Raw genomic sequence first — 230,686 nt, forward strand, 5'->3', positions numbered from 1 at the left:
TCACCGCGGGCTTGTCCTCGAGTGTGCCGGGGACGCCGATCAGTACCAGTCCCGCGATCCGGTCGGGGTGGCTGCCCGCGACCATGCGGGCGGGCACGCCGCCGCTGGAGGATCCGACGAGGAGGGCGCGGCGGATGTCGACGGCGTCGAGGAAGGCCACGAGATCGGAGGCGAAGTCCTCGGGGGTGTAGCCGTCGGGAGGGCGGTCGGCGTCGCCGTGGCCGCGCTGGGTGGGTGCGTAGCCGTGCAAGGACGCCGGGAGGCGTCTCAGGAGGGGCTCGAAGGACCACCAGGAGTCGGCCAGCCCGTGCACGAAGACGACCGGTGTGCCGCTGGGGTACCCGGCTTCGCCATAGGGGAGGGTGAGCCCTTCCCGTACCTGCGCGGACTTCAGGGAGATCACGGTCACGACGCCCTGCCTCCTTCCGCTCAACCGCCCGGGTCCGGGAACCGGGAGCGGACAGCGAGCGGCGATCACTTCCGACAGTACCGATCGGCGGCAGGGCCCGCGCTGTGGCACGGGAGTGCGCCGACGGCAGCGCTGGTACGGCGTCGTCCCCGCCCGGGGCCCGGGGACCCCCGGGAGGTGTCTCAGGCCGCGCGGATGAAGCGGGTGAGCGCGGCGACGTACTGCTCTGGATGGGTGACGTGGGGAATGTGCCCCGCCCCTTCGAGGGTCTGCCGCTGTGCCCGTGGCAGGGCCGCTGCCAGCCGGTCGAGGATCGTGCTCAGCCACTGCGGACTCTCGCTGCCGCGGCTCAGCAGCACGGGTGCGGTGCAGCGCGCGAGGGCTGCCACGTCCAGCTGGTCCCAGTCCGGGTCGGACTGTTCGTCCAGCCAGGTGGGCGCGTTGTGCACGAATGTCTCGCGCGTCTTGGCGGGCAGCCGGTCCCACATGCCGGGTCCGATGGCGACCTCCTCCACGAACTGCCGTGCGCCCTGCTCGTACTCGCCCTTGCGGAGATGGTCGAGGGCCGCGTCGATCGAGGCTTTCGCCGGTGCCAGTTCCTTCATGGCGTCCGGGTCGTCGGCCACGAGCCCGACGAGCGGGGGCTCGTGGACCGTGATGGTGCGGAACAGCTCGGGGCGGCGGGCGGCCAGGCCGAGCGTGGTCGACGCGCCGAAGGAGTTGCCGGCCACGTGCGCGGGCGCGGGTCCGAGCCGTTCGATCAGGGCCTCGAGGTCGTCCTCGTCCTGTCGGCGGGTGCCCTGGCCCGGCCCCGCCTCGCTCTGCCCGTGGCCACGGCGGTCGTAGCTGATCACCCGGAACGACGAACGGAGATCGGCCTCGATCGCGGGCTGCCACGACGTGTGGTCGTTCCAGGAGCCGTGGACGAAGACGAGCGGGTCGCCCTCCCCGGCGACCTGGTAGTAGAGGTTCAGGTCACCTGTACGAAGAAGCGGCATGCCGTGACTCCTCGGAGCGCGTGGGGTGACAGGGCTCGGGGACGGCCCGCCGGGAGGTTCCCTTCAGTGTCCGGCGCGGTCACGGGCGCCGCAGCCAAAGTGTCGGACAGACGGGCCAACGCCTCGGGGATCGCTCTCGGCGCCCGGGGACCTCACGCCCGGCCGGTCAGGAACCAGTCGAGCGTCGACGTCAGTTCCGCCGGCTTCTCCACCGGCAGTTCGTGGCCGGCGTCCACGATGCGTACCACCGCGTCCGGGTAGGCCTTCGCCATCCGCAGCATCTGCGAGACGGGCAGCTGGATGTCGTGGAAACCGTGCACCAAGAGGGTGGGTGCCGTGATCTCGCCGACGCGGTCCAGGACGTCGAAGTCGCGCATGGCGCCGTAGCAGGTCATCACCACCTCCTTGGGCGTCGCCGCGGAGGCCTTGACGTAGCCGCGGATCTCGTCGCGGGGGTAGCCGGGGGCGAACGCCCGCTGGATGTTGGCGGCGACGAACAGCTTGAACGGCACCAGCGTGGACACCGCCATCAGCAGGCCCCGCCCCCGGCTGTAGGTCATCCGGCTGATCGAGTCCACCAGCACCATGCGCTCGACCCGCTCGGGGTGGGCGAGGGCGAGGGTCTGCGAGATCATCCCGCCCATGGAGTGGCCGACCGGGACGAACCGGTCGACCTCCAGGTGGTCGAGGAGGGCGATGACGTCCCGGGCCAGCTCGTCGACCGCTCGCGCTCCCGACCCGGTGCTCTCGCCGTGCCCGCGCAGGTCGAGCCGTATGACCCGCCGCTTGGACGAGAAGTGCGCCACCTGGTGGTCCCAGCGGTGCCGGTTGGCCGTCCAGCCGTGGATGAACACCAGGGGCACACCGTCACCGTCCCGGGGGCCCTCGTCGTCGTACGTCAGTGCTGCGCCGTCGACTTCGAGCTGCGGCATCGGTGCCTCCTGCGGTGCGGTCGGTTACTGACGCGTACGGTAACCGGCCGCCCGGGCCGCCGTCACCGTTGTTCGCCGAGGAAATCGAGGATGTGCCCAAACACGTCGAGCGCGGCGCCTCGGCCGAGGAACGTGTCGAGGTGGCCGTAGCCGGGGATCTCGGTGTACGTCACGTCCAGCTGGGGCTGCCTGCGGGCGAGTACGTCGTGGCAGAGCTTCTGGGAATCCAGCCACAGGCCGTTCTCGCTGCCCGCGAGCAGCAGGACGGGGGTGTCGATGCGGGCGGCGGCGTCCAGCGCGTTGGGCGGCAGCGCCCGGTAGCGGTGGTCGCCGTCGTGCCAGCGCACCACCGTACGGGCCAGCTCGATGCGGCGCAGATGCGGCAGGATCCACAGCGGCGCGGGTCCGAGCAGCTCGGCGAGCCGGTGGTGGGTCGCCTCGGACAGATGCTCGTGCACGAACAGTGAAGCGCCGGTCCCCCAGGCCGAGTTGTGCAGGATCTGGCAGGTCGGATCCGGGCAGCTCGCCTTCCGGGAGGCCAGTGCGAACAGCGGGGTGTACTTCGACCAGAAGCCCACCGTGCGGAAGTCGACGGGGATGTGATCGATCCGGGACTTCAGCAGCTCCCCGGCCACCGACATCCGCAGCGAGGTGCGGCCCGCCAGCTTCGGTGTCAGGAACACCCCCTGCGACACCACGCCCGCGAGCCCCGGCACCAGCCCCGCCGTCATGCTCAGCGACAGCGTGAGCGAGCCGATGCAGTGGGCGACCACGAACAGCGGCCGGTCGCCGATGCGTTGCCGGATGTGGGAGACGGCCTCGGGGATGTCGTACAGGGCGACATCGTCGTACGTGTACCTCTGGCCGGTCTCGTTGTACGGCAGCCGGCAGCTGCCCCGCCAGTCGAGCAGCCAGGGCTCGTAGCCGTCGTCGAGGAGGACGTCGACCAGGTTGCGGGTCTCGGGCAGCAGGAACATGTCGGCGGAGGCGGTGTGCCCGTGCAGGAGCAGTACGGCGGGCCGGTCCGGCTCGCCGCTGTCGATACGGGTCAGGCCGAGGCGTACGCCGTCGCCCGCCCGGAAGGGGATCTCCTCGACCGTCGCCGGATCGAGGCGGTGGCGAAGGGGGCGCAGCGCCGCGGTGGTCCTGACCTTGCGCATCGCGTGCCTGGTACGGGAGTTGGTCGTCCTGAGGATCATCGGCGGTGCTCCGAGGGGGTCTGGGTGCGGCGCAGGTCGAGGAGGTCGGCCGCGGCCCGGGCGAAGGGGCCGAGCAGGCCGCGGCCCATCTCCAGGCCGAACCAGGCGAGCCAGGTCAGCTTGGCGGCCCGCTTCTCCTGGCTGGTCAGGCGCGGGTCGACCTTGATGCCGTCGACCTGGTCACGTAGGTAGCTGTCGGCGGGCACGACGACCTCGCCGGCCAGCACTGCCGGTTCGCCCTCGCGGCCGATCTCGACCGTCAGCGCTCGGGTCTGCCGCCAGACGTCACGGCGGGCCCGGGCGTACTTGCTGCCCTCCAGCCACCAGCGCCCGCCGTCGGCGTCGAGCAACGACAGCCGGTAGGTGAGGAGTTGGTGGCGCAGACCGTGCTGGTGCGGGATGCCTTCGTCGGGGCGGATCCAGACGTCGCCGCGCTCGACGACCAGGGGTTCGGGATGCACCGCCGGGCAGGTCAGCTCGCCGCTGACGTCCACCCGGCGTTCCTTCACCAACTGGTACATGCTCGCGATGGAGAGGGTGAGCGCCATCGAGCAGGGGGTGTCGGCGGGAGCTCCGACCGGGCCGACACCGCCCTCGGTCGTCTCGGAGAACCACAGGTACGGCTGGTCGTCCTTGTGCGGCAGCCGGGCCAGGCCGTCCTGGGCGAGCCGCTCGAACGTCTTCAGCTGGGCCTGGGCGTCGTAGCGGGCCGCCGGCGGGAGCCCGAGCGCCTCGACGAGCGCGGCGGTACGGTCGTCGGTGGCCGCCGGGCCCTTCAGTGTCGCCTCGCACAGCTTGAGGGCGGTGGGGCTCTGCAACACCCGTGCCAGGAAGCCCAGTTCGGGCACGGGCTCGGCCTCCAGGCGGGCCAGGGCGTCGGTGCGCCACTCGTCCCAGTCCTGTACGCGCACATGCATGCCGCCGAACGCCATGTCCCGTACGACGTCGTCGAGGGTGTTGGGTACTCCGGTGAGGTTGTAGTCGTAGCCCCACGCGTCGGGTTCGCAGATGACACCCACCGCGACCCGGCTCACCCAGTCGACCGGGGCCGCGTTCAGATAGTGGAAGGCGGGCACGGTGCGGAAGCGGCCGAAGGCCGAGATGAGGCCGCTGCTGAGGTCCTGCGGGTTGTAGGCGCCGGTCCTGGTGTGGCCGCCGATGCCGCCGGGGCGCATGGCCGTGACGATCAGACCGTGGTCGCGAGCCCGGCGCAGCGCGACCTCGGCGGCCCACTTCGTCTGGTCGTAGCCCGCGATGAGGCGGTCGACGTGGGCGAACGGGTCGTCCTCGCCCATGGCGTTGATGCCGACCTCGTTGAAGACCGCGATCGAGGAGATGTGGTGCAGCGGCTTGGGCCGGCCGGTCGCCGCCAATTCGGCGAGGGTCAGTGAGCCGATGACATTGCTCTGCCTGAGCGACTGGTAGCCGCGCAGGAAGTCCACGGCCGCCGCCACGCCGACCACGCTGTCCAGCTCATGGGCGAGCGTGTTCCACAGCTCGTCGGACAGGCCCAGGTGCGGGCGCCTGATGTCGCCGGGGAGCACGGTCACCCGGCGGCGGACCTCCGACGACCAGGGCAGCCGGTAGCTCTTGAGCGCGTCGCCGAGCCGGGCGGTAGCCGCCTCCTCGTCGTCGGCGCGGACCAGGCAGTAGACGTGCGCGTCGCTGTGCCGCAGCAGGTCGAGGAGCATATGGCTGCCGAGGAAGCCGGTGGCGCCGGTCAGCAGGATCCGGCGGGGCGGCAACGGCTCGGGGGTGCTGGTCCAGGGCAGACGGTCGGCGAGGGAGAGGTCGGCCAGGATCTGGTCGAGGTCCTCGGGGCGGGCGGTGGAGTAGGGGGCGTCGCCGCTGCCGGGCTGAGTCGGGGTCGCCGACGCGGGCGGGGTGCGGGGGGCCGGGACGGGAAGGGTGCCCGGGGCTGCGGCCGGGCGGGTGCCCGCGGCGGAGAGCGGAAGGGTGCCCGGGGTGGGCGAGGTTCCTGAAGTGACCGGGGCCGCGGTCGCCAGGGTTCCCGCGGGCAGCGCCGGGGCCGAGAGGACCGCCGTGGCTCCCGCGGTCGACAGCCAGCGCTGGGCGAGGCTGCGGGGCCGGGCGTCGGCGAACACGTCGTCCAGGCTGATCTCCAGGCCAAGTTCGCGTTCCAGCTGCGCGACGAGTTCTACGGCGCCGACGGAACTGCCACCGGCGTCGAAGAAGTCGGCGTCGGGCGAGAGGTGCCCCTCGGGCAGATGCGGGCCCGCCGCGGCGGCGATGGCGGCGGCCAGCCCGTCCACGTCCGGGGCCGCGGGAGCCGGGGTGTTACGGGAACCGGGATCCGAACCGGCGTCAGGGCCGGTCGGCGATGGGGCCTCGGCCGTCCTGACCTTGGCCAGCAGGGCGTCCAGGCCGAGCCCGCCGCCGCCCCGCTCGATCGACTCGCCGGTCGCCCGCTGTCCGGCGTACGCCGGCGCGGCCTCGTTCACATCACGCATGAGAGCCCTTCACTCTGTGCACGGTCCACTCGCTCACTGCCACTGCTTCCCATCGCTCACGGCCACTGTCGCCAAGGGCCGTGGCCGACCCGCTTCCCGCCCGCTCACTGCCGCCGCCAGGAGCGGAAGGCCCGTAGTTGTTCCGGCGTGACCACGCTCTCCAGAAGCTGGTCGTCCTGGTCGCCGCCGCCGAGCGCGGCGAGCAGTCGGCGGGCCGGTACGTTGCGCGGGGTGCGCTCCGCCGTCAGCCGGACCTTCGCGCAGCCCAGCTGGTCGGCGCGGTCGGCCAGCCACTGCAACAGGCGTTCCTCGACGCCTCGGCCGAGTGCCCGGCAGCTCATCAGCCAGGCCAGGACGTCGAGTTGGTCGCCGTCCCGGCGGACGGCGAGCAGGCCGATCTGGCCGTAGTCGCCGAACCGGTCCCGGGCCGCCGCCGTCCACACCTCGCCGCCCTCCCGCCACCGGGCGAGATCACCGCCGTCGGCCGACCGGGCGCGAAGGGTGAACTGGTTGGTACGGCGGACGAGTTGCCCGGCCCGTTCGACGTCGGCCTCGGTGAGGGCCCTGATGTCGACGTCGAGTTCCAGGTGGGCGAGGAACTCCTCGAATCCGGCCTCCTCGGATCCGGCCTGTTCGCGCGCGGCGTCCCGTTCCCGCTCCTGCTCGTAGAACTGTGCCCGCAGTCCGTCCTCGGCCGTCGCCGCGGCCGGTACCAGCGGCCACAACCGGCCCAGGAACTCCTCCAGTTCGGCCGCGGGCGGGCAGGTCACCGACAGCACCTCCGGCAGCGCGGACCGCACTCCCGCGATCTCGACCGGGTTGTCGTCGAGGAACAGGAAGCTGTCCGGACCGAGGTTGAGCGTGCGGGCCGCCTCGGCCAGCCGGCCCGGCTTCGGGCCCCAGGCGGCGGAGAGCACGCTGAAATGCTCCGCCTTCAACAGGCTGTCGGGGCGGTCCAGGACGGCCCGTACCGTGTCCTCGTCGTTGTTGCTGACCAGCGCCAGCAGCGCGCCCGCGGCACGCCACCGCAGCAGCCGCCGCGCGAGCAGGGCACGCGGGCCGGTCAGGTCCACCGCGTCCGGACCGATCTCCCCGGCCACCCCGCCCCACAGGGTCTCGTCGCCGTCCACCGCGATCACCTTGGGCGCGGGGCGTCGCACCGCTTGTACGACCTCGGCGAGACGCAGGGCCACCGCCGCCTGGAAGTGCGGGGTGAAGGGCAGGTGGGCCAGCCGCTCGGTCCGCTCGTCGAAGCGTTCCTCGACGGCGTGGTACCGGGTCCAGTCGTCAGGTCGCAGCACCGCGATGCCGGGCAACTCCGCCAGCTCGTCGGCGATTTCGCGCTCCCAGCGCGCCAGGCGGTCCTCCGCTCGCGCGGACGGCAGGAAGCCGACGATCAGCGGCTTGCGGGTCCGCTCGGACAGGGCCCGCAGCGCGGCCGGGTACTCGGTGCGCAGCTCGGCGAGCAGTACGTCGTCCACCGGGCCGAACCGTTCCAGGTCCGCCGCCCGCAGCAGCACCACACCCACCGCCGTGGCGGGGTCGGCGAAGACGCTCGAAGGGTCGCGCAGGCCGGCGAGGACCTGGTGGTACGGGGCTTCCGCGACCGTCAGACCGCCGTCCCGCGCGCCCTCCTCGACCGCCGCCTCACAGAGCAGCGGCAGATTGCCGAGGGCGAAGGTGGCGGCGAGGGCGAGCGAGCGGCGCGGGGAGGGGCCGGTCTCCTCAGGCATCGCAGAGACCGTCTCAACCGTCGCGTCTGTTCTGTCCGTCGCGTCCGTCGCGTCCGTCGCGTCCGTCGTTGTACGGACCGGCGTTCCCGGATCCTCGACCGCCTCCGCCAGCGATCGCAGGAACTCCTCCCCCAGCCCGGTGGAGGTCGCCGCGTCCAGGATGTCGAGGTTGTGATCCAGCCTGATCCGGCCCTCGTCCGGGGTCATGGTGATCATCAGGTCGAGGTCGGAGTAGCCCGTCCCGGCCGGCAGCACCTCCAGGTGGCTGAGGCGGCCCGCCGAGGAGCGTACGAAGTTGAAGTACACCTCCACCAGCGGCGCGTTCGCCCGGTACAGCCCCTGTCGGGCCAGCGTCGACAGCACGTCCGAGAACATGGCGCCCTTGGCGAGGACCCGGTCGAGGCGGCCGTCGGTGCGGCGCAGTACGTCCTCGATCCGCTCGCCCGCCCGGGCCTCGGCCGGGAACGGCACCGGCACTCCGAAGAAGCCCACCGCGTCGTACGCGTCGGCGTGGATGCGTGTGTCCACGGGCACGGCGAGCACGAAGCGCTCCCGTTCCCGCATTCTGGCCAGCAGCACGGTCAGGGTGCCGAGGCAGAAGGCGGCGGGCGTGATGGCGAGCCTGCTCGCGGCTGCCGAGACCCGTTCCATGAGCCCGTCGGGGATCGTCACGGTCACGCTGCCCGCCCGGTACGAGCGTGCTGCCGGGCGCGGTGCGGCGAGCGTCAGGTCCAGTCGCGCGCTGCCGTGGAAGGCCTCGCGCCATTCTGCCGCGCCTTCGCCGGGGGTGGCGTCGGTCTGCTGGGGGCGCTGGGCCTCGATCAGCTGGTCGATGTCGCGGTTGGTGACGGCGTCGCCGAGGGAGGCGCCGGACAGCTCGGCGTCGATCTCCCCTGCCACGAGCAGCAGCGACTGCAGATCGCTCACCGCGTGGTGCGCGCCGAACACCAGGATCTGGCCCCGGGCTTCGGCGTCGAGCAGCTCGAACCGCCACAGCGACGGCTTCGCCAGGTCGAACGGCGGCTCCAGCAGCCCGCGCAGCCGGTCGGCGGCGTCGAGCTCGGCGTCGGGGGCCACGTCCGTCCAGTGCAGCAGCGGCTCGGCCGACTGCCGTTCCACCCGCAACTCCCGTTCGCCGCCAGTGCCGTTGACGATCGCGGTGCGCAGGGCCGCGTGCCGGCCCGCGAGCCTGGTGAGGATGTCGGAGAGCGTCTCGTGAGTGGTCGGCGTGGTGAGCCGTACGGCCAGCCCGATGCCGTGCGCCGCGTCCGGCATGCCCGGCCGGGCGCTGCGCAGCAGCCGTACGACGTCGCGGGTCGCGGGCCGCAGTTCGCTCTCGGGCACCTCGGCGGTGGCGTCGGCCGGCTCCCGCTCGCGCCGCGCCACGGTGTCCCGCTCGGGCAGGGCCTCGCCCAGGGTCCGTGCGAGGCCACGGATGTCGGACGCCGAGAACACCGCGGCGGCCGGGAGCTCGGCGCCCAGTTCACGGGCGAAGGCATTGCGCAGCCGGACCAGCATGAGGGAGTCGAGGCCGAGTTCCTTCAGGGCCGTGGTCGCGGACACGTCCACGGCGCCTCCGGAGACCTCACTGACCCTGGAGCGTACGTACGCTTCGAGCCATACCGCGCGGTCGTGGTCCGTGGTCGCCGCGAACACCTTCTTCACGAGACCGTCCGAGTCCGCCGTACCCGTCGGCGCGGTGATCAGGTCGCCCAGGATCGGTCGGGTGCGTGCCGCGTCCGGGTCGAGCGCCAGCATCTCCCAGTCCAGGGCGAGGGGAGCGAGCTGGCGGCGGGAGGTGGCCAGTACCCGGTCGAACAGCTCGCCGCCGTCCTGTGGGGAGAACGCGACCAGACCGGAGCGGCTGGTCTCGGCGGCCCGGGTGCCTGACTCGGCGACCATGCCCACGCCCGTCCAGGCGCCCCAGTCCAGGCTGAGCGCCCGTCGGCCGGTAAGGGAGAGGTGGTGCGCCCAGGCATCGAGGAAGGCGTTCGCCGCCGAGTACGGGCTCTGCCCGGCGGAGCCGAGGAGACCGGCCGCCGAGGCGAAGAGGACGAGGTTCTCGGCCTCCGGGATCAGCTCGGTGAGCAGGGTGGTGCCGAGGACCTTGGGGGCGAGCACGCGCAGGGCCCGCTCGTCGGTCAGGTTCGCCACCGTGGCGTCGTCGAGGACACCGGCCGCGTGGACGACACCGGCGATCGGGCCGGCCGCACGTCGTACGGCGTCCAGGGCGGCCGTCAGTCCTTCGCGGTCGGCGACGTCGGCGCGGGCGAGATGCACGGCGACGCCGTGCTCTTCGAGGCCGCTGATCCAGTGCGCCGCGTCCGCGTCGGGCGTGCCTCGGCTCAGCAGGGCCAGTCGGCGGGCGCCGCGGCGGACCAGTCGCTCGGCGACGACGCGGCCGAGGCCGCCCAGACCTCCGGTGATCAGGTACACGCCGTCCGGGGTGATGTCGCCGTGACCGCCGTCGTCGGGGTGCGTGCGGGCCAGCCGCGGCACCAGACGGCCCGACTCCCGCAGCGCGACCAGCCGTTCGTCGTCCGCGTGCCGCAACTGCGTCCACAGGGCGTCGACGGCGCCCGTGGCCGGCAGGTCGATCAGTGTGGTCGACAGCTCCGGATACTCCTGCGCCACGGCGAGGCCGAAGCCCCAGCCGAGCGCCTGCTGAGGGTGCGTCACCTGCGTGCTGTCACCGGCGGCCTGGCTGCCCCGTACGACGACGAACAGGCGGGGAGCCCGGCCCCGCGGGCGGTCGGCGAGCGTCCGCACCAGATGCAGAGTGCTCAGGCAGCACAGCCGTGCGGCCTCCTCGGCCGTACGGGCGTCCTCGATCTCCGGGGCGTCGAGTGCGGACAGCTGGACCACCTGTTCGGGCAGCCCGTCCGGGAACGCCTCGTCGAGGAGACGGGCCAGCTGGTCCGGATCAGCCGGGTCGAGGACGTAGCGGCCGGGACCCTCGACGGCGAAGGCCTCACCCCTGCGGGCGATCACATGCGGCCAGGTCGAGTCGAGGCGCTCGCCGAGTTCGGCGGCGACGCCGGTGCTGTCGGCCAGGATCAGCCAACTGCCCTTCGCCGAGGGCCCCTTCGCAGCCGGGCGGGGCTGCCAGCGGGTCTCGAAGAGCGCGCCGTCCAGGGGTGAGAGCGCGGCCAGCTCGAACTCCTCGGCCTCCAGAACCAGTTGATCGTTCTCGTCCCACAGCCGCAGGTCCAGGGTCGCGGTGTCGCCGGCCGTGGAACGCAGCTCGCAGGTCACCCAGGCGGGCGTGGTGCGCAGCCCGGTGAAACGCAGTCGTCCGACGCCGGCGGGCACGAACGCCCGGCCTTCGGGCGCGTCGCCGGGCAGGGCGGCCGTGTGGAAGGCGGCGTCGAGGATCGCGGGGTGCAGCAGATGACCGGCGGCGGGCGTCCGGGCCAGTCGGCCGAGTGCCGCCCTGTCCGTACGGCGGCCTTCTTCCAGGCCCCGGAAGGCCGGGCCGTAGTCGATGCCCAGGGCAGCGAGCCCGGCGTAGACGGCCGACAGCTCGACCTCTTCGTCGCAACGGTCGCGGAGGGCGGCGAGCCGCTCGCCCGCACCGGGTAGGGGTTCGGCTGCGTCGGCGACACGTCCGCTGACGTGCCGCTCCCACCGCGTGCCCCGCTTTCCGGCGGTCGCCGAGGCGATGGTGAACTCGCGGCTGCCGTTCTCGGCGGGCCGCAGGGCCAGTTGCAGCCGTGCGGGCTTTTCCGCGTCCAGGCACAGCGGCTGAAGGAACCTGACCTCGGTCAGCCGCACTTCGCCGCCGCCCTGGAGCTCGGACGCGGCCTCCAGGGCCATGTCGAGGAAGGCGGCGCCGGGCAGCCAGACCTCACCGGTGACCCGGTGGTCGGTGAGATAGGCGAAGCGGCTGTCGCGCAGGTCGATGTCGGTCTGGAAGAGGTGCCGGTCGACTTCGTCGCTGGCCTCGATGTGCGTGCCGAGGAGCGGTGAACCGCCGGCCGTCCCGGTGGCCGGGGCGGGTGCGAGCCAGTGGCGTTCGCGGGCGAAGGCGTACGTGGGCAGGTCGGCCCGGCGGCCCCGCGGGAACAGCACCGGCCAGTCGGGCGTGTGCCCGGCCACGTACAACTCCCCCAGCCTGCGCAGCAGGACATCGCTCCCGTCCTGCTGCCTGCGCAGCGAGCCGATGCCGACCGCGTCGATCCCGGCCTCGGCCGCCACCGCCTCGATCGACGAGATGAGCGACGGGTGCGGGCTCAGCTCGACGAAGTAGCGGTAGCCGTCGTCCAGCATCCTTCGGATGGTGTCCGCGAAGCGGACGGGCTCCCTGAGGTTCGCGTACCAGTAGTCGGCGTCGAGCCGGTCCCCGGACAGGGGTTCGGCCAGCACCGCCGAGTACAGCGGTGTCGGCGTACGGGTGCCCCGGATGCCGGAGAAGCGGTCGAGCAGCTCTTCGCGGAGCGGGTCCATCAAGGGGGTGTGCGAGGCGAAGGGGGTCGACAGCGGCCGTGCAGGGATTCCCTGCTCGTCGAGGTGGTGGCGCAGTGCGGCCAGCGCGTCTGCCTCGCCGGAGACGGCCGTGGAAGCGGCGCTGTTGACCGCGGCGACGAACAGGCGGTCCGCGTACGGCGCGAGCAGCTCCTCGACCCGCGCGGGCGGCAGTCCCACGGACAGCATGCCGCCCTTGCCCGCCAGTGGTACGACCGCCTGGGCGCGCCCGGTCACCACGGTCACGGCGTCGTCGAGTGTGAGGGCGCCCGCGCTGTAGGCGGCGGCGATCTCGCCCAGGCTGTGCCCGACCACGGCGTCCGGGGCGATGCCGAGCGCACGCCAGGCGGCGGCAAGCGCCGCGTTGACCGCGAACAGCACCGGCTGCAGGAACTCGGTCCGGCCGAGCGGGCTGAATTCCTCGGGCGCCCGGAGCGCGTTGAGCACGGACCAGCCGACCCGGCGGCGCACCGCTTCGTCGATGCGGGACAGCTCCGAGCGGAACGTGTCCGAGCCCGCCATCAACTCCACGCCCATGCCCGGCCATTGACCGCCGTGCCCGGCGAAGACGAAGGCCACCTTGCCCGTCCGCTCCTCGCGGGGCGGAGCGAGGGGTGCCCGTCCACTCGCCAACGCGGTGAGCCTGTCCCGCAGTTCGTCCCGGTCATCCGTCACGATCGCCGCACGCCGTTCGAAGTGGCCGCGGTGCCGCGCCAGGGTGTGGGCGATGTCCGGCAGGGCGGTGTCCTCGGTCACGTACTGGGCCAGCCGCGCGGCCTGCCCCCGGAGGGCGGCCTCACTGCGGCCGGAGAGTGCGAACATCCGCTTTCCCGGCGGGAGTTGGTCCGTCGGCTGCGCGTCGGCCGGCGGGGCCTCCTCCACGATCACATGCGCGTTGGTTCCGCTGATCCCGAAGGCGCTCACTCCGGCCCGTCGTACGCGCTGCGGCGACGACGGCCAGGCCGCCGTATCGCGCAGCAGGTGCAGCCCGCTGCCGTCCCAGTCGACGTGCCTGCTGGGCGTGTCGGCGTGCAGGGTGCGCGGCAGGGTCCGGTGGCGCAGTGACTGCACCACCTTGATCAGCCCGACCACGCCCGAAGCCGCCTGTGTGTGTCCGATGTTGGACTTGAGCGAACCCAGGTGCAGCGGGCGGTCCTTTGGGCGCGAGTCACCGAAGACCTGCGACAGGGCGTTCGCCTCGATCGGGTCGCCCAGTGTCGTGCCCGTGCCGTGCGCCTCCACGTAGTCGATGTCGGCGGGCTCCAGCCCGGACAGCTCCAGCGCCCGCCGGATCACCCGCTCCTGTGCCGGGCCGTTCGGCGCGGACATGCCCTGGCTGCGGCCGTCCTGGTTCATGGCCGTGCCGCGCAGTACGGCCAGCACCTCGTCACCGTCACGCCGCGCGTCACTCAGCCGCTTCAGTACGACCATGCCCGCGCCCTCGGCCCAGATGGCGCCGTCGGCGTCATCGGAGAAGGAGCGGCAGCGGCCGGTCGGCGACAGGCCCCGCAGCCGGCTGAACTCGACGAAGGTCCCCGGCGTCACCATCACCGTCACACCGCCGGCGAGCGCGAGGTCGCACTCGCCCGACCGCAGCGCGTGCGCGGCCAGGTGCAGCGCGACCAGCGACGACGAGCATGCCGTGTCGACCGTGAGCGCCGGGCCGGTGAGCCCCAGCGTGTACGCGAGCCGTCCCGAGGCCACGCTCAGCGCCGATCCCGTACCGACGTACCCGTCCAGCTGGTCGAGTCGGGAGCCCGACAGATAGTCGCTGCCGAACATGCCGACGTACACACCGGTGGTGCTGCCCGCGAGGTCGTCGGGCACGATCCCGGCGCGCTCCAGCGCCTCCCACGCCGTCTCCAGCAGCAGGCGCTGCTGCGGGTCCATGGCGGCCGCTTCCTTCGGGGTGATCCCGAAGAAGCCCGCGTCGAAGGACTCCAGGTCGTCGTCGCCCAGGAAGCCGCCTTCGCGGGCGTACGACTTGCCCATGGCGTCCGGGTCGGGGTCGTACAGCGCCTCCACGTCCCAGCGTCCCGCCGGGAACGGGCCCACCGCGTCGCGGCCCTCCGCGACCAGGCGCCACAGGTCTTCCGGGTCGCTGACGCCGCCCGGCAGACGGCAGGCCATGGCCACCAGGGCCACCGGCTCGTCGGCCGCGGACGCAGCCGTGCGGGTGGGCTGCTTTTGGGGAGCGGTGCGGCGGGTCGTGCGGCCGCCGGTCGCGAGGGCGGTGGTCAGCAGGTACTCGGCCAGCCGGGTCGCGGTGGGGTGGTCGAACAGCAGGGTGGCGGGGAGCTTGGCGCCGATGCGGGTGCCGATGCGGTTGCGGAGTTCGACCGCCGTCACCGAGTCCATGCCGAGTTCGCGCAGCGGCTGGTCGGGGCGGACGGAGTCGGCCGAGCGCAGGCCGAGGGCGCGGGAGGCCTCCTCGCGGACCAGGGACAGGACGCGTTCGGAGCGTTCGGTCTCAGGGAGCCGGGCCAGCCGGTCCGCCAGGCCGTCGCCGGCGGCGTCCCGGCCGATGCGGGGAGCGGGGAGCAGCGAGCGCCAGAGCGCCGCCGTACCGTCGCCCGCGGCCGCCGCATGGTCGCGCAGCCGGGGCAGGTCCAGGGCCCAGGCGACCAGGTGCGGTGCGCCTCGTCGCAGGGCGAGTTCGACGAGATCCCGGCCCTGGTCGGGGGTGAGCGCGCGGTGGCCGAGGCGGGCCATCCGCTCCAGGTCGGCGTGTTCGGCGGCGAGGCCCTCGCCCGCCCACGCGCCGAAGGAGACCGAGACGCCGGGCAGGCCCAGGGCCCGCCGGTGATGGGCCAGTTGGTCGAGGAAGACGTTGGCCGCCGCGTAGTTGCCCTGACCCGCGTTGCCGATGACACCGGCGGCCGAGGAGACCAGCAGGAAGAGGTCGAGCGGCGTGTCGGCGGTCAGCCGGTGGAGGTGGGCGGCGCCGTCGACCTTGGGGCTCAGTACCCGCGCGAGGCGTTCGGGCGTCAGCTCGGCGACCACCCCGTCGGCGAGGACGCCGGCGCAGTGCACGACGCCTCGCAGCGGCAACTCGTCGCCAATACGGCCGAGTACGTCGGCCACCGCGGACGCGTCCGCGATGTCGCAGGCCGCGACCTCCACCTCGGCGCCGAGCGCGGTCAGTTCGGCGATGACCTCGCCGGTGCGCGAATCGGCGGATCCCTGGCGTGACGTCAGAAGCAGTCGGGGGACGCCGTGTTCGGCGAGGAGACGGGCGATGTGCCGGCCGACGGCACCGAGACCGCCGGTGATCAGGACGGTGCCGTCAGGGGGTACGAGGGTGGGGCGGCCACCGGGTGCGAGGGTCTCCTCGGGCAGCACCGGACGAAGGGGCGCGTCCGCAGGGGTCCGCAACGCGTCCTGGGCGCGGGCCCGCACCAGCCGCGGCACGAGCAACGCTCCGGCACGGACGGCGAGTTCGGGTTCGTCTGCGTACGCGACGGCGGCCGCCAGAGCGCCGGCGGGATCCGAGCCTTCCAGGTCGAGCAGGGTCAGCCCGAGGTCCGGGTGTTCGGCGCGGGCGCTGCGGGCCAGGCCCCAGAGCACCGACTGGGCGAGGCCGGGCACGGTGTCCCGGTCGTCGGCCGCGACCGCGCCGCGCGTCACCCATACGGTCCGGGCGGGCGCCTCGTCCTGCGGAAGGGCGATCAGCGCATGGAGTTCGGCCAGGGCCGTGGCCGCCAACTCCTGTGCTGCGACTGCCGGTTCGGCATCCGCCGCCGGGCACGGCCAGAACCGTACGACGACGTCGGCGCCCGTCTCGCGCACCTGTATCCCCGCCGCTTCGAGGCCGCGCAAGGCTGCGGCGAGCTCCGGGTCCGAGGGGTCACCGCGGACGGTCCACTCGTGGCCCGGCGTCTCGGCGGGCTCGTCACCCACGGCCGTCCACACCACCTCGTACAGGTGCCGGGCGTTCTCCGAGGCGCCGTTCAGGTCCGCCGGGTCCGCGGCCCGCAGCCGTACGCCCTCCAGGCTGCCCGCAGGGAGACCGTCCGCGTCCCACAGCGTCACGTCCAGCGTGAGGTCCGTGCCGGAGCCACCCGTGCGCCGTACGGACGCGGTGAGGTCGGTCGCGCCACCGGGCGGCAGGACGCAGCGGCCCACCGCGACCGGCAGCAGCACCCGGCCGTCGGAGGCGTCGAACGCGGCGGCCACATGCAGTGCGGCGTCCAGCAGTGCCGGGTGGACCGGGTACAGGTCGGCCACATCACGCGCCACGGACGGCAACGAGAGCCGGGCGAGCAGCGCGCCGTCGCCGGTCGTGACGGCCGACCGTACGCCCTGGAAGGCGGGGCCGTAGCCGAGGCCGAGCGTGCTGAGCCGCTCGTATGTCCCCTCGGTCCAGGCCGGTTCGGCCGCCTCGGGCCACACCGGTGGCCGGCCCGCCGTCGGCGGGGCGGGTTCGGCCGCCGACGCTGTGGCGTGCAGGGTCCAGCCCATTCCCTCCTGACCGCGCGGACGGCTGTGCACGGTGACCTCCGGTACGGGACCGGCGGTGACCACCTCGACGGACACCTCGGCCGTGCCGGACTGAGGCAGGGTGAGAGGCGCGAGGAGGAGCAGGTCGGTGACGTCGCCGGGAGCGTCCGGGCGGGCCACGGCGAGCGCGGCGCGGCACAGCTCCATCAGTGTCGTGCCCGACACCACGGTCCGCCCGAACACGGCGTGGTCGGGCAGCCAGTCGGCGGTGGCCGGGGACCACTCGTTGCGGAAGGTCCAGCGGGTCTCGTCCGCCGACTGGAGCTGGACGCCGAGCAGCGGGTGCGCGGCGCGGTCGAAGAGGCCGGGGGCGCCGGGAGCGGACTCGGGCTCGATCCAGTGGCGTTGCGGGTCCCAGGCGTACGTCGGCAGGTCCGCCGGTGCGGTGTCGGGGACCAGGCGGCGCCAGTCGATCTTCCGTCCGTGGACGTGGAGTTCGGCGGCGGCCCGGTCCAGGCAGCCGGGACCGTCCTCGTCTCGGCGCAGCGATCCGACGGCGGCCAGATCCTCGTGACCGGAGTCCTCGGCGACGGTACGCAGGGCGGTGACCAGGGAGGGATGGGGGCTGAGTTCGACGAAGTAGCGGTAGCCGTCGGCCGCCATGCGCTCCACGGTGGGCGCGAAGCGGACGGTTTCGCGGAGGTTGGTGTACCAGTAGTCGGCCTCCAGTTCCTCGGTGACCGGCTCACCGGTGACCGTGGAGTACCAGGCGACGGACGTCGGGCAGGTGGTGACGCCGTCGAGTTCGTCGAGGACGGTGGCCCGGACCGCTTCGACCTGGGCGCTGTGGGAGGCGTAGTCGACGTCGAGGCGGCGGGTGAACACCAGCTCGCGGTCGAGGGCGGCCAACAAGGCTTCCAGCGGCTCCACTTCACCGGCGATCACCGTCGAACGGCCGCTGTTCACGGCGGCTACGGACACCCGGTCGGCGAGGCCGGCTTCGGCGAGGCGGGCCTCGACCTCGGTGTGCGGCAGGGCGACGACCGCCATGGTGCCCGTGCCGGACAGCTCGGTGAGGGCCTGGCTGCGCAGGGCCACTACGGCCGCCGCGTCGTTGAGGCTGAGCGCCCCGGCGACGCAGGCCGCGGCGACCTCGCCCTGGCTGTGCCCGATCACCGCGTCCGGCCGTACGCCACGAGCCCGCCACACCGCGGCCAGCGACACCATCACGGCGAACAGAACCGGCTGCACGACGTCCACGCGATCCAGAGGCGGGGCGCCCCCGTCGCCGCGCAGGACGGCGGCCACCGACCAGGTGGTGAACGGGCGCAGGGCGGCGTCGCAGCGGTCGAGTTCGTCCGCGAACACCGGGTCACGGTCGAGCAGATCGCGGGCCATGCCGGTCCACTGGGCGCCCTGGCCCGGGAAGACGAAGGCCAATTTGCCCGGGGGGAGGGCGTGTTGGGGGCCTACGACGCCGAAGCCGGTGCCGGTGTCAGCGGCGGTGCCGGTGTCGGGCTGCGCCTCGGCGAGTCCGCGCAGCGCGGTCAGCAGTTCGTCGCGGTTGCCCGCCTGGACGACGGCTCGGTGCTGGAAGTGCGTGCGGTGGTGGGTCAGCGTTCCGGCCACGGTCGGCAGGGGCAACTCGGGCTGTGCGGTGAGCAGTTCGTGGAGGCGGGCGGCCTGCCCCTGGAGGGCTGGGAGGGTCCGGGCGGAGAGCGGGAACAGGGTCTCTCCGGGCAGCTCTGCGGTGGGCTCCGAGGTCGGCTCCCCAGACAACTCTGCGGTCGGCTCTCCAGACAGCTCCGAGGGCAGCGCTTCGCCGGCCGGCCGCGCCATGTCCTCCGGCGCCTCCTCCAGCACGACATGCGCGTTCGTACCGCTGATCCCGAAGGCGCTCACCCCGGCCCGCCGCACCCGGTCGCCGCCGCGCGGCCACGCCTGGGCGCCGCTGTGCACACGCAGGCCGCCGCCCGCCCAGTCGACGTGCTCGGTCACGGTGTCGGCGTGCAGCGAGGCCGGGAGCAGTTCGTGGCCGAGTGCCAGGACGGTCTTGATGACGCCGCCGATGCCGGCCGCGGCCTGGGTGTGGCCGATGTTGGACTTCAGGGAGCCGACGCCGAGCGGCCGGTCGGCGGGGCGCCCCGGACCGAACACGGATGCCAGCGCCCGGCCCTCGATCGGGTCGCCGAGCCGGGTGCCCGTGCCGTGCGCCTCGACGTGGTCCAGGTCGTCCGGCCGGAGCCCGGCGGCGTCGAGGGCGGCGCGCAACACCCGTTCCTGTGCGGGGCCGTTGGGGGCGCTGAGGCCCTGGCTGCGGCCGTCCTGGTTGATCGCGGAGCCCTTGACGACCGCGAGGACCCGGTCGCCGTCCCGGCGTGCGTCCGCGAGCCGCTTGAGCAGCACCAGACCGCAGCCCTCGGCCCACACCACGCCGTCCGCGTCGGCCGAGAAGGGGCTGCACCGCCCGGACGGCGACAGCCCGCGCAGCCTGCTGAACTCGACGTGCCCGCGCGGTGTCACCAGGAGCGTCGCGCCACCGGCCAACGCCAGGTCGCACTCGCCGCTCGCCAGCGACCGCGCGGCCAGGTGCAGGGCGACGAGGGAGGAGGAGCAGGCGGTGTCGACGGTGACCGCCGGGCCCTGGAGACCGAGGGTGTAGGCGATCCGCCCGGAGGCCACGCTGGACGCCGAGCCCGTTCCGACATGCCCGTCGAGCTGGCCCAGCCCGGCCGAGGCCAGGTATCCGCTGTCGTACAGGCCGATGTAGACGCCTGTGGAGCTGCCGTTCAGCGTCTCCGGGACGATCCCGGCGCGCTCGATCGTCTCCCAGGTGGTCTGGAGCAGCAGCCGCTGCTGCGGGTCCATGGCCGCGGCCTCGCGCGGCGAGATCCCGAAGAAGGGCGCGTCGAAGCGGTCGATGTCGGCCAGGAAGCCGCCGCGCAGGGTGTACGCCTTGCCGGCGGCCTCCGGGTCGGGGTCGTAGAGCCCCTGAGTGTCCCAACGGCCCGCGGGAACCTCGGTGATGGCGTCCTCGCCCGCGGCCAGCAGCCGCCACAGCGCCTCGGGGTCGTCGGCGCCGCCGGGAAAGCGGCAGGCCATGGAGATGATGGCGATGTCGTCGTCGGCCCGTGCGACGGCTCGTACTGCCGGGTTCGCGGGCGCCTGGTCCGCCGTGAAGGCGACGGCGGGCCGTTCACCGAGGACCGCCTCGGCGAGTTCCGCGATCGTGGGGTGGTCGAAGACGAGGGACGGCTCCAGAGGCCGCCCGATCCGCGCTGAGAGGCCAGCGGCCAGTGTCACCAACTGCCTTGATCCCAGACCGAATTCGGCGATCGGCCGCTCCGGGTCGACGGCCGGCGGTTCGATCCCGGCCTCCTCGGCGACAGCCGCCGCCAGCCAGGCCCGCACACCCTCGGAGGTCGTGACGGACATCTCGGGGAACTGCTTCGGGGACTCGTTCGCAGGCATCTGGAAAAGGTGTCCTCGTGAACTCGTGAACTCGGGCTCAGGCGATTTCCGTACGACAGATACGGCCGATACGGCTGGCACAGCAGGTGCGACCGGTGCGACCGGTGTACGGCGGTTGCGGGCGACGGACAGACGGACCATGCGACCGGCGTGGGTGAACTCCGGCGACGTACGGCGATTCCGGCGTCGTACGGCCAAGGAACCGGTGTACGACCAGGGCGACGGCGGTGCCGCCGCCGGCACGGATGTGCGTGCCGGCGGCGGGTGCCGTCGTCCAGGTCATCTCATGGCGGGCGCGCCGACCACCGAGAGGGTGCCGGCCAGGTAGGCCGCCCGGGAGGCGTGGCGCTGGATCTTCCCGCTGGACGTCTTGGGGATGGTGCCGGGGTGGACCAGCACGACCTCGCGCACGGACAGGCCGTGGGCCTCGCCGATCGCGCTGCGGATCAGATCGGTGATCTTGTCGGAGTCGCCCGCCGCTTCCGGGGCCATCTCCGCGACGATGACGGGCTGTTCGCCCTCCACCGCGCCGTCCGCGGTGTCATCAACTCCGCTGTCCACCGCGCCGTCCACGGAGAACGCGGCGGTGCAGCCGGGGCGCAGCGCCCCGTGGGACATCTCGGCGGACAGTTCCAGGTCCTGCGGGTAGTGGTTGCGTCCGTCGATGACCATCAGGTCCTTGAGACGGCCGGTGACGAACAGTTCGCCGTCGCGCAGGAATCCGAGGTCGCCGGTCCGCAGGAAGCGACCCTCGCGGTCCTTCAGCGTGGCCCGGAAGGTCTCGCGGGTGGCGAGGGTGTTGCGCCAGTAGCCCTTGGCGACGCTCGCGCCCGCGACCCAGATCTCACCGACCTCTCCCTCGGGCAGCGGCTCCTGCCCCTCGGGGTCGGCGATCACCACGGTCATGCCGGGACCGGGCCGGCCCGAGCTGACCGCCGCCGCGTCCGCCGCGCCGGCGTGCGGCCCGGTCCCGGCGGCCTCGACGAGGGTGGGCGGGGTCTCGACCGTGCTGCCGGTGACCATGAGGGTGCCCTCGGCCAGGCCGTAGCACGGGTACAGGGCCTCGCGGCCGAAGCCGGCCGCGCCGAAGGTCTCGGTGAAGCGCCGCAGGGTGGCGGCGCGCACCGGTTCGGCGCCGTTGAAGGCGACCTTCCAGCGGCTCAGGTCGAGGCCGTCGACGAAGTCGGGCGTCGCATGCTTGAGGCACAGTTCGTACGCGAAGTTGGGTCCGCCGCTGGTGTGCGGACGGTAGCGGTCAATGGCGGTCAGCCAGCGCTGGGGCTGCTGAAGGAAGTGCAGCGGCGAGAAGAGCGTGGCGGTCACGCCGAGGTAGACCGTGTTCAGGACCGGGCCTATGAGACCCATGTCGTGGTACACGGGCAGCCAGCTGACGAACAGTTCGTGGTCGTACTCGGCGATCACGTCCGGGGTGTGGCCCATCCGCTCCGTGATGACCCGCTCGTTGTCCAGCAGGTTCCCGTGGGTCACCATCACGCCGCGCGGGGCGGAGGTGGAGCCGGAGGTGTACTGGAGGAAGGCGACCGAGTCGGCGGTGAGGTCGGGTTCGCGCCAGGAGCCGGCCGCCTCGTCGGGGATGTCCTCGGTGGCGACGCAGGTGATCTCGGCCAGTTCGGGCAGGTGCTCCGACATGGCGCCCAGAGCGGCGATCACCTCACGGCCGCCCAGGATCACCTTGGCGTCCGCGTCGGCGATCAGCCGCCTCATCCGGGTCAGGGCGCGATGGTTCTGCGACCGCCCCTGCGGGGGTACGCCCGGTACGGCGACGACTCCGGCCGAAAGGCATCCCAGGTAGCCGCAGATGAACTCGAGACCGGGCGGATACAGCAGCAGGGCGCGGGAACCGGCCAGACCGCGCTCCTGCAGCCAGGCGGCGACGGCCCGGGACCGGCCGGCCAGACGCCCGAACGAGATGTCCTGGATCTCTCCGTCACAGTCGCCCGTGACGAGATAGCGGTAGGCGGTCCGGTCGGGCTGTTGCGAGGCGTGCACGGTCAGTAAATCGACCAGGGATCGAGCCATTTGAGGAGTCTCACCTGTTCGGATAAATGGGCGAGGAAAAGGGAGGGCCAGAAAACTGGAGCTCGAAGACCGGCCGCGTGATGCGTACGCGAAGACGCCGTGGCCGCCTGGCCCCCTTGCCAGACATGCCCACACGACCAACCTGCCGAGGAGCAGCAGCGATGCGTACGCCGGCTCCTCGTGCCCCCCGTTCGGCTTGCTACCGATGAGTAGGACGATAGCAAGTCTTTTCGGCTCGACAGATGTAACCCCGGGTATTTCAATAGGCAATTGAATAATCTGACACCCAGTTAGAGAAACGTGTCACCGGCGTGCACGGCTGCTCTTATCTGGATGCACGAGTCCGATGCCCCCATTGCGGACCACTTGGTATGTGCCGCAGAACACATCCGCCACGCTGCTCGCCTGATCTCTCGTCAGGACGTCGACATACCCGTGCACCCGGCCGACATCGCGCGAAAGCCGGGAGCAGGGAAGCCAGTTCAGTGTGCGCGGGGTCCCGCTCCGCCGGAGTCCGCACGGCCCGACGTACGCAGCGTGCCGACCGTCTTCAGCAGCCGGTCGGCGGGTTCCCGCAGTTTGGGATGGGCCAGGACCGTGTTGCGCAGGCCCCGCACCGGTCTGCGCCACAGCCGGTGCGCCGCCGCCACCGGGTGGGGGCGGGCCACGAACCCTTCTCCCACGCGCAGTTCACGGGTCTTGAGCCAGTCCTTGTACTCCTTGTCACCGCGTCCCAGGTCCAGGAGCGTCACGCCGTGCCGGCCCGCCGCCTCGGCCATCCGAAGATGCATCATCAATCCGGGCGAGTAGCGGTGGAATTCGGGGTCGTACGCGGTGAACCAGGCCGCCAGGACCGTGCGCGATCTCGGCCCGAAGTGTGCGGCCACCGGCCGGTCTCCGGCGTACACCACGGACAGGACGCCGGTGAAGTGCTCCTCGCGGACGTGGAACAGATAGTCCACCAGGTCGACGATCCACGGCCGCGCGAACCGGTCCATCCGCCCCGTTCTTCGGTACTGGGCTGACTTCCACTGCATGAGCTGGTGCAGCACCTCCGGGTCGCGCTCGTCGAAGACGAACCGCATTTCCCCTACCTCACGCCCCACGCGGCGTTCCTTCTTCAGCGTCGTCTTGGCCAGCCCCGGGTACGCGCCGCGCAGCCACTCCGCGTAGCTGCCGTCGCCGGGCTTCACGTCGATCACCGGTGAGGCGAACGTCCCCGTCACATGTCTGCCGAACGGCTTCTGCTCCTCGACGAGATGATCGAACTCGAGGATGGACAGCCCGCAGGCTCGCAGCAACTCCTCGGTGTCCCAGGTGACCCCGGGACGGTGCACGAGTGCCTGGCAGTCGGACAGGCCCAGCCCGACGGCCCGGCCGACGCCGAAGACGTTGCGCTCGTACGGGAGGAACCCGACGGGCTCCCCGTTCTCGTGCAGGACCGCCACCCGCGCCCCACCGCGGTACTTGCCGATCCCGATCGCGAACTCCGGCGCCAGGAAGGGGTTGGCGTATTCGGGCGACTCGTCCATCGCCTGGTGCCATGCCTTGCGCAGCGAGACGCTCAGCTCGTCGAGCCTGTAGATGGTGATGTCCACCTCAGATCAACCGCCCTTCCGCAGAGTCCGCGAGGAACGTGCCGGTCACAGCACAGGCCGGTGAGATGTGTGGATCATTGCTCATGGATCGCATCGACGACCGCTCCCCCCATGACGCGCTGTGCGCGTCCCGCCACTTCTTTGGCTATCCGAGATCCACGCCGTATACACGCTCGTTCCGCGGTCGCTACCGAGATTTGAACGGTGCGGCGGGGCTCAAACGTCGCGAAACAGTACGCACGCTGTCAAGAGCCCCTACCGCATCGGAAAGCTGTGGATTGAGCGGCCCGGTCCGCTCAGGGCCGCCCGACCCGCGACTCCTGGCCGTCCAGCCCTTCGGGAAGGAGGTCGGCAAACGGCAGCGGCATGGCAGACACGAGGGCCGTAGAGCCGTAGAGCCGTAGAGCCGTAGAGCCGTAGAGGTGAGTCTGCTGCATCACGATGCCACGCGGGAGCCGTTCGGGCTGATGCGAGCCTTCCGTACCCAGACCGGTCCGGACGCGCGAGAGCCCCCGCCAGTGCGCGCTGCGGGGTTCTCGCTCCGGGTCCCTTGATCAGCTGGAAGGTCACATGGTTTCGGTCCCGGCCCCGGCGCCGTCCGGCAGGAGGGCCAGGAGCTGCTTCGTGTGGCCGGGCAGCTCCACTTCCGCGAGGCCCGCGATGAGGTCCCTGAGGGGCACGGTCTGATCGACCAGGACTTTGTCGTTGGACAGGAGCAGAGTGGGCACCAGGGTGTCGAGTTCGGCCTCGCTCAGCATCGGCCCGCCGAGTGCGCAGAGGGCGTCCCCTTGGAGGCGGATGCGGTCCCGAAGCCCCGCGTTGCCGCCCGCGAGCGTGATGACGCGTTCGATGGTCCAGGTGTCGAGCGCCATGCGGTTGTCATACGTCGTGTTCGCTCCCGCGGCGACGCAGGAGATGGCGGCGATGGTGGCGGCGTTGACGATGGCGACGTGCGCCAGAATCTGCTCAGCGTTCCACTCGCCGGCCGGCGGGACAGGGCTCGTGTCGCCGGAGTCGGCCACCGTGGCAGCAGCGTCCAGCAGCGCGCGGTAGGCGTCCCGAAGCGGGGCGGCGTCCATCATGTCGTCCTCTTTCTGCGGTCGTACGCGGGGCGAATACGGGAAGGGTTGCGGCGAGCGCCGTCTCAGACGTGCCCGGGGGACATCTCCCATGGCGCCTGCGGAAGGACATCGCCGGTCTCAAGCAGCGACTTGAGGTTCGCCAGCACGGCCGGCCAACCGCGCGAGATGCCGTGGAGCATCTCCTGGTTGGGGAGGTTCTCGTGGGTCACGGTGAGCCGGACGATGTCCTGGTGTGGTTCGACGAGAAAGGTGACAGTCGACGGTTCTCTTGGCGTTTCGGCGTCGGGGGTGTCCTCGAAGGTGATGACCAAGCACGTCGGGGGCTCCGCCTTGATCACTTCACCGACGACATCGACGACGCCTGATCCGTCGACGCGTCGGTGCTCCCATGCCGAGCCCGGCTGCCAGTCCGAAATGTTGGCGTGCCCCCAGTAGCGCGCCGTCAGGTCTGCGTCCGTCAGGGCTTGCCACACCTGCTCCGCGCTCGCACGGATGTAGGTGACGTAGACGTAGGTCGGTACGGACGTGGTTCCGTCGGTCATGACGTACTCCTCTACATGTTGAGATGCCGTGTCGCCGGCCGGCGCGCCAAGCCCAAGCGTTCACACAGCTCGCGCAGCGTCTGGCCGTTGTGCTCGCCCGAGTCCATCGCTCTCGCTTCGAGGCTCACCTCTCGATTATGCAGGTAGTTACCTGCATAATGTCAACGCCACGCCGGCCGTCAGCCACCTCGCCTGATCTGCGTGAGGATGGTCTCGTCGGTGATCTTGGTGTCGGCGGCCAGCAGGAACGCCTTGCTGAGAATCAGCGAGAGCCGGTCGTCCTCGAAGGGCAGGAACACCTTGCCGTCGCTCTTGGGGCGCGACGGGACAATGCACAGGTAGGAATCGTCCGGCTCCATCAGGATGTTGGCCGAGCCCAGATGGATCCTGTACGTACGGAGCCCGCCGCGGACCACCAGGAAGCGGCCGTCGAGCGCGCACCGGTCGGCGATCTTCAAGCGCGGCAGGATCCGTTCCAGCGCCTCGCGCCGGACCTCCGCGTTCGCCGTCAGCTCACCGAACGTGGCTGTCCGCCAGTACGCGGCATAGCGGTCCTCGCCCCGGTCGGCCCACTCGGGATCTGCCGCGATCGAGGTCACGCCCACGAACAGATCGACGTCCCGCATCGCCTCGCTGAACACCAGCGGCGGAACCTCGGCCAGCGGAACCTCCCGCCGGCGTCGGCCCTCACGCCGCTCGAACCGGACCTGGTCCGTCGCGGCGTGATCGGGCGCGTAGTCCCCGTAGTCCTCCGCGGCAGGTTCGTGGAAGAAGCACGCCCGCCACTCGCCGTCGCCGAACTCGGCCCGCGCCTTCCCCTCGTAGCCGCCGTCGTACCGGCCGAGGAAGTTGGCCTGCCATCCGCGTTCCTTGAACAGCGCGTAGAGCCGCCGGTAGTGGACGATGTGGGCGGCGAACCGGTTGGAGTAGACGCCGGTCTCCTCCTCCGCCGGAGTGAGCAGATAGATCTCCCGGAACGCCTGTTTGAACGGCTGCCGCAGCCGCTGGTCGACGATCCGCTCCCGCCACGCCCTGATCTCGTCCGTCGACGCCCTGATCGGATGCCACAACCGTGCGCGCGCCGGCTCGCCGGGCGGTTCGGTCATGGGCGCCGCCGCGTGCCACACGCCGTCCGAGTGCTGGAACTCCCAGATCAGGCCGCGGACGAGGACCCCGGTGACCGGATGGTCGCGGTAGTAGCGGCACCACTCGTCGTACGGCCACTCGCGCCCGGCCGACATCAGCGCCTCGACTCGGGCCCGCTCGCCCGAGAGCGTGCCCCGTACCTCCTTGGCCAGGGCTTTCAACTGCTTGAGTTCGTCCGGGAACCCGTCCTTCACCGCGGCCGGGGCCGTACGGAACAGGCGCCCGTCGGGGCCAGCGAAGGTGAGCCGCACCGTCACCGCGTCCTCGATCGCCACCCGTACCCGGTATCCGCCCAGGTCGTGCTCCAGCGAACCGTCCGGCGCCAGGCCGTGGTCCGGCACGCTGCGTTCGACGAGTTGCCCCGCCGTGATGCCCTGCCGGTCGGCGGCCGTCAGCAGAGCGGTGTCGAGCTGCTTGCGCAGAGCCCGGTGCTTGATCCGGGACTGCAACCGCCACAGCGACTCCAGGGCGGCCGGATCGTCGATCTCGGCGAGCGCGTTGATCGCCGCGCCCGCGAGCTTGAGGTCCTCGATCACGTCGGATACGGGACCGCCGGCCCGCAGGGCGAGCGTGCAGAGGTACGGCACCGCGGCCGGGCCGCCGGTGAGCGCGGCCGCCCAGACGACGCCGCGCGCCAGGTCGCCGTCGCTCTGCTGAACGATGTAGTGGTAGTGGAAATCGCCGGTTATCCAGCCGGTGTGCGGACCTTGTCCGCTGCTGCACAGCGCATCCCCGTCGGCCAGTCGCCGCAGGATCTCGACCGCGAGGTCGCCCACCGCCGCCGCGTCCGCGAGCGCGCGGCACGTCCGCCGCCACCGCTGCGCGGGACGCGGGCCCGACAGGCTCGCCAGGTGCCGGACGAAACCGGCCAGCTCCGGCGTCGGCGAGGTGTCGGCCCGGTCTCGCAGTGGGGCGGCCCAGGGGGCGAACGAGGGGATCAGCCCCTCGGGGATGTGCGCCTCGTCCACGCTTTCGAGCAGCGTGCGGAGGCGCTGGGCGAGCGGCCCGCGCAGGCGCGCCGGGACATCGGTGTTCATGAGCTCCGCGTGGGCGTGCCGCAGCCAGGGCGCGACCGCGCGGCGGCCGTCGGCGTCGAGGCGCTCGGCCGGGTTCAGCGCCATCTCCAGCGATTCAGCGAACCAGTAGCCCCTGTCGTACTCGGTGGTGCGCAGCAGCATCACCGCGACCTCGTCCGGAGTCCAGCCGCTCCCCCGCGAGATCAGGGTCCCTATCTGGGTGTCGAACTGCGAGAAGCCGCCGCCGTCGAAGCGGCCGGCCAGCAGGAAGCACAGGACCGCGGCCCGGCACTCCTCGTCCCCGCAGGCCGCGAGCCGTGCGTCGATCTCGGCCCGGGTCGCCGCGCGCGCCGCCCGGAGCCGCTCGTACCCGCCCTCCCCAGCCCACGGGACGGCGTCCCACCGGGACTCCGCCCGCTGACGTTCCAGAAGGTCGACGAGCCAGCGGACGCGGCCGAGCGCGGCGGACCTCACGTCGTCGAGCGAGTCGTTCCTACGGGATTCGGCCACCAGGGTGTCGTAGAGCATGGGCGGGATCTTGGCAGAGGGGACTGACAACGCGATCAACCCGAAGGATCCTCAGGTCGGTTGACGTGATCCGGAGTCCAACTACCGGCGGCGCGGAGGTTCCCGAAGCCGCGGCGGACCCGGCCGGGTCGAGTCGGCCGAGTCCACCGCGGGCCGCTCCCCCGGGCGGCGGTGCACCGACTACGGGGTCCCGGCGTGCGCCGACGCCGCGCGGAGTCCGGCTCGGCCGGGTGTGGAGCAGGCGCCGGCGGCGCACGCCGTGAGCCACTGGTCGAAATCGGCGTCGTAGCGGGTGGCGATGTCGGAGCTGTAGACGGCGTATCCGCCCGCGTAGTCGCCGGCGCGGAAACGGGCGAGCATGCGGTGGATGTCCGTCGGGTGTTGCTCGAACATGTAGCGGACCGCGAGGTAGCCCCAGGGGTAGGTGCGGGTCACGTCGCTGTTGGCGTAGGTGTTCTGGAACAGCGTGCTCAGGCGGTAGGTGTGCTTGCCCGCCTCCGCGACCGCCTGCTCGTCGGTGATGCCGCGGTAGCCGTAGGAGACGTATTCCGCCAGGCCCTCGATCCACCAGACGTCCGGCACTGATGTCTGCTGGGCGAAGTCGCCCTTCATGTCGTAGCGGGCGTCGAGGAAGTGCGTGTACTCGTGGTTGAGGTTCCAGATCCGGGCCGTGAAGCCGTCATCGACGTTCTTCTGGTACATGATCGCCAGCGGTTGGTTGGCGGGGTCGGACGGGTCTCCTGTCAGGGTGATGCCGCCGTTGTCCGTACTGACGCCGAAGATCGCCCCGGCGTACGTCTGGTAGTCCGCGCGGCTGGCGAAGACCGCGAGTTGGAGGGTGGACACGTACTGGCCGGGTATGGGGCCGTCGTCCTTGACCAGGTTGTCGAAGTACGGGTCCTGGCCCAGCAGGTTGGCGCACACCGCGTCGAGTTCGGCGGAGGTGAGCGCCTGGGTCCGGACGGTGTGGGTCGCGTCGCAGGTGTGGGTGATCGGCAGGGCCGCCCTGGTCAGCCGGCCCGTCAGGTCACAGACGTCGTAGTACGAGCAGTTGAGGTGGTCGTAGTAGTCCGCCTGCGTCGCCACCGCGATCCACAGGCCGGCCGTGGGGCCGGTGAGCTCCGACGCGTTCAACAGGTCCATGGTCAGGGGCCGGACCATCGCCTGCAGCGCCGTGTGTTCGACATAGCGGGCGAGGTTCATCCCGGCGTTGGAGTCCAGGTAGGCGCGGTCGGTCCCGAGCAGGTCCAGGTGCCCCAGCGCGAACGTGTGGAGGGTCCGGACGATGCCCGGGTCGGCGGCGACCGCGTTGACGTAGTCCGTGTTCCAGTTGCCGCGCCACAGCGGGGTGTAGACGTCGTTGACGGCCGCGAGCATGCTGCCGATGGTGTCGTAGGAGCTGTCGTATCCGTTGAGCAACCGCCGGTAGACCTTCAGATAGCGGGCCTGCTGGTCGGCGCTGTCGGTGAGGATGACGACTTCACCGAGCACGTCACCGTTCGCCGCGGTGACGTCCCTGGAGTGCCGGCCCGCGAAGAAGGCGTCCAGGCCGCGGGTGGTGGCTCCGGCGAGGGTCTCGCCGTAGGGGCCGACGTCGGCCGGGTTGTTGAACTGCACGTAGTAGCCGGCGCGCAGGAACAGGACGAGCTGCCACACCTGGGACGAGTTGTCGCCTCGATAGCGTTGTGCCTCTCGCGTGAAGGCCTTCGCCAGGGTGACCATCTGGGCCTCGCGGAAGATGTCGCGGGCGTCGGTACCGGTGACGGCGAACAGGGTGTTGACGCAGCCCGTGGTCGAGGCTTTGACGAACGCGACGAGTGCGGGACCGGTCCGGCCGGCGAAGTCGGCCGGAGTGCAGGAGGCGGTCTTCGGTGTGGTCTTCGTACCGGTTCCAGCGCTCGGACGGGCCCGGGAGGGCGTCGGCGTCAGGGGAGGCAGCTGGGCCGCGGTGAGCGGTCGGCCCTGTACGGCGGGACGGTCGGCGGCACCTGCGGTCGAGCCGGTCGGCGGCGGGGGTGGCGTCTCCTTCCGGGACGCGGTCACCGCGGTGGTGCCGTCCCGAGCGGGGGGGGCCGCGAGCGCCGGCGTCGACAGCAGGCCGGCGACGGTGACGCAGACGGCGAGGGCGCCGGCCGTGCGTCTGGGCAGCGCGAAGCGGTAGCGCATCTGGATTCCTCCACGGATGGATGCGCCTCGTTACGGGTGTTGAGGCGTGTGTGGCACCTTCTCAACACCGACCCGCCCCAACAATGGCGTGTGACATAGCACATTGCATCGGTGAGCCATAACATCCGGAGTCGCCCTACGCCCCGGTCACGCTCCAGGTGCGCGCGGCCCATGTCCTCAAGTGCGGTGACTGGCCGACGAGTTCGCGATACGCGGAGGCGGCGGAGTCGAACAGCGTCTCCGCCACTTCTCCGGCAACCGCGTCGCGCCGCCAGGCCAGCACGTAACGGCACCACAGCGGCGTACCGATCAGCGGTTTGATCACCACGTCCGGGATCGGTCGCAGCGTCGCCTGTACAACGGACACACCGAGGCCGGCACCGATCATGCTCTGCAACTGCAGCTGGTCGCCGAGGAATTCGTGCACGGCGACCGGCGAGAATCCGGCCGTTTCACAGGCGGCGTAGAAGACTCGCGGCCAGCCGGCTCCGTCGTCCGGTGTCAGGAACCACGCGTCCTCGGCCAGGTCGGCGAGCGAGACCTGAGCGCGGTGTCTGAGGCGATGCCGGGACGGCAGGGCCACGAACGTGGGCTCGGTGACGATCCCGCGGTGCGTCACCGCGTCCGAATGCCTCAGCTCCATTCCGGGGTAGTCCGCGGCGACCGCCGCGTCCACCGCGCCCTCCTCAAGGAGTTCGACGATCCGCGAGGAGGCGTACACACTGCTCACCGCGAGCGGCACATCCGGCAGCCGGGCACGGACCCGGGAGACCATGCCCGACAGCACCGGGGAGTTGGTCGCCGCCACGCGCAAGGTCCGACGGGTTCTCGCGGCTTCGCCCGCCGGACGGCATCCGATCGCGGCGGCACGGGCCAGGACGTCGCGCGCCTGAGCGACGACCTCGACGCCGTACGGTGTCAGCCTCACCCCCGCCGGCCCGCGCTCGAACAGCGCCTCACCGAAGTAGCGCTCGATCCGCCGGAGTTGGGTGCTCATGGCCGGCTGCGAGTAACCCAGGTCCGACGCGGCCCGGCCCACGCTCCCCGCGTCGGCGATCGCGCACAGGACGCGCAGATGCCGAAGCTCCAGCTCCATCCGTCCACTCCCCCATCCGTCCACCCGGCCGGCCGGCCCCCACGACGTCATCGCCACCGTGGCGCCTGCCCGCCGGGCCCATGCCGGTCCGTGGTCGCGGCCGGCGGACAGGAAGCGTTCCATCGCGTCGCCGCAGGCACAAGGCACATGTCCGCCACCGTCCGGCGCGGCGCGGACACCGCGACACCAAGACCGAGAGAGCGGTGAGCCCGGGCTCAATGTCCGCGGAACGCCTCCTCCAGCCACCAGGCCCCTCGGTCCCCGACCACCTTCGCGTCGATGAGCAGAGGCGCGGAGCGTGGCCCGGCGACCCAGTCCTCGACGGCCTTCAGCTCCGCCCGCGTGCGCACGGTCACCGCTTCGAAGCCGTACCCGCGCGCCACGGCGGCGACATCCGTATGCGGGAACTCGACTGTCTCCAGCGGATGTCCGTCGGGCCCGAAGTGGTGCACCTCCGCTCCGTAGGCGTCGTCGTTGTACACGACGACCACCATCGGCAGCCCGAGCCGGCGTACCGTGTCGAGTTCGGCGGCGCCCATCATCGCGCCGCCGTCCCCGAGCGCGGCCACCGGAAGCCGGTCCGGCCGCGCCAGTGCCGCACCGATCGCGGTCGCCAGCCCCAGGCCGATCGACTGGAACGCCTGGGTGAAGCACAGGCCGTTCTCGTCCGGCACCGACAGGTACATGCTCGGGTAGCCCATGAAGTTGCCGGAGTCCACGCCGATCACCCGCTCCGCGGGGAGAATGTCGTCCAGCGCGATGCTCAGTGTGCGTGGGTCGATCCGCTCGCGGCCGCTCGTGTCTTCGTAGGGCACATCCCGCCACCGCACGCGTGCGGTGAGAGCCGCCTCGACATCGGCGGTCCGGTAGCCGTTCCGACATCCGCCGGCCCTCGCGAGCGCATGCCGCGCCGTCAACTCCACGTCGCCGGTGACCCCGAGGTCCACTTCCCGGTGCGCACCCAGCGCGGACGCGTCGTCGTCGACCTGGACCACGGAGGTGTCCGCACCGATCAGCCGGCCGTGGCGCGTGGTCCACATGTTCAGTGCGCAGCCCCAGCCCACGATCAGGTCGGCCCCCTGGATCAGCTCGGCCGCCAGGGGGGACGCGAAGCCTCCGGACACGTCGAGCGCCCACGGATTGCCGTGGAAGAGGCCGCGGGCGACGGCCGACGTCGCCAGCAGCGCGCCATGGCGTTCGGCCAGCGCCGCCAAGGCGTCCCGGGAGCCCGGTGAGCGCGCTCCCCGCCCGGCCACGAAGACCGGCCGCCGGGACTTCTCCAGCACCTGCGCAAGCGCCCCCACATCGGCCGACTCCGGTTCGGCCGCGGTCCGTTCCGGCGGCGCCTCGGCCAGGGTGGGTGCGCCTTCGGGTGCGTCGCGGGCCTGTACGTCCAGCGGGAGGTTGAGCAGCACGGTACGTCGCTCGTGCACAGCACGTCGTAACGCGTCGCGGGCCTGCGCGACGGCACCCTCCGCCGACGTCACGCGCGCCGTGACCGCGCCCACCGATCGCGCCAACGCCTCCTGGTCCACGTAGAAGTTGGATCTCGGCTCGGTCGCCTCGGCTGCCAGCACGAGCAGCGGTGTACGGCTTTTGGCCGCCTCGGCGATGCCGGTCATGGCGTTCGTCAGTCCGGGTCCCTGGTGAACGCTCAGCGCGGCCACTGTGCCGCTCATCCGGCTGTAGGCGTCGGCCATCGTCGCCGCGCCGCCTTCATGGCGTGCGGCGACGAACCGCGAGCCCTCCGCGACCATGGCATTGGTGAGATGGAAGTTGCCCGATCCGACCACACCGAAGACATGGCCGACCCCGGCCGCGGACAGCGCCCGCCCGACGGCCTCCGCGACTTTCACGAGCGCTCCACCAGCGCGAGCACCCGCGCGGGAGCCCCCGACCCCGTGACTATGGGCAATGGTCCCGCGATGACGACGCAGCCGGTCGGCGGCAGCAGTTCCAGGTTCCGCAACTGGGTCAGCCCGTACTTGTCACTGCCCATGAGAGAGGAGTGACACGGGAACGCCGGGTCGAACGCGTGCGCACGTCCCGCGTCGGTGCCCACCGTCTCGACTCCGAGGCCGATCACCGGCGACTCGTGAGCCACCCAGCGGGCGCATTCCGGCGACAGGCCGGGGGTGTGCGGGCCGTTCTCGTCGGCGTTGAGGAACGCCTCCTGGGAGTGCGCGCGGGCGTCCCAGCCGGTGCGCAGCAACAGCCATCCGCCGTCGGGCAGCGGCCCGTTCTCGGCTTCCCAGGCCCGCACGTGCTCCACCTCCACGAGGAAGTCCGGGTTCTCCCGCGCTTCGGCGGTGAAGTCCAGCACGGCGGCCGGTGCGATCAGCCGACGCGCCGGCACCGACGCCACGTCGGAGAGGTCCTTACCGGTCACCCAGTGGTTCGGGGCGTCGAAGTGGGTCCCTGTGTGCTCGCCACTGCGGAAGTTGTTCCAGTACCAGGCCGGCCCTCGTACGTCATACCTGCTGATCTCCTCCAGTTCGAACACCGCCGTCTGGCCGAACTCCGGCGGCAGTTGGATCACCGGTGTCGACGACGACAACGGCGATGTGAGGTCGACGACTTCGATCGACCCACCCCGCAACCCGGACACCAGCGAGGCGAGGACGGACGGCTCGGGCATGAGAACCCCCTGAGACAAGGCGGAACTGACAGCATGCCAGCCTGATATGACGGTCGTTCAGATGGGGCCGTTCGACCGGAATTCAGGATCAGTGCTTGGCGAACTGGACCCGGGTCGGCTGCACGACGTTCGGCCGGACAGCGATCCCGTCGACGGTGAGTCGTTCTCCGAAGATGTCGGTGATCCTGATCGCGCCGCCGCACCCGGTGCCGTCGCCGGAGATGAAGTAGTTGTAGTCGGCGCGCGACAGCTGACGCCAGCCGCTGCCGGCACGGATCTCCAAGCGGGCCACCGGATTCCGGTGACCTATGACCTGGATGCCGCACCAATAGCGGCTGGACCCGGTCTTGTACCGGATCGACATCGTGCCGGGAGTGCTGGGGCTCACCAGCTTCCACGTGATCGCGATCCGGCCGCGCGAGGGGGCCGCGAGCTTGGCGAACGCCTCCGCGCTGAGGTCGATCTGCCCGGGTGCGCACTCCCCTGGGCATTCGTTGGTGATGCGGACGGTGACGGAGGCCCCGTTGGCCGCGCGGACGGACACATACGCGCCGCAGGCCTTGGCCGACTCGTAATCGGTGGAGTTCATCGCCCCGGTCATGACATCACCACTCGGGTCGTACAGGCAGGCGCCTCCGCCGTCGGCGTCGTAGAAGGTGGCAACTCCTTTGTAGGTGACGGCGGGCCGTATGCGTCCCGCCAACGGTGCGCCGGCGGACGGCGCTTGCGGGGTGTTTGTCGCTGACGGCTTCGCCGACGTGGCGGCCGCCGTCGTCCGTGGGGTGCTCTTGGCCGACGGCTTCGCCGACGCGGTGGTCGCGCGACCGGAGGCGGTCGGAGACCCCGAAGCGGGCGGGACGTTCGCCGATGTACCGGCGATGGGGGTGGCCGCGGCGCGCCTGGCGTCGGCCTCATGGTCGGGGAGGAGCACCAGGACCAAGGAGACGACTACGAGCGCCGCGGCCGCCGATATGAACAGCCACCGCCTGTGCACCGGACCTCCTTGACGGCCATCACCCATTGTTGTGAGTGACGGGGGCAGCGATCGTTCCAGACCTGGGGTACGACGGCAAGCCCGATCTCAAGCCACATGTGCGCTGGTCACCCGGCCGCGGCGCTGAGGGCCGGCCCGGTGATGGACATGTCGCCGCTGAGCTGGGCGACCTGTGAAACGGTCACGTCCTCGAAGGTGACCGTGCGGGTGGGAACAGCGGGGTGGGAGAGCCACGGGGGCAGTTCGTCGGGCGTGACGGTGACGCTGCGGTCCGCAGGGAGCGGAGCGCCGCCCAGTCCGACGAGCGTGCCGGACAGCTTCTGGGTGTACAGAGTCACCACGTCCTTGCCCTTGACCGTAGATGTGGTCGTGGGCTTGGTCCGCAGACGCATCGCCGCGCGGCCGCGGCCCGCCGTCAGGTCGAGGTCGCCGAAGTCCAGCGACCGTGCGGTGAACTTCAACACCCGCTTGGACCCGGCCGCGGTCCGGACGGTGACCACGCCCCGAAAGGCACTGTCGTGGAGCACGAGTCTGTCGGCGCGCAGCACCCAGGGGACGTTCACCGGGCGGGCCGACGGCTGGTCGACCGGCGTGCGGGCACCTGCTGGTGTCTTGGAGGAGCGGATGCCGCCAGGGGCGAGCAACGCCTTCGAGGTCGCCGGCGTGGCGACCTGTAGGACCAACGACAGGGCGGCCACCGCCAGCGCGCAGGCGAGAGGCCGCAGCAGCCGACCGGCCGAGCGGCTCTTCACCGCACTGCTCAGATGGCAGGGCTCGGACTCCGGCCCGCCTGCCGCACAGTCGGTCAGGTCGTCACTCGCCACCGTGGTCCTCACCCGCGGGGATGGTCGTTGATGCACGGTTCGCTGCGGGCTGCGACTCGGCGCCGCCCGTCGGAGGAATCCAGGCACACGCCAGGGATCCGCCGATCAGGCCGGAAATCAACCCGATGAGGAGGCCCCCGAAATTGGCGACGGGAAACGAGATGAGGGCAAGCAGAATGACTGTGATCCCTGCGAACACGCGCGCCTGCTGGTGGAACCAGAGGGAGATGGCCAGGGCCACGAGCAGAACCCCGATGATCAGCGACCCCGCGCCGGCCGAGGTCGACAGTGCCAGTGGGATGGCGCCGAAGTTCAGGTGCGCGTACGGAAAGTAGAGGATGGGCAAGCCCGCCGCGAAGGTGAACAGTCCTGCCCAGAAGGGACGTTCGTCCCGCCAGTTCCTGAATCCTCGTCGGGCGTCGGCGGCAACGCCACGCAAGTTCCGGCGTCTGCCGAATAGTTCGATGAACACGTGGGCCTTCCATGATGTACGGCAGGCGGGAGTGTGCGGCGAGCCGGCGCGGAAGGTGCGTGCCTGTGCCGATGGGTCAGAAGCACTCGTGGCGGCCTTGCTTGAGCCGCACACCGAGGTCGGGAACGTTGAACGTGGCGGCCGAGACTGCGACCGTGGTCGCGCGCACGTCGCTCAAGGAGGCCGAATTCGCCTGCTGAGCAAAGCCGTTGGGATCGAAGAACCGGGAGTTCCGGTCCTCCCGACTGATCGGGCCCTTGCTGACCGCTCCCGCCGCAACACCGATGTCGAGGTCGTCGAAATTCGCCTGTCCGCTCGACAAGGATGTCGCGTCGAGGAACAAGTTCCTCGCCTCGACCCGGCTCCGTTCACCGCCGGTGAGCCTCAGCGTGTATGGGCCCAGGACCGGGATCGGAACCACCATGGACTGGCACAGTCCGCTGATCTCCGCACGGCTGGCCCCGGTGACCACGACCGGCACGAGGACGCCCTTCCTGGTCACGTCCACCATGCCGTAGATGCTCAGACCACGGGCGTCCATGGTGTCCAGGGCCACCTCGAACTTCTGGCCGGAGATGAAGAACGACGCGGCCAGTGCTCCTTGCGCCATGCCGATACCGAGAGCCGCGGCGGCCATGACACTCGGGACGAGAGCGGCGGAAAAACGCTTCCAGGAGGTCCTGCCGGCGCGGCGCAGCATCCCGTCTCCTCGGGTCATGACGTGGGCTCGCCGTTGCCGGACAGGGGTAGGCGACGTCCCTCTTAGTGGCGGATCCTAGGCTTCCCGGCACGGCAGACGACGGCACGTCGGGTCGGCCGGATGGGTGATGCGGTTTCCGTTGCGGCATCCGGATGACTCGCGGTGCGGTGACGTGGTCGATGTCCGCGATCTGCGGACGATCGCTCTTCCGGCGTCTTCACCCGCCATGACGGTGTCCCGAAGGTTATGGCGCCGCCCGCGACAATGGCGCTTCCCGCAGCTCGCCTAGGGGCGCTCGAAGAATTGGAGCACGCCTCCGACCGAGAAGCACAACGCCCCCGTAAGGGTGCCCCAGTTGGCGATGTCGGCATTCACAACGCTTCCGGTGGCGGGACGTGTGAAGGCAGCCAGCGCCGAAACCAGGAAGAGCACGGACCCGAACTGATTGATCGCGACGATCCACCAGCCGAGCTCACGGGCACGGACGCCTGGCCGGCCATGGCAGACCTCGACCAGCGCAAGGTGCCCCGAGATCAGAAAAAGGATGCACCCGACCATGTCGGGGGCCCAGATGAGTCTGTTCACCTGATGGAGCGAGAGCCCCTGAAGCAGGGAGTTCAGCAGATTGATGCCGAACACCAGCGTTCCCACGAACAGCAAGAAGGTACTCAGCCAGTCGATCCGGGTGGGCTCGTAGCTCCACCATCTCCAGCGCCGTGCCGCCAGCGCACCAGCTTCACTGTCCCGGCGAGGAGTATTGATCGCCTGAAGCAGCGAGGCGTAGCCACCGGTGTTGAAGAAGAGGCCGCCCGCGAAATAGATCCAGGCGCCCGTCGCGTCGCCCGAGCCGAACTGAGCGACTCCGGCCCCGAGGGCGAAGAGGGTCCCGCCAACGGTGAACGCACCCGCGGCAACGTCGTTCAGCCTGCGCAGTCGGGCAACCGACACGCTGTCTGCTCGCCGGAAGCGGAACTCCGGCTCACCCGCGGCGCGTACGGCGACCAGACCACGCTTACGTGCCAGGCGCGACTCCCAGACCGCGGTGCCCCCAGACACGAGCCGCCAGGTCAGCCGGGTTGTGAACGGCCCCGCCCCTTCGGAGTGCTCCTCGTGCTGGCTCATCTGCCGCTCCAGATCTCCCGTGCGAAAAATTCCCTTTTGTCGACTATGTCAGGGAGGATGGCAGGAAGCCCCAACGGTGCGGCCGCTCCCCGCAAGTCGGCGAAGCCATGCGCGGGCACCAGCGGCTCAATGGGCTAAGCCTGGTGCCCTTCGTCGTGCACCAGACCGGCTATGTGGGCGATGAGCGTGTCGAGGATTTCGGTCCAGGCGGACTCGTCACCGAGCACGAGGTAGTTGAGGGTCAGGCCGTCGGTCATGGCCGCCAGATAGCGGGCCAGTACCGAGACGGGCACGCGGAGTCGGAGGTTCATGCTCCGGGTCAACTGGTCGATCAGAACGGCGTACGCGTCGCTGTACAGCTCGTACTGCCGTCGGGCCAGATGCTCGAACCCCGGCTGGCGCAGGGCGTATTGCGTCAGTTCGTAGGTGAGCATGTGCTCGTCGGGGTGGGCGCGGACGTGGTCCCAGTACGCCTGGAAGCCGGCCCGGACCGTCTCCTCGAGCGTGGCCCTGGGTCGTAGCGCGTCCTTCACCACTGTCACGGAGTGGTCGGTGAGGGTCGTGATGACGGACTCGACCAGGGCCTGCTTGGAATCGAAGCAGTAGTGGAAGACGCTCAGGGACACGCTCGCCTCGGCGGCGATGGACCGGGTCGTCGTCTTGGCGACGCCGTCCCGGGCCATCGCCCTGATCGCTGCTTCCGTCAGCTGCCGGCGCCGTTCGGCCAACGGCATCCGTGCCATCCGCGTGTCCTTCGTGCTCGTGCCGCAGCTCAGCTGCTGTGAACGCCTACTTCGTAGAGCGAGTATCCCCAGCCGGTGCCGCGCTCCAGGCCGTGGACGCGGACGTAGCGGGCCGGTGTGCCGGTGAACAGGGCCGTGTCCAGGCCGCCGTCGCCTGACGTCGTGGACCAGGCGGTCTGCCAGTTCGCTCCGTCGGTGGAGAGTTCTATGCGGTACGACTTCCCGTACGCACGCTCCCAGTCGAGCGTGACGCGCCCGACCAGGTGCGTGGAGCCAAGGTCGATGCGCAGCGACTGGTCGTCGCTCCAGTCGCTGGCCCAGCGGGTGTCCCGTGTGCCGTCCACGGCCCGGCCGGGTGCGTAGCTCGTGAACGGGTTCCACTCGGCCGAACTGGCCGTGGCCGCCGCGCCCTTGGCGAGGTTGACTCCGGCTTGGTGCTTCTCGGTCGCGCCCCACGTGTCGAGGTAGGACTCGGCGCCCCGGAAGAGGTCGTTCACCACGTCCTGTCCGCCGACGAGCCGGATGTCCTCGATCCAGTCCGGCACGAGGCCGTAGTGCGCGGCTCCGTCGGTGTTCAGGTCCCAGGTGCGCTCACCGGTGGTCTGCCGGTCGATGACGGAGCCGCCGTCGACGCTGCGGAAGGGGTACGTGACCTTGTTCGGAGCGTCCGCACCCCGGGGCCCCGGCCAGCCGCCGACACCGTTCATGTCCGTGCCGTAGCCGTAACCGACGTCGTACTTGTCCCGCAGCGCCTTCGTGCGGTTCGCCTCGGCCACGAATCCCTCCGAGCCGTGCATGTACTGGGCGACGAAGCCACCGAGGCCGTAGACCCGCTCGGTCCAGTTCAGATCCATCCAGCTGTGCGAGGAAATCACGCCGGGATACGACTCGGCCTCGAAGATGTCGAGCGCGCGGCCGACGGCCTTGACGCTCATATGGTCGATCTCCAGCATCATCTTGCGTTTCATCATGCCGCGCACGGCGTACTCACCGAGGTCGGTGAGACCGCGGGTGTTGCACTGGGCGTCGCCGGCGTACGAGGGGACCGCCACGCCCGCCGGGAGTTCCGCCTCGGCCTCGGACGCGGAGGCTCCGTTGATGGGGTTGTCGTGCTGCGGGCCCGTGCACTTCTCCGTCTTCCAGAACGTGCCGGTCGACAGGAACTGCCCGACGTTGATGGCCGTTCCGAGCGCACCCTCGTCGAAGCGGACCCCGCACAGGGCGTTGTCGAACTTGTGGCACAGGAACATGCTGCGCACGCCCAGCGCGTACAGCTCGTCCAGCCCCGCGTCGATGTCGGCCTTGCTGCACTGCGCGATGTCCAGGACCTGCTTGCAGCCGAACGGCTCGGAGGTCTCCACGCCCAGGATGACCGCCAGTTTGCCCTGCTTGATGACCTCGCGGGCCTGCGCGCTGTCAGTGACGATCCGGAACCAGCCCTTGCCCGTACCGCCGTACATCTTGTCGACGTACGCCTGAAGGTCGTACGTCAGCTTCGCCTGCAGTCGGATCGACGTCATCTCGTCGCAGCTGCGGTCCTTGAAGAAGTACACCGAGCAGATCACACCGTTGGTGACGAGGTCGTTGACGAGCACCCGCTGGCCGCCGCGCCAGGCCCGTTCCACCCAGGCGTAGTAGTTCTGCTGGTGGGTCAGCGAGTCGTGCGCGGGCCAGTCCTTGAACGTGGGCCAGCCGACCGGGTCGTGCCGGCCGTCACCGCCCTTGGTGATGAAGTCGAAGACCGCGAGCGAACCATCGGGGTAGTGCTCGGGACAGTCCTTGAGCGCGTCGGCGATCCCGGCCTCGGAAAACGTCTTGCCGCAGATGAGTCGCCCGCCGAAGGCCTCGTTGGCAAAAAGGTGGTCGTGGGCGTCGACGAAGCCGCGCACCTCTCCTTCGGCGTTGGTGCCCGTGAACGGCTCGCCGGTGACGTTGATCTGGGAGTCCGGGGTGGGGCGTGCGGTCGGAGTCCACCAGTCGCCGGCGGCGGCCGAACTCGGCGTGGGGCCGAGGGCCATGGCCAGCACGAGGAGGAGCAGCGACACAAGAGTGACGCCTTTGCGCCTGCGGTACGAGCATCGATCCACGGTCACTACCCACATCCCTCGGTCGGCGGGATGACGCGGTCAACGTGCAGGCCGGCGGGGGTCCTAGGACAACCCCTCCCAACTTGTCATGACCGGTGCAAGTTATGCGACGAGGATCACGGCTGACACCTTGCGAGTCAAGAGTCCGGGACGATTGACCTGATGACCCCGTGCCGCCCGCCCGTTGGGCCGGAGCAATTGGCCCAGGCCGGGAAAACCTGGACTCCCTGGCTGCCACAGCAGTCGTCCCTTCACATCAGCGGATCGCCGTCGACGACGGTCGGATCGGCGAGCCGCCCTCCTCGACGACGCCGCCCATCCCGCCCCGAAGTGCCGCCAGCCCCCCGGGCATTGCCGGTACAGGACGCGGCCTCATGGTCGCCGAACTCGCTCGAGAACACAGCGGTATCGCCCGCAGCCGGCAGCGCGCCGTCACCGACGCACGAGCGCGACACGAGGCCGAGCAAGGGCGCGGACCGGTCGGCCGACACCACAACCGGCACGAGAGTGGGCGAGTACACGCGGAAGAGCCGGGTTGACTTGAACAGGGGCACACAGCTCTTCTGCAGCTGCTTGAGTCCGATGCGCAGCCTACGGCGCCACTCCACGTACACGGTGCACGCCGTCGACGTACGCATCCAGAACCAGCTCATCACCAAGAACCGAACGACACGCGCGGAACAGCGCCGCTGGAACCGCGACGCAGCCCGCAAAGCCCACGACATCCTCGAGGACCGGTCATGAGGACCGGCCTGCGTCACCCGCGCTCGGACGGCGTCCCGGGCCGACCACGTGCGGAGCGGAGCGCGGCGGCTCGTCGGGCGGTGCGGCGGTGTCGACCCGCACGCCCCCCACTGACGTTGCGAGGGCGTGCCGCTCCTGATCCGCCCTTCAGCCGTCGGTCTTCTCTCTTGCCCTGACCTCCGTCACCGACCTAGCCTTGTTTTGTGCCGCAAATAAACAAAACCCGATCGCACAACGTCGTGCCGGGCAACGACCTCACCCGCCTCCGCATCGCCCTCACCATCTTCTTCGCCCTCGACGGCTTCATCTTCGCCGGCTGGGTCGTCCGGATCCCGGCCATCAAGGAACAGACCGGCGCCTCCGCCAGCACGCTGGGGCTCGCCCTCCTAGGCGTCTCCGCGGGTGCGGTGATCACGATGACGGTCACCGGACGCCTGTGCCGCCGCTACGGCAGCCACCCGGTGACCGTGGTCTGCGGCGTGCTGCTGTCACTGAGCGTCGCCCTGCCCCCGCTGACCCACTCGGCACTCGCTCTGGGACTCGTCCTACTCCTCTTCGGAGCCGCATACGGCGGGATAAACGTCGCCTTCAACAGCGCCGCCGTCGATCTGGTGGCCGCACTGCGGCGGCCGATCATGCCCAGTTTCCATGGCGCCTTCAGCCTGGGCGGCATGATCGGCGCGGGGCTCGGCGGGCTGGTCGCGGGGTCCCTGTCCCCGACCCGCCATCTGTTCGGCCTCAGCCTGATCGGCCTGCTGGTGACCGCCGTCGCGGGACGCTCCCTGCTGCGGCTCGAGCCCCCGGCCCCGACGGATCGCATGCCACCGGAGAAGCGTGTCCCGCATCGCCTGGACGCCCGCACCCGCGGACTGGTCGCCGTCTTCGGCCTGATCGCCCTCTGCACGGCATACGGCGAAGGAGCCCTGGCCGACTGGGGCGCGCTGCACTTGGAGCAGGATCTGAAGGCCCACCCGGAGGTCGCGGCCGTCGGCTACTCGTGCTTCGCCCTCGCCATGACCATCGGCCGGCTCAGCGGAACGACTCTCCTGGAACGCCTCGGACGGACCCGGACCGTGGTGGCGGGCGGCACCACGGCCGGGGTCGGCATGCTGCTCGGCGCTCTCGCCCCCTCGGTGTGGGCGGCCCTGCTCGGCTTCGCGATCACGGGCCTCGGGCTCGCCAACATCTTCCCGGTCGCCATCGAACGCGCGGGCGCCCTGGCGGGCCCGAGTGGTGTCGCGACCGCGTCCACCCTCGGCTACGGCGGCATGCTCCTCGGACCGCCCGCCATCGGGTTCATGGCGGACTGGTTCTCCCTGCCCGCCGCCCTCACCAGCGTGGCTGCGCTGGCCGCGGTGGCCGCGCTCATCGGGTTCGGCACCCGACACGCGGCATCGAACTGACGACGCGCGCCCCTTTGGCGGGCCCTCCTGCACATGAGGCCGCTGTCACTTTGCCTCTCGGAGGACGTTCACGTCCCGCGGGCCCAGGGGCACCGAGTCCCCATTGGTGTCCCCCGGCAGCACATCCGGTGCGCGCCGGGGAATCGGGGCGGACTCCGGTTCCGCGCCGGCGTGCACGGCAACGGCGCGTCGAGATTGCCGAGTTCGCCGTACGTCACATCGGCAGCCTGCGCCAGCCGCGCGCCATACGTCGGTGCGGGACGTGGCCTTGGGATCGCCACATGAGGTACGCGGTGCGCAAACCGATTATCAGGTGGCCACCCTCCTCCGCATGCACCCGCTCGGCCCACGGGTCACCCTTGGTCGCGTTTCGGCCATGGGCACGCCGGGCTCTGGACACGCGGCGAGCGACGCGGACGAACAGTGGTTCATGCGCCGAGCGCCCGCGTCCTCGACGTCACCGCGAAGGGCGCTTGACGCGGGCATGACATCGCTGCACACTCACCCACCGGGTCTCGAACGCACTCGCGACGCCCGACACAACCGCACCTTCCTCGCAATCGGCGACGACCTGCGAAGGCCCGGAGACAACGTTGTCACCCATTCCTCCCCGTGGAGGCCCCACATGGCGACACCTTCCATCCCGCGGTTCACGGCAAGACAGTCGGCGGCACCACCGTCCACGGCCGCACCCCTGCCCACCCGGCTCTCACGCCGTGCCCTACTGCGCACCGCGGTAGGCGCCACAGCTGCCTTCGCCGCACTCGGCGGACCGGGTACGGTGCCCGCGTTCGCCTCGGCCGGTCCGCCCGACCCCGCGCTCGCCGACGACGTACGGCAGGAGTTTCTCACAGCCTGGACGGCCTACCGCCGCCTGTCCTGGGGGCGCGACGAGTTGCGGCCGGTCAGCGGCAACGGTTCGGACTTCTTCATCAGCGGGGTGTCGCTGGGTCTGACCCTCGTCGAGTCGCTCGACACGCTCTACCTGATGGAGTTCGACGGCGAGTTGGACGCGGCGATCGCCTGGATCGACGGCAACCTCGACTTCGACCGCAACGCGAGCATCCACGTCTTCGAGACGATCATCCGGCTGGTCGGCGGACTGCTCTCCGGCTACCAGGCCACCGGCAGCGCCGTCCTGCTGGCCAGGGCCCGCGACCTCGCCGACCGGCTGCTCCCCGCGTTCACGTCGTCGCCGACGGGCGCCCCGTACCGGTACGTCAATCTGCGCACCGGCGCGGTCAGCGGCAACGCGGTGCCGCTCGCCGAGATCGGCAGCAACATCACCGAGCTCGGTCTGCTCTCCCAACTCACCGGTGACCAGAAGTACGTCAACGCGGCGAAGAAGGCGCTGAAGGCCGTGTACGACCGGCGGTCCTCGATCGACCTCGTCGGCTCGACACTCAACGTGGACTCCGGCGCCTGGACCGACACCACCGCCCGCGTCGACCCGCCCGTCGACTCATACTTCGAATACCTCTGGGACGCCTACCAGTTCCTCGGCGACACCGAGATCCGCGGTTGGTACCGGACACTGACCGCGGCGATCCTGCAACGCCTCGGGGAGACGTACAACGGTCGGCTCTGGTTCAAGTCCGTCAACATGAACACCGGCGCGCTGGTCGGCCGCGGGCAGTCGGAACTCACCGCGTTCTACGCCGGGTTGCTCGCCCAGGGCGGCAACCTGAGCGAGGGCGAGTCCTACCACTCCTCCTGGGCGGACGCCCTGGCGCCGCACAGGCTGCCGCCCGAAGGCATCGACTACACGACGCTCGCGGCGACGAGCAACGAGTATCAACTGCGCCCCGAGTACGCGGATTCCGCGCTGTTCCTGTGGCTGCTGACCGGCAAGGAGGTCTACCGGGACCGCGCCAAGTGGCTGTGGAACGCGCAGAAGGCGCACTGCAAGGTCGCGAACGGCTACACGGTCGTGTCGGACATGACGACCACGCCCACCACCAAGGGCGATCTCGCTCCGGGCTACTGGTACTCGGAGAACATGAAGTACTTCTACCTGCTGTGGGCGGGTGCGCCGCGCTTCGACTACACCACCAACTACCTCACCACAGAGGGAAATGTGCTGCGCGGCATCAACCGGGTGACGGCTCCCGCCGTGAGCGGCACCTACCGGCTGCTCAACCGGGCGACCGGCCGGGCGATGGACGTGAGCGGCGCATCGACGACGGACGGCGGCGCGGTGATCGCGTGGACGCCGCACACCGGGGCCAACCAGCGCTGGGTCGCCACCACCACCGGCGGCTACACGAAACTGACCAGCCTGGGCAGTGGCAAGGTGCTCGAAGTCCCACGCTCCTCCACGGCGGACGGCACCGCCCTGAACCAGTGGGCGCACAACGGCACCAACACCCAGCAGTGGACGCTCCAGGCCACGGGCGACGGCTACTACCGGCTCGTCAACCGCAACAGCGGCAAGGCGGCCGATCTCGACGGCACCGGCAACGGCGCGCCGGTGGTACAGCAGCCCGTCGGCGGCGCCAGCACCCAGCAGTGGCAGCTGGAGAAGGTGTGACGGCGATGCGATCTCCGGCCGGTCCCCTGCCCATACGCGCCCTGCTCATACGCGCCCTTCTCGTCCTCGCCTTCCTCGCCTCCGTCCTTGGTCTGCCGGCCGGGCAGGCGCAGGCCGCGACCTCCGTCACCATCAGCGGCACCGCGGCCGGTCGCGTCTTCGACGGGGTCGGCGCGGTCAGCGGCGGCGGAGGCAACGCCAAGCTGCTGTACGACTATCCGGAGCCGCAGCGCGGCCAGATCCTCGATTATCTGTTCAAGCCGGGCTACGGGGCGAACATCTCGCTGCTGAAGGTGGAGATCGGCGGCGACGCCAACTCCACGGACGGCGCCGAGCCCAGCCATATGCACTCCGCCGACGATCAGAACTACCAGCGCGGGTACGAGTGGTGGCTGATGGAGCAGGCCAAGGCCCGCAACCCGGGCATCAGGCTGGCCGCGCTCGCCTGGGCCGCGCCGGGCTGGATCGGCACGTCCGACGTGTGGACGAAGAACATGATCACGTATCTGGTCAACTACCTGCGCGGTGCGCGGGACGTGCACGGTCTGACCATCGACTATCTGGGTGGCTGGAACGAGAACGGATGGAACTCCGGCTGGTTCGTCGACCTGCGCAAGGCCCTCGACGCGGGCGGCTTCGGGCATGTCCGGCTGGTCGGCGCGGACGGCGGCTGGGACGTCGTCACCGACATGGAGAACAACCAGGCCTTCAACGACGCGATCGCCGTCGTCGGTGCCCACTACCCGTGCCAGGGCGTCTCGGAGTCGACCGGCGACCGCTGCGAGTCACCGGCCGCGGCGCAGAACCTCGGCAAGCCGCTGTGGGCGAGCGAGAACGGCTCGCAGGACTACAACGCCAACGGCCCGGTGATGGCCCGCCAGCTCAGCCGCGGCTACATCGACGCCAGGATGACGGCGTACATCAACTGGCCGCTGATCGCCGCCGTTCCGCCCGGACTGCCCTTCCAGACGACCGGCCTGCTGGTGGCCCCGCAGCCCTGGTCGGGCCAGTACGGCGTCGGCAAGGGCCTGTGGGTGCAGGCGCACTGGAACCAATTCGCCCAGCCGGGCTGGCAGTTCGCCGACGCCGCGAGCGGCTATCTGTCCGGCGACCGGAACATCGGCAGTTACGTCACCCTCAAGGCGCCCGGCAACACCGACTACACCACGATCATCGAGACCACCCGCGCCACCACCACCGAGCAGTTCACCGCCCGTGTCACCGACGGACTGCCCACGGGAACGCTGCACGTGTGGGCCACGAACCTCAACTCCGGCAACCCTGCGGACTGGTTCGTACGCCAGTCGGACATCACCCCGTCCGGCGGCGCCTGGTCGCTCACGCTGCAACCCGGCCGCATCTACTCGATCAGCACAGCCGGCGGACAGGGCAAGGGCTCGGCGTCCGGTCCGGCGTCCGCCTCCTTCCCACTGCCGCACACCGACGGCTTCGACTCGTACGCCACCGGGCGCGAGGCCCGCTATCTCGCCGACCAGCACGGCTCCTTCGAGACCGTCCCCTGCGGCGGCGGCCGCGGCGGGCAGTGTCTGCGCCAGATGGCGCCCGTCGCGCCCATCCCCTGGCACCCGCACGAGAGCCCGGCGTACGCGCTGATCGGCGACAACTCGCTGACCGACTACACCGTGCAGTCGGACGTCCTGTTCGAGCGGACGGGCGGCTCGGTGGCGCTGCTCGGCCGGTTCGGTGCCCGGGACTACTGGCAGGTGGGCCAGATCAACGCCTACTACCTGAAGGTCGGGCAGGCGGGCACCTGGCAGATCCTGCGGGGCGACACGGCCGGCGCACTGACCGTCCTCGCCTCCGGCACACGGGCGGCGCTGAACGCGAACACCTGGCACAGAGTCGCCTTCCGGCTGCAGGGTTCCACCCTTACCGCGATCGTGGACGGGGTGACGCTCGGCAGCGCCGAGGACACCGCGTACGGGCTCGGCCCGGCGGGACTCGCGGTGGGGGTCGGCGAGAACAGCATCACCTCCCGCTGGCGGAACGTGCAGTTCGACAACTTCTCCATCACTCCTGGCACGACCACCACGTACAAGATCGTCAATCGCAGCAGTGGCAAGGTGTTGGCGGTCGCGGGCAACTCCTCCGACGACGGGGCGGCGATCGTGCAGCAGGCCGATACCGGCGTGGCGAGCCAGCGCTGGCGTGTGGTGCAGGACGGCGACTACGTGCAGCTCGTCAACACGGGCAGCAACAGGGCCCTGGACGTGCCGGGCTTCTCCACGACGCAGGGGACACAGCTGGTCCAGTGGACCGTCAACGGCGGCGAGAACCAGCAATGGACCCTCGGCACGGCGAACGACGGTTACAAGACCCTGGTCAACCGGCACAGCGGCTACCTCGCGGACGTGAGCGGCGCCTCCGGCGCACAGGACGCGCCGGTGGTCCAGTGGCCGTCGAACGGCGGGGCCAACCAGCAGTGGCACCTGGAGGCGTCATGAGGACCACCGCGAGGAAAAGGGCACTGATCGGCGGCATGGTGCTGGTGCTCGCGGCGTGGCTGGGTGCGACCCGGACCGCGACAGCGGACGCCACCACGACCGCGCGCCCAGGCATCGCCGCGGCGGCCAACCCGGTCGTGGCCGTCTCCCCCACCGACACTCCCGCCCAGATTCGCGCCAAGGCGGCCACCGTCACCCCATCGGCCCGTCAACTGAACTGGCAGCGGCGCGAGTTGACCGCATTCGTGCACTTCGGCGTCAACACCTACACCAGCCGCGAGCACGGTACGGGCACCGAGGATCCGAGCATCTTCCAGCCCACGGAGCTGGACACCGACCAGTGGGCGAGAGCGTTGAAGGACGCGGGCTTCAAGCAGGTGATCCTCACGGTCAAACACCACGACGGATTCCTGCTGTTCCCGTCCAGGTACTCCGGCTTCGGCGTGACAGCGACCTCGTGGCGCGGCGGCAACGGCGACGTCGTGCGGGACCTCGCCAACTCGGCTCGCGCGCAAGGGCTGGCCTTCGGGATCTACACCTCGCCGGCCGACCTGCACGAGGCCCGGCCCGGCGGCCGTTACGCCAACGGCAGCGTGGCCACGGACCGGACGATCCCCTCCGACCCCGCGGACGTGGTCGACGGGCAGACGTTCTCCGTCAGGGCCGACGACTACAACACGTACTTCATGAACACCCTGTACGAGCTGCTGACCCGTTACGGGGACATCGCCGAGGTGTGGTGGGACGGGGCGAACCCGACCGGCACGTCCAATCCGTACAACTACACCGACTGGATCCACCTCGTACGCGCATTGCAGCCGAGCGCCGTGATCTTCCAGGACGTCGACAACCGCTGGGTCGGCAACGAGGACGGGGTCGGCCGCCCCTCCGAGTGGTCGCCGACCCCGCTCACGGGCGACGCCGCGACCGCAGCGGACCGGTTCCTTGAGCCCGAGGACGAGCGGGCCGGGGACCTGGCGGGCGATACGGTGCTCGGACAGCGCAAGGCCGACGGCACCAGCAGGTGGAGCGCACTGCGCTGGACGCCGGCCGAGTGCGACGCGTCGATCATGGTGGACGGCTGGTTCTGGCCGGCCAACGCCATGAAGACGCCCGCCCAGTTGGAGAACGAGTACTACACCTCGGTCGGCCGCAACTGCCAGCTCCTGCTCGACGTGGGCCCGGACCGGCGCGGCCTTCTCGACCAGGCGACCCTCGACGCGCTCTCCGCCTTCCACTCGACGATCGCGGGCACGTTCGCGACAGACCTGACGGCCGGGGCGAGCGCCGCCGACGACTCAGGGACCGGCCACAGCGGCGGACACGCGCCTGCCGCCGCGCTCGACGGAAGCCTCGACACCTCCTGGCAACCGACCGCGGACACCGGCGCGCTGGTGCTGGACCTGGCCGGGCCGAAGACGTTCGACGTGATCTCCGTCCAGGAGGACCTGAATATCGGGATGCGCACCCAGTCGTTCGCCGTGGACCGCTGGACGGGCAGCGGCTGGAGCGAGATCGCGACCGATACGACGATCGGGCACAAGAAGCTGGTGCGGCTGGCCGCGCCGGTGACCACCGACCGGCTCCGCCTGCGGATCACCGGCTCCCGGTCAGCCCCGGCGATCGCCTCGCTGAGCCTGTTCGAGCGGGCGGCCGGGAGCGCTCAGCCGGGCATCACCGCCCCGCTGCGCTCCGGCCTGGACAGCAAGTGCCTCGACGACGACAGCGCCGGCAGCGCCGACGGCACTCGCGTACAGATCTACGACTGCAACGGCAGCCTCGCCCAGCTGTGGACCGTGAACTCCGGCGGAACCGTACAGATTCTCGGCAAGTGCCTGGACGCGTACGGCGGTGGTACGGCCAACGGGACGCGGGTGCAGCTCTACACATGTCACGGCGGGGCCAACCAGCAGTGGCGCGCATCCGGCGGCGCACTCGTGAATCCGGCCTCGGGCCGCTGCCTGGATGTGCCCGGCTTCAACTCGGCCAACGGCACGCAGGTGGTGCTGTGGGACTGCAACGCGGGTGCCAACCAGCGCTGGACTTCGTTCTGAGCCGGTGACACGGTGACGGGCGGGACCGACCCGCCGGCTCCACGGTGCCTCCGGTCGGCCCGCAAGTCGCCCGGAGGCACCGCCCCACTGTGCGTCGGCGCGTCAGCCGGTGTACGCCGCGAAGATCTTCGCGAACTCGTAGGGAGCCTGCGGGATGTTGGTGCACATGTACAGGGCGCCCGTGCAGGCGTTACGGTCGCGGGTCGACTCCCAGAAGGCGAGTTCCCCGAGGTGTTTGCCCTGCGCGAAGGCCACCAGCTGGCGGGCGTCCGCCTGGTCGTAGATGTGGCCGTCGTCGTTCTGGCCGAGCATCGGTGTCACTCCGACCATGGCCCACACCTGGGCGTCCGTCCTGCCCGGGTAGAGCGACTTCAGCTGGGTGAAGGTGCTCTGCGCGGCCTGCACGGCCGCGTCGCCGTAGTCGACGCTCCGGTAGTAGTCCATCGCCATGACGTTCACGACGTCGAGGTCGACACCGGCGTCGCGCGCCGACTTGACCACGTTCAGTCCGTCGGTGGTCAGGCCCTCCGGAAGCACGGGGAGCGTGAGCGAGACCCGCAACCCCGGATGAGCCTGTTGCAGGCGTGCCAGGGCCTGGGACCGGGGGGAGACCGAAGCCGGGTCGGCGGTGGCGGCGCCCTCGATGTCGAAGTCGACGTACTTCAGGTCGTAGGCGCTGACGACCGCGTTGTACTCCGTGAAGAGCGCGTCCACCGATCCGCAGGCCTGGGCCAGTTCGATGCCGGTGGCGCCACCGAAGGAGACCTTGACGTCTCCCCCGCCGGCCCGGATCGCATCGATCTGGTCCTTGGCCCAACCGTCCCTCGGGTCATAGGCGTTGAACCACATCGCCTTGCAGCCGGAGGCGGTGATGAACGCCATCGTGTAGCTCTTGATCCCGCTCGCCGAGGCCATCTCCGGCATGCTCGGCGTGGGCCAGGCACCCATGTCGACGTAGGGCGCGGTGCGCACACCGCCGCCCGGCTGGGAGCCACCGCCGGAGGAGGTCGTACCGCCGACCGCCGTGCTGTAGGCGGAGGTGTTGCCCGCGGCGTCCTTCGCCCGGACGCGGAACGAGTAACTCGTGCTCGCCTGAAGGCCGGTGGCGGTGTACGAAGTCCCGGTGACGGCGACGGATGCCCCTCCGTCGCGGGAGACCTCGTAGCCCGCAACCGTACCGGAGTCGTCGGTGGAGGCGCTCCAGCGTACGGTCAGCGACGAACCGGTCGCCGAGCCGACGGTCACCCCGGACGGCACGCTGGGAGGCGTGGTGTCGCCGCCGTTGGAACCGCCCGCGCACGGCGCGCCGTTGAGTGTGCAGTTCGTCGGCGTACCGGTGCCGCTGGAGACCCACCCGAAGGAGGTGGTCGCACCTGGCGCCAACGAGCCGTTGTACTCACGGTTCTTGAAGGTGTAGTGGCTGCCGCTGTGCGTGAGCAGCGCGTCCCAGTACGACCCCACGGTGGTGCCCGAGGGCAGGTCGAACTCGACGGTCCAGCCGGACAGCGTGGTGCTGCCGCTGTTGGTGATGACGTAAGCGCCCTGGTAACCGCCGTCCCAGGCCGAAGTCTTGGAAAACGCCGCGGTCGGGGTGGCCGCGGCAGCGGGTGGTGCCAGGACGAGAACGAGTGCGCCGACGAACATCGCGATCAGGGCCAACGGTCTTCGCATTGCTGCCTCCACTGGGGGGTTGGGGCGCCGGGGCGGCGCGCGGAGCGGCGATTGATTGGTCCATACCAAAGCCCTGTCAGTACGTACCGATCCCGCGGCCCGGCGTCAAGGGGCGGGGGGGCACATCGGGGATCCGCGACTGGTCTTGACATGTTCTGGACACGCAGCTGTGATGTGGTGGCTTTCGTTCGCCCTCGTTTGGTCTTGTGCAACATCACCCCCCCTCGGAGCCGCACGTGTTCGCCGAACGACGCCCCCGCAGAACCCCATTCGCCATGGCCGTGGCCACGTTGTGCCTCGCCGCCTCGACCGCCGTGGTGGTGCAGCCCGTGGCAGCCGCGCAGCCCGCGTCGGCCGCGCCGGCCACCGCGCCCACCGTGGACAACGGCCTCGCCCGCACCCCGCCCATGGGCTTCAACAACTGGAACTCGACGCACTGCCGTGCCGAGTTCAACGAAGCCATGGTCAAGGGCATCGCCGACACCTTCGTCTCCCAGGGCCTCAGGGACGCGGGCTACACATACGTCAACATCGACGACTGCTGGGCGCTGCCGAACCGTGACGCGGGCGGCAACCTCGTACCCGATCCGGCCCGCTTCCCCAACGGGATCAAGGCGGTTGCGGACTACGTCCACTCCAAAGGCCTGAAGTTCGGGCTCTACTCGAGCGCCGGCACCAAGACCTGCGACACGCAAGGCTTCCCCGGCGGCCTCGGACACGAGCGGCAGGACGCCGATCTCTGGGCGTCCTGGGGCGTGGACTATCTCAAGTACGACAACTGCAACAACAACGGCGTCGACGCCGGACAGCGGTACAAGGCGATGGGCGACGCACTCAAGGCCACCGGGCGGCCGATCCTTTACAGCATCTGCGAGTGGGGAGAGAACCAGCCCTGGAACTGGGCGTCCCAGTACGGCAATTCCTGGCGCACGACGGGGGACATCTCCGACTCGTGGTCCAGCATGATCGGCATCGCCCACCAGAACCAGCCACTTGCCCCGTACGCCAAGCCCGGTGGCTGGAACGACCCCGACATGCTGGAAGTCGGCAACGGCGGCATGACCGACACCGAGTACCGCACCCACTTCAGCCTCTGGGCGCAGATGGCCGCACCGCTGCTGATCGGAAGCGATCTGCGCAATGTGTCGTCGGCGACACTGGACATTCTCAGGAACAGCGACGTCATCGCCGTCGACCAGGACACACTGGGGCGACAGGGCACAGTGGTGTCCTCCTCCGGCGGTCTCGTCGTGATGTCCAAGCCGCTGGCCGACGGCGGCCGTTCGGTGACGCTGACGAACGAGAACACGACGACGAGGACAGTGTCGACGACCGCGGAGGCCGTCGGTCTGGGCGGGGCGACCTCGTACTCCCTCAAAGACCTCTGGTCGAAGCAGACCAGCACCACGACCGGCGCGATCAGTGCATCGGTGCCTGCGCACGGCACGGTGATGTACCGCGTCACCCCCGGCACGCCGGTCCCGCCGCCGACCGGCGTCAACCAGCTCGGCGATCTGCCGTGGGCCTCGGCGGCCAACGGCTGGGGCCCGGTCGAGCGCAACCTGAGCAACGGCGAGCAGGCGGCGGGCGACGGCCGCACCCTCACGATCAACGGCACGACGTATACCAAGGGCCTCGGCACCCATGCCTCCAGCGACATCACGTACTACCTGGGCGGTGCCTGCACCTCCCTCCGCGTGGATGTCGGGGTCGACGACGAGTCGACCACGGGCGGATCCGTCGGCTTCCAGCTCTACCGGGACGCGACCAAGGTCGCCGACAGCGGTGTGCGGACAGCCAGTGATCCGCCGCTGAGACTGACAGCCGATCTCACCGGCGGCACCAAGCTCCGACTCGTCGTCACGGACGGCGGCGACGGAATCGCCTACGACCATGCCGACTGGGCCGACGCCCGGCTCGCGTGCGGCAGCGGCCCCGCGGCGGGTACACATGCGCTCAGCGACCTGACCTGGGCCTCGGCCACCGGCGGCTGGGGCCCGGTGGAGCGCGATCGCAGCAACGGCGAGCAGGCCGCCGGAGATGGTCACACCCTCACGATCAACGGCACGACCTACGCCAAGGGCCTCGGCACCCATGCCGCAAGCACCGTCGCCTACTACCTCGGTGGCAACTGTTCGGGACTCACCGTGAGCGTCGGCGTCGACGACGAGGCCGGCGGCAGCAACGGATCCGTCGTCTTCCGCCTCTACCGGGACGACACACTCGTCGCGGACAGCGGCCGCATGACGGGCGCCGACGCGGCGAAGCCGCTCACCGCGGACCTCACCAGCGGCCTCGAACTCCGCCTCGTCGTCACCGACTCCGGGGACGGCATCAACTACGACCACGCGGACTGGGCTGGGCCGCGGCTGGCCTGCGCCTGAGCGAGAGGGCGCGGCGCGGGGCAGCCGGGCTCGGCACCACATGACGACCGACTGACGGCGAGGTACTCCCCCGCCCCCGCTCCCTCCGGCAGACTCCGTGTATGGACATTGAGTACTTCCTGGAAACCCTGGACAGGGAGGGCCGGTTGCTGGCCGCGGCAGCCGAGGAGGCGGGGCTCGACGCCAAGGTCGCTACCTGTCCGGGCTGGCAGGTGCGGGATCTGGTGCGGCACACGGGCATGGTGCACCGGTGGGCCACCGCGTTCGTCGCCGAGGGGTACACCTCGTACCACCCCGACGGCGGCCTGCCGGATCTCGACGGTGGTGAGCTCATGGGCTGGTTCCGGGAGGGCCACCGGCGGCTCGTCGACACCCTCACCGGCGCCTCGCCCGATGTGGAGTGCTGGAGTTTCCTGCCCGCACGCTCGCCGCTCGCCTTCTGGGCCCGGCGGCAGGCGCACGAGACAACCGTGCACCGGGTCGACGCCGAGTCGGCGCTCGGCGGTGAAGGGAGCGCCGTAGCCACGGATTTCGCGGTGGACGGGATCGACGAGTTGCTGCTCGGCTTCCACGGGCGCGCGAAGAGCGGGTTGCGGACCGAGGAGCCGCGCGTCCTGCGTGTGCGGGCCACGGATTCCCCGGACGCGGTGTGGACCGTACGGCTGTCGGCGGATTCACCGGCCGGCGCGCGAGGCGGACAAGGAGAAGCGGACTGCGAACTGGCTGGACCCGCCGCGCGGCTCTACCTGGCGCTGTGGAACAGGCTGCCGTTCCCGAGCCTGACGGGCGACGCCTCGCTGGCCACGCTGTGGCGGGAGAAGTCCGGCGTCACCTGAAGTTGAGCACGGAGGAACAGAGGAAAGGACCGCCGGGAGCCGTCACTCGCAGGCGGAAGCCGGGCCGCCCGCCAGCATCCGCGTCAGCACCGCGCGCTGTACGGGCAGCACCTCGCCGTGCAGCTCGCGCCCCTTCGGCGTGAGGCACACCCGCACGCCCCGCCGGTCCTCCTCGCACATGCCGCGCGTCACGAGACCGTCCTTCTCCAGGCGGCCGATCAGCCGGGACAGCGCGCTCTGGCTCAGGTGGACCCGCTCGGAGATCTCCTGGACGCGGAAGGCGGCGCCACCGCCCGACGGGGTGCCGTCGGCCAGTACGTCCAGCACCTCGAAGTCGCTGGCGCCCAGGCCGTGTCGATGCAGTTCGCGATCGAGCTCACAGAGGGTGCGCGCATGCACCGCGAGGATGTCCCGCCACTGATTCACGAGCCCTTGCTCGGCCTTCTTCGCCGCCATGGGCGCACCGTAGCAAAAAATCAGCTTTGTTGCATCGGAATTAAATGCATTTGCATTCAATGCATGTGCATGTAGTGTCGGGGTCATGACCTCTCCGCTCACCCACCCCGCGTCCCAGGGACGCTGGACCCCCCGGCTGTGGGGCACCCTGCTGGTGCTCTGCGCCGCGATGTTCCTGGACGCTCTGGACGTGTCGATGGTCGGCGTCGCCCTTCCGTCCATCGGCTCCGAACTCGACCTCTCCACCTCGACGCTCCAATGGATAGTCAGCGGCTACATCCTGGGATACGGCGGACTGCTCCTGCTCGGCGGCCGCACCGCCGACCTGCTGGGCCGCCGCCAGGTCTTCCTGGTGGCCCTGGGCGTCTTCGCGCTCGCCTCGCTGCTCGGCGGGCTCGTCGACTCGGGCCCGCTGCTGATCGCCAGCCGCTTCATCAAGGGCCTGAGCGCGGCGTTCACCGCGCCCGCGGGTCTGTCGATCATCACCACGACCTTCGCCGAAGGCCCGCTGCGCAACCGCGCGCTCTCGATCTACACCACCTGCGCGGCCACCGGCTTCTCCATGGGCCTCGTCCTGTCCGGTCTGCTCACCGAGGCGAGCTGGCGGCTGACCATGCTGCTGCCCGCACCCATCGCGGTCATCGCGCTGCTGGCCGGCCTGAAGCTCATCCCGCGCAGCGAGCGCGAGAAGGACCACCGCGGTTACGACATCCCGGGCGCGATCCTCGGCACCGCCTCGATGCTGCTGCTGGTCTTCACCGTCGTACAGGCGCCCGAGGCCGGCTGGGGCTCGGCCCGCACGCTGCTGTCCTTCGTCGCCGTCGCCGTACTGCTCACCGTCTTCGTGACCGTCGAGCGGCGCAGCCCGAGCCCGCTGATCCGGCTCGGTGTCCTGCGCTCCGGCAGCCAGATCCGGGCGCAGCTCGGCGCGATGGCGTTCTTCGGTTCGTACGTCGGATTCCAGTTCTTGGTGACGCTGTACATGCAGTCGCTGCTGGGCTGGTCCGCCCTGCACACCGCGCTCGCCTTCCTGCCGGCCGGCGCACTGGTGGCCCTGTCCTCCACCAAGGTGGGGGCCGTCGTCGACCGGTTCGGGACCCCGCGGCTCATCGCGGCGGGCTTCGCCCTGATGGTCGTCGGGTACGCGCTCTTCCTCCGCGTCGACCTCGACCCGGTGTACGCGGCGGTCATCCTGCCGACCATGCTGCTGATCGGCGCGGCCTGCGCGCTGGTCTTCCCCTCCCTCAACATCCAGGCCACCAACGGCGTCGACGACCACGAGCAGGGCATGGTCTCGGGTCTGCTCAACACCTCGGTCCAGGTGGGCGGCGCGATCTTCCTGGCCGTCGTGACGGCTGTGGTGACCGCGAACTCCTCCGAGGGTTCCTCTCCCCAGGCCGTCCTCGACAGCTACCGGCCCGGCCTGATCGTGGTGACCGGCATCGCCCTGGCGGGTCTGCTGATCACTCTGCCGGGCCTGCGGACACGGCGGACGCAGCAGTCCGTCGTCGTCGCCAAGTCCCTCCAGGAGAACCAGGAGAACCAGGAGGAGGAGACGGCGGCGGAGCGGGTGGCGGTCCGCGACTAGGACTTTCCCGTGGATCGATCGCCTCGCGGCCCGGATGCAGGCGGCTGCGAGGCGGATCCGGCCGGTCGGACAGTGGCGGCGGTCTTGTCGTAGTGCGCGACGGGACCGCCGCCACCGTCGTCTGCTCCAAGAGCCGTACTGTGCATGCAGGTTCTGCCAGACAGATGGCCTGGACCCGTGCCCGTGAACCCATTCTTGGTCAGTTGGCAAGTACTGAGTGAACGCTGTCCCTTTCCTCTGACCACACGGACCGTCCATGACTGATTCGCTGTGCCGCCCCTCCCAAGGGGCCGGCACGTCCGGCGCCGAAACCGCGCAGGCGGATGCCGTGCTGATCGCGGCGTCGCTCGACGACCCCGAGCGCTTCGCGGTGCTCTTCGACCGCCATGCGCCCACCATCCACCAGTACGTCGCCCGCCGCCTCGGCCGTGACGTGGCCGACGACGTCACCGCGGAGACCTTCCTGACGGCCTTCCGGATCCGGGCCCGCTACGACAGCGGACGTGCCGGTGTACGGCCTTGGCTGTACGGCATCGCGGCCAAGCTGATCAGCCGGCACCGCCGCGAGGAGGCCAAAGCTCTGAAGATCCTCGCCCGCACCGGCCGTGACCCGGTGGCCGAGACCTGGACGGACTCCGCGGACGACCGCGTCACCGCGCAGGCCGCCTCCCGGCCGCTGGCCAAGGCGCTGGCCAAGCTCTCCGAGGGAGACCGGCACGCACTCCTGCTGTTCGCCTGGGCCGACTTCACCTACCAGGAGATCGCCGAGGCCCTGGACATCCCCGTGGGCACCGTCCGGTCCCGGCTCAACCGGGCCCGCACGAAGCTGCGCACCGCGACAGGTGCGCACAGCCCCTTCAGCGAGTCCAGCGCGTCCAGCCAACCGACCGAACCGCACGTACCCGAAGGTGACCTCGCATGAACGAGCTGTCCGAAGCACGTGCCCTGCGCGCGGATGCCCCACTGCCCGACAGCGACCGGCTCGCGCCGCAACGGGCCCAGCTCACCGAGGCCTTCCAGCGGGAGACCCCCGGCCGTCGGGCCGCCGCGGTGCGCACTCCGCTCCCCCGGCGCAGGATCGTCCTGATGAGCGCCGCGGCGGCCGGGGCGCTCGCCGTGACCGGCGGAGTCGTGGTGTCGCTGCCCGACGACACCCCTGGTACCGCCCCGGCCGGCACCGGCCGTCAGCTGCTGTCCGCGCGGGCCTCGGCCGACACCCTCGAACTGGCCGCCGCCACGGTGGAGAAGCTCGGCGTCACCGAGCCCGGCCCGAAGCAGTGGGTCTACGAGAAGGGCACGTCCCTCGGCCAGGGCGAACCCCAGACGTCGGAGCAGTGGACCCGCTGGGACGGCACCGGCTGGGCAAACTTGCCCGGCATCCCGCGCTCGGGCGACATCTCGGACTTCGACCCGAACAAACTCCAGGTCTGGTACGGGCCCAACCAGGAGGAGAAGTGGAAGAAGGAGGGCTACGACGACCGTTCCCAGCGCCAGTTCTACCGCTTCCTCGCCACACTCCCGAGCGACCCCGACCGCATGATGTCGGCCATCCGCAAGGAGCACGCCATCGGCGACATCAAGGGCGAGACCACGGCGGAACGCGACTGGCGGGAGATCGACGTCCTCTACCGCTCCGTGCTGATCCCGCCGAACGCGCAGGCGGGCCTGTTCCGGGCGCTCGCGAAGATCCCCGGCGCCCGGGTGGAGAAGGGCATCAAGGACCCCATCGGGCGCGCGGCCATCGGCGTGACCGTGACCTACACCAAGCCCAGCGCCTCGGGTCACCTGGGCAAGCAGGAGATCTTCTTCGACCCGAAGACGTACACCTACCTGGGAGAGATCGCGCACGCCGCGCCGTTCGAACTCCCCGAAGGCACGAGCCAGTCACCGATGCCGTCCGAGGCCCCCGACACCGCGCTCATCAGCGTCCGCAACGCCTGGGGCGTCGTGAACAAGCCGGGCGCCCGGCCCTGAGGAAGGCCGGGCGGGGGCGTCGGCCCTCAGACGGGCCGGGGCCCCGCCGGACAGACCTTTGTCCGCGCCCGGCCGACCAGTCGCCGGAGGCGATCGGGGGACGCCTCCGGCGTGTGCGCCCGGCGGGACGTCTCACCCCGCCGGGCGCACGCCTGTTCGGCCCGAGGGGTGGAGAATTTCGGGGGATCCACAAGGGCTGCACGGCTCTGTCTGGCTTCCGGCACGAGGGCGGCGCGGCTCAGCCCAGCCAGCCCGGCCGCACCAACCCCGACTCGTAGGCCAGCACGACCAGTTGGGCCCGGTCGCGGGCGCCCAGCTTGACCATGGTCCGGCTGACGTGGGTCTTCGCCGTGAGCGGGCTGACGACGAGACGGCGGGCGATCTCGTCGTTCGAGAGGCCGATGCCGACCAGGGCCATCACCTCCCGTTCCCGTTCGGTGAGTTCGGCGAGGGAGGCGGCGGTCGCGGGCTCCTTGGAACGAGCCGCGAACTCGGAGATCAGCCGGCGCGTCACCCCCGGGGAGAGCAGGGCGTCCCCCTCGACCACCGCCCGTACCGCGCGCAGGAGTTCCTCCGGCTCGGTGTCCTTGACCAGGAAGCCGGAGGCTCCGGAACGGATCGCTTCGAAGACGTACTCGTCGAGTTCGAAGGTGGTGAGCATGACCACCTTGACGTCCTTCAAGTCCGCGTCGTCGGTGAGGCGACGGGTCGCGGCGAGGCCGTCGAGCAGGGGCATGCGGATGTCCATCAGGACGACGTCGGGGCGCAGTTCGCGCACCTTGCGGACCGCCTCCTCGCCGTCGGCCGCCTCGCCGGCCACCTCGATGTCCGGCTGCGCGTCGAGCAGTGCCTTGAAGCCTGCCCTGACCAGTGACTGGTCGTCGGCGAGCAGTACGCGGATCACCGGTCCTCCTTGACCTTCAGCGGCAGTACGGCCAGCACACGGAAGCCTCCGTCGTCGCGCGGGCCGGCCTCGATCGTGCCACCCAGGGCCGCGGCCCGCTCCCGCATTCCGGCGAGCCCGTTGCCGCTGCCGCCCGCGTCCGCGCCGGTCGCGGGCCCGTCGTCGTCGATCCGCAGCCGCAGCGCGCCCTCCGCGGAACCGAGCCGCACGCGCGCGTGCCGCGACCCCGAGTGCCGTACGACATTGGTGAGCGCCTCCTGGACGATACGGAAGGCGGCCAGGTCGGTGCCCGGCGGAAGCATCGGGACCTCGTCCTCCCCCTCCACCTCGACCGTCAGGCCCGCGGCCGCCGCCTGTTCGACGAGTTCGGGGAGCCGGTCGAGGCCGGGCGCCGGCGCGCGCGGCGCCTCCCCCGGCGCGCGCAGTGTGTCGAGCACCTGGCGGACCTCGCCGAGCGCCTCCTTGCTGGCCGCCTTGATGGTGGTGAGCGCCGTGCGCGCCTGCTCGGGGTCGGAGTCGAGGAGCGCGAGACCGACACCCGCCTGCACATTGATCACCGAGATGCTGTGCGCCAGCACGTCGTGCAGTTCGCGAGCGATCCGCAGCCGCTCCTCGTCGGCGCGCCGCCGCGCGGCCTGCGCGCGCTCGGCGCGGTCGCGGGCCCATTGCTCACGGCGTACGCGGACCAGTACCGACAGCGCCACGACCGCCACGATCCAGGTCGCGATGATCCCGGCCTGCCCCCAGGAGGCGGGCCGGTCCCCCGCCGGAGGCAGCCATCGGTACAGCCAGTGCGCCACCAGCACATGCCCGACCCAGAACATGCCGACCGCCGCCCAGGCGGCCGTGCGGTGCCCGGCGACGACCGCGCTGAAGCAGCCCAGGGCGACGGTGAAGAAGACGGGCCCGTACGGATATCCGGCGCCCAGATAGACCATGGCGGCCGCGGCCGTGCCGAACGCGACGAGCACGGGGTGCCGCTGTCGCCACAGCAGCAGACCGCAGCCGACGATCAGCAGTGCCCGCCCGAAGTAGTCGAGCGGAGCACGGTCGTTCTGCTGGGCATGGCCCGCGACCTGGGAACCGATGAGCACGAAGGCGGTCACCAGCAGCGTGGAACGCCACGGCCAGCGGGCGCCGCGCTCCTCGTCGCCCCCGATGTCCCGCCCGGGCCGCCCGTGCCGCCACAACGGGGGTGGGCCGCCCCACGCCGGGGACCTGGGGGTGCGCTGCTCTTCCATGACGGTCACGCTAGACGCGACAGGACGGCTCCGGCGTCCGCCGGGCGAGGTGATCAGCCGTACTCCCGCCGGAGTACGGCATCACGAAAGGCTCTGCCCCGGGCGCGTGCCGGTCGTTTGAGGGAACACCAGGCCCACACCCTGCGCGAGCTGATCCACCGCATGCCGGAAGAACGGCTCACGGTCCTCCACGACACGATTGAACTGGCCGAACAACTCGAAGCCGATCAGCCCGTACAGCTGCGCCCACGCGGCCACCAGCGCCACGGCCACCTCGGGCGGCAGGTCGGGCGCGAGGTCGGCGGCCATCCGCTGCGCCTCGGCCTTCAGATCGGCGGGCAGTGGCGTGCGGGCCACGCCCTTGCCCTGGTAGGCGTCGCGGACGATGCCGATCAGGAGCAGGCCCACCCGGGAAGCGGCGGGGACGGTCGTGTCCGGCGCGGTGTAGCCGGGCACGGGCGAACCGTAGATGAGCGCGTACTCGTGCGGATGCTCCAGCGCCCACCGGCGCGCCGCCACGCACACGGCGATCCAGCGCTCCCGGGGACCGGATTCGGCGACTTCGGTGTGCGCCGACTCCGCGGCCTCGCCAAGGGAGTCGTATGCGTCGATGATGAGCGCGGTCAACAGGTCGTCGCGGCTGGGGAAGTAGCGGTACAGCGCGGAGGAGACCATGCCGAGCTCGCGGGCCACGGCGCGCAGCGAGAGCTTGGCGGCGCCCTCCGCCGCGAGCTGTCTGCGCGCCTCGTCCTTGATAGCTGCGGTGACCTCGATCCTGGCTCGGGCCCGTGCCCCTCGTGCGGTACTCATGCGGGGCAGTGTCCCATGTTTTCAGAGCAGTGCACACAAACGAGAGCAGTGCTCTTGCTTTGGATCACCGATCTCGTGCAGACTGCTCTCAAGCGAGAGCAGTGCTCACAAAAGGAAGCAGCGCTCTCTCAATCGATGGGGGTCACCATGTCCACACACGTCCAGAAGCCCGGCTGGTTCACGGTCAACGTCTTCAACCGCGCCGTCGCCTGGATGACCCGGCGCGGCATCAGCATCTGGGGCTCCCGGGTCCTGGCCGTGCGCGGCCGCAAGAGCGGCGAGTGGCGCACGACCCCCGTCAATCTGCTCACCGTGGACGGGGAGCAGTACCTGGTCGCCCCCCGCGGCCACGTCCAGTGGACGCACAACATGCGGGCCGCGGGCGGCGGCGAGCTGCGCATCGGCAAGAAGGTGGACGCGTTCAGCGCGACCGAGATCGCCGACGACGACAAGGTCCCGCTGCTGCGCGCCTACCTCAAGCGGTGGAAGGCCGAGGTCGGCGTCTTCTTCGGTGGCGTCGGCCCCGACTCCTCCGACGAGGAGCTGCGGCGTATCGCTCCCGACCACCCGGTCTTCCGGGTCACGCTCAAGAGCTGACCGCCGCTCCCCTGCCGCTCACCGGTCGATCGCGGACAGCACGCGCCCGGCCATCGGGTGGGAGCGGACCATCTCGCCGAGCGAAGTCGAACCGCGGGTGATCCCCGCGAAGGCCTTCCAGGCCGGCCGGAAGCTCGTGATCGCCGCGTGGAACATGCCCGGCCGGCGCTCGAAGGCGATCAGCAGCCGCTTGCCGACGCTCATCTCGACGCCGAGGCCCGCCTTGATCGCGAAGGCGTAGTTCAGGGCCTGTCGCCGGGTGTCCACCGCGTCGTGCGCCTCGGCGATCCGTACCGCCCACTCCCCCGCGAGCCGCCCGGAGCGCAGCGCGAAGGAGATGCCCTCGCGGGTCCAGGGTTCGAGCAGCCCCGCCGCGTCGCCGCACACCAGCACCCGGCCGCGCGACAGCGGCGAGTCGTCGGCGCGGCAGCGCGTCAAGTGGCCGGAGGAGACGGCCGGTTCGAAGCCGGCGAGCCCGAGACGGGCGACGAAGTCCTCCAGGTACCGCTTGGTGGCGGCGCCTTCGCCGCGTGCGGAGATCACGCCGACGGTGAGCGTGTTCCCCTTCGGGAAGACCCACCCGTAACTGCCGGGCATGGGACCCCAGTCGATCAGCACCCGTCCCTGCCAGTCCTCGGCGACGGTCTCCGGCACCGGGATCTCCACCTCCAGGCCGAGATCGACCTCGTCGAGCTTCACCCCGACGTGCGCTCCTATCCGGCTCGCGCTGCCGTCGGCGCCGACGACCGCCCGCGCCAGCACGGTCTCGCCGCCCTGCAGCACGACGGCGACGGTGCGCCGGTCCGGCACGGCGGACCCGTGCTGCTCGACCCGCGAGACCGTCACACCCGTCCGCAGTTCCGCGCCCGCTTTCTGGGCGTGCTCGACGAGCTGCTGGTCGAACTCGGGCCGGTTGATCAGCCCGAACAGCATCTGCTTGGAGCGGCGGGTGCGGGCGAACTTGCCGTCCAGCGAGAACGTGACCGCGTGCACCCGGTCCTGGAGCGGCAGCTCGAAGCCGGGGGGCAGCGCGTCGCGCGAGGGGCCGATGATGCCGCCGCCGCACGTCTTGTAGCGCGGCAGCTCCGCCTTCTCCAGCAGCAGGACACTGCGTCCCGCGACCGCTGCCGCATAGGCGGCCGAGGCCCCGGCGGGCCCCGCGCCGACCACGACGACGTCCCACACCCGCTGCCCGTCGTCCGCCGAAGAGTTCTCGCTGCTCACGATGGTCTACTGCTCCCAGTCCAGCCGTCTGCCGCACCTGTCTCCCGCATCCTACGGCGGGCATCGCCGCAGGCCACTGTGGGAGGATCGGCAGCGTATGCGCCCTGCACACCAGTGCGCGCGTACGCACCACCCGATCACCTGTACACAGAAGTACAACGTCGCACCCACAAGGAGCGTGCCCATGTCGTCGAATCCGGTCGCCGAGACCGTCGCCTCGCTCATGCCCAGGGCCAAGGCGGAGCTCACCGAGCTGGTGTCCTTCAAGTCGGTGGCGGACTTCGACCAGTATCCGAAGAGCGAGAGCGAGGGCGCCGCGAACTGGGTCGCCGACGCGCTGCGCACCGAGGGCTTCCAGGACGTGGCACTGCTCGACACCCCCGACGGGACGCAGTCGGTGTACGGCTACCTGCCCGGGCCCGAGGACGCGAAGACCGTCCTGCTGTACGCGCACTACGACGTGCAGCCGCCGCTGGACGAAGCCGCCTGGGCGACGCCGCCTTTCGAGCTGACGGAGCGCGACGGCCGCTGGTACGGCCGCGGCAGCGCCGACTGCAAGGGCGGCTTCATCATGCACCTCCTCGCGCTGCGTGCGCTGAAGGCGAACGGCGGCGTTCCCGTGAGCGTCAAGGTGATCGTCGAGGGTTCGGAGGAGCAGGGCACGGGAGGCCTTGAGCGGTACGCCGAGGAGCACCCCGAGCTGCTGACCGCCGACACCATCGTCATCGGCGACGCCGGTAACTTCCGGGCGGGTCTGCCGACGGTCACGGCGACCCTGCGCGGTATGACCCTCGTACGCGTCCAGGTGGACACCCTGGAAGGGAACCTGCACTCGGGGCAGTTCGGCGGCGCGGCGCCCGACGCGCTGGCCGCGCTGATCCGCGTACTGGACTCGTTGCGGTCCGAGGACGGTTCGACGACGGTCGACGGGCTCGCGGCGGACGCCCGGTGGGACGGTCTTCAGTACGAGGAAGAGGCGTTCCGTCAAGACGCCAAGGTGCTCGACGGGGTGGAGCTCATCGGCTCCGGCACGGTCGCCGACCGGCTCTGGGCGCGTCCGGCCGTCACCGTCCTCGGCATCGACTGCCCGCCGGTCGTCGGCGCGACCCCGTCCGTGCAGGCGGGCGCCCGTGCCCTGATCAGCCTGCGGGTGCCGCCGGGCATGGACGCGGCCGAGGCGACCAAGCTGCTGCAGGCCCACGTGGAGGCGCACACGCCGTGGGGCGCGCGGGTGAGCACCGAGCAGATCGGCCAGGGCCAGGCGTTCCGCGCCGACACCTCCAGCCCGGCGTACGCGTCGATGGCCGAGGCCATGGCGGTCGCCTACCCGGGCCAGGAGATGCAGTCCGCGGGCATGGGCGGCTCCATTCCGCTCTGCAACACCCTCGCCTCGCTGTACCCGCAGACGGAGATCCTCCTCATCGGCCTGAGCGAGCCGGAGGCACAGATCCACGCGGTGAACGAGAGCGTCTCCCCGGACGAGCTGGAGCGTCTCTCGGTCGCGGAGGCGCTGTTCCTGCGCAACTACGCGGCGAGCTGATCGCGACCACCGTCGGCTGAACCGGTCTGCTGGACCGGTTCAGCCGACCGGTCCAGCAGACCGGTTCAGCCCACAGCAGAGGGCCCTCGCCAGTAGGCGCGGGCCCTCGCCAAGTACCGGGCCCGCAGCCGGTGTTGGAGAAGTGGGAGCGGCACTTCGGAGACCGGCGGACAGGTACGCCGCCCCGCGCCGAGGATGAAGCCATGTCCCACACCGAGCGCCTCGTCACCCACTGCGACATCGCCACGTCTCTCGCTCTCCGGTCCGACCGCGAACTCGTCGAGCTGGTCGAGGCCGGCACACCCCTCGGCACCGGAATCGGCGGGCGTTCGACGCTGATCGAGGTGGACGGCAGAAGGGTGTTCGTGAAGCGGATGCCGCTCACCGATGTCGAGCGCCGGCCGGAGAACGTCCGGTCCACAGCCAACGTGTTCGGGACACCCGCCTTCTGCCACTACGGCATCGGCGCTGTCCCCAGCCCCGGCTTCGGCGCCTGGCGCGAGCTGGCCACGCACGAGATGACGACCAATTGGGTACTGTCCGGCCGGTTCCCGGGCTTCCCCCTGCTGCACCACTGGCGAGCGCTGCCCGACGCGCGGCAGTCGCTGCCCGAGGAACTCGCCGACGTGGAGCGGGCCGTGGCCTACTGGGGAGGCGGGCGTGAGCACATCGAGGCACTGCGCACGGCGTCCGCGAGTCTGACGTTGTTCATGGAACACCTGCCGCACACCCTGCACGACTGGTTCTCCGCCCGACTGCGCACCGACGATCCCGACACCGCCTGCGCCCTCGTGGAGCGGGGCCTCGAAGCCGTCACCGGCTTCCTCCACGAGCGGCAACTCCTGCACTTCGACGCCCACTTCGGCAACATCCTCACCGACGGACAGCGGCTCTACCTGGCCGACTACGGCCTCGCCCTCTCACCGCGCTTCCAACTCGCCCCGGCCGAACGCGACTTCTACGACCGTCACCGTCACTACGACCGCGCCTACGCCCTCTCCTACCTGGTGCACTGGCTCGTCGTCGACCAGTACGGCTACGGCAGGGACGAGCGCGAGGGCTTCATCCGCGGGTGCGCCGACGGCAGGCGGCCCGAGGGCATCCCCCGGGCCGCCGCCGGGATCATCTCCCGGTACGCACAACTCGCCGCGACAGTGGGCGACTTCAACCGCCGCCTGGAGCAGGAGAGCCGGCTGACTCCGTACCCGTCCGCCGAGACACTGGGGCTCGCCTACAACAGTTCCACGCTCTCCGCGTAGTGACAGGCGACCGGGTTGCCGCCGCCCCGGTCCACCAACGCCGGTATCTCCTCGACGCAGGACGTGCGTTCGCTCTCGGTGAGCCGGCCCGCGAACTTGGGGCAGCGGGTGCGGAAGCGGCAGCCGCTGGGCGGGCGGACGGGGCTCGGGACGTCGCCCTGGATGGTGATCCGTTTCCGTGCGCGCTCCTTGCGCGGGTCGGGCAGCGGGATGGCCGAGACCAGCGCCTGGGTGTACGGGTGCGCCGGGCGGGCGAAGAGTTGCCGGGCCGGGGCGATCTCGACCAGTCGGCCCAGGTACATGACGGCCACCCGGCCGGCGACGTGCCTCATGACCGACAGGTCGTGCGCGACGAACAGGAACGACAGTCCCAGTTCGCTCTGCAGGTCCATCAGCAGGTTGAGGACGCCCGCCTGGATCGACACATCCAGCGCCGACACCGGCTCGTCGAGGATGATCACCTTGGGACGCAGGGCCAACGCCCTCGCGATGCCGATGCGTTGGCGCTGGCCGCCGGAGAACTCGTGGGCGAAGCGGTTGCCGTGCTCGGGGTTGAGCCCGACGAGGCGCAGGAGTTCGCGCACGTCGTCCTTGGCGCCGGGGCCGTACTGGCCGTGGATGCGCAGCGGTTCGGCGACGATCTCGTGCACGGAGATCCGCGGGTCGAGGGAGGCGTACGGGTCCTGGAAGACGATCTGCAGCTCACGCCTGAGCGGCCGCATCCGGCGTCTGCTCAGCTCGGTGAGCTCGCGCCCCCGGTAGCGGACCTGGCCGGAGGTGGCCCGCTCCAGGCCCAGTACGGTGCGGGAGATCGTCGTCTTGCCCGAGCCCGACTCCCCCACCAGGCCCAGGGTTTCGTTCTCGTACAGGTCGAAGGAGACCCCGCAGACGGCGTGCACATCGCCGACGCGCCGGCGGATGACGCCCCGGGACATGACCGGGAAGTGCTTGACGAGATCGCGGACTTGGAGGACCGGCTCACCGGTGCCCCCGTGGCCGGGCAGCGGAGGCAGGGGTGCGGTGGCCTGCGCGGACACGGTCATACGGAGTCCTCCTCGGAGTGGGTGGCGGATGCCGCGTCGGCGAAGCGGGCCAGGGCCTCGGAGTCGGCGCCCACCGCGTCGAAGACCTGGTCGGCACCGGTGTCGACGAGTTCGTCGGCGAAGTGGCAGGCGCTGAGGTGCAGATCGTGGCCCGCCCGGCGCAGGGCGGGCTCGTCGGTGTCGCACACGTCCCGCCGCATCGGGCAGCGGGGCGCGAAGGGGCAGCCCGGCGGCAGGTTCAGCAGAGACGGCGGTGATCCACTGATCGGGGTGAGACGTTCCTCCTCGCGGTCGAGGCGGGGCAGGGAGCCGAGCAGGCCCAGGGTGTAGGGCATGCGCGGGGTGTAGAAGATGTCCTCGACGGAGCCGGTCTCCACGATCCGGCCCGCGTACATGACGGCGACCCGGTCGGTGTGGCCGGCGACCACACCCAGGTCGTGCGTGATGAGGACCAGGGCCGCGCCGGTCTCGGCGCGGGCTGTCTCCAGGGCGTCGAGGATCTGCGCCTGTACGGTGACGTCGAGCGCGGTGGTCGGCTCGTCGGCGATGATCACGTCCGGGTCGTTGGCCATGGCGATGGCGATGACGACACGCTGGCGCATACCGCCCGACAGCTCGTGCGGATAGCTGTCGACGCGGCGCTCGGGGCTGGGGATGCCGACCGTGCCGAGCAGGTCGACGGCCCGCGCGCGGGCGGCTCTGCCCTTGAGCTCCGGGTTGTGCCGCAGCAGGGTCTCGGTGATCTGGTAGCCCACGGGATAGACCGGGTTGAGCGAGGTCATCGGATCCTGGAAGATCATCGCGATGCCGCTGCCGCGCAGATCCGACAGTCGCGCGTCGGACAGCCCCAGCAACTCGGTGCCCTCGAACCGTACCGAGCCGCGCACCCGGGCGCCGGCCGGCAGCAGCCCCATCACGGCCAGGGCGGTGACGGACTTGCCGGACCCGGACTCGCCCACGATGCCGAGCGAGTCCCCGCGGTCCAGCTGGTAGCCGACGCCGCGTACGGCCCGTACGATCCCGTCCTCCGTGGAGAACTCCACGCTCAGGTCCTCGACTTCGAGCACGGTGTCCGTGACCGGGACCTCGTGCACTCCATGACTCGTGGTCGTCACTGTCGCACCCTTTGCTGCCGGGGATCGAAGGCGTCGCGCAGCCCGTCGCCGATGAAGTTGATGGTCAGGGCGATGGCGATGATGAACGCGCCGGGGATGTAGAAGAGCCAGGGCCGGGTGTCCACCGCCGTCTGCGCCTGGGAGACCAGCAGCCCAAGCGAGGTGTCGGGGGGCTGGACGCCGAAGCCGAGGAAGGACAGGGCGGTCTCGGTGAGGATGCCCGTGGCCACCAGGATCGTCGCGTTGACGATGATCGGGCCGAGCGCGTTCGGCAGCAGATGGCGGAAGATGATCCGCGCGTCCGAGGCGCCGAGCGCCCGCGCCGCCTCCACGAACTCCTTCTCGCGCAGCGACAGCACGGCGGAGCGCACGACCCGGGATACGTACGCCCAGGTCAGCCCGGCGATCACCAGCGCGATCCAGTACCAGGAGCCGCCGGTGCGGGAGGAGATGACCAGGGCGATGGCGAACAGGGGCAGCGTCAGGACGAGATCGGCGACGCGCATCATGACGGCGTCGACGACACCCCGGTAGAAACCGGCGATGGCTCCCCAGATCGCGCCGACCAGGGTGGAGCCGAGCGCGATCATGATGGCGATCTTGAGTGAGGTCTGGGTGCCGCGCATGACCTGCGCATAGGCGTCGTATCCCGAGGAGTTGGTGCCGAAGGGGTGCTTCCCGGACGGCGCCTGGGAGTTGTCCTGCGTGTACTTCTGGTACGAGTAGTGCCACAGGTGCGGGCCGATGAACGCCCACAGGAGAATCAGCACGAACACCACGAGGCTGGCCATGGCGGCCCGGTGGCGCACGAAGCGGCGCAGCACCAGCTGGGTCTGGCTGCGCTGCCGTACCGTGAACTCGTGCTCGGCACGCGGCTGTTGGGTGCCCGCGGATCCGGGTGCCTCGATGTCAGTCATAGCGGATCCTCGGGTCGAGTACGGCGTAGAGGAGATCGGCGATGAGGTTGAACCCGATGACGACTACGGCGGAGAGCAGCAGCCAGGCCATGGTGCGGTAGACGTCGAGCGTCGTCGCGGCCTGGACCAGCATCTCGCCCATGCCGTGCCACTGGAAGATCGTTTCCGTGATCACCGCGCCGCCCAGGATGATCGCGATGTCGAGCGCGGTGACGGTGGCGAGCGGGATGAGGGCGGTGCGCAGCGCGTGCCGCGTCATGACCTTGCCGCGGCGCAGCCCCTTGGCGCGGGCGAGCCGTACGTAGTCGCTGTTGAGGACCTCCAGCATGGAGGCGCGGGTGTAGCGGGTCCAGGACGCGAAGGAGACCAGGGCGAGGGTGATGGTGGGCAGGATCAGATGGCCGATGTGGTCGGTGAACTCGTTCCAGGTGGTGTCGGCTTCGAGGTACGCCGACTTCTCACCGATCGTGCCGAGGAACTGGCTGCCGGTCTTCTCGTTGAACCAGATCCCGGCCTGCTTGAGCAGAACGGCGAACCAGAACACCGGCATGGCGAGGAACAGGAAGCCGAAGAAGGTGATGGTGTAGTCGGCGGTGGAGTACTGCCGGAGCGCGCTGAACACCCCGAACACCACGGCCAGGATCAGCGCGATGATCATCGCGGCGGCGACCAGCGTCACGGTCACCTTGAAGCGGGTGAACAGGTCGTGCCCGATGTCGAGGTTGGCCTGCACGGACGGACCGAAGTCGCCGTGCAGTACCCCGGTGATCCAGTTCCAGTAGCGCTCCACCGCGGGCTGGTCGGCGTGGATGTGCCGGGCGAACGCGGTCACGGCCGCCTTGCTGGGGGCGGGCTGCCGCGAGGTGGCGAAGTTGGCCACCGGGTCACCGGAGTTGATGACGACCAGGAACACGATGAACGTCGAGACGATGAGGACGGGGATCGAGACGAGGATGCGGCGCACGGTGTAGGCGAGCATGCGGTCTTCTCTCGGGGCCGACGGGTTGGAGATGCCGTCCGTGGGCGGGGCCCGGCCCCGGTGTCGCCGGGGCCGGGCTCAGCCAGGAGTGTTGCCGGGCCTACTTCTTGAGGCCCCACTCCGCGGTGTTGTACGGCGGGCCCACGTTCGTGGAGTTGTTCCGCATGTTCACGAACCGCGTCTGGACGGCGAGGAACGTCGGCTTCTGGTACAGCGGCAGGACATAGGCGTCGTTCACCATGATCGAGTCGGCCTGGTTGAGGAGCGCCGCGGCCTTCGCCGCGGCCGTCTCGCCGACGGCCTGCGCGATCAGGGAATCGACCTTCTTGTTGCTGTAGCCGCCGTAGTTGCCACCACCGCCGGTGGACCAGTTCTGCTGGGCGCCGCTGCTCGGGAACGGCGAGGCGACCCAGGCGAAGACGATGATGTCGTACTGGTGGCCGGCCAGTACCGTGCCGAGGTCGGCGGCGCCGATCGGCTTGATGGTGATCTTGATGCCGAGGTTGCCGAGGGCGCTCTGCAGGATCTGGCACTCGCTCTGCCGGATCTGGTTGCCGGTGGTGTAACGGCAGTTGAAGGGACCGACGGCCTTGCCGTCCGGTGCCTTCAGAGCGCTCCCGACCCCGGTGAACTTGGCGTCCGTGAGGTACTGCTTGGCCTTGGCGAGATCACCGGACCCCTGACCGCTGGCGTTGACCACGTCCTGGTAACCGGCCTGCCCGGGTACGTAGTTGTGGTTGCCGAGCTGCTTCACCGTGGGATCGAACTGGGCCACGGTCTTGGCCATGATGTCCTTGATGCTGATGGCCGTGAACATCGCCTGGCGCAGTGCGGTGTACTTGCCGATCACCGGGTTGTGCAGGTTGAGGTCGAAGTGCTCCCAGGTCAGTCCGCTGCCGATGGTGTAGCTGACGTTCGGGATGGCCTTGACCTGGTTGACGAGGTCCACCTCGGGCTGCGGGTAGATGCCCTGCACCTCGTTGTTGCGCAGGGCGATCGGCTCCTGGGTGGCGTCCGAGATCACCTTGAAGATCAGCCGCTGGAGGGTCGCCTTCTTCGCGCCCGTCCACTTGGGGTCGGGGACGAAGGTCGCGTGGTCGTTGTCCGTCCAGTCCTGCATCTTGTACGCGCCGGCCGTCGCGTACTTGGAGGGCGGGGTCTTGAGGAAGTACTGCCAGCCCTGGGTCATCTGAGCGGCAGTCATATGGGCGGCGTCGCCGGCCGTGGCGCCCGACAGCTTCTCGACGACATGCGCCGGGTACATCGGATAGCCCCCGCCGAACAGCGACTTCCAGTCCGAGTACGGCTTGGACATCACCATGGTGACGGTCTTGCCGCCGTCAGAAGGGGTGAGGGACTTGATGCGGTCGTAGCCGGCGGTGCTCTGCGGCAGACAGCCCTTGGTCTGGCTGGCGTCGCTCGCGGGTGGCGGCGGGCAGTCCTTGCCGTTGTTGGTGCGCCAGTAGTAGATGAAGTCGTCGGCCGTGATGGGCGTGCCGTCGTTCCACGACGCCTTCGGGTTGATCTTGTAGACGATGGTCTGCGGACTGGTACTGGTCTGGGTCGCCGAAGTGACCAGATCGGTGTTGAGGCCGACGGAGAAGTCGGGCCGGGGTATGAACACCTGGGGCAGGACGACCTCCAGGGCCTCCCCGTTCTCGAAGGTGTTGCCGTTGACGTCCTGCACGTTCCACTGCTGGATGTTCTTCTCCAGCGTGTAGGTGAAGGTGCCTCCGGACTTGGTGGCGGCCGCGTTGCAGGTGTTCGCCTTGCCCTGTGTGCTGCACGACGACAACCCCGCGGAGGTGCTCTTGTGGGTGCTGTTCCCGCCGCCGCTGCTACAGGCGGCCAGGACCAGCGTGAGCCCCGCGGCGAGCGTGAAGCCCTTTGTGAGGGCAGATGAGTGCGCGCGCATGTCCCTCCTTCAGCCGGGGGTGTATCCGGCCTTGTTGGGGCGGCCCAGGGCCGCGCAGAGGTGATCTGCACATTCACGGTAGGACTGTCAAATTTCTTCGTAAGTTCCCGCGCCATATCGGGATGGCGTCGATTCACCCTCGCTTCCCCCTTGGATCCCCCTCACTTCTCCCTCGGAACTCCACACGCCGGGCAAAGTAGCGACGTCAGCCGACCGGGACCCCGGCCTCCAGATAGAGCGCCGCTCCGCGCTCGCGCGCCCGCAGCGCCCAGCACAGCCGTTCATAGCGCACCGGCGGCAGCAGATCGGCCGCTTCCCGCTCCGTGACGAAGCGCCAGTCACGCAGCTCGGGCCCGGGCAGCAGCAGCCGCTGGGCCGCCGCGGTGTCGAGCCGACCGCCGTCGAAGAGCAGCCGCAGACCGCCGAAACCGGGGGGCACGGGCGATTCCCAGTCGACGACGAGGAGGGCGGGCACGTCGTCGAGGGTGATGCCGGTCTCCTCGGTGACCTCGCGCATGCCCGCGCGCGCGGGGGCCTCGCCGGGTTCGACGACGCCACCGGGGAATTCCCAGCCGGCCTTGTACGTCGGGTCGACGAGCAGCACCCGGTCCTGCTCGTCGAAGAGGAGCACGCCCGCGGCGACGGTCTCCGCGGTGGGTTCGGGCGTCTGCACGATGTCGCACACGGGTACGTCCCCGGTGCGTACGGCGTCGGCGATGCGCAGGGCGGTGTCGTACGGGGTGAGCGCGCTGGTGTCCACGGGGTGGGCGTCGGCGGTGAGCCAGGAGGCGAGCGCGGCCCGGTAGGGCTCGATGTGGTCGTAGGACCAGTGGCGCACGCGCAGGTCGCCGTCGGGCAGGTCCGGGGGCACCGCGCGCCCGGCTATTCGCTCGCGCAGGATCGTTTCCGCCGGAGCGAGGAGCACATGGCGTACGGGGATCCGGCGCGCGGCGAGGCCGCCGAAGACCTCGTCGCGGTACTCCTGGCGGAGCAGAGTCATCGGGACCACGAGGACGCCGCCGAGTTCGGCGAGCATGGCGGCCGCGGTGTCGACCACCAGGCGTCGCCAGATCGGCAGGTCCTGGAAGTCGCCGACCTCGGCGAGGCGTTTGGGCGGCAGCAGGTGCGTGAGTGCGCCGCCGATGACCTCGGGGTCGAAGAGCGTGCTGTTCGGGATCAGCTCGATCAGTTCCCGTGCGGTGGTTGTCTTCCCCGCACCGAACGCACCGTTGATCCAGACGATCACGGTTCCCCCTCTTCTGTTGGCCCCCTGTGGCTTGCCCGCTCCACCCTGCCACGGAAACCAGGCCCTGATGAGGGCGCCGACACGCGGCGCCGGTGCCCCGTCCCAGGGGGCACCGGCGCCGTATGTGCGGACCCTTCAGGTGTTCTGCCCCAGCGTGCGCTCGTCCATCGCCAGGCTGTCGCTGCTGACGGTGTGATCGCGGGTGCTGACGGTGTCGTTGAGGTTCAGATCGCCGAGGACGTCGCTGTTCGCGGCATGGGACGGGGTGATCGCCGCGACGACGAACCCGGTGGCGAGGGAGGCGATGGCGAGCATGCTGCGCTTCTTCATGCCCCGTTCAACTGAGGAAGGGCGCGGGGGTCACGCTCCTCACCCCTTCGTCGACCCCAGCGTCAGCCCCGCGATGAAGTGCCGTTGCAGCAGCAGGAACACCAGGATCGTCGGGAGGGCGACGAGGACCGAGCCCGCCGCGAGGAGGTTGTAGTCGGTGAAGAACTGACCCCTCAGATTGTTCAACGATGAGGTGATCGGCAGTTTGTCCGGGTTCGAGATGAAGATCAGGGCCCAGAGGAAGTCGTTGTAGATCCAGGTGAATTCGAGGGTGCCCAGAGCTGCCAGGGCCGGGCGGCACAACGGGAGAGTGATGCGCCAGAACTGGGTCCAGACGCCCGCGCCGTCGACGATCGCGGCCTCCAGGATCTCCTGCGGCAGCGTCCGCATGAAATTGGCGAGCACGAAGACGCAGAAGCCCAGCTGGAAGCCGATGTTGACGATGATGACGGCCCAGTAGGAGTCGTACATCATCTGGGAGTCGGACATCCACCACGGCAGCGGGATCTTGTTGAACAGGACGTACAGCGGGGTGACGATCACCTGCTGGGGCAGCAGATTGCCCGCCGTGAAGAACATCAGGAGCACCAGGCCACCGCGCAGCTTCAGACGGGAGACCGCGAAGGCGACGAACGAGGCCAGGAAGAGGGTGATCAGCACACCTGGCACGGCGATCAGGAGCGTGTTGGTGAAGTACTTGCCCATGCCGGACTCCGTGTAGGCCCGGCGGTAGTACGCGAACGACAGGTGCCTGGGGAACGAGAAGTAGCCGTGCTGCGCCGTCTCCTCGTACGGCCGCAGTGAGGCGTAGACGGCGAGCAGGAGTGGTGCGAGGAAGGCCAGGGAGACGGCCATCAGGAAGATGTGCACCCCGAAGCGGCCGCGACGCGAAGGCCGGCGGGGCGTGGACGACGACGCGGACGCGGCGACCGTACGGGTGGGCGCACTGGCGCGGATGTCGGCTGTCATCGGTCGCGCGCACCTCGCAGCTCTTGGACCAGGAACGTCACGATGAACCCCAGGGAGACGGTGAGCAGGACGACCGCGATGGCGGAGCCGAATCCGATGCGGCTGGCTTCCCCGATGATGTTGTCGGTGATGAGGACGGAGAGCAGTTCCAGGCCATTGCGGCCCTTGTTGACCGCGTAGACGATGTCGAAGGCGCGCAGTGCCTCGATGACGGTGATCACGCCGACGATGACGTTGACCGGGCGGAGGGTGGGGAAGACGACGCGGAAGAAGGTCTGCCGCTCGTTGGCGCCGTCGATCGCGGCCGCTTCCTTGAGCTGCGGGTCGACGGACTTGAGTCCGGCGAGGTAGAGGATCATGACGTAGCCCGTGTGCCGCCAGCTCGCCGCGATCATCATCATCCAGAGGTTGATGTGCGAGTCACCGAGCCAGTCGACCGGGTTGTCCTGGTTGTTGAGGATCGTGTTGACCACGCCCTGGTCGGTGCCCAGGATCAGCTGGGCGATGAAGCCGACGATGGCGAGCGAGAGCACGACCGGCAGGTAGATCGTGGACTGGTAGAAGCGGCTGAAGCGGACGCCCCGGTCGATGAGGACGGCCAGGAAGAGGCCGAACGGGGTCGCGATCAGGCCGAGGAACAGCAGCCACAGGATGTTGTGGCGGACGGCCGGCCAGAAGACCGGGTAGTTCTCGACCATGTTCTTGTAGTTGTCACCGCCGACCCAGTGGATGTCGCCGACGCCGTCCCAGGAGGTGAAGGAGAGTCCGATGGAGGCGAGGGTCGGGCCCCAGATGATGACGATGTCGAGCAGGATCGGTATGCCGAGGAGCACGCCGAGGACGACGACGTCGCGGCGGGTGAACCGCCGCAGCCGCCGTCGTCCGGCGCGCCGTGGGATGTTGAGCGCCACGGAACGTCTTCCCCCAGGTTCAGCCGACGGGCGACGAGAAGATGGTCTTCTTCTGTCGTTCGATGCTGTTGCAGAGACCGTCGACATCCTTCGGATTGCCGATGAAGTCCTGGATCGCCTTGATCATCACGGTCGAGGCGAAGTCGGGCCGGGTGTCGCGGTCCATGAACTGTGAGATCTGCTTGGCGCCCGAGACGAGCTCGGCCGACTTCTTCTGCAGGGCGCTGTACTTGGAGGTGTCGGCGCCGTCGTTGACGGCCACGTTGTTCGGGTCGAGGGCGAGGTAGGTGTCCTCGGCCTTGGGGGTGCCCAGCCACTTCAACAGGGCCTTGGCGCCATCGAGGTTCTTCGACTTCTTGGCGACGAGAAAGCCGTCGATGGGCGCCTCCACGGCGTCCTGCGCGTACTGCGGGTCGATCTCGGGGAAGGCGAAGAAGTCGATGTCGTCGCGCTCGCTCTCCGGGAACTGGGTTCCGGGGTGCGGCATTCCGAAGACCGCCATGCCGGTCCTGCGCTGCTGGAGACTCTGCCCGGCCTCCTCCCAGGTACGGCCGAGGGCGCCCTTCTGGTAGTACGGCATGAGTTCGCGCCAGGTGTCGAAGACGTTCTTGACCTTGGTGTCGGTCCACGACTCCTTGCCGGCCATCAGGGACTTGTGGAAGTCGTATCCGTTCAGGCGCATGTTGATGTAGTCGAAGGTGCCCATCGCGGGCCAGCCGTCCTTGTCGCAGAAGGCGACCGGTACGCCGTCCTTCGACATCGTCTTGGCGAGTGCGATGAACTCGTCCCACGTCTTGGGCTGTTGGTAACCCTTGCTCTGGAAGAGGCTCTTCCGGTGGAAGACGGCCCACGGGTAGTAGTAATAGGGCACGAAGTACTGCTTGCCCGCATGCGTGGACTGTTCCTTGAGGGCGTCCGAGAATCCGCTGAAGCCGCTCCACACATCACTGATCTCGTGCAGGAGCCCCTTCTCCGCGAAGTACTGCATGCGGTATCCGGCGAACCACATGAAGACGTCGTCGGGTGTGCCCTGGAGATAGCGGTTGATGTTCTCCTGGAAGTCGTTGTGGTCCTTGGTGTTGACCTTGACCTTCTTGCCGGACTTCTTCTCGTACGCCGTGAAGGCCGCCGCGTACGCCTTCTTGGGCACCGGGTCCGAGGCGTTGGACCCCACGGTCACTTCGTTCTTGTTTCCACCGGGTCCGTCGCCGCACGCGGACAGCAGCGCGGGGAGCGTGACCGCACCGGCTCCGACGGCCGCACCACGTAAGAGATTTCGCCGGGACATCCGATGTCCTGTCGTACCTCCGGGTACGACAAGACCCTTCAACGATGACTGTGCCATGTCCCCCTCCTCGGGGTGCCACCCAACACAACCGAACGCGAGGCTTGGATCTCACTCCCAAGTCGCGGCACCGTCAAGGGTTTTGACGAGATATCGAACAACCGTTACCACTTCTCTTCCACCAGAGTCGGACAGGTCCTACCGTAAACGCGCATCATTGTCGCGGACATGCAGACATCCAACCTTTCGCGAGTTCGGAGGAACGTAACGATGCGTCACCTTCACACCCGCACAACCCGCCGAAGAGTGGTCGGAGCGCTCGCCGCAGGACTGTTGTGCACGACCGGGCTCATGGCGCCCGCCTTCGCCGCCGCACCCGCGTTCGCGGCCCCCGTCGAGGACCCGGTCTCCCCCACCCTGGCGGACGGCCTCGCCCTCACCCCGCCCATGGGTTTCAACAACTGGAACTCCACGCACTGCCGCGCCGAGTTCAACGAGGACATGGTCAAGGGGATCGCGGACCTCTTCGTCGACAAAGGGCTCAAGGACGCCGGGTACCAGTACGTGAATCTGGACGACTGCTGGGCACTGCCGTCCCGGGACGCGAACGGCAAGCTGGTGCCCGACCCCGTGCGATTCCCCGGCGGAATCAAGGCGGTTGCCGACTATGTGCACGCCAAGGGGCTCAAGCTCGGCATCTACACGAGCGCGGGCGTCAAGACGTGCAACAGCGCGGGATTCCCGGGCGCGCTCGGCCATGAGTACAGCGACGCCCAGCAGTTCGCCGACTGGGGCGTCGACTACCTCAAGTACGACAACTGCAACAACCTCGGCGTGGATGCCAAGTTGCGCTACACCACCATGCGTGACGCCCTCAAAGCGACCGGGCGGCCCATCGTCTACAGCATCTGCGAGTGGGGCCAGAACAAACCCTGGGAATGGGCGTCGGACGTCGGACATCTGTGGCGTACGACCGGGGACATCAGCGACAGTTGGGGCTCGATGCTGTCGATCCTCAAGCAGAATCTGCCACTCGCCCCGTACGCCGGCCCCGGGCACTGGAACGACCCGGACATGCTGGAGGTCGGCAACGGCGGCATGACCGACACCGAGTACCGCTCGCACTTCTCGATGTGGTCGGTCATGGCGGCACCGCTGCTCATCGGCTCGGACCTGCGCAAGGCATCCGCCGCGACGTTCGACATCCTCGACAACAAGGAGGTCATCGCGGTCGACCAGGACCCGCTGGGGAAGCAGGGCACGGTGCTCTCCTCCGAGGGCGGACGCTGGGTCGTCGCCAAGGAGATGAAGGACGGCAGCCGGGCGGTGGCCCTGTTCAACGAGACGGGTAGCGCACAGCGCGTCGCCACCACCGCTCAGGCGGTGGGCCTGCCCGAGGCGCCCGCCTACGCGCTGCGCGATCTGTGGCAGCACAAGAGCTACAACACCGCGGGCACGATCTCGGCGACCGTCCCCGCGCACGGCACCGTACTGGTGCGTGTCTCGGTCGACGCCCAGTGGGCCAAGAACCCGCCCGCCATCGAACTCGGCCTGAACGGCAGCCCGTTGGTCGAGGCGGGGAAGACCGCCTCCCTGGAGTCCACGGTCACCGACCTCGGCCGTACGCCCGCCCGGCACGTCTCCGTGACGCTCAGCGGGCCCGAGGGCTGGACGGTCGGCGCGACGTCGCCGGCCACCGCGGGCGTGGTGCCGACGGGCCGTGCGCTGCGTACGGGTTGGCAGGTCACCGCACCCGAGGGCACGGCCACGGGATCGTACGACCTGACGCTGAAGGCGAGTTACCGCTCGCCGACCGGTGTACGCGCCGAGAGCGTGCTGCCCCTGAAGGCCTCCGTGGTCGTGGCGCCACCCTCGGGGGTCTCCTCCCTCGGAGACCTGCCGTGGCTGTCAACGACCAACGGCTGGGGGCCGGTTGAGCGCAACACCAGCAACGGTGAGAGCGCCGCGGGCGACGGTCATCCGATCACTCTCGGCGGAGTCGTCTACGCCAAGGGGCTCGGCGTGCACGCCGAGAGCGCCGTCGAGTACTACGCCGGCACGGCGTGCGAGACGGTCACCGCGGACGTCGGCGTCGACGACGAGAAGGGCGCCAAGGGGACCGTCGCCTTCGAAGTCTGGGCCGACGGGACGAAGGTCGCCTCGACCGGCGTCCTCACCAACGCGATGCCGGCCCAGCCGATCACGGCCGATGTGACCGGCGCCCAGGTGGTCCGACTCGTCGTCACCGACGGCGGCGACGGAATCGACTCGGACCACGCGGACTGGGCGGACGCGAAGCTCAGCTGCTGATCCCCTGAGGCCTGGGCTGATCCGGTCAGGCCTCGGCTGATCCGCTCAGGCCTCGGCTGATCCGCTCAGGCTTCGGCTGACACCTTCAGACCTTGGCTGACACCTTCAGGCCTCGGCCGGTCCGTCGGCCGAGGCCTGCACCGCCGCCCCGCCCCGTCGCGTCAGACTCCGGCCCCGGCCCCGGCCCCGGTCGCGCTCGGGTTCCTGCTGAGCGCGGCCGCGGCCGCGCCGACCAGACCGGCGTCCGTGCCCATCAGCGCGGGTGCCACGGTCAGCCGCCGCACGAAGGAGAGCGTCGCGTAGTCGGCGAGCGCCTTGCGCAGCGGCGTGAACAGGATGTCCCCCGCCTTGCCCACTCCCCCGCCGATGACGGCGATGTCGATCTCGACGAGGGTCGCGGTGGCCGCGATGCCCGCCGCGAGCGCCTGCGCGGCCCGTTCGAAGGAGGCCACGGCCACCGGGTCGCCCGCGCGGGCGGCCTCGGCCACCGCGGCGGCCGAGGTGTCGCCGTCGGGGCCGGGCTGCCAGCCGCCCTCCAGCGCGCGGCGCGCGATGTTCGGGCCGCTCGCGATGCGCTCGACACAGCCGCGGGAGCCGCAGGGGCAGAGGTCGCCGTTCAGCTCGACGCTGATGTGCCCGATGTGGCCCGCGTTGCCGGTGGGGCCGGGGTGCAACTGTCCGTTCAGGACGAGTCCGCCGCCGACCCCGGTCGACACGACCATGCAGAGCGCGTTGTCGTGGCCGCGGGCGGCGCCCTGCCAGTGCTCGGCCGCCGTGATGGCCACGCCGTCGCCGATCAGTTCGACGGGCAGCCCCGCCGTGGCCTTGCGGACCCGCTCGACCAGCGGGTAGTCGCGCCAGCCCGGCACGTTCACGGGGCTCACGGTGCCCGCGGAGGCGTCCACCGGGCCCGCGCTGCCGATACCGACGGCCCGCGCCCTGCTCCACAGTGGGGAGCCCGTCAGCTCGCCGATCACGTCCTCGACGGCTCGCATCACGGTGTCGCCGTCCTCCTGCGCGGGCGTCGCGCGCTGCGCGCGCAGAAGGATCCGGCCGTGGCCGTCCACCAGCGCTCCGGCGATCTTGGTGCCGCCTATGTCGAGCGCGGCCACGAGGTCGGTGTGCATCAGAGTCAGATCTCCCAAGACAGTGTCGTTTCCGGGCCCGCCGCGCTGCGGGTCCGGGTCTCCGGCCGAAAAAGGCAGGCAGGACGACACGCCCCTGGGGGAAGGCGCAGGCCGGAGAATGCGGTGGACAGTCTCTCCCGCATCTGACAACGTTGTCCAGGCTCTATGCTCGACGCCACATCCTCATACAACCCCATGGACCGACGCATCCCCGTGGACGACAGGACAGGACAGCACATCGTGGCCGAGACCGCCCGCCGATCCGAGAACCGCTACGGAAACCGTCCGACCATGAAGGACGTTGCGGCGCGTGCGGGAGTCGGTCTCAAGACGGTCTCGCGCGTAGTCAACGGCGAGCCGGGGGTCACCCCGGACACCGAGCGCCGCGTCCAGGAGGCCATCGACGCGCTGGGCTTCCGCCGCAACGACAGCGCGCGGGTGCTGCGCAAGGGCAGCACCGCGAGCATCGGCCTCGTCCTGGAGGACCTCGCGGACCCGTTCTACGGGCCGCTGAGCCGCTCGGTCGAGGAGGTGGCCCGTGCCCACGGCGCGCTGCTGATCAACGGCTCCAGCGCCGAGGACCCGGACCGCGAACAGGAACTGGTCCTCGCGCTGTGCGCGCGCCGCGTGGACGGACTCGTCATCATCCCGGCCGGCGACGACCACCGCTATCTGGAACCCGAGATAAAGGCGGGCGTCGCCACGGTCTTCGTGGACCGCCCGGCCGGAAAGATCGACGCCGACGTCGTCCTGTCGGACAGCTTCGGAGGCGCCCGTGAGGGTGTCGCCCACCTCATCGCCCACGGCCACCGCCGGATCGGCTTCATCGGCGACATGCCCCGCATCCACACCGCCGCCGAGCGGCTGCGCGGCTACCGCGCCGCCATGGAGGACGCGGGCATACCGGTCGAGGACGCCTGGATGTCCCTCGGCGTCACCGACCCGCGCCGGGTACGCAAGGCGGCCGAGGACATGCTCTCCGGCCCCGCCCCCGTCACCGCGGTCTTCGCCGGCAACAACCGTGTCACCGTCACGGTCGTCCGCGTCATCGCCGAGCGCGGCCGCCCCGTCGCCCTCGTCGGCTTCGACGACATCGAACTGGCCGACCTCCTCCAGCCCGGCGTCACCGTCGTCGCCCAGGACGCCGCCGCCCTCGGCCGCACGGCCGCCGAACGCCTCTTCCGCCAGCTCGACGGCAGCCTTGTCACCCCGGAGCGCATCGAACTCCCGACGCGGCTGATCACCCGCGGCTCCGGGGAACTGCCGCCCGCGGACTGAGCCGTGGCCGCCCCCGACCCGCGCACTCTGGAGACCCTCGGCCTCGCCGAGATCCCCCGCGAGCACCCGCTGAGCTATCCGGGGGCCTGGCCCAAGGAGTCCGGACTCCTCGACGGGGACCTGCTGTTGCCCCTGAGCCGTCTGGTGTACGAGGACCGCGTCCCGGTTCTCGCGGTCGGCTCCAACGCCTGTCCCGCCCAACTCCGGCACAAGATGGCGCAGTCCGGGGTGTCCGGCACGATTCCGCTGGTGAAGGCGCGGGTCGGCGGCATCGGGGTCGGTGTCTCGGCCCATGTGAGTCTCATGGGGTACGTGTCCGCGTCGCCGTTCCACGCGCCGGGCGCCGTCGGCGAGTTGTTCCTCACCTGGCTCGACGAGGCACAGCTCGCGGTGGTCGACGCGAGCGAGGGCGTTCCGGAGGCGACCGGTGCGTACGATCGCGCGTGGCTGCCCTCGCCCGCCTCCGGCGTCCGGATCGAGCTGGACTCCGGTGAGTTCCTGCCCGGCGCGTACGTCTACGTCAACCGTCACGGGGTTCTCCACGACGGTTCCGGAGTGCCCCGCACTCATCCGGGCGAGCGTCCGCTGCTCGCCTCGCTCCTTGCCGGGTCGGCGCGCCTGCGGGAGCTGTTCGGAGACACTCCGGAGGAGTTCTGCGCCAGGGCTCGCTTCGACGCGGAGCTGTGTGCGCGGGGGACCCGTCTGTTCGCGGAAGAGGGGTTGACCACTGCCTCCGGTCTGGAGGAGTACGCAAAGATGGGTCCGTCGTCATAGTGCGGGCTGTCCGCGGCGTGTCGCGCCCCGCGGCGGAGCCGCGGATGACACGGCCCCGCACCCCTGAAGGGTCGCTACTGCTTCCCGGAGATCGTCAGATCCGCCCGCCTCGGCGAAGCGAACCCCTCCAGGTCCGCCCGCGTCAGACCCGTCACCCCCGCCACCTCAGCGATGTCCAGGGCGCCGCAGTCCAGGCCGCGCAGCAGGTAGCCGCTGAGGGCCTTGGCGGTGGCGGGCTCGTCCATGACGTCGCCGTCGGTGTGGGCGGCGTAGCGGGCGAGGCGGGCCGCGGCCTGTTCGAAGCCCTCGCGGTAGAAGGCGAAGACGGCGGCGTAGCGGGTGGGGATGTGGCCGGGGTGCATGTCCCAGCCCTGGTAGTAGGCGCGGGCCAAGGCGCGGCGGGTGAGGCCGTAGTGCAGGCGCCAGGCGTCGTGGACCTTCTCGGTCGGACCGACCGGCAGGACGTTGGTGGAGCCGTCGGAGACGCGTACGCCGGTGCCCGCGGCGGCGACCTGCATGATCGCCTTGGCGTGGTCGGCGGCGGGGTGGTCGCTGGCCTGGTAGGCGGCGGAGACGCCGAGGCAGGCGCTGTAGTCGAAGGTGCCGTAGTGCAGACCGGTGGCGCGGCCCTCGGCGGCCTGGATCATCCGGGCGACGGTCGCGGTGCCGTCGGTGGCGAGGATGGACTGGCTGGTCTCGATCTGGATCTCGAAGCCGATCCGGCCGGGCACCAGGCCGCGCGCCTTCTCGAACTCCTCCAGGAGCCGGACCATCGCGGTGACCTGCTCGGCGTACGTCACCTTGGGGAGGGTCAGGACCAGGCCCTCGGGCAGACCGCCCGCCTCCATCAGGCCCGTCAGGAAGATGTCGAGGGTGCGGATGCCCCGGTCACGCACCGGGGCCTCCATGCACTTCATGCGGATGCCCATGTACGGGGCCGCCGTGCCGTTCTCGTACGCCTCCGCGATCAGACGGGCCGCGCGGGCCGCCGCCTCGTCCTCCTCGGCGTCCGGGCGCGGGCCGTAGCCGTCCTCGAAGTCGACGCGCAGGTCCTCGATGGGTTCGCGCTCCAGCTTGGCCCGTACGCGGTCGTACACGGGCTCGGCGAGCTCGTCGGAGAGGCCGAGGACGGCGGCGAAGGAGGCCGCGTCCGGGGCGTGCTCGTCGAGGGCGGCGAGGGCACGGTCGCCCCAGGAGCGGATGGTGTCGGCGGCGAACACGTCGCCGGGGACGTACACGGTGTGGACGGGCTGCCGGGTGCCGGGGTCTCCGGGGTAGCGGCGCTCCAGCTCGGCGTCGACCGGGGCGAGGGAGGCACTGATCTCCTCGCTGACGGCGCCCGCGAGGCTCGTCGACACCTTCTCCTGCTGACCCTGACCCATCCCACAGCCTCCTATTTTCCGCTCCACGGAATCAACAATCCGTATAGCGAAGTTATCCGGGGAGCTTCCCGAAGGTCAACACCCTCTTGCACCCTTCATCCTGACCCCCGACCGAAGGAGTACGCGTGCCGGACATCAGCAGAGTGACTCGTCGCATGGGACTGAGGACCGCCGTGGCCGGCGCGGTCGGCGTGCCCCTGTTGAGTACAGCGGCCGCCTCCGCCGCCCGGTACCGGGGCCGGGACCTGGACGTCATGACGTTCAATCTCCGCTACGCGAGCGGCTCCGAACCCCACAGCTGGCCCACCCGCCGCCCGGTGATGGGCGAACTCTTACGCCGGGCGGCCCCCCATGTCATCGGCACCCAGGAGGGCCTCTACCACCAGCTGCGCGACATCGACTCCGACCTCGGACCGCACTACGACTGGATCGGCACGGGCCGCGCGGGCGGCAGCCGCGACGAGTTCATGGCGGTCTTCTACGACACCCGCCGTCTCGCCCCGGTCGAGTACGAGCACTTCTGGCTCTCCGACACGCCCGACGTGATCGGTTCGAACACCTGGGGTGGCGTCTGCGTCCGCATGGTCACCTGGGTCCGTTTCCGTGATCTGCGCGACGGGGAGCGGGAGTTCCACGTCCTCAACACCCATCTGGACAGCGGACGTCAGAAGGCACGCGCGCGTGCCGCCGCCCTGATCGGTCAGCGGATCGCCGGGTTCGACCGCTCCCTGCCGCTGATCGTGACCGGCGACTTCAATGTCGCGGCCCACAAGAACCCGGTCTACGACACGATGCTGGGCGCCGGTCTCGTCGACACCTGGGACGCGGCGGCCGAGCGCGGTCCGCTGTACGCCACTTTCCACGGCTACAAGCCTCTGGTGCCGGACGGGGACCGCATCGACTGGATCCTGGCCACACCCGGCGTCACGGTGCACCGGGCGTCGGTCGACACCTTCTCCCGGCGCGGGCAGTTCCCCAGCGACCATCTGCCCCTGCAGACCACGCTGACCCTGGGATGAGGCGAGGCCCCCGCGACCATGACGGTCGCGAGGGCCTCGTACAGCGGGACTCGATCAGCCCTTGCGGGACTTGATCTCCTCGGTGAGCTGCGGGACGACCTCGAAGAGGTCGCCGACCACGCCGTAGTCGACCAGGTCGAAGATCGGGGCCTCGGCGTCCTTGTTGATCGCCACGATCGTCTTCGACGTCTGCATACCGGCGCGGTGCTGGATCGCGCCGGAGATGCCGGAGGCGATGTACAGCTGCGGCGACACGGACTTGCCGGTCTGGCCGACCTGGTTGGTGTGCGGGTACCAGCCGGCGTCGACCGCGGCGCGCGAGGCGCCCACGGCGGCACCGAGGGAGTCGGCGAGCCCCTCGATGATCGAGAAGTTCTCGGCGCCGTTGACGCCACGGCCGCCGGAGACCACGATCGCGGCCTCGGTCAGCTCGGGGCGGCCGGTCGACTCGCGCGGGGTGCGCGCGGTGACCTTGGTGCCGGTGGCCTTCTCGGAGAAGGAGACCGCGAGGGCCTCGACGGCGCCGGCGGCCGGGGCGGCCTCCACGGGAGCCGAGTTCGGCTTGACCGTGATGACCGGAGTGCCCTTGGAGACACGGGACTTGGTGGTGAAGGAGGCGGCGAACGCGGACTGCGTGGCCACCGGACCCTCGTCGCCGGCCTCGATGTCGGTGGCGTCGGTGATGATGCCGGAGCCGATACGGACCGCGAGGCGGGCCGCGATCTCCTTGCCCTCGGCGGAGGACGGGACGAGCACGGCGGCCGGGGAGACAGCCTCGTACGCGGCCTGCAGCGCGTCCACCTTCGGTACGACCAGGTAGTCGGCGTACTCGGCGGCGTCGTGCGTGAGGACCTTCACCGCGCCGTGCTCGGCGAGCGCGGCGGCGGTGTTCTCGGCACCGGAGCCGAGGGCGACGGCGACGGGCTCACCGATGCGGCGGGCCAGCGTCAGCAGCTCCAGGGTGGGCTTGCGGACGGCACCGTCCACGTGGTCGACGTAGACGAGAACTTCAGCCATGGGAATGGTCTCCTGCGGATTGCGAAGTCTGGGGGCGGTGAGGGGGGTGAGCCTTAGATGAACTTCTGGCCCGCGAGGAACTCAGCGAGCTGCTTGCCGCCCTCGCCCTCGTCCTTGACGATCGTGCCGGCGGTGCGCGCCGGGCGCTCGGTCGCGGAGTCGACCTTGGTCCAGGCGCCCTCGAGACCGACCTCGTCCGTCTCGATCTCCAGGTCCTCGAGGTCCCAGGACTCCACCGGCTTCTTCTTGGCGGCCATGATGCCCTTGAAGGACGGGTAACGCGCCTCACCCGACTGGTCGGTGACCGACACGACGGCCGGGAGGGAGGCCTCCAGCTGCTCGGAGGCGGAGTCGCCGTCGCGGCGGCCCTTGACGACGCCGTCCTCTACGGAGACCTCGGAGAGCAGCGTGACCTGCGGGACGCCCAGGCGCTCGGCCAGCAGGGCCGGGACGATGCCGGCGGTGCCGTCGGTGGACGCCATGCCGGAGATGACCAGGTCGTAGCCGGCCTTCTCGATCGCCTTCGCGAGCACCAGCGAGGTGCCGATGGCGTCGGTGCCGTGCAGGTCGTCGTCCTCGACGTGGATGGCCTTGTCGGCACCCATGGAAAGCGCCTTGCGCAGCGCGTCCTTGGCGTCCTCGGGGCCCACGGTCAGCACGGTGATCTCGGCGTCGTCCGCCTCGTCGGCGATCTGCAGCGCCTGCTCGACGGCGTACTCGTCGAGTTCGGACAGCAGGCCGTCCACGTCGTCACGGTCGACGGTCAGGTCATCGGCGAAGTGCCGGTCGCCAGTGGCGTCGGGCACGTACTTCACAGTGACAACGATCCTCAAGCTCACGCCGGCTCTCCTACTGCATCGTCATTTCTGGGCTGCTGCCTTCTTTCAGGCAGCATAGGCGCCTGAAGCGGCCGATCCCGGTCGGGGCGACCCGCGCTCCGAACGAAATATTACTCGCCAGTACACCCAGTTCGTGCCCACTAAGCAAGCGCTTTGAACTGTGACCTTGACAACTGTGCGTAACCGGCGAGTAGGACCCGTGAGTAGCTTCAGTCGCGCAGGCCGTTGAATCGCCCCTGGTGGTACAGGAGCGGCCGGCCCGCGCCGGAAGGGTCGCCGAGGACCACCTCGGCCAGGACGATGCGGTGATCCCCCGCGGGTACGCGCGCGACGACACGGCACACGAGCCAGGCGAGCACATCGTCGAGGACGGGAACTCCCTCGGGTCCTGTACGCCAACGGGTGGACGCGCCGAAGCGGTCGGCCCCGCTCCTGGCGAAGGTCGCGGCCAGCTCCTGCTGGTGTTCGCCGAGTATGTGGACCCCGACATGGCCGGACTCGGAGATCGCGGGCCAGCTGGAGGCGCCGACGCCGATGCCGAAGGAGATGACCGGGGGCTCGGCGGAGACCGAGGTGAGCGAGGTGGCGGTGAAGCCCACGGGACCCTCGTCGCCGGGAGCCGTGATCACGGCCACACCGGCCGCGTGTCGCCGGAAGACGGAGCGCAGCAGGTCGGGAGAGGCGAGTCGGGGGGTGCCGAGGTCGGGCGTGGCCGTCATGGAGTTGTCCTTCTGCGAGGGGTGACGAGCTGATCCGTGGCTGTTCAACAGCCCGGACAGCGCGCACTCGCGGTGCGGGCCAGGTCCACGTGGACGCGCTCGAAGAGAAGGAGTTCCGGGGGCATACGGTCAGGCTGACGATAGGTGGTGCACGCAGTCAAGGGCGTTCCGGAATCTGGGAGATGCCTCACCATGATCGCCACGGGTCAGACTGCCTCTCCCAGCGCCGCGATCACATCCGCCTTGCGCGGCTGTCCTGTCGCCCGCCGCACGATCCGCCCGTCCGCGTCGAGGACCAGCACGGTCGGCGTCTTGAGGATGTCGAGTTCGCGTACGAGGTCCAGTTGGTCCTCGGCGTCGATCTCCACGTGGGACACCCCGGGAACCATGCCGGCCACCTCGGCGAGCACCCGCCGGGTCGCCCGGCAGGGCGCGCAGAAGGCGCTGGAAAACTGGACGAGCGTGGCCCGTTCACCGAGCACCTCCCCCAACTCCGCCGCGCCGAGCCGCTTTCCGCCGTCACGCCCGCGCACTCTCACTCTCCCGCTCCGCCGCTGGTGCAGCACTCCGTACACGCTCGCCGCCGCGAGCACCGCCACGCACACCACAAGTCCGGTCATCGTCTGCACCAGCATTCACGAGACCGCAAAGATTCCCGGGTCCGCGGATCCCGCTCCATACGGAATGCTTGATTCATGGACATCGATGTGAGGGGGCCGCGATTCGGTGCGGCCGTGACGACCGTCGTGCTGGCGGCCACGCTGATCACCGGGAGCGCCTGGCTGCTGGCCTGGCAGACGCTGGCGTTCGCGCTGGGCGCGTCGGGCGGCGTGGCGCGCTCCCCGTACGGTTTGCTGTTCCGGAAGGCCGTGCGCCCCCGTCTTGGGCCGCCGACGGAGTTCGAGGCGCCCGAACCGCCGCAGTTCGCACAGGCGGTGGGGCTCGTGTTCGCCGTGGTGGGACTGATCGGCTTCACGGCGGGCCCGCAGTGGCTGGGGCTCGCGGCGACCGGATGCGCGCTCGCCGCCGCGTTCCTCAATGCGGCGTTCGGGTATTGCCTGGGATGCGAGATGTACCTGGTCGCACGGCGGGTGACGGTTCGTTCGAAGTAAAGGCGAGTTAAAAGCCGGAGGTGGATCAAGTGATGGACGTGACCAGGATCTCGCCGTTCTGCGGCACCAGGACTGGCCACTCGTCCGTTCTTGGGGCACGATCTGCGCAATGCCGTAAACCTACGGCTGCGTAACTTTCCCGCCGGGAGACCCCTTCCCAGGCAGAGAGAAGGGTCCACCCCGTCCATGGCAGAGCTTGTCTACCGTCCCGTCGTCGGTCTCGCCCAAACGTTGTTCAAGGCCTGGGACCTCAAGATCGACTGCCAGGGATCGGAGAACATTCCGCGCTCGGGCGGCGCCGTGCTGGTCAGCAACCACATCAGTTATCTGGACTTCATCTTCGACGGTCTGGCCGCCCTGCCGCAGAAGCGCCTGGTGCGCTTCATGGCGAAGGAAGCGGTCTTCCGGCACAGGATCTCCGGTCCGCTGATGCGGGGCATGAAGCACATCCCGGTGGACCGCAAGCAGGGTGAGACGGCGTATCAGCACGCTCTGAAGTCGCTGCGCTCCGGCGAGATCGTCGGCGTCTTCCCCGAGGCGACCATCTCGCAGTCCTTCACCCTGAAGAGCTTCAAGTCGGGTGCCGCGCGCATGGCCCAGGAGGCCGGCGTCCCGCTGATCCCGATGGCCCTCTGGGGCACCCAGCGACTGTGGACCAAGGGCCACCCGAAGAACTTCAAGCGCAGCCACACCCCGATCACCATCCGGGTCGGCGAGCCGATCGAGGCGCCTCAGGACCAGTACGCGGGCGCCATCACGCGGCGGCTGCGCGAGCGCGTCCAGGAGCTCCTGGAGGCCGCGCAGCGCGCCTATCCCGTGCGGCCCAAGGGTCCGGACGACACCTGGTGGATGCCGGCGCACCTCGGTGGCACGGCGCCGACCCCCGAAGAAGTGAAGGCCGCCGAGGCCCGCTGAATCGTCACCTCCGGCGCGGCCGGAGCGTGCTGAATCGTCACTCCGGGGCGTGGACGCTGATCCGCGCCCCGGGGCTGAACTTCTCCAGGAGTTCGGCGAGTTCGGCGCCGGCGGCCTCGACGCCGGCCACCGGCATCGGCGCCAGGCCCTCAAGAAGGAAGATCGCCGACACCGACGCTTCCGTGAGCCGGGTGCGCGGCCCCTGGCGCCAGTTCCAGCGGCGGCAGGTCACGCCCGCGTCGTCGCACCACACCACCTCGCCCGCGTCGGGGCGCTCGACGACCTCCTCGCCGCCCGCGACGGTCACGAAGTCCTCCTCACCCGTGGCGCGGACGAGCCGCATCCCGCCCTGGATGTGATCGGTGTCCTCACCGCCGACCGGGATCAAGTGGGCGACGCTGATCGCGTTGTAGAGGTCCACGAGGACATTGATCCGTGGCAGTCCGCCGTCCGAGAGTGCGCGCCTGGCCAGCGCCTCCGCCGAGTTGCGGGTGCGCGACGGCTTGGAGCCGAACGCCGTGTAGAGCTCTCGCCAGGCGGCCATGTGCGGGTCCTCGTGCGGAGCGCGACCGTCCAGTCGTACGGCCAGCCGCCGGGCCGCGTCGTCGAGGAGCGCCGAAGTCCCCTCGTTACTGGGCCCGTTGACCAGTCCGTGCGCCTCTATGGCGACGTGGGTGAAACCGGGCGCGAGGGCGCGGACCTCGTCGGACACGGTGAGCGTGAGAGTCATGGCCTGCCTCAGAGTGCGGTGGGGAGCGTCTTCCAGAGATGCGGCCGGTCGGGGGCGGCCCTGAGGACGCTCAGCACGACCGGGTGAGGTTCAGCATACAAGACCGGGTAGTCCAACTCATTGAACTCCGGGTCGGGCGTGAAGGCCAACCGCTCACCGTCGAGGGAGAACCGGGCGTCCACACCCGGCTTGTTGCCACGGGGGTCCTGCCGGTGCCAGGCGCCGTTGAACCGCACGGCTACAAGCCCGTGCACCTCGTCGAACTTCTGGTAGCAGAACGCCGTCGGGATGTCCTCGGCCCGCAGCAGCGCGGCCAAGGCGTGGGCCTTGGCGTAGCAGATGCCGGTGCGCTGTTCCAGTACGTCGGAGGCGCGCCAGGTGACGCGCAGATCGCCGGAGTCGTATGAGTGCGGGATGGTGTCGCGCACGAACTCGTAGGCGGCTTGCGCATAGGCATACGAGTCGGCCGCACCCTTCGCGAGACGCTCCGCCGTCTCGCGGACGATCGGATGGTGATGGTCGATGACCTCGTCAGCGGCCAAATAGGCGGACAGGTCAGGGGTTTCCTGGATGAGCTCCATGCCTCCAGAGCATAGGAATACGGCCGACCGAGAGTCAATGACTTTTCGGTCGACCGTATATCTATGCATGACCCCGGAGGCTACTGGTGGGCCATCTCCTCCTTGAGCGCCGCCACGAAGGCGTCGACGTCGTCCTCGGTGGTGTCGAAGGAGCACATCCAGCGGACGTCGCCCGCGGCCTCGTCCCAGAAGTAGAAGCGGAAGCGCTGCTGCAGCCGCTCGGTCACGTCGTGCGGCAGGCGTGCGAAGACCGCGTTGGCCTGGACGGGGTAGAGGATCTCCACACCGTGCACCGCGCGCACGCCCTCGGCCAGCCGCTGGGCCATCTCGTTGGAGTGGCGGGCGTTGCGCAGCCACAGGTCCTTGGAGAGCAGCGCCTCCAGCTGGACGGAGACGAAGCGCATCTTGGAGGCGAGCTGCATCGACAGCTTGCGCAGATGCTTCATATGGCTGACGGCGTCCTGGTTGAGGACGACGACGGCCTCGCCGAACAGCGCGCCGTTCTTGGTCCCGCCCAGCGACAGGATGTCCACGCCCACCGCGTTGGTGAACGTCCGCATCGGGACGTTCAGGGAGGCGGCCGCGTTGGATATCCGGGACCCGTCCAGGTGCACCTTCATGCCGTGCGCGTGGGCGTGCTCGCAGATCGCGCGGATCTCGTCGGGCGTGTAGAGGGTGCCCAGCTCGGTGCTCTGGGTGATCGAGACGACCTGCGGCATCGCGCGGTGCTCGTCGTCCCAGCCGTACGCCTGCCGGTCGATCAGCTCGGGGGTGAGCTTGCCGTCCGGCGTGGGCACCGTGAGCAGCTTGAGGCCGCCCATGCGCTCGGGGGCGCCGCCCTCGTCGACGTTGATGTGCGCGCTCTCCGCGCAGATCACCGCGCCCCAGCGGTCGGTGACCGCCTGGAGCGCGACCACGTTCGCGCCGGTGCCGTTGAAGACCGGGAAGGCCTCGGCGGTAGCACCGAAGTGGCTGCGGATGATCTGCTGGAGATTCGCCGTGTAGTCGTCCTCGCCGTACGCGACCTGGTGTCCGCCGTTGGCCAGGGCTATGGCGGCGAGCACCTCGGGGTGCGCCCCCGCGTAGTTGTCACTGGCGAAGCCGCGGACGGCCGGGTCGTGGTGACGCCGGGCGTCGGTCTTCGGAGGATTCACGGCTTGTCGGTCAGCCACAGACGGTTTCCGTTCACTTCGCCGGCGGGCAGGTCCCAGACGCCGGCGATGGACTCGGCCAGGTCCTTGACGTCTGTGAAGCCCGCGAACTTCGCGTTCGGGCGCTCGGCGCGCATGGCGTCGTGCACCAGTGCCTTGACCACCAGGATGGCAGCCGCGGAGGTCGGCCCCTCCTCGCCCCCTGCCTTGCGGAAGAAGTCGGCCATGGCCAGCGTCCACGCCTCGGCGGCGGCCTTGGCGGCGGAGTAGGCGGCGTTGCCCGCGGTGGGGTTGCTCGCGCCGGCCGCGCTGATCAAGAGGTACCGGCCGCGGTCACTGCGCTGCAACGCCTCGTGGAACGCGAGAGAGGTGTGCTGCACCGTACGGATGAGCAGCAGCTCCAGGAAGTCCCAGTCGTCGAGGCTCGTCTTGGTGAAGGTCTCGCTGCCGCGCCAGCCGCCGACGAGGTGGACCAGGCCGTCGACGCGGCCGAAGTCCTTCTCGATGCGGGTGGCCCAGTCGTGGGTCGACTGCAGGTCGAGCAGGTCGACCGTGTCCCCGACGACGGTGGCGCCGCCGTGCCCGTAGCGGGCCGCGTCCACGGCCTCCGCGAGCCGCTCGGGGTCGTTGTCCGAGCCGACGACGGTTGCGCCCGCGTCGGCGAGCCGGGCGAGCGTCGCGCGTCCGGCGGGTCCACCCGCGCCGGCCACCGCGATCACCGCACCGCTGAGAGCCCCGTTCCTCATCCTCTTCGCCTCCTGAGCAGTGTTCGCAGCATCGTCTGTTCGCCCAAGGAGCGCGGCGCCGTCGCTCACGCGGCGGCCCGCTCGGCGTTCGCAGCGGTGATGCCCTTGGTCGAGGCGATCACGTTCTTGAGCTTCTTGGAGAGCGCCTCATAGAACATGCTCAGCGGAAACTCGTCCGGAAGCACGTCGTCCACGAGCTTGCGCGGGGGCTGGGTGAGGTCGAGGGCGTCCGGACCCTTGGCCCAGCGGGAGCCGGGGTGCGGGGCGAGGTAGGTGGAGACGAGCTCGTACGCCTTGAACCAGTGGACGAGCTTCGGGCGGTCGATGCCGGACCGGTAGAGCTCCTCGATCTCGGCGCACAGCTGGTTGGTGACCTGCGGGGCGCGCTGCCAGTCGATGTGCAGCTTGTTGTCGGTCCAGCGGACGACGCCGTGCTTGTGCAGGTAGGCGAAGAGCAGCTGGCCGCCGAGGCCGTCGTAGTTGCGGACGCGGTCGCCGGAGAGCGGGAAGCGGAACATCCGGTCGAAGAGCACGGCGTACTGCACGTCGCGGCCGTGCGCGTTGCCCTCGGCCTCCAGCTTCACGGCCTCCTTGAAGGCGGTGAGGTCGCAGCGCAGCTCTTCGAGGCCGTACATCCAGAACGGCTGGCGCTGCTTGATCATGAACGGGTCGAAGGGCAGGTCGCCGTGGCTGTGGGTGCGGTCGTGGACCATGTCCCAGAGCACGAAGGCCTGCTCGCAGCGCTGCTGGTCGTGGACCATCGCGGCGATGTCCTCGGGCAGTTCCAGGCCCAGGGTGTCCACGGCGGCGTCGGCGACGGCGCGGAAGCGGGCGGCCTCACGGTCGCAGAAGATCCCGCCCCAGGAGAAGCGCTCGGGCGCCTCGCGCACCGCGATGGTCTCCGGGAAGAGCACGGCCGAATTGGTGTCGTAGCCCGCGGTGAAGTCCTCGAAACTGATGCCGCAGAAGAGTGGGTTGTCGTAGCGGGTGCGCTCCAGCTCGGCCAGCCAGTCCGGCCACACCATGCGCAGGACGACCGCTTCGAAGTTGCGGTTCGGGTTGCCGTTCTGCGTGTACATCGGGAAGACGACCAGGTGCTGGAGGCCGTCCTCGCGGTGCGCGGCGGGCTGGAAGGCCAGCAGCGAGTCGAGGAAGTCGGGCACCTGGAAGCCGCCGTCGGACCAGCGGCGCAGGTCCTTCACGAGCGCCTCGTGGTACGCGGCGTCGTGCGGCAGCAGCGGGGCGAGCTGCTCGATCGCGTCTATGGCACGGCGTACGGCCAGATCGGCCTCGGACGCGTCGGGAGCGCCCTCCGCCTCGAAGTCGATGGACCCGTCCTTGGACTGCCAGGGACGTATCTCCTCCACGGCATCCTTGAGCACGGGCCATGCCGGGTGCTCCACCACCCTGACCACGGGAGGAACCTGCTCCTCCATACCCACCTGCACAAGAATTTCCGTCATGTCTCATCCTCCACGGGAGAACCTCGCGTATGGACACCGTATGTAAGCGAGGTTCCTTCTCGCAAGAGGAGACTCGGGAGATTATCCTGCGCGACCCCCATCTTCACCGCTCTTTTTCCTGCCGGAAACCGTCAAGGCGATTACTTCCACTACGCGTTGCTGTGCGGCGCGGGCGTCCGGGAGAAGCTCGGGGAAGCCGAAGAATCCGTGGAACATGCCGGGGTAATGGCCCTCCGTGACCGATACGCCCGAATTGCCCAACTTCGCGGCGTACGCTCGGCCCTGCTCGCAGAGCAGGTCGAAGCCCGCGGTGACGATGTGGGCGGTCGGCAGGCCGTGCAGATCCGCCAGCAGGGGCGAGGCGTGCGGGTGCGCCCGGTCGCCGTCGGGCCCGAAGTACTGCTCGTCGAACCAGCGCCCGTGGGCCGGGGTGAGGAAGTGGCCCGCGCCGCCCCCGCCGCGGGTTCCGGCCCGGGGCCGTGCGTCGGTCGCGGGGTAGACGAGGACCTGGAGTGCGAGTGCCGGGCCGCCCCGGTCGCGGGCGATCAGCGCGGCCACGGCCGCGAGGTTCCCGCCCGCGCTGTCACCCGCGACCACCAACGCGCACGGATCCCCGCCCAGTTCGCCGACATGGCCGTCCGCCCAGCACAGCGCGGCGTACGCGTCGTCGACGGCCGCGGGGAAGCGGGCCTCCGGCGCGAGCCGGTAGTCGACCGAGACGACGACCGCGCCGGCGTCCCGGCACAGGGCGCGGGCGATGGGGTCGTGCGTGTCCAGGCCCCCGATGACCCATCCGCCGCCGTGGAAGAAGACGACGGTGGGCCGGGGGGTGGGCGGCCGCGCCTCGGACGGCTCCGCCTCCGCCTCCGGCCGATAGATCCGTACGGGAATCTCCGGGGCCCCCTCCGGACCCGGGATCGCGCGGTCCACGACCGAGCCCACGCGTGGCGGCTCGAAGGGCCAGGCGGGCCCGGCGGCGAGAATGCGGCGGGCCTCGGCCGCGTCGGTGACGGTGCCGCCGATGTCCGGGAAGTGGGCCTTGATGGCGTCGACGAGGGCGAGGACCTCGGGCGCGGGTTCGCTGGGCATCGCGGTTCCTTTCCGGGGCTGTCGGCGGAACTCTCTTACCAAGGCACGTACATGACTAACCGTCAGCCCGGTACGCGACAAGGCCCGGCCGCCGGTCAACCATCGAGGGACTCGCCCACCCGAGAGTGACCCGTTCGGGCGACCCGAGGCAGATCTCCCCTGACAGACACCCCATTGGCCCGCGTACGAGCGGGTACATCGCACAGCGGGGCCATTAGGCTGCGCCCTGCCGCGTGGGCGCCCCGTCGCACACCACGCGCGAGCCGAGCCGCCGTCGACGGAAGCGAGTCGAATCTTGAACTTCCTCACCATCGGTCATCGCGGAGTGATGGGTGTCGAACCCGAGAACACCCTCCGTTCCTTCGTCGCCGCCCAGAACGCGGGCCTCGACCTGATCGAACTCGATCTGCATCTGAGCAAGGACGGCGCCCTCGTCGTCATGCACGACGCCGAAGTGGACCGTACGACCGACGGTTCAGGGCCGATCGCCGAGAAGACAATCGCCGAGCTGCGCGCGCTGGACGCGGGACGCGGTGAGCGCGTCCCCGTCTTCGACGAAGTCCTGGACGCCGTCAAGGCGCCACTGCAGGCCGAGATCAAGGATCTGGCGGCGGCCCGGGCGCTGGCCGAGGTCATGCACCGGCGGGACCTGGTCGGGCGGGTCGAGGTGTCGTCGTTCCACGACGAGGCGATCGCCGAGGTCGCCCGGCTCGTGCCCGGCGTCCGCACCGCGCTCATCGCCAGCCGGTATGGCATCGATGTCGTGGACCGCGCCGTGGAGGCGGGCGCCGCGACCGTCTGTCTCAACATCCGCAGGCTGACCCTGGAGATCGTCGAGCAGGCCCGCAAGGCCGACCTGCGGATCATCGGCTGGGTGGTGAACACCCAGGACCAGCTGCGGCTGGTGCGCGCCCTGGAGCTGGACGGCGCGACCACCGACTACCCCGAGATCAAGCGCACCGGCCGCTTCACCGCGTGAACGTCACGTCAGCGGCTTGACCAGCAGCTCGAACTGCAGGTCGTCGCGCTGCGGAATGCCGAAGCGCTCGTCGCCGTACGGGAAGGGCGTCATCTTTCCCGTACGGCGGTAGCCGCGCCGCTCGTACCAGGCGATGAGGTCGTCGCGTACGGAGATCACGGTCATGTGCATCTCCGTGACACCCCAGGTCTCGCGGGCCGTCCGCTCCGCCTCGGTGATGATCACCTTGCCGAGGCCCCCGCCCTGGAGTGTGGGGCTGACCGCGAACATGCCGAAGTAGGCGTGGTCGCCGCGGTGTTCGAGCTGGCAGCAGGCGACGACCTCGCCGTCCCGCTCGACGGTCAGCAGCCGACTGTCGGGCGACTTGATGACGGCGAGCACACCGTCGGGGTCGGTCCGCTGGCCTTGGAGGATGTCCGCCTCCGTGGTCCAGCCGGTCCGGCTGGAGTCCCCGCGGTACGCCGACTCGATCAGCACAACCAATCCGTCCACGTCGGCGTCGGTGGCGTCGCGGAAGGTGAGTCCGGTGGCGGCGGCGGTATCCATGGAGCGATTCTCCGTTCAGTGGCGCGGCTGGGGCACCGACGAGCGTAACCCTCCCCTACGCTCCGGGTGCATGGTGCATGTACTGAGCAGCCGGACCCTCCTGCGTCCCACCGACCCCGAGCGCTCCCGGGCCTTCTACGGCGAGCAGCTGGGCCTCGCCGTCTACCGCGAGTTCGGTACGGGCCCCGAGCGCGGGACCGTCTACTTCCTCGGCGGCGGTTTCCTGGAGGTCGCCGGGCGTTCCGAGACCCCGCCCTCCCCCGCGCTCAAGCTGTGGCTCCAGGTCGACGACGTGACGGCGGCGCACGGGGAGCTGACTGCGGCGGGTGTCGAGGTGGTGCGGCCGCCGGTCAAGGAGCCGTGGGGGCTGATCGAGATGTGGATCGCGGATCCGGACGGCACCGAGATCGTGATCGTGGAGATCCCGGAGGATCATCCGCTGCGCTACCGCCCCTGAGGCGCGCCGCCGCACGTCTGGGCCCCTTCTCCTTCCGCACGAGCCGGGCCGGGCCCAGGGTCCGGATGGCTGGTACGGCGGGCCGGGCTTAGCGTTTTCTGTAGGGGTCTGGCTGCGCAAGGAACGTCGTGATCGTGCGGAAGGAACCTCATGAAGCTCGACATGCCGGTGACCGGCGGACCCTGCTGGACCGAGCTCGGGACCAGCGATCTGGAGGCGGCCAAGCGCTTCTACGCCGACCTGTTCGGCTGGCGCCCGGAGACGGATCCGCGGCCGGAGGCGGGCGGCTACACGGTCGCGCACCTCGGTGACGCGGCGGTCGCGGCGATCAGCCCGCTGTACCAGGAGTCGCAGCCCGTCGCCTGGAACGTGTCGTTCGCCGTGGCCGACGCCGACGCCGCCGTGGCAGCGGTGCAGGCCGCCGGCGGCACGGTCGTCCTCGGCCCGATGGACGTGTTGGACGTGGGCCGGTTCGCGGTGGCGTTCGACCCGGGCGGAGCGGCCTTCCAGCTGTGGCAGGCGCGGGCCTTCCCCGGCGCGGGGCTGTTCAACGCGCCGGGGGCGCTCGGCTGGGTGGAGCTGATGACCCGCGCCCCCGACCGGGTCACGGAGTTCTACACCGGGGTGTTCGGCTGGACCGTGAGCGCCTCGGAGGAGTACCCGCAGTGGGGCATCGACGGCGCCGACTTCGGCGGCATGGTGACGATGGGCGACATGTTCCCGCACGAGGTGCCCTCGCACTGGATGCCGTACTTCGCCGTCGAGGACGTGGACGCCACGGCGAACGCCGCACTCTCGGCGGGCGGCCACCTCCTCATGGAGCCCATGTCCGTGCCGCACGGACCCCGGATCGCCGTCCTGCGGGACCCGCAGGGTGCGGCGTTCGGGGTCCATGTCGCGGGCGAGGAGGGCTAGCCGGGCCCTGCCGTGCGGATCCGGCGCTGGGATGTCGGCCACAGGTCCGGTAGTCGTAGCCGGCGAGACTACTGTCCCGGCTTCATCCGCGTGAGTTGATGGATGCCGTGCCGCGACCGCACCTGCGCGATGGCGGCCACGTCGGGCGGCCCGGGGGCGTCGAGGATGTCGGCGATCTCCTGGATGTAGTGCTCGTGGCCCGCGGGCGCGGCGAGGAAGAGCATCCGGGCGGGGGTGGAGCCCGGGTTGGCGAAACCGTGGGGGCAGCCCGAGGGGACGTACATCAGACTGCCCGGACCACCCCGTACGACCTTCAGTCCGCTTTTCGACTCCCAGCTCTGCCAGTCCCCGGCCGTCCTGATCCGTGGTTCGAAGGCCAACAGGTCGAGTTCGCCGTCGACTATGTAGAACAACTCCTCGGCCTCGTCGTGGAAATGGGCGCCCACGTCGAACCCCGGCCCGACCTCGGCCTCGAACACCGACCACAGAGCCGAGTGTTCGGCCCCCACCTTGAGCGTCATCCCGGACGTACCCATCCGGCGGCCCGATCCGGGCGGCAGCACCAGTCCATCGGTCATGGCGCCCATGGTGACCCGGAAGCATCGCCTCAGGAAGGGCTGTCAGGCCAGTGGTGTCACCGCCACCTGATCGATGACGGGGGCGTATGCCGAGCGCTGCGGGTGCTGGTTCAGGTCCTGGTTCGTGAAGGTGAGGGTGTTGACGCCCTCCCTCAGTGTCACCGGGACGGTGAGGTCCCAGAAGTTGTTGAAGTGGAAGGTGGTGGGGAAGAGCACCCGCCGCGGCGGCTCTCCGTTGACGGAGATGTCCGCGTGGCGGCAGACCGGGTCGGGGTTGTAGTGGGTCGCCGGGGCCTGTTCGCCGTTGGAGTAGCGGATGGTGAGGGCGTGCCGCCCGGTGTGCGCGGCCGTGACGGTGAGGGTGAGCGCGCCCGCGGCCCCGTTGCCGATGCCGTCGACCGCCTTTCCGCCGGTGGCGAAGGTGTGGGCGCCGGTCACCTTCGCGTCACCCGTCACGGTGCCCTCTTCGGCGGCGTACACGGTGGTCTTCAGGTGGCCCTGTCCCGGCGCCACCAGCAGCCGGTCGAGGACGAGTTGGCTTGAAGTGGCGGTGACCGTCAGCTTGTTGATGCCGCCGGCCAGGAACAGCGGAGTCCGGCCCAGTCGTCCCGCTTTCTCCCCGTTGACGGTCAACACGCCCTCGCCAGAGCCGAGTTGATCGACCGTGACGATCGCCTCGCCGTCCGCCGCCGCGTGCACCCAGAACGTGGCGGTGCCTCCGTGGGGCAGCACGGCCGCCCCTGGCCCCGAGGCTCCGCGGTGCGCGTAGCTCACGTGTGCCCCGCCGCCGAGGACCGCGTACTCGGCGTCGTACAGCGCGGGAGCCGTCACCCGCTCGTCACGCAGCGCCAGGTCGATCTTGTCGATGATCGCGTCGCCCTTCGTGACGCCGAGGTCGGGGTCCTGGGCGGCGAGCGTGATCGTGTGCTTGCCCGCGGTCAGCCGGATCTGGGTGTCGGTGTGCCCCCACACCACCCACTTGTAGCCGAGCGGGAGCCGCAGCTCCTGCGGGTCCGCGCCGTCGACGCGCAGGAAGACGTTGGTGGGGCCCTGTTCCTCGACCTGGCTGTCGAGGTTGTACGAGTTGGCGAAGACGCTCAGGTCGTACGTCCCGTCCTGGGGGACCTCGACGGCGAAGGCGAGGACGCCGTCGGAACCGGTGCGCAGCCCGCCGACGTGGTGGGTGCCGGACGAGGCGAACTTGTCGACGTCCGCGGGTGAACCTTCGGGCCCGTTCTTCGAGTAACCGCCGCCCGTGTACGTGGCGTTCACGGCCTCGTACGTCGCCCGCCAGCCCACCGACGGCGGCAGGGGAACGGCGCCGCCACCGCCGGGCGAGAGGATGACCTCGTAGGCGGACATCTCATGGAGGTCCGGCAGCGACAGGGTCACCTTCCCGTCCACGACGGGCAGTTCGCGGTCCTGGAGCCGCAACGGCTGTGCGGAAGCGCCGACTTGGCCGGTCCACGGGATCTCATGGAGCCGCACGTGCACCGTGCCGCCGAAGATCTCGGCCGGGATGTCCGCGAACGCGATGTCGGCGGCACCGCTCTCGCCGCCGAGGACGGCCCGGGCCTGGCGCTTGTCCCGGTCGAGCGTGGCGACGCCCTGGAGGGTGTACTGGACGTTGGGCCGGGGCGCGATCACCCGGACCGTGCGGCCGGTCATCCGGCCGTAGGCGTTGAACAGCCACCACTGTCCGTTGCCCTTGTTCGCCTCGACCGCCGAGTCGTTGAGGTTGCCGTCGATGTTCCAGTACGCCAGGTCGGCGTCGATCTTCGACTCCTCGATGGCGGAGATCCACTGGACGATCTGGCCCGGCACGGACAAGTGGTAGTTGTGCGCGTACTCGTTGATGTTGACCGGGAGCGGGCCGATCCCCAAGTCCCGTTCCATTGCTCGGTACTTGGCGACGCCGGTGCGGATCGCGGCGGGCGTGGACAGCTCGTGCCAGGTGATCACGTCGGGGAGGACGTCGTGGGCCTTGGCGAACTCCAGGAAGCCCTTGACCTCTTCGTACAGGACGCAGGTGTTGGGGCCGGCGACGCGGGCGTCCGGGTCGAGGCGTCTGATGAGCTGGACGGCGTCCTTCCAGGCGGCGAAGTACCACTGCGGGTCGGTGTGCCAGGAGATCCCGTTGTAGCTCCACTCCTCTGTGCCGAACATGTTGCCTTCGGGCTCGTTGAACGGCACATACACGACATGGGACTTGTAGTCGCCCGTCTCCAGGACCTGACGGACCTGCTTCTCGATCAGCGTCATGAAGCCGGCGAGCCGTTCCTCCCCCGTGGCTCCCGGCCACTGGTAGGGGAAGCCGCGGTAGATGTCGGTCATGTAGACGTAGACGTCCTTGCCGCCGCAGTCCACGAAGGGCACCAGGATGTCGAGGGCGTCGGCGCCGGGGTGCTGGGTGCCGCCCTGGGCCTTGGTGGACACCGTGCGGACGTACATGCCCTCGACGACGTTGCGGCTGGGCACGCCGTCGCCGTACAGGCCGTAGAGAGTGCCGCTCGCGCCGCCGTGGAAGGCTCCGGTGTCGGTCCCCAGGTCGATGGTGAGCGTCACTCTGTCTCCCCTCCCGGGCCTCGACGAGACCCCAATGTTCGGTATTTCGTTCGCCAGCCGGTGTGCCGAACCGGCCCGCCCGAACGTAGGAGTGGCGCTCATCTCATGTCAACGGTCCGTCACCGCACGCTGCCGTGTGTCAGGTCCGGGGAAGCCCCAGTCGGCCTTCCAGTTGTCCGAGCAACTCGCCCAGCAGCTCGGCCAGTTCACGCTGCCGGCTCAGGTCGACCCCGGACAGAACCGTTGTCTCGTAGGCGAGTTGCTCGGGGAGGATGCCGTCGACGAGTTCGCGGCCCTCGTCAGTGAGCCGGACATGGGCGACCCTGCGGTCCCGGGTGTCACCGCGTCGCTCGACCAGACCGCGCTCGGTCAGCTGCTTGAGCCGCTTGGTGACGGCGGCGCCCGAGGAGAACGTCTCGCGGGCGATCTCGCTGGGGGTCAGCTCGTGTCCCGTGCGCCGCAGGGTGCCGAGCACGTCGAACTCGGGCCGGGTCAGCCCGGCCCGGCGCAGGGGGGCGTCCTCGGCCTGCTGAAGGAGCGCGGCGCAGCGGTTGACCCGGCCGATGACCTCCATGGGCCCGGTGTCGAGATCGGGGCGCGCGGTCTGCCACTGCCGCACGACGGCGGCCATGGTGTCGCCCGGCGCGGCCCGCTCGGCAGAGCCGTTCCCCGCCTTCGCCCGAACGGCGGAGGCGCTCTCCCTCTCCGCCCGTCCGGCAGCGGCGCTCTCCGTCTCCGCCGGCCCGGCAGGGGCAGCCCCGGTCTCCGCCCGCCCATCCGCTCTCGTCATGCCTGTGCGCCCTCCAAGCAGTGCAGTCCCTGCCGTCGTACCGTCGCCGCGAGCGTACGGTGTCCGGCCTGCTCGGACCGCATGACCCGCTCCTCCGGCAGGGCGCGCTGCCACCATTCGCCGGCGGCGGCGTCGGCGGTCGCACGCAGGTCGACCACGGCGGCGGCCAGGCCGCGGCGGGCGGACTCCAGGGCGCCGGGGTCGGGACGCTCGTCGGCCAGGATCGTGAGGGCGTGGTCGCGGGCGCGGTCCACCGTGGAGAGGGCCTGCTCGATACGGCCGCCGGCGCGCCGGTTGGTGACGGCGATCGCGGCGAGGAAGCCGGCCAGCGCGCCCACGAGGGTGTCCACGACACGGTCGGTGATCAGCTCGCCCGGCTGCTGGAAGCGCGCGAACTCGGTGATGAGCAGGGCCATGGGGGTCACGCAGATGCTGCCGAGCCAGTAGTTGCGGCCGATCAGGGCCTCGGCGCCGAAGTTGAGGACGAGACAGCACAGCACGAGGGCCGTCTGGCCGAGATGGGCGAGCGGGGCTATCGCAGCGAAGACCAGCACGCCGACGAGGTTGCCGACCACGCGCTGCACGCCTCGGCTCCAGGTCAGGGTGACGTTGGCCTGGTAGAGCGAGGCGGCGGTGACCAGCGCCCAGTAGGGGCGGCCGACGCCGAACGCGAGCGAGACGTATCCGGCGAGGGCGCAGCCGAGCGCGGTGCGCAGGGCGATGGGGGCGAGCGGGCCGAGGCGGCGCAGCAGCGGCTGTTCACCGAAGGCGAGGGCGGCCTCCACGCCCAGGAGTTCGTCGGCGGCGTCGGCGAGGTCGTCCGGGCGCGGAACGGGTCCGGTGCCGCGCAGCTCGCGGGCCCACCCGCGCAGCCGCTCGGGCTCCGTGTCGGCGGGCGCGGCGAGCGCGACCTCGGCGCGCACCACGAGCCGTTCGAGGGCGCGCCGGGGCGCGGAGCGGGCGCCGGTCGACAGCAGCGACTGCCAGGCACCGTGCACGGCCGCGGCGGCGCGGGAACGGGCGGCGTCGTCACCGCTCCCCCGCGTCTCCGCGTACGCGGCCGCGGCGTTCAAGGCGTGCGCGGTGGCGCGCCGCTCCGGTCCGTGCGGACGGACGAGTCCGGGAGCCATGCCGACGATCCAGGCCCAGGCGCCCGCCGCCGCGCCGAGCGCGAGATGACCGGGCACCTGGCCGAGCGTCTGGGGCGCGAACAGGGACGCGGAGGAGACGAAGGCGAGGACCACATGACCGGGCGGACCGATGCGCGTGGCGTCGCACACCACCTTCTGCACGGCGGCGAGCAGCGCGCCCACGGTGACCAGCACGACGGCGTCCGTGGTGAGCGAGGCCGTGACGAGGGCGACGGCGAGACCGCCGAGCATGCCCAGCACCACCCAGGCGAGGGCGCGGGCCCGGGCGGCGTACGGACGGTTGTGGGCGTAGAGCGCGCAGAGCGACCCGGCCATCGTGTACATCGCCAGGTCCAGCCGGCCGAGCGCCAGGAGCGTCAGATTCGGCGGAGCGACCGCGGCGACGACGCTGAACGCGGGCTTGAACCAGATGTCGGAGGGCCTGCCGACGCGCAGCACACCGGCCAGCGGGAGGCGACGTACACGTGAGGGGATGGGACTGGGGCTGGGCGCACTACTCATGGCAATAACATTAGCAGGTGTTTTATCTATAAAATATCTCGCGCATCACATTCCCCATCTGCGGTGCACCCCCGCACGCTCCCCCGCGTACACCCTTGCGCTCGCTTGCGCCCCGGTCACCCGGGGCATGCCCTGACCGACTGTGCGATGTCCGACATCGTCGAGCGGGGAGGTACGCGGTGCATGGACCTGCTTCGCCCGGCTGGCTGCTCGTCGTGCTGTGCGCGGCGACCGGGGCGTACTGCCTGCTGAGGATGCGCAGCCCCGTCGAGGAACAGCGCCGCACCGCGGGCGGTGAGGCGCTCATGGGCTTCGGCATGGCCGCGATGGCCGTACCCGCGGCGGTGGCCACTCCGCCGCGCTGGGCCTGGCTCGCCTACGCCGCCCTCTTCGGCGCGACCGCCGTACGCGCCCTGTGGGCGTCCCGCACGAGCCCACACCATCTGCATCATCTGATGGGCGCCGGCGCGATGGTCTACATGGCGGGCGCGATGGCCGCCTCACCCGGACACCACAGCCATGGCGGCTCCGGAATCCCCCTGGTCACCGGCGTACTGCTCCTCTACTTCACCGGTTACGTCCTGCGCTCCGGCGTCCGCCTGCTGCCGCTGGCCGCCGCGACGCCGGGAGGCACCCGCACCCTCGGCTGGGGCGACCGCCCCGAACTCTCCCGGGCCTGCCGTCTGTCCATGGGGATCGCGATGGTGGCCATGCTGGTCACGCTCTGACGCCGGACCCCGTCGATGCGCGCCCAGGCCCCGCACACCTTCGGGCCGTGACCGCTGTACGAAACCGTGGCGTACGTCACTTGCCGTCGCAGCCCGTATCCACCGGCGACGCCCCGCTCATAGGCTTCACCTCATGATGGTCCCCGCGGCACTGTTGCTGCTCGGCGCCCTGGCCGCCGTGGTCGCTCCGCGACTGCTCGCCAGGGCGGACTGGCCGGACCGTGAACCTGTGGTCGCACTGTGGGTGTGGCAGTGCGTAGTGGCGGCGGTGCTGCTGTGCTGCGCGCTGTCGATGACGCTGAGCGCCGCCGCCGCGTGGGTGGCCGTGCGCGGCCATGTCTTCGGCTCGGCGCCGCGCTCGGTCGTGGACGCCTACGCGCTGAGTACCGGCGGCACTTGGGCGGCGACGACCGCCGTGGCGCTCGCGTGCGGGGGCGCCTGGACCGCCGCGATGCTGGCCCGCGAGATCGTACGGGCCCGGTCGCGCCGTCGGCAGCGACGGGCCGAACTCCTCGTACGCGCCCCGCTGTTGCCCGGCGAGGAGCCCGGCGCCGACCGTCTGGTGGTTCTGGAGGGCGAGCGCCCGGACGCCTGGTGGCTGCCCGGCACGGCACCCCAACTCGTCATCACCACGGCCGCGTTGCGCCGCCTGAAGGGGCGCCAGCTGGATGCCGTACTCGCCCATGAGCAGGGGCACGCGCGGGCCCGGCACGACTGGCTGCTGCACTGTTCGGCCGCGCTGGCCGTCGGCTTTCCTCAGGTGCCGGTGTTCGCCGCGTTCCGCGGCGAGATGCACCGCCTGGTCGAACTCGCCGCCGACGACGTGGCATCGCGCCGTTTCGGCCGCCTCACGATCGCCCTCGCGCTGGTCGAACTCAACGAGGACCGGGGCGTGTTCGGCCCCTGTCCCACCCCGGACGCCCATGTCCCGCAGCGCGTCAACCGCCTCCTCACTCCCCCGGACCGGCTCACGGCGGCCCGCCGGCTGCGGCTGACGGCGGCGGCCGCGCTGGTGCCGGTGATTCCGGTGCTGGTGGCGTTCGTTCCCGGGTTGCGGGCGCTGGGCTGAGCCATCCGAAGTTGGCCTCCGGACTGTCACGTCGGCGAGGATCATTCCCATGCACTCCCCGCCCGCCGACTCGCCGTCCCCTGCACCGGGCCCCCGCACACCGAGCCCTCGCACCGCGGCGCTCACCGCGGCGGCCCTCGCCGTGCTCTCCGTGGCGCTCCTCATGCTCGTCGCGTTCTCCTGGCATCCGCTGCTCGCCGTCGACGGCGACATCGCCCGCACCACGCACACCTGGGCGGTCGACAACCCCGGCGCCACCCATGTGTTCAGGATCCTGACGGACTGGGTGTGGGACCCCTGGACGCTGCGCACGGTGTGTGCCGCCGCCGTGATCTGGCTGCTGTGGATCCACTCGGCATGGTGGCTCGCCCTATGGGTGGTGGCCACATGTGTGCTGGGCACACTGGTGCAGCAGGGGCTCAAGTCGGCGGTCGGACGTGAACGCCCCGTCTGGCCCGACCCCGTGGACTCCGCCCACTACGCGGCCTTCCCCTCCGGCCACGCCCTGACGGCCACGGTGGTGTGCGGACTGTTGCTCTGGCTGCTCCGCCTGCACGGCGCCGGACGCGCCCTGTGGCGTACGGCGTCGGCCCTGGCGGTCGTCTCCGTCGTGGGCGTCGGTGTGACCCGTGTCTGGCTCGGCGTGCACTGGCCGTCGGACGTCCTGGGCGGCTGGCTCATCGGCGCGCTGATCGTCGCCCTGGCGGTGGCCTCGTACGAGCGGTGGCCCGGCGCACGGCGCCCTTGACCGGTCACGGTCGCGCCACGAAGGATCCTCCTCATGACGATCAAAGGCGTGCTCTTCGACTTCTCCGGCACCCTCTTCCGTATCGAGTCCACCCGCTCATGGCTGCGCGCAGTGCTGGCGAAGGCCGAACTCACCCTTCCAGAGCCGGAGTTGACACGGACGGCGCAGGCGCTGGAGTCCGCGGGCGCGCTGGCCGGCGGCGCCTCTCCGTCACTGCCACTGCCACCGGACCTCGCCGGGGTGTGGGCGGTCCGCGACGAAAGCGCCGAGCTGCACCGGGCCGCGTACACCGGCGTCTCCCGCCAGGTACCGCTGCCCGACCCCCGGCTCTACGACGCGCTGTACGACCGTCACATGGTCCCGGACGCCTGGCACCCCTACCCGGACGCCGCCGAGGTGCTGGGCGCGCTGCGCGAGCGCGGTGTCGCGGTCGGTGTGGTCAGCAACATCGGCTGGGATCTGCGGCCCGTCTTCCGCGAGCACGGCCTCGACCCGTACGTCGGCGCGTACGTCCTGTCGTACGAGCACGGCATCCAGAAGCCCGATCCCCGGCTCTTCGCCACCGCCTGCGACGCGCTCGGCGTCGCTGCCGAGGACACCCTGATGGTGGGTGACGACCGCCGGGCGGACGGGGGCGCGGCGGCCCTGGGCTGCGGGGTGCACTTCGTGGACCATCTGCCGGTGGCGGACCGCCCGGACGGGCTGCGGCCGGTGCTCGACCTGGTCGGCTGACCGTCTGTCCCGCAGGCCCGCACGCGTGCTTCCTCAGCTCTGATAGTCCTCGACCTGCGACGAGGGACGCACCCGCGCCTCGTCCGGGTTCTCGCCGTACTCGGACTTCGCGCGCCGCTGGCGCAGCAGGTCCCAGCACTGGTCGAGCGCGCGCTCCAGGTCTTTGAGGCGTTCCTGTTCGGTGTCGCTGTCGATCTGCCCGGACGCCACGGCGTCACGCAGTCGTCGCTCGTCGTCCACCATCGCCGTGATCCTGGCCAGGATCTGGTCTTGATCCATGTCCGTACGCCTCCTCGGCACTCCAGCCCACTCTAAGGAGGTCACCCCGGCTGTGCGACTCGCTCGGGGCCATGCACGTCTGCCTCGGATGTTCCCCCGCGCCACCCGAGGCAGACGGCAGGCCGGAGCGGACCCCTGAAGGGTCCGGCCCGACGCGTTGAGTATAGTTGGCTGGCAGCCAGTCAACGCAGGAGTTACAGCATGTCCCCGCGCAGCGCCTCGGTCAATGAAGAGTTGCGGCGGCGTTCCCGCGAGCGGCTGTTGCAGGCCGCGGTGGAGCTGGTGAGCGAGCGCGGCTATGAGGCGACGACGCTCGGCGACATCGCGGATCGCGCGGGATCGGCGCGCGGACTGGTGTCGTACTACTTCCCCGGCAAACGCCAGCTGCTGCAGTCCGCCGTGCACCGGCTGATGCACCGCACGCTGGAGGAGGCGCTGGAGCGCGAGCCGCGTACCGAGGACGGCCGGGAGCGGATGGCGCGGGCCATCGACGCGATCCTGGGGCTCACCCGGGTCCATCCGGTGCTGATGCGTCAGCACATGGCCGGACTGCTTCAGGGCGAGGGATTCCTGCAGTGCCCGGAGCAGCAGCGTCTGGCGCAGCTCCTGCGGGAGACCGTCGCCGGATACGGCTCGCCGGACGCCGCGACCGACTACCCGATGATGCGGGCGCTGCTCATGGGCTCGGTGTACGCGGCCCTGGTGCCGGGCGTTCCGATGCCGATCCCGACGCTGCGGGCCGAGTTGTTCAAGCGGTACCGGCTCGACTGGGAGCTGGGTGTCCCGCCGGACACCGAGGTGCCCGGCGGGACGGACGAGACGGATCTGTCACGGTTCTTCGCGACCGGCCACCGCACGGAAGGCCGGCCCGGTCCAGCCGACGGTCAGTCGAAGTAGTCCGGCTGCGTCTGGACGTTGAGCTCGCGCAGGTGGACCCACTTCGCGGGGTCCGTGCGCCGGTCGCTGAGCTTGAGTACGTCGAAGCCCTTGGCGATGTCGTTCGAGTAGATGTAGCCGTTGTAGTAGTACGCCGACCAGGAGCCGCCGACCCTGAGGGTGTCGGTGGCCAGCGGGCCGCGCTCGAAGTAGGCGATCTCCTTCGGGTTGGCCGAGTCGGTGAAGTCCCAGACGGAGACACCGCCCTGGTACCAGGCCTGGACCATGAGGTCCTTGCCCCGGACGGGGATCAGCGAGCCGTTGTGGGCCACGCAGTTCTCGGTGTCCGCCTGGTGGCGGGGGATCTTGTAGTAGCTCTTGAAGACGAGCTTGCGGTCGTCGCCCTTGCCAACGATGTCGTAGATGCCGTCGGCGCCGCGGTTCGGACCGATCGCCGCGTTGCAGGTGGCCGCTCCACCGCCGCCCAACTCGTCGGTGAACACGACCTTGTTCGCCTTCTGGTTGAAGGTCGCCGAGTGCCAGAACGCAAAGTTCACGTTGTCCTCGACCTGGTCGATGACCTTCGGGTGCTCCGGGTCCTTGATGGAGAACAGGATGCCGTCGCCCATGCAGGCGCCCGCGGCCAGGTCCTTCGACGGCAGGACGGTGATGTCGTGGCAGCCGGTGGTCTTGGCGACGCCCGGGTTGGTGGGCGCGCCCGGGTTGCCGCCGCCGTCCGCTCCCTCACCCGGGAACAGCACCGGGAAGTTCACGACGGCCGCCTCTTCGGGGGCGTTGCGCGGCACCTTGATGACCGAGATGCCGTCGTGCGGCGGCTGGCAGTCGGGGAAGGTGGCGCTCGGCGAGTACGAGGAGACGTATACGTAGACGTTCTTGCGCTCGGGCACCAGCGTGTGGGTGTGCGAGCCGCAGGCGGTCTCGACGGCGGCGACGTACTTCGGGTTCGCCTTGTCGCTGATGTCGAAGATCTTCATGCCCTCCCACGACGACTTCTCGGTCGCGGGCTGCGTGGTGCTGTTGCAGGAGTTGTCGCTGCGTGAGGAGTCGGTGGACAGGAAGAGCAGGTTGCCGGAGACGGAGATGTCGTTCTGCGAGCCCGGGCAGAGCACCTGCGCGACCGTCGTGGGCGCCTTGGGGTTGCTGATGTCCAGGACGCGGAAGCCGTCGTAGTTGCCGGCGAAGGCGTACTTGCCCTGGAAGGCGAGGTCCGAATTGGTGCCGGGTAACGCGTCCTTGGGGATGTTGGTGAGGTGTTCGATGTTGTCGGAGTGGACGATCTCGTCCTGTCCGGGTATCTCGCCGCTCGCGATCGCCGCCTTCGCCTCGGCCGCCTGACTCGTGGAGACCTGTTCCTGCGCGGCGGGACCGTCCCCGGGGTCGGGGGTCGCGCCCGCCGGGCCGGCCGTGAGCAGCGCGGCCAGGAGTCCGGCCGCGGCCGCGGCAACTCCCAGCCGTCTGTGCCGCGTTCGGGGGTCGTTCAACAGGGTCACTGTGTCCTCCCTTGTAGCCGTTCGCAGTCGAACGGTTCACGGACCCCTGAAGTATCGTCCGCCCCATGCGGAGATCAACAGATGGCAACGTACTCGTAATGAACGTTTTTGATCAGCCGTACACGGAAGCGTGCTAGGACGGTCATCAACACCCTTGAGGTGTACGCCCATTCGTGTGCCGCAGGAGGTCGCTGTGCTCGTTCGCCGTACGTCCCGCGCGTCCCTGGTCACGGCGGCACTGGCGGTCGCCGTGCTCGCGCTCGCGGGCTGCGACTCCGGCTCCGGGACCAAGTCCGGCAAGGCGGGCGGGCCTTCGGTGATCGCGCCCGGCAAGCCCGGCGAGGCGGCCGAGACACTCTCCGCCCAGGACGCCGCGAAGCAGCGGGCCGACGACGACTCCCCCAACTCGGCGGACTTCGCGTACGTGCGGATGATGATCGACCATCACACGCAGGCCCTGGAGATGACCGAACTCGCCCCGAAGCAGGCCGAGTCGGGCAGGCTGAAGCGGCTAGCCGCGCGGATCGCGGCCGCACAGGGTCCGGAGATCACCACCATGAAGAGCTGGCTGAAGACGCACAACGGCAGGCGGACCGTCACGGAGCACGAGCACGCGGCGATGCCGGGCATGGCGACGGAGGCCCAGCTCAAGAAGTTGCGCACGGCGAAGGGCAAGGCCTTCGACAAGCTCTTCCTCAAGCTGATGATCACCCATCACGACGGAGCGATCACCATGGCCACGGATGTGAAGGCACAGGGCAACAACATCCAGATCGAGGAAATGGCCGACGATGTGATCGCCCAGCAGACGAGTGAGATCAACCGGATGCGGGAGATGTCCTAGCCGCCGCACCCGGCCCACCCGTCCTATCGGGCATGCGGCAACTCCCCCATTCAGCGCCGGGCATGACGGGGCGTCAGGAATCCCTCGTCGCGCGCCCCGGCGATCAGCCTGAGCGACTTGCGCCGGCTGTGGCCGGTGGCGCACATGACCGCGAGCACGGGGTCGGAGCCCTCTTCCTGCGCGGCGCGGTACTCCTCCGCGGCCAGCCACCGGCCCTCGACACCGCGCGGCCACGACGGCCGGGCGCGGCGCGCGGGCCCGTCCTCCGGCTCGTACGACGGACCGGCAGGCACGCCGCACGCCTCGCAGAGCGGTTCCTCGATCCAGTCGGCGAGCACCGCAAGGTCGTCGAGGGAGAGCGGCGGCTGGGCCCGTACGTCCTCGATCGACACGCCCGCCCCGGACACCACGACGAGAACGTCGACCTGGGCGCCGTCACCGAAGGCCAGCCGGACGTTGAACCACGACGTGACGCTCTCGTTCTCCCGCACTTCCCACGCGGGCCACACGGAGACCGCACCATCCGGGCGGCTGCGGTCGGACAGATTAAGAAAGGATGCTTCTAGCACATACGGAACGTAACCGCGTCATCACATTCCATACGAACGGACACGCACGCGCATACCGCGCGCCGCACCCTGTCAGCGGAGCATCCGTGGTGCGATCCTGGAACCATCAGCGATCTCCCGGGTCCTTCGGGTAAGGAGTTCGGCCGTGCTGCATGTCGCCGTCATCGGCTCGGGGCCCAGCGGGGTCTACAGCGCCCAGAGTCTCGTCCAGCAGAACCAGGTGCCGGGGGTCCGGGTGGACGTCCTGGACCGGCTGCCGTGTCCGTATGGTCTGGTGCGCTATGGCGTGGCGCCCGACCACGAGAAGATCAAGTCGCTGCAGAACAACCTGCGGGCGGTCCTTGAGGACGAGCGGGTGCGGTTCCTGGGCGGTGTCCAGGTCGGCCCCGACGGGGTGCCGGTGGCCCGGCTGCGGGAGCTGTACCACGCGGTGGTCTACTGCGTGGGCGCCGCCACCGACCGCCACCTCGGGGTGCCCGGCGAGGAGCTGCCCGGCAGCTGGTCGGCGACCGAGTTCGTGTCCTGGTACAGCGCGCATCCCGACTCCGTGGCCGACGAGTTCATCCTCGGCGCGCGGTCGGCGGTGGTCATCGGCGTCGGGAACGTGGCCGTCGACGTGACCCGGATGCTGGCCCGCGGCGCCGCCGAGCTGAGCCCCACCGACATGCCGCAGGCGGCGCTCACCGCGCTGGCCGCGAGCGGCGTGACGGAGATCAGCATGGTCGGGCGGCGCGGCCCGTCGCAGGCCCGTTTCACCACCAAGGAGCTGCGCGAGCTGGGCGGGCTGCCGGACACCGAAGTCGTCGTGGACCCGGAGGAGTTGGCCCTCGATCCGGCCTATCTCGATCCGTCGGACCTGCCCGCCGCCCCGCGCCGCAATGTGGAGGTGCTGCGGGGCTGGGCCTGCGCGGCACCGCATGGCCGTCCGCGGCGGATCCGGCCGCGCTTCTTCCTGCGCCCCGTCGAACTGCTCGCCGACGGCGGGCGTGTGGGTGCGGTGCGCTTCGAGCGGACGGTGCCGGACGGGCAGGGCGGGGTGACGGGCACGGGCCGGTACGAGGACATCGAGGCGCAGTTGGTGCTGCGCTCGGTCGGCTATCGCGGGGTGCCGCTCGAAGGGCTGCCGTTCGACGCCGGCCACGGCACGGTGCCGCATCTCGCGGGGCGGATACTGCGGGACGGCGCGATCTCCCCGGGTGAGTACGTGGCGGGCTGGATCAAGCGCGGCCCGACGGGTGTCATCGGCACCAACCGGCCGTGCGCCAAGGAGACGGTGACCTCGCTGCTGGAGGACGCTCCCGTCCTCGTACGACGGGACCTGCCCGGGGATCCGCTGGCGGCGCTGCGGGCGGAGGGGCTGCGGCCCGTCGAGTGGGCCGGCTGGCAGGCGATCGAGCGGGCCGAGGCGCAGCTCGGGGCCTCGCTCGGCCGGGGCGTGGTCAAGCTTCCCGACTGGGAGTCGCTGCTGACGGCGGCGCGGACGGCGGGGTCGTAGCGCAACCGGCGGGGTCGTAGCGCAACCGACGGGGTCACAGGGGTCGTAGCAGAGTTGGTTCCGCTTCCGTGGGCATGACACACACCGGCAACAAAGCGGAAATCAACAAACTGTTCAAGCCCCCTACGGTCTGGTGCTGCTCGACATTCCCCTCTCACCGCCGCTCCTGGAGTGCCCATGGCCACCACCGCACCCGTGCATCCCGTCGACGAGGTCCCACCCGTACGCCAACTGGCCGCCTTTGGACTGCAGCACGTGCTCGCGATGTACGCGGGCGCGGTGGCCGTTCCGCTGATCGTGGGCGGTGCGATGAAGCTGTCGCCCGCCGATCTGGCGTATCTGATCACCGCGGATCTGCTGGTCTGCGGAATCGCGACGCTGATTCAGTGCGTGGGTTTCTGGCGCTTCGGCGTACGGCTGCCGATCATGCAGGGCTGCACCTTCGCGGCTGTGTCGCCGATGGTGCTCATCGGGACGACGGGCGGCGGACTGCCTGCGATCTACGGGTCGGTGATCGTCGCGGGACTCGCGATCGTGCTGCTCGCCCCGGTCTTCGGCAGGCTGCTCCGCTTCTTCCCGCCGCTCGTCACGGGCACGGTCATTCTGATCATCGGGGTCTCACTGCTGCCGGTGGCAGGCGGCTGGGTGGCGGGCGGCGTGGGCTCGAAGGACTTCGGCGAGCCGAAGAACCTGGCCCTCGCGGGCTTCGTACTGGCCGTGGTGATCGGCGTGCAGCGGTTCGCGCCGGCGTTCCTGAGCCGGATCGCGGTGCTGATCGGCATCGCGGTCGGTCTCGCGGTCGCGGTGCCGTTCGGGTTCACGGACTTCGGCGGGGTCGGGGACGCCGACTGGGTCGGGATCAGCACGCCGTTCCACTTCGGCGCGCCGTCGTTCCACGCCTCCGCGATCATCTCGATGCTCGTCGTGGCGCTGGTGACCATGACCGAGACGACCGGTGACTTCATCGCGGTCGGTGAGATGACCGACCGGCCGATCCAGCCTCGTACGCTCGCCGACGGCCTGCGCGCCGACGGTCTGTCGACGGTCCTCGGCGGCGTGTTCAACACCTTCCCCTACACGGCGTTCGCGCAGAACGTGGGCCTGGTCGGCATGACCCGGGTGCGCAGCCGCTGGGTGGTCGCCGCCGCGGGCGGCATCCTCGTCCTGCTCGGCCTGCTGCCCAAGCTGGGCGCGGTGGTCGCGGCGATTCCGGCACCGGTGCTGGGCGGCGCGGGCCTGGTGATGTTCGGAACGGTCGCGGCGAGCGGTCTGCGCACCCTTTCCGAGGTGGACTTCAAGGGCAACAACAACCTGACGGTGGTGGCCGTCTCGGTCGCGATCGGGATGCTGCCGGTCGGGGTGCCGACGATCTACGAGAAGTTCCCCGACTGGTTCCAGACGGTGATGAACAGCGGGATCAGCGCGGGCTGCCTGACGGCGATCGTGCTGAACCTGCTCTTCAACCACCTGCCGGGGAAGGCGAGTCCGGCCGAGGCCGCCGCCGAACCGGAGGCCGCCTCAGCCTGAGCGCCCGAGGCGCCGGTGTCCCGCGCACGCGGAGGACACCGGCGCCCTTCTCGTCAGGCGGCCGGCGCGGCCGGTGCCTCGGCCTCGGTGAGCAGCGCGGCCAGGGTCGCCCGGGCACGTGCCACGCGCGAGCGGACTGTTCCGATGGGGCAGTTGCTGACCTCCGCCGCCTCGGCGTAGGGCAGCCCCATCAGCTGGGTGAGGACGAACGCCTCGCGACGGTCGTCGGGCAGCACGGCCAGCAGGTCGAGCAGCGCGATGCCGTCGTCGAAGCCGGGCAGGTCGCGCGGCTGCACGAGGTCCGCCGCCAACTGCCAGTCACGGGTGTCGCTCAGGCTGGGCCGGGCGGCGGCATGCCGGAAGCTGTCGATCACCGCGCGGCGGGCGATGGCCAGCAGCCAGGAGCGGGCCGAGGAGCGTCCCTCGAACCGGTGCAGGCTGCCGAGCGCCCGCAGGAACGTGTCCTGGGCCAGGTCGTCGGCGGCCTGGGGGTCCGAGCTGAGGTGTGCGACGTAGCGCAGGACGTCTCGGTGCAGGGCGCGTACGAAACGTTCGACGGCGTCCGGGTCGCCGCCGCGGGCTGCCAGCGCCCAGGCGGTTATCGACTCGTCCACCGACGCCGTGTCGTCGAGCGGGACGGGCAGGGCAGAAGTGATCACCAGGTGTCCTTCTCGGGTCATCCGTGATCCGGGCCGGCGCGAGGGCGCGGTGGTCCGGTGTGGGGTACGGCCGTACGGAGAGGTACGGCGGATGCCCGAAGCGCGCGGGGAGGCGCTTCGGGGAACCGGCTGTCTCAGACGACAGCGGTCCCCACGGGCGGACCCCGGGAAGTGATCGCGTGAACGAGAAGGAGGCGCCGCGGCGCCCGGTCCGAGAAGCGACGGCGTACACGGATGCGCGGACGGTGCGGGGGCGCGGGCAGGGCGAGCAGCAGCCTCAGTGGCGCGGCCAGCCGGCCGGCCACCGCCCGCAGCGTGCGGAACGCGGCGCGCTCGCCGTACGCGAGCCAGACGCCGCACAGCAGCGCGGCCAGCAGGTGGGCGGCGAGCATGCCGAACGAGGAGGCACCGCCCGTCTCGTGCCCCGTGCGGCCCATGTCCATGGCGCTCATGTCGTGCCCCATGGAGGCCATCGACATGCCGTTCATGGTCATCGCGTCCATCGAGTCGGAGCCCGAGGCCACCGACTGGGCGAACGAGAACGCCGAGTGGAGCACCCCCTGGGCGGCGACCACCACGGACACGATCAGCGGAAGCCCGCGCTCACGGCCGGCCAGGCACCAGCCCGTGCCGCCCGTGGCGGCGGCTCCACCGGCCATCGCCCACCAGGCCACCGGGGAGCCGGACATCATCACGTGCCCCAGGGCGGCGAGCAGCACACAGACGGCCGCGAACATCGCGGCCCGTACCGTGCGAGAACACCACCCAGCAGTCATGACGGCCCTCATCCTTGCATCCGGCGTCCGGTCGCCATGGGTGGGTACGGAAACTCGAGCCCTCCTGCGCGAAACGACCAGGACCCTACGTGTTGTAGGGTCCTGGTCGTGAGCGTCTTGCCCGACAGGGGGATCTCTTGAAGGAACGTGGCGCCGGGCGCACGGGCCGCGGGCCGGTGTCCGTGCTGGCCCTGCTCGTGCCGAGCCTCGGGGTCGCCGCGGTGGGCGTGTACCACCTGTGCGGGTTCGACCTGCACGCTCTGCACGGGCGCCCGCACCTCGACGACGGGCTGACCATGGCGGGCGTGATCATGGCCGTCGTGACGGCGGGAGCCGCCCTGGGGGATCTCCTCTGGTGGGCGGCGACGCGCGACCGCCCGGCCCGGGACAGCGGGGAGCCCTGTCCGCCTCAGCCCTTGAGAAGCCCACGGCCCAGCCAGTCGGAGTGGTTGCGCACGCCCGGCAGGGCGAAGAAGTAGCCGCCCCCGGTGGGGGTGATGTAGTCGACGAGCGGCTCGTCGATCAACCGCTCCTGGGTCGCCTCGAACTGGCGGACCACGTCCTGCTGGTAGCAGCAGAAGAGCAGTCCCATGTCGAGGTTGCCCGCCTTGTCGATGCCCCGGTCGTAGTTGTACCCGCGGCGCAGGATCCGGGTCGTGTCGGTCTTCGCCGTACGGGGGTTGGCGAGGCGGATGTGGGCGTCGAGCGGGATCGCCTGCCCCTGTGGGTCCTTGGTGTAGCGCGGGAGGTCCGTCTCGCGCGCGCCGTCGAGCGGGGCTCCGGTGTCACGGCGGCGGCCGATCATCTTCTCCTGCTCGGTGAGCGAGACCCGGTCCCAGAACTCCACCAGCATGCGGATGACGCGTACGACCTGGTAGCTGCCGCCGACCGCCCAGTCCGGTTCGCCCGCGGCGCCGGTGACCCAGACCAGCTTGTCCATCTCGCGGGCGGAGGCCGTGTCGGGGTTGGCGATACCGTCCTTGAAGCCGAGGAAGTTGCGCTGCGCGCCGGTCGGCCGGGACGGGTTCTGGAAGCCGTCGACGCGCCACTTGATCTGCATGCCGCCGCGCGTGTGGCGGGCGATGTCGCGCAGGGCGTGCAGCACGGTGTCGGAGTTCGCGGCGCACAGCTGGAGCGACAGGTCGCCGTGGCATTCGGCGGCGTCCAGGTTGTCGTTGGGGAAGGTGCGCATCGGCTTGAGGTGGCGCGGCATGCGGTCGGCGAGGCCGTAGCGGTCGTCGAAGAGAGAGGCGCCGACGCCCACGGTGACGGTGAGGTCGTCGGCGGGCAGGTCGGGGCCGAGCAGACCGCTGTCGGACGGCGGGGCGCCGACGCCCAGGTCGGCGGGGGTGCCGCCGGCGGTGAGGAAGCGGGCCCGTTCGGTGATCGTGCGCAGCAGGCCGGCGAGTTCGGCCCGGGTGTCGGCGATGACGTCGAAGGAGACGATGGCGGCGGCCTTGGGCGCGGGCGTGGTGATGCCGGCCTGGTGGGCGCCGTGGAACGCCACCTTGCCGCCGCCGGGATCGGCCGCTGCCGCCGGGGTGGCGCCGCCCGCGATCCCGGCCCCGGCGAGTCCCGCACCGGCGAGCGCGGCCCCGGCCGCGCCCACACCGAGCGCGGTCCTGGCGAACGTACGACGGCCGAAGGGGCAGCTGCCCTGCGGGGCTTGGTCCTGGCTCGGGGTGGTCATCTCGGGAGGGTCCTCTCCTGCGGGCGCGTGGTCCCGGTGCTGCGGGGGGGGATGGTCGGCACTGGTGGGTCGCTCACGCGGCCTTGCGGATCTCCAGGAGGTCCGGGATCGGGGCGAGTTCCTCCAGCAGCTGGCCGAGCGAGCCGTTGAGGCGCTGCCGGTCGGCGGCCGGCACCTTGTCCAGGGGCGTCCAGGTGCCGTCCTTGGCCCGCTGGGCGAGTACCAGTCGCTCGGTGCGCTTCATCCAGGTGTCCACGGCCGGGGTGACCTCGGGGTTTCGCTTGTCGATCAACGGGCGGAGCAGGCCGAGCAGTTCGCGGGTGCCGTCGAGATTGGCCTCAGTGGTGGCGAGTTCCGTGCCGCTGCCGTAGTCGGCGCTGCCGCTCAGTTCGCGGTGCAGGGTGTTCTCGAGGATCTCGTGGGTGCGCAGCGGCAGGTCGCCCGGTGCGAAGTCCTGCTTCGGGAAGTCCGTGCGCAGCGCGGCGACGTCGGAGGTGAGCCGCTTGGCGTACGGCGCGAGGGCGGCGGCGGATTCGCCGTGCCACAGGCCGTATTCGATGCGGTGGAAGCCGGTGAAGGCCGGGTCCGTGACGCCTCCGGCGAGTCCGGCCGTGCGGCCGTTGATCTTCGCGTCGAAGTCGGCGAACGTGCCGTAGGCGGCGCCGAGCGAGGCGTACTGCTGATGTGCGGCCAGCCAGTCCTCGCGGGCCTTGTCGAGCTTCTTCGCGTCGATGTCGCTCTGCAGGGCGCGCGTCTTGGTCAGCAGGCCGGCCAGGCCCTGGTCGACATACTTCCGGTAGGCGGCCAGCGGCGCGGCGAGGTCCTTCTCCGAGACCGGCAGTACGGCACGGGTGGTGCCGCCCGAACTGACGCGGACCGCGGCCGAGGTGACCGCCTTCCCGCCGCTGGGGACACAACGCCAGGCGTACGAACCGGTCCCGACGGTGGCGATCAGCGCACGCGTGGTGCCGGGGGCGATGCCCTCGACCTCGCCGTAGACGGCGTTGCTGACCGGGTCGATGAGGTAGATCTCGGAGGTACGGCTGCCGCTGTTGCGCACCTGGAAGGTCTGGCGGCCCGGCTCGGGCGCGGTGAATCCCTTGCCGCAGTCGGCGGCCGCGACCTCGATGACCGGCGTGGCCGAGGCGGGCTTTCCGTCGCTCACCGCGATGGCGATACCGGCGATCAGGGCCGGGACGCACAGGAGGGCGACGGGGATGGTCCAGCGGGGGATGCGGCGGGGGGCCTTGGGCCCGGACCCGGCGACCACAGGTGTGGGCTTCGCCTCGGCGGCCGGCTTCGCGGGAGTGGGGGCCGTCGCCCGTACGCCGCGTACGAAGAGTGTCATCACGACGGCCAGATAGGCGACGTAGACGGAGATCTGAAGCCAGGTCATCTGCGGCGTGAGGTTGAGCGTCCCCTGGACGACGGTGACGTACCAGGAGCTGGGGTCGAGGTGCGCCGACAGATCGAAGGCGTACGCCGTTCCGCCCGGCAGCAGGGTGGATTCCTGGAGGTCCCGCATCCCGTACCCGAGGACGCCCGCGGCGATGACGATGAGCACGACGCCGGTGAAGGTGAAGAACCGCGTCAGATTGATGTGCAGGACCCGTCGGTACAGGCCCCAGCACAGCGCCGTCGCGATCAGCAGACCGGCCGCCGCTCCGGCGAGCGGGCCCGACGAACTCCCCGCGGCCTGCGCCGTGGTCCACAGGAACAGCGCGGTCTCCAGCCCCTCGCGCCCCACGGCGAGGAACGAGGTGAGGACCAGGACACCCGCGCCCATGCCGAGTGCGGCGGTGACCTTCTCCTTGATCTCGCCGGAGAAGGTCCGGGCCGAGCGGCGCATCCAGAACACCATGGCGGTGACGAACACGACCGCGATCAGACTGAGCGTGCCTCCGAACGCCTCCTGGGCCTTCCCGGACAGGTTCGCGGAGGTGAAGGTCAGGATCGCGCCGAAGCTCATGGACAGTCCGACGGCGGCGGCGACTCCCGTCCACACATGGGGCAGCCGGGCGCGCCGGCCCGACCGCACGAGTGTGGCGACCAGCACCGAGACGATCAGCCCCGCTTCCAGTCCCTCACGAAGACCGATCAGAAAGCTGGGAAACGCGTCGTCCCACACCACAGGCCTCTCCGAAGCAGCACGTTCGCGGCCGGACGGCCACAAACGGGGCTTAGTGTAGGCATGCCTAAGTAGCCGTCAATGTGGTGCACAAAGCCTGACACACCGGACGGGTGATCCTTCCGGACGGCGACAGCGCGCCGCGGACACTCAACTCGGCACCCCGGCAGGAGAATCGAACACTCCCCGCCAACAAGGCTCTGACCTGCGGCAATATCACAGTCGACCGGCCGCACACCGGGTGCGGGAGCCGGCGGCGGGCGCGCCTTCGCCGTAGGGCGGCGCAACAGGCCCATCTCTTCGGCCAGTCCAGTGGCGCGGCAACTCTTACCACCCCCTTACCCCTCGGCCTCGCGATAACCCTCCTCTTCCCTACACCATGTAGGGTTCCCCGCCTCTGTCCCCCACCGGTTCGCCCGGCCTCTCCCAAGGTGATGCTCCACGGTGTCCGTACAACAATCAGCGCTCATCCCGGAACAGCGGAACCCGAGGCCGCGCCGGTTCGGCCCGCCCGGACGGCCGTCCACCGCCATACGCCTGCGGGCGGCGGCATTCACCGTCTGGTACCTGCGGCTGCTCGCGCTGCTCAACATCGTCGCGGTGGTCTCGCTGCCGTTCCGCGAAGAGGTGCACGAGCACAACGGAGGTGAGTTCTTCACCCCCTATCTGGCCACCGCAGGGCTGATCTCGGCGGCGCTGGCCCTGTTCCTCGCCCTCGTGATGCGGCGCCGCAAACGGGCCGCGTGGATCTTCAACCTGCTGCTGGCCGGCCCCCTCTTCGCGCTGTACGTCGTGGCGCTGACCCAGGAGCGGTATCAACGGCACGGCTTCAACTGGATCTCCGCCCTGCTCACCGGTCTCTTCGTCGCCGCCCTGCTGCTCGGGCGCAAGGAGTTCCACGCCGTCGGGGACCGCTCCAACCCCCGGCTCGCCCTGGCGGTGGGAGCCGGGGGGCTGCTGGTCAGCGCCACCCTCGGCACCCTGCTCGTGAGCGCCACCAACCGCGTGTCCGGGACACCGCTGAGCGACCGGATCGCGTACACCCTGCTGCGCGGGGTCAGCGTCGGCCCGCTCGCCGACCGCTTCGACAGCGTCGTCGCGCCCCGCTGGGTGGACGTGCTGGTCAACGCGCTGATCGCCGCGACCTTCCTCCTCGTGCTGTACGCCTGCTTCCGCGCGCCGCGCGGCCGTGAACTCCTGGGCGAGGAGGACGAGTCGCGTCTGCGGGAGCTGTTGGACCGGCACGGCGAGCGGGACTCACTGGGGTACTTCGCGCTGCGCCGCGACAAGGCCGTCATGTGGTCCCCGAGCGGCAAGGCGGCGATCGCCTACCGGGTCGTCGGCGGCGTGACCCTGGCCTCGGGCGACCCGATCGGCGACCCCGAGGCCTGGCCCGGCGCGATCGAGGAATGGCTCAAGGAGGCCCGCCGGCACGCATGGACGCCCGCGGTGATGGGCGCCGGCGAGGAGGCCGGCACCATCTACGCCCGGCATGGCCTGGACGCCCTGGAACTCGGCGACGAAGCCATCGTCGACCGGGCTGACTTCACCCTGGAGGGGCGCGCGATGCGGGGCGTCCGACAGGCGCACAACCGCGTCCGCCGGGCCGGCTACACCGTGCGCGTCCGGCGGCACGCGGACATCCCCGAGGGCGAGATGGCCGCCCTGACCGACAAGGCGGACCACTGGCGCGACGGCGAGACCGAGCGCGGCTTCTCCATGGCGCTCGGACGGCTCGGCGACCCGGCCGACGGGCGCTGCGTCATGCTGGAGTGCCACGACGGCGAGGGCGAGCCCAGGGCCGTGCTGAGCTTCGTGCCGTGGGGCGAGCGGGGGCTCTCGCTGGACCTGATGCGCCGCGACCGGAACTCCGAGAACGGGCTCATGGAGTTCATGGTCATCGAACTGCTGCTGCGCGCCCAGGAGATCGGCGTCGAGCGGGTGTCCCTGAACTTCGCGATGTTCCGGTCCGTCTTCGAGCGCGGCACCCGGCTGGGCGCCGGACCCGTACTGCGCCTGTGGTGCTCGGTGCTGACGTTTCTCTCGCGCTGGTGGCAGCTCGAATCCCTCTACCGGGCCAACGCCAAGTACCGGCCCGTCTGGGAACCGCGCTACATCCTCTTCGAGAAGAGCAGCGACATCCCCCGCATCGGCATGGCCGCGGCGCGCGCGGAGGGATTCCTCACCCCGCCCGCGCTGCTCCCGCGCGGATTCAGTGTGCGGCGCCCGAAGCCTCTGCGGCAGGGTGAGGCACGGTCGGCTCCTCGGCTGCCCGGACAACCGCCGGCGCTGCCTGCGGTGCCGGCGACTCCGGGTTCTCGTCCTTCATCGCCTTCGCCTCGCTCTTGAGGATGCGCATCGACTTGCCGAGCGCGCGGGCGGTGTCGGGCAGCTTCTTCGAGCCGAACAGCACGACGAGCACGATCGCCACGATCAGCAGGTGCCAGGGTTCCAGTCCATTGCGGAGCATCGCGCCCCCACCCTTCCTCGCATCGGTCGGGGGCGCGCCGGAACGGCCGCCATCCCATGATGGTTGCTACTTTGCGCAACTGTACAACCATGGGGTGGAGCAGCCGCCTCCGCGCTTTCTGTTCGGTCCGAAGGGCCTTTCCTATTCGGTGCGCAAGGCGGTGGCCGTGCGGGTCCGGGCCGCCCAGCCCGCCGGCAGCAGCGCGCCCAGAACGGCGATGAACAGCCCGCCGAGCGCGAGCAGGACCAGTTCGGGCGTGCGGTAGACGGCGATGACGGAGTCGGGCAGGTCCAGCCCGGCGCTGTGCCCCATGGCGGGCATCACCCAGCCGTGCAGGGCCACGCCGAGCGGCACGCCGAGGGCGCCACCGACGAGCCCGGTCACGACGACCGAGGTCACGACCATGACGACGGTCTGCCGCGGGGTCATCCCGAGGGCCCGGTGGATTCCGAGGTCGCGGACCCGTTCGCGGGTGTCGAGGACGACGCCGTTGAGTACGCCCAGGCCTGCGACGGAGACGAGCATCAGCGTGAGCGTCGCCGTCAGCGCGTTGAGAAGGGCGACCGTGCCGCTCCCGTCGGCTGTGCCGCGGACCTCGGCGGTGACTCCCAGGGGCCGCAGCCGGGCGTTGAGCTGATGGACGTACGCCGGTACGTCCGTGCCCGCCTTCACCGCGATGTGATGGCTCTCGACCCGCAGGCCCGGTTCAGCGGCAGCGAGGGTCGCCCGGTCGGTGAACACCTCCATGCCCTGGTTGTGCGTGTCGAGGACCTCGCCGACGACCCGGACGGTGACCGCACTGCCGTGGTCGTTGAGGACGACGGTGTCCCCGACCTCGGTGCCCGTGGCGGTCAGGAAGGGTGTCGGCACCACGGCCTCGCCGGACTTCGCGAACCAGCGCCCCGAGACCATCTCGTAGCCGCCCCAGGACGCGTCGCCGGTGAACGCGAAGACACTGAGGGAACCGGCAGCTCCGGAGACGGTGGCCTGTGTCGTGGCGATGCCGTAGTACTTCCCGGTCCCCGGCTGGGAGTTGATGGCCGCGACGATCGCTGCTGGGTCGGCCGTGAGCGCTTTCTCGGCGGGCATGCGAACGGGGCCCGGCCCCGAGACGCCGATGGTGACGTCGGCTGCGTTGTGCTCCCGTGCGGTCATCACCTCGCCGAGCGACGAGGCCAGACCGACGGCGAAGATGACGGCCACGGCGCCGAATACGACGGTCGCGCACATGGCGGATGCCCGGGCGGGCCGGGCGAAGGGACGGGCCAGCCCGAGGCCGACCGGCCTCGGCAACGGCAACCGGGCGCCCAGCCCGGCCGCCCATCGACCCCGCCCGGGAGACGGCGTACGGCCGACCGCGAGCGCGTCCACCGTGCGCAGCCGCCCCGCCCGCCACGCGGCCGCCCACGCCGTGACCGTCACAAGGCCCAGCGCCCCCGCGATCACGGCGACGTCGACCCAGGGCTCGACGGCCGATCCGCCCGTGCTGTAGGCGTTCGCGGTCTCGGACAGCACCGGAACCGCGGCGAGGTGGCCCGCGACGACACCGAGCGCGGTGCCGATCGCGGCCGGGATCAGGGCTTGGCCCACGTAGGCCCGTACGACCTGGGGCGGGGTGAATCCGAGGGCCTTGAGGATGCCGATGCGTCGCAGCCCCGCACCGACCGTCCCGGCGACCACGTTGCCGACGATGAGCACCGACATGACCAGGCCCAGGATGCCGAACGCGATGAGGAACGGGACGAACAGCGCGGTCTCGCGGTCGGCCGCCTTCTTGACGGTCAGCCAGGACTGCGCCCCGGTCACCGCCCCGGCGGGGACGGCGGCGGTCACCGCGCGGCGACCCGCGGCGACCTGCGCGGCGGTGTCCGCCGTGGTGAGGCGGTACAGCATCTCGTAGCCGCCGGCCCGGCCCGTCGTCGTCAGCGCGGCGATCTGAGAGGGGACCACCCACGCGTCGCCGGTCCGGCTCGCCGACCGGGCCAGCCCGACCACCTTCAGGGTCGGGCCTCCAGGAAGTTCGGGGAACGTGAGCCGCCGCCCCATGCTCGGGAAGGGCTGGGAACCGTCCGAGATCACGATCTCGCCGGGGCGCCCGGCCCACCGTCCCTCGGTCAGCACGACCTGGTCGACCCCGGCGCCGGGACCGCTCCGGCCGACGACCGTCATCGGCAACCCGTCGATGCCCTCGTCGGTGTGCGGAGTGACCGTCGCCGTACGGAACGGTCCGGACGCCTCAGCGACCCCCGCCGCATCCGCCGAGGCGGACAGCCGCGCGGCCCTGGCCCGGCTCGCGTCGAACTGCACGGACAGATGCGCGCCGTGCTGCTTGCCGAAGGCGTGGTCGAAGGGCGCGCTGGAGGCCACCAGAAGGGAACCGCCGAGGACGGACGCGGTCACCGCCATCATCATGGTCAGCCCGATCACGAGTGACTGCACCCGACGGCGTCCGACACCCGAGCGCACGACCCGGCCCAGCGCGGTCATCGGACCGCCTCCGGCCGGACGTCCTCGGTGATCCGGCCGTCGACGAGCTGGATCGTGCGGGTCGTGCACGACCGGGCCAGGGCCAGGTCGTGGGTGACCACGACCAGGGTCTGGCCGTCGGCGTTGAGCTCGGTGAACAGGTCACTCACGTCCTCCCCGGAGGCCGTGTCCAGCGCGCCGGTCGGCTCGTCGGCCAGCAGCAGGGGCGGACGGTTCATCAGGGCCCTTGCCACCGCGACGCGTTGGCGCTCGCCGCCGGACAGGCGGCCCGGGTAGGCGCGGGCATGCCGGTCGATGCCGAGCGTTTCGAGCAGTTCCGCCGCGCGCCGGTGTGCCTCTTTGCTTGCCATGCCCGCCAGTTGGGCCGGCAGGACGACGTTGTCGGCGACGGTCAGGTCGTCGAGCAGGTTGAAGAACTGGAACACCATGCCGATCTTGGCCCGCCGGTAGCGCGCCGCCGCGGCTTCGCCCAGCCCGTCGACGCGTACGCCGTCCACGGTGACCGTTCCGCTGTCCGGCCGGTCCAGGCCCGCGATCAGGTTGAGCAGCGTGGACTTGCCGCTGCCGGAGGGACCGAGGATCGCGACGGCCTCACCGGTCCGGACGGTCAGCGACGCGTCGTGCAGCGCGGGCGGCCCGTCGTCGTACCTACGGCTCACATCGCGCAGTTCGATCACCGGCGTGGTCATGGAGTGTCTCCTCGGTCCGTGCAGCTGGCCGTCTGGTCCGTCGGACGCTAGGTGCGGGCACGATCGGGGCGCGTCGGTCGGCCGGGCCATTTCCGGTACCGCGTCCGGACGAGGGCGCCCCGGGTCATCCCTGAGATGTAGGCGAGGGAGGTATGCGGAGGTCGGACAGGGGTCGGTAAGGAGGATGCCGTCGCGTGCGGCCCTCGGCGAGAATGGGCCGGTGATGAGCGCGTCGGTGGCGGAGCGGCTGCGGGACGGGGCCCGGGTGTTGAGGCGCCCGCCCTGGGACGGGGGCGCGGCCCGGCCGCCCGGGCACCACCCGTCGCGCCACCCTCTGCGGGAAGCGGTACGGGTGTTGAGGCTCCAGACCGGCCCGCTGCCGAGGCCCACCCGTCGCGGCCTCGCCTTCGACGTCACTCTGACGCTGGTCGTCGGCATCACCCTGCTCCAATGGGCCGCGGACCGCGGGGCGGACCTGCTGCGCGACGCTCATGACGGCGTTGCCCCACTGGTCCCGACGGCCACCGGCAGCCTCATCGCCGCGCTGGCCCTGGCGGTCATCGCCTCGGCCCCGCTGGTGTTCCGCCGCCGGTATCCGCTCGCGGTGCTGTGGATCGTCACGGGCGCGGCCGCCCTGACGCCGCACGACGCGCAGCGGATCGTCTTCTATCCCTGTGTCGTCGCCGCCTACAGCGCGGCGGCCTTCGGCCCCTACCGCGTGGCCACGCTGGCGAGCCTGCCGGTGACGGCGTTCACGGTCGGCACCGTCGGGGAGTCGGTGGGCACCCTCGGGGATTCGGTGGCGCCCACGGTCCCCACCCAGTACGTCACGCTGCTCATCCTGGTCCCGCTGGTGGTGACGGCGAACGGGCTGCGCATGTGGAAACTCCGGGCGGACGAGAGCCGGGAACGGATGTCGGCCCTGGAACGCGAGCGGGCCGAGGAGCTGCGCCGCGCCGCCGAACGCGAACGCGCCCGCATCGCCCGCGAACTCCACGACGTCGTCACCCACAACGTCAGCGTGATGGTCATCCAGGCCGGCGCCGCCCGCAAGGTCATGGACATCGCGCCCGAGCAGGCCCGCGAGGCGCTGCTCGCCGTGGAGTCCGGCGGCCGGGCGGCGATGGCCGAACTGCGCCACGCCATGGGCCTGTTGACGATGGAAGCCGACGGCCCGGACCCGGCCGCCACCGCGGACCTCGCGCCCCAGCCGGGCCTGGACCAACTGAACTCCCTGGTCGGAAGGGTGCGCGACTCCGGCGTACCCGTCGAGTTGACGGTCATCGGGTCGCCCCGTGCCCTGCCGTCCGGGGTCGGCCTGGCGGCGTACCGGGTGGTGCAGGAGGCGTTGACCAACACCGTGAAGCACGCGGCCGGTTCGACGGCGACGGTGGCCGTGGAGTACGACGACGACCGGCTGCGGGTCGACGTCTTGGACACCGGAGGCACCGCGGACGCCTCCGCTGCCGCCGGAAACGGCCGCGGCCTGCTCGGCCTGCGCGAGCGGCTCGCCGTCTACGGCGGCACCCTGCACGCGGGGCGGCGGCCCACCGGCGGCTACCGCGTGACCGCGCTGATCCCCCTGGAGACGGAGTGACCCCCGTGCACCACAGCGACCCCCTCGGAGACCGAGCGGTGCCGGACCGGCCGCTGCGCGTGGTGGTCGCCGACGACCAGACGCTGGCCCGTACCGGCTTCCGGATGATCCTCACCGCCGACGGCATCGATGTGGTCGCCGAGGCGTCCAACGGAGCCGAAGCCGTCGCCGCCGTCCGGCGCACCCGGCCCGACGTCGTCCTGATGGACATCCGGATGCCCGAGCTGGACGGCCTGGAGGCCACCCGCCGTGTCCTGGACGGCGCCCCCGACGCGCCGCGCGTGATCATCCTGACCACGTTCGACCTCGACGACCTCGTCTACGCGGCGCTGTCCGCCGGAGCCAGCGGCTTCCTCCTCAAGGACGTCACGCCCGAACACCTGGTCTCCGCCGTCCGCATGGTCCGCACCGGCGACGCGCTGCTGGCGCCGGCCATCACCCGCCGCCTGGTCGAGAGGTACGCCCGCCGCGGCCCCGAGGCCGCCGCGCTCCACCGCGACCTCGCCGCGCTGACCCCGCGCGAGCTCGAAGTCCTGCGCCTGCTCGCCCAGGGCCTGAGCAACACCGAGCTCGCCGCCCGTCTCCACCTCGCCGAGACGACCGTCAAGACCCACGTCGCCCGCATCCTCGCCAAACTCGGCCTCCGCGACCGTGTCCAGGCGGTCGTCACCGCCTACGAAACGGGTCTGGTCACCCCGAGCGGACCGCTCCCCTCCGGGCGGCCGTGAGCGCGACGGCGTACAGGGTGAGGACCGCGGCGAGGAGCACGTAGAAGAGGACCGGCAGCGCGGTCATGCCGAGCAAGGGGCCCAGCGGGGAGAGGGGCAGCAGCAGACCGGCGCCGGCGAGGGCGGCCGCGGCCCAGCTGACCGGGCCCGGGAGGCGACGGCCGGCGGCGGTACGGCGGCCGGCGCGCAGGAGCAGCATGACCAGGGCCTGGGTCATCAGGTTCTCGGTGAACCAGCCGGAGTGGAACACCGTGGCGTCGTCCATGCTGTCCGGCCTGTTCAGGGCGAGCGCGAGCACCGCGAAGGTGGCCAGGTCGGCGACGGCGTTGAGCGCGCCGAAGCCGGTGATGAAGCGCAGGAAGGCGCGCGGCCGCAGCACGGTGGGGCGGGGCGGCGCGTCCGGGGGCGGACGGTCGTACGCGAAGGCGAGCTGTGCCGCGTCGAAGCACAGGTTCTGTGCCAGGACCTGTGCGGGGAGCATCGGCAGGAAGGGCAGCAGCAGGCCTGCGGCGAGCATCGCGATGACGTTGCCGAGGTTCGAGGACAGCGTGCTGCGCAGATACGTGGCGATGGTGACGCTGCTGCGCCGTCCCGCCGTCACCGCGTGCTCGATCGCGGTGAGGTCCTTCTCGGCGAGGACCACGTCGGCGCTCTCCCGGGCCACGTCGACGGCGGCGCGCGGAGCGATGCCGACGTCGGCGGCGCGCAGCGCGGGCAGGTCGTTGACGCCGTCGCCGAGGAAGCCCACGGTGTGCCCGCCTGCCCGCAGGACGGCGGCGATCCGGGCCTTGTGCTCCGGGGTGCAGCGGGCGAAGACGGTCGTACAGCGGACAGTTTCGGCCAGTTCGGCGTCGCCGAGGACGTCGAGGCGGTCGGCCGCCACCACCGCACCGGGTTCGAGTCCCAGGTCGCGGCAGGCGCGGGCCGCCGTGCCGGGGTGATCGCCGGTGAGGACCTTGACGGTGATGTCGCGTGCGACGAGGGCCTTCAGTGCCTCCGCGGCGGTCGGGGCGAGCGCGTCGCGGAAGGTGAGGAAGCCGCGGAAGGTCAGACCGCGTTCGTCGGCGGGTGTGTAGTCGCGGGTGCGGGCGATGGGGGTCCCCCCGCTCGAGCGAAGTCGAGAGTGGGGGAATTCGGCGGTGGCGACCGCGAGCACCCGCAGCCCGTCGTCGGCCTCGCGTGCCGCGACGGCGAACAGCCGCACCCGCTCGGCCTCTTCCAGTACGCACCTCTCCAGTACGTTCTCGACGGCACCCTTGACCACGAGGGTGTGGACGCCGAGTCGGCGCGGGTGGCGTACGACGGCCGTGGCGAGGCGGCGCACCGGATCGAAGGGCAGCGCCGCCACCCCGTCGTCCTGCTCCTCCTCCGGGGCGGCCGCGTCCAGGATTGCCTCGTCGAGGGCGTCCGGCGTGGGCAGTTCGGCCAGCTGGAGGGTCCACCAGGCGTTGACGGCGGCCCAGCGCAGGACATCGGGGGCGTCCCGCCCTGCCCCGTCCAGGGCACGGTGGACGACCGGCCGGTCCTGGGTGAGGGTGCCGGTCTTGTCCAGGCACAGCACGTCGACCGCACCGAGGTCGTGCAGCGCGGGCAGCCGTTTGACGATCACCTTGTGGGTACGGGCCAGCGCCGACGCGCCACGCGCCAGACACGTGGTGACGATGACCGGCAGCATCTCGGGGGTCAGCCCGACCGCCACCGCGACGGCGAACGGCAAGGTCTCCACGCCCCGCCCGCGCAGCGCGGCGTTGGCCATCAGCACCAACGGCGGTGTGAGCAGCATGAACCGGATGAGTACCCAGGAGATGCCGTGGACGGAGCGGTCGAAGGCGCTCGGCTCGCGGCGTGGCGGGGAGCCGCCGCAGGCCGACGCGAATCTCGTACGTGCGCCCGTCGCGAGCACGACCGCGGTCCCGCCACCGGTCGCCACGCTGCTGCCCTGGAAACAGAGCTGCCGCTGTGCGAAGACTCCGTCGTACGACGAGTGCCAGGTGTGCGAGGGGTTCGAGGGGTTCGGTGAGTCCGGGGCGTCCGCGGCGTCCGGGACGTCTGCCGCGACCTTGGCGGTCGCCGTCGACTCGCCCGTCAGCGGAGCCTGCCGCACGGTCAGTCCACTTGCGCGCAGCAGCCGTACGTCGGCCGGGACCAGGTCCCCGGGGCCGAGCCGGATCACATCGCCGGGCACCAGCTCGCCGACAGGGATGTCCCGGACCCGCGGGATCCCGTCCGGATCGGCGCGCCGCAGCACGGTCGCGGTGGTGGCGACCAGCTCGCGCAGCCCGGCCATGGACCGGTCGGCCCGGTGCTCCCCGGACGCCCGCAGCGCACAGCTGACCAGGACCAGGCACAGGGTCACGCACGCCGTCCCCCAGGCCGCCACAGCCGCCGAGACCAGCCCGAGGCACAGCAGCACCGCGGTGAAGGGGTCGCGCAGGCCGCGCACGAACAGGCGCGGCCACACATCCGTACGCGGGCCCGGAACCGTGTTCGCGCCGAAGCGGACCAGCCGCTCCTCCGCCTGCGCCTCGGTCAGTCCGCGCGGGCCGGTCTCCAGATGCCGCAGCACTTGGAGAGAGGTCAGCGCGGTGAGGTCGGGATGTGCCTCGTCGGCGGGCGACGCGCTCCCGCTCGGGCGCCGCCGCCCCACCGCCGTCGCGGCGGTCTCAGGCGCCGAGGCCACGGATGCGACGCGCCGAACGTTGCCCGGCGGAGTCGGTGGCGCCAGCGCGTTCGGCGCGGTCCGTCAGCTGGCCGACCATGAGCCGTACGACCGTCACCACGTCCGGGTCGTCGACGAAGTAGATCTGTCTCCGGCCCTCGCGCCGGGACCGCACGAGACCGGCGAGTTTCAGCTTGGTCAGGTGCTGGCTCACCGCTGGCAGCGCCCCGCCGACCCGCTCCGCGAGCCCGGTCACATCGCTCTCGCCCTGCGCCAGCGCCCAGACGATGTGCAGCCGCGCCGAGGACGCGAGCAGCCCGAAGGCCGCGGCCGCCTCCGCCAGCACCTCGGCGGACGGATCCTTCAAGCCGCCGACCTCTGCCGCCACCGCTGTGTCCTCCCGTCCCGCCGACCGGCCGTCCCGTATGAATCGCCCCAGTCTAGGGCGCCGCCGACGGTGCCCCCGGGGGCCGTCCCGGCGCCGTGCGCCCAGCGGAACGGGGCGCCTGCGGCCGGAGGGCGAGCGGGGGTCGGCTCGATCGCGGCCATCGCCGACGTGGCTCCCGGGCGTCACTGTCAGTGCTGTGGTGCACACTCGCGATCAGTTGCTTTACGCCTGGGGAGGACGCCGTGTTCACGGGGATCGACGAGGTCGACTGGGCCTCGATGCAGCATGCCTACGGAAGCGCCGAGGACGTGCCGGGGATACTGCGGGCACTGGCCTCGCCGTGCCCCCAGGAGCGGGAGACCGCGCTCGACGGGATGTACGGGGCGGTGCACCACCAGGGCGATGTGTACGACTCGACGCTCGCGTGCATCCCATACCTGTTCGCGCTCGTCACGCACGCCGAACTCCCCGACCGGAGCGGCATCGTGGAGTTGCTCGTCAGCATCGGCGGAGGGGACACGGACGACTTCCACCCCGACGAGGACGAGGACAAGGACGACGTCTCGCTCGACGCCGGTGAGGAGGATCGTGCCAACGACAACAACGACAACTACGCGATGGCGCGGACCGCGATACGGGCGGGCGCCGCGGTCTTCGTCGAGCTGGTCGCGGACCGGGACCCGGAGGTACGCCGGGCGGTGCCCCGCGCGCTCGTGCGGTTTCTGGACGAACCGGCGCGCGTGCTCGGCCTGTTGAGGCAGCGGCTCGACGACGAACGGGAGGGCGGCGTCCGGCTGGCACTGGCCGAGGGCCTCGGACTGTTCACACGGCTGCACACCGAGTCCGCCGGTCCGGCGGTGGACTGCCTGATGGCGCTCAGCGCCGCACCGAACGACCCGGGGCTGCGGCTCGCCGCGCTCGGTCAACTCGCGGGCTGCGCACCCGATCGCCTGCCCGCCGACCTCGTGCCCACCGTCGTCGCCCTGCTCCGGGCCCGCTCACAGCGCCCCCGAGTGCCGGCCGAGCCCGAACGGCCCGCCACCGACACCCTCATCGGCCATCTGCGCCGCCTGCGGCCCGCGGACGAGGAGGGCTCCCAGCTGCTGCGGACGCTGCACTCGGCGCTCGATGCCCGCACCACCGACCGGATCGCCCTGCTCAAGGGGCAGTTGACCAGCGCGGATCCGGCCGACCGATGCAATGCCGTGTGGATGTCCGCGGGGCTGTTCCGCGAATGGCGCGCGGACTACGAGGAACCCGTCGTGCTGATCGGCGAGCAACTCGCCTCGGACGAGGAGCGGTTGCGCGATGCCGCGGTCTCCGTGCTGGAGTCCCTGTTCACGCTGGCGGTCCCGGCCGCCGACCGCCTCGCCGCCCTTGTCGAGGCGGCCCCGGAGTCCTGGGGAGGCGGGACGACGACGCTGGGCCGCCCGCTGAAGGCCTTGGCGCGATCCGGGGATCCCCGGGCGGTTCCGGCGCTCGCACAGGTGCTGGCCCAACCCGTCATTCCGAACGACATCGGCTACACGATCGAGTGTCTGGGCCCGGCGGCCGAACAGCTGGCCCCCCTGCTGCGGGAGCGGCTCGGCGAGGTCCCCCTCGACTCCCCGGAAACGTACAACCGGGCTGCCCCGCTGCTGTCCGCCCTCGGCAGGCTGCGGTACGGCGCCGCCGTACCGGAAGTGCTGGGGCTGCTGCACGGCTTGCCGCGCGAACTGCGGTTCCGGGACTCGCTCGTGGAAGCGCTCGCCAGAACGCTCGGGACGTTCGGGGCGGACGCACGTGAGGCGATACCGGCGCTGCGCGAGCTGCTGGACGGCGAGCGCGCCGTCGCGGCGTCCACCGCGCTCTGGTCGGTGACGGGAGACGTGGAGGCCGTACTTCCGCCGCTGCTACGGGAGTTGTTGGCAGTGGAGGCCGGTCATCCACGGATGGCCGCCGAAGCCCTGGGCCGCCTGGGACCGCCTGCCGCCCCCGCGCTCCCGGAACTGCGCCGCCTGGCCGAATCCGCCGAGGTGTGGGAGCGGACGGCTGCCGCGTGCGCGCTGTGGGACATCGACGGGGATCCCGAGCCCGTCCTTCCGGCGCTCCGCTCCGCCTGGCGGCAGAACGCGTACACCCGCGGCACGATCGCCGCGTGCCTGCTCCGGATGGGCACCGCGGCAGCGCCCGCCCACGATCTGGTCCACGCGGAACTCGCCGCACCACGTCGGCACCGGGCTCGGCGTTCCGGCGGCTACGGCAGCCACGACATCCTTGAGGACGAACGGCTCCTGCACACCTGCCGCGCGGCGCTGGACGCCACGTAACGCGCACGGCTCCGGGCCGCGCCGACCGCCCCGCGCGCGGGCTGGGGACCACTCGCAGCTCGCGACGGCTCTCGGTCGGCGCCCGTGGTGCGCGGGCGGACGGAGACACGTCCGCGCGTCCGGTCGGTGCCACGGACGCGCGGACGCGGTGCGGCACAGCGCGGGCCGGCGCTCAGATGTGCCACACAGCAGGGGCCGGGTACCCGCCTGCATCCGGGTACCCGCCTTGTCCGGATGGCCGCCTTCGTCTCGTGCACCGGCGCTCTGCGGCGGCCCTCCGTGGCCCGGGCGGCCGGGGTCGGCGGCCCGCCGCCCGGGCTGGGCGAGGCCGCCGCGGGGGCTTCTCGGATGTCGAGCTTCTCCGGTATCGGGCTTCTCCCCTGTCGGCCATCAGCATGGCGCCCGGCCGCCGGTCCGGGCACGGGCCGACCTGGCGCAGCCGTGGGCCCGGTCGGCCCTGCGGCGAGGTCCGGACGGTGCGCGACGCACCGCTGGCCCGCTCAGCTCGTCTTCCGCCCCCACAGGGGCCCGATCCGCTCCCACTCCTCGTCCCACTGCTCCATGCGTCGGCGTTCCAGACGGCCGCGAAGGAGCCGTCCGCACACGAAGGGCACGCCCGCCGCGCTCACGCCCACCAGGACGCCGACCTGGGAGGCCCGCAGCCTGGCCTGGGACGCGGTGGCGGGCCTGGTGACCAGGCGGCCGTCCGGGTCGGTCCACACGGTCACCGAGGTGCCCGCGACGGTACCGGTGGACACCCGCGCCTGGCCCGCGCGCGGGGAGCCGTCCGCCGCGGTCCAGCGCACCTTCGCCCACACGAGGTCGCCGCCGGATTCCATGGCGCCCGCATCCGGCGCGTCCTCGGTGAGCAGAGCCGGGACGGAGCGCCACTGGGCGCGCTCCTGGGCGAGACCGTGCTCCACGGCCTGCGTGGCCGCGAGGCCCGTGAACACACCGCCGAGCACCGTGAGCGCCCAGGCGACGAGCACGACCCAGGCCTCCAGGGCATCGCTGCGCCGCCGTAGCGGGTTGCGTCGCCACCGCCACAGCCACACCTTCGGACCACGGAATGCCGCCATCAATGGCATCCTCCTCACAACCGCACGGTTCTGCCACATCTCCCTCCCATACGCGCTCGGCCCCTCCGATGCTCAGCCGAGTCCCCCGGCTCGCCCGTCCCAGGCGTCCCGGCACCCCGCGCCGTCGCTCGGCCGTGACCGCCGTGAATCCCCGCGAAGCATCGACACCACCGCTCTGACCTGCGGAGATGCCGCATCCAGAGGTGACTGTCAGTGGCGGGGTGCAGACTGGCCCCTGTCTGAGACAACGACGTCGCGGAGGTGGTCGGCATGGCCGACGTACTGCTCACCGTGGGCACCCGCAAGGGGCTCTTCATCGGACGCCAGCGCGGTGGCGCCTGGGAGTTCGACGAGAGTCCGTACTTCAACGCGCAGGCCGTGTACTCGGTCGCGATCGACACCCGGGGCGGGACTACGCGGCTGCTGGCCGGAGGGGACAGCGCGCACTGGGGCCCGTCCGTCTTCCACTCCGACGACCTGGGCCGGACGTGGACCGAGCCGGCCAAGGCCGCCGTCAAGTTCCCCAAGGACACGGGCGCTTCGCTGGAGCGGGTGTGGCAGTTGCACCCGGCAGCCGCCGAACCGGACGTCGTGTACGCGGGCACGGAGCCGGCCGCGCTGTACCGCTCGGAGGACCGGGGCGAGTCCTTCGAGCTGGTCCGTCCACTCTGGGAGCACCCGACTCGCTCGAAGTGGGTGCCGGGCGGCGGCGGGGAGGGGCTGCACACCATCCTCACCGACCAGCGCGACCCACGAGCCGTGACGGTCGCCGTCTCCACGGCCGGAGTGTTCCGCACGGAGGACGGCGGCGCGAGCTGGGCGCCCTCCAACTCCGGTGTCTCCGCGGTGTTCCTGCCTGATCCGAACCCGGAGTTCGGCCAGTGCGTGCACAAGATCGCGCAGGACGCGGTGACTCCGGACCGGCTGTATCTGCAGAACCACTGGGGGGTGTACCGCAGCGACGACGCGGGCGGGCACTGGACCGACATCGGCGCGGGCCTGCCGTCCACCTTCGGGTTCGCGGCGGCCACGCATCCGCACCGCGGCGACACGGCGTACGTCTTCCCGATCAACGCCGACGCGGACCGCGTCCCGGCCGACCGGCGCTGTCGTGTCTTCCGCACGGCGGACGCGGGCAAGAGCTGGGAGCCGCTGACGGCCGGGCTGCCCGCCGAGGACCACTACGGCACGGTGCTGCGCGACGCGCTCTGCACCGACGGCGCGGACCCGGCGGGCGTGTACTTCGGCAACCGCAACGGCGAGGTGTACGCGTCGGCCGACGACGGTGACAGCTGGCGGCAGTTGGCCTCGCACCTGCCGGATGTGCTCTGCGTACGCGCCGCGGTCGTCGCCTGAGGCCCGGATGATCCCACCCAACCCTTCGGGAGGCTCCACCAGACGATGAAGACGCGCACCTTGTCTCGCGGGTACCCGGTTCGTCAACGGACCGGTCATCCTCGGTCGCCCGACGGCCACCGGTTGATCTCCGCCGCGTGTACGGCAGTAGGGTGACGCCCGTGGCACCACGACCGTTGCATGAAATCGTCGAACCGGGCTGGGCGAAAGCCCTGGAACCCGTGGCCGGACGGATCGCCGAGATGGGCGACTTCCTGCGCGCGGAGATCGCCGCGGGACGCACCTATCTCCCGGCGGGCGCGAATGTCCTGCGCGCCTTCCAACAGCCCTTCGACGACGTACGCGTCCTGATTGTCGGCCAGGACCCCTACCCGACTCCGGGGCACGCGGTGGGGCTGTCGTTCTCGGTCGCGCCGGATGTGCGTCCGCTGCCCGGCAGCCTGATCAACATCTACCGCGAGCTCAACACCGACCTGGGGCTGCCCCAGCCGTCCAACGGCGACCTCACCCCGTGGACCGGGCAGGGCGTGCTGTTGCTCAACAGGGCGCTCACCACGGCTCCGCGCAGCCCTGCGGCGCACCGCGGCAAGGGCTGGGAAGAGGTCACCGAACAGGCGATACGGGCGCTGGCGGCGCGGGGGCGTCCGCTGGTGTCGATCCTGTGGGGGCGCGACGCCCGCAATCTGCGGCCCCTGTTGGGCGACCTGCCGTCGGTCGAGTCCGCGCACCCCTCCCCGATGTCGGCGGACCGCGGCTTCTTCGGCTCCCGCCCGTTCAGCCGGGCCAACGACCTGCTGGCCAGGCAGGGAGCACAGCCGGTGGACTGGCGTCTGCCGTGACGCACCCCGGCGGGCACACCGGTGTGCTGGCCGTGGACTCGGGGGGTTCGGGGCTGCGCGCGGTGCTCGCGGTCCCCAGCGACCACGAGGGGGCCCGCCCGGGTCCGCTGGCCTCCGGGGAACCGGTCCGTACAGGCCCGCGCGGCATCGACGCCGGGCACCTGCTGGAGCAACTGCTTCCGATGGCCCGGCAGTTGATGGCCGAGTGCGGGGTGGACACGCTCCGTGCGGTCGCCGTCGGAGCCGCGGGCCTGGCCACACTGGGCGACGAGCTGCGTGCCGCGCTGCCGTCGGCGCTGGAGCGGGAACTGGGTGTACGGCGGCTCGCGTTGGCCGCCGACGCGGTCACCGCGTACACGGGTGCGCTCGGACCACGGCCGGGCGCGGTGCTCGCCGCGGGCACCGGCATGATCGCGGTGGGCACGGACCTGGTGAGCTGGCGCAGGGCGGACGGCTGGGGTCATCTCCTCGGCGACTGCGGCGGCGGGGCGTGGATCGGTCGCGCCGGGCTCGAAGCGGCGGTACGGGCCTTCGACGGACGCCCCGGCGGCTCGTCGGCGCTGCTGGCGCGGGCGGAGGAGATGTTCGGCCCGATGCCGTCCCTGCCGGGCAAGCTGTATCCGCGCACCGACCGTCCCGCCGTACTCGCCTCCTTCGCACCGGAGGTGGCCGCCTGCGCCGCGAGCGACCCGGTGGCGTCGGGCGTCCTGCGCACGGCCGCCCGGCACATGGCCGAGTCCGCGGCCGCGGTCTGCCCGGACACCGACGAGGCGCTGATCGCCTGCACCGGTGGCCTGTTCAAGATGGGGGACCCTCTCCTCGTACCGCTGCGGGAGGAGCTGGCGGAGCAACTGCCCCACGCCAGGCTGGTACCGCCCTCCGGCGACCCGCTGCACGGCGCCGTGCTCATCGCCATCGATCTGGCCGCAGACCGGCTCGCGCTCCCCCGCGACGAGCGGATGCTGTATGTGGTGACCGAGTAGGACATGACCCAAAAGGGTGATTGATCCGCCCTGTCGGACACGTGAGGCCGACACCATGCCCGCCCTGGGCGTCGCCACATATCACAGGACAGGCAAGTGGGTTGGTACTGATCACTTCTGATCTGTATGTAACTCATCAGACAAAAGCGGACGGATACCGCTCACCTGCACCCTCCCCGAACAGGGGAGCCCAGGAAGCCAGTAACATGCGACGCCATGAGCTCCCCCACTGGGCCCGCGTCCGGCCTGCCAGTACGAATGCCGCGACCCCGCCAGCCCGGGCGGCACCGCCGTCCCGAGCCCCTGGCGGCTCCCGAGGGTGCGCCCGCGTTCGTCCTCGCGGTGCCGGGCCCGCCCAGCACCGCCACGCGCAGCCTCGCCGAGGAGGTCGTGAGCATCGCGCGCTCCGAGCTGCCCGGCCTCGACGCCCGGATCGGGTACCTCGACGGGAATGACGAATTCCCCACACTGCAGTCCGTGCTGACGCGCGCCGCCGAGGAGCGTTTCGCACGCTTCGAGCAGGCCCGCGCCGCCGGTGCTGACGTGACCGAGCCCGACGGCCCCGTCGCCGTCGTGGTGCCGCTGCTCGCCAGCCCGGACAACGCGCTGCTGCGCCGGATCCGCCAGGCCGTCATGGACAGCCGTGTCGCGGCCGATCTGACCGATGTGCTCGGCCCGCACCCGCTGCTCGCCGAGGCGCTGCACGTGCGTCTGTCGGAGGCGGGCCTGGCCCGTGCCGACCGTGCCCGGCTGTTCACCGTGGCGACCGCCGCGGACGGCATCATCCTGGCCTCCGTCGGCGGCGAGGAGGCCGTGCAGGCCGCCGGGATCACCGGCATGCTGCTCGCCGCGCGGCTCGCCGTGCCGGTGATGGCGGCGGCGCTCGACGAGGAGGGCGCGATCGCGGCCACCGCCGAGCAGTTGCGCGGCTCGGGCTCCCAGCAGCTGGCGCTCGCGCCGTATCTGATCGGTCCGGAGCTCGACGCGGGTCTGCTCGACGCGGCCGCCAAGGAGGCGGGTTGCTCCGCCGCCGAGGCGCTCGGCCCGTACCCGGCGATCGGCAAGCTCGCGCTGGCCAAGTACACGACGGCGCTGGGTATCGCCCCGCAGCAGTCGCAGGGCACGCCGGTCCGCTAGCCGTCCGGTTCGCCAGTACCACCCGTACGACCAGGTCAACCCGAAAGACCAGTACACGGAAAGGGCCCGCTCCTCTCGCAGGAGCGGGCCCTTTCCCGTGGCCACGTGCATGCGTCCCTACGCGCGCATGACTGCGAGGTCAGCCGAAGACCACGCAGGACGCCGCCGGAGCCTGCACCGAACCGCCGCGGCGCGGCACACCCGTGTCCGGGTCGACCGCGAACCAGGTCACGTCGCCGGAGCGCTCGTTCGCGGCGTACAGGAAGCGGCCCGAGGGGTCGATGGCCAGCGCACGGGGCCAGGTGCCGCCGCAGGGCACGGTGGCGACCAGCCGCAGCCCCTCGCCGACCGCGTCGGGCGTGAGCACGGAGACGACGTCCTGGCCGCGGGTGGCGGTCCACACGAAGCGCCCGTCGGGCGACACGACGATGCCCGACGGGTACGCGTCACCGTCCGGGACGCCTGACAGCACCGGTGTCTCGCCGACGGGCCGCAGCGAGCCTTCGGCGGTGTCCCAGCGGCAGACGGTGACCGTGGGGGCGAGTTCGTTGAGTACGTACGCGTGTTCGCCGCGCGGATGGAAAACGAGGTGGCGGGGTCCTGAGCCGGGGCGCAGGGCGATCTCGCGGTGCAGCGTGAGCGTCCCTCCGTCCAGCGCGCACACCCGTACGGAGTCCGTGCCGAGGTCGACGCTCACCGCCCACCGGCCGCTCGGGTCGGACTGCACCTGGTGGGCGTGCGGGCCCTGCTGGCGCGGGGTGTGCGGGCCCGAGCCGGTGTGCTGGAGCACGCTGGAGGCGGAGCTCCCGAGGCCGCCGCCGGGGCGAACGGGTACGGCGGTGACGCTGCCGGAGCCGTAGTTGGCGGTCAGGACGTGCCCGGCGAACAGGCCGAGGTGCGTGGGACCGCTGCCGCCGACCGGCACGGGCGGCCCGGTGAGTTCTGGTTTGTCACCGTGCACGCGGAACGCGGCCACGGCACCGTCGGCCGTCTCGCTGACCGCGTAGAGCATGTCCCGGTCGGCCGACAGGGCGAGATACGAGGGGTCGGGGACGCCGTCCACCGCGCTCAGGACGGTCAGCGCGCCGCTGCCCGGGTCCACGGCCGCGGTGAGGACGCCGAGGCCTCCCGCCGCCGTGAACGAGCCGATGAACGCCCGCTGTTGCCGCCTGCCGCCGTCTGCCACTGCTGACCCCTCTCGGTCCTGCGCCGTTCCGGGGCCGACGGTAGCAGTCGAAGATCGGCGGTCTAGACCAAGGTAGTGCCCCGCGCCCGCTCAAGGGCCTCCGGGTGGTGGACGTACGCGGGCCGCCGCTCCACGGCCTCGTACGTGCGGTGGAAGACGGGCGTGGCGCTGCCGGAGATGGGCGGCACGATCCACGACCAGTCCGCGCCGACCGGGCGGCCCTTGCGCTCCTCGCGGCCGAGGTGGGTCAGGAAGCGCCGGGACTCGGTGTGATGGTCGGTGACGGTGACACCCGCGCGGTCGAAGGAGTGCAGGACGGAGCGGTTGAGTTCGACGAGCGCGCGGTCCTTCCACAGGGAGCGGTCGGTGCGGGTGTCCAGGCCCAGGCGGTCGGCGATGAACGGCAGGAGGTCGTAGCGGTCGGTGTCGGCGAGGTTGCGGGCGCCTATCTCCGTGCCCATGTACCAGCCGTTGAACGGAGCCGCCGGGTAGCAGATGCCACCGATCTCCAGGCACATGTTGGCGAGCGCGGGCACCGCGTGCCAGCGCAGCCCGAGCGCGCGCCACCAGGTGTACTCGGGGTGCGCGAGCTCCACTTCGAGCACCGCGTCGTCCGGCAGCGCGAACCAGCGGAGCCTGTCGTCGGAGCCTTGGACCACCAACGGCAGTATGTCGAAGGGGGTGCCGGGGCCACCGGGCCAGCCGAGCCGCTGGGCGAGCGAGGTGAGGCCCGCGTTGCGCGGGTCGCCGGTCACACCACCGTCCGGGCGTGCGTAGCCCGCGTACCGGATGAGCTGCTCGTTCCAGATCCTGGGGCCGGGGCGGCCCGGCTCGTCGGGCGCGAAGACCGTGATGAGCGCCCGGATCCGGCCATCGTGCGTCGCCTCCCGCAGATGGTCCGCCGAGCCCTCGGCGACGTCCTCCGCGTCCCGCACGTCCCTGCGGTCCCGCACGCACAGGGAGTGCCAGTACAGCCGCCCTATGCACCGGTTGGCGTTGCGCCAGGCGACGCGCGCGCCGAAGACGAGCTCTTCCGTGGTGTGGCGGTAGGTCCCGGTGTCCGCGATCTCCCGGCGCGCGGCGGCGATCCGGCGGCCCGGGTCGCCGAGGCGTTCCTCGGTGTGGTGGAGGGTGAGGAACTCGGCGGCGGCGCGCCGGAGTTCGTGCGGCGCGGGCTCGGGGCCGCGGGAGCCGGCGTCGTGACGGGTTCGGGCGCCGGCGTCGAAACGACCGGGGATCAGCTGTCCCCTGAGGCCCGGGGTCCGTGGACCGGTGCCGGCGCCGGCCTGCGCGTACGGCGCGCGCGGGGCCGTACCGTCTCCCCCGCGACCGGCCGGAACCCGGTCCAGCCACCCTCCCGGCCCGCCGTCCCACGGTGCCGGGCACCCCGCGCTCCCGTCCTGCGCGAAGCGCTCTGCGTGTCCGGTCCTGCGAGGGAAGTCCCGCATGGTGCCACCCCCAAGGGGATCCGCCCGCGGGCCGCTCCCGCACGGTCCGCGGGTTCCGTGCGTCTGATAGCCGCGGGGTTACCCCTCCGGTGCGGTGATCCACCCTCTAGGTGGCCGGTAAAAGTGCCTCATTCCGGGGGCTGGTGTCCAAGCGCCGGCGTCGGAGTCCCGGCCCGGAAGGCGTGGGACGCTCATGAGCCGCGTCCCGGCCCGGGAACGTCACGCGCCCATGAGCCGCGAGCCGCGCAGGGGCGTGGCCAGCGCGACGAGGGCGCGCTCCAGGCCGTGGAGGTGGGCGAGTGCCTGCTCGGCGCCGGGGTGATGGCCCGGGGCACCGTGGTGGGCCGTCAGGGCACGTTCCGGCACCGCGCCGACCAGGGACTCCATCGCCGTCTCCACGCGTCGGCACGCGGCCGTGAGGCGGGCGTCGTGCGAGGCGTCCGGGTCGGCTGCGACGGCCGCGAGACCGCGTACCTCACGGGCGCAGTCGTCGAGGAGGGCAAGGATCTGGCGGGCGCGTGCCTTGCGGGCCTTCACCGGGTTGAGCGGATGCACCAGGGGCGCGAGCGCCATGCGTACGCGCCCCAGAAGTGCTTCGAGCTCTGCCGCGCGCGGCGCCGGGTCGGCATGGGCGTCGCCCGCGAGCCTCCTGGCCGCCGTCGCGGTGCAGCCGTGGACCGCGTGCAGCGCCCGCTCGACCCACCGGTCGGTGACCGTGTGCGTGGTGATGGGCAGGATCAGCGCGACGGCGAGCGCGGCGCCGAGCGCGCCGACGCCGGTCTCGGCGAGGCGGAGGCCGAGCAGCCCGGGGTGCAGCACGCCGAGCAGTCCGTACAGCAGTCCCGCCATGACGGTGACGAAGAACATCATCCAGCTGTAGGACGGCGCGGCCGTGTAGAAGATCCCGAAGACGCAGACCGCGACGAGCGCGGCGGTGGGTACCGGGGCGCCGTGCAGCGGTACGGCGATCAGGAGCCCGGCCACGATGCCGGTGACCGTGCCGACGACGCGCCGGAAGCCGCGGATGAGCGTCTCTCCGCGTGAGGCCGTGTTCACGAAGATCCACCAGGCGGTGCCGACGGCCCAGTACCAGCGGTCGTGCGAGAGCGACTGGCCCGCCGAGAGGGCGAAGGCGCAGGCGGCCGTCGCCTGGAAGGCCTGGCGCGTGGCGGGGCGCGCGAGCCCGCGCCCGTCCAGCGGCGCCGGCGCGGCGGGCGGCGGAGTGCGCCGCTCGATGCACCACGCGCCGAAGCGCACGCCCGAGGACGCCGCCAGCGACAGTGCGACGGCGGCGTAGAGCTGCGGGAGCTGGCCGGGGACGGCGTGCAGGAACTGGGTGGTGAAGAACATCATGAACGCGAAGATGCCGAGCGCGTGCCCGCGCGGGCCCCAGCGGCGGGCGTACACCCCGCAGAAGATCACCGCGAGCCAGGTCGCGTCGCGCAGCGGCGGCATCCCGTGCAGGGCGGTCGCGAGCGCGAGGACCGGGAGGCCGGCCACCGGCAGCAGCGCGGTGGTGAGGGCCTGGCCGCGCACGGTCGGGTCGCCGACCGTGAACAGCGCGAGGAGCGCCGCGAGCCCGCCCGTGATGGACGCGGACAGCGAGAGCCCGGCCAGCTCGGACAGAGCCACCGCGAGGCCTATGCCGAGGACCGCCCGCAGCGAGACCCGCAGCCGGAACAGCCCCGGATCCGGAGCCATGAACATCTTCTTCACCGTCGGCGGCCCGCCCCCACTACGCATCGACACTTTCAAGACATGGGAAAGGCGCCGCGGGTCCGGTACGGCGTCCTTGCCGTCCGGCGCTGCGCAGCGCCATCAATACAGACAAGGTAAGCAACAGCCGGGAACTGGTTCAACAGGCTCGGTTTTGACTGAGCCATTGGTACAGTCTGAGGCGATCGCCGCAGACAGCAAGGAGGCCAACGGACTATGGCCGTGGACGAGCTTGACACCCGCATTCTGCGGCTGCTTCTGGAGCAGCCGCGCACCAGCGTGCGCGAGTACGCCCGCATGCTCGGGGTCGCCCGCGGCACGCTCCAGGCTCGCCTCGACAGGCTGGAGCGGGACGGGGTGATCACCGGTACGGGCCCGTCCCTGTCCCCCGCCGCGCTCGGCCACCCCGTCCTGGCCTTCGTGCACATCGAAGTCACGCAGGGCCATCTCGACGACGTGGGCGACGCGCTGGCCGCCGTGCCGGAGATCATCGAGGTGTTCTCGATCACGGGCGGCGGTGATCTGCTCACCCGGGTCGTGGCGCGCGACAACGGGCACCTGGAGGACGTGATCCAGACGCTGATCAGCCTGCCGGGTGTCGTTCGCACCCGCACGGAGGTGGCGCTGCGCGAGCGTGTCCCGCAGCGGCTGCTGCCGCTGGTGGAGTCGATCGGGCGCGCGGCCAAGGGCTGATCCGCACGCGTGCGGGGAGCCGGCCCCTTGGCATCCTGGACCCCATGAGCACTCTCGGCGGCACTTCGGTCATCTTCGATCTCGACGGAACGCTCGTGGACAGCGAACCGAACTACTTCGAAGCGGGGAGGCAGACGCTCACCGGGCAGGGCATCACCGACTTCACCTGGGCCGACCACGAGCGGTACGTCGGCATCAGCACCCAGGAGACGCTCGCGCTCTGGAGGGAGCGCTACGGCCTGTCCGCCCCGCTCGACACCCTGCTCGCCGAGAAGAACCGCCGCTATCTGGAGCTGGCCCGCGCCGCCACGCATGTGTACCCGGAGATGCGGAAGTTCGTGGAACTGCTGGCCGCCGAGGGCGTCCCGATGGCCGTCGCCTCGGGGTCCTCGCCGGAGGCCATCGAGGCGATCCTGGCGGGCTCGGGCCTCGCCTCCCACCTGACGACCGTCGTCTCGGCCGACGAGGTCGCACACGGCAAGCCCGCCCCCGACGTCTTCCTGGAGGCGGCGCGCCGTCTGGGTGCCGCCCCGGCGGACTGCGTGGTCATGGAGGACGCCGCGCCGGGCGCCGCCGCCGCGCACGCGGCCGGGATGCGCTGCATCGCGATCCCGTACGTCGCCGCACACGCCGACGACCCGGCCTTCGCGACGGCCGGGCTGCTGCTGCGCGGCGGCCAGGCCGAGTTCACGGCGCGGTCCGCGTACGACTGGCTCGCGGAGTCCGCTCCGGCATCCTGAACTTCCACAACTTCCAGGGAAGGAGGGGCACATGGGTTCTGCCGCCGTACTCGTCGCCCATCGCGGGGAGATCGCCGTACGGGTGCTGCGCGCCGCCTCCGAACTCGGGCTGCGCACGGTCGCGGTGTACACGGACGGCGACGACCAGCATGCCGGGCGGGCCGACGACGCCGTGCCGTTGCGGGACTACCTCGACGCGGACGCGGTGGTGGCGGCCGCGCGGAAGACCGGGTGCGCGTTCCTGCACCCCGGGTACGGGTTCCTGAGTGAGGACGCCGCCTTCGCGCGGCGCTGCGCGGTGGCCGGCATCACTTTCGTGGGCCCCTCCCCCGAAGTCCTGGACCTGTTCGGCGACAAGGCACACGCGCGTGCCCTCGCCGTTTCGCTGGGAGTGCCGGTCCTGCCCGGATCGGACGGCGCCACCACGCTCGAATGGGCGCGGGAATTCCTCACCGGCGGCCCCGTGATGATCAAGGCCGTCGGCGGGGGTGGCGGTCGCGGTATGCGCGTGGTGCGCTCCGTCGGGGATCTGGCGGAGGCATGGGAGCGGTGCCGCTCGGAGGCCCGGCACAGCTTCGGGCGCGACGAGTTGTACGTGGAACGGCTGCTGGAGGGCGCCCGGCACATCGAGGTGCAGATCGTCGGCGACGCCACCGGCGCCGTCACGCACCTCTGGGAGCGGGACTGCAGCGCCCAGCGCCGCCAGCAGAAGCTGATCGAGATCGCGCCCGCTCCCGAACTGGCCGCCGCCACAAGGGAGAAGCTTCATTCCGCCGCCCTGCGGATGGCTCACGCCACGCGCTGCACCGGGCTGGTCACCTTCGAATTCCTCGTGCGGGAACCACTCGTACGCGAACGACGTGACGACCAGGAACAGGACGACGCGTTCCACTTCATCGAGGCCAATCCCCGGCTCCAGGTGGAGCACACGGTCACCGAGGAGGTGACGGGCGTCGACCTGGTCGCCGTACAACTGCGGCTGGCCGCGGGCGAGACGCTGGAGGCGGTGGGACTCGCGGGGCCCCCGGCCGAGCCCCGTGGGTTCGCCGTCCAGGTCCGGGTCAACGCCGAGGTCACGTCCGCCGACGGCACGGTGCGGCCGTCGGCCGGGCGGCTCACGCGGTTCGACGTGCCCACGGGGCCGGGCGTGCGGGTCGACACGGCGGCGCGGGCCGGCGCCCCGGTGGACCTCCGCTACGACTCGTTGCTCGCCAAGGTGATCGCCCATGTGCCGCACGGCTTCGCCGCCGCGTGCGACCGGGCCCGGCGGGCACTCGGCGAGTTCGAGGTCGAGGGCGTGCGGACCGGAATTCCCTTGCTGCGGGCGGTTCTTGACCGCCCGGGGTTCTGGCGGCACACCGGATTCGTCGAGGAGCACCTGGCCGAGCTGCTGCCCGCGGAGGAGGACGCGGATCCGGTGGACCCGGGCGGGACGGTGCACGCGCCGATGAGCGGCACGGTCGTCTCCGTCGCCGTCGCTCCGGGTGAACCGGTGCGTGCCGGGGAGCAGTTGCTGGTCCTGGAGGCCATGAAGATGGAGCACGTCGTACGGGCTCCGGGCGCCGGTGTCGTACGCGCGCTGCACGCGCGTGTGGGCGAGACGGTCGGTGAAGGGCGTCCTCTGGTGGCACTGGACGAGCTGACCGGCGCGACCGCCGGGTCGGACGCGGACATGGCCCCGGACCTGGACGCGGTACGCCCCGATCTGGCCGAGGCGGTGCGCCGCCACGCCGTCGGCCTGGACGAGAACCGTCCCGAGGCCGTCGCGAAACGTCATGCGATCGGGCGTCGCACCGCCCGTGAGAACATCCAGGACCTCTGCGACGAGGGAACCTTCACCGAGTTCGGAGCCCTGGCGATCGCCGCCCAGCGGCAGCGGCGCTCGCTGGACGACCTGATCCGTTCGACGCCGGCCGACGGGCTGGTGACCGGGACCGGGCGCGTGGGCGGCGGGCCGTGCGTGGCGATGTCGTACGACTACACGGTGCTCGCGGGCACACAAGGGCTGCAGAACCACCGCAAGACCGACCGGATGCTGGCGCTCGCGGAGGAACGGCGGCTGCCGGTCGTTCTGTTCGCGGAGGGGGGCGGTGGCCGACCCGGGGACACGGACACCACCTCCGTGCCGGACTGGACGTGACGACCTTCCACCGGATGGGACGGCTGAGCGGCCGGGTACCGCTGGTCGGCATCGCCTCGGGACGGTGCTTCGCGGGCAACGCGGCGCTGCTCGGCTGCTGCGACGTCGTGATCGCGACGCCGGACGCCTCGATCGGCATGGGCGGTCCCGCGATGATCGAGGGCGGTGGCCTGGGCGTGTACCGCCCGGAGGAGGTCGGTCCGCTGTCGGTCCAAGTCCCCAACGGAGTGGTGGACTTGGCGGTGGCCGACGAAGCGGAGGCGGTACGGGTGGCACGCCGGTACCTGTCGTACTTCCAAGGCACACAGGACAGTTGGGAGGCACCGGACCAGCGGCTGCTCCGGCATGTCGTCCCTGAGAACCGCCGACGCGCGTACGACATGCACACGGCCGTCGAGGCACTGGCGGACACCGGCTCGGTACTGGAGCTCCGCGGGGCCTTCGGCATCGGGGTGTTGACGTGCCTCGTCCGTGTCGAAGGCCGCCCTCTTGGCCTCGTCGCGAGCAATCCGGCCCACCTGGGCGGCGCCGTCGACCGCGACGCGGCGGACAAGACGGCCCGCTTCCTGCAACTCTGCGACGCCTTCGGACTCCCGGTCGTCTCGCTCTGCGACACCCCGGGTTTCATGGTGGGCCCGGACGCCGAACGCACCGCCACGGTACGGCACTTCGCCCGCCTCTTCGTGACCGGCGCGAACCTCCGCGTCCCCCTCGTCAGCCTTGTCCTGCGCAAGGCGTACGGCCTCGGCGCCATGGCCATGATGGGCGGCTCCACCCGCGCTCCCCTGGCCACCGCCGCCTGGCCGAGCGGCGAGTTCGGCGGGATGGGTCTGGAGGGCGCGGTCCGCCTCGGCTACCGCAAGGAGCTGGCGGCGATCACCGATCCCGAGGAGCGCGAGCGCGCCTTCGAGGCGCGCGTGGCCGAACTGTACGAGCACGGGAAAGCGGTCAATGCGGCGGCGGCGCTGGAGATCGACGCGGTGATCGATCCTGCGGAGTCGCGGGCGTGGATCCTGGCGGCGCTGGACGGCGGCCCGTCGCTCCCTGCGGAGCGCAGGCGCTCGTTCATCGACACGTGGTGAGGCGCCTACCAGCGCGCCCCTCCCGATCACGGCCGCCGCTCAGGACACCCCTTCGCTCACGCCACTCGGAGAACGATCTTCCCGAGCCGGTGTCCCTCCTCAAGCGCCGTGTACGCCTGGGCGGTCTCGGCCAGCGGCACCACACGCTCGACCCGCGGTACCAGCTTGCCGTCGTCGACCAGCCGGGTCAGCTCGTCGAGGCCGGCCCGGTCGGGCTCGACGACGAAGAACACCCCGCCGTCCTTCGAGGGGTCCGGCGGAGACACGATGCTGACCAGCGCACCACCCGGGCGCAGCACCTGCCAGGAGCGGTCCTGGGTGTCGCCGCCGACGGTGTCGAGGACCAGGTCCATGTCCTTGACGTGCTCCTCGAAGCGTTCGGTGCGGTAGTCGATGACCTGCTCGGCACCCAGCTCGCGCACGAAGTCCGCGGCTCCGGCGGAGGCTGTCGCGGTGACGGAGGCGCCCAGTGCGGCCGCCAGCTGTACGGCGACGGAACCGACACCGCCCGCGCCGCCGTGCACCAGCACGCGGGAGCCGGGGCGCAGGCCACCGTGCCCGACCAGCCCCTGCCAGGCCGTCAGCCCGGCGAGCGGCAGGGCCGCCGTATGGTCGTGGTCGAGCCGCGCCGGCTTGGCGGCCAGCACGGCCGCGGGGACGGCGACGTACTCGGCGGCGGCTCCGTCCCTGGTGAACGGGATCAGCCCGTACACCTCGTCACCCACGTCCCAGTCGGTCACCCCTTGGCCCACCCGGGCGACGATCCCGGAGACCTCCTTGGAGGGGATGATCGGCGTGCGCAGGCTACCGCTGCCGTCGAAGCTGTCGGTCCAGGTCGCGTCCCACGCGAGCTCACCCAACGTGATCGACGCCGACCGCACGGCGACCAGCACCTCCCCCGCGCCCGCCTCGGGACGCGGTACGACCTCGTACGTCAGCTGCTCCGGCCCGCCGCGACGGTGACCGCGTACCGCGTGCATCGTGCTCATGCCGACCTCCAGAACTCCAGCTCCGAATCCCTACCTCCAGACTGCGGTGTGCGGGGTCATTGCGCATGAGTCATCCGACCGCGGTCGCCGCCAGCGTCACCCGGTCGTGGTGGATCGGCGTCCCCGCACCGGTCAGCGGAACGCCCGATCCGCCCCGCCGGGCCGCGACGATCTCCGCCGCGATCGACAGGGCGGTCTCCTCAGGTGTACGGGCGCCGAGGTCGAGGCCGATGGGTGACCGCAGGCGTGCCAGCTCCCGCTCCGTGACGCCGACTTCGCGCAGCCGGCGGTTGCGGTCCTCGTGGGTGCGGCGGGAGCCCATCGCGCCGACGAACGCGACGGGCAGGCGCAGGGCCGTCTCCAGGAGGGGAACGTCGAACTTGGCGTCATGGGTGAGGACGCACAGGACGGTGCGATGGTCGGTCCCGGTGCGCCGGAGGTAGCGGTGCGGCCAGTCGACCACGATGTCGTCGGCCTCGGGGAAGCGGACGCGCGTGGCGAAGACGGGACGGGCATCGCACACGGTCACGTGGTAGCCGAGGAACTTGCCCGCCCGTACCAGCGCCGCCGCGAAGTCCACGGCGCCGAAGACGATCATCCGGGGCGGCGGCACGCTCGACTCGACGAACAGCGTCACGCCGCCCGGGCAGCCCGATCCGTCCTCGGAGATCTCGACGGTGCCGGTGCGCCCCGCGTCCAGCATCGCGTGGGCCTCCGCGGCGGCGGTCCGGTCCAGCTCCGGGCGAGGGACGAGAGCCCCGTCGTACGAGGCGCCGAGGCCCCCTTCGTACGCCGTGTACGACCCGTCGGCGTGAACCAGGAGCGCCCTGCCCAGCAGTTCGGCCGGCCCGCGGGCCACCCGGGCGAGAGCCACCGTCTCCTCCCGGGCGGCAGCGGCCAGCCATGCCGCGAACACGGGTGCGTCCGCACGTACGAAGGTGGCCGCCCGTACCGGTGTGACCAGCACCTCGATCACCCCGCCGCACATCAGGCCCACCGCGAACGCGTCCTCGTCGCTGTAGCCGAAGCGTTCGAGGACCGTCGTGCCGTCCTGGAGCGCCTGGACGCACAGGTCGTACACCGCCCCTTCGACACAGCCGCCGGAGACCGAGCCGATGGCCGTGCCGTGACTGTCGACGGCGAGGGCGGCGCCGGGGCCTCGCGGCGCGCTGCCACCGACGCTCACGACGGTGGCGACGGCGAAGTCCCTGCCCTCCTCGACCCACCGGTTCAGCTCGTCGGCGATGTCAAGCACCCCGGGCTCCCTCAGTCCCCAGCAGGACGCGATCGGGCCGGATCGGCAGGTTCCGGTGGCGTACGCCGGTCGCGTGCCAGACGGCGTTGGCGATGGCCGCCGCGGCTCCCACCACCCCGATCTCGCCGATGCCCTTGATCCCGACCGGGTCGTCCGGGTCCGGGTCGTCCACCCAGTCCGCCTCGATGGCCGGTACGTCGGCGTGCGCGGCGAAGTGGTAGCCCGCGAGGTCGGCGCCGACGTGGCCGCCGGAGGCCTGGTCCCGGATCGCCTCCTCGTGCAGGGCCATGGACAGACCCCAGGTCATCCCGCCGATGAACTGGCCGCGCGCGGTGAGCGGGTTGACGATCCGGCCCGCGGCGAAGATCCCGAGCATGCGCCGTACGCGGACCTCGCCGGTGGTGGTGTCCACGGCGACCTCGGCGAACTGCGCCCCGAAGGTGTGCCGTTCCTTGTTCGTCAGCGCGCCGATGGCCTCGGCCGTGTTCGACCGTACGGTGATTCCCTCGGACGGAATGCCACCGCCCGGAACCAGCTTCTCGCGTAGTTCCCGGGCCGCCGCGATGATCGCCCAGGCCCAGGAACGGGTGCCCATCGAGCCGCCGGCGATGATCGCCGGACCGAAGTCGCTGTCCGCGATCCGCATCCGGATGCGCCCCGTCGCCACCTCCAGCGCGTCGGCGGCTACCTGGGTCAGCGCGGTGCGTGCGCCGGTCCCGACGTCGCTGGCGGTGATCCGTACCGTGAAGGTGCCGTCCGCCTCCGCCGTCACGGCCGCCGTGGACGGAGCGGAGAGCGTGGGGAACGCGGCCGCGGCCGTGCCGGTGCCGAGCAGCAGGCGCCCTTCGCGGCGGACGCCGGGACGCGGGTCACGGTCCGCCCAGCCGAACCTGCGGGCGCCCTCCTCGAAGCAGGCCAGGAGATTGCGGCTGCTGAACGGCAGTCCGGACAGCGGCCCCACGGCCGGTTCGTTGCGCACGCGCAGCGCGATCGGGTCGATGCCGCACTTCTCGGCGAGTTCATCGAGCGCCGACTCCAGCGCGAACGAGCCCGGCGCCTCGCCCGGGGCGCGCATCCAGGTCGGCGTCGGCACGTCGAGCCGTACGGCACGGTTGACGGTGTGGTGCGCGTCCGCGTCGTACACCGGACGTCCGTAATCGGCGCTGCGCTCGATGAATTCATACACGGTCGAGGTCAGGCACTCCGCCTGGTGGTCGAGCGCGCGCAGCCGCCCGTCGGCGTCGGCGCCGAGCCTGACGCGCTGCGCCGTGGGGCTTCGGTAGCCGACGAGCGAGAACATCTGACGGCGGGTCGTCACGACCCGGACCGGCCGGTGCAGAACCGTCGCCGCCATCACCGCGAGCACCAGGTGCGGGCGGGTCCCCTTGGATCCGAAGGCGCCGCCGATGTGTTCGGAGCGCACCCGCACCGAGCCCGGGTCGAGCGAGAACAGCTGCGCGAGCTCGTCCGCCACGAACCGGCTGCCCTGGTTGGAGTCCACCACTTCGAGCCGGCCGTCGTCCCAGCGCGCCGTCGCAGCGTGCGGCTCCATGGGGCTGTGGTGCTCTTCGGGTGTGGTGTACTCCGCGTCCACGACCACGGCGGACGCGGCGAGTTCGGCCTCCAGGTCGCCCTTTCCCTGCGCCGAGCCCTCAGGTGTGTACATCCCGGGGCGTCCGGCGAAGAACGCGACGTCGTGCGGCTCCTGGTCGTACTCGACCACCAGCGCCTCGGCCGCTTCCCTTGCCTGCTCGGGTGTCTCGGCGACGACCAGGGCCACGGGCCAGCCGACGTACGGCACCTGATCGTGCTGGAAGAGCTGAAGAACCGGGTCGGGCAGGCCGAACGGGTTCATGTAGTTCCCGTCGAGACGCGGGGCGTTCCCGTGGTGCAGAACGGTGAGGACGCCGGGCATCCCGAGGACCGGGGCGTCCTCCACCGCACGGACACGGCCGCGTGCCACGGTGGACAACACCATCCAGCCGTGCGCGAGTTCGGGGTCGGGGACTTCTCCGGCGTAGCGCGCCGCTCCGGTGACCTTGGCGAGGCCCTCCACGCGGGTGTGCGCGGTGCCGACGGCCCTCGTCACCGCCGTGGTTTCGGTGCTGGTCGTCATCGGGCGGCCTCCTCGGCGAGTTCGGTGAGCACGGCCACGACGAGGTTGCGCGTCAACGTCACCTTGTATCCGTTGTGGGGCAGGGGCTTCGCGGCCGCCAGTTCGGCGTCCGCGGCGGCCGCGAACGTCTCGGCGCTCGCCGGGCCGCCGGTCAGCACCCGCTCGGCCGCCCTGGCCCGCCACGGCCGGGACGCCACCGCCCCGAAGGCGAGGCGCACTTCGCGTACGACGTCGTCCTGGACGTCGAGGGCGGCGGCGATCGAGCCGATCGCGAACGCGTACGAGGCACGCTCGCGCACCTTCCGGTACCGCGAGTGGGCGGCCACCGGGGCCGGCGGCAGCGTGACGCCGGTGATCAGCGCGCCCGGCGGCAGGGCGGTCTCCCGGTGCGGGGTGTCGCCCACGGGGAGGTAGAGGTCGGCGAGCGGCAACTCGCCCGGCCCGTCGGCCGTTTCGTACGAGACCACGGCGTCGAAGGCGGTGAGCGCGACCGCCATGTCCGAGGGGTGCGTGGCCACGCAGTGCGCGGAGGCGCCGAGGATCGCGTGGTTGTGGTGCTCGCCCTCGATGGCGGGGCAACCGCTGCCGGGGGCACGCTTGTTGCACGGTTTCGCCAGGTCGGTGAAGTAACCGCAGCGGGTGCGCTGGAGCAGGTTCCCGCCGACCGTGGCCATGTTGCGCAGCTGCCCCGAGGCTCCGGCCAGGACGGCCTGCGTCAACGCCGGGTAGTGGCGCCGCACTTCGGGGTGGGCCGCCAGATCGCTGTTGGTGACGGTGGCACCGATGCGCAGGCCGCCGCCGGGAGTGAACTCGATCCGGTCCAGGGGCAGTTCGCGTACGTCGATGAGCCGGGTCGGCCGCTCCACGCCGGCCTTCATCAGGTCGACAAGGTTGGTGCCGCCGCCGAGGAAACGCGCGTCGGGATCGTCGCCGAGCAGGGCGACCGCACCCGAGACGTCGAGGACGCGCTCGTAGCCGAACTCCCTCATGCCGCCGCCTCCTTGGCGTCGTCGACCGGCGCCTGGGCCTCCGCCTGGGCCGCCCGCGCCACCGCCTGGACGATCGACACATACGCGCCGCAGCGGCACAGGTTGCCGCTCATCCGCTCGCGGATCTCCTCGGCGGTGAGCGAGGGAACGCCCGCTTCGGGCCGGACATCGGCGGTCACGGCGCTCGGCCAGCCCGCCGCGTGCTCCTCGATGACTCCGAGGGCCGAGCAGATCTGCCCCGGCGTGCAGTAACCGCACTGGTAGCCGTCGAGGTCGAGGAAGGCCTGCTGCACCGGATGCAGCCGCTCGCCGTCCGCCACGCCCTCGATGGTGGTGATCGCGCGCCCCTCGGCGGCGACCGCGAGTTGCAGACAGGACACCGCCCGGCGCCCGTCGAGCAGCACCGTACAGGCGCCGCATTGCCCCTGGTCACAGCCCTTCTTGGTACCGGTCAGATCGAGTTGCTCGCGCAGCGCGTCGAGCAGGGTGGTGCGGTGGTCGACGGGAAGCGTGTACTTCTCGCCGTTGATGTTCAGGGTGATGGCGCTGTACGTCGATGAGGGGGCTGGGGCCATGATCAGCCTTCTTTCGCGTTCGCGGTGCGCGTCGAAGTCGAATGGGAGATCCGTGTCGCATGGAAGATCGGTGTCGTATGGAAGAGCCCTGTCACATGGAAGAGCCACGACGGCTTGAAGATCCCAGTGCTCGAGAATGCCGGTCGGCGATCGGTTCCGGCCATGTGCACGGGGCTTGGCAGCCACTAGAGTGAGCTCTAAGCGGACAGCTGTCCGCTATCAATGAACCTAACGGACAGCTGTCCGCTTAGCAAGGGCGGCCCGGCCGCCGTTCCGGAAGGAGGACGAGTGGCCACCGAGAAGGACGCGCCGCTGCGCTCGGACGCGCAACGGAATCGCGAGCGCATCCTGGAAGTGGCGCTCGCGGAGCTGACGTGCTCGGCGGACGCCCCGCTGAGCGCGATCGCGAAGAAGGCGGGCGTCGGGCAGGGGACCTTCTACCGCAACTTCCCCAACCGCGAGGCACTCGTCCTGGAGGTCTACCGGTACGAGGTGCAGCAGGTCGCCGACACCGCGGCCCAGTTGCTGGAGACCCGTGCACCGGACCAGGCCCTGCGGGAGTGGATGGACCGCCTCGCCCAGTACGCCATGGCCAAGGCCGGCCTGGCCGACGCGTTGCGCACGGCCACCACCACCAGCACTCCGCGCGGCACCCTGACCAAGATGGGTCACGGCCCGGTGTCCTCGGCCGTCCATCTCCTGCTCAAGGCGAACGAGGAGGCGGGCACCATTCGCCCAGGGGTGACCCCCGACGACTTCGTCCTGGCCATCGCCGGACTCTGGCAGATCGACCCGCACAGTGACTGGCAACCGCGCGCCGCCCGGCTGCTGGACCTCGTGATGGACGGGCTCCGGGCGGGGGCGCCGGGACCGGTCGCACCCGCCGGAGACGACTGAGGGGTATCCGCACAGAGACGGCCGAGAGGCATCCGCCGGAAATGCGTCAGCGGCGGACCAGCCGGGCATGCGTGACGGCAGGCGAACCGACCAGTTCGGCGACCCGGTAGCCGTCGATCCCGTCCCCCAGATTGTCGAACAGGCGCTCACCCCTGCCGAGGAGTTCCGGAACGATGGCCAGGTGCAGCTCGTCGATCAGCCCGGCGCGCAGGTACTGCTGAATGGTGGCCGCTCCGCCACCGAGGCGGACGTCCTTGCCCGCCGCCGCCTCGTACGCCCGCCCGAGCACCGTCTCGATGGGCTCGTCGGTGAAGTGGAACGTGGTCCCGCCCTCCATGGCCAGCGAGGGCCGCAGGTGGTGCGTGTGCACGAACACGTGGTTGTGGTACGGCGGGTTGTCGCCCCACCACCCCTTCCACGACTCGTCCTGCCACGGTCCGCGCTGGGGTCCGAACATGTTCCGCCCCATGATGGTGGCGCCGATGTTCTCCTCGCCGCGTTCCACGTACTCGACGTCGATCCCCGTCTTGCCGTCGGCGGCGTCCCGCATCGCGGCGAACATCCACTCGTGAAACCCCTCGAAGCCCTCGCCCAGCGGGTGCTCCAGCCGCTGCCGCGGACCTGCGGCGAAGCCGTCCAGCGAGACCGTGAGGTTGTGTACACGCAGCTTGGGCATGGCCGTGCTCCTTGGGTTCGTCGTTTCCGGCTCTCACCCAGGCGTCGAACAGGACACACCCGGATCGACAGCTTCTCCCGGAAATCTACGACGACCGGGGGAGAGCACGGGCGTTTCCGCACCGCGCTCTCCCCCGGTTGCTCCACCCCTGTTCATCGGGCGGAGTCGGCACGATGGGGCGAGGTCGACAAGCCTGGGCTAGGCGCCGCTGGCGTCCAGCATGTCCTCGCGCTCGACGATCTTGACGCGCTCGCGGCCCTGCGGTTCGCCGAGGGCCTTCTCCGCGGCGTCCAGGCGGTGCCAGCCCTCCCACGTGGTGAAGCGGACGTCGCGCTCGCCGAGGAACGCGTCCACGGCCTCCGGGTCGGGCGACGTGGGCGCGTGCAGACGGCCGTTCGCGTGATCGTCCAGGAGGCTGGCGACCGTCTCGTTGGCGTCGCCCTTGGTGTGGCCGATCAGACCCACGGGGCCGCGCCGGATCCAGCCGGTGACGTACGTCGACTGAAGGTGCTCGCCGGTCTCCTCGATGACCCGGCCGGCCTGGTCCGGGACCGTGCCCGACTCCATGTCCCAGGGCAGCTTGGGCAGGCTGTCGGACAGGTAACCCACGGCGCGGTAGACCGCGGTGACGTCCCAGTCCTTGAACTCGCCGGTGCCCTTGACGTTGCCCGTGCCGTCCAGGGCCGTGCGCTCGGTGCGCAGGCCGACGACCTTGCCGTCCTCGCCGACGATCTCGGACGGCGACTCGAAGAAGTGCAGGAACAGCTTGTGCGGGCGGTCGCCGACATCGCGGATGGCCCAGTTCTCCAGGGTCTTGGCGACCATGTCGGCCTGCTTGTTGCCCCGGCGGGTCGCGATCGAGCCCTCGTCGTAGTCGATGTCCTCGGGGTCGACGATGACCTCGATGTTCGGGGAGTGGTCCAGCTCCCGCAGCTCCATCGGGCTGAACTTCGCCTGCGCCGGACCACGGCGGCCGAAGACATGGACCTCCAGGGCCTTGTTGGCCTTGAGACCGTCGTAGACGTTCGGCGGGATCTCGGTCGACAGCAGCTCGTCCGCGGTCTTGGCCAGGACGCGCGCCACGTCGAGCGCGACATTGCCGACGCCGAGGACGGCGACCTTCTCCGCCTCCAGCGGCCAGGTGCGCGGCACGTCCGGGTGCCCGTCGTACCAGGAGACGAAGTCCGCCGCGCCGTACGAGCCGTCGAGCTCGATGCCGGGTATGTCGAGCGCCCGGTCGGCCGTCGCCCCGGTGGAGAAGATCACCGCGTCGTAGAAGGCGCGCAGGTCGTCCAGGTTGATGTCGCGGGGGTAGTCGACATTGCCGAAGAGGCGGATCTGCGGCTTGTCGAGCACCTGGTGCAGGGCCGTGACGATGCCCTTGATCCGGGGGTGGTCGGGCGCGACGCCGTAACGGATCAGTCCGAAGGGGGCCGGCATCCGCTCGAAGAGGTCGATGGAGACGCCTGGCTCGACGGCCACTGCGGACTTCAGCAACGCGTCGGCGGCGTAGATCCCGGCGGGGCCGGCTCCGAAAATGGCTACCCGCAGGGGGCGAGGCATGATCAGGTTCCCTTCGAGCGATGATCAGGAGTACTCGCCGGGAAGCCTAAACTAAGGCAATCCTAAGTCAGTAGCCGGGCTGGATCTATGACCTCATAAGCCTGACTTATGAGGTTCTGACACACACCCCCACTCCTCACACACGGCCGGCGGCCGGTGTGTGACACACGTAACCACCGTTGATCATCTCGTGTGACGCGCACGTAATGGGCATTTCGTACGGTCGGGTGGACGCATCCAGTGACGAGAGGGATCGCCCGTGACCACGACCGCGACGCAGGTGCGCACGGTCTGCTCGTACTGCGGTGTCGGCTGCGGCATGGTGCTCGACATCGGTATGGGGCCCGATGGGCGGCGTACGGTCCTCAAGGCGTCCGGCGACAAGGCGCACCCCGCGAACTTCGGCCGGCTGTGCACCAAGGGCGCCACCACGGCGGAGATGCTGGCCGCCCCGGGACGGCTGACCACGGCGCTCGTACGGGAGCGGCGTGAGGAGGAGCCGGCGCCGGTCGGTGTGGACGCCGCGATCAGGGAGACGGCGCGGCGGCTGCGGGCGGTCGTCGACGAGCACGGTCCGGACGCGCTCGCGTTCTATGTGTCCGGGCAGATGAGCCTTGAGGCGCAGTACCTGGCGAACAAGCTGGCCAAGGGCTTCGTGCGCACCAACCAGATCGAGTCGAACTCACGGCTGTGCATGGCCAGCGCGGGCACCGGCTACAAACTCTCGCTCGGCGCGGACGGCCCGCCCGGCGCGTACCAGGATTTCGAACGCGCGGACGTCTTCTTCGTCATCGGCTCCAACATGGCCGACTGCCACCCCATCCTCTTCCTGCGGATGATGGAGCGGGTCAAGAAGGCCGGGGCCAAGCTGATCGTCGTCGACCCGCGGCGCAGCGCCACCGCCGACAAGGCCGATCTGTTCCTGCAGATCCGGCCCGGCACCGACCTGGCGCTCCTCAACGGCCTGCTGCGCCTGCTGTACGAGAACGGGCACACGGACGCGGAGTTCATCGCCGCGCACACCGAGGGCTGGGAGACGCTGCCGGAGTTCCTCGCCGACTACCCGCCGGACACGGTCAGCGAGATCACCGGCATCCCTGAGCAGGACATCCGCGAGGCGGCACGGCTCATCGGCGAGGCCGGGGAGTGGATGAGCTGCTGGACCATGGGCCTGAACCAGTCCACCCACGGCACGTGGAACACCAACGCCCTGGTCAACCTCCATCTGGCCACCGGCGCGATCTGCCGCCCGGGCAGCGGCCCGTTCTCCCTGACCGGTCAGCCCAACGCCATGGGCGGCCGCGAGATGGGCTACATGGGACCGGGTCTCCCCGGTCAGCGCTCGGTGCTGGTGGACGAGGAGCGGGCGTTCACCGAAGAGCTGTGGGGGCTGCCTCCGGGCTCGATCCGGGGGGACGGCGTCGGCCAGGGCACGGTGGAGATGTTCCAGCGGATGACCGACGGCCACATCAAGGCCTGCTGGATCATCTGCACCAACCCCGTCGCCTCGGTCGCCAACCGCAAGACCGTGATCGAAGGCCTGGAGGCGGCCGAATTCGTCGTCACCCAGGACGTGTTCGCGGACACCGAGACCAACGCGTACGCCGATGTGATCCTGCCCGGAGCGCTGTGGACCGAGACCGAGGGCGTGCTCATCAACAGCGAGCGCAACCTCACCCTCGCCCGGCCCGCGGTGGAGCCGCCCGGCGAAGCCATGGCGGACTGGCGGATCATCGCGGCCGTCGCGCGCGAGATGGGGTACGAGAAGGGCTTCTCCTACGACAGCGCGGAGGAGGTCTTCGAGGAGATCAAGCGCGCCTGGAACCCGAAGACCGGCTACGACCTGCGCGGCGTGTCCTACGAGCGGCTGCGCTCCACCTCCGTGCAGTGGCCCGCGGCGTCCGACGACGGGCCCGACCGCAACCCCATCAGGTACGTCGCCGAGGACGGCCGCCTGTCCTTTCCCACGCCGAGCGGCCGAGCCGTCTTCCACGCCCGCCCGCACCTTCCGGCGGCCGAGATGCCGGACGACGACTACCCGTTCGTCCTGAACACCGGGCGGGTGCAGCATCAGTGGCACACCCTCACGAAGACGGGCAAGGTCGCCAAGCTCAACAAGCTGAACCCGGGCCCGTTCGTGGAACTGCACCCGGACGACGCCCAGGCGCTGGACATCCGCGACGGTGACTCGGTGGAGGTCGCCTCCCGGCGCGGCCGGGCCGTGCTGCCCGCGGTGGTGACGGACCGGGTCCGGCCGGGAAACTGTTTCGCCCCGTTCCACTGGAACGACCTGTTCGGCGAGTATCTGAGCGTCAACGCCGTGACCAGCGATGCCGTCGACCCGCTCTCCTTCCAGCCCGAGTTCAAGGTGTGCGCGGTGTCGCTGGCGAAGGTGGCCACGCGGGCTGCCGTGCCGGCCAAGGTGCCCGCGCGGGCCGACGTGCCCGCGCCCGTCCCGGCCCTGGCCCGCACGACCGCGCCCGGCGCGGTGGTGCCGAGCGCGGCGGCCACCGCCTTCGGCCTGGACCCCGTCCCGCCGCCGCCCGTGCTGTGCGAGACCGAGCGCACCTATCTGGTCGGATTCCTCGCCGGTATCGACGCGGGCGCCCCCGGCGTGCCGGTGCTCCCGCCGACGGCGCCGTTCAGCCCCGGCCACGCGCTGTGGGTCAACGGCGTGCTGGCCGGCATGTACTCCCGCGCCGTGCCCGCCGAGGTCTCCGTGCCGCGCACGTCCGTCCCCGAGGGACGCGAGATCGTCGTCCTGTGGGCGTCGCAGACCGGCAACGCCGAGGAGTTCGCGGCGGCCACCGCCGAGCGGCTCGCCTCGGCCGGACACCGGGCCAGCCTCGTCGGCATGGACGACGCCGATCTCACCGCGCTGCCGCCCGCCGCCGGGCTGCTCCTGATCACCAGCACGTTCGGCGACGGAGACGCCCCCGACAACGGCTCCTCCTTCTGGGACTCCCTGGCCTCGCACGACACCCCGAGCCTTGCCGGCAGGCAGTACGCGGTCCTCGCCTTCGGCGACTCCTCCTACGCCGACTTCTGCGGGCACGGCCGCCGCCTGGACCAGCGCCTGGACGAGCTGGGCGCGGTACGTCTGGCGCCCCGCACGGACTGCGAACCGGACTACGAGCCCTCGGCGCGAGCCTGGCTGGACCAGGTCCTCACCGCGCTGACCCCCGCCCCCGTGGCGGCACCGGCACTCGCCCCCGCGCCCTCCCGGAGTGCACGGAAGCCCGCCCCGGTCACCGCACGCCTCACCGGCAACCGGCTGCTGAGCCGGCCGGGGGCGGGCAAAGAGGTACGGCGCTTCACCTTCGACACCGGCGACAGCGACGTACCGCTGGCGTACGAGGCCGGTGACGCACTCGGCATACGTCCCGTCAACCACCCCGAGCTGGTCGGCGAGTGGCTGGCCGTCACCGGCCTCGACCCGGCCGCCACCGTGGAGGTCGCGGGTGTCGGCGAGGTCGCTCTGCGCCAAGCCCTGGGCGAGCACCTGGACATCACCCGCATCACCCCCGACGTACTGCGCTTCATCAGCGAACGCGTCCATGACCCGCGCGAGTTGAAGAAACTGCTGCGTCCCGACAACAAGGACGAACTCGCGAAGTGGTGCTGGGGCCGGCAGACCGTCGACGTCCTCACCGAGCTTCCGGTGCGGGCCACCGCGCAGGAATGGACGGACGCGCTCAAGCGACTGCAACCGCGGCTGTACTCCATCTCGTCCAGCCCGCTCACCGATCCCCACCTGGTCTCGCTGACGGTGTCCGTCGTCCGCTGGGAGAACCTGCACGGCCGCCTGCGTCAGGGCGTGTGCTCCCCGTTCCTCGCGGACGCCGAACCGGACAGCCCGGTACCGGTCTTCGTCCAGCGGTCCCCCAGCTTCCGGCCGCCCACCGACCCCACCACGCCGATGGTGATGGTGGGCCCCGGCACCGGGGTCGCCCCCTTCATGGGCTTCCTCGACGAGCGACGCGCACTCGGCCACCACGGCCCCAACTGGCTGTTCTTCGGTGAACAGCACCGCGCCACCGACCACTACTACGAGGACGAACTCACCGCCCACCTCACCCACGGCACCCTCTCCCGCCTGGACACGGCCTTCTCCCGCGACCGGCGCACCAAGGTGTACGTCCAGGACCGCATGCGCGAGCACGGCCCCCAACTGTGGTCCTGGCTCCAGGACGGCGCCCACTTCTACGTCTGCGGTGACGCCTCCCGTATGGCCAAGGACGTCGACCGGGCGCTGCGCGACATCGCCGTCGTGCACGGCGGTCTGGGCGAGGACGGCGCCGCCGCGTTCGTCAAGCAGCTCGCGGCCGACAAACGCTACGTCCGCGATGTCTACTGAGGCAGCCAGTACGACGAAGGTCACAAATACATATCGGACACTTCGCGCTTCAACCTTCACGTGAGCCACACAAATTGGCTAGGTTGGCGACAGGCAACACGACTCCCTCCGGCGAACCTCGCCGGGTCGCGCGGCCTCCGCCGAATCCGGTGCGCCTCCGTGGCAGCCGGAGCCGGGGACCCAACCGAACTTGGGGTGAATCGGCCCAACTGCCCAGCAGGGCAAGGGCCGTAGGGCATACCTTCCGGAATCGTCCGCCCGAACCCGACAGCTAACTCGGTAGGCGGAACACGGAAGGAGCGCGTCTCCCATGGCGCCGGAACAAGCCACATCCCGCGCGGCGGACGGGCCTAGCCAAGAAGAGGTCCGGCAGCGGATCAGCGCCCTCTACGACCAGGCCGAGACCGCCACGGGGAACTACAACGCGACCCGCGCGACGTCCACGGGGACGCGGGGTCGCGTCAACCCGGCGGCCGACAACGGGCGCAGGCGCACCGATCCCGCCGTCGACGACGTGACCAGGCCGTGGTTCGACGTGGCGCGCACGCAGCTGGGTCCCACCGTGCCGGCCAGGCTCCCGGCCGACAGAACGCCGGCCCGCCCGGCGGAACGCCCGCAGAACGGACTCACCGACCGTGGGCGGCCGGCGGCCGGCCGACCCGTCCCGGAACTGACCGCCGGGCCTGTCGCGGAACTGACCGCTGGTCCCGCCGCCGGAAAGGCCGCCGGTCCTGTCGCGGAGTTGACCGCCAGGGCCGTCGCCGCGCTGCCGGCCGCACCGGAGACACGGCAGGAAGCCACCAAGGCCCTGCCCGCACCGGCCAACGAGCCCCGGCAGCCCTCGCTGAAGACCTCCAAGGAGCAGATTCAGCAGAAGCTCGCCAAGGCCCGCGACCTGCTCACCCAGCACATCGCCGCACAGCGGAGCACGCCCGTCGCCGCAATCGCCTCCCGGCCGGCCGAGGACGCGTGGCCCACCTCCGAGACGTGGGCCGACCGCCAGGCCGTACAGGAGTGGCAGACACAGCCATCGGCCGTCCTCGGCACAGACACCTCCATCGCCGCGGGCATGCTGCTCGACACGAACACGCCGTTCGGCGCGGACATCGCATCGGACTCGGAGTACGGCAGGAAGGCCGCGAGGGCAGTGGCCTTCGCCCGTGAACAGATCGGCAGACCGTGCGTCTGGGGCGCCACCGGACCGGGCTCGTACGACTGTTCCAGCCTGACCCAGGCCGCCTGGAAGACCGCCGGGGTCGCACTCCCGCGCACCGCGTACGAGCAGGCGGTCACCGGCACGGCGATCCCCTTCGCCAGTATCCGGCCCGGCGACCTGATCTTCTTCTACGGCGACGTCAGCCACGTCGGCCTCTACATCGGCGACGGCATGATGATCCACGCGCCGAGCCAGGGGGGCTACCTTCGCGAGGAGTCGATCTTCTTCGCCGGAGAGTCGGCGATCCACGGCGCGACACGGCCCGCCTGAAGCCCGGCAACGGGGTTGCGGGGTAGCGGGGTTCCACGGCCCTGGGGCCCGCTATCCGCCGAGGTCGAGGCGTGCGACATGGGCCACGTTCTCCCGGTCGTCGGCGTCCTCGCTGGCCCGGGCGGCGAACCAGGCGTCAAGGATCTCCTTGAGCAGCGGCTCGGACGTCAGCCGCAGGCTGAGCGCCAGCACATTGGCGTCGTTCCAGCGGCGGGCGCCGTCCGCCGTGTACGCGTCCGTGCACAGGGCCGCTCGTACCCCTGGCACCTTGTTCGCGGCGATCGACGCGCCCGTGCCGGTCCAGCAGCACACGATCGCCTGGTCCGACGTCCCGGCGGCGACCTCCCGGGCCGCCGCCTCCGAGCACGCCGCCCACCGCGCGTCGTCCCCGGGGCGCAGCGCCCCATGCGTCCGCACCTCGTGGCCACGGCTGCGCAGCTCCGCGACAAGGGAGCGGGCCACGGGTTCGTCCATGTCCGAGGAGACGGAGATCCGCATGTCTGGGAGACTACCCAGCGGTTGGGCTCGCGTCCTGCGGGTGTGCGACTGGGGCGCGTACGTCAGCGGGTGGTGAGCACCATCCGGAAGCGGGCGGTGCCGGAGAGCATCTTCTGATACGCCTCGTCGGCCTGGTCCAGCGGCACGGTCTCGACCGTCGGGCGGATGCCGTGCAGGGCGCTGAACGCCATGGTGTCCTGCACATCCTGCGCGGTGCCGGACGAATGGCCGCGGACGATCCTGCCCTTCATGAGCAGCTGGATCGGGTTGATCCCCAGCGGCTCGGGAGCCGCCCCGATGACCACCAGCTCACCACGGTGCGACAGCCCGTCCACGGTCGCCGTGATGGCATCGGAACTGCCGGCGGTGGCCAGCACGGCCTTGGCACCGCCGAGAGACTGCAGGGCGTCCCCGACGGGGACGTCTCCCGTACTGTCGATGTAGTGGTGAGCGCCGAGATTCTTGGCGAAGTCGGCCTTGCCGGCTCCCCGGGCGATCGCCACCGTCTCGAAGCCCATGGCGACCGCGTACTGCACCCCCAGGTGGCCGAGTCCGCCGATGCCGAGTACGGCGACCAGATCGCCCGGCTGGGCGGAGCTGCGCCGCAGCCCGTTGAACGTGGTCACACCCGCGCAGGCCAGGGGCCCCGCGTCGCTCGCCGTCAGCGCGTCGGGAATCCGGGCCAAGGCGTCGGCCGGCGCGATCACCGCCTCGGCGTAGCCCCCGTCATAGGCCCACCCCGGGACCTTGAGGTTCTCGCACATGACGAAGTCGCCCTGTCTGCAAGGCTCGCAGTAGCCGCAGCTGCCTCCGAACCAGCCCACCGCCACCCGGTCGCCCACCCGCCAGCCCCGGTCTTGGGTGCCCTCACCGAGCTCCTCGATGCTCCCGGCGATCTCGTGCCCGGGAACCAAGGGAAACCGGACACCCGGCAGGCCGGCATTCACGAAGAAGGCGTCGGTGTGGCAGATCCCGCAGGCCTCCACGGCGATCCGTACATGGCCGGGGCCCGGCCGCGGCACCTCACGTTCAGTGATCTCGAACGGCCCGCCGACGGCGGCCACCTGCGCAACTCGATACGTAGTCATGTGTCTCTCCGGAACAAGTGCGACGGCCCCTCGAACCAGCAGACCAGCTCCGGGCCGATCGCGCGCGCCGGATGTCCCCCGCCCGCTCGGTCAATGCAGGATGTTGACGGCCCGGGCGACCACCAGGACCACGATCACCAGCGAGACCGAGGACTGCAGCATCATCAGCATCTTGGCCCAGCGCGACAGCGGCATCACGTCGGTCGGGCTGAAGGCGGTGGAGTTGGTGAACGACAGGTACAGGTAGTCCAGGAACGCCGGCTCCCAGTCCGGCGGAGCGGTGTCCGGGCTCTGCATCTGCACGAAGAGGAAGTCGGGGAACTGGCGGTGGCCGCGGGCCCGCGCCATCGGTCCACCACGGTCCCACTCCCAGTACCAGAGGGCGAACACGATGACGTTCGTCAGCCAGATGCCGCCGCCGGTCAGCAGCAGCGGCCCTGCGTCCTTCCCCTCGGTGCCGTTCACCAGGCCGACTACCAATTGGTCCGCCGCCCAGCCGTTGGCCAGGCTGATCACGCAGATCAGGGCCAGGTCCAGCCACCGCAGCCACCGGGTCCGGGGCTCGGCCCGACGGGGGTTCGCGGCGATCAGGCCGGCCAGCAGCACCAGCTCCAGGACCGGCAGCGCCCAGTACGGCTGGAGCGTGAGCCGGTGCGGCAGCACCAGCTGGAGGGCGACCGCCACCAGGATCACGGTGGTCACCGCCCAGCGCGGCTCACCCCGCGTCGCCCGGCGCCAGGCGGGTGCCACCTCGCGCTCGCGGCTCTCCAGGAGCCGCTCGATCCTGGCGAGGCGGCTCTCGGCGTCGTCCATACCGTCGGTCATGGCGACGATTGTCCCGGGGTCACATGTTGATCATGTGGCCGGCCAGCCCGTGGATGGCCTCCTTGACCGCCTCGCCGAGCGTCGGGTGACCGTGCACGTTGCGCGCGACCTCGTGGACGGTCAGGTCCCACTGCTGGGCGAGGGTCAGCTCCGGGAGGAGCTCGGTGACCTCGGGGCCGATCAGGTGGGCACCGAGGAGCTCGCCGTACCGGGCGTCGCTGAGGATCTTGACGAAGCCCGCGGTGTCGCCCAGACCGTGCGACTTGCCGTTGGCGGTGAACGGGAACTTCGCCACCTTGACGTCGAAGCCCTTCTCGCGGGCCTGCGCCTCGGTCCAGCCGAAGCTGGCGATCTGCGGCTGGCAGTAGGTCGCCCGCGGGATCATGACGTAGTCGAGCTCCATGGTCTCCGCGTCGGCGATCGTCTCGGCCGCCACAATGCCCATCGACTCGGCCGCGTGGGCGAGCATCAGCTTCGCCGTCACGTCACCGATGGCGTAGATGTGCGGGACGCTCGTGCGGCAGCGCCCGTCGATGTCGATCGCCCCGCGGTCGGTGAGCTTGACGCCGGTGTTCTCCAGGCCGTAGCCCTGCACGCGCGGCTGGAAGCCGATCGCCTGGAGCACCTTGTCGGCCTGCAGCGTCTGCCGCTGGCCGCCCGTGGTCACCATGACCTTGACGGAGTCGCCCGAGTCGTTGATCGCCTCGACCCGGGTGGAGGTCAGCACATTGATGCCGAGCCGCTTGTAACGGCGGGCCAGCTCCGCGGAGACCTCCTCGTCCTCCAGTGGGACGATGCGGTCGAGGAACTCGACGAGCGTGACGTCGACGCCGTAGTTGTGCAGGACGTACGCGAACTCGACGCCGATGGCCCCCGCGCCCGCGATGATGATGCTCGCCGGGAGCGTGTCGGACAGGATCTGCTCCTCGTACGTCACCACGCGCCCGCTGAGCGAGGTGCCGGGCAGCAGCTTCGTGGTGGCACCGGCGGCGATGACGCAGTGGCCGAAGGTGACGGTTTCCGTGCCGCCGTCGGCGAGGGCGACCTGGAGGGTGCGGTCGTCGCTGAAGGTGCCGCGGCCGGTGTACTGGGTGATCTTGTTCTTCTTCATCAGGTAGTGGACGCCCTTGACGCGCCCGTCCGCCACCTTGCGACTGCGGGTGAAAGCCGCGCCGTAGTCGAAGCTCACCTCGCCGTTCACCTGGATGCCGAAGGTCTTGGCCTCCTGGGTGAAGATATGGGCCAGCTCCGCGTTGCGCAGCAGCGCCTTCGACGGGATGCACCCCACGTTGAGGCACACCCCGCCCCAGTACTTCTCCTCGACGATCGCCGTGCTGAGGCCGAGCTGGGCCGCCCTGATCGCCGCGACATATCCACCCGGGCCGGCGCCCAGGACCACCACGTCAAAGTGTGCGCTCATGACGGTCAGCGTAGTCCTCCAGCTGTAAACGGCGATCTTGCCGGCCGGTCGCCGTGAGACCGGCCGGGGCAGCCGGGCGAGGCCCTCCCCTCGCCAGCGAACCCGCCCGATTGCGCATGATTATGGGACAATCCACCGTGTGCAACGAGAGGTAACTTTCGTGACCAGCAGTGACCATGGGACCGATGACGAGACCCTGCGGCTCGACCGCGCGGGTCAGGCCGAGGCGTTCGACGCCATCGGCGACCGCTACCACGAGGCCTTCCCCCACAAGGAGGGCCAGATTTCCGCGGGCGAATGGCTGATCGCATCCCTCCCGGCGGGATCCCGCGTGCTGGACCTCGGCTGCGGCACCGGAGTGCCGACCGCACGCCAGTTGACGGACGCGGACTTCGAGGTGGTGGGCGTCGATCTGTCCGGTGGGATGGTGAAACTCGCCCGGGAGTACGTCCCGGATGCGACGTTCCACCAGCTGGACCTCGCCGACCTGCGGCCGGGCGGCCCTCACGACCTGGGCCGCTTCGACGCCGTCGCGGCCTTCTTCTCGCTGCTGATGCTGCCGCGCAGGGAGATTCCCCTCGCACTGCGCACGATCCACCACCTGTTGGTTCCCGGCGGCCTGTTCGTCCTCTCGATGGTGGAAGCCGACGTGGACGACTTCGAGATCCCGTTCCTCGGACGCACGATCCGGGTCTCCGGCTACCTGCTGGAGGACCTCCGCCCTGTCCTCGAGACCGGAGGCTTCGAGATCGTCAAGGAGACCTCCTACACCTACGCCCCCGCGGTCGCCGACGTCCCGCCCGAGGAACAGCTCTTCCTCTGCTGCAGGCGGCGTGACTGAGAACGCGCGAGCCGGCACGGGCCGACCTGTGACACAACTGGATGGAACGAAAGGCGTGACGGAGCACCACGGGCACCCCTCCCCCAGCCGCCGTGGACGACAGGACGCGGTGACAGGCAGCACCGGGCCGCAGACCGACCGGCTTCGGTATCTCGACGTGGCGACTCGGCGGATCGCCCGCGGGATGGACCTGGACGAGACGCTCCGGGAACTGCGCCGGGCAGCCGTTCCCGCGTTCGCGGACGCGATCATCATCCATCTGCAGGATCCGTTGCCCGTCGGGGACGAGAAGTCGGCCGCGCCCGTCGCCCTGTATCTGCACAGCATCGACAGCGCGCCGGAGCTCGCGGACACCGAACGGACGCGGACACCCGGGCTGAAGTCCCTTCCCCTGCGCTCGGATGTGACCGAGCGCGTGCATCCGGTCACGGGCGGCCGACTCGCGAGGCTGCTCCTGGCCGGGCGTCCGGCGTTCGGCGACACACCGGGGGTCGCGCCCGCGGTCGCCGAGCTGCTCGGGCCCGTGGCGAAGGCGCCGGGGACGCTGCCGCCGGGCCGCAGCCAGATCATCGCCCCGCTGCACGGCCGCCACCACGTCGTAGGCACCGTCGTGCTGCTGCGCCGGCCCGACCGGCTCGCCTTCACCGGTGACGACCTGCTCGTCGCCTCACAGCTCGCGACACACACCGCCATCGGCGTCCAGAAGGCGGTGATGTACGGACACGAGGCCTCCGTGGCGGACACCTTGCAGCACACCATGCTCCCGTCGTCACTGCCCGAGCCCACCGGCGTCCGGCTGGCCAGCCGGTATCTGCCCGCCTCGAAGACCGCCCAGGTCGGCGGCGACTGGTACGACGCGATCCCCCTGTCCGGCAACCGCGTGGCGCTGATCGTGGGTGATGTCATGGGTCATTCCATGACCTCGGCCGCGATCATGGGCCAGCTGCGCACGATCGTGCAGACCCTCGCCGGGCTCGACCTGCCTCCGGACGAGGTGATGCACCACCTCGACGAGCAGGCCCTGCGCCTGGGCAGCGACCACATCGCGACCTGCCTCTACGCGATCTACGACCCGATCTCGCACCGGCTGCTCATGGCGAGCGCCGGCCATCCGCCCGCGGTCCTCCTGCACCCGGACGGCCACGCGGAGGTACTGCGCATCCCACCGGGCGCACCGATCGGCGTCGGCGGCGTCGCCTTCGAGTCCGTGGAGATGGCCGCGCCCACCGGAGCGACCCTGCTGCTGTACACCGACGGCCTCGTCGAGTCCCGCGACACGGACGTGGGAACAGGCATCGAGGCCCTGCGCACCCATCTCCAAGCCACCCTGCGCGGGCACGCCGCCCCCTCACTGGAGCTCCTGTGCGACCAGCTTCTGGGGACCATGGCCCCGGGCGCCCGGGACGACGACATCGCGCTGCTCACCGCCCGGTTCGACGGCTTCCCTCCGGACAGCGTCGGATACTGGTACCTCGACCCCCACCCGCTGACCGCGGGACAGGCACGCCGCCTGACCCGCAGGGCACTGCGCCGCTGGGGCCTGGAATCCTTGCTCGACTCGACGGAACTCATGGTCAGCGAGGTCGTGACGAACGCCGTACGGTACGCCTCACGCCCCATCGCCTTGCGCCTGCTCCGCACCGACGTACTCCGCTGCGAGGTGACCGACGACTCGCCCCAGGTGCCCCGGATGCGGCGGGCCGCGCCAGGCGACGAAGGCGGCCGCGGCCTGTTCCTCGTCGATCAACTCGCCCAGCGCTGGGGGGCGACGAGGCTGAGCACGGGCAAGGTCGTCTGGTTCGAGCAGCAGATCCCGAGGAATGGGAACACCTGAAGGAAACCTGGGCGGTCCTACACGTCTTGAGGTTCATCCCGGGAAGCTCAGCCGCGCGTGAGCCGGCCCGTGCAGCGCAGGGGAAGCCGGGCGGTCACCCGAGTCTCGTCCTGTTCGGTGTGGGAGATGAGCTCCCCTTCGAGTGTGGTGACGCGATCGGCCAGGTCGGTGAGGTCCGGCAGCCGGCCTTTCACCGTGATGCAGGCGGTCAGTTGTCCGTCGGCCGGCGCACGGACACCGCGGGACTACAGGCGCAACTGGCCCGGGCCTTGGGCGATCCCGGCCTGACGCTGGGTTACTGGGTGCCGGGGCAGCACGCGTACGTCGACGAGACCGGCCGTCGGCTCGATGTCGACGGGCGCGCCGCAGGGCGGGTGACAACGGCTGTCGAGAACGACGGGGAGCCCGTCGCCGTACTCATCCACGATCCCTCGGTACTGGACGACCGAAGCTGGTCGACGGGGCCACCGCGGCGCTGCGCCTGGCCGTCACCAACGCGCGGATGAGGGCGGAAGTCCGCGCCCGCACGGCCGGGCTCGCCGCGTCACGCCGCCGCATCGTGGAGGCGGCCGACGCCCAGCGGCGGGCGCTGGAGGCGGAGCTGGCCACGGGTGCGCAACGCCACCTCGCCCAGGCGGGGCTCCACCTCGCCGCCCTCGAGGCCGAGGCGGGTGACGAACTGCGCGCTGTGCTTCCGGAGGTGCGGGCCGAGGTCGCCACCGCCCTGCGCGAACTCGCCCAGTTCGCGCAGGGGATCAGGCCGCAGAGCCTTACCGCCGGTGGGCTCGGCGCCGCACTGCCGCTGCTCGCCGGCCGGGCCGGGCTGCCGGTCTCGGTGGCGGTCGGGGTCGGCAGACTGCCGCCTCCGATCGAGGCGGCCGCCTACTTCGTGTGCGCCGAGGCACTGACGAACGTCGCCAAGCACGCGGCCGCCACGTCGGCGAGCGTGGAGGTCGTCGCCGAGGCGGGCGACGTCGTGGTGCGCGTGACCGACGACGGCCGCGGCGGTGCCGACGCCGAGTGCTCGGGACTGCGCGGGATCGCCGACCGGGTCGAGGCTTTGGGCGGCAGCATCACTGTCGGCGGTGGCGCCGCGGGCGGGACACTGCTCATGGCCAGGATCCCGGCCGAGGGAACGGGGTCGGACGGAGATCGTGAACGGGGGGCATCCGATGAAGATCGTGATCGCGGACGACTCGATGCTGATCCGCGACGGTTTGGCGCGGCTGCTCGCGGAGGCCGGCTGCGAGGTGGTGGCGACCTGACAACACCGCCACACTGATGCACAAGCTCGGCTCAGCCGCGCCCGACGCGGTGATCGTGGACATCAGGATGCCGCCGACGTACACGGACGAGGGCCTCGTCGCGGCCCACAAGCTGCGATCCATGCATCCGTCCATCGGCGTGCTCGTCCTGTCGCAGTACCTCGAGGCGCACTGCGCGATGCGTCTGATCAGCGACGCGCCCGAACACCTCGGGTACCTCCTCAAGGAGCGCGTGTCGGACGTCGCCCTGCTCGTCGACGCATTGCGCCGCGTCGTCGAGGGCGAGTGCGTCATCGACCCCACGATCGTGAGCACGCTGATGCGGCGGCCGCGCGATCCCGGCCCCCTCGCGGGCGTCACCACAAGGGAACTCGAGGTGTTGGCGCTCATGGCCGAGGGGCGTTCGAACGCAGCCATCGCCGGAAAGCTGTCGATGAGTCCCAAGACGCTGGAGGCCCATGTCCGGCAGATCCTGCAGAAGCTGAACCTGCATCAGTCGCCGGACGACCACCGGCGCGTACTGTCCTGAAGTACCTCCATGCCACGCACTGAGATCAGGCGAGCGCCGGTGTGGAAGCGGGCAGGTAGGGGGTGATGTTGCGCCAGGCGCGCTCGATGTACTCCTCCTTCTCGCCGACCGGGGCGACATAGTGCAGCGCGCTTTCGGCAGCGTCGTGGCCCTCCAGGCGGGCGATGATCCAGGCGGCGAGGTAGTGCGAGGCCAGGCAGCCGCCGGCGGTGGCGATGGTGTCCTTGGCATAGAAGGGCTGGTTGAGTACCTCGACGCCGGCGGCGACGACCCAGGGCTTGGTGATCAGGTCGGTGCAGGCGGGGATGCCGCCCAGCAGGCCGAGCTTGGCCAGCACGAGCGCGCCGGAGCACTGGGCCGCGATCAGCTGGCGTGAGGGGTCCAGGCGGCGCAGGACGTTCATGATCGCCGGGTCTTCGACGACCTCACGGGTGGCGATGCCACTGCCGACGATGACGGCGTCGGCGGCGCAAGCCTCCTCAAGGGTGGACATCTGCTCGATGACCACCCCGTTCATCGACGTCACCTTGGGGCTGGGGGTGGCGATGGTGACGCGCCAGTCGTCGCTCTTGATGCGGTTGAGCACACCGAGCGCGATCAGGGAGTCGAGCTCGTTGTAGCCCTCGAAGGTGAGGATGGCGATGTGCGGCACGGCGGCTGTCCTTCCGGCTGGGTGGGTCGGTGGTCGGTGGGTTTCGACGGTAAGAACCCCGACCAGGACAGTCAAAGAATTGTCATGGATACAATCCGGTGCATGGCAGCCCCTCGGTACAAAACGCTGGTCGACGCGCTCGCCTCCGACATCCGCAGCGGGCGGCTCGCCGCGGGCGTGCGGCTTCCGACCCACCGCGGGCTCGCCGCCCGTGAGGGCATCGCCGTGGTGACCGCGACCCGGGTGTACGCCGAGCTGGAAACCATGGGCCTGGTGAGCCGGGAACAGGGCCGCGGCACGTTCGTGCGCGACATCGCGGTTCCCGCCGGTCACGGCATCGATCAGCAGGTCGTCGCCACCGACGCGGTCGACCTCAATTTCAACTACCCGTCACTGCCCGGACAAGCAGATCTCCTCCGGCAGGCCCTGCGCGAGGTGGCAACCTCCGGTGACCTCGACACACTGCTGCACTACCAACCCCACCGAGGCCGCCCCCAGGACAGAACCTCGATCGCACGACACCTCAGACGCCGGGGCATCACCACCGACGCGGACCGGATCCTCATCGCCAACGGCGCGCAGCACGGCCTGGCCATCACCGTCATGGCCGCGCTCAACGCCGGCGACGTCGTCGCGGTCGACGCACTCACCTACCCGGGCTTCAAGGTGCTCGCGCACGCCTTCCACCTCGACCTGGCACCCATCCCCGCAACTCCCAACGGGCCGGATCTCGACGCCCTGGAGAAGCTGTGCGCGACCCGCCCGGTGCGCGCGATCTACACCATGCCCACCCTGCACAACCCGCTGGGCTGGGTCATGCCGGCAACCGACCGAACCCGCCTGATCAAGATCGCCCGCCAGCACGGCCCGCTCATCATCGAGGACGCCTCCTACGCCTACCTGGTCGAGGACCCTCCACCGCCGCTGGCCGCAACCGCGCCGGACATCACCGTCTACGTCTCGGGACTGTCCAAGAGCATCGCCACCGGCCTCCGGGTCGGCTTCGTCGTCGCCCCGCCCTCCACGGTGCCCTCGCTCGAACGCGCGATCCGGGCGACCACCTGGAACACCCCCGCCCTCACCACCGCCATCGCCTGCCGCTGGCTCGACGACGGCACGGTGGACGACCTGGAAGCGCAGAAACGAGAGGACGCCAAGGCCCGCCAGGCAATCGCTGGACAGGAGCTGGCGGGCCTGCCCCTCATCGGCCACCCCTCGTCCTACTTCACCTGGCTGCCGCTACCCGACGACGCACGCGCCGACCGCCTGACCGCCACCCTCGCCCGCCAGCACATCTCGGTAAGCACAGCCGAGCCGTTCACCACGTCAACGCACACACCCCAGGCAATCCGCCTCGCCCTGGGCTCGACCGACCTGGACAGCCTCCGCTCGACGCTGCGCACAGTGCGACAAGTCGCTGTCCAGGACGCCTTCGTCTAAAGCAGGTGGGGCGCGTGGGACTCGAACCCACGGTCGACGGATTACCGAGTCCCTTGAGGATCGAGGGGCAGGATGGCGCACACCGAACCGTCAGCTGGGAAGTGGCTGCTCGGCCCAGATGGTCTTGCCCCGTTCGCTGTATCGAGTCCCCCAGTTCTGCGTGAGCTGGCTGATGAGGTAGAGACCGCGTCCGCCCTCGTCCGTGTCCTGGGCCCGCCTCACGTGGGGGGAGGTGCTGCTGCCGTCCGACACCTCGCAGATCAGGTTGTGGTCCCAAATGAGGCGGAGCGTGATCGGCTCGCCGCCGTGGCGAATCGCGTTCGTCACGAGCTCACTGACGATCAGCTCGGTGGTGATGGACTCCTCCTCCAGCCCCCACAACGCCATCTGCTGTGCCGTCAGGTCCCTCGCCTGGCCGACCATCTTGTCCTGCGCCTCGATCTCCCAGGTGACATGACGGTCCGGAGCCAGGCCGCTCATCCGGGCCACCAGGACGGCCACGTCGTCGTGACGGCCCGGCAGAAGCAGTTCACGGATCAACGTGTCGCACACCTCCTGCGGTGTGGCCGACGCAGGAGTGCGGAAGAGGGTGTCGCGCATGCGGCGCAGCCCGGTGTCGAGATCCTGTTCACGAGATTCCAGTAGTCCGTCGGTGTAGAGGACGAGGAGGTCCCCGTCGCCCAGGGTGATCTCACGCTCTTCGAATACGACACCGCCCAGGCCCAATGGCGGGCCGCCGGGCAGGTCGACGAAGTCGACACCGCCGTCCGCCGACACCACCGCTGGTGGCGGATGACCAGCGCGTGCCAGGTGGCAGTGGCGCGACACCGGGTCGTACACCGCGTACAGGCAGGTCGCTCCCGTTACCAGGGACCCTTCGTCGCCGCGCTCGTCGAGGAAGCGGTTCATCTGGTCATCCAGATGGATGAGGAGCTCGTCGGGGGACAGATCGAGATCCGCGAGAGTGCGTACGGCGCTGCGCAGGCGGCCCATGGTCACGGCGGACTGCAGATCGTGTCCGACCACGTCGCCGACCACGAGCGCCACCCGTGCGCCGGACAGGGGGATCACGTCGAACCAGTCGCCGCCCAGCCCTGCATGTTCGCTCGCCGGCAGATAGCGGGACGCCGTCCGCGCCGCCGACGGCGACGGCAGCCGCTGGGGAAGCAGACTGCGCCGAAGGGTCCGTGCCGTCGTCCGCTCACGGTGGTACCGGCTGGCATTGTCGACACATACCGCCGCGCGGGTCACGATCTGCTCGGCCAGCAGCACGTCGTCGGGCTCGAACCGGCGGGGACTACGGGAGCGCATGAAGACGGCGGTGCCGAGCGCGACGTCCCGGGCAAGCATGGGGACGAGAAGCCATGAATGGACTTCCGGCCCGCCGTCCGGCGACCGCCGTGGGAGGACTACGGCGGGACAGGTGCGCAGCTGCTCGTCCGCAAGCAGGATGGACTCGCCTTTCGCGAGGGTGTCGAGGAACGGCGAGCCGGGCGCCGTCGCCCGCGCGTCATAGTCGCCCACCATCGTCCCGGCCCCGCCCGGACCCAAGTCTTCGGCTGCTCCGCTGTATGCGGCCCGGCGGAGCAGCGGGGGACGCTGCCGCCGGCCGCCAGTCGGCTCCCCACCGGGGAAGACGGAGTCCAGTAGGTCGACGTAGCAGATGTCGGCAAAGTGGGGCACCGCGACCTCGGCCAGTTCCCGAGCCGTGCGCCAGAGGTCCAGGGTGGTGCCGATCCGGGTGGCGGCCTCGTTCGCCAGCACCAGCCGTTCCCGCGACCGGACCCGCTGGGTCACGTCGGAGACCACATGGGCCAGCGCGATCACCGTCCCGGACGTGTTCCTGAGGGGCAGGATGGACTCCGACCACACGTACTCGCTCGGCGAACTGGGTAGGGGGTGGCCGACGACCTCGGTGCCGATGAGGGCCTCGCCGGTCTCCAGCACGCGCCGCTGCCGCGCCTCCAGGGCATCGATGTCCAGCAGGCCGGGCGGGGCCATCTCGCGCATCGTGTGCCCGGAGTACTTGGTCCCCCGGAACACTCCGGCGCGTCGCTCTGTGACGTTCTGACCGACGAACCGAAGGTCCCTGTCGAAGAGATCGATATGGAACGGGGAGTCGGTGAACAGTCCCTTCAGCAGGGCACGCCCGAACTCGTATGTGCGGAACACCTCCGCACCGACCGCCTGGACGAGCCACTGACGTTCACCATTCACGGAGGTGAGGGAGCGCACCCAGACCTCGGCTTCCAGCGGCTCCCCGCTGCGCCGCCGCAACACCAGGGACCTCCGACGAACGCCCTCGTCCCACCGCTGGAGCATGTCCGCTGCGTCAGCGGAGTCGTGGAGGAGCTCGTCCGCACGATGGCCGAGGATCTCCCGCGCCGTGTAACCGAGCATCTGCCGGGCTCCTGGCCCCCAGGCTGTCACTCGGGCGCAGGCGTCCAGCAGGGCCTCCGCCTCGCCCCCGGGCTCCGGGGACTCACCGACACCGCGAAAGGTGATGTCGCGCATTCTCCACCTCGAGCACATCCGTGCTTGGCTAGGGCCGTGCGCTTTTTATGGTAATTGTCCAATAGGTGATACCGGCGGGCATGGCGACTACCCTGAGTGCCCAATAATGTCGGACGGTTACGGTCCCGCCCCAAGGAAGTCACCCAAAGAGCAGGAATGAGATCAGGAGCCGGCAAGAAAGGTAAAACGAACCTTTCGCTCCGGATTATCCCTGTTCGTGTCCACCAGGCACACCGACTGCCACGTCCCCAACTCCAGCCGCCCGCCCACTACCGGCAACGTCGCGTGCGGCGGCACGACCGCCGGCAGTACGTGGTCGCGGCCGTGGCCGGGGCTGCCGTGGCGGTGTTGCCAGCGGTCGTCCGCGGGGAGCAGGGAGTGGAGGGCGGCGAGGAGGTCGTCGTCGCTGCCGGCGCCGGTTTCGATGATCGCGATTCCGGCGGTCGCGTGCGGGACGAAGACGTTCAGGAGACCGTCGCGGCCGGCCGCCGCCTCCCGGAGGAAGGCCTCACAGTCACGGGTGAGATCGACGACCGTCTCCGACGAACCGGTGGCGACGTTCAGGACACGGGTGGTGAAGGCATCGGACATGCCCCAATCCTCGCCCATACGTGGGGTTCCACGCCCGATCGACGGCCCGCACATCGGGATCCGCACCCCGACCGCCCCGCCCGTACGGTGATACGTGAGGTCCAGTCCGCGAGACACCATTGACCGTACACGCACCAGCTGGCTAGCTTCTGCCGCATGTTGCGTTCAGCCATGCTCACCACGCGCGGTCACATCGACCTGCTGCGGGTGGCCTCCGCCGCGTGTCGCCGCGGCTGCTGACGCCCTTTCACCCCCGCTTTCCCCCTTTTTCTCCTCGCCTTCGCTCCGCCCACCCGCGCGTCCGATCTCACGTGATCCCACGCTGAGTTCATGACGCGGCGGCGCCATGGCGCACCCCTCTCCGGTCGCTCTCCTTCCCGTGGAGCACTCATGAGCATCAGCCATGCCCCGCCCGGCCCATCAGAGCCCGATATTTCGTATATATCCAAGGACGGCGAGCCCTCGCAGGCGTCGCCCGACCTCGAACCCATCGTTCCCGCCTCCACGCGCCGCACCCGGGTCCCCCGCTGGCTGCGCCGGACCTCCGGCCCCGTCCTGCTGCTCGCCCTGTGGCAACTCCTCAGCGCTACGGGCGTGTTGGCCTCCGATGTCCTCGCCTCGCCGGGCACCATCGCGAGGGTCGGCAGTGATCTGATCGCGGACGGGTCGCTGCCGAACGCGATGGGCGTCTCGTTGCAGCGCGTCGCGGTCGGCCTGCTTCTCGGCACCGTCGTCGGTACCGGACTCGCCCTGATATCAGGGCTGTTCCGCATCGGTGAGGACCTCGTGGACGCGAGCGTCCAGATGCTGCGGACCGTGCCGTTCGTCGGGCTGATCCCGCTGTTCATCATCTGGTTCGGCATCGGCGAGGCCCCGAAAATCGCGATCATCACGCTCGGCGTGTCCTTCCCGCTCTATCTGAATGTGTACGCCGGTATCCGCGGCGTCGATTCCCAGCTGATCGAGGCCGGGGAGTCGCTGGGACTCTCGCGCTGGGGGCTCGTCCGGCATGTCGTGCTGCCGGGCGCGCTGCCCGGGGCGATGACCGGGCTGCGCTACTCCCTCGGCATCGCCTGGCTCGCGCTCGTCTTCGCCGAGCAGATCAACGCGGACGCCGGGATCGGCTTCCTCATGGTCCAGGCGCGGGACTTCCTGCGGACCGACGTGATCGTGGTCTGCCTGATCGTCTACGCCTTCCTCGGCCTGCTCGCCGACTTCATCGTCCGCACCCTCGAAAGGCTGCTGCTGCAATGGCGACCGACGTTCACGGGCCGGTGACCACCACCCGGAAGGCCCCCGCCACGGCCGTACATGTCGCGGGACTGACCCGCTCCTTCGACGGCCGCGCCGTCATCGACAACCTCCAACTCGATGTCAGGCCGGGCGAGTTCGTGGCCCTGCTCGGCCGCAGCGGCTGCGGCAAGTCCACGCTCCTGCGGATCCTCGCCGGGCTGGACCGTGACATCGAGGGCACCGTCCTCGTCCCGCGGCGCAAGGCCGTCGCGTTCCAGGCACCCCGGCTGATGCCGTGGAAGAAGGTGTGGCGCAACGTCCTGCTCGGTCTGCCCGGCAAGCCAGGACGTGCCGTCGCCGAACAGGGGTTGGCCGAGGTCGGTCTCAGTCACCGCTCGGACGCCTGGCCCAAGACGCTCTCCGGCGGTGAGGCCCAACGTGCCTCGCTGGCCCGCGCGTTGGTCCGCGAGCCCGATCTGCTGCTGCTCGACGAGCCGTTCGGCGCGCTGGACGCGCTGACCCGGATCAAGGCACAGCGACTCGTCGGCGAACTCTGGCAACGCCGGGGCTGCGCCGTCCTGTTGGTCACCCACGACGTCGAGGAGGCGGTACTGCTCGCCGACCGCGTCCTCGTGATGGACGACGGCGTCATCGCGTACGAGACGGAGGTCGAGCTGGACCGCCCGCGTGACATCGCCGACCCCCGGTTCGCCGCACTGCGCGCCGCGCTGCTGGAACGGCTCGGCGTCGACACCGCCGCCGAGGCCCCCTGAACTCCCCCTCCCAAAGCCTCAGTTCAACCCTGGCCGGACAAATCCCCGAGTTCGACCCCGCTGCATCACACCCTCGGTTCAACCCAACGAACGGAACCACCATGCGACGACGCCTCGCCCCCGCCGCCCTGCTCCTTCCCCTGGCCCTGCTGCTCGCCGCCTGCGGCGGGAACTCGGCGGCCGACACCGCCGCGGGTGCCGGGACCGACGGCAAGGGGTCCCTCACGCTCAACGTCGGTGACCAGAAGGGCGGTTCGGAGGCGGTGCTGCGGGCCGCCGGAGAGCTCAAGAACCTCGACTACAAGATCAAGTGGTCGACGTTCACGTCCGGCCCGCCACTGTTGGAGGCCGTCAACGCCAAGGCCGTCGACATCGGCGGCGTCGGCAACACCCCGCCCGTCTTCGCGGCCGGCGCCAACTCCAAGATCACCGTGGTGGCCGCCTGGCACGGCACGTCCAAGGGCGAGGCCATCCTCGTACCGAAGAACTCGTCACTGAAGAAGCCCGAGCAGCTCAAGGGCAAGTCCGTCGCCGTGGCGCAGGGTTCGTCCGCGCACTATCAGCTGATCGCCTCGCTCAAGGAGGCCGGGCTCACGCTGAGCGACGTCAAGGTGAAGTATCTCCAGCCCGCCGACGCGCTGGCCGCGTTCACCAGCGGAAAGGTCGACGCGTGGGCGGTGTGGGACCCGTACACCTCGCAGGTGCTGGGGGCCGAGCAGGGCCGGATCCTGGCGGACGGCGACGGCGTGGTCAACGGGCTCAACTTCCAGGTGGCGGCGCCGAGCGCGCTGAAGGACACGAAGAAGGCCGCGGCCATCAAGGACTATCTGGAGCGGCTGCGGCGGGCCCAGGACTGGGTCTACGACCACCCGGAGGCGTGGGCCAAGGTGTGGGCCAAGGACACCGGGCTGCCGTACGAGGTGGCGCTGGCCTCGGTGAAGCGGACCAACGCCAGTCGTATCGCGGTCGCCGTCGACAAGCCGCTCATCGCCTCCGAGCAGGCGATCGCGGACACCTTCACCGGCCTGAAGCTCATCCCCGGCAAGGTCGACTTCGCCGACTTCGTGGACACCCGGTTCAACGGCAGCCTGCCGCCGTCCACGACCACGCCCCGCGTCTTCAAGGAATCCTGATGACCGTCCATCTCCACTGGTTCCTGCCGACCGGCGGCGACGGCCGTACCCTCGTCGACCGGCACGCGTACGCCTCGAACGACATCGACCGCGCCCGGCCGGTCAGCGGGGTCCGCGCGCCCGACATCGAGTATCTGGCCCAGATCGCCAAGGCCGCCGAGCAGTTGGGCTTCGAGGCGGTGCTCACGCCGACCGGTACCTGGTGCGAGGACGCCTGGCTGACCACGGTGGCGCTGGCCCAGCACACCGAGCGGCTGAAGTTCCTGGTGGCGTTCCGGCCGGGCGTCATCTCGCCGACGCTCGCGGCACAGATGGCGGCGACGTACCAGCGCATCACACGCGGCCGGCTGCTCCTGAACGTCGTCACCGGCGGCGACTCGGCGGAACAGCGGCGCTTCGGCGACCATCTCGGGCACGATCAGCGGTACGCGCGTACGGACGAGTTCCTGTCGGTCGTACGCGGGGTGTGGAGCGGGCAGCCGTACGACTTCGAAGGCGCCCACTACCAGGTCGAGGGCGGGCTGACGGCGCTGCCGCCCGATCCGCTGCCCGAGATCTTCTTCGGCGGTTCGTCGGCGGCCGCGGGTCCGGTCGCGGCCCGGCACGCGGACGTCTATCTGACGTGGGGCGAGCCTCCGGCACAGGTCAAGGAGAAGATCGACTGGATTCGCTCGCTCGCCGACCGCGAGGGGCGCACGGTTCGCTTCGGTGTCCGGCTGCACACCATCTCCCGCGATTCGTCGGCCGAGGCCTGGTCGACGGCGAACCGGCTGCTCGACGACCTCGACGCCGACACGATCGCGGCCGCGCAGTCGGCCCTCGGACGCAGCGAGTCAGTGGGCCAGCAGCGCATGCTGGCGCTCCACGGCGGCTCCCGCGACCGGCTGGAGATCTCTCCGAACCTGTGGGCGGGCGTGGGGCTCGTACGGGGTGGCGCGGGCACCGCTCTGGTGGGCAGCCATGCCGAGGTCGCCGACCGGATCGAGGAGTACCACGCGCTGGGCGTCGAGCACTTCGTGCTCTCCGGGTATCCGCATCTGGAGGAGGCGTACTGGTTCGGGGAGGGAGTGATTCCGGATCTGGCTGCGCGGGGGCTGCTGCCCCGCGCGGCGGCAGCCGTGAGAGGTGGCGCGCCCCTGCTGGTCGCGAGCGGCCGCTGACCAAGGCTTCGGGTGGCTCACCACTCGTCGAATTGGTCACCGGCGGACATCCTCCGGGAAGATCCCGGACCCCGGTCCGGTTAGTAGATGCGTGAACAACACCGGGGTACGAGCGCGCGAAGTCGACGTCGTCGTCATAGGCGCTGGGCAGGCCGGCCTGTCCAGCGCCTTTCACCTGCGGCGGGGCGGTTTCGAGCCCGAGCGGGACTTCGTCGTGCTCGACCACGCGCCGCGTCCCGGCGGCGCCTGGCAGTTCCGCTGGTCGTCACTGACGTACGGCAAAGTGCACGGGATGCACTCCCTGCCCGGCATGGAACTGACGGACGCGGACCCGGCGCGCCCGTCCTCCGAGGTCATCGCGGAGTACTTCGACACCTACGAGCGCACCTTCGACCTGCGGGTGCGGCGGCCGGTCGAGGTGAAGGCCGTACGCGAGGGCGAGGGCGGGCGGCTGCTCGTCGAGACGGACGACGGTATCTGGTCGGCGCGGGCGCTGATCAATGCCACGGGCACCTGGGACCGGCCGTTCTGGCCGCGCTATCCGGGCCAGGAGACCTTCCGGGGGCGGCAGTTGCACACCGCGCAGTACCCCGGTCCCGAGGCTTTCGCCGGACAGCGGGTGGTCGTCGTGGGCGGCGGCGCGTCCGGTACCCAGCATCTGATGGAGATCGCCCCGTACGCCGCCGGGACCACGTGGGTGACGCGGCGTCCGCCCGTCTTCCGTGAGGGTCCCTTCACCGAGGAATTCGGCCGGGCCGCCGTCGCGCTCGTCGAGGAGCGGGTCCGTCAGGGACTGCCGCCCAAGAGTGTCGTCTCGGTCACCGGGCTGCCCTTGAACGACGCGATCCGGCAGGCTCTGGCCGACGGCGTGCTGGACCGGCAGCCGATGTTCGACCGAATCACGCCCGACGGCGTCGAATGGAACGACGGCCGTCACGTGGACGCCGATGTCATCCTGTGGGCGACCGGCTTCCGGGCCGCCATCGACCATCTGACACCTCTGCGGCTGCGCGAACCGGGCGGCGGCATCCGCGTCGAGGGGACACGCGCGGTCGCCGATCCTCGCATCCATCTGGTCGGGTACGGCCCCTCGGCCAGCACCATCGGCGCCAACCGGGCCGGACGCGCGGCGGTACGGGACATCAGGCGGCTGCTGGCGGGGGTGCCGACCGCCGCGTGATGTCCGGTACGGCGGCTCAGCGAGGGGCGGTGACGGAAGCGGTGGAGGCAGCGGGAGCGGTGGGGGCGGTGGAGCCGGGGGAAGCGGTGGAGGCAGTGGCAGTGCCGGTGGCAGGGGCGGCGGGAGACGCGCTGCTGCGGATCTGGTTGAACTCGGCGACGTTCCGCTGGTGCTCCTCGTAACTGGCCGTGAAGCGGGTGTCGCCCGGCTTGACCGTCACGAAGTACAGCCAGTCGCCCGGGGTAGGCGTGATCGCGGCGCGCATCGCCTCCTCGCCAGGGTTGGCGATCGGCGTGGGCGGCAGGCCCATCCGCTGGTACGAGTTGTAGGGGCTGTTGATCCTGATGTCGTTCTGGCTGGTGTTCAGGGTGGAGCGGTTCAGCGCGTAGTTGATGGTGGAGTCCATCTGCAGCGGCATGCCCCGCTCCAGGCGGTTGAAGATGACCCGGGCCACCTTGCCCATGTCCGCCTTGGTCGCCGCCTCGGACTGGACGATGCTCGCGATGGTGACCGCCTGATAGACGTTCATCGCGTTGCGCTGCGCGCCGGCGGCGACCGGGGCTCCGTTGAACTTCAGGTTCGCGGTGTTGACCATGTACGACAGCAGCGACTCCGGAGTCGCCTTCTTGTCGAGCGGATACGTCGCCGGGAAGAGGTACCCCTCGGGGTTGCCCTCGGCGTCGTTCGGCAGCTTCAGGTTGGCCTTCCCGAGGGACTTCTTGGTGGTGCCCGTGGGCAACCGGAGGGCCTTGTCGACGGCCTCGTAGACCTGGCCGGAGCGCCAGCCCTCCGGGATGACGAGGGACGTCGGCTGCGCGACCTCGCCGCCTCCCATCGTCAGCAGCGGCACCGCCACGGCGGTGGCCGCCACGACGGCTCCGGTCGTGATGAGGGCGACCCGGCCCCGTCGCGTCAGTCGAATCGTGCTCCGTGGCGGAGTGTTCATCTGCATGCGGGCACGTTAACCCGCTAATGCCACCAAACCCGGCATATCGTCATCTTGTCGGCTCCAGTTGGGCGTCCCGGCGGACAAGGGCGGCATAGCGCCCTTCCTGCTCCAACAGCTCCTCGTGCGTGCCGCGTTCGACGGTGTGACCGGAGTCGAGGACCACGATCTGGTCGGCACCCCGAATGGTGGACAGCCGGTGCGCGATGGTGAGCGTGGTGCGGTTGGCCGACAGGGCGTCGATGGCCTCCTGGACGGCGTGTTCCGTACGGGTGTCCAGGGCGCTGGTCGCCTCGTCGAGGATGAGCACCGGCGGGTCGCGCAGGATCGTACGGGCGATGGCGAGGCGCTGCTTCTCACCACCGGAGAAGCGGTGGCCGCGCTCGCCGACGACCGTGTCGTACCCGTCGGGCAGGGACGCGATGTGCTCGTGGATCTGGGCCGCCCGCGCCGCCGCGTACAGCTCCTCGTCGGTGGCGTCCGGCTTGGCGAACCGCAGGTTCTCGGCGACCGAGGCGTGGAAGAGGTACGTCTCCTGGGAGACGACGCCGATCGCGCGCGCGAGCGTGTCGAAGTCCAGGTCGCGCACGTCGACCCCGTCCAGCGTGACGCGGCCGCCCGTGACGTCGTACAGCCGCGGCACCAGATAGCTGAGCGTGGACTTGCCGGAGCCGGTCGGGCCGACGACGGCGAGGCTGCCGCCCGCGGGGACGGTGATGTCGATGCCGTCGAGGATCGGGCCGCTCTTGTCGTCGTAGCGGAACTCGACGTCCTCGAGGCGGATCTCGCCCTTGACCTGGTCGAGGTGGACCGGGCTCTCGGGCTCGGTGATGTCGATGGGCAGGTCGAGGTACTCGAAGATGCGCTGGAAGAGGGCGAGTGAGGTCTGGATCTGGACACCCGTCGAGAGCAGGCTGACCGCCGGGCGGAACAGGCCCTGCTGGAGCGAGACGAAGGCGACGAGCGTGCCGATCGATATCGAGGAACCGTCGAACTGGAAGGCGATGCCCGCGGTCCAGTAGATGACGGCGGGCATGGCGGCCATGACGATGCCGATGACGGACATCCGCCAGCGTCCCGCCATGTTCGACCTGACTTCGAGGTCGACCAGACTCTCGGACTCCTCCGCGAAGGACTTCGTGAGCGAGTCGGCGCGGCCCATGGTGCGGCCGAGCAGGATGCCGCTGACGGAGAGCGACTCGGTGACCGTGGCGGCCATCGCGGCCATCTGCTTCTGGCGCTGGGTGGTGATCTTCTTGCGTTCGTTGCCGACGCGGCGGCTGATCCACACGAACACCGGCAACAGGAGCAGCGAGACGGCGGTGAGGCGCCAGTCCAGGGCGACCATCGCGACGATGGTGGCGACCACGCTGGTCAGGTTCGAGACCAGCGAGGTGGCGGTGGAGGTGACGGTCGCCTGCATCCCGCCGATGTCGTTGGCGATGCGCGACTGGACCTCACCCGTGCGGGTTCTGGTGAAGAAGGCGAGCGACATGCGCTGGAGCCGGCCGTAGACGGCGGTGCGCAGGTCGTGCATGACGCGCTGGCCGACGGTGGTGGAGATGAGGGTCTGCAGCACGCCGAAGACACCGGTGAGGACGGCGCTGAGGATCATGCCGAGCGCGAGCAGGCTCAGCAGGCCGGTGCGGCCCTGGGGGATCGCGACGTCCAGGATCTCCCTCAGCAGGAAGGGCGTGGCGACGGAGACGAGGGACGCGGCGCCGACCAGCAGGCCGACGATCGCGAGGCGGCCCCGGTAGGGCCGGAAGAGTTTCAGGATGCGGCGCACCTGCCGCGGCTGTTCCGCGTCGGCAGATGTCGGGGTCCAGGTGGGTTGGTCGGGGCGCAATGGGCTCCTACGGAAGTGAGGTGAGAAGGACAGAAGCGATGCTCGCTCAATGGGCGCTCGGGCGAGCATGGAAATGACGATTGACGGAGCTTAGCTCATTGTTACCTATACTCACAATGAACTGCATCCTGATATTGTTCCCGCATGACCACCCCCGATGCCGACGGCCTGCTGGCCGAGCAGCTACTGCGGCTGACGCGGCGCGTGCACCGCATCCAGAAGCGCCATCTGGAGCAGCGCGAGCTGGGCATCACACCGGCCCAGTCCCGGCTGCTGCGCACCCTCGCGCACTACAGCTCGCCACCCCGCATGGCCGATCTCGCCGAGCGCCTGGAAGTGGTGCCCCGCGCCGTCACCTCCCTGGTCGACGGCCTGGAGGCGAGCGGCAAGGTGCGCCGGGTCCCCGACCCCACCAACCGGCGCGTGATCCGCATCGAGGTCACGGACGACGGACGCAGGGCGCTGCGGGAGCTGCGCGGCGCGCGCCGGTCGGCCGCGGAGGAGATCCTGGCTCCATTGACGGACGAGCAGCGCGAGGTGCTCGGCGGGCTGCTGGACACCCTGGTGGACGGCGCGCCCAGGATGGAGCACCGCTGCTGAATCGGTAGGAGTGGTGCGCGATGCCGTTGCTGGAGCCGGAGCCGGATGCCCTGCGCCCCGCCGCGCGCCCTGAGGCCCCCTCGCCCGACCGGGTCCCCGACGACCGTGCCGGGGGTACGCCCGAGCCCCTGCGCGGCGACCTGATCGCCCTGCTCGGCGCCGACAAGGTACTCACCGGGATCTCCGACCTCGTCCGGTACGCCTCCGACGCCAGCCCCTACCGCTTCGTCCCCCGGGTCGTCGTGGTCCCCGAGGACATCGACGACGTGTCGGCCGTGCTGTCGTACGCGCACGGGAAGGGCCGCGAGGTGGTCTTCCGCGCGGCCGGGACCTCGCTCAACGGCCAGGCGCAGGGCGAGGACATCCTCGTCGACGTGCGCAGGCACTGGACCGGCGTCGAGGTCCTGGACGGCGGCCGGCGGGCCCGCATCGGGCCCGGTACGACCGTCGCCCGCGCCAATGCCGCGCTCGCCCGGCACGGACGCGTGCTCGGCCCCGACCCGGCGAGCGCGGTCGCCTGCACCGTAGGCGGGGTCGTCGCGAACAACGCCTCGGGTATGACGGCGGGCACCACCCGGAACTCGTACCGCACGCTCGCCTCCCTCACCTTCGTGCTGCCTACCGGCACGGTCGTGGACACGGCGGAGCCGGACGCCGACGAGCAGCTGGCGCACGCCGAGCCGGCTCTGTGCGCCGGGCTGATGAAGCTCAGGGCGGAGATCGAGTCCGACCCCGAACTGGTCGCCCGCATCCGCGCCAAGTACGCCATCAAGAACACCAACGGCTACCGCCTGGACGCGTTCCTGGACGGCTCGACACCCGTCGAGATCCTGCGCGGCCTGATGGTGGGCTCCGAGGGCACCTTCGGCTTCATCTCGGAGGTCGTCTTCGACACACTGCCGCTGGACCGGTGTGTCACCACCGGGCTGCTCTTCTTCCCCTCATTGCCGGCCGCGGCCGCCGCGGTGCCCCTGTTCAACGAGGCGGGCGCGCTCGCCGTCGAGCTGATGGACGGCAACACGCTGCGCGCCTCGGTGAGCGTCGAGGGCGTACCCGCGGACTGGGCCGCACTGCCCAGGTCGACGGCGGCGCTCCTGGTGGAGTTCCGCGCTCCGGACGCGTCCCGGCAGGAGGCGTACGAGGAAGCGGCCCTCGAAGCGCTGGAGGGGCTCACGCTGGTCTCCCCCGTCGCCTCGGTGACGAATGCCTTCACCCGCGACCCGAAGACCATCGCGGGCTACTGGAAGGCCCGCAAGGCGTTCGTCACGGCGGTCGGCGGTGCGCGTCCGTCCGGGACCACGCTGATCACCGAGGACTTCGCGGTGCCTCCGGAACGGCTGGCGGAGGCCTGTGCGGCACTGCTCGAACTCCAGGCGCGGCACGGCTTCGACGCGGCCGTCGCGGGTCACGCCGCGCACGGCAATCTGCACTTCCTGCTCGCCTTCGACGCGTCCCGGGCGGCCGATGTCGCGCGGTACGCCGCCTTCATGGACGACTTCTGCCGGCTGACGGTCGAGCGCTTCGACGGCTCCCTGAAGGCCGAGCACGCCACGGGCCGGAACATCGCGCCGTTCCTGGAACTCGAATGGGGCCCCAGGGCGACGGAGTTGATGTGGCGGACGAAGCGGGTGATCGATCCGGACGGGGTGCTCGCGCCGCGTATCGTGCTCGACCGTGATCCGCTCGCGCATCTGCGGGGCCTCAAGACGATTCCGCGGGTCGAGCCGATCGCCGACCCCTGCATCGAGTGCGGCTTCTGCGAACCGACCTGCCCCAGCCAGGACCTGACGACCACGCCGCGCCAACGGATCGTGCTGCGCCGGGAGATGATGCGCCAGCCCGACGGTTCCCCGGTCGAGGACGGCCTCCTGGAGGCGTACGGATACGACGCCGTGGACACCTGTGCGGGCGACTCGACGTGCAGGCTCGCCTGTCCGGTCGGCATCGACACGGGCGCGCTGATGAAGGGCTTCCGGCACGCACGGCACTCGCCGCGCGAGGAGAAGACGGCGGCGCTCGCCGCGCGGAACTTCCGGGTGGTCGAGGCGGCGGCGCGACTGGCCGTGGCCGCCGCGGACCGGATCGGCGACCGATGGGTGGGCGCCGCGACGCGCGCGGCACGCAAGGCGGTACGGCCGGACCTCGTGCCCGAGTGGCTGCCGGGGATCCCGGGAGCGGCCCCCGCGAAACTGCCCCGCACCGCGCGCGAGGGGGCCTCCGCCGTCTACTACCCGGCCTGCGTCAACCGCATCTTCGCCGGCCCGGGGGACGTGTCGCTCGCCCAGGCCGTCGTCGCGGTCTCCACGCGCGCGGGGAGGCCGGTTTGGATTCCGGACGATGTCGCGGGGACGTGTTGCGCGACGATCTGGCACTCCAAGGGGTACGACACTGGCAACGCCGTCATGGCCAATCGCATCGTCGAGGCCGCCTGGGGATGGACGGCGGGCGGCAAGCTGCCCCTCGTCGTGGACGCCTCGTCCTGCACGCTCGGCCTCACGCACGAGGTCGTGCCGTATCTCACCGCCGACAACCGCGAGCTGCACGCCGAGTTGACGGTCGTCGACTCCCTGGTGTGGGCCGCCGACGAGCTGCTCCCCCACCTCACGGTGCTCCGGAGGGTCGGCTCCGCGGTGCTCCACCCCACCTGTTCCATGCGCCACTTGGGCGACGAGGCACAGCTGCGCGCGGTGGCCGAGGCCTGCGCCGACGAGGTGGTCGTTCCGGACGACGCCGGGTGCTGCGCCTTCGCGGGCGACCGCGGCATGCTCCACAAGGAGCTCACCGAGTCGGCCACCCGCAAGGAGGCCGCGTTCGTGGGCTCGCGCCCCTTCGACGCGCACCTTTCGGCGAACCGTATGTGCGAGGTGGGGATGGAGCACGCGACGGGCCGCGGCTACTACTCCGTACTGCTGGAGTTGGAGCGCGCGACCCGTCCTGAATCGGTCAACTGACCTCGGGTGCGGGTTCCTTGACCGCGACGGCTTGAGCGGGCACGTCGGCCTTGGCCACCGGCTCAGGCTCCACGTCCAGCTCCGGGTCCGGCACCGGCTCCGGCTGTGCGGGCGCCTCGGCCCGTGGCTCGTCGTCCTCCTCCACGAACGCGATCTCGCCGTCCAGCACCTTCTTGGCCCGTTCCAGGTCGAGCGCGCCCTCCCAGCGGGACACCGCGAAGACAGCGACGCAATTGCCTAGCAGGTTGGTGGCGACGCGCATCGAGTCCATGATCCGGTCGACGCCGAGCAGGAGCGCGACCGCTCCCGCGGGGATGACGCCGAGGGAGGACGCGGTCGCCGACAGGGCGAGGAAGGCCGAACCCGGTACGCCCGCCATGCCCTTGCTGGTCAGCATGAGCACCAGGATCACGGTGATCTGCTGGCTCAGGGAGAGGTCCACGCCCACGGCCTGGGCGATGAACAGCGTGCCGATGGAGAGGTAGATCGAGGCGCCGTCGAGGTTGAACGAGTACCCCGTGGGCAGCACCAGCCCCACCGCGTCGTCCCGGGCACCCGCCTGGCGGAGCTTCTGCATCATGCGCGGCATCACGGTCTCGCTGGACGCGGTGCCGAGGGCGAGCAGCATCTCCGCGCGGGTGTAGCGGACGAACTTCCACAGACTGAGCCCGGTGACCAGCTTCAGCGCGACGGCGAGCAGCGCGAGGAACAGCAGCGCGACCGCGTAGCACAGGATGATCAGCTTGCCGTACGTCTTGATCACGCCGAGCCCGTACTCGCCGACCAGGTGGACCATGGCGCCGAACACCGCGAGGGGGGCCAGCTTCATGACGAAGCCGACGATCGCGAAGATGATCTCCTGTGCCTGCTCGATGGCGGGCAGGATCTTGGGCACCTTGGTGGTGCCGAGGTGCAGCAGCGCGGCACCCGTCAGACACGCCAGCACCAGGACTTGGAGCAGCGAGTTCTCGGCGAACGCGCCGACGGCGCTCTGGGGCAGCGCGTTCAGGATGAACTCGCTGGTCGAGGGCAGCGAACCGCCTGCGGTCTTGCCGTCGATCGCCGACGCGTCGAGCTTCGACGGGTCGACGTTCATGCCCGAGCCCGGGTTGACAACGTTGGCGGCGACCAGGCCGATGAGCAGCGCGGCCGTGGACGCGACCTCGAACCAGATCAGGGACTTGAGCCCGATCCGCCCGAAGGCCTTCAGATTGCCGGCCTTGGCGATGCCGACGACGACCACGCAGAACACGAGCGGCGAGATCACGGTCTTGATGAGACGCACGAAACCGTCGCCGAGCGGCTGGAAGGTCGTGGCCGTGTCGGGCCACAACCTTCCTACGACGATTCCGAGCACGAGAGCGCAGGCGACCTGCGCGAACAATGAGGTACGCAGTATGCGTGCGACGCGTCGCGGGGACGGTACAGACGGCGGCACGGGGGACTCCTCCAAGGGGACTTCTGGTATGCGGAAAAGCGCTTCCGCGCTGATCACTATTGAGGAGTTCTCCGTGCCGCCGGATACCTCTGTGTCACGTCCATGTAAATCATGGAACAGAGGCACCATCCCTACTCAGGGGCCTCAGAAGCCTCAGGGTTCTCAGCAGTCGCTGCGGTCCTGCGTCAGCGCTCCCTGCACGGTGGTCACACTCCGGTCGTAGCAACCGGCCGAGCCGTACAGCCGATACCGCTCGCTCGTCACCGCGACCGCATGACGCTGGTCGCGCGGCACGTTCGCCGTATACGTGGCATCGCCCGTGTAGGTGTCGTCGAGCCGGGACCACGCGGTGCGCCGCCCGCCGCGCGTCTCCACCACAGCCGCCCGGTCGCCGAGCGTCAGGACGGTCCGCAGCCGGTCGTCCGCGCCGAGAGTCGTCGTGCCGTCCATCGCGTACGTGCGCTGGGTGCGCGTCGTCCTGGCCGGCCCTCGTCCGTCGACGGTGACCGTCTCGTCGTCGGTCCAGGTCGCCTTGAGCCCGTCCGTGTTCTCACCGTCCGTCCAGCGGTGCACGGAGGTGTTCGCCAGCACCCGCCGGACGGTGGTCTTCACGCGGCCGTGCGAGGTGTCGACGTACCCGGAGACCGTCAGCCCATGCCCGCCCTCGGTGTCGAGGCGGTTCTCCGAACCGGACGTGTACGTCGACGAGTTGGCCAGGTCGCCCGCCTTGACCTCGGTGAGCGCGCCGCTCACGTGCTCGCTCTTCGCGTCCTGCCAGACGAGGACGTTGACCGGGGCGCTCCAGCCGGTCTGCCCCTGAGGAACGCCCACGACGGAGACGTCGACCCGGTGCGGACGGCCGTCGTTCAGGAGCCCGGCGAAGGGTGTCAGGTCGTACTCGATGGGCTTGACATCGAAGGCGCGCGGGCCCGGAATCACGTACCAGAGGAAGGGGTTGGACCAGCCGCCGGTCCACACGGTCGGGAACGGCTCGGCGATACCGGCGAGTTGACCGTCGACCTTGATCTGCACCTCGCGGTAGGGACCGTTGTCCGCCTGGCAGGAGTACGGGGCCGAGTCCGGCACCGTCAGATACCAGAACTCCTCGCAGCCGCCACCGGACCCGGTCGCGTACACCTCGGCGACGATGCGCTCACTGTTGCGCGGTGTGGTGAGGGTCCCGTCCTGGAGGGTGAGGACCCGGTCGGGGGTGGCCGCCGCCGGCTTGGCGGGCTTTTCGGCGGCGTAGAAGGTGAGCGTGGCCTTGACGTCGAGGACTCCGGTGTACGTGTCGTCGACGACGTTCCCTATCAGCATCTCGACGTCGCGGCTCTGCCGGAAGGTGTCGCTGTAGCGGGTCACGTCCTTCTCGACGGACCACTCGATGCCGTCGGGCGAGGGCTCCGGAGTGGACGTGCGGAAGATCTCGACCCCGCCGATGTGCAGATAGCCGAGCCGGTCGAACTGCCGCCCCTTGACCTTGCCGTCGAGCCGCAGCACCACCTTGCTCCAGCGGTCACCGCAACCGCTCGGCGGCGCGTACGTGCCCTGGTACGGCGTGAAGTCTCGGAACTGCGCCTCGGCGACCGTCACTTCGCAGGACTTGGTGGCGGGCGCGGCGATCGGCGGGGCGGCGGTCAGGGGGTCGTGCCAGTCGGTGCCGAACTCGGCGGGAGGGTCCGCGAGTTGAGTGGCCGAGACCGGGGCCGCCCCGAGGAAGGCGCTCGCCACGAGGGTCACCCCGGCGAGCATGGACATGATGAGCCGTCTTCTCATGTGCGGTGTTCTACGGGGCGGTTGACCCGTCCCGCAATGGGCCCTCGGGACGGCATGCGCACGAGGACGGTGGCGGAACGGGGACCCCACGTCGTGGTGCCCCCGTTCCGCCACGAGGACTAGGCGTTCAGATCCGCCTTGTCCCCCATCACCACGACAGGATGCTGATCCGGGTCGAGCGTGCGCAGCAGATACTCCATGGCCGACTCGGACACGGTCACACACCCGGACGTGCCGCTGTCGTGGTCCAGGTGCAGCCAGATCTCGCCGCCCTTCGACTGCCCCAGGGGGCGGTGCGGGTCCTCGGGCGGGGCGCCCACGCGGCGGTTGTAGTTGATGGCGATGACGTAGTCGAAGTCGTGCCAGTGCGACTCGTCCCAGTCGTACGGCGCCTGATAGGTCTCCGACTGGTCGTACGGGAGCAGGGCGCCCGGGTCGTCGAGCACTCCGCCCGCGTCGGTGAGCGTGAACACCCCGACGGGGCTGCGCTTGTCGTTCTCGTGGTGGTCGGTGGTCCAGCCCCTGGTCCCGTTGTGCGCCGGCCACCTACGGGTCTCGTCCCAGGTGGAACCGGACTTCGTGTACAGGACGACGGTGGAGTCGGCGGAGTTCTTGCCCTCACCGTAGACCGCGACGACCTGGTGGGAGGCGGGCGGGATCCGCTGCTGCAACCGGTCGCCGACGTCAGGGATGCGTGTCAGGTCGACGGTCTGCGGCGGGGAGTGGCCGGCCTGGCCGCCGGGCCCTCCGGTGCCCTTCGTCCCGCTCCCACTCGCGCTCGCGCCCCCGCCGCCTTGGCCACCGCAGGCCGACAGAGCGACGACAAGGACACCACAAGCCGCCGCGGCGAACCCCGCACGCATCGCGCCGCTCTTTCGCACGCGGCCCATCCCGTTCTTTCGCATACGGCACATAGTTGCACCACGTATCGGGCGAATCGCCCACCATCTGCTTCCCGGCCATTCGCGGGCGGTTGGGCCGAATCCATGCCCCGCGGCGAAAAATCGTTTGCCTCCGACCACGCTGCGACGCGAACCTTTCACGGTTTGTTGCCGGCCTTCACGGCCGGTCGGTTGCCGAGAACCGCGGCTCCCGCCACCCCCTGACACGAGCCACTGGGACGTCATGCAGATTCAAGACCTTCCGTATCCCGACCCGGGTGTGCCGGACGCACGCTCGGGCCCCCGATTCCTGTGGTGGCTCGGCCGGAATCAGCTCGGTGGGCAGTTCAAGGCCCTCGCCTGGGGGCTGCTGCACTTCGTGGCCGTCTCCGTGCTGCCGTTCTGCGTCGGCCTCGCCATCCAGGCCGTCGTCGACCGCTCCGGCACCAGGCTCGCCCTGACGGGCGGGCTGATGGTGCTCTGCGGTGTGGGCATCGCGCTGGGCGACACCATGCTGCACCGCACGGCGGTCACCAACTGGATCACGGCGGCCGCGCGCGTCCAGCAGCTGCTGGCCCGCAAGACCGCCCAGCTGGGCTCCGCGCTGACGCGGCGCGTCGCGGCCGGCGAGGTCGTCGCGGTCTCCACCGGCGACGTCGAGAAGATCGGCTGGTTCGTGGAGGCCCTGTCGCGATTCGTGGCGGCCGCCCTGACCGTGGTGCTGGTCTGCGTCGCGCTGGTCGTCTACCAGCCGGCGCTCGGCGTGATCGTCGCCGTGGGCATGCCTGTCCTGGCGCTCGCCGTGCTGCCACTGCTGCCCCGCGCCACCCGGCGCGCCGACTTCCAGCGCGAGAAGGCCGGACGCGCCACCGAACTGGCCTCGGACACCGTCGCGGGCCTGCGCGTACTGCGCGGCATCGGCGGCGAGGAGCTCTTCCTCGACCGCTACCGCCGTGCCTCCCAGGAGGTCCGCCGGGCAGCCGTGCGCAGCGCCCGGATGTGGTCGCTGATCAGCGCGATCCAGGTACTGCTGCCCGGTCTGCTGTTGATCGCCGTCGTCTGGCACGGCGTGCATCTGGCCCGCGACGGCAAGATCACGGTCGGCGAACTGGTCACCGTGTACAGCGCGGTCATGCTGCTCACCTATCCGCTGCGGCACTTCGAGGAGATCGCCATGGCGTACTCCTTCTCGCGTCCGTCCGCCAAGCGGGCCGCCCGGGTGCTGTCCCTCGAACGAGCGATGGACAGCGACGGATCTCGCGCGGCCGAGGTGCCGGGCGGCGATCTGTACGACCCCTCGACCGGGCTGCTGGCGCCCTCCGGACGGCTCACCGCCGTGGTGTGCGGCGACCCGGACACGGCGGGGCTGCTGGCCGAGCGGCTGGGCGGGCACCCTTCCGAGGAGGGCACCTCGGCGCTCCTCGGGGGCGTACCGCTGGACGAACTGCCGCTGGACTCCGCCCGCAGCGCCGTCCTCGTCCAGGACAAGGACCCGGTGCTGCTGTCCGGCTCGCTGCGCGAGCTGCTCGACGTCCCCGCGTCGGGTCTCGTCACCGCCGAGGCCGCCCTGACCGCCGCGCAGTGCGGCGACGTCCTGGACGCGCTGGCCCAGGGGTCGCTGGACGCCGAGGACCCGATGGACGCCCGGATCACCGAACGCGGACGCTCCCTGTCGGGCGGCCAGCGCCAGCGTCTGGCGCTCGCCCGCTCGCTGCTCACGGACCCCGAGGTACTCGTCCTGGACGAGCCGACGTCCGCCGTCGACTCGCACACCGAGGCCCGGATCGCGGACGGCGTGCGCTCCCTGCGCGCCGGGCGCACGACGGTGGTCTTCACCTCCTCGCCGCTGCTCCTGGACCACGCAGACCGGGTCGTGCTGGTCCACGAGGGCGAGGTCGCGGCGGTCGGCGTACACCGCGAACTGGTGCGCAGCGAGCCGCGTTACCGGGCCGTGGTAACCCGGGAGACCGAGGACGAGGCCGCCCTGGACACCGAGGACGAGGCCGCCCTGGACGACGTACTGGAAGCACTGGAAGAAATCGAGGAGACCGCATGATCGGCGTGGCGCCACCGGCGTACGACCCGGCCGCCCCGACGACGGCGAACACCCTGCCCGTCGGCGCGCCCGCGACCGTACGCGCCTACGTGGCCGAACTGTTCCAACGGCACCGCAGGGCCTTCCTGCTCCTGGTCGCCGTCAACACCGTGGCCGTCGTCGCCTCGATGGCCGGGCCCTATCTGCTGGGCTCGGTCGTCGAGCGGGTCTCGGACCACGCGCGCGAGCTCCATCTGGAGCGCACCGCCGCGCTGTTCGTCGTCGCCCTCGTCGTCCAGGCCGTGTTCGTACGAGCGGTACGACTGCGCGGGGCCGTGCTCGGCGAGCGGATGCTGGCCGATCTGCGCGAGGACTTCCTCGTACGGTCGGTCGGGCTGCCGCCCGGCGTCCTGGAGCGGGCGGGGACCGGCGATCTGCTGTCCCGCATCACGACGGACATCGACCGGCTCGCCAACGCGATGCGCGAGGCGGTGCCGCAGCTGGCCATCGGTGTGGTGTGGGCGGCGCTGCTGCTCGGCGGACTCGCCGTGACCGCGCCGGCGCTCGCCCCCGCCGTGCTGGTCGCCGTGCCGCTGCTGGTGGTCGGCTGCCGCTGGTACTTCAAGCGCGCGCCGTCCGCCTACCGCTCGGAGGCCGCCGGGTACGCCGCTGTCGCCGCCGTCCTCGCCGAGACGGTCGACGCCGGGCGTACGGTCGAGGCGCACCGCCTGGGCGAACGCCGCATCGATCTGTCGGACCGCCGGGTCAAGGAGTGGACGGCCTGGGAGCGGTACACGCTCTGGCTGCGGTCGGTCCTCTTCCCGGTCGTCAACATCACGCATGTGACGGTGCTCTGCTCGGTCCTGATGATCGGCGGGGTCTTCGTCCTCCAGGGCTGGATCGGTGTGGGCCAGCTGACGACGGGCGCGCTCATCGCGCAGATGCTCGTCGACCCGGTGGGCCTGATCCTGCGGTGGTACGACGAGCTGCAGGTCGCCCAGGTCTCGCTGGCCCGCCTTGTCGGTGTCCGGGACATCGAACCGGCCGCGGGCGACCCGGCCGTGGCCCCGGACGGGCGCGACGTCCACGCGGACCGGGTGCACTTCGGCTACCGGGCCGGAGTGGACGTGCTGCGCGAGGTCTCCCTGGAGGTCGCGCCCGGCACCCGGCTCGCCCTGGTCGGCCCGTCCGGCGCGGGCAAGTCCACGCTGGGCAGGCTGCTCGCCGGGATCTACGCGCCCCGGGACGGCCGGATCACGCTCGGCGGCGCCGAACTGTCCCGGATGCCCGCCGAGGAGGTCCGCTCCCACGTGGCCCTGGTCAACCAGGAACACCACGTCTTCGTGGGCTCCCTGCGCGACAACCTGCTGCTCGCCCGGACCGGCGCCGCCGACGCCGAGCTGTGGGCGGCGCTCGGCGCGGTCGACGCGGACGGCTGGGCCCGGGCCCTCGGCGACGGCCTGGACACCGAGGTCGGCTCCGGCGGCGTGGCGCTCACCCCGGCCCAGGCCCAGCAGATCGCGCTGGCCCGGCTGGTGCTGGCCGATCCGCACACGCTGGTCCTGGACGAGGCGACCTCGCTCCTCGACCCGCGCGCGGCCCGCCATCTGGAGCGCTCACTGGCGCGCGTCCTCGACGGCCGCACCGTCGTCGCCATCGCGCACCGGCTGCACACCGCGCACGACGCGGATGTCATCGCCGTCGTGGAGAACGGCCGGATCAGCGAGCTGGGCAGCCACGACCAGCTGGTCGCGGCGGAGGGTGCGTACGCGGCGCTGTGGCGGTCCTGGCACGGGTGAGCGAGCGCTGCCGGTGCGATCCGCGCTCACACGTGGGAGCGGTCGCACCGACGCCCCGGGCCTGCATCCGTGGGCATGCCAGTCCCACATCGGACCGTGTGGCGTTGCGCGGTGCCGAAGGGGGGTGGAAGGCTGGATGTGGGCACCGGCTCGGGGGACACTCCCGGGAACCACCCGTTCGCGCGGAGTGACGCCTGTGTCCAGTGGCCCGTGCGCCGCCGTCGAGTGCGGCGGCACCGGACCCCGCCCGCACCCCCTGGAGGTAGCCGTGAACAGCGCCGACGGATGGGGAGACGACGTCTACCAGCCCGACGGATCCGAGGTACAGGACGACGCGGGGCTGCTCGACGCCGAGGACACCCTGCTCGCCGACGGCGTCGGCGATCCCCTCGACCGGGGCTGGTCGCCACCGGAGCGACCGTGGGCGGTGGAGCACTCCGGCGTGACCGCCGCCGAGCGCCAGGAGGGCGAGACCCTGGACCAGCGCCTGGCGGAGGAACTGCCCGACGTCGCGGAACCCGACGGAGACGGCATCGGCGACTGCGAGGGCACCGACGGCGAACCCCTCGACAACGAGGTGGGCGCCCTGCGCTCCGGCCGTCTCGTGGCCCCCAACGAAGGCGCCCATGAGGACGAGGAGAGCGGGCTCATCGCCACGGACGTGGGCATCGACGGAGCCGCCGCCTCGGCCGAGGAAGCCGCGATGCACATCGTGGACGAGGACTCCCTGTCCGGCTGACCGGATCCCCGCCCCTCTCCCCCAAGGAGCACCCATGCAGCAGGACAAGCAGCCCGCCTACCACCCCGTCGTCTTCCGCGACCGCGCCGCCGGCTACGCCTTCCTCACCCGCTCCACCGCCACGAGCGAGCAGACCATCGAGTGGGACGACGGGGAGACCTACCCGGTCGTCGACGTCGAGATCTCCTCGGAAAGCCACCCGTTCTACACGGGCAAGGCCCGGACCGTCGACACGGAGGGCCGCGTCGCTCAGTTCGAGCGGCGGTACGGAAGCGGCGGGCAGGACTCCGGCGGGAGCACCACCGCCTGAACGAGACGATGCCCCTGGGCCAACCGCCCTGCCGTACGGGCCCGTTGAGAGCGGCTCCTTCACCACCTCGGCGCCGCCACAGCCCTGGCTGGACCGCGTCTACAGCTGCCTGGAGGTCGGCCGCACGAGGACGACACGGGCCGCCCACCACCTCAGATGACGTTGAGCGCCGCCGCGCACCCCACCCCGCCCAGCAGCATGAACACCGGCATCAGCACCTTGAGCTCCACCCAGCTGCCGGCGCGGAAGCGCATCGCCTTGGGCGGGCCGATCGGGTACCAGCGCTTGCGGCCGATCGGGATGGGCCACAGGACCGGGCAGCCGGACACCGTCAGGGCGTCCCCGATGTCGTGCACCAGGGCGCCCAGGACGATCGGAAGCCCGAGCCACAGGTATTCCTGGCCCGGCGCGGTGAACAGCCAGTCCGATCCGTTGCCCGGCTTGTCCAGGACCCCGGCGAGGATCCAGGCGCTGGTCGCGGCCAGCAGCCAGACCAGGATGTCGGCGCTGGAACCACGGGTCGCCCGCCACAGCAGACCCTCGATGGCGAGCACCATGTGGACGAAGAGGATGGCCAGGACCGCCCAGCGGCCGCCGGTGATCGCCACGACCGAGGTGCCCGCGCCGATCATCACCGCCCACAGCCAGGTGTGCGTCAGTGTGCGGTGGCCGCCGGAGCGGCGTGGGTCGCCGGGCTTCCTGGTCCCCTTGTAGACGGCGTACGAGAGCTTGTCGACGATCTCGCACAGGCCCCGTGAGACGGGTCCGAAGGCCCGCGAGATGGTGGCCGCCTTGTGATCCAGGTCGGGGGCGAGGGCGGCGCCCGCGCAGATCAGCGCCCCGACCAGGAGGACCGGCCAGGGCATGGTGTGGCCGGTCGCGGCGGCCGCCGCTCCTACGCCGAGCCAGGCCGCGGCTCCCGACAGTGAGTGTGCTGGTCCCATCATGGCCGTTCCCCGCCCCATTCCTCGTGTACCGCTGTCCAGTTGCCCGTGTGCGCTGACGCTTGGCCGGCGCCACAGCGTAGCGGTCGTGATCTTCCGACCAGCATCCGATTCCCCCATCGAGTGGGTTCACAGGCAAGATGGGGGCGTGACCCTTATCGATCAGCTGCCGCAGACCGCAGACCCCGACGCCCTCTACGAAGCCTTCGAGTCGTGGGCAGGGGAACGCGGTCTCACGCTCTACCCCCATCAGGAGGAGGCGCTGATCGAGGTGGTCTCGGGGGCGAACGTGATCGTCTCCACGCCCACCGGCTCGGGCAAGAGCATGATCGCCGCCGGCGCGCACTTCGCGGCGCTCGCCCGTGACGAGGTCACCTTCTACACGGCGCCGATCAAGGCTCTCGTCTCGGAGAAGTTCTTCGAGCTGTGCAAGATGTTCGGCACCGAGAACGTCGGCATGCTCACCGGCGACGCCTCCGTGAACGCCGACGCCCCCGTCATCTGCTGCACCGCCGAGGTGCTGGCGTCCATCGCGCTGCGCGACGGCAAGCACGCCGACGTCGGCCAGGTCGTCATGGACGAGTTCCACTTCTACGCGGAGGGCGACCGCGGCTGGGCGTGGCAGATCCCGATCCTGGAACTGCCGCAGGCGCAGTTCATCCTGATGTCGGCGACGCTCGGCGACGTCTCGATGTTCGAGAAGGACCTCACCCGGCGCACCGGCCGCCCCACCTCGGTGGTCCGCTCGGCGACCCGGCCCGTGCCCCTCTCCTACGAGTACGTGCTGACTCCGCTGACGGAGACACTCACCGAGCTGCTCGCCACCAAGCAGGCACCCGTCTACATCGTGCACTTCACCCAGGCCCAGGCCGTGGAGCGCGCGCAGGCGCTGATGAGCATCAACATGTGCACGCGGGAGGAGAAGGACCAGATCGCCGAGCTGATCGGCAACTTCCGCTTCACCACCAAGTTCGGCCGCAACCTCTCCCGTTACGTACGCCACGGAATCGGCGTGCACCACGCGGGCATGCTGCCCAAGTACCGCCGCCTGGTGGAGAAACTGGCCCAGGCCGGTCTCCTCAAGGTCATCTGCGGCACGGACACCCTCGGCGTCGGAGTCAACGTCCCGATCCGCACGGTGTTGTTCACGGCCCTGACGAAGTACGACGGCACCCGTGTGCGGACGCTGCGCGCGCGGGAGTTCCACCAGATCGCGGGCCGCGCCGGGCGGGCCGGCTTCGATACGGCGGGCTACGTCGTGGGGCAGGCTCCCGAGCACGTCATCGAGAACGAGAAAGCCCTCTCCAAGGCGGGCGACGACCCGAAGAAGCGCCGCAAGGTGGTGCGCAAGAAGGCTCCCGAGGGCTTCGTCGGCTGGACGGACAGCACCTTCGAGAAGCTCATCTCCTCCGAGCCCGAGCCGCTGACCTCGCGCTTCCGCGTGACGCACACCATGCTGCTGTCGGTGATCGCCCGCCCGGGCAACGCCTTCGAGGCGATGCGGCATCTGCTGGAGGACAACCACGAGCCGCGCAAGCAGCAGTTGCGGCACATCCGGCGGGCGATCGCGATCTACCGCTCGCTCCTCGACGGCGGCATCGTCGAGAAGCTCGACGAACCGGACTCCACGGGCCGCGTCGTCCGCCTCACCGTCGACCTCCAGCAGGACTTCGCGCTCAACCAGCCGCTGTCGACGTTCGCGCTCGCCGCGTTCGAGCTCCTGGACCCCGAATCCCCCTCGTACGCCCTCGACATGGTGTCCGTCGTCGAGTCCACGCTGGACGACCCGCGGCAGATCCTCGCGGCCCAGCAGAACAAGGCGCGCGGCGAGGCCGTGGCCGCGATGAAGGCGGACGGCGTCGAGTACGAGGAGCGCATGGAACGGCTCCAGGACGTCTCGTACCCCAAGCCTCTGGAGGAGCTGCTCTTCCACGCGTACAACACCTACCGCAAGAGCCATCCGTGGGTCGGCGACCATCCGCTGTCCCCGAAGTCCGTCATCCGTGACATGTACGAACGGGCCATGACCTTCACCGAGTTCGTCTCCAACTACGAGCTCGCCCGCACTGAGGGCATTGTCCTGCGCTACCTGGCGAGTGCCTACAAGGCGCTCGAACACACCGTCCCGGACGACCTCAAGTCCGAGGACCTGGAGGACCTCATCGCCTGGCTGGGCGAGATGGTGCGCCAGGTCGACTCCAGCCTCCTGGACGAGTGGGAGCAACTCGCCAACCCCGAGGAGATGACGGCCGAGGAGGCCCAGGAGAAGGCCGACCAGGTCAAGCCGGTCACCGCGAACGCCCGCGCCTTCCGCGTCCTCGTCCGCAACGCCATGTTCCGCCGGGTCGAACTCGCCGCCCTCGACCATGTCCACGAGCTCGGCGAGATGGACACCGACTCCGGCTGGGACGCCGATGCCTGGGGCGAGGCGATGGACAAGTACTGGGACGAGTACGAGGACCTCGGCACCGGCCCCGACGCCCGCGGCCCCAAGCTGCTGTCGATCGTGGAAGAGCCGCAGAACGGCCTGTGGCGTGTCCGTCAGACCTTCGCCGACCCGAACGGCGACCACGACTGGGGCATCAGCGCGGAGGTCGACCTCGTGGCCTCCGACGCGGAGGGCCGCGCCGTGGTCAAGGTCACCGACGTCGGCCAGCTGTGAGGACGGGAGAATCCCCCACATGACGAACCCAGCCGAGAGACTCGTCGATCTGCTCGACCTGGAGCAGATCGAGGTCAACATCTTCCGTGGCCGCAGCCCGGACGAATCACTGCAGCGGGTCTTCGGTGGCCAGGTGGCGGGCCAGGCCCTGGTCGCCGCCGGGCGCACCACCGAAGGCGACCGGCCGGTGCACTCGCTGCACGCGTACTTCCTGCGCCCGGGCCGGCCGGGCGTGCCGATCGTGTACCAGGTCGAACGGGTCCGGGACGGGCGGTCGTTCACCACCCGTCGTGTCACCGCCGTGCAGCAGGGCCGCACGATCTTCAATCTGACCGCCTCCTTTCACAAGCTTGAGGAAGGGAGCTTCGAGCACCAGCTGCCGCCGGCCCGCGAGGTTCCGGACCCGGAGTCGCTGCCGACGGTGACGCAGGAGATCAAGGAGCATCTGGGCGCGCTCCCCGAGGCGTTGGAGCGCATGGCACGGCGTCAGCCGTTCGACATCCGCTATGCGGACCGGCTGCGCTGGACCCCCGAGGAGATCAAGGACGCCGAGCCGCGCAGCGCGGTGTGGATGCGTGCCGTAGGGCCGCTGGGCGATGACCCGCTGGTGCACACCTGTGCCCTTACGTACGCGAGCGACATGACCCTTCTGGACGCCGTCCGGATCCCGGTGGAACCGCTGTGGGGCCCGCGCGGCTTCGACATGGCCTCGCTGGACCACGCCATGTGGTTCCACCGGCCGTTCCGCGCGGACGAGTGGTTCCTGTACGACCAGGAGTCCCCGATCGCGACGGGCGGTCGCGGGCTGGCCCGCGGGCGCATCTACGACCTGGAGGGACGCCTGCTCGTCTCGGTCGTCCAAGAGGGGCTTTTCCGGGCGCTGTAGGGAAGGGCTCTTCAGGGCGCTACGGGACGACACCTGTGGCTCAGGGGTTTCTGCGGCGCAGCCATCCGAGCAGCCTCCGTGACCGCTCGGACTCCTCCGTCGTGGGCCGGTCCTCCGTCGTGGGCCGGTCCTCCGTGGCCGGCCGTTCCTCCGCGGTCGGCGGCTCTCCGGCTGTCGGCCGCTCTTCCGGAGCGGTCGGCCCCGGTCGCGAGGCCACTGGTGGTGAGGCCACCCGGGACACGGCCACGGATGGTGGGACTTTCGCTGTCGGGCGGGGCGCGGCACGGAGCTCCCGGGCTTCGGCGAGAGCCCGGCCCAAGTCGGCACGGAGCCAGCCGATCTCGTCGGGATCCTCAGCCGTCATGATCCGTGCAGCGAGGTGTGCGGCAGGAGAGTCCGGCGCACCGTGAGAAACGTGCTCGGGCCGGAAACGGTTCAGATAGGCCCGCTCGTACGGATCGCTGACGATCTCCGCCACCTGAACGGGGTCGAGCAGGGACGCCACGACCGCGGCCCGTGCCCAGGGGTCCTCGGCCTGCCGCAGCAGGAAGCCCATGTGCCGTCCCCGCCAGTTGCGGGAGCGCAGGTCCAGGCCGGCCTCCAGCTGGTCACGGAGCCCCTCGGGCGTACGGCCGCTCAGCATCAGGACGTTGTCCTTGTCTGCCGTGAACTGCCGCAGTTCCTCGGCCAGATACAGCCAGACCACGGCTCGGTAGCGGTTCAAGTAGAACTTCACCGGCACCACCAGCCCCAGGCGCGCCAGGCGCGTGAACCTGGCGGTGGTCACCTCCATGAGGGCGGCGCCCTCCGTGGTGCCGACGACCTTGACACGCTCGCGCAGGGACTCGGGGAAGCCTTCCTCGGAGCGCACCCGGTCGATCTCCGTGCGTGCGACGCGACGTCCACCGCCGCCCTCGTCGGGGACAGTCCGGACGCATCCGAGGTGCAGGGCGAGGTCGAACTCACCGCGCCTGAGATCCAGTTCTCGTGCGGCGCGGCTGAGTGACGACGTGGCGGACTGGGTCATCGTGTTGCCGGACATGGCGGTTCTCCCCGTGGAGCGAGTTGCTCGCGCTGGCGTGCGCTTGCTTCGAGAAAAACCGTATCCGGCTCGGCCGACGTCGCGGCGAGCCTGTGGATAACTCTGACTGCGACGACGTATGCCCAGGTCAGAGGTCTACGGTGGGTGCGCCTTCTGGCTGCCGCGCGTCCACGCGAAGGTGTTCGCCGACGCGGTTCACGAGCAGGGTCATCTCATAGCCGATCTGGCCGATGTCGGCCTCCGCGGCGCTGAGGACACACAGACAGCTGCCGGCGCCGGCGGCGGTGACGAAGAGCACCGCGTCGTCGAACTCGACCATCGTCTGGCGTACTTGCCCCGCACCGAAGTGACGGCCGGAGCCCTTGGCCAGGCTGTGCAGGCCCGACGAGACCGCGGCGAGGTGCTCGGCGTCCTCGCGCCGCAGTCCCGTGCTCGCGCCCGTCACCAGCCCGTCGTTGGACAGCACCAACGCGTGCCGTATGTGTTCGACGCGCCCGGTGAGGTCGTCCAGCAGCCAGCCAAGTCCCGTGTTCTGCGCCATGATCCGGTCTCCCCGTGGTGTCCTTCCCCCTGGCCGGAGGATCTGACCAGCAGCCTTCCCCACAGCCGCCCTCCGAGCAAGGAGGACGGTCGGCATGGCAGAGAAGATGACCGACGAGCGATGGCCGGCGTTCGTCCGGCTCCGCCTGGTCTCGGCCGGCGTCTCAGCCGACGGAGTCGAGCAGACGGGCGGTGTGCACCCGCCCGGCGTACTCGACGAGACGAATCAGCACCTCCTTCCCGGAGTCACGGTCACGTGCGTCACAGAGCACCACGGGCGTCCCCCGGTCGAGGTCGAGGGCCCGGGACACATCCTGAGCGCCGTAAGTGCGGGCGCCCGTGAAGCAGTTGACGGCCACCACGAACGGGATGTGCCGGTGCTCGAAGTAGTCCACCGCGGGGAAGCAGTCTTCGAGCCGCCGAGTGTCCGCGAGAACGACGGCGCCGAGGGCGCCCTGCGACAACTCGTCCCAGAGGAACCAGAACCGGTCCTGGCCCGGGGTTCCGAAGAGGTAGAGCGAGAGGCCGGACCTGATGGTGATGCGTCCGAAGTCCATCGCGACGGTTGTCGTGACCTTCTGGTCCACACCGTCGGTGTCGTCCACCGACTGGCCTGCCTCACTCAGCAGTTCCTCGGTGCGCAGCGGCCTGATCTCACTGACCGCGCCCACCAGGGTGGTCTTGCCCACGCCGAATCCGCCGGCGACCAGTATCTTCAATGCCAGGGCGGTCATCTCGCCACCCGAGGCGTCGGAGTTCTCGGAGACCATCGATCACTTCTCTCGGGAGTGCCGACTACGGTCGACGTCGGTACATCTGTGCGGAGTGTGCGTCGGTACATCAGTGCGGGTGTGCGAAGCGTCAGCGCGAGTGTGCGAAGTCAGCATCATGACAACTGCGGCTCCCCTTCGAGGGATTGGACCGCAATGTGACCGTTGTGACCCGCTCGCGTCCGTTCAGTACTCGAATGTGGGCACAAAGAGGTCCAGGACAAGCCGACGTGGTTCATCTAGAGCGCCCTCAGCCCCTCGATCACCTCGCGGAGGATCCGCTCGTCGGGCAGTTGCGCGGGCGGCACGGGGCGGCTGACGGTAACGCAGCCCAGTTCCAGCAGATCGCCGAGGAGCACCCTGACCACGCCCACCAGCAGGTCGGCGCCCGCGGCCAGTTCGGCCACCGACTGTGTCTCGATACGGCACAGTTCGATCAGCGCCCGGTGCTCCGGGCCGAGCGAGGTGTCGTCGTCGACTCCGGGTGCGCCCGTGTCGAGCGTGACCAGGGCGATCAGGTCGAAGCGCACCCCGGTGGGGCCGGGTTTGGTTCGCCCGCCCGTCATCGCGTAGGGGCGGACGAGCGGTCCGGCCTCGTTGTCGTACCACTGGCTGCCCGGCTGCGGCGGGGCGCCCGGCGTGTCCTCGGTCATCTGCACCGACCGTCCTCGGTCATCCGGCGGCGGGCGGCTGTGCGGCGACCCGCGGCGGCGTGTAGAGGTGCTCGCCTACGCGCTTGACCAGCAGCGCCATCTCGTACGCCACCAGGCCGATGTCGGCCGTGACGGCGGTGAGGACGGCAAGGCACGAACCGTCACCCGCCGCGGCGACGAACAGGAAGCCGTCGTCCATCTCGACCATCGTCTGACGTACGCCGCCGGCACCGAAGTGGCGGCCGGCGCCCTTGGCCAGGCTGTGGAAGCCGGAGGCGACAGCGGCGAGGTGTTCGGCGTCCTCTCGGCGCAGACCCGTGGAGGCGCCCACCGCGAGACCGTCGTTGGACAGCACCACGGCGTGTCGCACTTCGGCCACGCGCAGCACCAAGTCGTCCAGCAGCCAGTCGAGTTCACCGGACCGCTGGGCGGCCCTCATGCTCGGGTCCTGGATCATGCGGGGTCTCCTTCGCTGCTGTCGCTGCCCGCTTCGGGGTCGGGGGTGGCTCTGAGGCCGGGTGACCTGCCGCTGCCGCGTACCCAGCCGTCGCGGTAGGCCGCCATGCGGTCCCGTACGAGTTCGGGGGTGCGCTCGTCGTCGCCTTCGGGACGCGGCGTTTCCGCCGGCTCCTCGGAGCGCTGTTCGCGCAGTTGGGGGGCGAGACTCGCCTGTCGTACCCGCCGTGGGAGGTCGTCGGAGTCTTCGGAGTCGTCCGGAGGACGGTGCAGCCGCAGTGTGGTGACTCCAGGTGGCGGGTTGTCCGACGAGCCGTTCACGGGGGCTTCGGCGACGCTCTGCACCGGGGGCACCAGTGCGGGCCGCTCGGTGACGGCCTGCACGGATTCCTGTTCCGGGGCGGCCGACACGCGCGCGTACTCCCGTTCCGTGGGCTGCCTTCCGGTAGTGTCGGTCCTGCGGGGGGAACGTTCCGCCGCACCGCCGTGCAGCAGGGCCGTGGGGAGCAGAACGACCGCGGTGGTACCGCCGTAGGGCGAGGTCCGCAGGTGCACCTTGATGCCGTGCCGGGCCGCGAGCCTGCTGACCACGAACAGTCCGAGCCGGTCGCTGTCGAACAGGTCGAGCGCCTCGGACTGCTCGATGCGCCGGTTGGCCTCGGCGAGCGTCTCCGCGCCCATGCCGAGCCCCCGGTCCTCGACCTCGACCACGTAGCCGTTGCCGACCGGCTCGCCGGTGATCCGCACCCTGGTGTGGGGCGGCGAGAACTGGGCGGCGTTCTCGACGATCTCCGCCAGGAGGTGCGTGAGGTCGGCCACCGCGGCACCGACCACGGACGCCTCGGGGAGTTGCCGTACCTCCACGCGCGCGTAGTCCTCGACTTCGGAGACGGCCGCGCGGACCACGTTCGTCAGTGAGACCGGCATGCGCCAGGCCCGGCCGGGTGCGGCTCCGGAGAGGATGATCAGGCTCTCCGCGTGACGCCGCATGCGTGTGGTGAGGTGGTCGAGCCGGAACAGGTCGCTCAGCTCGTTCGGATCCTCCGACCTGCGCTCCATGCTGTCCAGCAGGCTCAGTTGACGGTGCACGAGAACCTGACTGCGGCGGGCGAGATTGACGAAGACCCCGGAGATTCCGCTGGCGAGTTCCGCGCGTTCGACGGCGGCGCGCAGGGCGGCCCGGTGCACGGTGCCGAGGGCCTCCGCGACCTGTCCCGTCTCGTCCTCCGCAGGCGGCCCGGGCGGGGCCTCGGCGCGGACGTCGATCTCCTCGCCGGCCCGCAGTTTGCGCATGGCCTGCGGGAGTTTGCGGCGCGCGATCTCCAGGGCGCTGTTGCGCAGGCTCACCAGCTCGATGACGAGGCCGCGTCCGATGCGCACGGAGATGACGAGGGACGCGACGACCGCGGCGAGTCCGAACAGGACCGCGGCACCGGCGGGGGTGAGCACACCGCGGGTGAAGGGGTCGGCCCGGTCCGCGACACCGCGGCCCGCGTTCGCCTCGATCGTGCGCATTCCGTCCTGCACGCGCGCGTGGGCCGTGTTCCAGTCGGCCTCCGGCGCGGCGTCGATCGCCTTGCCGCCCGGGCGGGAGACGAGCACCTTGTCCTCGACGGCGCGTACGTCGGTGTACGCGCTCCCCTCCACGAGGTGGTGCCAGGCGGCTCGTTCGGCCCCGCTCAGATCCGCGACGGCGGAGTCGATCAGGGTGCGGCGGGTGTCGACGGCGCCGGTGAACAGCCGTAGCCGCTCGCCGTCGAGGCTCCCGGCGAGCCGGGCACTGGACAGCACCGCGTCCTCCTGTGCGAGCGCTTCCCCGGCCCGGGAGAATTCGAGCAGCACACGCGCGTCGGAGCCGAGGTCGGCGTCCTGGATGCCGGTGAGCGCGCCGCCCACCGCGAAGGCCGTCGAGATGGTCTTGGTGTACTGCCCGTACGCCTCGTCCCATCCGGTACGGCGGTCCAGCACGGCGGTGCGCAGGGACCGCAGGTGCTCGGCTCCGGTGACGAAGGCGTCGAGGCGCCCGGCCACTCCCGCGGGCAGGTCGGCACCGTCGGCGACGGTGTTGTGGTCGCCCAGTCGCAGCTTGGCCACCGCGCGGTCGGTGCGCCGCGCCAGCTCCTTGAGGTCTGCCGGCTGTTCAGTGGCGGGGTCGGTCGCGTAGCGGACGGCTGCCGCGCGTTCGGCCTGGAGCGCGGCGACGGCGGCGTCGACCGGGGATCGGACCGTCGAGTCCACGCGCTGCAACTGCCGTAGCCGCGCGACGTCCTGGGCGGTGCTCACCGTGGCGTACGCCCACAGGGCGAGCAGGGAGATGACCGGCACCATGAGCAGGCAGACGATCTTGGCTCGTACGGTGCGGGGCCTGACGTGCCACCGTCCCGCGCGCGTGGGTGCCTCTGGCGGCGTCCCCGTGACGGTCTCGTCGGTGTCCGCGTGTTCGTCGGCCGGCGGGCCGGCGTGCGCGCGGCGACCGCGGGCCAAGGGCTGGGGCGGCGGCTCGGCGCCGGCTGTGGGGGTCCTACGGGGTGTACGCATGGCCTCCTCGCTCGGAAAGGTTCGGGGCGTGTCTTCCGGGCCGTCGTGGCTCCGGGCCCGCCACTAGCGGGCGACGCTCTCGACCGGCCGCTGGGCCGATGCGGATGCCTCGCGCTCGCCGGCCGTCGGCGACAGCGCGACGAACGCCGATGTCAGGAAGAGATAGGACCCGAGGCCGACGGCGAGGGGGAAGATGAACTGCATCGCCGTGGCCCCGGGCAGGGCCTCGCCGGAGGGCGTGACGCGCACGCTCACCGCGATCATTCCGGTGTAGTGCATGCTGCTCACCGCACCGCCCATGACGAGGGAGGCGATAGCGACCGCCACGGGCGACTTGATGTTGAGCGCCGCCCACAGGGCCGCGGTCGCCGCGACCACGGCGATCACGACGGAGAGGCCGACGAGCCCCGGGTCGTAGTGCACCTGGCCGTGCAGCCGCAGCGCGGCCATGCCCAGGTAGTGCATGCTCGCGACGCCGAGTCCGGTGGTGAGTCCGCCGAGAACGAGCGCGCGCCCCCGGTCGCGGCCGTAGCCGACGGCGAAGACGCCCGCGCCGACCACGACCATGGCGACGAGCAGACTGAGGATGGTCAGCGGCACGTTGTAGCGCATCTCCGTGCCGCTGACACTGAAGCCCAGCATCGCCACGAAGTGCATGGTCCAGATGCCGGTGCCGATCGCGGAGGCCGCGGTGAGGAGCCAGTTGCGGCGCGACCGCCCGGTGGCGCCGAGCGCGCGGACCGTGCAGCGCAGCCCGAGGGCGGCGCCTATGCAGGCCATCGCATACGACAGCACGGGGGTCAGCCAGCCGAAGGCGGCGTGGTCCAGGTGTCCCATGGCTCAGGGACGCTAGTCCGGGCAGGGGCGTGCAAAGGGGGCGCATTTCGAAAGCTGTTGGAATATGACGAAGAGATGTACCTGAACGATCGCGTCACGCTCGAACATGTGCGCCGCGTCGTCCTTCGTGTCGGTGAGGGATCATGCGGAGCATGAGCGACGACCACACACATGTCCAGGAGTTCTTCACGGCACGTGCCGCCGACTGGGACAGGCGGTTCCCCGACGACGGACCCGCGTACGCGGCCGCGGTCACCGAAATGGGTCTGCGCGAGGGTGACCGCGTGCTCGACGCGGGTTGCGGCACCGGGCGCGCCCTGCCGCCGCTGCGAGCGGCCGTGGGGGCCTCCGGAGTGGTCCTCGGGGCCGATCTGACCCCGGCCATGCTGGAGGCCGCCGTACGGGCCGGACGGGACCGGGACGGACAGTTGCTGCTCGCCGACGTCTCCGCGCTGCCGTTGCGCACGGCGTCGCTGGACGCGGTGTTCGGGGCAGGCCTCATCGCACATCTGCCGAACCCGGCCGAAAACCTCCGGGAGTTGGCTCGCGCGGTGCGGCCGGGGGGCACCCTTGCGCTCTTCCATCCGATCGGCCGGGCGGCGCTCGCTGCCCGTCAGGGCCGGCAGATCACCCCGGACGACCTGCGCGCGGAGGCCAATCTCCGGCCCCTGCTGGCCGGCTCCGGCTGGGACATGACGTCGTACGTCGACGAGGACACCCGCTTCCTCGCGCTGGCCGTCCGCCACGGCTGAACCATCAGCCTCTTCCGGCGACCTCCGCCGCGAACACGTCGGGGTTGTCGAACATGACGTTGTGCCCGGCGCCGGGCACGGTCACGACCCGTACTCCGGCGTCCTCCAGGCCTTCCCTGCCCGGGAGTTCACCGCTCAGCTCGCCCTGGAGATAGACGCGGTCCACCGACAGCTCTTCGAGCATGTGGCGCATCGTGGGGTTCGTGCCGCGGCTGAGCCCCGTCGCCGTGCGGTGCAGGGCGCGCGGATCGGCGAGTCGCATGGTGGCCGCCCAGGAGGGGCCGACTTTCTCCAGTACGCGCGCGTGGCCACCGTTTTCGACGTAGTCGTCCTCTTCGTAGGAGGCGATGCCGCTGCTGCCCGGGGTGACCGGAGGGTACGGGTCGAGGTTGGCCTCCGTCAGGACCAGCCGTGAGACCAGGTCGGGCCGCCGGTGGGCGAGCACGATGGCGACGGCGCCGCCCATGCTGTGCGCGACCAGCTCGGCGCCGGTGACGTGGGCCGTGTCCAGGGCCGCCGCGAGCGCGTCCGCGTGGCCCTCCAGGGTGTAGCCGAAGTCCGCGGGCCGGTCGCTGATGCCGTGACCGGGCAGGTCGACGAACAGGGTGCGGCGACCGGCCAGCTCGGGCCGGGCCGCGATATGGGCGTTGTAGACCGTCGAGGCCGAACCCAGGCCGTGCACGTACACCCGCGCGGGTTCGCTGCCCGCCGCCTCAGTCCAGCGGATCCGGCTTCCCTTGCCGTCGAATTCTGCCTGCTTCATCACGCGCTCCCCTGTGCCGCTTCACGTTTCCTGACGCCTCCGAGAGAATACATCGGAACGGATGTATCTAGGAACCGATGTACAGCGAGAGTGCGGCAGAATAGGGGCATGCTGGAGCTGGCCATCCTCGGATTTCTGTACGACGCCCCGTTGCACGGCTACGAGCTGCGCAAGCGCATCACGGCGCTGACAGGGCATGTGAAGCCCGTGGCCGAGAGCACGCTGTATCCCGCGATCAAGCGGCTGGAGAAGGCGGAGCTGCTGGAAAGGGCAACGCAGCCGGGCTCCGTGGCCGCCCCCCGTCACATCCTGACCCTCACTGAAGAGGGCAGACGCGAACTGCGCCGCCGGCTCGCGGAACCGGCGGGGCGCGACATCACCGACGAGAACCGCTGGTTCACGGTGCTCGCCTTCCTCAGGCACCTGGACGCCCCGGGGGCACAGGCCGCCGTACTGCGCCGCAGGCTCGCCTTCCTGGAGGAGCCCGCGAGCTTCTTCTACGACTACGACGGCGACCAGCCGCTGCGCGCCGAGGACCTGGACGACCCCTTCCGCCGCGGCATCCTCACCATCGCGCGGGCCACGAGCCGGGCCGAACTGGCCTGGCTGCGGGCCACGATCGACTCACTCGACGCGGGCGGCCGATGAGACGAGGCAGCCCCGCACACCCGGCACCGGGCAGGTGCCCAGCTCGGCGACGCGGTAGCCGTCCGGGTAACCCTTGATCTCCCAGTTCTGCCGCGCGAAGTGCGGGGCACGGCGCGGTGGCATCAGGCGGACCAGCCGGCCACGCGTGCGCACCGCACGGCGGACCAGCGCACGCGTGACGGCGCCCGGGAGCTCGTATCGGAAGGCACGCAGCAGCGGTTCGTCGAGCAGGGCCAGGGTCGAGGTGCGCAGCAGGGGGGGGTGAGCGGACGCGGGTACCAGGAGGCCATCAGCTCCAGCGTCGCGTCGGAGACCCTGCGCGCGCCCACGTCCCACCCGAAATGGGCCTCTTCGTAGGAGTCGAGACAGGCCTCGAACTCCTCGTAGGTCTCCGGGATGTCCTGGATGCCCATGTGCTGCCCGAGCGTGCGGTAGTGCACGGTGGACGCGACGATCTCGTGGCGCGACAGCCTGCGCCACCCATAGGCCTCAATCCACCGTTTGGGCATCACCACGAAGGTGCAGAGCACGTAACGCATGTCTTCATTGCTGATGTCGTAGCTGCGGTGCATCTGATTGATGCGGCGGATCGCGGTACGGCCCTCCTCCCCGTCGAAGCCGTGCTCGACGATGGTGTCGAGAAGTAGCGCCGTGTCGTCGTAGCGCTTCTGTGTGCGGTCCGTGAGCTCCGCCGTCTCGGCGAGCAGCCGACCGATGCTGGGGACGGCGTAGGTGCGGTAGAGCGCCAGTTCCAGGGCCCGGGTGAAGTCCCAGGGGAATTCGTACGCGGAGGTGAGCCGATAGATCTCCGACGCCTCCTTCTCCGGGTCCATCCGCCGGATCTGTGCAAGCCGCTCGTAACGCTTCACCTGGCCGTCCCCCTTCTGCCGCCGAAGCTCCAACTCTACGTTGAGTAGCAGCAGATGAACGATCAGCGATGTCCATCGCACAGGGGGAAGGTGGCCCGATGTTCGACAGACTCCGCAAGATGTGGCGCAAGAAGACGGCCGAGCGGCCGGAGGAGCGGCGGCCCGTCGCACCACGGCCGGAGAAGCGTGCGCACAACCTGTTCGAAGCGGCCGCGGCGTATGTGTCGGCGTGCGCCGAGGACGACCAGGACCAGATCGACGAGGCTGCGGCCTGGGTGTCGCCGGAGGCGCTGTCGTTCGGGGTGAACGAACTGGCCTGCCGGGCTGTGATCGCCCTGGCGCGGGAACGCGACGAGTCGCCGAAGACGGTGGCCCGTAGGCTGCTCGGGCTGCCCGCGGCCTGACCTCAGGGGCCGGGACGGTCGATTCGCCCCTGTCCAGCCGGATAACTGCAGCTCCGGGTGTGCTTCGGGCTCGTGACAAGCACCTTCCGGTCGCATTATGGTGCGCCGACGAACGTAGCGATGGGGAGGCTGGGATGGCCGGGACGGACGATGACGCCGTCGCCACCGGGGACGACGACGCACTGTATGTGCTGACGGCGGTGTTGCTGACACCCGCCAAGTTCCCCAGCGTGCTGGGGGACGACTACCCGGAGGCCTGCACGACGCTCGGCCTCGCGCCGCTCGCCGACGGGTACGGTCTCGTGCTCGGCCAGGACGGCGAGGGCGCGCGGTGGACGGTGGTCGTCGACGACGTGTCACTGGTCGCCGTCGCCATCGCGTCCTGGGACTGCGGGATGGAGCAGGACCTGTCGCCGGACGAGCGCACGGTCGTCGCGGCGCTGCCCGGCTGGCCCCTTGAGGTCGCCGTTTCGGCCCCCGGGGTGCCGGCCCCGCACGACCCCGCGCCCGAGCTCACGGAGCTGCCCCCGCTCAGCCCACCGGACACCGCCACCTGGGGCCCGGCCCAACGGCGCCTCGGGGCCGACGAGATCGCACAGCAGTGGGCGACCTGGCGGGAGCAGATCGACGACGGCGATTTCGCGACGTCGGACGGCGAGGCGAAGGCGAAGGACACCCCGCAAGGGGAAAGCGGCGACGGCGAAGCCCGCAGCGGCATCCGCCGGGTCCTCGCGGAGGCACGCTCCTACGTGGACACGCCGCCCCCGCTCGGCCGTGTCCGCTCGTCCTTCGCCACGGGCGACGCCCGGACCCTGCGCGCCGACGGCCCCGGCTGGTCCCTGGTCGCCAGAACCGACGACATCGCCTTCGTCCTCCTCGACGAGGAACCCGGAGAGGTCCTGCCCGTCGGTCGCGGACCGGAACTGCCCGGCCTCCTGGAGGCCCTCGACAAGATGGCGGTACGCCCCAGCTGAGCGGCCGCGCCACACGGCACCCGGCGGCGCGGCCCTATCCGGCGGCTCGCGTCCGGGGGGCCGAGAAGGGCGCCCATCGAGGCATCGAGATCCTCATGGCGCGGGGCAAGCGGCCCCGTTCGCGGACCGTACCGACGGCAGGCCCGCGAACGGCGCTGTGGTGGACTCCCGCATGCGGGAGTCCGGAGCCGCACCAGGGTGGTGGCTCCTCAGCGGCCGAGTTCCTTGCGCGTGACGCGGCGCAGCCTGCGCCGCTGCGAGGGGTCCAGCGCAAGGTATGCGGCCGCTGGGACTCCCAGCACGATCAGGAAGGCGGCCCACCAGGGCAGCCAGATCAGCAGGATGAGGCCGACCGCCACACCTCCTGCAGCGATCTTCGCGTTCATCGACATCTGTGTCGCCTCCTTCGCGGCTGCTGCCGCTCTCTGTCCTGAGAACGGGTCCCCGCCTCCCACGGTTCCGGACCGCGACCCTGATACGTCCCTGAGCCGCGCCCCTTACTCAACCCTGAGAGGCTCCCCGACCTCATGCATATGGCGCAGGGCCTGTCGGTAGGAGTCGACGAGCCCGGTCTCCGCGTAGGGGATACCCAACTCCTCACAGTGTGCGCGCACCAGAGGCTGGACGAGGCGCAGATGGGGCCGGGACATGCTGGGGAACAAGTGGTGCTCGATCTGGTAGTTCAGGCCGCCCAGGAACCAGTCCGTCAGAACGGCGCCGCGGACGTTGCGTGAGGTGAGCACCTGGCGGCGCAGATGACCCCAGCGCTCGCCGTCGGGATCGGGCATCTCCATGCCCTTGTGGTTGGGCGCGAAGGCCATGCCCAGGTGCAGGCCGAACAGTGCCTGGTGGAGGGCTGCGAAGGCCAGGGCCTTTCCGAGGGACATGGAAGTGAGCAGCAGGGTCACATACGCGACGACGTGGGTCACCAGCAGCAGGGCCTCCGCGACCCGCTCCCGCGGCGGCTGCCGGCGAAGGTCCTGGAAGCCGTGGACCTTGAGAGCGACGCCTTCGAGGAGGGTGAGCGGAAAGAACAGCCAGGCCTGGTTGCGGGTCAGCCAGCGCCGGAAACCGACCCGGCCCTTGGCCTGCCCACTGGTGAACACCAGAACGTCCGCGACGACGTCAGGGTCCTTGTCGATGTGGTTCGGGTTGGCGTGGTGGCGATTGTGCTTGTCGCAACACCTGCATGAATGCAGCTCATCGGTTCCAGTCCTCTGCGCGTGTGGCGCAGGCAGGACTGACACGCCCCGCAACGACCAACATCATCGCCGTACGGCGGCACGATGCTGCACCGGACCATCGCGCTGGATGTACCGCAGCCGCTACGGGCGGTGTGGGCCGCGACCCGCCCGTTGCTGTTCCGGGCCTTCGCGCGGGCGGCCCTCAGACTGGACGCACTCTGGATAGAGGGGGTGCTGCGCGGACGTAAAACTCACGGGCCCCGATCTCTCGCCCCATGGCAGCTCCCGCCCAATGCCGCTACACCGACGTTTCGCCCGGCCTCTGTGTGACCCGGCTCTTGTGCGACGTCTGCGGTGGCCTGGGAGGCCCTGAGAGCGACGCGATAGGCGGCGAGGGAGTTCGCTGCCGTCGTGGGACTGCGCTATCTGAGCGGCGGCACGGGATGGCGCCATGTACTGCTCAGCTGTCAGCCGCGCCGAACATCGATGCCGGGCGCGGCTGGTGGCTCCAGACCTCGGGCGACGTCTCTACGCTCGCCCCTCGGCCTCGGCGTCGGCGACGGCGATCGCGATGCCGAGTGCTTTGGCGATGTTGCCTGCTGCCGTCATGACGCGGGCTGTGCCCACGATGGGGGCGATGGCGACCAGGACATCCTGCAGCTGGTCGGTGGTCAGGCCGGCCTGGAGGGCGGGGTCGATGTGCGCGACGTAGGAGATCGGCGGAGCGTCCGAGGCGGCGAGTGCCGCGATGCGGGTGAGCATGAACATGTCCGGGGTCAGCCCGCACCGCTCAACCGAGTCGACCGTCATCGCGGCGAGGGTGTCCAGAACCGGGGTTTCAGATGCTGTGGCCATGGCGGGTCGTCTCCTGTTGGTGTCTCGACGAGATCAGCGGGCAGAAGCAAGGGATCCTCATCTCGGTACAGCGTCTACCGCTCGACCGTAAGTCCGTTTCCCGCGGATTGCCTGTCGAGGGGATCGTCCGAGGAGGGAGGCAGATGGGCGGCAACGGGACAGAACCTGCGGGCCCGCGCGGTGCCGCCAACTGCACTGTGAACGTCGGGCCGTCCAAGCGAGGAGGACACTGACCCTATGGCCCTACCCAAAACGCATCATTGCTCGGCCTGCTCGGACGATGCCTCGCCGGAGACAGTCCTTCACGAAGAACTCGTCGTCGGAGCGCCGCTGTCCATGGATGATCTCACCGAGGCGCAGCGCCTCGACCGGTTTGCCCGCAAGTACGCCCACGATGGCTGCCAGGTCAGAGAAGTCCGGCGGGTCCCACACGACAGCTTGAGCGGCTACGCCTGGTCCGTCCGCTTCGTCGAGAGTTCCTGACAACGGCATCGCCGGGCATTCCCGGAAGGATGCCTGCCAGGAGGCCCCCCGTTCTCCCAGGGCAGCGCCGGTTCCACGCCCGCCGGTATTCCCAAGCTCAGAGCACTCGCCACAGGGTCCGCGGCGAAGGCCAGGCAGTCTCGGGCACGTCCTCCTGAGCGCCGCCCCAAGTCCCGAGGAGGGCCGAACCTCGGACTGAGCCTCATCTTCAACCTGGTCGGGCTCCCTAACCGCCCGATATTGCAACATTGTTGATGATTCGCCCGGCCTGTTGGATCATGGAGTGTCAAGCAAGGGGCGTTCTTCGTCTCGGATAGCTGGCGACATCCTGGTCGTCGTCGTTGCTGCCCCGCCCCGAAGGCGCAGCCCCGCACCCAGTGGTACGGGCTCACCTGCCTTGGTGCCGGAGCCACCCTGCTCCCGGCCCTGGTCCTGGGGGAGTCCGGCGGGGCAAGCCTCCACCGCAAGGACGCGTTGGGAAATGAGCCCGTAGCAACCCGTGCCGCACAAAGACCAGTCTCGTGCCTGTGGGGCTACCTATCAGGCGTCCGGTCGCTCTGAGCGCAGTACGCGCCGGCCGGGCGATGAGGGGACCATGAACTCGGCCGGGTCCTGGCCCTTTTGGACGTTCTGGATGGCGTTGTGGAAGTCGTTCCACCAGGAGTAGCTCATCCCCAGGAGCAGGTTGCCGTGGAGCAGGCCGATCAAGCGGCTGACGGATGAGCTGCCGGTGATCTGGGAGTGACCCGCGTCGTGGCCTATGAACGCCGTTCGGGCCGCGAGGACGGCGAGCGCGGGGGCGAGGAGCTGCGACCACCAGGAGTTGCCGATCAGGGCGACGCCGGTGATGACGCCGGCCAAGGCCAGCGCGTTCACGGCTATCTCGCGCGCGTACCAGCCGTGACGCCGCTTCAGGAGCCCCTGGTTTTTGACGGTGCGCAGAAGGGGCGCGAACTCGCTTCCGGGGGTCTGCCCCACGCTCGCCCCTGGGGGCGGTTCCGCGAGGGCGGCGGCGGTCAGGGGCATGGTGGGTCTCCCGCTTCTCAGGGAACTGGGTGACCTGATGAAACGTACGAATCAGTGGCCTTCGGCGACCATGGCGCCACCACCCGTGTCTGTCCGGGGGCTTTCCGGCGCACCGCAGGGGTGTTGGCTCCACCCCGAGCGAGGTGACCCACGTCATGGATCGGCCGTGCTTGCCTGCCATCCGGAGTGGTGTACCCTCGGCGACCCGACCCCCAGTAGTCAAATTTGAGGAATGCGTCATCGCTGTGCAGAGGATTCCCGCGGCAACTCCCGCAGAGATCTCCGAACTGGCCCGCTGCTGTGCCGTGTTCGTGCCCGCCGATCCGTCCCGTGCCGGCAGCGTCGCGTTCTGGCACCCCGAAGGCGACTCCCCTCCGGTGGTGGCCTCCGGCGACGCTGAGGACCTGGCCGTCGTGCTGCCCACCGACGCGGGCGTCGAGCTCGTGACCGTGCCCGCCGTGCTGATTCCCGTACGGGCCGCTCTGCCGGTCCTCACACGCGCGCGTGCGGCCGCGCAGGCACACCGGGCGACCGCGTTCTGGGGCGCGGCCGCCGTGCTCGCCCTGCAGTTCGCCGCGCGCGGACTGCTGCTGCCGGGGCTGACAGCCGGCGACCACGACGCATGGCGCTCGGGTCCGCTGCGCGCGGAAGACCTGGAGCGGATCCGCGAGCTGGCCGCCGCGATGCCGCCCGACGCGCACGCGGTGCCGGTGGACGACGCCGAACCGCTGCGGCTGCCCGATCCGGAAGGGCTGCTGCGCGCTTTCCTGGACGCTGTCGCCGACGCACTGCCCCGCTCCCCCGCGGCGGCGCTCGCGGCGGGCGGTCCGGCCTTCGCGGCGCCGGAGTCCCAGCACATGCCCGAGCAGCGCGCCTGGGCCACGGATGTCGCCGCGGTGCACGAAGCGGACGTACGGATCTCCTTGCGCATCGAGGTGCCCGGACTTGCGTCGGCCGAGTCGGACGAGACACGGCTGGCGTTCCGCGCGGTGCTGCAACTGCACAGTGTGAGCGATCCGGCCCTCGTGGCGGACGCCTCCGCCGTCTGGGCCGGTTCCTCGGACTTCGGCCCACGCGCGCGGATGGACGCCTTGCTCGCGCTGCGCCGCGCGGCCCGGGCCTGGGCCCCGCTGACTCCCCTGCTCTCGGCGGCCGTGCCGGACGCCGTCGAACTCGCCGACGAGGAGGTCGCCGAACTCCTCGGTGAAGGCTCCCGCGTACTGGCGCTCGCTGGTGTCGACGTGCACTGGCCGAAGGAACTGGCACGGAAGCTGACGGCCCACGCGGTCATCGGCCCGCCGGACGAGGCGGAAGGTCCGGGCAAGGTCGCGTCGGACGCGCCCTCGTTCCTGTCCGCGGACGCTCTGCTCGCCTTCAACTGGTGGTTCGCGCTGGGCGATCAGCAGCTCACCCGGCAGGAGCTGGACCGGCTGGCCGAGGCGAACCGGCCCATGGTGCGGCTGCGCGACCAGTGGGTCCTCGTCGATCCGCGGGAGGTGCGCCGCGCCCAGGCGCAGCAGGACCGCAAGGTCACGCCCATCGACGCGCTGAGCGCCGCTCTGACGGGCTCCACGGAGGTCGACGGCCACCGGGTCGACGTACGTCCCACGGGATGGCTGGCGGCCCTGCGGGAGCGGCTCGCGGACCCTGAGGGGCAGGAGCCGGTCGGGCAGCCCGCCGCGCTCCACGCGACGCTGCGGGACTACCAGGCGCGGGGGCTCAACTGGCTGGCCCGGATGACCTCCTTGGGTCTGGGCGGCTGTCTGGCCGACGACATGGGTCTGGGCAAGACGATCACGCTGATCGCCCTGCATCTGCACCGGCAGACCGACGAGTCGGCCACCGGCCCCACACTCGTGGTCTGCCCGGCCTCCTTGATGGGCAACTGGCAGCGCGAGATCGAGAAGTTCGCTCCCGGCACCCCCGTACGCCGTTTCCACGGTTCACAGCGCAGCCTGGAGGGCCTGGCCGAAGGCGGGTTCGTGCTCACGACGTACGGCACGATGCGGCTCGACGCGCCACGGCTGGCCGGTGTTCCGTGGGGCATGGTGGTCGCGGACGAGGCCCAGCATGTGAAGAACCCCTATTCGGCGACGGCTCGGGCGCTGCGCACGATCGGCGCACGCGCGCGCGTGGCGCTCACCGGCACCCCGGTGGAGAACAACCTCTCGGAACTGTGGGCGATCCTCGACTGGACGACGCCCGGACTGCTCGGCAGCCTCGGCACGTTCCGGACGCACTACGCGCAAGCTGTCGAGGGCGGCCAGGATCCCGCGGCTGCCGAGCGGCTCGCCCGGCTCGTGCGGCCGTTCCTGCTGCGCCGCCGCAAGTCGGACCCGGGGATCGCGCCCGAGCTGCCGCCGAAGACCGAGACCGATCGTGCCGTGGCGCTCACCAAGGAGCAGACGGGGCTGTATGAAGCCATGGTGCGCGAGACTCTCGCGGAGATCTCGGGAGCGGACAGCATGGCGCGGCGCGGCCTGATCATGAAGCTGCTCACCGGGCTGAAGCAGATCTGCAACCACCCGGCCCAGTTCCTCAAGGAGGAACGGCCGAAGATCCCGGGCAGGTCGGGGAAGCTGGAGCTGCTGGACGAGCTCCTCGACACCATCCTCTCCGAGGGAGCGAGCGTTCTGGTCTTCACGCAGTACGTGCGGATGGCTCGCCTCATCGAGCGTCACCTGGCGGCGCGCGGGGTGTCGACGCAGTTCCTGCACGGAGGGACACCCATCCATGAGCGCGAGGCGATGGTGGACCGCTTCCAGGAGGGCGAAATCCCCGTCTTCTTGTTGTCGTTGAAGGCCGCGGGCACGGGATTGAACCTGACGCGGGCCGAACATGTCGTCCACTACGACCGCTGGTGGAACCCGGCTGTGGAGGCACAGGCCACGGACCGCGCGTACCGCATCGGCCAGAGCCGGCCCGTCCAGGTGCACCGGCTCATCGCCGAGGGGACGATCGAGGACCGTATCGCCGACATGCTGCGGCGCAAACAGCGGTTGGCCGACGCCGTCCTGGGCGCAGGTGAGGCGGCGCTCACGGAGCTGACCGATGCCGAACTGGCCGACCTGGTGGAACTGCGAGGGGGCGCACGATGACGGATCGGAACGAGGAGCGCACGTTCGCCGCGCTGCCCCCCGTGAGCGGGCGGGGTTTCGCGCAGACGTGGTGGGGCCAGGCCTGGTTGAAGGCCCTGGAGGACGCGGCGTTGGATTCGGAGCAGGTGAAGACGGGCCGCAGGCTCGCGCGCGCCGGGGCGGTAGGTGCCGTGTCGGTGCGTCCGGGGCGCATCACGGCCGTGGTCCAGGACCGCGACCGCACCGCACACCGCGCGGACGTCCTGCTTCAGGAACTGTCCGGGGAGCAGTGGGACCGCTTCCTGGACATGGCCGTCGAGCGCGCCGGGCACATAGCGGCACTGCTCGACCGCGACATGCCGCCGCATCTGGTCGAGGACGCGGCGGCCGCCGGAGTCGAACTCCTGCCGGGACTGGGCGATCTGGAGGCGGAGTGCGGCTGCGGCGCCTGGGACCACTGCGGGCACACGGCCGCGCTCTGCTACCAGATGGCGCAGTTGCTGGACCAGGATCCGTTCGCCCTGCTGCTGATGCGGGGGCGCGGCGAACGCGCTCTGCTGGACGAGCTCCAAGTGCGCAGCAGCGCGCCCGTGGAAGAGCCGGACGCGCCCGACGCTCGTCAGGAAGGCGTGGACGCCGCGGAGGCGTTCGCGGCCGGGGACATCCTGCCGCCGCTGCCGGCCCTCCCGGAGCTGCCCGAGGAGCCCGGGCAGCCGCCCTCCCTGGACACCGAGGCCGCGCCCGCACCCGGACTCGACCCGGACGCCGTGGAGTTCCTCGCGACCACGGCAGCGGGCGAGGCGTACCGGCTGCTCGCCGAGGCGCTCGGTTCCGGGCACGGACAGCAGGCGGTCGAGGCGGAGCCGACCCTTGCCGAGGACGCGGTTCGGCTGGCTGCCGGCAGCCCGGAGCAGGCGATCGCCCAGCGGCTCGCCGTCGGTTCGGGGCGCGATCGCGAGGAGCTGCGACTGGCGGTATGCGCCTGGCGGTACGGGGGTGTGGCCGCGCTGTCCGTCCTTGAGGACGAGTGGCGCGTGGAGGGGGCATCGCTGGCACGCGCGCGTGCCGCTCTGGAGTCGGCGTGGGACGAGGACGAGCGGCCACGGCTGCGCGCCTCACGCAACCGCTGGACGACGGTCGGTGGGTCCACACAGCTGCGTCTCGGGCGCGACGGCCGGTGGTGGCCGTATCGCAAGGAGCGGGGCCGATGGGCCCCGGCCGGACCGGCGGTGCGGGACCCGGCCACGGCCCTTGCCACGGCCGAGGGGGACCTGAGCGGCGATCCGATGAGTGGTTGACGCTCCACGTTCACCTCGGGGTCACATGTCGTTCGGCGACAGCACCAACTCTGGCCGCTGACAGCGAAGTTGTGCCTCAGGAGGCCCGATGTTCCCGCACGCCGCCGGCCGGCGCCATCTCCACCGATTCGTCGCCGCGGGCGTGCCGCTCGCGGTGCTGGCCGTCTTCGTGGTGGCCGGTACCGCGAGCGGGGCGAGCGACCCGTCGCAGCCGAGCGTGACACGCACCGCAACGCTCGGCGACATCCCGCTGGGCGCGTTCAGCAACGCGCTGCTGCCCGGGACGGTGGACGACGACCGCGGCGTGGACCTCGGCGGAATCGGCAGTGACATCTTCCCGGCCGGACGCAAGGGCGAGTTCTGGACGGTCACCGACCGTGGGCCCAACGGCCAGATCAAGGTGGACGGCAAGAAGCGGCGGACGTTCCCGGTGCCGGGCTTCGACCCGGCGATCGTGAAGATCCGGGTGTCCGGCGACGCCGTGAAGGTGCTTGACGCGATCCCGATCACCACGTCCTCCGGGAAGCCCGTCACCGGGCTGCCCAACCAGGCGGGGCGCGACGAAGCGCCGTACTCCTATGACGCGCAGACCCCGCTCGCGTACGACGCGAACGGTGTGGACACCGAGGGCATCGTGCGGGCCGAGGACGGCTCCTTCTGGCTCATCGACGAGTACGGTCCTTCGCTGATCCATGTCTCCGCGCGCGGGAAGGTGCTCACGCGCTACGTGCCCAAGGGGCTGAACCTGACGGGCACGGACTATCCGGTGGTCGAGGCGCTGCCGGCCATCCTGCTGCACCGGAAGATCAACCGCGGCTTCGAGGGGCTCGCCCAACTGCCGGGCGGTGACCTGGTGATGGCCGTACAGAGTCCGCTCTCGCTGCCGGACGGCGCCGCGGGTGACGCCTCGCGCACGACGCGGCTGCTGCGCTTCTCACCCAAGAAGCTCGCGGTGACGGCCGAGTACGCATACCGCTTCGACCCGGTGAACGTGGTCGACCCGAGCGAGGACGACACGTCCGAACTGAAGATCTCCTCCGTGGTGGCCGTCGGCCGTGATCGGTTGCTTGTCGAGGAGCGCACCGACAAGGCGGCCCGGCTGCAGTGGGTGAAGCTCACGCGGGACGCGAACATCCTCGGCGGCACGTGGGACACCGACACGACGTCCCCCTCCCTGGAGCAGCTCGACGACCCGGCGGCGGCCGGTGTCCCTGTGCTGCCCAAGCGTCTGGTCGTGGACCTGGGCACGGTCGAAGGAGTGCCCGGCAAGATCGAGGGCGTCGCGCGCGTGGACCACGACACGCTCGCTCTGATCAACGACAACGACTTCGGGATGACCGACGGGGCGGGCGCGTTCGACGCGCAGGGCCGGCTGGTGGACAGCGGAATCGAGACGACGGTCACCTACGTGCGGCTGCCGCACGGGATCTGACCTCGGGACACATGTCGTACGGCACGCGCGCGTGGGCGGTGAAAAACGGCCACGCGTGCGTGCCTCTCACTTCAGCGGCTTGGTCAGCTTGTGGGTGCCCTCGCCGACGTCCGCCGCCAGACTGCAGGCGACGTTGTCGATGCCTGTCTTGTAGCCGCTGGAGTCCGGGTACTGCACGAGGGTGCCGCGTACGGTGCCCGCGGGCTGCCTGGTCGCCTTGTGTTCCAGCGTTGACTCGCACAGTGCGGACGCGGCCTTCTTGAGGGCGGCGTCGGTCGTGTAACTGCCGTTGAGCTCGGCCACCTTCACGACCTCGGCGTCGTGCGGCTTGGTGCACGAGCGCTTGACGGCCTGCCCGGGCAGGCCGTTGCTCGTGTCGAAGCAGTCGCCCTTCGTCAGCATGTAGTACGGCACTTCGTCGTTCGCGAGGGTCGGGAAGAGCGACTGGAGGTCGCTCGGCACCAATCCGCTGGGTACCTCCGAGGGCAGCGTCGGCGTGACGCTGGGCACTCCGGAGGGAAAGGACGGCAGTTCGGACGGGATGATCAGCGAGGGGCTCCGAGAGCTCCCCGTAGCCCCGCTGCTCTCGGTGGGCGACTTCTTGTCCTGCTTGCCGTTTCCGCCGGTGACTGCCACGGCAACGGCGACGACGGCTCCCACGGCCACGATCACGGCGAGCACGAGGAACAGGGGACTGCGGCGCCGTCCACCCCCACGATGGCCTCCTGGCCCACTGGGCGATCCAGGAGGCGGTGGCGGCTGCCAGCCCCCGCCACCCTGTCCGGGAGACCAACTACCTCCCTGCGAGGGCGGACCATAGCCGCCAGGAGGCGGGCCGTAGCCACCGGGTGGAGGTCCGTAGCCGCCGGAAGGAGGGCCGAAACCACCGCCTCCAGGAGGCGGCGTGTCTCCCGGCGGCCGAGGGGGCTGGGGCGGTACGGGCGGCATGGCCATACCGTCAAGAGTCGCCTCGAACCGGTCATGACGCGACCCCTGCACGGAAGTTGATACGGACTCATGCCATGGATCGCATGATTCCGGAGCATTCCGCGCGGAAATCCACGGAGATCCACAGAGGAAGAACACGGGGCCCGGACCCGTCCGGAGACAGGCCCGAGCCCCACGGCGCCGCGATCAGCCGCGCGCACCCAGCAGGTGGTCCATCGCCAGCTGGTCCAGCTGCTCGAAGGCCATTCCGCGCGCGGCGGCCGCCTCCACGTCGAAGCCCTCGAAGGCCGCACGGTCGGCGAGCAGCGCCTGCAGACCGTCTGCCGCGGTGGGCTGAGCCAGCTCGTCCAGGCGCGAGGCGCGCAGCGCCTCCTGGACCTCGGGGTCGGCACGGAAGGCCGTGGCACGCTCGCGCAGGATCAGGTAGTTGCGCATGCAGCCTGCCGCCGACGCCCACACACCGTCGAAGTCCTCGGTCCGCGGCGGCTTGAAGTCGAAGTGCTTCGGACCTGCGTAACCGGCACTCTCCAGGAGGTCGACCAGCCAGAACGCGGAGCGCAGATCACCCGCACCGAAGCGCAGGTCCTGGTCGTACTTGATGCCGGACTGGCCGTTGAGGTCGATGTGGAAGAGCTTGCCCGCCCACAGGGCCTGCGCGATGCCGTGCGGGAAGTTCAGCCCGGCCATCTGCTCGTGGCCCACCTCGGGGTTGACGCCGTACATCTCCGGGCGCTCCAAGCGCTCGATGAACGCGAGCGCGTGGCCGACGGTGGGCAGCAGGATGTCGCCGCGCGGCTCGTTCGGCTTCGGCTCGATCGCGAACTTCAGGTCGTAGCCCTGAGAGATCACGTACTCGCCGAGGAGGTCGAAGGCCTCCTTCATACGGTCGAGGGCGACGCGTACGTCCTTGGCGGCACCGGACTCGGCACCCTCACGGCCGCCCCAGGCGACGTACGTCTCGGCGCCCAGCTCGACCGCGAGGTCGATGTTGCGGATCGTCTTGCGCAGCGCGTAGCGGCGTACGTCACGGTCGTTCGCGGTGAACGCGCCGTCCTTGAAGACGGGGTGCGTGAACAGGTTCGTGGTGGCCATCGGCACCTTGAGACCCGTCGCGTCCAGGGTCTGCCGGAACCGCTTGATGTGCGACTCGCGCTCGCTGTCCGAGGACCCGAAGGGGATCAGGTCGTCGTCGTGGAAGGTGACTCCGTAGGCGCCGAGCTCGGCCAGACGCTGCACCGATTCGACCGGGTCCAGGGCGCGCCGGGTGGCGTCGCCGAACGGGTCCCTTCCCTGCCAGCCGACGGTCCACAGGCCGAAGGTGAACCTGTCATCGGGGGTGGGCTGGTAGTTCATGCCGCGGCTCCTTGCTAGCTCCGACTATTTCGTCATGGCAGTTTACAAATTAGTATGCGGACGCATCTCTGGGAAGAGACGATGTGTCTCCGTATGGAGACGAGGGTGCGAAATCCGGGCCATACCGGTCCGGAGAGCCCCCCAAACCAGGACAGATCCCGCGGAGCCGCGGAAGAGGGAGAGCCCGATGTCAGCAGCCGAGGGTCCGCTCGTCGTCGGGGTGGACACGTCCACCCAGTCCACCAAGGCCCTGGTCGTCGACGCGTCGACCGGTCAGGTGGTGGCGAGCGGGCAGGCGCCGCACACCGTCTCCACGGGGGCGGGCCGCGAGAGCGATCCCCGACAGTGGTGGGACGCGCTCTGCGAGGCTCTGCACCAGTGCGGCGACGCCGCACGCGAGGCCGCGGCGGTGTCGATCGGCGGCCAGCAGCACGGGCTCGTCACGCTCGACGCCCAGGGCGAACCCGTACGCCCGGCCCTGCTGTGGAACGACGTGCGCTCGGCACCGCAGGCGCGTCGGCTGGTCGAGGAGCTGGGCGGCCCGAAGGCCTGGGCAGAGCGGACGGGCAGTGTGCCGGGCCCGTCCTTCACGGTCACGAAATGGGCCTGGCTGGCCGAGAACGAACCGGACGCCGTCCGGGCGACCGCGGCCGTCCGCCTGCCCCACGACTACCTCACCGGACGCCTCACCGGACAGGGCACGACCGACCGCGGAGATGTCTCCGGTACGGGCTGGTGGGCGTCCGGGACCGAGGCGTACGACGAAGAGGTCCTCGCGCACGTCGGCCTCGACCCGGCCCTGCTCCCCCACGTCGTCCGGCCCGGCGAGGTCGCCGGAACCGTGCACGCCGGCAGTGGGCTGCCGTTCTCCCGGGGCACCCTGGTCGCGGCGGGCACCGGTGACAACGCGGCCGCCGCGCTCGGCCTCGGGCTGCGCCCCGGCACCCCGGTGCTGAGCCTCGGCACCTCCGGCACGGTGTACGCCGTATCGACGCGGCGCCCCGCCGACCCGACCGGCACCGTGGCGGGCTTCGCCGACGCCCGCGGCGACTGGCTCCCGCTGGCCTGCACCCTGAACTGCACCCTCGCCGTCGACCGTGTCGCCGCGCTGCTGGGCCTCGACCGTGAGGCCGTCGAGCCGGGCGCGGGTGTGACACTGCTCCCCTACCTGGACGGTGAGCGCACTCCGAACCTGCCGCACGCCTCGGGGCTGCTGCACGGGCTCCGGCACGACACGACGGGCGGGCAGCTGCTGCAGGCGGCGTACGACGGCGCGGTCCACTCGCTGCTGGGCGCCCTCGACCTGGTGCTCGACGCGGACGCCGACCGCTCCGCCCCGCTGCTGCTGATCGGCGGCGGAGCCCGGGGCACGGCCTGGCAGCAGACCGTACGCCGGCTGTCGGGGCGGCCGGTTCAGGTGCCCGAGGCGAAGGAGCTGGTCGCGCTCGGAGCTGCCGCGCAGGCGGCGGGCCTGCTGACCGGCGAGGACCCGGCCGCGGTCGCCCGGCGCTGGGACACCGCCCGCGGGCCCGTGCTCGACGCCGTGGAGCGGGACGACGAGACGCTCGCGAGGATCGCCGGGGTACTCTCCGACGCGGCCCCGCTGCTGGAACGGGAGCCGAACCGGAACTGATCAGGTACTGACGAAAGACCGCCCCCAGGGGACCGGCACAGACGAGGACCGCCCCGACGGGGACCGGCCGGACGAGGACTGACGGAGGCATGACCGCACCGCTGCACGAGGCCCACCCGACCGGTTCCGGCCGGCGGCTGCCCGACACCCAGCAGGGCATGCGCCGCCGCAACCTCTCCCGGGTCATGCACACCGTCAGCGCCGAGGGGCCGCTGTCCCGTGCCGCCGTCGCCTCGCGCATCGGCCTGACGCGGGCGGCCGTGTCGACGCTGGTGGACGAGCTGATCCGCTCGGGGCTCCTCGAAGAGCTGGGGCCCGAGCGGCCCGGCCGGGTGGGACGGCCCGGCTCGGCCCTCGCCGTCAGCGGGCACGGTCCCGCCGGGATCGGCGCCGAGGTGGGCGTCGACCATCTGGCGGTGTGCGCGGTCGATCTGCGCGGTGAGGTGCGGGCCCGGGCGGTGCGGCACGGCACGAACCGCGGTCGGCCTCCCGAGCCGGTGATACAGGAGCTGACGGCGCTGATACGTCAGGTGATCGCCGAGGCGGAGCGGGAGGGGCTGTGGCCCGCGGGCCTCGCGGTCGCCGTGCCCGGCCTGGTGGCACGCGACGCCCGGACCGTGGTCCGCGCCCCCAACCTCGACTGGCACGACACGGACCTCGGCGCACTGCTGCCCGGGGAACTGCCGCTGACCGTGGACAACGAGGCCAACTTCGGCGGTCTCGCGGAACTCTGGCTCGGCGACGCGACTCCGCGTGACTTTCTGCATGTGTCGGCAGAGATCGGCATTGGTGCGGCGGTGCTCGTGGACGGGCGGCTGCTACGCGGAACGCGCGGCTTCGCGGGCGAGCTGGGGCATGTACCGGTCCGTCCTGACGGGCCGGAGTGCCCGTGCGGTGGACGCGGATGCCTCGAACAGTACGCGGGTGAGGAAGCCGTCCTCCGCGCCGCCGGTCTGGAGCTGGGCGAGGACCGGGTCGGTCTGCTGGCCGAGCGGGCCGCCCAGGGCGACACGGAGGTACGCCGTGCCCTGCGCGAAGCCGGAACCGCGCTCGGCATCGCGCTGACCGGGGCGGTCAATCTGCTGGACCCCGAGACAGTCGTGCTGGGGGGAGCACTGTCCGGTCTCGCGCCCTGGCTGCTGCCGTCGCTGGAAGGGGAGTTGGCGCGGCGCACGGCTGGTCCCGCCTGTGCCGTATCCGTCTCGCGGCTGGGGCCCGAGGGTCCACTGCTGGGCGCGGCGCACTCGGTGGTGCGGGGAGTGCTCGACGATCCGGCCGGGGTGGCGGGACGGTCGTAGCGGGCGGGGAGTCATAGCGGACCGGTGGTTTCAGCCGGCGATCCGTCCCAGCAGACCATCGGTTTCAGTCGGCAGTCGGTCTCGGCGGGCGGGCGGCGTACGTCGAGACGCGTGCCGCAGGCCGGTCGATCTGCGCGCTGTCGGGCACCTGCTCCCCCTTTCGGGTGGCCGAGTTGTCCACAGTCCCGGAGTTGTCCACCGACTCACGCCTCGCTCTTCCTGCCCAACCGGCAAGCGCCGTACCGTAATTCACGCGAGGCGCAGCCGTCGGGCCGACGGCTGTGTGTCCGGGCGAATCGGGGGGTTCACATGTCGGGGGAGACGGCTCCAGGGCTGCGACGTGAGGCCATCGGGCTGCGCGAGGTGCTGTTCCAGAGCATCACGGCCATGGCCCCGGCCGCGGCGGTCGCCGCGTCCATTCCGTCGGGTGCGGCCTTCGCGGGCGGCAGTCTGCCGCTGTCCGTGCTGATCGCCTTGGCGGCATGTCTGCTCACCGCGTCGTGCGTGGCCGAGCTGGCACGGCAGTTGCCCGCCGCGGGCTCGGTGGCCACGTACGCGGCTCAGGGACTGCACCCTGCCGTCGGATTCCTCGTGGGCTGGGGCTATGTCTTCGTCGAAGCGCTGGTGCCACCGCTGCTGCTTCTGCAGCTCGGGTTCACCACGGCGGGCACGCTGCACCAGGAGTGGTCCTCGTACCCCGACGACCTGTGGTGGCCCTGGTCGCTCGCGGGCGCTGCCGTCATCGCGGTCGCGGGCTATTTCGGAGTGCGCGCCTCAGCCCGATTCGGAACCGTTCTCGGCGTGTTCGAGGTGCTGGTCTTCGTCGTCTTCGCCGTATGGCTGATCGTCAAGGCGGGCGGTGACAACACCCTGTCGGTGTTCGGCACCTCGCACACGGCCGAGGGACACGACGGCATCAGCGGCGTGTTCGCCGGATCGGTGTACACGGTGCTGGCCTTCGCCGGCTTCGAGGCGGCGGCACCGCTCGCGGAGGAGACGAAGGACCCGCGCCGCACGATGCACCGGGCCGTCCTCGGCGCGGCACTCTCGATCGGTCTCGTGTACGTCCTGACGACCTACGCCATGTCCGTGTACTTCGGCCCCGACCGCTTCTCAGGCTTCGGGGCCTCCGGCGCCGCCTCCTGGGAGGGCGTGGCACGCGCTTCGTTCGGGCTGTTCTGGGTGCTCGTGTTCCTCGCGGTGGTCAACTCGACGATCGCCAACGCCAACGCCTGCGCCAATGTCTCCACCCGAACCGCCTTCGCCCTGGGCCGGATCCGGGTGTTCCCGCAGCTCTTCGCGCGCGTGCACCCCAGACATCGCTCCCCCGTCGCCGGAGTCGCCGTGCAGTGCGCCGTGGCGCTCGCGGCCATGCTGGGACTCGGCTTCTCCTACGACCCCGTGACCGCGTTCCTGCTGCTCGCGACGGTGATCGTCACGGTCGTGATCGGGGTGTACATCGTGGTGAACCTCGCCTGTGCGGGTTATTTCCTGCGCCGCAGGCGGGAGTTGTTCAAACCGGTGCGGCATCTGCTGTTCCCCCTGCTCGGCATCGTCGCCTTCGTCCCTGCGCTGCTGACCGCGGCGGGCCTGCCGGTCTTCGACTTCGTGTCCGAGCTGACCGCCCCCGTGTCGTACGCGGGACCGGTCGTCGGTGTCTGGATGCTGGCGGGGGTCGTGGTATTGATCGTCCTGCTGCGCCGGCATCCCGGGCGCATAGCCGAGACCGCCCGTGTCCACCTCGACGAGACCTCCATGCCCGACCCCCGGCAGAGCGGAGCTGTACAGCGATGAGCGACCCCCGGATCCTGACCGTGCGGCCCGCACCGGGCGAGTACGCGTGGACGTTCGGCGGCGCGCCGCCGGTGGCGCGCATCGCGCCCGGCACGGTCCTCGATCTCTACACCGAGGACTGTTTCGCCGGACGGGTGCGCTCCGAGAAGGACCTGGTGTCCCAGGTGTGCGAGTTCCCGTTCCTCAATCCGCAGACCGGCCCCTTCCATGTGGAGGGAGCGGAGCCGGGTGACACGGTCGCGGTTCACTTCGTGTCGATCGAACCGGCCCGCGACTGGGCGGCATCGACGACCGTTCCCCTGTTCGGCGCACTCACTTCCACGCACACCACGGCCACGCTGCAGCCGCCGCTGCCGGAGACCGTGTGGATCTGGCAGCTCGACCGGGAGCGGCGCACCGCGCTGTTCAGCGCGCGGGAGAGCGACATCCAGATCGAGCTGCCGATGGATCCGATGCATGGAACCGTCGGTGTGGCGCCCGCGAATCTGGAGGTGCGCTCCGCCCTGGTGCCCGACGCGCACGGCGGGAACATGGACACTCCAGAGATGCGGGCCGGCGTGACCTGCTACCTCGGAGTGAACGTCGAGGGCGCCCTGTTGAGCCTTGGTGACGGGCACGCGCGGCAGGGCGAGGGCGAGACCTGCGGAGTCGCTGTCGAGTGCGCGATGAACACGGTGGTGATCGTCGAGCTTCTCAAGGGAGTGGCCACCCCCTGGCCGCGTATCGAGTCCGACACGCACATCATCTCGACCGGCTCGGCACGCCCCTTGGAGGACGCGTTCCGGATATCCCAGCTCGACCTGGTGCAGTGGCTGGTGCGTGACTACGGCTTCAGTGAGCTGGACGCGTACCAGTTCGCGACCCAGGCGGTCGAGTCGCCGCTCGCCAACGTCTGCGACACCAACTACACGTGCGTCGCCAAGCTCCGCAAGGAATGGCTGCCCGCGCGCGAGACACATCGCGGGCTGCACGCACAGCTGCGCGAGACGGCCACGGCACTGCGGCACTGAGCACGCCTCCACTCACCCTCGCTCATTCCCCCCACCATCGAAAGGCAGACACATCATGGAACGGGCCAGGTCGTTCCCCAGCCGGCGGCGGCTGCTGAAGGGCGCAGCCCTCGCCGCTCTCCCCTACTCATTACTCCCTGGCACCCGGGCCGCGGCACAGGCCGCGGACGTCGACTTCCCGGGCGCCGAATGGACACAGGCGAGTACGTCCAACTACACAGCGTCCAACCGGCCGACGGCCTATCCGCTCGACTATGTGATCATCCACGTCACGCAGGCGACCTACTCCGACACCCTGTCCATCTTCCAGAATCCTCAGAAGAAGGTGTCCGCCCACTACCTCGTGCGATCGGCCGACGGGCATGTCGCGCAGTGCGTCAGGGAGCATGACATCGCCTGGCACGCGGGGAACTGGGACTACAACACCCGCAGCATCGGCATCGAGCACGAGGGCTGGGTGGATCAGCCCGCCTACTTCACCAACGCGCTGTACGAGGAGTCCGCCAAGCTCACCGCCGCGATCTGCACGCGATACGGCATCCCCAAGGATCGCGCCCACATCATCGGCCACTTCGAGGTACCAGGCACCGACCACACCGATCCCGGGCCGAACTGGGACTGGACGCGCTACATAAGGCTCGTCAACTTCGCCTGACCGACGGGCCCTCGGGGTGTCCGGAAGGCGACAGGTGGTGCGGGCAACGGGTGCGGTGGACGGCCACAACAACCGCCCGGACGGTCACACTGCTTGTCGGGGCACCCACCGGGAGTGACGATGGTCCCAGCCGCATCGCCTGCCGGGAGGCCGAGTTGACCGATCCATGGGTGGCCCTGGAACCGGGCACCGATCCCGTCGAGCGGGTGCGGATCCTGCGTCGTGCCCACGAGGCGTTCACCGAGGCGGGCACGGTGCCACGGCCGGTGCGTTCCGTGGTGGCCGACTCGTGGCGGCGTTCGGCGCG

Annotated in this window: 184 protein-coding genes, 5 pseudogenes and 1 riboswitch (2 of these 190 running past the window's edge); of the genes and pseudogenes, 80 read left to right on the forward strand and 109 right to left on the reverse strand. The window is 70.7% G+C overall.

What is annotated here, in order from left to right:
- The 23 genes from OG975_RS05730 to OG975_RS05840 form a co-directional block, all read right to left on the reverse strand.
- Window positions 1-409, reverse strand: partial view of an alpha/beta fold hydrolase gene (locus OG975_RS05730; RefSeq protein ID WP_406327890.1) — the 5' end (the start) only. It extends 410 nt beyond the left edge of the window; the window shows 409 of its 819 coding nt (coding positions 1-409); it begins with the start codon at window positions 407-409; its stop codon lies beyond the left edge, outside the window.
- 182 nt (window positions 410-591) lie between these two features.
- The gene (locus OG975_RS05735) at window positions 592-1,407 is read right to left on the reverse strand and encodes an alpha/beta fold hydrolase (RefSeq protein ID WP_406327892.1); all 816 of its coding nucleotides are present in this window, start codon (window positions 1,405-1,407) and stop codon (window positions 592-594) included.
- 152 nt (window positions 1,408-1,559) lie between these two features.
- The gene (locus OG975_RS05740) at window positions 1,560-2,339 is read right to left on the reverse strand and encodes an alpha/beta fold hydrolase (protein ID WP_330302723.1); all 780 of its coding nucleotides are present in this window, start codon (window positions 2,337-2,339) and stop codon (window positions 1,560-1,562) included.
- 62 nt (window positions 2,340-2,401) lie between these two features.
- Window positions 2,402-3,538, reverse strand: a complete 1,137-nt coding sequence (locus OG975_RS05745; RefSeq protein WP_406327893.1) for an alpha/beta hydrolase — start codon at window positions 3,536-3,538, stop codon at window positions 2,402-2,404.
- On the reverse strand, window positions 3,535-6,009 hold the full coding sequence (locus OG975_RS05750) for a thioester reductase domain-containing protein (protein ID WP_406327895.1): 2,475 nt from the start codon (window positions 6,007-6,009) through the stop codon (window positions 3,535-3,537). Before OG975_RS05750 ends, OG975_RS05745 begins: the two co-directional genes overlap by 4 nt.
- Window positions 6,010-6,113: 104 nt before the next feature.
- On the reverse strand, window positions 6,114-20,117 hold the full coding sequence (locus OG975_RS05755; protein ID WP_406327897.1) for an SDR family NAD(P)-dependent oxidoreductase: 14,004 nt from the start codon (window positions 20,115-20,117) through the stop codon (window positions 6,114-6,116).
- A 279-nt stretch (window positions 20,118-20,396) separates the two neighbouring features.
- Window positions 20,397-22,157, reverse strand: coding sequence for a fatty acyl-AMP ligase (locus OG975_RS05760; RefSeq protein WP_406327899.1), 1,761 nt, complete (start codon window positions 22,155-22,157; stop codon window positions 20,397-20,399).
- A gap of 482 nt (window positions 22,158-22,639) precedes the next feature.
- Complete coding sequence (locus OG975_RS05765; protein WP_406327901.1) at window positions 22,640-23,755, reverse strand: GNAT family N-acetyltransferase; 1,116 nt, start codon at window positions 23,753-23,755, stop codon at window positions 22,640-22,642.
- Window positions 23,756-24,321: 566 nt separating this feature from the next.
- Window positions 24,322-24,837, reverse strand: a complete 516-nt coding sequence (locus tag OG975_RS05770) for a hypothetical protein (RefSeq protein WP_406327903.1) — start codon at window positions 24,835-24,837, stop codon at window positions 24,322-24,324.
- Between the two features lie 62 nt (window positions 24,838-24,899).
- On the reverse strand, window positions 24,900-25,379 hold the full coding sequence (locus OG975_RS05775; protein WP_406327905.1) for an SRPBCC family protein: 480 nt from the start codon (window positions 25,377-25,379) through the stop codon (window positions 24,900-24,902).
- Between the two features lie 179 nt (window positions 25,380-25,558).
- The gene (locus OG975_RS05780; protein ID WP_406327906.1) at window positions 25,559-28,069 is read right to left on the reverse strand and encodes a DUF4132 domain-containing protein; all 2,511 of its coding nucleotides are present in this window, start codon (window positions 28,067-28,069) and stop codon (window positions 25,559-25,561) included.
- A 180-nt stretch (window positions 28,070-28,249) separates the two neighbouring features.
- Entirely contained in the window at window positions 28,250-30,235 is a 1,986-nt protein-coding gene (locus tag OG975_RS05785) for a collagenase (RefSeq protein ID WP_406327907.1), read from the reverse strand.
- Between the two features lie 136 nt (window positions 30,236-30,371).
- The gene (locus OG975_RS05790; protein ID WP_406327909.1) at window positions 30,372-31,331 is read right to left on the reverse strand and encodes a LysR family transcriptional regulator; all 960 of its coding nucleotides are present in this window, start codon (window positions 31,329-31,331) and stop codon (window positions 30,372-30,374) included.
- 215 nt (window positions 31,332-31,546) lie between these two features.
- Entirely contained in the window at window positions 31,547-33,187 is a 1,641-nt protein-coding gene (locus OG975_RS05795) for a thiamine pyrophosphate-binding protein (RefSeq protein ID WP_406327911.1), read from the reverse strand.
- Window positions 33,184-33,969, reverse strand: a complete 786-nt coding sequence (locus OG975_RS05800) for a cyclase family protein (RefSeq protein WP_406327912.1) — start codon at window positions 33,967-33,969, stop codon at window positions 33,184-33,186. The genes OG975_RS05795 and OG975_RS05800 overlap by 4 nt, the downstream gene beginning before the upstream one ends.
- 88 nt (window positions 33,970-34,057) lie before the next feature.
- Window positions 34,058-34,963, reverse strand: coding sequence for an expansin EXLX1 family cellulose-binding protein (locus OG975_RS05805; protein WP_406327914.1), 906 nt, complete (start codon window positions 34,961-34,963; stop codon window positions 34,058-34,060).
- 107 nt (window positions 34,964-35,070) lie between these two features.
- A complete protein-coding gene (locus OG975_RS05810; protein ID WP_406327915.1) occupies window positions 35,071-35,799 on the reverse strand; it encodes a hypothetical protein in 729 nt (242 codons plus the stop codon).
- On the reverse strand, window positions 35,777-36,259 hold the full coding sequence (locus OG975_RS05815; protein WP_406327917.1) for a DUF6114 domain-containing protein: 483 nt from the start codon (window positions 36,257-36,259) through the stop codon (window positions 35,777-35,779). Before OG975_RS05815 ends, OG975_RS05810 begins: the two co-directional genes overlap by 23 nt.
- A 76-nt stretch (window positions 36,260-36,335) precedes the next feature.
- Window positions 36,336-36,959: a DUF6230 family protein gene (locus tag OG975_RS05820; RefSeq protein ID WP_406327919.1), complete on the reverse strand. Its 624-nt coding sequence runs from the start codon at window positions 36,957-36,959 to the stop codon at window positions 36,336-36,338.
- Between the two features lie 285 nt (window positions 36,960-37,244).
- Complete coding sequence (locus OG975_RS05825; RefSeq protein ID WP_406327920.1) at window positions 37,245-38,081, reverse strand: hypothetical protein; 837 nt, start codon at window positions 38,079-38,081, stop codon at window positions 37,245-37,247.
- Between the two features lie 134 nt (window positions 38,082-38,215).
- A complete protein-coding gene (locus OG975_RS05830; RefSeq protein WP_406327922.1) occupies window positions 38,216-38,824 on the reverse strand; it encodes a TetR/AcrR family transcriptional regulator in 609 nt (202 codons plus the stop codon).
- Window positions 38,825-38,853: 29 nt separating this feature from the next.
- Window positions 38,854-40,842: a discoidin domain-containing protein gene (locus tag OG975_RS05835; RefSeq protein WP_406336165.1), complete on the reverse strand. Its 1,989-nt coding sequence runs from the start codon at window positions 40,840-40,842 to the stop codon at window positions 38,854-38,856.
- A gap of 320 nt (window positions 40,843-41,162) precedes the next feature.
- Complete coding sequence (locus tag OG975_RS05840; RefSeq protein ID WP_406327923.1) at window positions 41,163-41,465, reverse strand: hypothetical protein; 303 nt, start codon at window positions 41,463-41,465, stop codon at window positions 41,163-41,165.
- A 28-nt stretch (window positions 41,466-41,493) separates the two neighbouring features.
- On the opposite strand from OG975_RS05840, the gene OG975_RS05845 reads away from it, so the two are divergent.
- The 5 genes from OG975_RS05845 to OG975_RS05865 all read left to right on the forward strand — a co-directional run bounded on the left by OG975_RS05845 (window position 41,494) and on the right by OG975_RS05865 (window position 50,107).
- Window positions 41,494-41,655, forward strand: a complete 162-nt coding sequence (locus tag OG975_RS05845; protein WP_406327924.1) for a hypothetical protein — start codon at window positions 41,494-41,496, stop codon at window positions 41,653-41,655.
- Window positions 41,656-41,894: 239 nt separating this feature from the next.
- Window positions 41,895-43,058, forward strand: coding sequence for an MFS transporter (locus OG975_RS05850; RefSeq protein WP_406327925.1), 1,164 nt, complete (start codon window positions 41,895-41,897; stop codon window positions 43,056-43,058).
- Between the two features lie 625 nt (window positions 43,059-43,683).
- Window positions 43,684-45,588, forward strand: a complete 1,905-nt coding sequence (locus OG975_RS05855; RefSeq protein ID WP_406327926.1) for a glycoside hydrolase family 47 protein — start codon at window positions 43,684-43,686, stop codon at window positions 45,586-45,588.
- Between the two features lie 5 nt (window positions 45,589-45,593).
- Window positions 45,594-48,053 (forward strand): RICIN domain-containing protein, encoded by a 2,460-nt coding sequence (locus tag OG975_RS05860; RefSeq protein WP_406327927.1) that lies wholly within the window; start codon window positions 45,594-45,596, stop codon window positions 48,051-48,053.
- Window positions 48,050-50,107: an alpha-L-fucosidase gene (locus OG975_RS05865; RefSeq protein ID WP_406327928.1), complete on the forward strand. Its 2,058-nt coding sequence runs from the start codon at window positions 48,050-48,052 to the stop codon at window positions 50,105-50,107. Before OG975_RS05860 ends, OG975_RS05865 begins: the two co-directional genes overlap by 4 nt.
- A gap of 102 nt (window positions 50,108-50,209) precedes the next feature.
- Here the strand turns inward: OG975_RS05865 and OG975_RS05870 are convergent, their stop codons facing one another.
- A complete protein-coding gene (locus tag OG975_RS05870; protein ID WP_406327929.1) occupies window positions 50,210-51,778 on the reverse strand; it encodes a cellulose binding domain-containing protein in 1,569 nt (522 codons plus the stop codon).
- A gap of 275 nt (window positions 51,779-52,053) precedes the next feature.
- Here OG975_RS05870 and OG975_RS05875 point away from each other — a divergent pair.
- The 3 genes and pseudogenes from OG975_RS05875 to OG975_RS05885 all read left to right on the forward strand — a co-directional run.
- Window positions 52,054-53,703 (forward strand): annotated as a pseudogene (locus tag OG975_RS05875) (NPCBM/NEW2 domain-containing protein); the annotation flags it as partial.
- Between the two features lie 33 nt (window positions 53,704-53,736).
- Window positions 53,737-54,162 (forward strand): annotated as a pseudogene (locus tag OG975_RS05880) (NPCBM/NEW2 domain-containing protein); the annotation flags it as partial.
- A 101-nt stretch (window positions 54,163-54,263) separates the two neighbouring features.
- Window positions 54,264-54,998 (forward strand): maleylpyruvate isomerase family mycothiol-dependent enzyme, encoded by a 735-nt coding sequence (locus OG975_RS05885; protein ID WP_406327930.1) that lies wholly within the window; start codon window positions 54,264-54,266, stop codon window positions 54,996-54,998.
- 42 nt (window positions 54,999-55,040) lie between these two features.
- Here the strand turns inward: OG975_RS05885 and OG975_RS05890 are convergent, their stop codons facing one another.
- The gene (locus OG975_RS05890; protein ID WP_406327932.1) at window positions 55,041-55,454 is read right to left on the reverse strand and encodes a MarR family winged helix-turn-helix transcriptional regulator; all 414 of its coding nucleotides are present in this window, start codon (window positions 55,452-55,454) and stop codon (window positions 55,041-55,043) included.
- Between the two features lie 85 nt (window positions 55,455-55,539).
- Between OG975_RS05890 and OG975_RS05895 the strand changes: the two genes are divergently transcribed.
- The 3 genes from OG975_RS05895 to OG975_RS05905 all read left to right on the forward strand — a co-directional run bounded on the left by OG975_RS05895 (window position 55,540) and on the right by OG975_RS05905 (window position 59,016).
- Window positions 55,540-57,042, forward strand: coding sequence for an MFS transporter (locus OG975_RS05895; RefSeq protein ID WP_327426736.1), 1,503 nt, complete (start codon window positions 55,540-55,542; stop codon window positions 57,040-57,042).
- 256 nt (window positions 57,043-57,298) lie between these two features.
- Window positions 57,299-57,964, forward strand: coding sequence for an RNA polymerase sigma factor (locus OG975_RS05900; RefSeq protein WP_406327934.1), 666 nt, complete (start codon window positions 57,299-57,301; stop codon window positions 57,962-57,964).
- On the forward strand, window positions 57,961-59,016 hold the full coding sequence (locus tag OG975_RS05905) for a CU044_5270 family protein (protein WP_406327936.1): 1,056 nt from the start codon (window positions 57,961-57,963) through the stop codon (window positions 59,014-59,016). Before OG975_RS05900 ends, OG975_RS05905 begins: the two co-directional genes overlap by 4 nt.
- A 238-nt stretch (window positions 59,017-59,254) precedes the next feature.
- On the opposite strand, the gene OG975_RS05910 is transcribed toward OG975_RS05905, so the two are convergent.
- The 3 genes from OG975_RS05910 to OG975_RS05920 form a co-directional block, all read right to left on the reverse strand.
- Window positions 59,255-59,920 (reverse strand): response regulator, encoded by a 666-nt coding sequence (locus OG975_RS05910; RefSeq protein WP_406327937.1) that lies wholly within the window; start codon window positions 59,918-59,920, stop codon window positions 59,255-59,257.
- A complete protein-coding gene (locus OG975_RS05915; protein WP_406327939.1) occupies window positions 59,917-61,161 on the reverse strand; it encodes a sensor histidine kinase in 1,245 nt (414 codons plus the stop codon). The genes OG975_RS05910 and OG975_RS05915 overlap by 4 nt, the downstream gene beginning before the upstream one ends.
- An 81-nt stretch (window positions 61,162-61,242) precedes the next feature.
- Window positions 61,243-61,971 carry a TetR/AcrR family transcriptional regulator gene (locus tag OG975_RS05920; RefSeq protein WP_406327941.1) on the reverse strand — a complete coding sequence of 243 codons (729 nt, stop codon included), beginning with the start codon at window positions 61,969-61,971 and terminating at the stop codon, window positions 61,243-61,245.
- A 147-nt stretch (window positions 61,972-62,118) separates the two neighbouring features.
- Between OG975_RS05920 and OG975_RS05925 the strand changes: the two genes are divergently transcribed.
- Complete coding sequence (locus tag OG975_RS05925) at window positions 62,119-62,568, forward strand: nitroreductase family deazaflavin-dependent oxidoreductase (protein ID WP_406327943.1); 450 nt, start codon at window positions 62,119-62,121, stop codon at window positions 62,566-62,568.
- 18 nt (window positions 62,569-62,586) lie between these two features.
- On the opposite strand, the gene OG975_RS05930 is transcribed toward OG975_RS05925, so the two are convergent.
- On the reverse strand, window positions 62,587-63,792 hold the full coding sequence (locus OG975_RS05930) for a geranylgeranyl reductase family protein (RefSeq protein ID WP_406327944.1): 1,206 nt from the start codon (window positions 63,790-63,792) through the stop codon (window positions 62,587-62,589).
- A 184-nt stretch (window positions 63,793-63,976) separates the two neighbouring features.
- Here OG975_RS05930 and OG975_RS05935 point away from each other — a divergent pair, with 184 nt between their 5' ends.
- Together OG975_RS05935 and OG975_RS05940 are read left to right on the forward strand one after the other, a co-directional pair.
- Window positions 63,977-65,332 (forward strand): dipeptidase, encoded by a 1,356-nt coding sequence (locus OG975_RS05935; RefSeq protein ID WP_406327945.1) that lies wholly within the window; start codon window positions 63,977-63,979, stop codon window positions 65,330-65,332.
- Between the two features lie 203 nt (window positions 65,333-65,535).
- A complete protein-coding gene (locus OG975_RS05940; protein WP_406327947.1) occupies window positions 65,536-66,591 on the forward strand; it encodes a protein kinase family protein in 1,056 nt (351 codons plus the stop codon).
- Here OG975_RS05940 and OG975_RS05945 read toward each other — a convergent pair.
- The 10 genes from OG975_RS05945 to OG975_RS05990 all read right to left on the reverse strand — a co-directional run bounded on the left by OG975_RS05945 (window position 66,564) and on the right by OG975_RS05990 (window position 77,304).
- Window positions 66,564-67,634 carry an ABC transporter ATP-binding protein gene (locus tag OG975_RS05945; protein ID WP_406327948.1) on the reverse strand — a complete coding sequence of 357 codons (1,071 nt, stop codon included), beginning with the start codon at window positions 67,632-67,634 and terminating at the stop codon, window positions 66,564-66,566. The genes OG975_RS05940 and OG975_RS05945 overlap by 28 nt on opposite strands.
- On the reverse strand, window positions 67,631-68,728 hold the full coding sequence (locus OG975_RS05950) for an ABC transporter ATP-binding protein (RefSeq protein ID WP_406336167.1): 1,098 nt from the start codon (window positions 68,726-68,728) through the stop codon (window positions 67,631-67,633). The genes OG975_RS05945 and OG975_RS05950 overlap by 4 nt, the downstream gene beginning before the upstream one ends.
- 17 nt (window positions 68,729-68,745) lie before the next feature.
- Entirely contained in the window at window positions 68,746-69,666 is a 921-nt protein-coding gene (locus OG975_RS05955) for an ABC transporter permease (protein WP_406327949.1), read from the reverse strand.
- Window positions 69,659-70,645, reverse strand: a complete 987-nt coding sequence (locus OG975_RS05960) for an ABC transporter permease (protein ID WP_406327951.1) — start codon at window positions 70,643-70,645, stop codon at window positions 69,659-69,661. Before OG975_RS05960 ends, OG975_RS05955 begins: the two co-directional genes overlap by 8 nt.
- A gap of 100 nt (window positions 70,646-70,745) precedes the next feature.
- The gene (locus OG975_RS05965) at window positions 70,746-72,560 is read right to left on the reverse strand and encodes an ABC transporter family substrate-binding protein (RefSeq protein ID WP_406327953.1); all 1,815 of its coding nucleotides are present in this window, start codon (window positions 72,558-72,560) and stop codon (window positions 70,746-70,748) included.
- 205 nt (window positions 72,561-72,765) lie between these two features.
- On the reverse strand, window positions 72,766-73,806 hold the full coding sequence (locus OG975_RS05970; RefSeq protein ID WP_406327955.1) for an NUDIX domain-containing protein: 1,041 nt from the start codon (window positions 73,804-73,806) through the stop codon (window positions 72,766-72,768).
- Between the two features lie 135 nt (window positions 73,807-73,941).
- On the reverse strand, window positions 73,942-74,136 hold the full coding sequence (locus OG975_RS05975) for a hypothetical protein (protein WP_406327956.1): 195 nt from the start codon (window positions 74,134-74,136) through the stop codon (window positions 73,942-73,944).
- A gap of 39 nt (window positions 74,137-74,175) precedes the next feature.
- Complete coding sequence (locus tag OG975_RS05980) at window positions 74,176-75,105, reverse strand: carbohydrate ABC transporter permease (protein WP_406327958.1); 930 nt, start codon at window positions 75,103-75,105, stop codon at window positions 74,176-74,178.
- A complete protein-coding gene (locus OG975_RS05985) occupies window positions 75,102-76,016 on the reverse strand; it encodes a carbohydrate ABC transporter permease (RefSeq protein ID WP_406327960.1) in 915 nt (304 codons plus the stop codon). Before OG975_RS05985 ends, OG975_RS05980 begins: the two co-directional genes overlap by 4 nt.
- Before the next feature lie 19 nt (window positions 76,017-76,035).
- A complete protein-coding gene (locus OG975_RS05990) occupies window positions 76,036-77,304 on the reverse strand; it encodes an ABC transporter substrate-binding protein (protein WP_406327962.1) in 1,269 nt (422 codons plus the stop codon).
- Window positions 77,305-77,571: 267 nt separating this feature from the next.
- Here OG975_RS05990 and OG975_RS05995 point away from each other — a divergent pair, with 267 nt between their 5' ends.
- A complete protein-coding gene (locus OG975_RS05995; protein ID WP_406327963.1) occupies window positions 77,572-79,611 on the forward strand; it encodes an NPCBM/NEW2 domain-containing protein in 2,040 nt (679 codons plus the stop codon).
- Window positions 79,612-79,772: 161 nt separating this feature from the next.
- Here the strand turns inward: OG975_RS05995 and OG975_RS06000 are convergent, their stop codons facing one another.
- Window positions 79,773-80,738 (reverse strand): ROK family protein, encoded by a 966-nt coding sequence (locus OG975_RS06000; protein WP_406336168.1) that lies wholly within the window; start codon window positions 80,736-80,738, stop codon window positions 79,773-79,775.
- A 195-nt stretch (window positions 80,739-80,933) separates the two neighbouring features.
- Here OG975_RS06000 and OG975_RS06005 point away from each other — a divergent pair, with 195 nt between their 5' ends.
- Window positions 80,934-82,016, forward strand: coding sequence for a LacI family DNA-binding transcriptional regulator (locus OG975_RS06005; protein WP_406327964.1), 1,083 nt, complete (start codon window positions 80,934-80,936; stop codon window positions 82,014-82,016).
- A 3-nt stretch (window positions 82,017-82,019) separates the two neighbouring features.
- Window positions 82,020-82,790 carry a hypothetical protein gene (locus OG975_RS06010; protein ID WP_406327965.1) on the forward strand — a complete coding sequence of 257 codons (771 nt, stop codon included), beginning with the start codon at window positions 82,020-82,022 and terminating at the stop codon, window positions 82,788-82,790.
- Window positions 82,791-82,864: 74 nt separating this feature from the next.
- Here OG975_RS06010 and OG975_RS06015 read toward each other — a convergent pair whose 3' ends face one another.
- Window positions 82,865-84,172, reverse strand: a complete 1,308-nt coding sequence (locus tag OG975_RS06015; RefSeq protein WP_406327967.1) for a DUF6986 family protein — start codon at window positions 84,170-84,172, stop codon at window positions 82,865-82,867.
- Window positions 84,173-84,297: 125 nt separating this feature from the next.
- Here OG975_RS06015 and OG975_RS06020 point away from each other — a divergent pair, with 125 nt between their 5' ends.
- Window positions 84,298-85,191: an endonuclease/exonuclease/phosphatase family protein gene (locus tag OG975_RS06020; protein ID WP_406327969.1), complete on the forward strand. Its 894-nt coding sequence runs from the start codon at window positions 84,298-84,300 to the stop codon at window positions 85,189-85,191.
- Window positions 85,192-85,245: 54 nt separating this feature from the next.
- Here the strand turns inward: OG975_RS06020 and OG975_RS06025 are convergent, their stop codons facing one another.
- The 4 genes from OG975_RS06025 to OG975_RS06040 form a co-directional block, all read right to left on the reverse strand.
- Window positions 85,246-86,208 carry an electron transfer flavoprotein subunit alpha/FixB family protein gene (locus tag OG975_RS06025; RefSeq protein ID WP_327426762.1) on the reverse strand — a complete coding sequence of 321 codons (963 nt, stop codon included), beginning with the start codon at window positions 86,206-86,208 and terminating at the stop codon, window positions 85,246-85,248.
- A gap of 53 nt (window positions 86,209-86,261) precedes the next feature.
- Entirely contained in the window at window positions 86,262-87,047 is a 786-nt protein-coding gene (locus OG975_RS06030; protein WP_406327971.1) for an electron transfer flavoprotein subunit beta/FixA family protein, read from the reverse strand.
- A 209-nt stretch (window positions 87,048-87,256) separates the two neighbouring features.
- A complete protein-coding gene (locus tag OG975_RS06035) occupies window positions 87,257-87,766 on the reverse strand; it encodes a flavin reductase family protein (protein ID WP_406327973.1) in 510 nt (169 codons plus the stop codon).
- A 206-nt stretch (window positions 87,767-87,972) separates the two neighbouring features.
- Entirely contained in the window at window positions 87,973-88,386 is a 414-nt protein-coding gene (locus OG975_RS06040) for a TlpA family protein disulfide reductase (RefSeq protein WP_406327974.1), read from the reverse strand.
- A 75-nt stretch (window positions 88,387-88,461) separates the two neighbouring features.
- Between OG975_RS06040 and OG975_RS06045 the strand changes: the two genes are divergently transcribed.
- Complete coding sequence (locus OG975_RS06045; protein WP_327426766.1) at window positions 88,462-88,878, forward strand: DUF4395 domain-containing protein; 417 nt, start codon at window positions 88,462-88,464, stop codon at window positions 88,876-88,878.
- A gap of 186 nt (window positions 88,879-89,064) precedes the next feature.
- A complete protein-coding gene (locus tag OG975_RS06050) occupies window positions 89,065-89,793 on the forward strand; it encodes a lysophospholipid acyltransferase family protein (RefSeq protein WP_327426767.1) in 729 nt (242 codons plus the stop codon).
- A 37-nt stretch (window positions 89,794-89,830) separates the two neighbouring features.
- Here OG975_RS06050 and OG975_RS06055 read toward each other — a convergent pair whose 3' ends face one another.
- The 6 genes from OG975_RS06055 to OG975_RS06080 all read right to left on the reverse strand — a co-directional run bounded on the left by OG975_RS06055 (window position 89,831) and on the right by OG975_RS06080 (window position 95,553).
- Window positions 89,831-90,523 (reverse strand): B3/4 domain-containing protein, encoded by a 693-nt coding sequence (locus tag OG975_RS06055; protein WP_406327977.1) that lies wholly within the window; start codon window positions 90,521-90,523, stop codon window positions 89,831-89,833.
- Window positions 90,524-90,531: 8 nt separating this feature from the next.
- Window positions 90,532-91,104, reverse strand: a complete 573-nt coding sequence (locus OG975_RS06060) for a transglutaminase domain-containing protein (RefSeq protein WP_406327978.1) — start codon at window positions 91,102-91,104, stop codon at window positions 90,532-90,534.
- An 80-nt stretch (window positions 91,105-91,184) separates the two neighbouring features.
- Window positions 91,185-92,258 (reverse strand): threonine aldolase family protein, encoded by a 1,074-nt coding sequence (locus OG975_RS06065; protein ID WP_406327980.1) that lies wholly within the window; start codon window positions 92,256-92,258, stop codon window positions 91,185-91,187.
- The gene (locus OG975_RS06070; protein ID WP_406327982.1) at window positions 92,255-93,001 is read right to left on the reverse strand and encodes an SDR family NAD(P)-dependent oxidoreductase; all 747 of its coding nucleotides are present in this window, start codon (window positions 92,999-93,001) and stop codon (window positions 92,255-92,257) included. Before OG975_RS06070 ends, OG975_RS06065 begins: the two co-directional genes overlap by 4 nt.
- 65 nt (window positions 93,002-93,066) lie before the next feature.
- The gene (locus OG975_RS06075; protein ID WP_406327984.1) at window positions 93,067-94,464 is read right to left on the reverse strand and encodes a DUF6421 family protein; all 1,398 of its coding nucleotides are present in this window, start codon (window positions 94,462-94,464) and stop codon (window positions 93,067-93,069) included.
- Between the two features lie 81 nt (window positions 94,465-94,545).
- Window positions 94,546-95,553: an alpha/beta hydrolase gene (locus OG975_RS06080; protein WP_406327986.1), complete on the reverse strand. Its 1,008-nt coding sequence runs from the start codon at window positions 95,551-95,553 to the stop codon at window positions 94,546-94,548.
- 295 nt (window positions 95,554-95,848) lie between these two features.
- Here OG975_RS06080 and OG975_RS06085 point away from each other — a divergent pair, with 295 nt between their 5' ends.
- Window positions 95,849-96,532, forward strand: a complete 684-nt coding sequence (locus OG975_RS06085) for a glycerophosphodiester phosphodiesterase (RefSeq protein ID WP_406327988.1) — start codon at window positions 95,849-95,851, stop codon at window positions 96,530-96,532.
- A 3-nt stretch (window positions 96,533-96,535) separates the two neighbouring features.
- On the opposite strand, the gene OG975_RS06090 is transcribed toward OG975_RS06085, so the two are convergent.
- Window positions 96,536-97,078: a GNAT family N-acetyltransferase gene (locus OG975_RS06090; protein ID WP_406327989.1), complete on the reverse strand. Its 543-nt coding sequence runs from the start codon at window positions 97,076-97,078 to the stop codon at window positions 96,536-96,538.
- Window positions 97,079-97,148: 70 nt separating this feature from the next.
- On the opposite strand from OG975_RS06090, the gene OG975_RS06095 reads away from it, so the two are divergent.
- The gene (locus OG975_RS06095; protein WP_406327991.1) at window positions 97,149-97,535 is read left to right on the forward strand and encodes a VOC family protein; all 387 of its coding nucleotides are present in this window, start codon (window positions 97,149-97,151) and stop codon (window positions 97,533-97,535) included.
- Between the two features lie 150 nt (window positions 97,536-97,685).
- Window positions 97,686-98,450, forward strand: a complete 765-nt coding sequence (locus OG975_RS06100) for a VOC family protein (RefSeq protein WP_406327993.1) — start codon at window positions 97,686-97,688, stop codon at window positions 98,448-98,450.
- Window positions 98,451-98,518: 68 nt separating this feature from the next.
- On the opposite strand, the gene OG975_RS06105 is transcribed toward OG975_RS06100, so the two are convergent.
- Genes OG975_RS06105 through OG975_RS06120 form a run of 4 tightly spaced genes read right to left on the reverse strand, consistent with a single transcriptional unit; the run spans window position 98,519 to window position 104,035 of the window.
- Window positions 98,519-99,037: a cupin domain-containing protein gene (locus OG975_RS06105; protein ID WP_406327995.1), complete on the reverse strand. Its 519-nt coding sequence runs from the start codon at window positions 99,035-99,037 to the stop codon at window positions 98,519-98,521.
- A gap of 33 nt (window positions 99,038-99,070) precedes the next feature.
- Window positions 99,071-101,695, reverse strand: a complete 2,625-nt coding sequence (locus OG975_RS06110) for a cellulosome protein (protein WP_406327997.1) — start codon at window positions 101,693-101,695, stop codon at window positions 99,071-99,073.
- Window positions 101,696-101,732: 37 nt separating this feature from the next.
- Entirely contained in the window at window positions 101,733-102,383 is a 651-nt protein-coding gene (locus OG975_RS06115; RefSeq protein ID WP_406327998.1) for a MarR family winged helix-turn-helix transcriptional regulator, read from the reverse strand.
- Complete coding sequence (locus OG975_RS06120) at window positions 102,380-104,035, reverse strand: FUSC family protein (RefSeq protein WP_406328000.1); 1,656 nt, start codon at window positions 104,033-104,035, stop codon at window positions 102,380-102,382. The genes OG975_RS06115 and OG975_RS06120 overlap by 4 nt, the downstream gene beginning before the upstream one ends.
- A 179-nt stretch (window positions 104,036-104,214) precedes the next feature.
- On the opposite strand from OG975_RS06120, the gene OG975_RS06125 reads away from it, so the two are divergent.
- From OG975_RS06125 to OG975_RS06140, 4 genes are all read left to right on the forward strand, one after another.
- On the forward strand, window positions 104,215-104,763 hold the full coding sequence (locus OG975_RS06125) for a DUF5134 domain-containing protein (protein WP_406328001.1): 549 nt from the start codon (window positions 104,215-104,217) through the stop codon (window positions 104,761-104,763).
- A 133-nt stretch (window positions 104,764-104,896) separates the two neighbouring features.
- Window positions 104,897-105,832 carry a M56 family metallopeptidase gene (locus OG975_RS06130; RefSeq protein WP_330302792.1) on the forward strand — a complete coding sequence of 312 codons (936 nt, stop codon included), beginning with the start codon at window positions 104,897-104,899 and terminating at the stop codon, window positions 105,830-105,832.
- 49 nt (window positions 105,833-105,881) lie between these two features.
- Window positions 105,882-106,580, forward strand: a complete 699-nt coding sequence (locus tag OG975_RS06135) for a phosphatase PAP2 family protein (protein ID WP_406328002.1) — start codon at window positions 105,882-105,884, stop codon at window positions 106,578-106,580.
- 33 nt (window positions 106,581-106,613) lie between these two features.
- Window positions 106,614-107,312 (forward strand): HAD family hydrolase, encoded by a 699-nt coding sequence (locus tag OG975_RS06140; protein ID WP_406328004.1) that lies wholly within the window; start codon window positions 106,614-106,616, stop codon window positions 107,310-107,312.
- Between the two features lie 33 nt (window positions 107,313-107,345).
- Here the strand turns inward: OG975_RS06140 and OG975_RS06145 are convergent, their stop codons facing one another.
- Window positions 107,346-107,591, reverse strand: coding sequence for a DUF2630 family protein (locus OG975_RS06145; protein WP_406328005.1), 246 nt, complete (start codon window positions 107,589-107,591; stop codon window positions 107,346-107,348).
- Window positions 107,592-107,792: 201 nt separating this feature from the next.
- On the opposite strand from OG975_RS06145, the gene OG975_RS06150 reads away from it, so the two are divergent.
- Window positions 107,793-108,488: a TetR/AcrR family transcriptional regulator gene (locus OG975_RS06150; RefSeq protein WP_406328007.1), complete on the forward strand. Its 696-nt coding sequence runs from the start codon at window positions 107,793-107,795 to the stop codon at window positions 108,486-108,488.
- Here OG975_RS06150 and OG975_RS06155 read toward each other — a convergent pair.
- Window positions 108,476-109,978: an LVIVD repeat-containing protein gene (locus tag OG975_RS06155; RefSeq protein WP_406328008.1), complete on the reverse strand. Its 1,503-nt coding sequence runs from the start codon at window positions 109,976-109,978 to the stop codon at window positions 108,476-108,478. The genes OG975_RS06150 and OG975_RS06155 overlap by 13 nt on opposite strands.
- A gap of 193 nt (window positions 109,979-110,171) precedes the next feature.
- Here OG975_RS06155 and OG975_RS06160 point away from each other — a divergent pair, with 193 nt between their 5' ends.
- Window positions 110,172-110,822 carry a DUF305 domain-containing protein gene (locus tag OG975_RS06160; protein ID WP_406328010.1) on the forward strand — a complete coding sequence of 217 codons (651 nt, stop codon included), beginning with the start codon at window positions 110,172-110,174 and terminating at the stop codon, window positions 110,820-110,822.
- A 50-nt stretch (window positions 110,823-110,872) separates the two neighbouring features.
- On the opposite strand, the gene OG975_RS06165 is transcribed toward OG975_RS06160, so the two are convergent.
- Window positions 110,873-111,391: a DUF6214 family protein gene (locus tag OG975_RS06165; protein ID WP_406328012.1), complete on the reverse strand. Its 519-nt coding sequence runs from the start codon at window positions 111,389-111,391 to the stop codon at window positions 110,873-110,875.
- Between the two features lie 145 nt (window positions 111,392-111,536).
- Here OG975_RS06165 and OG975_RS06170 point away from each other — a divergent pair, with 145 nt between their 5' ends.
- Together OG975_RS06170 and OG975_RS06175 are read left to right on the forward strand one after the other, a co-directional pair.
- Entirely contained in the window at window positions 111,537-112,886 is a 1,350-nt protein-coding gene (locus OG975_RS06170) for an FAD-dependent oxidoreductase (protein ID WP_406328014.1), read from the forward strand.
- A gap of 177 nt (window positions 112,887-113,063) precedes the next feature.
- Complete coding sequence (locus tag OG975_RS06175) at window positions 113,064-114,413, forward strand: nucleobase:cation symporter-2 family protein (RefSeq protein ID WP_406328015.1); 1,350 nt, start codon at window positions 113,064-113,066, stop codon at window positions 114,411-114,413.
- Between the two features lie 53 nt (window positions 114,414-114,466).
- Here OG975_RS06175 and OG975_RS06180 read toward each other — a convergent pair whose 3' ends face one another.
- Both OG975_RS06180 and OG975_RS06185 read right to left on the reverse strand, forming a co-directional pair.
- Window positions 114,467-115,072, reverse strand: a complete 606-nt coding sequence (locus OG975_RS06180; protein ID WP_406328017.1) for a sigma-70 family RNA polymerase sigma factor — start codon at window positions 115,070-115,072, stop codon at window positions 114,467-114,469.
- Between the two features lie 134 nt (window positions 115,073-115,206).
- Window positions 115,207-115,848 carry a hypothetical protein gene (locus OG975_RS06185; protein WP_406328019.1) on the reverse strand — a complete coding sequence of 214 codons (642 nt, stop codon included), beginning with the start codon at window positions 115,846-115,848 and terminating at the stop codon, window positions 115,207-115,209.
- A gap of 137 nt (window positions 115,849-115,985) precedes the next feature.
- Between OG975_RS06185 and OG975_RS06190 the strand changes: the two genes are divergently transcribed.
- A complete protein-coding gene (locus tag OG975_RS06190; RefSeq protein WP_406328020.1) occupies window positions 115,986-116,327 on the forward strand; it encodes a hypothetical protein in 342 nt (113 codons plus the stop codon).
- On the opposite strand, the gene efeB is transcribed toward OG975_RS06190, so the two are convergent.
- Both efeB and efeU read right to left on the reverse strand, forming a co-directional pair.
- Window positions 116,258-117,538, reverse strand: coding sequence for an iron uptake transporter deferrochelatase/peroxidase subunit (gene efeB, locus OG975_RS06195; protein ID WP_406328021.1), 1,281 nt, complete (start codon window positions 117,536-117,538; stop codon window positions 116,258-116,260). The genes OG975_RS06190 and efeB overlap by 70 nt on opposite strands.
- A gap of 73 nt (window positions 117,539-117,611) precedes the next feature.
- Window positions 117,612-119,666, reverse strand: coding sequence for an iron uptake transporter permease EfeU (gene efeU, locus OG975_RS06200; protein ID WP_406336170.1), 2,055 nt, complete (start codon window positions 119,664-119,666; stop codon window positions 117,612-117,614).
- 531 nt (window positions 119,667-120,197) lie between these two features.
- Between efeU and OG975_RS06205 the strand changes: the two genes are divergently transcribed.
- The gene (locus OG975_RS06205; protein ID WP_406336172.1) at window positions 120,198-122,015 is read left to right on the forward strand and encodes a phosphatidylglycerol lysyltransferase domain-containing protein; all 1,818 of its coding nucleotides are present in this window, start codon (window positions 120,198-120,200) and stop codon (window positions 122,013-122,015) included.
- On the opposite strand, the pseudogene tatA reads toward OG975_RS06205, so the two are convergent.
- The 3 genes and pseudogenes from tatA to OG975_RS06220 all read right to left on the reverse strand — a co-directional run.
- Window positions 121,981-122,136: pseudogene (gene tatA / locus OG975_RS06210) on the reverse strand (Sec-independent protein translocase subunit TatA); the annotation flags it as partial. The gene OG975_RS06205 and the pseudogene tatA overlap by 35 nt on opposite strands.
- A 141-nt stretch (window positions 122,137-122,277) precedes the next feature.
- Complete coding sequence (locus tag OG975_RS06215) at window positions 122,278-124,623, reverse strand: FtsX-like permease family protein (protein ID WP_406328023.1); 2,346 nt, start codon at window positions 124,621-124,623, stop codon at window positions 122,278-122,280.
- Entirely contained in the window at window positions 124,620-125,312 is a 693-nt protein-coding gene (locus tag OG975_RS06220) for an ABC transporter ATP-binding protein (RefSeq protein ID WP_406328025.1), read from the reverse strand. The genes OG975_RS06215 and OG975_RS06220 overlap by 4 nt, the downstream gene beginning before the upstream one ends.
- A gap of 184 nt (window positions 125,313-125,496) precedes the next feature.
- Here OG975_RS06220 and OG975_RS06225 point away from each other — a divergent pair, with 184 nt between their 5' ends.
- Together OG975_RS06225 and OG975_RS06230 are read left to right on the forward strand one after the other, a co-directional pair.
- Complete coding sequence (locus tag OG975_RS06225) at window positions 125,497-126,909, forward strand: sensor histidine kinase (RefSeq protein WP_406328026.1); 1,413 nt, start codon at window positions 125,497-125,499, stop codon at window positions 126,907-126,909.
- A gap of 5 nt (window positions 126,910-126,914) precedes the next feature.
- The gene (locus OG975_RS06230; protein WP_406328028.1) at window positions 126,915-127,637 is read left to right on the forward strand and encodes a response regulator; all 723 of its coding nucleotides are present in this window, start codon (window positions 126,915-126,917) and stop codon (window positions 127,635-127,637) included.
- Here the strand turns inward: OG975_RS06230 and mgtA are convergent.
- Both mgtA and OG975_RS06240 read right to left on the reverse strand, forming a co-directional pair.
- The gene (mgtA, locus tag OG975_RS06235; protein ID WP_406328030.1) at window positions 127,600-130,317 is read right to left on the reverse strand and encodes a magnesium-translocating P-type ATPase; all 2,718 of its coding nucleotides are present in this window, start codon (window positions 130,315-130,317) and stop codon (window positions 127,600-127,602) included. The two genes, OG975_RS06230 and mgtA, sit on opposite strands and share 38 nt — an antisense overlap.
- Window positions 130,301-130,684 (reverse strand): ArsR/SmtB family transcription factor, encoded by a 384-nt coding sequence (locus OG975_RS06240; protein WP_406328032.1) that lies wholly within the window; start codon window positions 130,682-130,684, stop codon window positions 130,301-130,303. The genes mgtA and OG975_RS06240 overlap by 17 nt, the downstream gene beginning before the upstream one ends.
- Window positions 130,685-130,926: 242 nt before the next feature.
- Here OG975_RS06240 and OG975_RS06245 point away from each other — a divergent pair, with 242 nt between their 5' ends.
- Complete coding sequence (locus OG975_RS06245; RefSeq protein WP_406328033.1) at window positions 130,927-132,993, forward strand: HEAT repeat domain-containing protein; 2,067 nt, start codon at window positions 130,927-130,929, stop codon at window positions 132,991-132,993.
- A 500-nt stretch (window positions 132,994-133,493) separates the two neighbouring features.
- On the opposite strand, the gene OG975_RS06250 is transcribed toward OG975_RS06245, so the two are convergent.
- Window positions 133,494-134,072 (reverse strand): hypothetical protein, encoded by a 579-nt coding sequence (locus OG975_RS06250; protein ID WP_406328035.1) that lies wholly within the window; start codon window positions 134,070-134,072, stop codon window positions 133,494-133,496.
- A gap of 270 nt (window positions 134,073-134,342) precedes the next feature.
- Between OG975_RS06250 and OG975_RS06255 the strand changes: the two genes are divergently transcribed.
- From OG975_RS06255 to OG975_RS06270, 4 genes are all read left to right on the forward strand, one after another.
- Complete coding sequence (locus OG975_RS06255; RefSeq protein ID WP_406328037.1) at window positions 134,343-135,428, forward strand: WD40/YVTN/BNR-like repeat-containing protein; 1,086 nt, start codon at window positions 134,343-134,345, stop codon at window positions 135,426-135,428.
- 161 nt (window positions 135,429-135,589) lie between these two features.
- A complete protein-coding gene (locus tag OG975_RS06260) occupies window positions 135,590-136,267 on the forward strand; it encodes a uracil-DNA glycosylase (RefSeq protein WP_327426803.1) in 678 nt (225 codons plus the stop codon).
- Window positions 136,264-137,250 (forward strand): N-acetylglucosamine kinase, encoded by a 987-nt coding sequence (locus tag OG975_RS06265; protein WP_406328039.1) that lies wholly within the window; start codon window positions 136,264-136,266, stop codon window positions 137,248-137,250. The genes OG975_RS06260 and OG975_RS06265 overlap by 4 nt, the downstream gene beginning before the upstream one ends.
- A gap of 216 nt (window positions 137,251-137,466) precedes the next feature.
- Window positions 137,467-138,387, forward strand: a complete 921-nt coding sequence (locus tag OG975_RS06270) for a sirohydrochlorin chelatase (protein WP_406328041.1) — start codon at window positions 137,467-137,469, stop codon at window positions 138,385-138,387.
- 139 nt (window positions 138,388-138,526) lie between these two features.
- Here OG975_RS06270 and OG975_RS06275 read toward each other — a convergent pair whose 3' ends face one another.
- The 3 genes from OG975_RS06275 to OG975_RS06285 all read right to left on the reverse strand — a co-directional run bounded on the left by OG975_RS06275 (window position 138,527) and on the right by OG975_RS06285 (window position 142,728).
- Window positions 138,527-139,573 (reverse strand): lactonase family protein, encoded by a 1,047-nt coding sequence (locus tag OG975_RS06275; RefSeq protein WP_406328043.1) that lies wholly within the window; start codon window positions 139,571-139,573, stop codon window positions 138,527-138,529.
- A gap of 62 nt (window positions 139,574-139,635) precedes the next feature.
- A complete protein-coding gene (locus tag OG975_RS06280; RefSeq protein ID WP_406328044.1) occupies window positions 139,636-141,021 on the reverse strand; it encodes a nitric oxide synthase oxygenase in 1,386 nt (461 codons plus the stop codon).
- 219 nt (window positions 141,022-141,240) lie between these two features.
- Entirely contained in the window at window positions 141,241-142,728 is a 1,488-nt protein-coding gene (locus OG975_RS06285; protein ID WP_406328046.1) for an FUSC family protein, read from the reverse strand.
- Between the two features lie 225 nt (window positions 142,729-142,953).
- Here OG975_RS06285 and OG975_RS06290 point away from each other — a divergent pair, with 225 nt between their 5' ends.
- The 4 genes from OG975_RS06290 to OG975_RS06305 are packed head-to-tail and all read left to right on the forward strand — an operon-like array spanning window position 142,954 to window position 147,392.
- Window positions 142,954-143,430, forward strand: a complete 477-nt coding sequence (locus OG975_RS06290) for an Lrp/AsnC family transcriptional regulator (RefSeq protein ID WP_327426809.1) — start codon at window positions 142,954-142,956, stop codon at window positions 143,428-143,430.
- A 44-nt stretch (window positions 143,431-143,474) separates the two neighbouring features.
- Window positions 143,475-144,170, forward strand: a complete 696-nt coding sequence (locus OG975_RS06295; RefSeq protein ID WP_406328049.1) for an HAD family hydrolase — start codon at window positions 143,475-143,477, stop codon at window positions 144,168-144,170.
- Window positions 144,171-144,201: 31 nt separating this feature from the next.
- Entirely contained in the window at window positions 144,202-146,310 is a 2,109-nt protein-coding gene (locus OG975_RS06300) for a biotin carboxylase N-terminal domain-containing protein (RefSeq protein ID WP_406328050.1), read from the forward strand.
- Window positions 146,307-147,392, forward strand: coding sequence for an acyl-CoA carboxylase subunit beta (locus OG975_RS06305; RefSeq protein ID WP_406328052.1), 1,086 nt, complete (start codon window positions 146,307-146,309; stop codon window positions 147,390-147,392). Before OG975_RS06300 ends, OG975_RS06305 begins: the two co-directional genes overlap by 4 nt.
- Window positions 147,393-147,448: 56 nt before the next feature.
- Here the strand turns inward: OG975_RS06305 and OG975_RS06310 are convergent, their stop codons facing one another.
- From OG975_RS06310 to OG975_RS06330, 5 genes are all read right to left on the reverse strand, one after another.
- The gene (locus OG975_RS06310) at window positions 147,449-148,381 is read right to left on the reverse strand and encodes an NADP-dependent oxidoreductase (protein ID WP_406328053.1); all 933 of its coding nucleotides are present in this window, start codon (window positions 148,379-148,381) and stop codon (window positions 147,449-147,451) included.
- A 70-nt stretch (window positions 148,382-148,451) separates the two neighbouring features.
- On the reverse strand, window positions 148,452-149,636 hold the full coding sequence (locus tag OG975_RS06315) for an XdhC family protein (RefSeq protein WP_406328054.1): 1,185 nt from the start codon (window positions 149,634-149,636) through the stop codon (window positions 148,452-148,454).
- On the reverse strand, window positions 149,629-151,752 hold the full coding sequence (locus tag OG975_RS06320; RefSeq protein ID WP_406328055.1) for a xanthine dehydrogenase family protein molybdopterin-binding subunit: 2,124 nt from the start codon (window positions 151,750-151,752) through the stop codon (window positions 149,629-149,631). Before OG975_RS06320 ends, OG975_RS06315 begins: the two co-directional genes overlap by 8 nt.
- A complete protein-coding gene (locus tag OG975_RS06325) occupies window positions 151,749-152,741 on the reverse strand; it encodes an FAD binding domain-containing protein (protein WP_406328056.1) in 993 nt (330 codons plus the stop codon). The genes OG975_RS06320 and OG975_RS06325 overlap by 4 nt, the downstream gene beginning before the upstream one ends.
- Window positions 152,738-153,316: a (2Fe-2S)-binding protein gene (locus OG975_RS06330; protein ID WP_406328057.1), complete on the reverse strand. Its 579-nt coding sequence runs from the start codon at window positions 153,314-153,316 to the stop codon at window positions 152,738-152,740. The genes OG975_RS06325 and OG975_RS06330 overlap by 4 nt, the downstream gene beginning before the upstream one ends.
- Before the next feature lie 288 nt (window positions 153,317-153,604).
- On the opposite strand from OG975_RS06330, the gene OG975_RS06335 reads away from it, so the two are divergent.
- A complete protein-coding gene (locus tag OG975_RS06335) occupies window positions 153,605-154,213 on the forward strand; it encodes a TetR/AcrR family transcriptional regulator (RefSeq protein ID WP_406328058.1) in 609 nt (202 codons plus the stop codon).
- A 46-nt stretch (window positions 154,214-154,259) separates the two neighbouring features.
- Here the strand turns inward: OG975_RS06335 and OG975_RS06340 are convergent, their stop codons facing one another.
- Window positions 154,260-154,889 carry a dihydrofolate reductase family protein gene (locus tag OG975_RS06340; RefSeq protein ID WP_406328059.1) on the reverse strand — a complete coding sequence of 210 codons (630 nt, stop codon included), beginning with the start codon at window positions 154,887-154,889 and terminating at the stop codon, window positions 154,260-154,262.
- Window positions 154,890-155,087: 198 nt separating this feature from the next.
- On the reverse strand, window positions 155,088-156,452 hold the full coding sequence (locus tag OG975_RS06345) for an FAD-dependent oxidoreductase (RefSeq protein WP_406328060.1): 1,365 nt from the start codon (window positions 156,450-156,452) through the stop codon (window positions 155,088-155,090).
- A gap of 259 nt (window positions 156,453-156,711) precedes the next feature.
- Between OG975_RS06345 and OG975_RS06350 the strand changes: the two genes are divergently transcribed.
- Both OG975_RS06350 and OG975_RS06355 read left to right on the forward strand, forming a co-directional pair.
- Window positions 156,712-160,809 (forward strand): molybdopterin-dependent oxidoreductase, encoded by a 4,098-nt coding sequence (locus OG975_RS06350; protein WP_406328061.1) that lies wholly within the window; start codon window positions 156,712-156,714, stop codon window positions 160,807-160,809.
- 128 nt (window positions 160,810-160,937) lie between these two features.
- Window positions 160,938-161,111: riboswitch (cyclic di-AMP (ydaO/yuaA leader) on the forward strand.
- Window positions 161,112-161,119: 8 nt separating this feature from the next.
- The gene (locus tag OG975_RS06355; protein ID WP_406328063.1) at window positions 161,120-162,295 is read left to right on the forward strand and encodes a C40 family peptidase; all 1,176 of its coding nucleotides are present in this window, start codon (window positions 161,120-161,122) and stop codon (window positions 162,293-162,295) included.
- Between the two features lie 51 nt (window positions 162,296-162,346).
- On the opposite strand, the gene OG975_RS06360 is transcribed toward OG975_RS06355, so the two are convergent.
- From OG975_RS06360 to lpdA, 4 genes are all read right to left on the reverse strand, one after another.
- Entirely contained in the window at window positions 162,347-162,793 is a 447-nt protein-coding gene (locus tag OG975_RS06360) for an RpiB/LacA/LacB family sugar-phosphate isomerase (protein ID WP_406328064.1), read from the reverse strand.
- Window positions 162,794-162,855: 62 nt separating this feature from the next.
- Window positions 162,856-163,881, reverse strand: a complete 1,026-nt coding sequence (locus OG975_RS06365) for an alcohol dehydrogenase (protein ID WP_406328066.1) — start codon at window positions 163,879-163,881, stop codon at window positions 162,856-162,858.
- A 90-nt stretch (window positions 163,882-163,971) separates the two neighbouring features.
- Window positions 163,972-164,706: a hypothetical protein gene (locus OG975_RS06370; protein WP_406328067.1), complete on the reverse strand. Its 735-nt coding sequence runs from the start codon at window positions 164,704-164,706 to the stop codon at window positions 163,972-163,974.
- A 19-nt stretch (window positions 164,707-164,725) separates the two neighbouring features.
- Window positions 164,726-166,126: a dihydrolipoyl dehydrogenase gene (gene lpdA, locus OG975_RS06375; protein WP_406328069.1), complete on the reverse strand. Its 1,401-nt coding sequence runs from the start codon at window positions 166,124-166,126 to the stop codon at window positions 164,726-164,728.
- A gap of 160 nt (window positions 166,127-166,286) precedes the next feature.
- Here lpdA and OG975_RS06380 point away from each other — a divergent pair, with 160 nt between their 5' ends.
- A complete protein-coding gene (locus tag OG975_RS06380; RefSeq protein WP_406328071.1) occupies window positions 166,287-166,967 on the forward strand; it encodes a methyltransferase domain-containing protein in 681 nt (226 codons plus the stop codon).
- Between the two features lie 184 nt (window positions 166,968-167,151).
- A complete protein-coding gene (locus tag OG975_RS06385; RefSeq protein WP_406336174.1) occupies window positions 167,152-168,801 on the forward strand; it encodes a SpoIIE family protein phosphatase in 1,650 nt (549 codons plus the stop codon).
- Window positions 168,802-168,848: 47 nt separating this feature from the next.
- Here OG975_RS06385 and OG975_RS06390 read toward each other — a convergent pair whose 3' ends face one another.
- Entirely contained in the window at window positions 168,849-168,995 is a 147-nt protein-coding gene (locus tag OG975_RS06390) for a hypothetical protein (protein WP_406328072.1), read from the reverse strand.
- Window positions 168,996-169,046: 51 nt separating this feature from the next.
- Window positions 169,047-169,226, reverse strand: coding sequence for a hypothetical protein (locus OG975_RS06395; protein WP_406328073.1), 180 nt, complete (start codon window positions 169,224-169,226; stop codon window positions 169,047-169,049).
- A gap of 77 nt (window positions 169,227-169,303) precedes the next feature.
- Between OG975_RS06395 and OG975_RS06400 the strand changes: the two genes are divergently transcribed.
- Together OG975_RS06400 and OG975_RS06405 are read left to right on the forward strand one after the other, a co-directional pair.
- Window positions 169,304-170,083, forward strand: a complete 780-nt coding sequence (locus tag OG975_RS06400; RefSeq protein ID WP_406328074.1) for a sensor histidine kinase — start codon at window positions 169,304-169,306, stop codon at window positions 170,081-170,083.
- On the forward strand, window positions 170,083-170,595 hold the full coding sequence (locus OG975_RS06405; RefSeq protein WP_406328075.1) for a LuxR C-terminal-related transcriptional regulator: 513 nt from the start codon (window positions 170,083-170,085) through the stop codon (window positions 170,593-170,595). Before OG975_RS06400 ends, OG975_RS06405 begins: the two co-directional genes overlap by 1 nt.
- Before the next feature lie 25 nt (window positions 170,596-170,620).
- On the opposite strand, the gene OG975_RS06410 is transcribed toward OG975_RS06405, so the two are convergent.
- Window positions 170,621-171,247 carry a DJ-1/PfpI family protein gene (locus OG975_RS06410; RefSeq protein WP_406328076.1) on the reverse strand — a complete coding sequence of 209 codons (627 nt, stop codon included), beginning with the start codon at window positions 171,245-171,247 and terminating at the stop codon, window positions 170,621-170,623.
- A 102-nt stretch (window positions 171,248-171,349) separates the two neighbouring features.
- Here OG975_RS06410 and OG975_RS06415 point away from each other — a divergent pair, with 102 nt between their 5' ends.
- Window positions 171,350-172,687: a PLP-dependent aminotransferase family protein gene (locus OG975_RS06415; RefSeq protein WP_406328077.1), complete on the forward strand. Its 1,338-nt coding sequence runs from the start codon at window positions 171,350-171,352 to the stop codon at window positions 172,685-172,687.
- Window positions 172,688-172,777: 90 nt separating this feature from the next.
- On the opposite strand, the gene OG975_RS06420 is transcribed toward OG975_RS06415, so the two are convergent.
- Both OG975_RS06420 and OG975_RS06425 read right to left on the reverse strand, forming a co-directional pair.
- On the reverse strand, window positions 172,778-175,201 hold the full coding sequence (locus OG975_RS06420; RefSeq protein ID WP_406328078.1) for a SpoIIE family protein phosphatase: 2,424 nt from the start codon (window positions 175,199-175,201) through the stop codon (window positions 172,778-172,780).
- A gap of 162 nt (window positions 175,202-175,363) precedes the next feature.
- Entirely contained in the window at window positions 175,364-175,792 is a 429-nt protein-coding gene (locus tag OG975_RS06425; RefSeq protein WP_406328079.1) for a secondary thiamine-phosphate synthase enzyme YjbQ, read from the reverse strand.
- Between the two features lie 171 nt (window positions 175,793-175,963).
- Here OG975_RS06425 and OG975_RS06430 point away from each other — a divergent pair, with 171 nt between their 5' ends.
- From OG975_RS06430 to OG975_RS06455, 6 genes are all read left to right on the forward strand, one after another.
- Complete coding sequence (locus tag OG975_RS06430; RefSeq protein WP_351286961.1) at window positions 175,964-176,032, forward strand: putative leader peptide; 69 nt, start codon at window positions 175,964-175,966, stop codon at window positions 176,030-176,032.
- A 150-nt stretch (window positions 176,033-176,182) separates the two neighbouring features.
- Window positions 176,183-177,070: an ABC transporter permease gene (locus OG975_RS06435; RefSeq protein WP_406328080.1), complete on the forward strand. Its 888-nt coding sequence runs from the start codon at window positions 176,183-176,185 to the stop codon at window positions 177,068-177,070.
- The gene (locus OG975_RS06440; protein WP_406328081.1) at window positions 177,043-177,798 is read left to right on the forward strand and encodes an ABC transporter ATP-binding protein; all 756 of its coding nucleotides are present in this window, start codon (window positions 177,043-177,045) and stop codon (window positions 177,796-177,798) included. Before OG975_RS06435 ends, OG975_RS06440 begins: the two co-directional genes overlap by 28 nt.
- Window positions 177,799-177,899: 101 nt before the next feature.
- The gene (locus tag OG975_RS06445; protein ID WP_406328082.1) at window positions 177,900-178,931 is read left to right on the forward strand and encodes an ABC transporter substrate-binding protein; all 1,032 of its coding nucleotides are present in this window, start codon (window positions 177,900-177,902) and stop codon (window positions 178,929-178,931) included.
- Complete coding sequence (locus OG975_RS06450) at window positions 178,931-180,091, forward strand: LLM class flavin-dependent oxidoreductase (RefSeq protein WP_406328083.1); 1,161 nt, start codon at window positions 178,931-178,933, stop codon at window positions 180,089-180,091. Before OG975_RS06445 ends, OG975_RS06450 begins: the two co-directional genes overlap by 1 nt.
- 91 nt (window positions 180,092-180,182) lie before the next feature.
- On the forward strand, window positions 180,183-181,271 hold the full coding sequence (locus tag OG975_RS06455) for an NAD(P)-binding domain-containing protein (protein WP_406328084.1): 1,089 nt from the start codon (window positions 180,183-180,185) through the stop codon (window positions 181,269-181,271).
- 16 nt (window positions 181,272-181,287) lie between these two features.
- On the opposite strand, the gene mltG is transcribed toward OG975_RS06455, so the two are convergent.
- Together mltG and OG975_RS06465 are read right to left on the reverse strand one after the other, a co-directional pair.
- Entirely contained in the window at window positions 181,288-182,223 is a 936-nt protein-coding gene (gene mltG, locus OG975_RS06460) for an endolytic transglycosylase MltG (RefSeq protein ID WP_406328085.1), read from the reverse strand.
- A 43-nt stretch (window positions 182,224-182,266) separates the two neighbouring features.
- Window positions 182,267-184,066 (reverse strand): ABC transporter ATP-binding protein, encoded by a 1,800-nt coding sequence (locus OG975_RS06465; RefSeq protein WP_406328087.1) that lies wholly within the window; start codon window positions 184,064-184,066, stop codon window positions 182,267-182,269.
- Between the two features lie 144 nt (window positions 184,067-184,210).
- Between OG975_RS06465 and OG975_RS06470 the strand changes: the two genes are divergently transcribed.
- Together OG975_RS06470 and OG975_RS06475 are read left to right on the forward strand one after the other, a co-directional pair.
- The gene (locus OG975_RS06470) at window positions 184,211-184,666 is read left to right on the forward strand and encodes a MarR family transcriptional regulator (RefSeq protein WP_330302859.1); all 456 of its coding nucleotides are present in this window, start codon (window positions 184,211-184,213) and stop codon (window positions 184,664-184,666) included.
- A 20-nt stretch (window positions 184,667-184,686) separates the two neighbouring features.
- Window positions 184,687-187,617, forward strand: a complete 2,931-nt coding sequence (locus OG975_RS06475; RefSeq protein WP_406328089.1) for an FAD-binding and (Fe-S)-binding domain-containing protein — start codon at window positions 184,687-184,689, stop codon at window positions 187,615-187,617.
- On the opposite strand, the gene OG975_RS06480 is transcribed toward OG975_RS06475, so the two are convergent.
- The 3 genes from OG975_RS06480 to OG975_RS06490 form a co-directional block, all read right to left on the reverse strand.
- Window positions 187,610-189,055, reverse strand: a complete 1,446-nt coding sequence (locus tag OG975_RS06480; RefSeq protein ID WP_406328090.1) for a cation:dicarboxylate symporter family transporter — start codon at window positions 189,053-189,055, stop codon at window positions 187,610-187,612. The two genes, OG975_RS06475 and OG975_RS06480, sit on opposite strands and share 8 nt — an antisense overlap.
- Window positions 189,056-189,217: 162 nt before the next feature.
- Entirely contained in the window at window positions 189,218-190,831 is a 1,614-nt protein-coding gene (locus tag OG975_RS06485) for a peptide-N4-asparagine amidase (protein ID WP_406328092.1), read from the reverse strand.
- Between the two features lie 119 nt (window positions 190,832-190,950).
- Window positions 190,951-191,736, reverse strand: a complete 786-nt coding sequence (locus OG975_RS06490) for a L,D-transpeptidase family protein (RefSeq protein ID WP_406328094.1) — start codon at window positions 191,734-191,736, stop codon at window positions 190,951-190,953.
- A gap of 220 nt (window positions 191,737-191,956) precedes the next feature.
- Between OG975_RS06490 and OG975_RS06495 the strand changes: the two genes are divergently transcribed.
- From OG975_RS06495 to OG975_RS06510, 4 genes are all read left to right on the forward strand, one after another.
- Window positions 191,957-193,768, forward strand: coding sequence for an ABC transporter transmembrane domain-containing protein (locus OG975_RS06495; RefSeq protein WP_406328095.1), 1,812 nt, complete (start codon window positions 191,957-191,959; stop codon window positions 193,766-193,768).
- Entirely contained in the window at window positions 193,765-195,546 is a 1,782-nt protein-coding gene (locus OG975_RS06500; RefSeq protein ID WP_406328096.1) for an ABC transporter ATP-binding protein, read from the forward strand. Before OG975_RS06495 ends, OG975_RS06500 begins: the two co-directional genes overlap by 4 nt.
- Before the next feature lie 268 nt (window positions 195,547-195,814).
- Window positions 195,815-196,285: a DUF5709 domain-containing protein gene (locus OG975_RS06505; RefSeq protein WP_406336175.1), complete on the forward strand. Its 471-nt coding sequence runs from the start codon at window positions 195,815-195,817 to the stop codon at window positions 196,283-196,285.
- Between the two features lie 34 nt (window positions 196,286-196,319).
- Window positions 196,320-196,595, forward strand: a complete 276-nt coding sequence (locus OG975_RS06510) for a type B 50S ribosomal protein L31 (protein WP_406328097.1) — start codon at window positions 196,320-196,322, stop codon at window positions 196,593-196,595.
- Window positions 196,596-196,747: 152 nt separating this feature from the next.
- Here OG975_RS06510 and OG975_RS06515 read toward each other — a convergent pair whose 3' ends face one another.
- Window positions 196,748-197,542, reverse strand: coding sequence for a metal-dependent hydrolase (locus tag OG975_RS06515; protein ID WP_406328098.1), 795 nt, complete (start codon window positions 197,540-197,542; stop codon window positions 196,748-196,750).
- Between the two features lie 145 nt (window positions 197,543-197,687).
- Here OG975_RS06515 and OG975_RS06520 point away from each other — a divergent pair, with 145 nt between their 5' ends.
- Both OG975_RS06520 and OG975_RS06525 read left to right on the forward strand, forming a co-directional pair.
- A complete protein-coding gene (locus tag OG975_RS06520) occupies window positions 197,688-200,201 on the forward strand; it encodes a DEAD/DEAH box helicase (protein WP_406328099.1) in 2,514 nt (837 codons plus the stop codon).
- A 19-nt stretch (window positions 200,202-200,220) separates the two neighbouring features.
- On the forward strand, window positions 200,221-201,087 hold the full coding sequence (locus OG975_RS06525; RefSeq protein WP_406328100.1) for an acyl-CoA thioesterase: 867 nt from the start codon (window positions 200,221-200,223) through the stop codon (window positions 201,085-201,087).
- A gap of 40 nt (window positions 201,088-201,127) precedes the next feature.
- Here the strand turns inward: OG975_RS06525 and OG975_RS06530 are convergent, their stop codons facing one another.
- The 7 genes from OG975_RS06530 to OG975_RS06560 all read right to left on the reverse strand — a co-directional run bounded on the left by OG975_RS06530 (window position 201,128) and on the right by OG975_RS06560 (window position 207,923).
- Window positions 201,128-202,129: a DUF6397 family protein gene (locus OG975_RS06530; RefSeq protein ID WP_406328102.1), complete on the reverse strand. Its 1,002-nt coding sequence runs from the start codon at window positions 202,127-202,129 to the stop codon at window positions 201,128-201,130.
- Between the two features lie 127 nt (window positions 202,130-202,256).
- On the reverse strand, window positions 202,257-202,670 hold the full coding sequence (locus tag OG975_RS06535) for a roadblock/LC7 domain-containing protein (RefSeq protein ID WP_406328103.1): 414 nt from the start codon (window positions 202,668-202,670) through the stop codon (window positions 202,257-202,259).
- Window positions 202,671-202,833: 163 nt separating this feature from the next.
- On the reverse strand, window positions 202,834-203,439 hold the full coding sequence (locus tag OG975_RS06540) for an ATP/GTP-binding protein (protein WP_327426869.1): 606 nt from the start codon (window positions 203,437-203,439) through the stop codon (window positions 202,834-202,836).
- 239 nt (window positions 203,440-203,678) lie between these two features.
- The gene (locus OG975_RS06545) at window positions 203,679-204,092 is read right to left on the reverse strand and encodes a DUF742 domain-containing protein (RefSeq protein WP_406328104.1); all 414 of its coding nucleotides are present in this window, start codon (window positions 204,090-204,092) and stop codon (window positions 203,679-203,681) included.
- Window positions 204,093-204,111: 19 nt separating this feature from the next.
- Window positions 204,112-204,549 (reverse strand): roadblock/LC7 domain-containing protein, encoded by a 438-nt coding sequence (locus tag OG975_RS06550; protein WP_327426871.1) that lies wholly within the window; start codon window positions 204,547-204,549, stop codon window positions 204,112-204,114.
- Complete coding sequence (locus OG975_RS06555; RefSeq protein ID WP_406328106.1) at window positions 204,546-207,086, reverse strand: nitrate- and nitrite sensing domain-containing protein; 2,541 nt, start codon at window positions 207,084-207,086, stop codon at window positions 204,546-204,548. The genes OG975_RS06550 and OG975_RS06555 overlap by 4 nt, the downstream gene beginning before the upstream one ends.
- Window positions 207,087-207,149: 63 nt before the next feature.
- Window positions 207,150-207,923, reverse strand: coding sequence for an MHYT domain-containing protein (locus OG975_RS06560; protein WP_406328107.1), 774 nt, complete (start codon window positions 207,921-207,923; stop codon window positions 207,150-207,152).
- Between the two features lie 152 nt (window positions 207,924-208,075).
- Between OG975_RS06560 and OG975_RS06565 the strand changes: the two genes are divergently transcribed.
- A complete protein-coding gene (locus OG975_RS06565) occupies window positions 208,076-208,675 on the forward strand; it encodes a class I SAM-dependent methyltransferase (protein ID WP_406328108.1) in 600 nt (199 codons plus the stop codon).
- Window positions 208,676-208,679: 4 nt separating this feature from the next.
- Here the strand turns inward: OG975_RS06565 and OG975_RS06570 are convergent, their stop codons facing one another.
- Window positions 208,680-209,438, reverse strand: a complete 759-nt coding sequence (locus tag OG975_RS06570) for an alpha/beta fold hydrolase (RefSeq protein ID WP_406328109.1) — start codon at window positions 209,436-209,438, stop codon at window positions 208,680-208,682.
- Window positions 209,439-209,546: 108 nt separating this feature from the next.
- On the opposite strand from OG975_RS06570, the gene OG975_RS06575 reads away from it, so the two are divergent.
- Window positions 209,547-210,086, forward strand: a complete 540-nt coding sequence (locus tag OG975_RS06575; protein WP_406328110.1) for a PadR family transcriptional regulator — start codon at window positions 209,547-209,549, stop codon at window positions 210,084-210,086.
- Here OG975_RS06575 and OG975_RS06580 read toward each other — a convergent pair.
- A pseudogene (locus tag OG975_RS06580) lies at window positions 210,063-210,955 on the reverse strand (oxygenase MpaB family protein). The gene OG975_RS06575 and the pseudogene OG975_RS06580 overlap by 24 nt on opposite strands.
- A gap of 98 nt (window positions 210,956-211,053) precedes the next feature.
- Here OG975_RS06580 and OG975_RS06585 point away from each other — a divergent pair.
- Entirely contained in the window at window positions 211,054-211,359 is a 306-nt protein-coding gene (locus tag OG975_RS06585) for a hypothetical protein (protein WP_406328111.1), read from the forward strand.
- Window positions 211,360-211,493: 134 nt separating this feature from the next.
- The gene (locus tag OG975_RS06590; RefSeq protein ID WP_406328112.1) at window positions 211,494-212,333 is read left to right on the forward strand and encodes a hypothetical protein; all 840 of its coding nucleotides are present in this window, start codon (window positions 211,494-211,496) and stop codon (window positions 212,331-212,333) included.
- A 209-nt stretch (window positions 212,334-212,542) separates the two neighbouring features.
- On the opposite strand, the gene OG975_RS06595 is transcribed toward OG975_RS06590, so the two are convergent.
- The 3 genes and pseudogenes from OG975_RS06595 to OG975_RS06605 form a co-directional block, all read right to left on the reverse strand.
- Window positions 212,543-212,725, reverse strand: a complete 183-nt coding sequence (locus tag OG975_RS06595; protein WP_406328113.1) for a hypothetical protein — start codon at window positions 212,723-212,725, stop codon at window positions 212,543-212,545.
- 105 nt (window positions 212,726-212,830) lie between these two features.
- Window positions 212,831-213,511, reverse strand: a pseudogene (locus tag OG975_RS06600) (fatty acid desaturase family protein); the annotation flags it as partial.
- Between the two features lie 534 nt (window positions 213,512-214,045).
- A complete protein-coding gene (locus OG975_RS06605; protein ID WP_406328114.1) occupies window positions 214,046-214,372 on the reverse strand; it encodes a carboxymuconolactone decarboxylase family protein in 327 nt (108 codons plus the stop codon).
- A gap of 237 nt (window positions 214,373-214,609) precedes the next feature.
- On the opposite strand from OG975_RS06605, the gene OG975_RS06610 reads away from it, so the two are divergent.
- Window positions 214,610-214,855, forward strand: a complete 246-nt coding sequence (locus tag OG975_RS06610; RefSeq protein ID WP_406328116.1) for a hypothetical protein — start codon at window positions 214,610-214,612, stop codon at window positions 214,853-214,855.
- Window positions 214,856-215,395: 540 nt separating this feature from the next.
- Here the strand turns inward: OG975_RS06610 and OG975_RS06615 are convergent.
- Entirely contained in the window at window positions 215,396-215,881 is a 486-nt protein-coding gene (locus OG975_RS06615) for a fatty acid desaturase (RefSeq protein ID WP_406328117.1), read from the reverse strand.
- Between the two features lie 245 nt (window positions 215,882-216,126).
- Here OG975_RS06615 and OG975_RS06620 point away from each other — a divergent pair, with 245 nt between their 5' ends.
- The 3 genes from OG975_RS06620 (at window position 216,127) to OG975_RS06630 (ending at window position 221,688) form a co-directional block, all read left to right on the forward strand.
- The gene (locus tag OG975_RS06620) at window positions 216,127-218,979 is read left to right on the forward strand and encodes an SNF2-related protein (protein ID WP_406328118.1); all 2,853 of its coding nucleotides are present in this window, start codon (window positions 216,127-216,129) and stop codon (window positions 218,977-218,979) included.
- Window positions 218,976-220,256 (forward strand): SWF or SNF family helicase, encoded by a 1,281-nt coding sequence (locus tag OG975_RS06625; RefSeq protein ID WP_406328120.1) that lies wholly within the window; start codon window positions 218,976-218,978, stop codon window positions 220,254-220,256. The genes OG975_RS06620 and OG975_RS06625 overlap by 4 nt, the downstream gene beginning before the upstream one ends.
- Before the next feature lie 88 nt (window positions 220,257-220,344).
- Window positions 220,345-221,688 (forward strand): esterase-like activity of phytase family protein, encoded by a 1,344-nt coding sequence (locus OG975_RS06630; protein ID WP_406328121.1) that lies wholly within the window; start codon window positions 220,345-220,347, stop codon window positions 221,686-221,688.
- Between the two features lie 66 nt (window positions 221,689-221,754).
- Here the strand turns inward: OG975_RS06630 and OG975_RS06635 are convergent, their stop codons facing one another.
- Both OG975_RS06635 and xylA read right to left on the reverse strand, forming a co-directional pair.
- A complete protein-coding gene (locus OG975_RS06635; RefSeq protein WP_406328122.1) occupies window positions 221,755-222,369 on the reverse strand; it encodes a hypothetical protein in 615 nt (204 codons plus the stop codon).
- Between the two features lie 453 nt (window positions 222,370-222,822).
- Entirely contained in the window at window positions 222,823-223,989 is a 1,167-nt protein-coding gene (gene xylA / locus OG975_RS06640; protein WP_406328123.1) for a xylose isomerase, read from the reverse strand.
- 187 nt (window positions 223,990-224,176) lie between these two features.
- Between xylA and xylB the strand changes: the two genes are divergently transcribed.
- The 6 genes from xylB to OG975_RS06670 all read left to right on the forward strand — a co-directional run.
- On the forward strand, window positions 224,177-225,622 hold the full coding sequence (gene xylB, locus OG975_RS06645; protein WP_406328124.1) for a xylulokinase: 1,446 nt from the start codon (window positions 224,177-224,179) through the stop codon (window positions 225,620-225,622).
- Window positions 225,623-225,711: 89 nt separating this feature from the next.
- The gene (locus OG975_RS06650) at window positions 225,712-226,920 is read left to right on the forward strand and encodes an ROK family protein (RefSeq protein WP_406328125.1); all 1,209 of its coding nucleotides are present in this window, start codon (window positions 225,712-225,714) and stop codon (window positions 226,918-226,920) included.
- A 309-nt stretch (window positions 226,921-227,229) separates the two neighbouring features.
- The gene (locus tag OG975_RS06655; protein ID WP_406328126.1) at window positions 227,230-228,714 is read left to right on the forward strand and encodes an APC family permease; all 1,485 of its coding nucleotides are present in this window, start codon (window positions 227,230-227,232) and stop codon (window positions 228,712-228,714) included.
- On the forward strand, window positions 228,711-229,724 hold the full coding sequence (locus OG975_RS06660; RefSeq protein WP_406328127.1) for an acetamidase/formamidase family protein: 1,014 nt from the start codon (window positions 228,711-228,713) through the stop codon (window positions 229,722-229,724). Before OG975_RS06655 ends, OG975_RS06660 begins: the two co-directional genes overlap by 4 nt.
- Window positions 229,725-229,779: 55 nt before the next feature.
- Window positions 229,780-230,379 (forward strand): N-acetylmuramoyl-L-alanine amidase, encoded by a 600-nt coding sequence (locus OG975_RS06665; RefSeq protein ID WP_406328128.1) that lies wholly within the window; start codon window positions 229,780-229,782, stop codon window positions 230,377-230,379.
- Window positions 230,380-230,534: 155 nt separating this feature from the next.
- Window positions 230,535-230,686 carry the start of a GAF domain-containing protein gene (locus tag OG975_RS06670; RefSeq protein ID WP_406328129.1) on the forward strand. It continues 1,174 nt past the right edge of the window, so 152 of the gene's 1,326 nt are visible here — the first part of the coding sequence; its start codon is at window positions 230,535-230,537; its stop codon lies off the right edge, out of view.

Origin of the sequence: Streptomyces sp. NBC_00203, assembly GCF_045206325.1 — a bacterium.
Lineage (GTDB): Bacteria > Actinomycetota > Actinomycetes > Streptomycetales > Streptomycetaceae > Streptomyces > Streptomyces lutosisoli.

Coding starts and splice junctions, on each gene's coding strand:
- OG975_RS05885 (WP_406327930.1), top strand. CDS start 54,264: ATGGACATTGAGTACTTCCTGGAAACCCTGGACAGGGAGGGCCGGTTG.
- OG975_RS06050 (WP_327426767.1), top strand. CDS start 89,065: ATGGCAGAGCTTGTCTACCGTCCCGTCGTCGGTCTCGCCCAAACGTTG.
- OG975_RS06405 (WP_406328075.1), top strand. CDS start 170,083: ATGCACAAGCTCGGCTCAGCCGCGCCCGACGCGGTGATCGTGGACATC.
- OG975_RS05785 (WP_406327907.1), bottom strand. CDS start 30,235: ATGCGCTACCGCTTCGCGCTGCCCAGACGCACGGCCGGCGCCCTCGCC.
- lpdA (WP_406328069.1), bottom strand. CDS start 166,126: ATGAGCGCACACTTTGACGTGGTGGTCCTGGGCGCCGGCCCGGGTGGA.
- OG975_RS05995 (WP_406327963.1), top strand. CDS start 77,572: ATGCGTCACCTTCACACCCGCACAACCCGCCGAAGAGTGGTCGGAGCG.
- OG975_RS06290 (WP_327426809.1), top strand. CDS start 142,954: ATGGCCGTGGACGAGCTTGACACCCGCATTCTGCGGCTGCTTCTGGAG.
- OG975_RS06330 (WP_406328057.1), bottom strand. CDS start 153,316: ATGGCCCCAGCCCCCTCATCGACGTACAGCGCCATCACCCTGAACATC.
- OG975_RS05770 (WP_406327903.1), bottom strand. CDS start 24,837: ATGATGGACGCCGCCCCGCTTCGGGACGCCTACCGCGCGCTGCTGGAC.
- OG975_RS06665 (WP_406328128.1), top strand. CDS start 229,780: ATGGAACGGGCCAGGTCGTTCCCCAGCCGGCGGCGGCTGCTGAAGGGC.
- OG975_RS06360 (WP_406328064.1), bottom strand. CDS start 162,793: ATGCGGATCTCCGTCTCCTCGGACATGGACGAACCCGTGGCCCGCTCC.
- OG975_RS06270 (WP_406328041.1), top strand. CDS start 137,467: ATGAGCTCCCCCACTGGGCCCGCGTCCGGCCTGCCAGTACGAATGCCG.
- OG975_RS06035 (WP_406327973.1), bottom strand. CDS start 87,766: ATGACGGCCACGCCCGACCTCGGCACCCCCCGACTCGCCTCTCCCGAC.
- OG975_RS06575 (WP_406328110.1), top strand. CDS start 209,547: ATGCTGGAGCTGGCCATCCTCGGATTTCTGTACGACGCCCCGTTGCAC.
- OG975_RS06545 (WP_406328104.1), bottom strand. CDS start 204,092: ATGACCGAGGACACGCCGGGCGCCCCGCCGCAGCCGGGCAGCCAGTGG.
- OG975_RS06005 (WP_406327964.1), top strand. CDS start 80,934: ATGGACCGACGCATCCCCGTGGACGACAGGACAGGACAGCACATCGTG.
- OG975_RS06015 (WP_406327967.1), bottom strand. CDS start 84,172: ATGGGTCAGGGTCAGCAGGAGAAGGTGTCGACGAGCCTCGCGGGCGCC.
- OG975_RS06385 (WP_406336174.1), top strand. CDS start 167,152: ATGGACCTGGACGAGACGCTCCGGGAACTGCGCCGGGCAGCCGTTCCC.
- OG975_RS05865 (WP_406327928.1), top strand. CDS start 48,050: ATGAGGACCACCGCGAGGAAAAGGGCACTGATCGGCGGCATGGTGCTG.
- OG975_RS05890 (WP_406327932.1), bottom strand. CDS start 55,454: ATGGCGGCGAAGAAGGCCGAGCAAGGGCTCGTGAATCAGTGGCGGGAC.
- OG975_RS06025 (WP_327426762.1), bottom strand. CDS start 86,208: ATGGCTGAAGTTCTCGTCTACGTCGACCACGTGGACGGTGCCGTCCGC.
- OG975_RS05760 (WP_406327899.1), bottom strand. CDS start 22,157: ATGGCTCGATCCCTGGTCGATTTACTGACCGTGCACGCCTCGCAACAG.
- OG975_RS06590 (WP_406328112.1), top strand. CDS start 211,494: ATGGCCGGGACGGACGATGACGCCGTCGCCACCGGGGACGACGACGCA.
- OG975_RS06145 (WP_406328005.1), bottom strand. CDS start 107,591: ATGGATCAAGACCAGATCCTGGCCAGGATCACGGCGATGGTGGACGAC.
- OG975_RS06185 (WP_406328019.1), bottom strand. CDS start 115,848: ATGACTGCTGGGTGGTGTTCTCGCACGGTACGGGCCGCGATGTTCGCG.
- OG975_RS06435 (WP_406328080.1), top strand. CDS start 176,183: ATGAGCATCAGCCATGCCCCGCCCGGCCCATCAGAGCCCGATATTTCG.
- OG975_RS06325 (WP_406328056.1), bottom strand. CDS start 152,741: ATGAGGGAGTTCGGCTACGAGCGCGTCCTCGACGTCTCGGGTGCGGTC.
- OG975_RS06150 (WP_406328007.1), top strand. CDS start 107,793: ATGTCCCCGCGCAGCGCCTCGGTCAATGAAGAGTTGCGGCGGCGTTCC.
- OG975_RS06075 (WP_406327984.1), bottom strand. CDS start 94,464: ATGACGGAAATTCTTGTGCAGGTGGGTATGGAGGAGCAGGTTCCTCCC.
- OG975_RS05825 (WP_406327920.1), bottom strand. CDS start 38,081: ATGAGCCAGCACGAGGAGCACTCCGAAGGGGCGGGGCCGTTCACAACC.
- OG975_RS05775 (WP_406327905.1), bottom strand. CDS start 25,379: ATGACCGACGGAACCACGTCCGTACCGACCTACGTCTACGTCACCTAC.
- OG975_RS05790 (WP_406327909.1), bottom strand. CDS start 31,331: ATGGAGCTGGAGCTTCGGCATCTGCGCGTCCTGTGCGCGATCGCCGAC.
- OG975_RS05820 (WP_406327919.1), bottom strand. CDS start 36,959: ATGCTGCGCCGCGCCGGCAGGACCTCCTGGAAGCGTTTTTCCGCCGCT.
- OG975_RS06655 (WP_406328126.1), top strand. CDS start 227,230: ATGTCGGGGGAGACGGCTCCAGGGCTGCGACGTGAGGCCATCGGGCTG.
- OG975_RS06650 (WP_406328125.1), top strand. CDS start 225,712: ATGACCGCACCGCTGCACGAGGCCCACCCGACCGGTTCCGGCCGGCGG.
- OG975_RS05990 (WP_406327962.1), bottom strand. CDS start 77,304: ATGTCCCGGCGAAATCTCTTACGTGGTGCGGCCGTCGGAGCCGGTGCG.
- OG975_RS06490 (WP_406328094.1), bottom strand. CDS start 191,736: ATGCGAAAGAACGGGATGGGCCGCGTGCGAAAGAGCGGCGCGATGCGT.
- OG975_RS06425 (WP_406328079.1), bottom strand. CDS start 175,792: ATGTCCGATGCCTTCACCACCCGTGTCCTGAACGTCGCCACCGGTTCG.
- OG975_RS05900 (WP_406327934.1), top strand. CDS start 57,299: ATGACTGATTCGCTGTGCCGCCCCTCCCAAGGGGCCGGCACGTCCGGC.
- OG975_RS05735 (WP_406327892.1), bottom strand. CDS start 1,407: ATGCCGCTTCTTCGTACAGGTGACCTGAACCTCTACTACCAGGTCGCC.
- OG975_RS06310 (WP_406328053.1), bottom strand. CDS start 148,381: ATGAGCACGATGCACGCGGTACGCGGTCACCGTCGCGGCGGGCCGGAG.
- OG975_RS05915 (WP_406327939.1), bottom strand. CDS start 61,161: ATGGAAGAGCAGCGCACCCCCAGGTCCCCGGCGTGGGGCGGCCCACCC.
- OG975_RS06340 (WP_406328059.1), bottom strand. CDS start 154,889: ATGCCCAAGCTGCGTGTACACAACCTCACGGTCTCGCTGGACGGCTTC.
- OG975_RS06420 (WP_406328078.1), bottom strand. CDS start 175,201: ATGCGCGACATCACCTTTCGCGGTGTCGGTGAGTCCCCGGAGCCCGGG.
- OG975_RS05800 (WP_406327912.1), bottom strand. CDS start 33,969: ATGCCCGAGCCGTCCGTCCTCGCCTCGCTGGTGTCCGGGTTGCGGGGT.
- OG975_RS05895 (WP_327426736.1), top strand. CDS start 55,540: ATGACCTCTCCGCTCACCCACCCCGCGTCCCAGGGACGCTGGACCCCC.
- OG975_RS06220 (WP_406328025.1), bottom strand. CDS start 125,312: ATGACCACGCCGGTGATCGAACTGCGCGATGTGAGCCGTAGGTACGAC.
- OG975_RS06525 (WP_406328100.1), top strand. CDS start 200,221: ATGACGAACCCAGCCGAGAGACTCGTCGATCTGCTCGACCTGGAGCAG.
- OG975_RS06365 (WP_406328066.1), bottom strand. CDS start 163,881: ATGACTACGTATCGAGTTGCGCAGGTGGCCGCCGTCGGCGGGCCGTTC.
- OG975_RS06250 (WP_406328035.1), bottom strand. CDS start 134,072: ATGGCGGCATTCCGTGGTCCGAAGGTGTGGCTGTGGCGGTGGCGACGC.
- OG975_RS06605 (WP_406328114.1), bottom strand. CDS start 214,372: ATGGCCACAGCATCTGAAACCCCGGTTCTGGACACCCTCGCCGCGATG.
- OG975_RS05830 (WP_406327922.1), bottom strand. CDS start 38,824: ATGGCACGGATGCCGTTGGCCGAACGGCGCCGGCAGCTGACGGAAGCA.
- OG975_RS06045 (WP_327426766.1), top strand. CDS start 88,462: ATGGACATCGATGTGAGGGGGCCGCGATTCGGTGCGGCCGTGACGACC.
- OG975_RS05980 (WP_406327958.1), bottom strand. CDS start 75,105: ATGACAGCCGACATCCGCGCCAGTGCGCCCACCCGTACGGTCGCCGCG.
- OG975_RS06560 (WP_406328107.1), bottom strand. CDS start 207,923: ATGGGACACCTGGACCACGCCGCCTTCGGCTGGCTGACCCCCGTGCTG.
- OG975_RS05940 (WP_406327947.1), top strand. CDS start 65,536: ATGTCCCACACCGAGCGCCTCGTCACCCACTGCGACATCGCCACGTCT.
- xylA (WP_406328123.1), bottom strand. CDS start 223,989: ATGAACTACCAGCCCACCCCCGATGACAGGTTCACCTTCGGCCTGTGG.
- OG975_RS06625 (WP_406328120.1), top strand. CDS start 218,976: ATGACGGATCGGAACGAGGAGCGCACGTTCGCCGCGCTGCCCCCCGTG.
- OG975_RS06280 (WP_406328044.1), bottom strand. CDS start 141,021: ATGCGGGACTTCCCTCGCAGGACCGGACACGCAGAGCGCTTCGCGCAG.
- OG975_RS06080 (WP_406327986.1), bottom strand. CDS start 95,553: ATGCCCAGCGAACCCGCGCCCGAGGTCCTCGCCCTCGTCGACGCCATC.
- OG975_RS06535 (WP_406328103.1), bottom strand. CDS start 202,670: ATGGCGCAGAACACGGGACTTGGCTGGCTGCTGGACGACCTCACCGGG.
- OG975_RS06130 (WP_330302792.1), top strand. CDS start 104,897: ATGATGGTCCCCGCGGCACTGTTGCTGCTCGGCGCCCTGGCCGCCGTG.
- OG975_RS05870 (WP_406327929.1), bottom strand. CDS start 51,778: ATGCGAAGACCGTTGGCCCTGATCGCGATGTTCGTCGGCGCACTCGTT.
- OG975_RS06450 (WP_406328083.1), top strand. CDS start 178,931: ATGACCGTCCATCTCCACTGGTTCCTGCCGACCGGCGGCGACGGCCGT.
- OG975_RS06100 (WP_406327993.1), top strand. CDS start 97,686: ATGAAGCTCGACATGCCGGTGACCGGCGGACCCTGCTGGACCGAGCTC.
- OG975_RS06055 (WP_406327977.1), bottom strand. CDS start 90,523: ATGACTCTCACGCTCACCGTGTCCGACGAGGTCCGCGCCCTCGCGCCC.
- OG975_RS06355 (WP_406328063.1), top strand. CDS start 161,120: ATGGCGCCGGAACAAGCCACATCCCGCGCGGCGGACGGGCCTAGCCAA.
- OG975_RS06585 (WP_406328111.1), top strand. CDS start 211,054: ATGTTCGACAGACTCCGCAAGATGTGGCGCAAGAAGACGGCCGAGCGG.
- OG975_RS06485 (WP_406328092.1), bottom strand. CDS start 190,831: ATGAGAAGACGGCTCATCATGTCCATGCTCGCCGGGGTGACCCTCGTG.
- OG975_RS06295 (WP_406328049.1), top strand. CDS start 143,475: ATGAGCACTCTCGGCGGCACTTCGGTCATCTTCGATCTCGACGGAACG.
- OG975_RS05845 (WP_406327924.1), top strand. CDS start 41,494: ATGCGCAGCCTACGGCGCCACTCCACGTACACGGTGCACGCCGTCGAC.
- efeB (WP_406328021.1), bottom strand. CDS start 117,538: ATGACCACCCCGAGCCAGGACCAAGCCCCGCAGGGCAGCTGCCCCTTC.
- OG975_RS06285 (WP_406328046.1), bottom strand. CDS start 142,728: ATGTTCATGGCTCCGGATCCGGGGCTGTTCCGGCTGCGGGTCTCGCTG.
- OG975_RS06135 (WP_406328002.1), top strand. CDS start 105,882: ATGCACTCCCCGCCCGCCGACTCGCCGTCCCCTGCACCGGGCCCCCGC.
- OG975_RS06320 (WP_406328055.1), bottom strand. CDS start 151,752: ATGACGACCAGCACCGAAACCACGGCGGTGACGAGGGCCGTCGGCACC.
- OG975_RS06215 (WP_406328023.1), bottom strand. CDS start 124,623: ATGACCGCGCTGGGCCGGGTCGTGCGCTCGGGTGTCGGACGCCGTCGG.
- OG975_RS06595 (WP_406328113.1), bottom strand. CDS start 212,725: ATGTCGATGAACGCGAAGATCGCTGCAGGAGGTGTGGCGGTCGGCCTC.
- OG975_RS06040 (WP_406327974.1), bottom strand. CDS start 88,386: ATGACCGGACTTGTGGTGTGCGTGGCGGTGCTCGCGGCGGCGAGCGTG.
- OG975_RS06445 (WP_406328082.1), top strand. CDS start 177,900: ATGCGACGACGCCTCGCCCCCGCCGCCCTGCTCCTTCCCCTGGCCCTG.
- OG975_RS05780 (WP_406327906.1), bottom strand. CDS start 28,069: ATGCTCTACGACACCCTGGTGGCCGAATCCCGTAGGAACGACTCGCTC.
- OG975_RS06090 (WP_406327989.1), bottom strand. CDS start 97,078: ATGGATACCGCCGCCGCCACCGGACTCACCTTCCGCGACGCCACCGAC.
- OG975_RS06515 (WP_406328098.1), bottom strand. CDS start 197,542: ATGATGGGACCAGCACACTCACTGTCGGGAGCCGCGGCCTGGCTCGGC.
- OG975_RS06110 (WP_406327997.1), bottom strand. CDS start 101,695: ATGAGCGCCACTCCTACGTTCGGGCGGGCCGGTTCGGCACACCGGCTG.
- OG975_RS05750 (WP_406327895.1), bottom strand. CDS start 6,009: ATGCGTGATGTGAACGAGGCCGCGCCGGCGTACGCCGGACAGCGGGCG.
- OG975_RS06345 (WP_406328060.1), bottom strand. CDS start 156,452: ATGCCTCGCCCCCTGCGGGTAGCCATTTTCGGAGCCGGCCCCGCCGGG.
- OG975_RS06565 (WP_406328108.1), top strand. CDS start 208,076: ATGAGCGACGACCACACACATGTCCAGGAGTTCTTCACGGCACGTGCC.
- OG975_RS06500 (WP_406328096.1), top strand. CDS start 193,765: ATGATCGGCGTGGCGCCACCGGCGTACGACCCGGCCGCCCCGACGACG.
- OG975_RS06510 (WP_406328097.1), top strand. CDS start 196,320: ATGCAGCAGGACAAGCAGCCCGCCTACCACCCCGTCGTCTTCCGCGAC.
- OG975_RS05740 (WP_330302723.1), bottom strand. CDS start 2,339: ATGCCGCAGCTCGAAGTCGACGGCGCAGCACTGACGTACGACGACGAG.
- OG975_RS06000 (WP_406336168.1), bottom strand. CDS start 80,738: ATGCACACCGACCTCGTGGCCGCGCTCGACATAGGCGGCACCAAGATC.
- OG975_RS06555 (WP_406328106.1), bottom strand. CDS start 207,086: ATGCGTACACCCCGTAGGACCCCCACAGCCGGCGCCGAGCCGCCGCCC.
- OG975_RS06475 (WP_406328089.1), top strand. CDS start 184,687: ATGCCGTTGCTGGAGCCGGAGCCGGATGCCCTGCGCCCCGCCGCGCGC.
- xylB (WP_406328124.1), top strand. CDS start 224,177: ATGTCAGCAGCCGAGGGTCCGCTCGTCGTCGGGGTGGACACGTCCACC.
- OG975_RS06140 (WP_406328004.1), top strand. CDS start 106,614: ATGACGATCAAAGGCGTGCTCTTCGACTTCTCCGGCACCCTCTTCCGT.
- OG975_RS05920 (WP_406327941.1), bottom strand. CDS start 61,971: ATGAGTACCGCACGAGGGGCACGGGCCCGAGCCAGGATCGAGGTCACC.
- OG975_RS06630 (WP_406328121.1), top strand. CDS start 220,345: ATGTTCCCGCACGCCGCCGGCCGGCGCCATCTCCACCGATTCGTCGCC.
- OG975_RS06370 (WP_406328067.1), bottom strand. CDS start 164,706: ATGACCGACGGTATGGACGACGCCGAGAGCCGCCTCGCCAGGATCGAG.
- OG975_RS06120 (WP_406328000.1), bottom strand. CDS start 104,035: ATGAGTAGTGCGCCCAGCCCCAGTCCCATCCCCTCACGTGTACGTCGC.
- OG975_RS06105 (WP_406327995.1), bottom strand. CDS start 99,037: ATGGGCGCCATGACCGATGGACTGGTGCTGCCGCCCGGATCGGGCCGC.
- OG975_RS05905 (WP_406327936.1), top strand. CDS start 57,961: ATGAACGAGCTGTCCGAAGCACGTGCCCTGCGCGCGGATGCCCCACTG.
- OG975_RS05745 (WP_406327893.1), bottom strand. CDS start 3,538: ATGATCCTCAGGACGACCAACTCCCGTACCAGGCACGCGATGCGCAAG.
- OG975_RS05945 (WP_406327948.1), bottom strand. CDS start 67,634: ATGACCGTGTCCGCGCAGGCCACCGCACCCCTGCCTCCGCTGCCCGGC.
- OG975_RS06400 (WP_406328074.1), top strand. CDS start 169,304: ATGAGGGCGGAAGTCCGCGCCCGCACGGCCGGGCTCGCCGCGTCACGC.
- OG975_RS06570 (WP_406328109.1), bottom strand. CDS start 209,438: ATGAAGCAGGCAGAATTCGACGGCAAGGGAAGCCGGATCCGCTGGACT.
- mltG (WP_406328085.1), bottom strand. CDS start 182,223: ATGCAGATGAACACTCCGCCACGGAGCACGATTCGACTGACGCGACGG.
- OG975_RS06495 (WP_406328095.1), top strand. CDS start 191,957: ATGCAGATTCAAGACCTTCCGTATCCCGACCCGGGTGTGCCGGACGCA.
- OG975_RS06540 (WP_327426869.1), bottom strand. CDS start 203,439: ATGGTCTCCGAGAACTCCGACGCCTCGGGTGGCGAGATGACCGCCCTG.
- OG975_RS06530 (WP_406328102.1), bottom strand. CDS start 202,129: ATGTCCGGCAACACGATGACCCAGTCCGCCACGTCGTCACTCAGCCGC.
- OG975_RS06095 (WP_406327991.1), top strand. CDS start 97,149: ATGGTGCATGTACTGAGCAGCCGGACCCTCCTGCGTCCCACCGACCCC.
- OG975_RS05860 (WP_406327927.1), top strand. CDS start 45,594: ATGCGATCTCCGGCCGGTCCCCTGCCCATACGCGCCCTGCTCATACGC.
- OG975_RS06060 (WP_406327978.1), bottom strand. CDS start 91,104: ATGGAGCTCATCCAGGAAACCCCTGACCTGTCCGCCTATTTGGCCGCT.
- OG975_RS06115 (WP_406327998.1), bottom strand. CDS start 102,383: ATGACGAGAGCGGATGGGCGGGCGGAGACCGGGGCTGCCCCTGCCGGG.
- OG975_RS06660 (WP_406328127.1), top strand. CDS start 228,711: ATGAGCGACCCCCGGATCCTGACCGTGCGGCCCGCACCGGGCGAGTAC.
- OG975_RS06070 (WP_406327982.1), bottom strand. CDS start 93,001: ATGAGGAACGGGGCTCTCAGCGGTGCGGTGATCGCGGTGGCCGGCGCG.
- OG975_RS05935 (WP_406327945.1), top strand. CDS start 63,977: ATGTCGTCGAATCCGGTCGCCGAGACCGTCGCCTCGCTCATGCCCAGG.
- OG975_RS05835 (WP_406336165.1), bottom strand. CDS start 40,842: ATGGCCCTCGGCCCCACGCCGAGTTCGGCCGCCGCCGGCGACTGGTGG.
- OG975_RS05925 (WP_406327943.1), top strand. CDS start 62,119: ATGTCCACACACGTCCAGAAGCCCGGCTGGTTCACGGTCAACGTCTTC.
- OG975_RS06300 (WP_406328050.1), top strand. CDS start 144,202: ATGGGTTCTGCCGCCGTACTCGTCGCCCATCGCGGGGAGATCGCCGTA.
- OG975_RS06175 (WP_406328015.1), top strand. CDS start 113,064: ATGGCCACCACCGCACCCGTGCATCCCGTCGACGAGGTCCCACCCGTA.
- OG975_RS06470 (WP_330302859.1), top strand. CDS start 184,211: ATGACCACCCCCGATGCCGACGGCCTGCTGGCCGAGCAGCTACTGCGG.
- OG975_RS06440 (WP_406328081.1), top strand. CDS start 177,043: ATGGCGACCGACGTTCACGGGCCGGTGACCACCACCCGGAAGGCCCCC.
- OG975_RS06415 (WP_406328077.1), top strand. CDS start 171,350: ATGGCAGCCCCTCGGTACAAAACGCTGGTCGACGCGCTCGCCTCCGAC.
- OG975_RS06225 (WP_406328026.1), top strand. CDS start 125,497: ATGCCGTCGCGTGCGGCCCTCGGCGAGAATGGGCCGGTGATGAGCGCG.
- OG975_RS05960 (WP_406327951.1), bottom strand. CDS start 70,645: ATGCTCGCCTACACCGTGCGCCGCATCCTCGTCTCGATCCCCGTCCTC.
- OG975_RS05955 (WP_406327949.1), bottom strand. CDS start 69,666: ATGACTGACATCGAGGCACCCGGATCCGCGGGCACCCAACAGCCGCGT.
- OG975_RS05755 (WP_406327897.1), bottom strand. CDS start 20,117: ATGCCTGCGAACGAGTCCCCGAAGCAGTTCCCCGAGATGTCCGTCACG.
- OG975_RS06550 (WP_327426871.1), bottom strand. CDS start 204,549: ATGATCCAGGACCCGAGCATGAGGGCCGCCCAGCGGTCCGGTGAACTC.
- OG975_RS06610 (WP_406328116.1), top strand. CDS start 214,610: ATGGCCCTACCCAAAACGCATCATTGCTCGGCCTGCTCGGACGATGCC.
- OG975_RS06615 (WP_406328117.1), bottom strand. CDS start 215,881: ATGCCCCTGACCGCCGCCGCCCTCGCGGAACCGCCCCCAGGGGCGAGC.
- OG975_RS05855 (WP_406327926.1), top strand. CDS start 43,684: ATGGCGACACCTTCCATCCCGCGGTTCACGGCAAGACAGTCGGCGGCA.
- OG975_RS05975 (WP_406327956.1), bottom strand. CDS start 74,136: ATGAAGAAGCGCAGCATGCTCGCCATCGCCTCCCTCGCCACCGGGTTC.
- OG975_RS06255 (WP_406328037.1), top strand. CDS start 134,343: ATGGCCGACGTACTGCTCACCGTGGGCACCCGCAAGGGGCTCTTCATC.
- OG975_RS05965 (WP_406327953.1), bottom strand. CDS start 72,560: ATGCGCGCGCACTCATCTGCCCTCACAAAGGGCTTCACGCTCGCCGCG.